Consider the following 222,925-nt stretch of genomic DNA (forward strand, 5'->3'; position numbering starts at 1 on the left):
TTGAAGAGGTTGGAGTGGTGGCCGGTGATCTTGTCCCACGGGCCGTGCAGGTCGTAGCCCTGGATGGTGGCGTAGTCGAGGTTGCGGAAGATCTTTGGCACCTCGAGGCCGGCGTCGATGACGCGGGTGGCGGCGGGCAGGAACGCCGTCAGCAGGGCGGAGCGCCGGTACTCGTTGAGCTGGGACCTGAGCTCGGCGACGAAGGCGGTGAAGTTCTGCTTGTCCTCGGGGCGGACGACGTTACCGGGGGCGCCGGGGAAGCCGGGCCACTCCCAGTCGAGGTCGATGCCGTCGAAGATGCCGGCGCCCGCGCCCTCGGGCAGGCCGGGCAGGTTGCCGCGCAGCCACAGGTCGATGCAGGACTTGGCGAGCTTGCTGCGCGACTCGGGGGTGAGGACGGCGTCGGAGAAGTGCGCGGAGCCGGTCCAGCCGCCCAGTGAGATCAGGATCTTGAGCTTGGGGTACTTGGCCTTGAGCTTCTTGAACTGGTTGAGGTTGCCGTTCAGCGCCTGGCCCTCCGTGTCGGCGACGCCGTCGACGCTCTGCTCGGCGGGCACGGGCCGCTGCCAGTCGGCCCAGGGGTCGGAGGAGTAGCACTCGGCCTGCTGGTTCACGAGCCCGAAGGCGTAGTTGATGTGCGTGAGCTTGCGGGCCGCTCCGCTGGCTTCCATGTCCTTGACGTGGTAGTTGCGGCCGTAGACGCCCCACTGGATGAAGTAGGCGACTCTCTTGAAGCCGTCGCGGTGGGCTTCGGCGGGGGCTGACACCACCGTCATGCCGAGTAAGAGGGTGAGGGCGAGCAGGACCTTCTTCACGTGACGTCTCCCGAATTTATAGGAAACTTTCCTTTAAGTGGCACTGACGGTAGGACGTCGCGATCGGCCAGTCAACGGGCGGACGGCAGGCTGCTGCATGCCGGTACCGGCGGGCGCGTAAGAGGCGCCCCGGCCGCTGGAGCCGGCGTCCTCCGGTGGCGGGTCCGGGCGGGCCGGCAGCGCGGGCCCGGATGAATACCGTGCCACCCGTCTTGGGCGGAAGTTGGGCGGGATTTGAGCGCCCTCACTGTCATCCTGCGAATGCCGGTCAGGCAATAAAAGGGCGGGCCGTCACCGACGGGAACGCGGTCTTCACGCCTGCGAAAGGAAATGCCCACATGTCCAAGCTGATCACAGTCGACGAGTGTGAGCGTCTTACCGCAAAACAGGTTCACGACCTTTACCGCAAATATGTCAGCCGCAGCCAGGTGTCCCTGATGACCTCGTTCGGATTCGGCCGCGAACTGGTCGACCGGGCGGAAGGCGCGTGGATCTGGACGCGTGACGGCCGCCGCGTCCTCGACGTCACGGGCGGGGTCGGAGTTCTCAACCACGGGCACAATCATCCGCGCATCCTGGCCGCTCGCCGCCGCTTCGCCGACCGGCGGCGCATGGAGGTGCACAAGACCTATTTCTCGCCCTACGTCGCCGCGCTCAGCCACAACCTCGCCCAGTTGCTGCCCGGCGACCTGAACATGTCGTTCTTCCCGAATTCCGGCGCCGAGGCCGTCGAAGGCGCGGTCAAGATGGCGTACAAATACCATGAGAGCAGAAGAGGGCAGATCCTCCACGCCGACATCAGCTTTCACGGCAAGCTGCTCGGATCCGCCGGCCTCACCGGCGGGGCGCAGAAGAATTTCGCCTTTCCCACGATCCCCGGCATCGGCAGCTTTCGCTACGACGACCTCGATTCCGTACGGGACGCGGTCCGCCGGGCCCGCCGGCCAGACGGCGGCTGCGATGTGTACGCGATTCTCATCGAGCCGTTCAGCGCGTCGACCATGCGGTTGTGCTCGGAGGAGTTCCTGCGCGGGCTGCGGGATCTCTGCACCGAAGAAGGCATCATCCTGATTTTCGACGAGATCTACACCGGATGGGGGAAGTCCGGGAGCCTGTTCTATTTCATGCGTTACCCCGATCTCGTCCCGGACATCCTCACGACGTCGAAATCGTTCGGCGGCGGAAAATCCTCGGTCTCGGCTTACATCGCGAGGGAGCCGGTGTTCCGCAAGGCGTACGACAACCTCACCGACTCCCTCCTGCTCAGCACGAGCACGACGTATTACGGGTTCGGCGAGGAGAGCGTCACCGCCATCGAGGCCGTCAACATCGCCGTCGAGGACGACTATCCGAAACGGGCGAGGGACATCGAGCAGGTATTGGCGCCAGGTCTGGACCGGATCCGCAAGGAGCATGGTCATGCGGTGGCCGACGTGCGCGGCGCCGGTGCGCTGTACGGCGTCTTCCTGGACGGCGGGCCGCGCATCCTCGATCTCGTCGCCAAATTGGCGCCCAGCGGCCTGGCTCGCGACCCGAATTTCCGCGTCAAACTGATCACCTGCTCGGTCATCGACGCCTTATATCATGATCACGACGTCTACGCGTATTACACCTTGAACGGCCGGAATCCGCTCGTCGTGGCACCCCCTTTGGTGGCGGAGCCCGCGGATGTCGAATACTTCCTGGACGCCCTGGACCAGACCTTGGCCAAGGGCCTGTCGCGGCTCCTCGTCCGATTCGTACGGGAGAAGGTGGCGCCGCGATGGCCGAGCGGATCGTAGTCACCGGAAGCGCGGGAATGCTCGGCGGCGTACTGGCCCGGCATCTCGTCGGGCAGGGCCGTGACGTCGTCGGCGTGGACCTGCGCCTGTCGCCCGACCCCGGCTACGGCTGGCGGCAGCGGATCGGTGACATCCGCGACACCGCGCTGCTGACCGACGCGATGGCGGGGGCCGACGCCGTCGTGCACTGCGCCGGTGCGCTGCCGAGCTACCCGGCTGCCCAGATCCACGACGTGATCGTCCACGGCACCCGCAGTGTGCTCGAGGCCGGACGCCGCGCCGGCGTCGAGCGGGTCGTCCACATCTCGTCCACCGCCGTCTACGGGCTGCCCAAGCTGGTGCCGACCCCGGAGGATCATCCGCGCGAGCCGGTCGACCCGTACACGCGGGCCAAGAGCGCGGCGGAGGAAGTGGCCGAAGAGTACCGGGCGGACGGCATGTGCGTTCCGATCCTGCGTCCCAAGACCTTCGTCGGCCCCGGCCGGATGGGCCTGTTCGCGATGCTCTTCGAGTGGGCCGAGGAAGGGCGCAACTTCCCCGTCCTGGGCGACGGCAATACCCGCAACCAGATGCTGGCCATCGAGGATCTGGTGGAGGCCGTCGTCGGCGTCCTTTCCGCTCCGGCGGACGTGGCGGGCGACACGTACAACATCGCGGCCGCGGAGTTCGGCACGGTCCGGGAGAACTTCCAGGCGGTGCTCGACGCCGCGGGCCACGGCAAGCGGGTGGTCTCGCTCCCGGCTCGGCCGGCTCTGGCCGGACTCCGGATCCTGGAGCGGATGCGGCTCTCCCCGGTGTACGGGCGGCTGGCCCACAAACTGCTCGACGACTCCTACGTCAGCATCGACAAGGCCCGTGACCGGCTCGGCTTCCGGCCCCGGCTGTCCAACCGGGAAGCGATCCTCCGCACGTACGAGTGGTGGCAGGAGCAACGTCAGGCCAGGTCGTCCGGGAGGGCGGGCCGGACCAGCCGCGATGCCTGGCGGCAGGGCGCACTGTCACTCGCGAAGGTCTTCTTCTGAGCCTGGCCGGAGGTTGCGACATGCACGTCATGGGATCCACCGGTGTGCCGAGGAACTCCGAGCGCCCGGACTCACCGGCAGAGCAGGCCGAGGGCGGCCGGCTGCGGTGGGTCCTGGACCTCGTCCGGCTGGCGCGGCCGCTGCACTCCGTCAAGGCGGTCTTCTTCGTCCCGCTCGCGCTCATCGACGCCTGGCCCTGGAACGTCGCGATGGCCGGCAGGATCGCGTGGGCTGTGGGCGCGTTCATGCTGGCCTCCGCCGCGGTCTACGTCGGCAACGACATCGCCGACCGGCACCGGGACGGCCGCCATGAGGTCAAATGCCACCGCCCCATCGCCTCCGGCCGGATTCCGGTGCCGGTGGGATACCTCTACTGCGCCGGACTGCTCGCCTCGCTCGGCGCGGTGCTGGCCTTCGCCCCCGTCCCGAGCTGGCCGGTGCTGGTGTACCTGGGGCTCAACGTGGCCTACAGCCTGGTTCTCAAGCACGTCCCGCTCGTGGACCTGAGCGCGGTGGGGCTGGGCTTCGTCCTCCGGGTCGTCCAGGGCTATCTGGCGGTGGGCGAACCCGTCGCGCACTGGCTCCTGGTCACGGTGCTGGCCGTGTCCGTGCTGTTCCTCCTCGGCAAGCGACGCCAGGAACTCCTGGGCGCGGGAGCCGCGCACCGGCCGGCGCTCCGCGGCTACACGGTGGAGCTGACCGGCTGGCTCATGCAGGTCACGTCGGTGTTCGCCCTCATCTCCGGCCTCATGTACCTGGGAACCGGGGCTTCGCTGAGCCGCGACCACGGCCAGACGGCGATGGCGCTGTCCGCCCCGTTCGCGCTCTTCATCGTCTTCCGCTACCTGCAGATCCAGCTGACGAGCCGGAACGACGGCGATCCGGTGCGGCACCTGCTGCGCGACCGCACCCTGCAGTGCGCCTGTGCTCTGTGGGCGGTCGCGTTCAGCGTCCTGTTCGTGCTCGGCCACCATCCCGCCGCGCCATGAACGCGCGCCATGAACTCACGCCCTGGCCGCGTCCGGGTGAGGAACCGATGCCTGCCATGAGTGCTCACGAATTCGACGTTGCGATCATCATCAACTATTACGCTCCGTACGTCAGCGGGCTGACGATCTATGCCCAGACGCTGGCGGAGGGGCTGGCCAAGCGGGGGAGCCGGGTGGCGGTCGTGGCCGTCCAGCACGACGAGTCGCTGCCCCTGCGGGAGCTCCGCTCCGGCGTCTCGATCTTTCGCAGCCCCGTCCGCACCAGAATCGGGCGGGGGCCGGTGAGTCCGCAGTTCGTGCCCCTTGTCCGGCGTGTCGCTCGCCGGTCGGCGATCGTCAACCTGCATGTGCCGATGCTCGAAGTGGCGCCGATCGCGCTGAGCGTGCGGGACCGGCCGTTGGTGATCACGCACCACACCGACCTGTGGCTGCCACCGGGAGTGGTCAACTCGGTCGCGACGAACGCGGTCAGCCGTTCCACGTGGATGGCGATGCGGTTCGCCGACGCCGTCGTACTGAACAGCTCCGATCAGGCGCGTGGCTCCAAGCTGTGGCCCATGATCAGGCGCAGGCACTGGCGCGGGATCGCGCCGCCGTGCCTGGATCGCCGGGGCGCCGAGCCGAACCATCGTGACGGGCCCGGGCTGCACATCGGATTCCTCGGCCGGATCGTGGAAGAGAAGGGGATCGAATACCTGATCCGGGCATTCCAGCTGCTCGACGACCCGGACGCCCGGCTGCTGATCGGCGGCGACTGGATCGAGGTGGCCGGCGGCGGAATCGAAGATCGGCTTCGCCCGCTCATCGGCGACGACAGCCGGGTGCGGATGCTCGGCATGCTGAGAGGAGGCCAGATCGACGACTTCTACGCGTCGATCGACGTCTTCGCCCTGCCGTCCATCTGGGAATCCTTCGGCATCGTGCAGGCCGAGGCGATGATGGCCGGCGTCCCTTCGGTCACCACGGACTTTCCTGGAGGGCGCTCGCCCGTCATGGAAACGGGGTTCGGCCGCCGGGTCCCGATGCGTGATCCGGCCGCGCTGGCCCGCGCGATCACCGAGCTCGCGGCGCTGACCCCGGCAGAGCGCGCGGAGGGCGGGCGCAGGGCCCGGGAGCTCTACGACAAGGAGAACTGCTTCAAGGCGTACGAGGAGCTGTTCGATCAGCTCGTTCCGCTCCGGGACTGCCCTTCCGTCATCGGCTCGCATCGCCGAACCACGATGGTGCGATAGCGGTGCGTTCGTCGAAGAGCGTTCTCAAGGTTCTGAGAGTGGCCGTCTACGCGGCCGTCGCCGTCTTCCTCGGCTGGCAGGTCTGGCGTGTACGACATGGCCTCGCGGACAGCCTGAGCTCCGTGGGCTGGGGCGCCGCCGCTGCCGCGGTGGGGGTCACCGTGATGGCGAATTTCCCCGGATTCTTCGGGTGGCGGCTCCTGGTGACGCGCACCTGCGGACGCCTCGCCGTTACCGACGCGGCCTGGCTGTATTTCCTCTCCGGGGTGACGATCTACCTGCCCGGGGCGATGTGGCCCACCGTCACCCAGGCCACGCTCGCCCGGCGGGTCGGAGTGCCGGCGACCAGGCTCCTCGGGGCGGGCCTGGTGATGATGATCATGACGGCGATCGGCGGGACCCTGGTCGGGCTGCTCGCCCTCCCGCAACTGGTGGCGGACAGTCCCCGATGGTGGCTGATGGTGCCGCTCGTGCTCTGCGCCTGTGTGGTCATGCTGGCGCCGCCCCTGCTGAGGCGACTGATCCGCCTGGGCCAGCGGCTACTGCGACGGGGCGAGCGTGAGATCACGCTTCCCACCGGCAGGGTCTCCCTGGCGGTGATCGCCCTGGGCGTCCTCGGATGGTGGTGCACGGGCCTGCACGCGGCGATCATCGGCATCGCCCTCGGGGTGCCCGCGGCGTCCGCCATGACGCTGGGCATCGGAGGGTTCGCGCTGAGCGCCGTCGCCGGAGGGCTGTCGTTCGCGCCCGCCGGCCTGGGAGTGCGCGAGGCCGTGCTCAGCCTCACCTTCGGCGTTCTGCTCGGCGGGCCGGACCTGGTCACCCTGCTGTTGCTGAGCCGGGCCATCACGACCCTGGGCCACGTGGTCGCGACCCTCGGCGTGCTGGGGCTGCTGGCCGGAATCCGCCGGGTGAAACCGTCAGACACCTATCGACAGGTCAGTTAGGACGCACGCTCCGATGGAACACGCACAGGCGCAAGAAGGCAATCCGTCCCTGTCCCCGCCCGAAGGAGACGACACCGGGGAGCCGCGGGACACCCAGGGCGCGCGACGCCGCTGGTGCAAGGGGACACGGCTCCTCGTGGCCGCCACGGCGGCGTGGATCACGTACCTCGTCCTGCTCATCCTGTTCGCCGGGCGGTGGTGGGTGTGGTCCGTCTTCGAGGCCACTCCTCCGGTGACGGCGGTGGTGGTGCCGCTGCTGCTGCTCGCGTTCGTGTGGTTCGCGCGCCCGGTCCGCCGTTGGCTCTCGGTCGTCCTGGTTCTCCTGCTGCTGGCCGGGGCCTATCTGGCCGGTTACGGCCGTGGATGGTCAGGCGCCACCAGTGCCTCCGGCGGGATCAAGGTGTTCGCCTGGAACACCGGATACTGGGAGATGTGGGACGACAGGGATGACTTCTACGCCTTCCTGCGCCGCCAGGATGCCGATGTCTATCTCTTGCAGGAATATCTCCACGCGAAAGAGGCCGCGCCGTACAACCACGTATTCCGCATCGACGAGTCGGCCCGGCTGCGGACGGAATTCCCCGGCTACCACCTGTCCGTCGACAGCACGTTCGTCACTCTTTCCCGGCTGCCCATCGTCGCGACGCACCATGAGCACGTGCCCGGCACCGGCTCCCAGTGGTTCTGGAAGGCGGCGAAGAACCAGCGCACCGACATCCGGATCGACGGGCGCACGGTCTCCTTCTACAACGTCCACTTGCCGACGCCCTTCCGGCTGGGGGACAACCCCTTCCGCGGCAGCCTCTCCGGCGTCTTCACCTCGCAGACCGCCCGGCTGATCGAGGAACAGGCCACCTGGCGGCTCAAGGAACTGGACAGGCTGCGCGCGGACCTCGCGGGCAACCCCAACCCGGCGGTGGTGGCGGGTGACTTCAACACGCCCTGGATGGACCTCTACCCCCTCGGATCCGGTACGGAGGCGCACTGGCCCCGGAGTTCCCTGGGGGCGCCTCACACGTGGCCCGTCCGCGACTACTCGCTGCCCGCGCTGTGGCGTCTCGACTGGCTGTACACCAAGGGCGACGTGGCCGTCTCCAACCACCGGCTGGCCGGCGGAGGGGCCTTCTCGGACCACCTGGCCCAGCAGTTCCACGTAGGCGTCCCCCGTCCCTCGTGACGAGACAGGAGCAGACATCGATGCAGGTCATAGCCACCGGGTTGGGCCGTACGGGAACGACGTCCCTCGAGGTCGCGCTGGTACGGCTCGGATTCGGCCCGTGTTTCAGCGCGGGAGCGATCTTCGACAGGACGGAGCTGATCCGGCCGCTGCTCCGGATCATCGAGGACGACTCGGCGCCCTGGGAAGGCATCCTCACCGGGTATGCATCACTGCTGGGCGAGCCGGCCTCCGTCTGCTGGCGCAGGCTGGTCCACTGCTATCCGGAGGCGAAGGTCGTCCACACGGTGCGCGACCCCGAACGCTGGCTGGACAGCATACGGAAGACGCTGTACGAGCGGCGCCGGCGCGTCGATTCGCTGCCCGGAAAGGCCGCTGTCCTCCTGTCGTCGATGTTCGGCACGGACCTCGCCCCCCTGGTCAGGCTCTTCCAGGTGACGTACGAGGCGCAGGCCCTGCGCTTCCTGGCCGAGCAGACACCGCAACGCGCTGTCGAGCTGTTCGAGGAGCACACCGCGCAGATCCGGGAGACCGTACCCGCGGACCGGTTACTGGTACTCGACGTCCGCGACGGCTGGAAACCGCTCTGCGCATTCCTCGACGTGCCGGTGCCCGATGAGCCGTTCCCCCGGGTGAACGACACAGCGGAATACAGCAGCAGCCGAGGCGGCTTCGGAGGGAGGGCGCTCCCGCTGCTCCTGGGCCGGACGCGGCCATGCACCTGAGGTACCGGCGCCGCCGGGATCCGCGGCCCTCTCCCGAGTCGCAGGCGGTGGCGGACAGGCGGGTGACCGCACATGGTCCGAGGGCTATGTCGGCAGCGGCTTGAGCTCCGCCAGGTCGTCGGCCGGCCGGCGGGGCGCGAGTGCGGGATCGTCGTGCAGGACCGCGGCATGGAGCTGCCGGAGCCGGGGCCCTGGCGCGATCCCCAGCTCGTCGGCCAGCCGATTCCGCACGCGCGTGTACGCGGCCAGCGCCTCGGCGCGGCGACCCGAGCGGTAGAGCGCGACGATGAGCAGGGCCCAGAGCTCCTCGTGCAACGGGTGATGCGCGACGAGCCGGTGCAGGTCGTTGGAGGCCGCCGCGTGCTCGCCGAGCCGGATCCTCGTGTGGTAGTAACGCTCCAACGCCCACAACCTCCGTTCGGTCAGCCGGGTGAGCTCCGAACAGAGCGCGGGCCCCGCCCGGCCGCCCTGCATGGGCGCGCCCCGCCACAGGTCCACCGCCTGCCGCAGCGCCGTCACCGCCCGGGACAGTTCATCCGCGGCGAGCGCGCGCTCGGCCTCGTCCAGCAGCCGCTCGAAGACGTCGGCGTCCAGCTCGCCCGGCTGAACCACGAGCAGATAGCCACCGCTACGGGTGAGCAGCCGGTCCCCGCCATGCGGCACCGCGTCCAGCCGGCGGCGCAGCCTGGACACATAACTCCGCAGGTTCGTCTCCGGGGACGCCAGCGGGCGATCCCACACGGATTCGACGAGATAACCGACGCTCACGGGCTCGTTCGCATGCAGGAGCAGCGCGCCGAGCAGCGTCTGTTCCCGTGCCCCGCCCAGGTTGACGCGAGCCCCGCTCTTGAGCACTTCCACCGCGCCCAACACCCGGAACTCCACCGGCCCGATCCTCCCGGCGATCTCGAGCCGATCGCCCTGCGTGTCTGGCATGCAGCCTCCCCCGTTTCGCGTATCAGTAGGTGCCGATCCTTTTGGTTGTCCAAGGTGCTGAATTGCGCGGACGCCCGGCTGATTGTCCGGGGCGTTCATGGAGGGCAGAATCGCCACCGGGACGTGGAACGCGATGGCCAGTTCTGCATCGTCCCCTCCCGTGTCGGTCCAGGATGTCCGGATGCTACGGGAAGCCGATTTCGATCCGCTGTACGCGGCTACGCGGGCTCGCGCACCGGCTGCCGGTCATCGAGATCAACCGGCGAGCTCCACTGCGAGGGTGCCGTCCGCCAGGTCATCACCTGAAGAACGCCAGCCGATCGTCAGCTCGTCGAACTTCCAGTGGCAGATCTCTACCCGGACCCCGTCGAAGTCCAAGACGATGGGGCAGTCGGCGAACCAGTCCCCGTCCTCGACGAAACGCACGATCGCGCGGCAAGGCCCGGTCCGTGCTGCACGCGGACAGCTTCGAGCCCGACGAGAAAGGTCGGCTCGAACCCGGAAATCCCCATCACGCCAGGCGATTGTCCAGGCTCTATACGGAACCGGCCAGCTGATAGCGAACAGCCCCGCTTGACAGAACAGACTCCACATAATGATGGGCCCGGAGCTGGCGTAGGACGCCGCCGGTGGCCTGCCGAACGATGGGCGGTCGCGCAGCCCCATCCGTTCGTGCGGGAAGACCCGAGCGGGCTGGGGTTTTCGTGGTTCAACGATATGACAGGGGTGACGGCGATTCGGATCGCCGTCACCCTGTCGGAGTTACGTGGAGGGCTGGCGGACGAGCATCACGTGGCTGGTCCTCGCTGACTCGACGGCCGAGTTCGCCACCGATCGGATGACGTACGTGTACTTGCCGGCCGTCTCGGGCGTGTCGGCGAAGCTGAACGACCCGTCGGCACCGGTGGTTATCTTGGCCAGACCCTTCGAGGTACTGCCCTCGGAATTGGAGACGGTACGGACGACAGTGACAACGCCGGGCGGGAAGGTGATGCCGTCGGCGGCGAACGTTCCGCTGAAGGCGAGTGGCTCGCCGACGGTGCCGGTCTGCGGACCGGTCACCGTGAGCACCGGCTGGTACCGGCTCACCGCGACGACAGCCGTGTCCCAGCTGCTCCGGAACCATGAGTTGCCCGGCCAGGACAACCTGTATTCGTACGACCCTCCTGCCGGTGCGGTGTCGGTGAACTGGTAGGTGCCGTCCGCCTCCGTGGTGACTTCCCGGAAGGGCCGCGAGGTGCCGTCGGGGAGCCAGCTGTACAGCTCAAGCGTCTGTACGCCGGGCAGCGCGCCGGAGCTCAGCGTGAGCCGCCCGTGGAAGGTCAGCTGCTTGAGCGCGGTCGCCTCGGAAGGAGCCGTCATGGTCAGGGCGGAGGCGTGGTACGGCGAATGCGGCAGCCGCCAGAGGTGTATCCGCCCGGTGCCGGGCTCCTTCAGCACCGCGTAGGTGAGTACGCCGTAGAAGGCGATGCTGCCCGGCACCAGCGTCTTCCCCTGGTGGCCGGCCGAGTAGATCACCTCCGCCGTGGCCGGGTCGTACACCACGAGCTCCGCCGCGTCGCCCGCGGCGGAGTTCCAGCCGCCCACGACGTAGTCGTCGTCCTGGCTGGCCGCGACGGCGGCGGGGAGGCCATGCTCGCTCAGCTCGCCGCTGTCGTACGCGCGTGTCGTGGTTCTGGTCGTCGTGTCCCAGGCGTCGAACCGGTGGGTGTCGGCCAGCGCCGACAGCGCCGTCGACCCGTGGTCGGCGAGCGCGAGGTCCCGCAGGGCCGTGCCGGCGCGCATCTCGCCGAGCGGGGTGGCCGGAGCGGTGCCGACGTCGTACAGCCTGATCGAGGCAGGGCCGGCGCCCGGCTCTCCCACGGCCAGCGTGCGCCCGGCGACGGCGACCAGCGGAGGCTGCGTCGTGCCCGACTCGACCGGCACGAGGGCGGGCGTGGGCCTCCACGTCTCGAGTGCGACGACGCCTCCAGCCCCCGCCTGGCCGCACCCGTAGCCGACCCACACCCGCTCGTACGCCTGCGCCAGCGTGGACGGGCACGGGTAGGCGCTGAGGTCGACCCGCCTGGTGATGGCGAGCGTCGCGATGTCGATTTCGATCACTTCATGCGAGTCGCGCAGCGCCGCGTAGACATGTCTGCCGTTGTCCGCCACGGACAGGGCCAGGGCGCCGGACAGGCCGCCGATCGTGTCGATGAGCGTGCCGTCGCTCTTGGTGACCACGATCCGGTCGTCGGCGGCGACGAAGATCTTGCCGGTGTGCCCTACCACGTCGCCGCCCCTGCCGGCGGCTACGCCGAGGTCGGTGACGGTGTCGGCGGCCGAGGCGGCGGGCGCCTGGGCGACCAGCAGGGCCGCCGCCAGGAACAGGGAGCCGGCCAGGGCGACTAATCGGTGGGAGAGAGGAGCACGGCCAGAGTTGGAGAAGCGCACATGCACTCCATTCAGGCGGGAAATTGTCGAACTCATGTTCGCATACGTGATCATCACCGTCCAGTGCGATCTCAGACCGTGCGGACCTCGTACGGGGGGTCGGTGGCGCGGTGTCGCCGCCAGGGCACATGCCTGCAAAGCCGGCCGACAGGCCCAGTGGGCTCACCAGCGCCACGAAGGGCTGGACATGTGCGAGCCGAGGAGCGCGGCCGGCCGGCCTGCCCCGCATCCGGTAGGGCACGCCGGACCGCCTCGCCGTAGGCGCCTGACCCGTCGCGGCGAACGATCGCGACCCCCGGGTGGGAGCGCAGCCACGTTTCCAGGACCTCGGCCCCGCGGCCGGGCAGGACATCGATCCGCTCGCCCGTCTCGGCGTCGATGAGGATGGTGGCATACCGGTGCCGGCGCTTGAGCGCGAAGTCATCGACCCCCAGCACGCGCGGGATCCGCAGCGGCGGCAGCGGCAGCCGCATCAGCAGGGTTCGATGGGCTCGTGACGCTTCTCGGTCGTGCGGGGTCGATGGCACGGCCGACTGGAGCGGCCCGGGACCGGGCGCCTAAACACGGCTCCCACGCCGGCTGCGGAGCTCGCGCAGATCCACCCGGACGCCGCGGAGGTCCCTGCCGCCGACCGCCTCCCATTCGACCCGGAAGTTCGCGCGATACTCACGGGGCGACATGTTCTTGAGTTCGCGGAAACGGCGGTTGAAATTGGAGAGGTTCCCGAATCCGGAGTCGGCGGCGATCACCGAAACCGAGCGATCCGTGTCGCGCAACAACTGGCAGGCCCGGTTGACGCGGACGAGGTTCACGTAGTGGGAGACGGTGAAACCGGTGCTGCGGGAGAACAGCCGGCTGGCGGCGCTGGCGTTCATGTGCGCCGCCGCTGCGATGTCGTCCAGCGACAACCGGGCCGTGTAACCGGAATGAATCACCTTCATCATGGCTTGGATCCGCAGCGCGGTGCCGTGGTGGAGAACGGACGGGCTCCGTCCCGTCGCGAGCAGGATGTAGGGCGCCCGGCTCAGCATGACGAGGATCCTGATCAGCTCGACCGTCCGCTCCGGGGCCGCGAGCCGGTCAAGGCCCGCGAGCGGGGGGACCACGTCAGGAAAGTGGATGCCGCGCAGCGAGTCGTCGAGCATGCGCCCGACGTTTCCGAACACCGGTGAGTCGAAGAACTCCGGGCCGAGAAAATCCCGGGTGAAATGGACGACGATCGCCTCGATCGGCTCGCTCTCGGGCGTCGACACGTACGTGTGCGGCAAATCGGGACCGAACAGGGAAAGGTCTCCGGGCCGGTATTCCTCCACCGAGCTCCCGGCCAGGCGGGTGCCGTTTCCGTTGAGGATGTAGGTCAGCTCGTAATCGTGATGAAAATGCCAGTAAGCATCCAGCCGGGGCTCCTGGAACCGAGTGTAGCGCCAGTTGACCGGGAATTCCGGCTCAAGATGCTCATAGACGATACGCATTGACCCTGGTCCTTCTTTCGCGCAGCCCGGTCCCCCGTGCTCTCCACTCAGCGTAGCCGCCGCGCCGGCTCACCCGTCGTGGCCCTGGGGCCCGGACTCTCGCCGTCCGGCTACGGCGTCAGCCGGACCTCGCGGCCACCGATGACGTACTCGGTGAGGTAGATGGAGCCGTCGGGCCCGGCAGCCACGCCGTGGGGACTGTTGAGCGTGCCCTCGACCAGGTCGGGTCGGCTCAGGGTGCCGCCGCGCCGGGCGTTCGGCCAGCCGTCTCTCTTGCCGGCGGCGGGAAACGGGATGATGTGCCGAAGCGCGCCCGTCTCCAGGTCCACCGCGGTCAGCGCGCCGTCGAGGTCGGTCACGATGAGTTCGCGCTCTCGTACGGCGAGGCAGGTCGGACTCCTCAGCCCGGGGTGGGTAAAGGTGCCGTGGTATGCGCCGTCCAGCCCGAAGGTGACCAGCCGCCGGTTGCCCCTGTCGGCCACGACCAACTCCCGGCCGCGATCCGTTTCGGTGATCACGAGGCCGTGCGGGCACGCGAAGGGCAGCCCCGATTCGGAGCCGTCGATGGTCCTTTCGTGCCCGCGGTCGCCGTAGAGGTGGACGAGGCTCGCGCCGTAGCCGTCGGCGACGAAGACGGCCGGCCCGTCGACCGCGATGGAGGTGGGCCGCCAGGGATCCTTCGCGTACGCCGGGTGCGACGGCCGGCTCAACGCGGTGAACTGTCGCGTCCTGAGGTCGAGGCGGCCACCGCGGCCTTCGCGTGCCTCGACGTCGTAGTCCGGCGGTCGCGGCTTGAAACCCGGATCCGCGAGCCAGAGCGCACCTCCATGGCGAGGGTCGTAGCTGATCCCGTGGATTTCGAGCAGGGGCACCTCGATCTGCTCGACACCGCCGTCGAGCGCTCGCCGGACCAGAACCGCCCCGCCGCCGGGGTGCGCCCAGAACAGGTTCCCCTCCCGATCCAGCGCTATGCCGGAATGAGACCATTCCGTGCTCGCCGGTACCCCGGACGGAAGTGTCTGCCAGCGCATCGTCCCGCCGGACGCGGTGCCGCCCGCCGCGTCCCGGCGCTCACTTCCACGCAACGAACACCGCTCCTGTCTGGTAGGTCGGCAGGTCGCCCGCGAAGGGCAGGTGGCCGTCCTGCTCTGCGGACACGAGCGTGAGAGAGGGCACACCCGCGACCAGCTGGGTGATCGCCTCGGCGATCACCACCCGCGCCAGTTGCTGCCCGACGCAGCCGTGCGTCCCGTATCCGAATCCGAGGTGCCCGAACGCGTCGCGGCCGACGTCGAACTCGTCGGGGTTCGCGAAGCGTCTCTCGTCGCGGTTGGCCGCCGCGGGCGATACCCACACCGACTCACCCTTACGGATGCGCATGCCTTCAAGGACGACGTCCTCGGTCGCCGTCCTGGGGAAGACGGACACGAACATCCCGCCGTACCTGACGAACTCCTCCACCGCGGTCGAGATCAGGGCCGGCTCGGATCTCAGCCTCTCAAGCTGCGCGGGACGGGAGAGCAGCAGGGCGGCGCCGGTCGCGATGATGTGCGCGACAGCGTCGCGGCCCGCGGCCATCAGCAGGGTCAGGATTCCCTCGATCTCGTGTCGTGAGAGTTCGGATCGCAGCAGATCGCTGACGACGTCCTCTCCGAGGTCGTCCTTCTTGACGTCGAGCAGTGTCCGGACGAAGCCGAACATCAGGTCCAGCGGCGCCTCCTCGACGTAGGCCGCCGTGAACCCCTCGATGTGGTCATCGGGGATCCCGAGCACGCGGCAGTGGGCGAACACGGACACGGGCTCCGCGTAGTGCTTGTACAGGTCCGCGGGTGAGCCGTGGGTGAGAAATCGCTCAAGCTGCTTCCCCGTGAACGCCGCGATGGCCGCTCTATGGCTCTGGGCGGACTTGACGGAGAAACGGCCGATCACCGCCCGCCGCAGTTTCACGTGCTGCGGCGAGTCGAGCGAGAGCAGGTTTCCGGACGCGATCGAGCGCAGCGCGTCCTCGTCCGCGTCGCCGAAGGAGCGGGTCGGCCCGAGGGGGAACCGCTGCGGTTGCTGGCTGAACCTCGCGTCCCCGAGCACGGCGCGGGCGAGGGCGTGCCGGGTCACGAACCAGCCGACGTTTCCGTCGGACGCCTTCATCCGCGTCGCCGGAGCCTGTGCCCGCCATTCGGCGAAGCGGGACGACGGCCGCTGCGGCGTCCCGTCGAACGGCATGGTGACGGCGGTGTGGAACGGGCAGCCCGCCGCCGTGGTGTCGGGTGTGGTGGAAAGCGAGTCCGTCACGATCGCTACCTTCCTGTCAGTGAACACGTTGTCTTGATCGGTCGAGACCTTCGGCCGGACGGCCGACCCGCTCCCGGGCGATACGGAAGTCGCGCGGCATGTTCCACCCGACGATTCCGGTGACGACTCCGTCTCGCTGGACGGCGGCGACGAAGCGCCCCGACGAGGTGTCGCCCGCGATCGTGTCCAGCGAGGCACCGTCGCAGCGCCCGAAGACCTGGATCTTGGTGCCGAACAGCTCCGACCAGAAGAACGGGACCGGTTGCGCGGTGGGTACGGCGCCGGTGGCGATGGTCCGGGCGACGATCTGCGCCTGCTCGGCGGCGTTGAGCTGGTGCCCGACCCGGGCGGGGATCCCCGTTGCGGGGTCGGTCCAGGCCGCCACGTCGCCCGCGGCGAAGACGCCGGGAGCGGCACGGCCCGCGGAGTCGCAGACGACCCCGTTGGACACGTCGAGCCCGCTCGATGACAGCCAGCCGGTGTTGGGGACGCATCCGATGGCCGCGACCACGAGATCCGTCTCGATGACGTCGCCGCCGGACAACCTCGCGGCCGACACCCGGTCTGCGCCGCGGAGCGCGACGACCTCCTCACCGAGTCGCAGATCGACGCCGTGCTCGCGGTGCAGTCGCGCGATGAGCGGCGACAACAAGGCGCCCGCCTGCGCGAGGCGCAGCTCCGGTGACCGTCCGACGAGGGTCACCGCGAGACCGAGCTTGCGCAGGCCGGCGGCGATCTCCGACCCCAGGACGCCCGCGCCTGCCACGACGGCGTGCCGGGCTGTGGCGAGGTCCGCTCGCAGGGCCGTGGCGTCGGCGCGGGTACGAAGACAGTGGACGCCCCCGAGGCCGTCGCCGTAGGGCGGCCGGCGGGCGGATGCCCCGGTGGCCACCACGAGGGTGCCGTAGCGCATGTCGTCACCCGAGGCCGTGGTCACGACCCGCTCGGAAGGGTCGAGTGACACCGCTGCCGTTCCCCGTACGAGCCTGATGCCGAGTCTGTCCAGCTCAGCCGGTGTGCACAACGCGGACTCGTCGATCGGCCACTCGCCGGACAGGATCTGCTTGGACAGCGGGGGCCTGCCGTACGGCAGCGCGTCCTCATCGCCGATCATGGTGATTCCGCCCGGGAAGCCCTCGTCACGCAGCGTTCCGGCCGTGGACAGCCCCGCCACCGACGCGCCGACGATGAGCACCTCTGATCGCGCACCAGATGGCATCCCCTGTTACTCCGCGATCCTGATGGCGCGAGCCGGGCACAACGTCGCCGCGCGTCTCACGGTCGCCTCGTCGGAGGGACCGATCGTCGGCTTCAGCATGATCACGATGCCGTCGTCGTCCTGGTCGAACAGCTCTCCGGCGACCAGGGCGCACTGGCCCGCGCCCACGCAGGCAGGCTTGTTGACGGTGACATCCATATCGAACCTCTCTGGAACGGGTGCCCGGGGGTTTCCGGGCCGCCGGCGACTCGGTGCCACCACGATCGCCGAGACACGCCGCAGCGGCCACGCCGCTATTGACCGATTCCGGTACTTTCATGGCATTTGCTGGCTTCTCTCGGCCGCAGCGCCAATGCTCACCTCCTGTGAGCGCGCCGTGCTCGATCGCCTGAAAGCGATCAACCGCAGGTGAGCGAACACACGTCTGATCGGCGGGCCTCAACGGCATCGCCCGTCTCAGAGCCGTGACGTGAGAACAGAGGACCCCCCATGACTGCCTATCCCGCAACAGGAAGCGGAACCGAAACCGCCGCCGCCCCGGCGCCCCTGAGACGCATCGCGCCGCTCCTCACCGCGATGTTCCTCGTGAACGTCTTCGGTTACGCCGCCAACAACGCCGCCCTCACCGTGCTCCTGCCCACGCAGGTGAGGTCCGCCGCCGGCGATGATGCCGTCGCCACCCTGGCCCTCGTCACCAGCGTGAGCGCGATCGCCTCGTTCGGCATACCGCCGCTGGTGGGACTGATGTCGGACCGTACGCGAACCCGCTGGGGCCGCCGATCGCCGTGGATCCTCGCCGGCGGCGTCACGACCGCGGCCGCGCTCGTACTCACCGGAGCGGTCTCCACCGTGACCGGCCTGGTGATCGGCTCCTTCCTGATCCAGGCCACGATCAACATCGGCCTCAACATCATCCTGGCCACGATCCCGGAGGGCGTTCCGCCGAGGCGGCACGGACTCGCCAGCACCGTGCAGGGCGTCGGCATCCCCGTGGGCGGCGTCATCGGCGTTCAACTGGGTGCGGCGCTGGCCGCCTCGCCCATGGTCGCTTACGCGCTCCTCGGCGGCCTCTTCCTGATCGCGTCCGTCATCTCCGCGATACTCGTCCGCGACCGCTCCAGCACGGCGCTGGACGATCCGCGGCTTGAGCGGACGCCTATCGGGCGGCAGTTCATGGCGATGTTCAGCAGTCTGCGTGATCGCGACTATCGCTGGGTGTTCGTCTCCCGCGCCGTCATCTACATGGGCTATTACATCGTCTTCGGCTTCGGCCTGTACATCCTTCAGGACTACGTCGAGCTGCCGGCGGGACTCACGCCCACCGCCGCGGTGGCGACGGCACAGACGACCAGCATCGTGTTCCTCACCATCGGCACCCTGATCGCCGGACCGCTCGTGGATCGGCTGGGCCGGCACCGGGGCTTCGTGCTGATCTCGTCCCTGCTCCTCACGTCCTCGATCGTCCTGCCCCTGTTCTCGCCGAGCTGGACCATGTTCCTCGTCCAGGCCGGGCTGAGCGGATTCGCCCTTGGCGCGTTCCTCGGCGTGGACCTCTCCCTCGCGACCCTCGTGCTGCCCAAGACCGGCGACGCCGGTCGTGACCTGGGTGTCTTCCACATCGCTCTCACCGCGCCCCAGGTCATCGCGCCTTTCGCCGCCGCGCTGGCGGTGGAGAGGCTCGGCGGCTATCCCGCGCTCTTCGTCGTGGGCGGCGTGTTCGCGTTCCTCGGATCACTCACGGTGCTCCGGGTCAGACCCCAGCGCGTGGACAAATGATCGCCCCGGCCCCTGACGTACCAGGAGGATGGAACTTCATGTCAACGGACAGCGTCTCGTTCACGGCCGCGGTCGCCGCGATCTCCCGCCTCAGCGGGTTGCCGGCCGACCGTATCGTGATCTCGCCGATGACGGTCCCTGGAGATCACTCGGCCTTCGCCGTCGACGCCTCCGGGGGCCGCCTGCGGATCCGCGCGAGCGACGTCGTGGCAGCGGTGTCGGCCTACGCCGCGTACGCCCGGCGGACGGGTCTCGGCAGCGTGTCGCGTTTCGGCGTCCGGCCCATCTCGGGTGAGCTCATCGAAGGAGTGCCGATCGAGATGCGGTGCGGATACCCCATCCGCCTCGCGCACAACATCACGGTCGGCGGGTACACGACGCCGTATTTCGACTGGGACCAGTGGCAGCGGGAACTGGACCTGCTCGCGGCGAGCGGAGTCAACACCGTGCAGCTCACCCTCGGGCAGGAGGCGGTGTGGCTCAGCACCTTCCAGCGATTCGGCTACCGGCAGGACGAACTGCTCGCCTGGATCGCCCCGCCGTCCCACCAGCCATGGCAGTGGCTCAACAACATCGAGCACTTCGGCGATGGAACGAGTCTCGACCTCATCGAACGCCGTGCCGAGCTCGCCCGCCAGGTGCTGGGCCGCATGCGCGAGCTGGGAATGCGGGCGGTCCTGCCCGGTTTCAGCGGGACGGTGCCGCGCGGGTTCGCCGAGCGGAATCCCGGTGCCCGTACGATCCCGCAGGGCAAGTGGTTCCTCGACATGGCCGGCCCAGAACGCCCGGACTGGCTGGCCTGCGACACGCCGCACTACGACGCCGTCGCGGACGCGTTCTACGCCGAGCAGCGCCGCCTCTTCGACGCGGGCGGCATGTGGGCCGTCGACCTGCTCCACGAGGGCGGCAAGTCCGGCGGCGTGCCGCTGGCCGAGGCCGCCCGCGGCGTCGAGGCGGGAATGCAGCGGGCCGACCCCGCCTACACCTGGGTCCTGCAGGCGTGGGTCGGGAACCCGCGCCGCGAACTGCTCGACGCCGTTGACCGCGAGCATCTCCTCGTGATCGACCTGACCGGCGAGTCCTGGGAGCGGCTCGACGCGTTCGACGACACCCCGTGGGTGTACGGGATCCTGCCCAACTACGGCGGCCGGACGTCGCTGTACGGCGACCTGGCGGCGATCGCGGAAACCCCCGCGAAGCTCGGCAGGGCGGGTACGCGGCGGTTGACGGGGCTCGCGAACATGGCGGAAGGCGTCGGGAACAATCCGGTCGTCTGGGACCTCTTCCACGATGTGGCGTGGCAGCGCGACCGGATCGAGCTGGACGGCTGGCTGGCGTCGTGGACGGCGGCCCGGTACGGCACCGCGCGCCCGGAGCTGCGCGAAGCCTGGCGGATCCTGCTGGCCACCGCGTACGCGTCGTGGCGGGGCGCCGGCCCGGCTCCCGCGCCCGCGGAGTGGAGCACGGCGTTGTCCGGCACGGCCGTCGATGCCGCCGCCCACGCGGCTCCCACCGGGTCGTGGTTTCCGATGAGCGACAACGAGGTCGCCGGAGCGATCGACGGCATCGAGTTCGAGTTCTACGCGGGCACCGACTCGGTGATCGCGGCCGTCCCGAGCCTGCGCGCCAACCAGGCGAGCACGGTGGGTCCGCGAGCACTCGGCTATCCGGCCGGAGCGCTGGTGCCCGCGTTGCGTCTGATGTTGTCCGGCGCTCCCGCCGAGCTGACGCCCGGATTCCGGTTCGATCTCGTCGACCTCGCTCGTCAGGTGGTCGATGACGAGGCGCGACGCGTCCTTCCGGCCCTCGCCGAGGCCGCCGACGCGAAGGACCTGGACCAGTACGACCGCCTGGTGGCGCTCTTCCTCGACGGCGTCGAGGTCCAGGACGCGGTCCTCTCAACCGACGAGAACTTTCTGCTCGGGCGCTGGGTCGCCGACGCGAGACGGTGGGGAGGCACGCCGGACGAATCCGTGCGGCTGGCGACCGAGGCCAAACGGCTCCTCACGAGCTGGGGTTACGAGGATTCGTTCGTGCTGACCGAATACGCCACCCGGAGCTGGGCGGGTCTGGTGGGCGGCTACTTCCGCTCGCGCTGGGAGCGGTGGTTCGCCGAGGTGCGCAAGGCGCTGACCGCGGAACCGACCACGCCGGTGGACTGGTACCGCTTCGCGGCGGACTGGGTGGAGCCGGACGTCGAGTTCGCGGCGGTTGCGTCCGGCGACCCCGTCTCCGCGGCGACCGCCGTGCTCGGCTTCGCCGAACGCGTCGAGGCCGCGTTGCGGCAGACTCGGTTCACGCGGCCGGAAACCGGGTGAAGTGACCGACACTCTTGTCGGACGATCGAGTCGAACACTGCCACGATGCACCCATGCCCAGGGTCGTGTCCGAGAGCGGGTCGTCGGTCGTCGAGCGCATCGCCGGCGAGCTTCGCGAGCGCATCAAGCGTGGTCAGCTCGTCGGCGGCCAGCGGCTGATCGAGGCCGACTGGACACAGGAGCTGGGCGTGAGCCGTGGCCCTGTGCGAGAGGCGCTGGGGCGGCTGGCCGGCGAGGGGCTGGTCGTCGTCGAGCCGAAGCGCGGCGCCGCTCGCGGCCCGCCGCATCGGCCAGGGCGAGCACGAGGCCGTGCTGCGGGAGGTGCTGCGGGAGAACGCCACGTTCCTCCAGGGCGGCGAGCCGGCCGGCTACATGGACGTGAACGAGCGCTTCCACCACCTGGTGCTCGACCTCGCCGACAACGAGGTCCTGAGCCGTCTGGGCGGCCAGTTGCACGTCATGGCCTACCACCTGCAGACGACCCGGGTCATCCGGGCCGCCGCTCCCGACCACGAGCTCTCGGTGGCCGGCTCCGCCCGGTTCCATCGCGACATCGGCAACGCGATCCTCCGCGGCGAGGAGGACCACGCGGACCGGCTCATGCGCGCCCACCTGCTCAGGACGCGCGATGGCATCCTCGTCATCGGCCACGCGAGGACCACCGGGCCGCTCGGCGCCTGACTTATTGTCCTACAAGATAGAGGGCAATAAGCTGCGCGAATGCCCACAAGGCGGGTGTGTAGCCTGCCGAAATCCCGTCCGGAGAGGCTGCTGGGTGCGGCATGATGATCGTTCACGCTTCTTCGTCCGGCCTGTCTGACCGTCACGAACGCATTCGCCGCGCTACGGCTACTGCCGATGAGTGATCGTGACAAGGACGTCGAGATTCTCGCGCTGCGTCATCAGATCATGGTCTTGGAACGGCGGCTCGGCGCGGATGTGCGGGTCAGGTTCACCCCCGAAGACCGCTTCTTCCTGGCGACTCTCCTGACCTCGCTTCCCCGCGCAGTCTTGCGCCGGCTCCGGCTTGTCGTCCGCCCGGACCCCATCCTGCGCTGGCACCGCGAGATCGTGAAACGGCAGCATGCCCGGACCTGCCTGATTCGCGACCGAGACGGCACGTTCCCCGCTCTCATGGATGGGATTCTGGCCGAAACCGGTATCCAGACTGTGCTCACCGGCACTCGGATGCCGCGGATGAACTCCATCTACGCCACGCTCCCGGCGAGTATGAACGTTTCTGCAACGAGCATCGCGCTCATCAAGCTCTCGACCAAGCCGCCCCACTCCGCGCCGCACCCGACCCGATCACCAAACCGGCGCGCATCCTCGATCTGAACATCCGCCGACACGATCGACTCGGCGGAATCCTCCACGAATACTCCCACGCCGCTTGACCTGCACGGACGCATCTTTCGGCAGGCGCACTGTCGATGCGGTTCGATCCGTGCTTGAGGCAGTGTCGGGCGTCGCCAGGAATGGCGAGCTCGGCGGCGCTTTGTTCTCGTGTTCCTTTGTGAAGCCTGTGTTGGGATTGGCCGCTTGAACGATCTACCGATGTGCCCGCGAGCACTAATCATGATCAACAAGGTGCCACGAGGCCCCAGGAAACCGAGAAAGCCCAGGTCGGACGCGGTATTGGAGTAGGGCGGGTGGGACTTGAACCCACGACCCACGGATTATGAGTCCGATGCTCTGACCGGCTGAGCTACCGCCCCTGGATTCATTTGTACGGCCTCAAGGCTAGAGCATGACGCCGTGGCTTCCGGCGGTGCGCGCGGCTGCCTCGGACATCATTCCACGACCGGCAGGCGGAATGGAGCCCAAGTCGGATCACAGTGGATAAAACCCTCGGGCGTGGGAGGGCCGGGGAGCGCGGGGCTCCCCGGCCCGGGGGAAGCAGGGTTACGGGCGGTTCAGGCCGAGGGTGTAGGAGCCGGAGCCGCTGTAGGCGTGGACGCGGTAGCGGTAGTAGCCGGCGCTGCCGTTGTAGCTGATGGACTCGTCGGCGTTCGGGCTGTCGCTCCTGGCCACGGTGCTCCAGGCGGAGCCGCTCCAGCGCTGGAGGTACAGGTCGAAGTCGGCGCTGTCAGGGGCGTCCAGGCAGGCCGCGTGGGTGCCCGAGGTGGTGGTGCGGTAGTAGGAGCCGTCGGGCTGGTAGGCGTTCTGGCCGGAGGTGAGGGAGCCGGTGTAGGTGTCCTCGTAGCCGTCGCAGCCGGTGGGCGGGTCGGGGTCGTTGCCGCCGCTCGTGACCAGCGTCAGGTTGCCGACCGAGATGATCTCCCCGATGGGCTGGAAGTACGTGGTGCCGCCGCTGGTGCAGTTGCCGGAGCCGCCGGAGGTCATGCCCTGGGCCTGGTCGCCGGAGATGAACGAGCCGCCGGAGTCGCCGCCTTCGGCGCAGACGGTGGTGCGGGTGAGGCCGGAGACGGTGCCCTCGGGGTAGTTCACGGTGGAGTTGAGCGCGGTGACGGTGCCGCAGTGCCACTGGGTGGTGGAGCCGGAGCGGCACACGGAGCCGCCGGGCTGGGTGACGGCCGCGCCGCGCACGGGCAGGATGCCGGCCGAGTAGCCGTTGACGACGCCGGGGCCGGTCCAGTCGGCGTTCGTCTGCACCCAGGCGTAGTCGTTGCCCGGGAACGAGGAGATCTGGAACGTGCCCTGCGCCACCCGGTTGTGGCCCTGGGTGGCGTCGCCGGTGGAGCCGCAGTGGCCGGCGGTGGTGTAGCCCATCTGGGTGCCGCGCCGGGCCGCGAAGCCGACCGAGCAGCGGTAGGGGCCGGTGTAGTAGGCGTCGCCGCCGCGGATGTCGTAGAAGAGCTTGGCCCGTTCGGCGGACTGCTCCAGCTTGACGGCCTTGGCGTCCACGCCGGCGGTGGCCATCCAGGCGCGGGCGGCATCGTGGTCGGCGGCCCAGACGACGACGGAATTGTCGGCGACGGAGACCGACCAGGCGTGCACGGTCGCGGGCGGCGCGGCCTTGTCCAGGCGCTCCTTGACGGCGGTGAGGTCGGCCAGGGTTCTGGGCACGACTCGGGCCCGCGCGCCGGCGCGGGTGATCGCCGCGGTGTCGGCCGCGTCGACGGTGGCCACGACGAGGGCGCTCTCGGCGCCTTCGTACCAGATCCCGGCGAAGCGGTCGCCGAGCTTCTTGCGCAGGCCGGGGGCGGCCCTGTTGCCGCGCGCCTCGTTGGCCAGGCGGTTGATCGCCTGTTCCTGGGTGATGCCGAGGTCGCGCTGGATGGCGTCGACGACGCCGGAGGGTGGCTTCTCGGCGACGGCCGGGGTCGCCGTCACGAGTAACGCGCCGATCGCGATCGCGATGGTGGCAGGAGTGCGGAGCATGATGTCTCCTTGCTGCTGGGGTGCCGTTAAAGTAACCAGCCGCCCACTGAGCGAGGAGTACTACTTCGCCCCTATCGCGATGTTATGGTGCGGTGCCGAAACCCGGATTTCGTACCAGCCAGTCGTGATAGACGATGCTGCGTCGTACGGCCTCCTGGTGGGCCTGTTTGGCCTGCACCATCACCCAGGGCGCGTCGGCGGCGCCGGGATGCCGGCCGAGGAGCTGCCGCCAGCGCAGCGGCGCGTTCTTCAGCGGCACCACGACCAGACCGGGCGCGGCCTGATGAGTGGCTTGACAGAGCACCACCGCCCGCCCTACCTGGGCCAGGTGCGCGCAGGTGGCGAGGTCCGTCTCGTACATCGTGCGCGGCGTGAACCCCGCCCGCGCGCACGCCGTCGCGAAGCAGTCGGTGAAGCAGCCGTCGCCGGGCGTCGCGGCCCACTGCTCCTCGGCCAGGTCGCCGAGCTCCACCTCCTTCTCCCTGGCCAGCGGGTGGGTGTCGGCCATGAGCACGAAGACGGGGTCGAGGCTGATCGTCTCCCACACCAGCGTGCCGGTGGGGGCGCCGCCCTCGCCGCACGCGCCGGTGAGCACGTAGTCGAGGCGGCCGAGCTCGACCATCGTGGTGAGCTCGTGGGTCGACCAGCTCGTGTACGTGGTCACGCTCCGTTCGGCGGCGAGCCGGTCGACCAGGCCGCCGAGCACGGGGCCGTTCGTCGCGCCGATCCGGTAGCCGGGGGAGGGGGCGTGCGCGAACCGTACGGCCTCCTCCTGGAGTTCCTTGGCGGCGGGCAGGAGCACCCGGGCGCGGGCGAGCACCAGCTCGCCGAGCCGGGTGGGGCGGGCGCCGTGACGGTCGCGCTCGAACAGCGCGCCGCCGAGCATGCGCTCGATACGTTTCAGCTGGGCGGTCAGGGCAGGCTGCGCTAACCCGAGCAGGGAGGCGGCCTTGCTGACACTTCCCGCGTCCGCTACCGCGCGGACGATTCTGAGGTGCCGGAGCTCGAGGTCCATACCCGGAAGGTAAGGCGGTCCAATCTCCGGGACAATGCCTATATGTCAGGAATTGTGACATATATTGTTGCGCGCTTCCGGGGTAGGGGGAGCGCATGACGACGATGGGAATCGACCCGGCAGCCCTCAGCGACGACGATCTGCTGCGCGAGCTGCGGCAACTGCACGCGACCCGGACCGAGACACTCATGCACGGCTCTGACGACGCCCTTGACCGGCACACCTCACGCACCAACGAGATGGAGGCCGAATACCTGCGCCGCTTCCCCGAGCGCGACGTCGACCCGAACCGGCTCCGCGAGGGGGCGAGGTTGCGGTGATGGCTGACGATCATGACGTCCAGGTCCTGTCGGACGTGGACATCCACGTGTACGAGGCGATCGCCGCCGAAGCCGTAGAGCACGGCTGGGCCGGCTTCGGCTCACTCGTCCGGGCGACCGGGCTGGAGGAGGACGAGGTGCGCGACAGCCTGCGCACGCTGATCGACCAGGGGCACGTGCTGCCCAAGGGCGACGACGGCTACGGGCTGGGGCCGCACACGTTCGAGGTCGAGTACTAGAGCGCTCGCGCCCGCCTGCGACGCGGCGGGGCGCGCACGGCCGCCGCCTCGGGTCATCCGGCGGCGGGCGGGGCGCTGACCCGTGCCCAGAGCCGCGCCCTCCTCCGGCGCGAGCCCGGCCGCGGGCGCGCCAGGGCCCCCACCTCCTTCACCGGGCGGGCGCCATCCCCTGCCCAAGCCCTCCGAGCGGATTGCGGCCCCCAGTGTGGCGTCGGGGAGGACTTGGGTGCGGTCGGGCGCACCCCCCGGGGGTGGCCGCCCGTGGTGGCGTCGGGGTCCTCGCCCAGGTTGGCCGAGACGAACGCCAGCCCGGTGATCCACGCGGGCAGACCGCGTCCGGCCAGGAAGATGTCCAGGCTGGAGCTGATCCGGCGGCGGGCCGCGAAGCCGATCCCGAGCACGGTGGCGAAGTACAGGGCGATGAGGACGTGGTCGAGGAGGTTAACGTCGAGACGCACGACCGGCCCGCTATCCCGAAAAATCATGACTTCACGCGTACTGTCGAAGGGTGGATGTCGCAGACCTGACTCCCGGGCGGGCACGCGAGCGGTTCCGCGCGGGCGAGCGGGCCCCGACGGCGGGCTGGTGCCGGGGCTGGACGCAGGCGAACCTGATCGCGGTGCCGAAGGAGCTGGCCTACGAGCTGCTGCTGTTCGCGCACCGCAACGCGCGGGCGTGCCCGGTGCTGGACGTGGGCGAGCCGGGCTCGGTGCGGACCCGGCTGTTCGGCGGCGACCTGCGCACCGACCTGCCCGCCTACCGGGTCTACCGCAACGGGCGGCCGGTCGCCGACGTGGACCAGGTGGTCGAGGACTGGCGGCCGGACCTGGTGCCGTTCCTCATCGGCTGCAGCTTCACCTTCGAACGCGCCCTGCTGGCCGAGGGCGTCCCGGTGCGGCACCTGGAGCAGGGGACGAACGTGCCGATGTACCGCACGAACCGGCCGTGCGAGCCGTCGGGGTCGCTGTCGGGGCCGCTGGTGGTGTCGATGCGGCCGGTGCCGGAGGCGCTGGTGGCGACGGCCGTGGAGGTGAGCGGACGCTACCCGATGGTGCACGGGGCGCCCGTGCACGTGGGCGACCCGGCCGAGCTCGGCATCGCCGACCTGGGCTGGCCGGACTTCGGCGACCCGGCCGAGGTGCGGCCGGGCGAGGTGCCGCTGTTCTGGGCGTGCGGGGTGACGCCGCAGGCGGCGATCATGGCGAGCGGCGTCGAGTTCGCCATCGGCCACCTGCCCGGTCACATGGCGATCATGGACGTGCGTGACGACGACTACCGGGTGGGCCCGTAAGGGTCCAGGAGCCCCGCCGCCGTGAGCTGGGCGTCCAGCGCGGGCGCGCCCGGCCGGTTGTCGATCTCGACGTGCGGCACGACCGGCGGCTCGCCGGCCCTGATGCGCGCCAGGTAGGCGTCGAACGCGGCGAGCTTGCCCGCGTCGCGCGCCAGCCCGCGCTCCGCCAGTCGGGCGCGCAGCGTCGGGCCGTCGGAGCGCACCCACAGCAACCGCACCGGCTCGCCGCCCAGCTCGGCCACCCAGCGCGCCCACCGTCCGGCGTCGTGCACCTGCCCGGTGAACGGCCCGTCGAGCAGCACCGGGCAGCCGTGCGCCCGGATGTGCGCGGCGGTCCTGGTCAGGCCGTCGTACTCGTGGTGCTTGACGTGCTCGTCGTACCAGGGGCCCTCACGCTCGCCGTGCGGCCTGCCGTGGGCGCGCAGGAGCTCCGCGACGATCCCGCCGTACACCGTGTCCTTGTCCAGGACGGCCGGGACGGGGGACAGGCGCGCGAGCAGCGCCGCCGCCACCGTGGACTTGCCCGCTCCCGGCGGCCCGCTGACCACCCACACCGTCGCCCGCACGCGATCAGCGTACGCGGATCCGCGTACGCCGGAGCCGCGGCTGGGCGGACGACCGGGACGGGGGCGCGCGGCCAGACTTCGGAACCATGCTGACGGTCTTGACCAGGGCGTTCCGGATGCCGGAACTGCGCGGGAAGCTGCTGTTCACGCTGGGGCTGCTGGCCCTGTTCCGGCTGGGGCAGGTGCTGCCGACGCCGGGCGTGGACGTGCTGGCGGTGCGGGAGTGCGCGGGCGCGGCGCGCGGCGGGCTGTTCGACATGGTGCAGCTCCTCAGCGGGGGCGCGATGCTGCGGCTGTCGGTGTTCGCGCTCGGCGTGATGCCGTACATCACCGCGAGCATCGTCATGCAGCTGCTCACCGTCGTGGTGCCCCGGCTGGAGGCGCTGCGCAAGGAGGGACAGTCCGGGCAGGCGCGGATCACCCAGTACACCCGCTACCTGACCGTCGCGCTGGCCGTGCTCAACGCCACCACCGTCGTCGCCCTCGCGCGCTCCGGGCAGCTCCTGCCGGGCTGCGCCAGGCCGCTGCTGCGCGACGACGGGCTGCTCGCCGTGGCCGTGCTCGTCGTCACGATGGTCGCCGGGACGTGCGTGGTCATGTGGATCGGCGAGCTGATCACCGCCCGGGGGATCGGCAACGGCATGTCGCTGCTGATGTTCACGCAGGTCGTGGCCGTGTTCCCCGGCTACATGTCCACGATGCTCCTGGTGAGCCCCGTCGCGTTCACGGTGATCATGGTGTCGGGGGCGTTCGTGGTGGCGGCCGTGGTGTTCGTCGAGCAGGCGCAGCGGCGGGTGCCGGTGCAGTACGCCAGGCGGCTGGTGGGCCGGCGGCTGTACGGCGGGACCAGCACCTACATCCCGCTCAAGGTCAACCAGGCCGGGATCGTGCCGGTGATCTTCGCCTCGGCGCTGCTCTACCTGCCCGCCCTCGCCGCGCCGATGCTCGGCCCGGAGGCCGGCGCGTGGGTCTCCCGCCACCTCGCCACGGGCGACAGCCCGCTCTACATGAGCGTGTACGTGCTGCTCGTCGTGGGATTCGCCTACTTCTACGTGTCCATCACGTTCAATCCCGTCGAGGTGGCCGACAACATCAGGAAGTACGGGGGATTCGTCCCGGGGGTGCGGCCGGGCCGGGCCACCGCCGAATACCTGGCCCACGTGCTGACCCGGCTGACCGCGCCCGGGGCCGCCTACCTGGCGGTGCTGGCCCTGGTGCCGCTGGTGGCGTTCGCGATCCTGCGCGACCCCTCCACCCAGCAGAACTTCCCGTTCGGCGGCACCAGCGTGCTCATCATGGTCAGCGTCGGCCTCGAAACCGTCAAACAGGTCGAGGCCCAGGTGCAGCAGCGCGCCTACGAGGGGTTCCTCAGGTAGGCGGCGTCAGCCCGGCCCGCATCGCGAACACCACGAGCTGCGCCCGGTCGCGGGCGCGCAGCTTGACCATGGCCCGGCTGACGTGCGTGCGGACCGTGTCGGGGCTGATCACCAGCTCGCCGGCGATCTCCTCGTTGGACATGCCGGTCGCCACCCAGGCCACCAGCTCCCGCTCCCTCGGCGTCAGCGTCGCCAGGCCCTCCACCGGGGCCGCGCCGGGCCGGCCGAACAGGCCGATGACCTTCCTGGTGATCGCCGGGGACAGCAGCGCCTCGCCCGCCGCCACCACGCGCACCGCGTTGACCAGCTCCTCCGGTGCGCCGTCCTTCAGCACGAACCCGCTCGCGCCCGCCTGAAGCGCCTGGAACACGTACGCGTCCTCGGCGAACGTCGTCACCACCACGACCCTGGTCGCGGCCAGCCCGGCGTCGGCGGCGATCGCGCGCAGCGTGTCGAGGCCGTCCATGCCGGGCATCCGGATGTCGAGCAGCAGCACGTCGGGGCGCTCGCGCCGCAGCAGCGCCAGCGCCGCCGCGCCGTCGGGCGCCTCGCCGGCGAACTCCAGGTCGGGCTCGCGCTGCACCAGCGCGCGCAGCCCCATCCGCACCACGGCCTGGTCGTCGGCCACCGCGACCCGGATCACGCCGCCGGCGCCTGTTCGCGGGGGAAGCGGGCCACGACGCGGAAGCCGCCGCCCTCGCGCGGGCCCGCGGTGAACCGGCCGCCCGCGTCGGCCACCCGGGCGCGCATCCCGGCGAGCCCCCGGCCCTCGGCCGCGCCCGTCCAGCCCACGCCCCGGTCGGCCACCTCCAGCACGTACGCGCACGGGTCGGCGGCCACCCGCACCAGCGCCCTGGTCGGGCCCGCGTGCCGCAGCACGTTGGTCAGCGACTCGCGCACCACCCCGTAGACGGCGCCCCGCAGATGGGCCGGGACGCCCGGATCGGCGAGCTCCACGTCGACCGGCAGCCCGGCGGCGCGCACCCCGGCGATCAGCCCCGTCAGGTCGTCGGCCAGCGCGCCGGGAGCCGGGCCGCCGTCGATGCGGTCGAGGGCGGCCCTGAGCCCGGCGAGCGTGCGCGTGCTGGTCTCGCGGATCGCCTCCAGCGACCGGCGGGCCTGCTCGGGGTCGTCGTCGAGCGACACCAGCGCGACCCCGGCCTGCATGGCGATCGCCGCCAGCCCGTGGCCGGCCGCGTCGTGCACCTCCCCGGCCAGCTCCGCGCGCAGCCGTGCCGCCGGCGCGACCTCCAGCGGGGGCGCGGCGTCGCGTACGCGCTGATCGGCGGGCGGCGGGGAGGCCGCGTGCCGCACGTCATGGAAGGCGGGCGGCGGGGGAGGGGTGGCGGCGGCAGCGGCGGCGGCGCGCGCCTGGGCGAGGCCGGTGAACGACCACGGGACCGCCAGCCAGCCGGCCCACGCCAGCATGACGACGACCGGGACATCGCCGAGCCGGCCCAGCCGGGACAGCCGGGACAGCCGGGACAGCGCCGCGCGCGCCCGGCGCGCACGGCCGTGCTCGTGTCTCCGCGTCACCATCCCCCACCCGGCCAGGCTCGTGTCGCCACGATCCTAGCCAGTCGCGGCGGCCCGGGCGCGGCGCGTCCGGCGCCGGGAGGCGGCCTGCACGGGGGCGGGCCGCGCCGGCCCGCGGCCGGTCAGCTCAGGCCGTCGGTCAGCCAGCGCAGCGGGTTGTCGTGCGTGATGCCGCGCAGCGTGCCGTCGTCCACCCCGGCCTCGCGCAGCGCGGGCAGCAGCGTGCCGAACAGCGTGCGGTAGCCGGGGCCGTCGTAGCGGCGCAGCTGCGCCACCCGGTTCACGCCGGTGCTGAGGAGCAGGCGGCCGGCGTGGCCCTCCTCGATGAGGCCGAGCGCGATCCTGGCCGCCTGCTCGGCGCCCAGGCCGAGCGCGCCGAGGCTCACGTACGCGCCGGTCTCGGCGATCTTGCGGGCCACGGCCGGGTCGGCGCCCGCGTAGCCGACGGCCACGCGCGAGCCCGGCAGGCCGCGGGTGAGCAGGATCTCCAGCATGCCCAGGCCGTCCTGGCCGTAGGTGGCCACCGACAGGCGGGAGGCCAGCGACGCGCGGGCGGCGGCGGCCAGGCTGCGCTCCTCGGCGGCCGTCGGGCGGGCGCCCCAGCAGCCGACCTCGCCGATCACGCCGGGGAAGACGCCGGTGCCGTCGAGGCCGTCGGAGATGTCGGTCATGAGCAGGGCGGTGAGCTCGTCCACGTCCCGCTCGCCCGGCTGTGCGAACGGCTCGGCGTACAGGCCGGTGGCGGCGATCACGGGCACCCGGCTGCCCGCCGCGACGCGGGCGAGCCCGGCGGCGTCGCGGCCCATGCCCAGGCAGGTCAGGTCCACGACCAGGCCGAGGTCGTCGGACTGGCGCAGCTCGCGGAGCTCGGCGGTGACGGACTGCTCCTCGTCGAGCCAGCGCTGCGGGTCGGAGTCGATGCCCACCGCCCAGCGCATGTCGGTGCGCAGGTGCTCGTGGGGGAGAATGGCACCCGTGACGGCGGCCGCGCGGATGGGGCCGGTGACGGTGCGTAGCATGACCTCGGGCATACCAGACGATATCCGACGATTGTCGGGAGTTGCCTGATCAAGCGGGAAATTTTACTGTGTATCGCGTTTAGGTGGCGTCTGCTGCGTTCTCCGGGTTCGGGCACACCCGGCCGGACGCCGGGCCCTATCCTGGGAACGACACCGACCAGTCCGGGGGGACCGTGCCGACGCAGAATTCCGAAACGGGTGACGCCGACATCGTCAAGGGCGAGGCGGCGCGCCGGTCGAGCATGCCCGCGCACCGGTCCGGCATCCGGGGCTGGCGTGACCGGGTCCGCTCGACCCCCGCGGGAGCGCTCACCCTCAAGATCGTGGTCGGCGTCATCGGCGTGCTCATGGTCGGCGGGGGCCTGGTCATGGTGCCCTTCCCCGGGCCGGGCTGGCTCGTGGTGTTCGCCGGGCTCGCCGTGCTGGCCACCGAGTTCCACTGGGCGCACAAGGTGCTGGAGTTCGGCAAGCGCACGCTGCACGCCTGGACCGAGTGGTACAAGCGGCAGGGCTGGACCGTCAAGATCCTCGTCGCGCTCGTCACCGTGATCGCCGCCACCGCGATCGTCTACCTGGGCCTGCGCACCATCGGCGTCGACGTCGTCCAGCTCGCCCGGCAATACGTCCTGCGCTAGACCGCTTCGCTATCGGTCCGCCGGATCGCGCCGCCCGGTGTCTATTCTTCGGGCGTGATCGCCCACATCGCTCTCGCGCTGTCGCTGGTCGTGACCGCCCCGGCCGTCCAGGCGGACCTCTCCCTGCCGGGCACGGGCATGACCTATCAGGAGCGCTCCGGCGATCCGGTGCGCCTCACCGCCTACGGGCTCGGCACCAAGGGCGCCTACCTGCGCACCGGCGACCGGTTCGCCCGGCAGCGGGCCCTGTCGGAGGCGGCGTTCTCGCCCGACGGCCGCACCGTCGCCGGCGTGCCGCGCGCCTACCGGGCCGGGCACGACAGCCTGCTCCTCACCGACCGGGCCACGGGCAAGACGAGGCGGGTCCGCACTGTCAAGAAGCCCCTCACCGCGTCGTACGTCTCCTGGAGCCGTGACAGCCGGCGCGTGGCGCTCACCGTCGAGAAGAAGAGCGGCGGGCGGTGGCGCCCGGCCGGGTTCACCGTCGTGGACGTGGCGGCGGGCAGCGCCCGCACCGTCACGGTCGCCGGGCTGGGCGCCGAGGCCGGGTTCTGGTGGACGCCCGGCGGCAACCTGGTCACCCGGCACGGCACGGGCCTGCGCGTGCACCGCGCGTCCGACGGGAAGGTGGTGCGGACCCTGCCCGGCGCCGGGCTGCCCACCGGGCCGGAGGACTCGTTCTCGCCGTCGGGCGACCGGATGGCGCTGTGGTGCCCGTCGCGGTTCGCCGGACAGGTGTGCCTGGCCGACACCGCGACCGGGCGCGTCGCCCGCCGCGTGCCCGTCGAGCCGGAGGCGGTGTTCGGCTGGTGGGACGAGAGCCACCTGATCGCCGTCATGGCGCACCGCGGCGCCTACAGGCTGGCCGTGGTCGGACTCGACGGGAGGGTGAGCCGGGTGCTCGCCGCCGTCCCCACCAGGACGTGGGGCGCCGACCTGTGGCTGTCCTTCACCCGGGCGGCGCCCGGGCCTCAGAGATAGAGGCCGGTGCCGTGGTCGGTCTCCTGGGTGGCCACCGCGTGCAGGTCGCGCTCGCGCATGACCAGGTAGACCTGGGCGTGCAGCTCCACCTCGAACTGGTCCTCCGGGTTGAGCAGCACCTTGTCGCCGACCTTGACCGAGCGCACGTTCGAGCCGACGCCGCAGACCTCGCCCCACGCCAGCCGGTTGGCCAGCTTGACCGTCGCGGGGATGACGATGCCGGAGCCGCTGCGGCGCTCCTGGGACTCCTGCTCCAGCCGGACCATGACCCGGTCGTGCAGCATCTGAATCTCGAACTTGGGCTCTACCACGGGGCCAAGTTTACGTTCCGCGCCGGGCCGGGGACTCACGCGGCATCTCATCCTGAGGAACGCTCCTTACACGGCATGACCGATCATGGCAGGATGAAAGCCATGATCATGGCCTTCGGCGCGACCGGCTGGCAATGGACGAACCCGCCCCGCCAGTGGACGGCGGACGACGGCCTCAGCCTGTTCTGCGATGCGGGCACCGACCTGTGGCGGCGCACCCACTACGGCTACACCTTCGACACCGCGCACCAGTTCGGCCGCCAGGTCCGGGGCGACCTGCGGCTCACGGTGACCTTCAGCGGCGACTACGCCGACCAGTACGACCAGGCCGGCGCGCTGCTCCGCATCGACGAGAGCACCTGGATCAAGGCCGGCGTCGAGTACGTCGACGGCCACCACCACCTGAGCACCGTCGTCACCCGCGAGCGCTCCGACTGGTCCGTGCTGCCGCTCGACGCCCCGGCGGACCAGGTCACGATCGACCTGGAGCGCCAGGGCGACGCCGTGACCGTCCGCTACGGGCTCGGCGACGAGGCGCCGCAGCACCTGCTCCGCCTGGCCTACTTCCCGCCCGACGCTCCCGCGCTCGCCGGGGCCATGGCCGCCGCGCCCGCGGGCCAGGGCTTCGCCGTCCGCTTCAGCGACGTCCGCCTGGCCGGCTGCTGACCCTCACGGCAGCGTGACCACCGCGAACACCGGCCGGTGGTCGGTGCCCTTCAGCCCGTGCACGCCGAACTCGCGCACCCCCATGCGGGCGTCGGCCAGCACGTGGTCGATGGCCACGCCGGGCAGCCGGCTCTGCGGCCAGGTGGCCGCCAGCCCGTGCCCCGTCACGTCCGCCGCGTCCCGGTAGCCGGAGGCGAGCAGGTCACGCATCGGCAGATGGTCGAGCGTGGCGTTGAAGTCGCCCGCCAGCACCCGCAGCGGCCCGCCCGCGCGGGGCAGCGCCTCCAGCCCCGCCCGCCAGCACGGCTGCCGCCCGTAGCGGCGTGGCGCGCACGGGTGCACCGACACGATCTCCACCCGCGTCCCGCCCGGCGCCGTCAGCACCGCGCCCGCCTGCCGGAACCCGCCGAACTCCAGCAGCGGCCCCGCCGTCAGCGGATGCCGCGCGTACACGGCCGAACCGCCCGCCCCACGCTTGGGGCTCGTCACCGCGTACGGCAGCGCCCGCCGCAGGCGCGGATCGATGCGCTCCAGCGCGTCCGGCGTCAGCTCCTGCAACGTCAGCACGTCCGGGCGCACCCGCGTCACCAGCGCCTCCAGGTCCGCCGCGTCCGCCAGGCCGAACATCAGGTTGGCCGCCAGCACCCGCAGCGCCGGCCCGCCCGAGGCCGCCTCGCTGTCGGCGAACGCGCGCGGCGCCACCGCGCCGCCCAGCGCCACCGTGGCCGCCAGCGCCACCACCGCGGCGGCCCGCCGCCTCGCCAGCGCCGCCAGCACCAGCCCCGCCGCCGCCACCACCGCCGCGTACGGGGTGAACGCCACCAGCGGCACCCACGGCCAGTCCGGCTCGAACCCCGACACCCGCACCGCGGCCCACACCGCGAACGGCGCCACCATCACCCACACCAGAATGCGCACGCCCTGTATCGCCACCCGGGCCCCTGGGGGTTCACGTCCTGACATGAGATGGTGTGCACCATGCGCGACGCCGAGACCCGAGTCCTCAACGCCATCGACGAGGCGGAGACCGTCAACCTGCTGGCCGACCTCGTCCGGGTGCCCAGCGTGACCGGCACCGACGCCGAGTCCGAGCTGCAACATCACGTCGCGGGGCTGCTCACCGAGGCGGGCATGGACGTCGACGTCTGGAAGCTCGACCTCGACGACCTGCGCGCCCGCGACGGCTTCCCGGGCACCGAGGCGCCCCGCGTGGAGGCGTACGGCGTGGTGGGCGTCACCGGGGGCGGTGGCGTGCCCGCGCTCGCGCTGCAGGGGCACGTGGACGTGGTGCCCACCGGCGACCTGGCCAAGTGGGAGGGCAGCGACCCGTTCGCCGCCCGCATCTCCGGCGACGTCCTGCACGGGCGCGGCGCGTGCGACATGAAGGCCGGGCTGGCCGCCAACCTGGCCGCCGTCCGGGCCGTCCACCGGGCCGGGATCGCCCTGGAACGACCCCTCGCCGTGCACTGCGTGGTCAGCGAGGAGGACGGCGGGCTCGGCGCGTTCGGCACCCTGGCCCGGGGGCACACCGCCGAGGCGGCCCTCATCACCGAGCCAACCAGCGGAGCCGTCATCAGCGCCTGCGCCGGGGCGCTGACGTTCCGGATCGAGGTCGCCGGGAGGGCCGCCCACGGCGCCACCCGCCTCGAAGGGGTCAACGCCGTCGAGGTGTTCTGGCCGGTGTTCCAGGCGATCCGGCGGCTGGAGGCCGACCGCAACCGCGACGTCCCGGCCCAGTTCGCCGGGAACGCGCTGCCGTACCCGATCGAGGTCGGCACCGTCCGCGCCGGCGACTGGGCGAGCAGCGTCCCCGACCTGCTCGTCGCCGAAGGGCGGCTCGGGGTGCGGCTGGACGAGGACCCGGCCGAGGCGCGGGCCGCGTTCGAGGAGGCGGTGCTGTCGGCGGCCCACCCGTTCCTGCGCGCCCACCCGCCCGCCGTCACCTGGCCCGGCGGCCAGTTCGCCAGCGGCAGGCTGCCGGCCGGCCACCCGCTGCTCGCCGAGGTCCGGCAGGCGGCGGCCGACGTCAGCGGGGTCACGCTGCCGGAGTCCGCCGCCCCCTACGGCAGCGACCTGCGGCTGTACGCGGCGGCGGGCATCCCCACGCTTCACTACGGGCCCGGCGACGCCCGCTACGCGCACGCGCCGCGGGAGCAGGTCCCCCTCTCCGAACTGCTCGCCGTCACCCGCGCCGTCGCCCTCCTCGCGGTACGCCGCTGCCTGCCCGGCTGAACCCCCAGCGGTCAGGCGGGGGAGGAGACGCGGCGGCGGTGCTCCGGGACGATGAGCGGGGTGCCCGACTGCGGGTCGGTGATGATCTCGCAGCGCAGGTCGAACACCCGCTCCACCAGCTCCGGCGTGACCACCTCCCGGGGGTCGCCCTCCGCGACGACCTGGCCGTCCCGCATGACGATCAGGTGCGTCGCGTAGCGGCACGCCTGGTTGAGGTCGTGCAGCACGGCGACCAGGGTGCGCCCGGCCTCGTGCAGGTCGGCGCACAGGTCGAGCACCTCGATCTGGTGGGCGATGTCGAGGAACGTCGTCGGCTCGTCCAGCAGCAGGATCGGCGTCTCCTGGGCCAGCGCCATGGCGAGCCAGACGCGCTGCCGCTGCCCGCCGGACAGCTCGTCGACGATGCGGTCCGACAGCTCCGTCACGTCGGTGGCGCGCATCGCCTCGGTCACCGCCGCCTCGTCGGCCCTGGACCACTGCCGCATGAGCCGCTGGTGCGGGTAGCGCCCCCGGGAGACCAGGTCGGCGACGGTGATCCCGTCGGGCACGATCGAGCTCTGCGGCAGCAGGCCGAGCCGCCGGGCGACCTCCTTGGACGGCAGCGCGGTGATCACGCTGCCGTCGAGGTGCACCGCCCCGGTCCTCGGCTTGAGCATCCTGGCCAGGGCGCGCAGCAGGGTGGACTTGCCGCACGCGTTCGGGCCGATGATCACGGTGAAGGACCGGTCCGGGATCGCCACGTTCAGCTCGGTGGCGACCACCCGCTGGTCGTAGGCGAGGGTGAGGTCGCTGCCGTACAGGCGGGCGTCGGCCATCAGTAACGGTCCTTTCGCAGCAGGAAGGCGAGGTACGTGCCGCCGATGGCGGCGGTCACCACGCCGACGGGCAGCTGGGTGGGGGCGAGCAGGCGCTGGGCGGCCAGGTCGGAGACGGTCAGCAGGACGGCCCCCATGAGCGCGGAGGAGGCCAGGGTGACGCCGGCGGAGCGGGTGAGCCGGCGGGCGAGCTGCGGCGCGGCGAGCGCGACGAAGACGACGGGCCCGGCGGCGGCGACGGCGACGCCGCACAGCAGCACGCCGGTGACGACGGCGGCGGCGCGGACGCGCTCGACGCCGATGCCCACGGCGCGGGCGGCGTCGTCGCCCATCTCGATCATGCGCAGCGGCCTGGCGAGCGCCGCGCCGACGGGCAGCAGCACGGCGAGCGCGAGCGCCACGGGGACGGCGTGCTCCCAGCCGCGCCCGCTCAGGCTGCCGGTGAGCCAGGCTCCGGCGGTGGCGGCGTCGTTGATGTTCGCCCTGGTCAGCAGGTACGAGTTCACGGCCAGGAGAAGGGCGTTGGCGCCGATGCCGACGAGGACGAGCCGGTAGCCCTGGACGCCGCGCCGGAACGCCATGCCGTACACGAGCAGCGCGGTGATCACGCAGCCGGCCAGCGCGCCGCCGGAGACGGCGAGGGCGGAGCCGCCGGCGACGACGGCCAGGATGCCGCCGGTCGAGGCGCCGGCGGTGAAGCCGATGAAGTCGGGGCTGCCGAGAGGGTTCCTGGTGAGGCTCTGGAAGATCGCGCCGCACACCCCGAACGCGGCCCCGACCAGCAGCCCGGTGACGACGCGCGGGGCGCGCAGCTCGGCGACGATCAGCTCGGCGACGGGAGTGCCCTCGCCGACCAGGGCGGCGAGCACGTCCGGCACGGGCACGGTGAACTCGCCGGTCGAGATCGCCACCACGCTCACCGCGACCGCGGCCAGGAGCAGCAGCGCGCCGGTGAGCAGCGCCCTCGGCGCGAGCCGGACGGACCAGGGGCCGACACGTACGGTCATAGCGCGGCCAGCCTCCTGCGCCGGGCCAGCAGGATGAAGACCGGCGCCCCGATGACCGCGCACATGATGCCGACCTGCACCTCGCCGGGCCTGGCGATCAGCCGCCCGGCCACGTCGGCGCCGACCAGCAGCACGGGCGCGACGAGTGCCGAGTAGGGCAGCACCCAGCGCTGATCGGGGCCGACCACGGCGCGGACGGCGTGGGGCACGGCCAGGCCGACGAACCACAGCGGCCCGGCGGCGGCGGTGGCCGAGCCGCACAGGAGCGTCACGGCGACCGCCGTGAGCGCGCGGGTCCGGGTGACGGCGACGCCCAGCGACCTGCCGGCGTCGTCGCCCAGCGACAGCATGTTGAGCGGGCGGCCCAGCAGCAGCCCGAGCACCAGCCCGGCGACCAGGAACGGGGCGAGCCGCGCCGCGGTCTCGGCGCCCTGCCCGGCCAGCGATCCGGCCAGCCAGAAGCGCATCCGGTCGAACGTCTGCGTGTCCAGGCGCAGGATGGCCGAGCACGCGGCGGTGAACACCATGCCGGCGGCGATCCCGGCCAGCGCCAGCCGGACCGGGCCGCCTCCGGAGCGGCCGGCCGAGCCGAGCGCGTACACCACGACGGAGGCCGCCGCCGCGCCCGCGAACGCGAACCACACGTACACGGCGGGGTCGGAGAGCCCGAACACGCCGAGCGCGAGCGTGACGCCGAGCGCCGCGCCCTGGTTGACGCCGAGCAGCCCGGGGTCGGCCAGCGGGTTGCGCGTCAGGCTCTGCATGAGCGCCCCGGCCAGCCCGAGCGCGGCGCCGACGCCGATCCCGAGCAGCGTGCGCGGCACCCGTACGTCGCGGATGACGGTGTGGTCGGCGGAGCCGTCGAAGGCCAGGAACGCGTCGAACACGGCCGTCCACGGCATGGACCGCGCGCCGAGCGCGACGCCGGCCAGCGCCACCAGCACGAGCGCGGCGGCCGCGACGAGGAGCCCGGTGGCGAGCGCGGCCCGGCGGCCTCCCGTGCGCGGCGGGGCGGGCGCTGCGGCGGCGCCGGGCGGCGTGGTCTGCTCAGCGGGCCGCACCCGCCCCCCTTTCGTCAACGGCAAGCTTAGGTAAGGCTAATCTAAAGCTCTGCTTGAAAGGCAAGCCTAACCTAAGGAGTTGCACATGCCGGGACCGGTCCTGGCCCGCAGGGGCTTCCTCGCCGCCACGGGCGCGCTGTTGCTGTCGGCCTGCGGCACGGGCGGCGGTGGCAGCGGTGGCGGCGGACAGGCCACGGCGGGGTCCTCGGCCCCGGCCACCGCCGGGGGAGCGTGGACGTTCACCGACGACCGCGGCAAGAAGATCGAGCTGGCCGCCACGCCCACGCGGGTCGTCGCCCAGGTCGGCGCCGCCGCCGCGCTGTGGGACTTCGGCGTCCGCCCCATCGCCGTCTTCGGCCCGCACAAGCTCGAGGACGGCGCCAAGGACCCGCAGGCGGGCAGCGTCGACATCAGCCAGGTCACCGGCCTGGGCAACGCCTGGGACGAGTTCAACGTCGAGCAGTACATCGGCCTGCGCCCCGAACTGCTCGTGACCGGCATGTACGACAAGGACACCCTCTGGTACGTGCCCGAACGCTCCAAGGACGCGATCGAGCAGGTCGCCCCCACCGCCGGCATCATGCTCACCGGCCGCGGCGCCACCGCGATCATCGGCCGCTACGAGGAGCTGGCCGCCTCGCTCAAGGCCGGAATGGCGGGCGTCGCCGAGGCCAAGGCCAGGATGGCGGCCGCCGGCAAGGAACTGGCCCGGTTCAAGGACCTCAAGGTCCTGGTGATCTCCGCCGGGCCCGACGGCATGTGGGTCGCCAACCCGCCCCACCACCCCGACCTCACCTACGCCGCCGAGCTCGGCCTGAACGTCGTCACCCCCGACAAGGTGGACGAGGCGGGCTTCTTCCAGAGCCTCAGCTGGGAGAACGCCGACGCCTACGCGGCCGACGTGATCCTGCACGACACCCGCACCCAGGCGCTCAAGCCCGAGGAGATGCTCAAGAAGCCCGCCTTCGCCGGGCTGCCCGCGGTCAAGGCCGGGCAGCTCTACGCGTGGCGCGCCGAAGCGCCCTTCAGCTACCAGTCGTACGCGGCGGTCCTGGAGGAGATGGTGGCCAACCTGGCGAAGGCTAGTAAGCTCCCCTGACCTCGACGATCTCGGCGAGCGGGAACTCCAGGTAGTCGCCCGCCTCCTCGCACCACGCGTCCAGCGCCCCGCCGCGCAGCTCGCCGTGGCTCACGGTGGCGGTCAGGCCGCCGGTCAGCGTGATCCCGGCCCGCACGCCCCGGTCGACGACGAAACCGAGCAGCGACTGCTGGGCCGTCGGCAGCCGGGTGGCCATCCTGCCGATCACCGCCCAGGTGCGCCCGCCCTGCTCGGCCGCCGACCGGCTGTCGGCGATCAGGCGGCGGGCGTGCTCCTGCGGGTCGGGCGAGGGCTCGGCGATCACGTGCGGCGCCCGGTCCAGCTCGGCCACCTGGCCGCCCGGCAGCAGGATGAGCTTGCCGCCGTGCGGCTCCTCGGCACGGGTGCGGCGGATGGCGATCTCGCCGGTGTCGGCGACCGGGACCGGCGCGTAACCGTGCTCGCGCAGCGCGGCCAGGGTCCGCTCGGCGTCGGCCGAGGCGACCAGCACCGTCGGGGCCAGCAGCCGCAGCCCCAGCCGCGACAGCCTGCGGTGGGCGGCGATCTCCGCCAGCAGCGACGGGTCGGACGCCTGCACGACGCAGCCGACCGTGGTCACCGTCACCTCGCCGTGCCGCCGCGCCACGTCACGCACCAGGTAGTCGAGCGGCTGCGGGATCGTGCCGACCTCGGCCAGCTCCTCCAGCAGCTCGTCGGCGTCGTAGCCGCGGTCGAGCGCGCGCCGTACGCTCTCGGTGGTGAAACGCCAGACCGAGGCGGCGCCGCGCGACTCGCGCTCGGCCACCCGGTCGAGCAGCGCGGCCAGCTCCGCCGACGGCGGCCCGGTCACCACCGCGGTCAGGTCGGGCCCGAACAGGGCGCTCCTGCGCACGCTCGCCAGCGCCCGGGTGGACGCCTCCACCAGCGCCGGGTCGTGCTCGACGAGCGGCACCGAGTCGTCGCTCTCCTCGCCCGCCCGGTCCGACAGCCCGGCCAGCGCCCGCCCCAGGTCGGTGAGCGCGTCGTTGGCCAGCAGGCCGAGCAGCCGCGCCTCGTCGATCACCGCGGACGCGCACGCGCCCAGCAGCTCGCGGTCGAGCAGCGGGGCGTGCCAGTGCACGCTGGCCACCAGGCCGTCACGGCCGGCGAACGCCGTGCCCGACGGCAGGTGCGCCAGCACCGACAGCACGGCGCGGCGCACCCGCGCCACGGCCGGGCCCGACTGGTCGTCGCCCAGCAGCGTGCCGTAGCGGCCGTCGACCTTGCGCAGCGACGAACGCTCCATCCGCCACCAGGCCGACAGCAGCACCCGCAGCCGGGCCGCGCCCTCGTCGAGCCGCCACCGGTCGAACCGCTCGGTCGGCACCAGCCCGCCCGACGGCTCGTCCCAGGCCAGCAGCCGCGCCACCGCGCAGACCTCCAGCAGCAGCCGGGTCTCGTCCTCGTCGCAGCCCGTCTCCTTGGCCACCCGGCGCACCTCGCGCACGCCGACGCCGCCGGTCTTGAGCAGCGGCAGCGGCGTCTTGGCCGTGTTGTCGAGCAGGGCCGCGCACCGCTCGACGACGTGCGGCGCGGCGAGCGTCATCAGATGGTCGACCTCCTCCGGGTCGACCGGCAGCGTGGGCAGCTCGGGCGCCCGCGCCGCGAACGGCGGACGGTAGCCGGGCCCGCGCAGGCACAGCGCCACCTCGCGCGGCATCTCGGCGACGTGCCAGCTCGGCCGGTAGAGCAGGCCGTGGTCGGCCGACCACTTCTCCGGCGTGCCCGGCGTGACGAACCGGCCGCCGTCGACGTCGCGTACGGGGCCGTCCCAGGCGAAGGCGTCGAGCAGGTCGCGGGTGCCGCCGGGGGCGTGACGCAGCAGCGCCTCCACGCGGGACGGGTCGGCGAGCGCCTCGCTCACCCGGGTGATCGTGCGGCGCTTGTTGGAGTGGGGCGGCAGGCCCAGGTTGCGGGCCAGGGCGCGCAGCGTGTCGGTGCTGATCGTCCAGGAGTTGAGGTAGTGGTCGAGCGGCTCGCCCAGGCCGAGCGGCGTGCTCCACGAGCGCGCCACGGCCTCCGACAGGTGGATCTCGCCGTCGTCGCCCGGCCAGGCCAGCGCGTGGTCGTAGAGGCGGTCGAGCCACGGGCTCAGCTCCGCCGGCTGCCTGCCGAGCAGCCCGGCCAGCCGCTCGGCGGTCGGCCTGGCCGGCACCAGGCAGGCCTCGGCGAGCTGGAGGCAGGGCAGCGGCAGGCGGCGCAGCGCCTCCATGGCGGCGAAGCCGTTGCTCAGGCGCTGGGCCAGCGTGTCGAGCCGGCGCGGCCACGGTGCGGCGATGGCGTCAGGGCGGTTGGACAGGATGCGGCAGAGCCTGTCCTCGTCGAGGGTCCGGAGCCAGCCGAGCAGGTGATCGTCCATCGGTCAGCACTCTCATGGGTCGCGCGTAGGACTCACCGTGAGCCATGACCATCCACGGTAATGCAGATCACACCCGGTCAGGAGAGAACTGCCCAGACGATCTTCCCATGCGGGGCGAGGGCGGACCAGCCCCAGCGGAGGCTGAGCGACTCGACGATGTGGAGCCCGAGCCCGCCGGGGTCGAGCGGGCCCGGATAGCGGAGCACCGGCACCGAGGTGCCCGGATCGGTGAACGCGCTGGTCACCAGGGGTCCGCGGCGCACCAGCGACATGTGGACGGGCCGTTCGCAGCGGGGCTCCTCCAGGCGCAGGCCGTGACGCAGCGCGTTGGTGGCCAGCTCGGAGACCACCAGCTCCATGTTGTCGGCCACTTCCGGAAGGTCCCAGGCCGACAGCACCCCGGCGGTGAAACTGCGGGCGGCGTGGACGGACGAGGCGGTGGCGGGGAGCACGAACGTGGCGCTCGAGACAGGGCCGGGCACCAGCAGATCGCGCGCGGCCTCGGGCCACCAGCCGACCGGTGGCCACCAGTCGAACGTGGTCCACAGGCCCGGCGCCAGGGTGGGATGCACGTGATCATTCTGCGACAGACTCTCGTGCAGGTGCAAGAGCGAATGCACGTGCAGACAACTCGTGCAGCCGCTACGGTTGGTCGTCAAAAGGTCAATCAGTGGGAAAGGGGATCTTGTCCGCAGCCCATGATCTATGGGTTGTGAAGTGACAGACTGTGTGGCAAGGAAACGACCAAGGAGCACCACGTGTCCATCGATCCGCCCGGTTCCGGTTCGACCGTTCGGCGCATCATGCTCGGTGCGAGCCTGCGGCGGCTGCGCGAGGAGAGCGGGCTGACCCGCGACCAGGCCGGATTCCACATCCGGGCCTCCGAGTCCAAGATCAGCCGGATGGAGCTCGGGCGCGTCGGATTCAAGACACGTGACGTCGAGGACCTGCTCACGCTCTACGGCGTCGTCGACAACGCCGAACGGCGTGCTCTGCTGGAGATGGTGCGCGAGGCCAACACCCCGGGATGGTGGCACAAATACTCGGCCGAGCTTCCGCACTGGTTCACCACGTACGTCGGCCTGGAGGAAGCGGCCAGCGTGATCCGCACCTACGAGGTGCAGTTCGTGCCCGGCCTGCTGCAGACCTCCGCCTACGCGCGGGCGGTGTTCCAGCTCGGCAACCCCGACCTGTCCGCCGACAAGATCGAACGCCGCGTGCATATGCGCATGCAACGGCAGGAGCGCTTCACCCAGAAGGACGGGCCGCGCCTGTGGGCCGTCATCGACGAGGCGACGCTCAAGCGGACCATCGGCGGCCGAGAGGTCATGGCCGAGCAGCTCCGGCATCTGCTGGAAGTCGCCGCCCTGCCCAACATCACCATTCAGGTGATGCCCTTCAAATACGGCATGCACGCTGCCGAGGGGGGCGCGTTCAGCATCTTGCGGTTTCCCGAGTCCGACCTGTCGGACGTCGTCTACGTCGAACAGCTCTGGGGTGCCCTCTACCTGGACAAACGTGAGGACATCGACCCGTACCTCACCGCCATGGAGCAACTGTGCGTGGAGAGCACCACGCCAGGGGGCACCGTCGAGCTCATCGGCGGCCTTCTCAGAAAGATGTAGATGAACCAGACCTACAACGGCATGCCCGCCACCGACCTCACCCAGGTCGCCTGGCGCAAGAGCCGCTACAGCAACTCGCAGGGCAACTGCGTCGAGCTCGCCGAACTGCCCGACGGGGGCATCGCGGTGCGCAACTCGCGCTTCCCCGACGGCCCGGCGCTGATCTACACCCGCGACGAGATCCGGGCCCTCGTGCTCGGGGTGAAGGACGGGGAGTTCGACGGGCTGCTCGTGTAACAGCCTGTTCACCTCCGGCGGGTTCACGTAACCGAGGCGCGCCGGAGGCGTAACCGGCCGTGCCGCCCGAACCCGGAGGATCGGGTCATGCTTCAGCAGATGACCCTGTACCCGATCGCCGACGACGTGCTGTTCGCGCCTGGGGGCCAGGTCGTGATCCGCACCTACGGCGTCGCGCCGGCGGACACCGGCGGCTCCGTCTCCTACCGCACCTGGGTGACGGGCGTCCGCGACCAGCCGCGCTACTGGCGCTGGGGGCACTTCGAGGACGCCGCCTCCGGCCACCGCCGCGTCCTGGAATGGCTGACCGGCCGGGGGCCGCAGCCCGCCGACGCCCCGGCGGCCTGACGGGGGAGCCGCCCGTCCGGCGCCGGGGACCGCCCTGGCCGGCGTCAGCCGACGGGCGCGTTCCAGGTCGTGATGACCGGTTCGCCGTGCTCGAGGCCCAGCCGCGAGTACGTGCCGGTGTCGAGCTTGAACAGCCGCCCGTCGGCGGGCTCCAGACCGAGCCAGCGGGCCGTCAGCACGCGCAGGATGTGGCCGTGCGCCACCACCGCCACCCGGCCGCCCGCCTGCCTCGCCCGCGCGATCACCCGGTCGGCCCGCGCGCCCGCCTCGGCGGCGCTCTCCCCGGGATGCCCGGGGGCGCCCGGGATCACACCGTCACGCCACAGGTACCAGCCGGGCCGCGTCTTCCTGATCTCCGGCGTGGTGATGCCCTCGTAGCCGCCGTAGTCCCACTCCCACAGATCCGGCTCCACCTCGAACCCCGTCAGCCCCGCCAGCTCCGCCGTACGGCTCGCCCGCTGCGCGGGGGAGACCATGACCAGGTCGAACGGGCGCTCCTTGACCAGCGGCCCGAGCGCCCTCGCCTGCTCCTCGCCGCGCGCGGTCAGCGGCACGTCGGTGCGGCCGGTGTGCCTGCCCGTCCGGCTCCACTCGGTCTCACCATGCCTGAGCAACACCATCTCGTCCATGGCACCATCATCCCGGCCCGCCGCGGCCGCGGACCTCCCGGGGCCGCAGGGGGCGCCCCCGGCTCCGCTCCCGCCTGCGGGGCCGCCGTAAGATCGGGGCATGGAGCCAGTGGCGGTGGGGCTGATCGGGGCGGGGCCGTGGGCCGAGATGGCGCACGCGCCGATGCTGGCCGAGGGCCCGCACACCAGGCTCGCCGGGGTGTGGGCGCGGCGGCCGGAGTCGGCCGCGCGGCTCGGCGCGCCGGTGTTCGAGCGGGTCGAGGAGCTGTTCGACGCGTGCGAGGCCGTCGCGTTCTGCGTGCCGCCGGACGTGCAGGCCGAGCTGGGCGTGCGCGCCGCCCGCGCGGGCAAGGCGCTGCTGCTGGAGAAGCCGCTCGCCGGCTCGCTGGACGGCGCCAGGCGGCTGGCCGCCGCCGTGGCCGAGGCGGGCGTGCCCAGCCAGATGGTGCTCACCCTCCGCTACGCCGCCGAGACCCGCGCGTTCCTGGCCCGGTGCGCCGAGATCGACCCGTTCGGCGGGCACGCGGCCAACATCTCCGGCTCCCTCATGGGCGACCACCCGTTCGCCACCCCGTGGCGGCTGGAGCGCGGCGCGCTGCTCGACGTCGGCCCGCACGTGATCGACCTGCTCGACGCCGCGCTCGGCCCGATCACCGGCGTGCGCGCCCACGGCGACCCGCTCACCTGGGTGGGGCTGCTGCTGGAGCACGAGGGCGGCGCCGTCAGCGAGGCGTCGCTGTGCCAGGCCGGCGTGGGCGAGCTGCCCCCGTCGAGCTTCGCCGTCTACGGCCGCAAGGGCAGCGCCGTGCTCGCCCACGGCGACGGCGACCCGCTGGCGGCGGTCGCCGAGGAGTTCGCCCGCACGGTCAGGCAGGGCGGCGGGCACCCGCTCGACGCCGCGCACGGGCTGCGGCTCCAGGAGATCATCGCCGAGGCGGAGTCCCAAGTCCGCGCCTTGTGACGCCCCACCCTTGACGTCGCTGTCGTTCTGGGGGGTTGATAGCGTTTGTCCGACGCGCAGTGCTGCAGCGAAGTCCGGTGCGAATCCGGCGCTGTCCCGCAACTGTCATAGCCAGGTCGCCTGCCTCTGCGTGACGTCATCAACCCTCGTGGAAAAGGGTGATCCGTCGCTCTTCGCGGGTCTCTCGGTTCCGTCAGTGTGAAAGGACTACTCGTGAGGCCCGTACGCACGGCCTTCGCGGGCGCGCTGCTGGGAACGCTGCTGCTGGCCGGCTGCGGCCAGACCGGCACGACAGCCACCCCCGCGACCCCCGCCCCCTCCTCCTCCGCCTCGTCCTCCGGCGACGCCTTCCCCGTCACGGTCAAGGCGGGCAACGGCGACGTCACCCTCGCCGCCAAGCCGCAGCGGATCATCTCGCTGTCGGCCACCCACACCGAGACGCTGTTCGCCATCGGCGCCGGCCCCCAGGTGATCGCCGTCGACGACCGCTCCAACCACCCGGCCGAGGCCCCGAAGACGGATCTGTCCGGCTTCAAGCCGAACGTCGAGGCCATCGTCGCCCAGAAGCCCGACCTCGTCGTCGTCTCCGACGACATCGACCACGTCGTCGCCGAGCTGGGCAAGCTGAACGTGCCCGTCCTGCTGGAGCCCGCCGCCACCAACCTGGACGAGGCGTACGACGAGATCACCGACCTGGGCGCCGCCACCGGCAACCGGGCCAAGGCGGACGAGGTCGTCGCCGGGATGAAGACGGCGATGGCCGAGCTGGCCGCCAAGGCGCCCAAGGCCGACCTCACCTACTATCACGAGCTCGACCAGACGCCGTACGCGGTCACGTCCACGACGTTCATCGGCCAGATCTACGGCATGTTCGGGCTCACCAACATCGCCGACAAGGCGCCCGACGCGGCAGGCGGCTACCCGAAGCTGTCGGCCGAGTTCGTCGCCCAGGCCGACCCCGACCTGATCTTCCTGGCCGACGTGAAGTGCTGCCAGCAGAGCAAGGAGACGCTGGCCAAGCGCCCCGGCTGGAAGAACCTGTCCGCCATCACCGGCGACCAGGTGATCGAGCTGGACGACGACGTCGCCTCCCGCTGGGGCCCGCGCGTCGTCGACCTGGCGCGGGCGATCGGTGACGCCGTCACCAAGGCGGCCGGCCGCTAGTGCGGTCCGCCGAAACGGCGGCCGGGCCGTCCCGCGCCCGGCCGCTCTGGGTGACCGGCGCGCTGGGCGCGCTGGCCCTGTCCATGGTCGCGGGCCTGCTCGGCGGCGCGGCCGACATCTCGCCCTGGCAGGTGGTGGTCCAGGCCGCCGACTGGCTGCCGTTCGTGACCGCCGACTCGGGGCTGTCGCCCGTCGAGCAGGGACTGCTGTACGAGCTGCGCCTGCCCAGGGTGCTGGTCGCGGCCGTGGTCGGCGGGCTGCTGGCCATCGCCGGGGCCGGCTACCAGGGCGTGTTCAGGAACCCGCTGGCCGACCCGTACCTGCTCGGCGCCGCCGCGGGCGCCGGGCTCATGACGACCGTGGCCATCGTGCTGCTGCCGCAGCTCGCGGCGAGCATCCCGGTGGCGGCGTTCGCGGGCGCGGTCGGCGGCGTCTTCCTCGCCTACGCGCTCGGCAACACCGCCGGACGCTCCGGCGGCACGTCCACGCTGGTGCTGGCCGGGGTGGCCGTCACCTCGTTCCTCACCGCGATCCAGACGTTCGTGCAGCAGTTCAAGGTCGAGGAGCTGCAGCGGATCTACGCCTGGATCCTCGGCGACGTCGGCGGCGGCTGGGAGCAGTTCTGGCTCGTGCTGCCGTACGCCGCCGTCTCCGCCGTGCTGCTCCTCCTGCACGGCCGCATGCTCGACGTGCTGTCGGTGGGCGACGAGGAGGCCGTGAGCCTCGGCGTGCGGGCCGCCCGGGTCCGGTTCACGGTGCTGCTGGCCGCCTCGCTGGCCACCGCCGCCGCCGTCGCCGTCAGCGGGCTCATCGGGTTCGTCGGCATCGTCGTCCCGCACCTGGTGCGCCGCCTGGCCGGCGGCTCCTACCGCAGCGTGCTGCCGCTGTCGCTGATCGTCGGCGCGGCCTTCCTGGTGCTCGCCGACCTCGCCGCGCGCACCGTCATCGCCCCCGCCGAGCTGCCGATCGGCGTCGTCACCATGTTCGTCGGCGCGCCGTTCTTCGTGGCCGTCCTGCGCATGACGCGGAGGACCGCGACATGACGGGCACCCCGGCCATGATCGGCGTCCGCGACCTCTCCGTACGGCTCGGCGACCGCGAGGTGCTGACCGGCGTCGACGCCACCGTACGGCGCGGCGAATGGCTGGCGATCATCGGGCCCAACGGCGCCGGCAAGTCCACGCTGCTCAAGGCCGTCATGGGCGTGCTGGCCCACCGGGGTCAGGTGGACCTCGACGGCCGCTCCGCCGCCACGCTCAAACCGCGCCAGCGCGCCCGGCTCATCGCCTACGCGCCGCAGACCCCGGCCGTGCCGCCCGACATGACGGTCTTCGACTACGCCCTGCTCGGGCGCACCCCGTACATCCCCTATCTCGGCAGGGAGAGCCGCCACGACCGGGAGGTCACCGCGTCCGTCCTGGACCGGCTCGACCTGACGGCGTTCGCCACCCGCCGGGCGGGCGAGCTGTCCGGCGGCGAACGCCAGCGCGTCGTGCTCGCCCGCGCCCTGGCCCAGCAGGCGCCCGTGCTCCTGCTCGACGAGCCCACCACCGCGCTCGACCTCGGCCACCAGCAGCAGGTGCTGGAGCTCGTCGACCGGCTCAGGCGCGCCGACGGGCTGACCGTCGTCACCACGCTGCACGACCTGACCCTCGCCGGCCAGTACGCCGACACCCTCCTGCTGCTCGCCCGGGGCCGCGCCGTCGCCTGCGGCGAACCGGACAAGGTGCTCACCGAGCCGCTCGTCGGCGAGCACTTCGACGCCCATGTCATGATCGAGCCGGGCCCCGGCGGGCGGCCCGTCGTGCACCTCGTCAGGGGAGGACCGTGAAGCTCAGCTACCGGGTCGAGGAAGGCGTCCGCCTCGGGTCGCTGCTCTGGGAGTTCGGGCCCGGCTGGCGGATGATCTCCTCGGCCATGCTCGGCGGCGGCATCGGGCCGCGCTCGTGGGTGCTCAACGCCCAGGTCGTCGCCGGCTACTCGCGCACCGACCCGGTCGAGCACCTGACCTCGCTCGGCCCCACCGGCGACGGCGTCGGCATGATGACCGCCGCCTCCGTCGACCGCTACAGCGAGGCCCGCGACGGCGGCGTCCACGCCGTGGCCACCGTCGGCCTGCGCGTCCCCACCTGGGCCGCCGCCCCCGAGGGCGCCGCCGACCCCGAGCTCGCGCCCATGCGCGTCGGCACGATCAACATCCTGGCCGTCGTGCCCGTCGCGATGACCGACGCCGCCCTGGTCAACGCCGTCATGACGATCACCGAGGCCAAGACGCAGGCGCTCGCCGAGACCGGCTACGCGGGCACCGGCACCGCCTCCGACGCCGTCTGCCTCGCCGTCCCCGCCACCGGGCCCGAGGAGCTGTTCGGCGGCCCCCGCTCCGAGTGGGGCGCCCGCCTCGCCCGCGCCGTCCACGCCGCCGTCCGCCACGGCGCCGAAGCGTGGCGGCCCTGGGACGGAAAGTGACCGGATCCGGGTAAGTACCATGTCGGTGAAGGGGAGAGCCGCGATACTGAGTGGGTGACCGCGATGGCGACCGAACCGACGACCGCGCGCACGGTTCTTCCGGGCGCGCCGCCGTTCAGCGTCGACGACCTGCTCAAGTTCCCCGACGACGGGAATCGCTACGAGCTCTTCAACGGGAGCCTTCTGGTGAGCCCTGCCCCCAACTCGCTGCATCAGCTCGCCGCCACCCTCATCACGGACATCCTGTTGAGAGCGGCGCCGCCGGACCTGATCCCCCTGGCGACGATCAACCTGCGTGTCAGCGACACCGACTACTACATCCCCGACCTCGCGGTCGTGCCCCGGGAGCTCGCCAGGGCCGGTCAGCTGGAGTTCTCGCCCCAGCACGTCCGGCTCGCCGTGGAGCTGGTCAGCCCGAGCACCAAGACGAGGGACCGGGCGACCAAGCTGGAGGCCTACGGGGCCGCCGGAATCCCCGTCTACTGGCGGGTGGAGCTGGACGAGGGGCCGGCCCTCTACGCGTACGAGTTCGAAGGCGACTCCTACGGCCGGGCCGCCGTGCACAAGGCCGGGCGCTCCGCGTCTCTGTGGGCGCCCTACCCGGTGACCTTCGACCCCGCCGACCTGATCGCGTAACGAAGGGGGGCGTCGGCGCGATGGGGTCGTGGTGGGATTCCCGGCGTCCGGCCGATGCCCGCACGCCGTTCTCTTGACTTACGGCAGGCGCTTGGGACCCTGGTCATATCCCTTCGTACGGGGGCGGCGATGGCGCGTCTCTCAGCTCTGGCCGGCGGTCTCACGGCGACGATCGCGCTGCTCACCCTGCCCGCGGTGGCGCACGAGCACCCCAGCGGCATCACCGACCTCGTCACCCCCGCCGTCGTGCGGGTCGAGGCCGTCTCCCACGTGGAGATCACCCTCCTCGACCACATCGGCGAATTACGGCACGTGGAGCGTTCCTACGACTTCCCGCTCGGCCAGGGCACCGGCACCGTGGTCAACCCCGAGGGCGCGATCGTCACGCTGACCCGCGTCGTGCGGACCGGCGAGGACGTGGCCGTGCGGGCCGCGAACAAGATCTTCGCCGAGCACCACGACGTGAAGATCCCGCAGGACGCCGAGCGCCACTCGCTCGACGACCCGCTGCTCGACCGCCACCTCAAGCAGTGCTACCCGCCGAAGAAGTCCACCGCGACCTGCATCATCGACGTCTCCACCGAGATCACGATCTTCCCGAACGTGGCGCCCGCCGACACCGACGGGTTCAAGGCCGACCTGGTCAAGGCCGGGTCCGGGCCCGACAGCCCCGCCGTGCTCATGCCGATCGGCCGGGCCGTCGGCAGCGTCGGCATGCCCACCGCCCCGCTCGCCGACAAGGTGCCCGACCAGGTCGGCTCGCCCACCAGCGTGGCGGGCTTCCTCGGCAGGCCCGGCCCCGACGTGCAGAACACCGTCGAGATCGCCCACCTGGGCAAGGGCGGCGGCAAGGGCGACACCGGCAGGCCGTTCGCCGACCCGGAGAAGAAGGCCGACGAACCCGTCAAACTGGGCGGCCTGGCCGACCGCGGGCTGATCGGCGCGCCGGTGATCGGCGACAAGGACGGCCACGTCATCGGCATGCTGATCGGCGGCGGCAAGGAAGCCAAGATGATCGGCGTCCGCGAGATCACCGCCGCGCTGACCAAGGCCGGCATCGCGCCCCGCCGGGGGGCGATCGACTCGGCGTTCGAGGGCGCGCTGACCCGCTACCACACCGCGTACTACACCGAGGCGGCCCCCGGCTTCCAGCGCGTGCTTGAGCTGTACCCCGGCAACGTCGTCGCCGCCGAGCTGCTGAAGATCTCCCTGGCCAAGCGGGGCGGCCCGGAGGACGCGGGCACCCGGCGGGCCGGCGTCACGCCCGCCTCCGGCGGCACGCCGCTGTGGCCGTTCATCGTGGCGGCGGCCGTGCTGTTCGTCGCCGCGGGCACCGGGGCGTTCCTGCTGTGGCGGCGCAGGCGTACACCCGACATGCCGCCGTCGCCGTCGCCGTCGCCACCGGCCCCGCCCCCGGTCCCGGCGGGCGCGATGCCGCAGCCGCTCGACGAGGGCGCCGACCAGACCGTCGTGGTGCGCCGGTCGGCGCCGTTGCAGGCGATCCCGCAGCACCAGCCGGTGATCACCGCGGGCGAGCCGCCGGTCGTGTTCTGCACCGCCTGCGGGATGCGGCTCGGCCCCGCCCACCGCTTCTGCGGCTACTGCGGCCACCCCGCCGAGACGTGATGCCCGTGAACGACAGAGCACTCATCGGCCAGGAGGTGGCCGGCTACTACATCGAGGACATCGTCGGCAAAGGCGGCATGGCCGTCGTCTACCTCGCCCTGGACCCCCGGCTCAGCCGCCGGGTCGCGCTCAAGATCCTCAACCCGGTGCTGAGCGTGGACGACCGGTTCCGGCAGCGGTTCATCCTGGAGTCCAGGACCGTCGCCAGCATCGAACACCCCAACATCATCCCCATCTACGAGGCCAACGCCGACGCCGACGGCGTCCTCTACATCGCCATGCGCTACGTCGACGGGCTCGACCTGCGGCGGCTCATCCACGACCGCGGGCCGCTGCCGCTCGGCCGGGCCAACCGGATCTTCGCCCAGGTGGCCGCCGCCCTCGACGCCGCCCACGCGCACGACCTCATCCACCGCGACGTCAAACCGGCCAACATCCTGCTCGCGGGGGAGCACGTCTACCTGACCGACTTCGGCATCACCAAGCACCGCACGTCCATCTCCGGGCTGACGCAGACCGACCAGTTCATCGGCACGCCGCGCTACATGTCGCCGGAGCAGATCAACAAGGAGCACATCGACGGCAGCGCCGACCAGTACGCGCTGGCGTGCGTCGTGTACGAGGGGCTGTCGGGGCGGCTGCCGTTCCAGCGGGACAACGACATCGCGCTGCTGTGGGCGCACCTGGCCGAGCAGCCCGCCCCGCTGACGACGCTCCGGCCCGGGCTGCCGCCCGCCGTGGACGCGGTGATGAGCCGGGCGCTGGCCAAGTCGCCCGAGCAGCGCTACCCGTCCTGCACCGCCTTCGTCGACGCCCTCCGCGCCGCCATCGACAGCCTCGCCCCCGACGCCGAAGGCCGCCCGCTCCCCGGCAGCGGCCCTCCCCGGGCTCCGGGCGCCGTCCCGGGCGGACTCCCTTGGGGAGAGGACGCGGCGCAGGGTGGCGGGCCCTCGTGGGGCGATGGCGTGGCGCCGGGTGGCGGGCCCCGGGGCGTGGGCACGCCCCAGGGTGGCGGGCCTCCTCGGGGCGACGGTGCCGTCCGCGGTGGCCCGCCCTGGAGGGAGGCCGGAGCGCCCGGCGGCGGCCCTTCCTGGGGTGAGGGAGCAGCCCGCGATGCGGGACGCGCCCACAGCGAGGACGCGCCTCCCGGCCACGTCCCCGGCGGGCCTGGCCCGGACGGTCTGGAGGGAAGGCCGGGGTACGGTCCCAGTTCGTCCCGCTCCTCCGGTGCGGACGCGCGCTCGGGCCACGTTCCTGGCGGGCCTGGCCCGGATGGGGCGGAGGGAGGGCCGGGGTACGGCTCCGGCTCGTCGCGCCCGTCCGGTGCGGACGCGCGCCCGGGCCACACCCCGGAGGGAGGGGCGGGGCATGCCGCTGGCGTGGCCCGTTCTGAGTCGCCCCCCGGCCAGGCCCTCGGGGGGTCTCACCGCGACGGGGCCGAGGGAGGGGCCGGGTACGGGCTCGGTGGGTCCCGGGGGCGGGGTGGGAGGTTGCCGATCGTGGTGGCCGGGCTGGTGGCGGTGGTAGCGGCGCTGGCCCTGGTGGTGATGCTGGTGGTGAGCCAGCGGGGCGAGTCGTGGGTGCGGTTCCAGGACACCCGCGCGGCGCCGCTGACGTTCGAGCACCCGGAGGGGTGGACCGCGCGCACGCACGCCGACCTGTTCGCGCTGGCGTCGCCGAGGGCGGCGGAGTTCGAGGCGATGTTCGTCTCGGGCGCGAACGCCGACTGGGCGGCCGTCAACGGCGTCATCACGGGCGACCCGGAGAATGCCGTGGGCGTGTACGTGCAGGTGTCGGACACGCTGGCGGCCGGGGCGGGCCGGGACGAGATGAAGGCGATGCTGGAGGGCCTGCTGCCGGGCGAGATCGAGGTGAGCGCCCCGGTGCCGGACCGGGCGGGCAACCGCGACGCCACCCGCTACGACGGCTCGCTGCGCGACCGCAACACCGGCAACGCGCTGGGCTTCGTCGGCTACGTCATCGACCACCGCCCCAAGCCGATCCTCATGCTGTACTTCTGCGCCCGCAACAGCTGTGACGACGCCACGCAGGTCCGGGTGCGGCAGAGCGTGGTCGTCTCCTGACCAGTGGCTTGGAACTGACTTGCGTACGGCTTGACCTGGGTGTTCAACGGCCCTTCCGGCGTCTACCTTCGACAGCTGTGGGCATTCGAATCGTCATCGTGGACGACCAGGCGATGGTCAGGGCCGGGCTGCGCATGGTCGTGGAGAGCGATCCCGGCATGGAGGTCGTGGGGGAGGCGGCCGACGGGCGTGACGCGATCGCCGTGGCCAGGCGGACGCGGCCGGACATCGTGCTGATGGACATCTCCATGCCGCGCCTGGACGGCCTGAGCGCCGCCCGGCAGCTGCTGGACACGCCGTCGCCGCCGAAGGTGATCACACTGACGACGTTCGACACGGACGAGAACCTGTGGGCGGCGCTGCGCGCGGGCACGAGCGGGTTCCTGCTGAAGGTGTCGCCGCCGGAGCAGCTCATCGAGGCGATCCGCATCGTGCACGCGGGTGACGCGCTGCTGGATCCGGCGGTGACGAGCCGGGTGATCGCCTCGTTCGCGGGCCGCGCCGAGCCGGTGCCGTCGCCGCGGCTGGCGGATCTGACGCCGCGCGAGCTGGAGGTGCTGCGGCTGCTGGCGCGCGGGCTGACGAACGCGGAGATCGCCCGGGAGCTGTACGTGGGGGAGGCCACGGTGAAGACGCACGTGGCGCGGGTGCTGATGAAGCTGGGCCTGCGGGACCGGGCGCAGGCGGTGGTGTTCGCCTACGAGTCGGGCGTGGTGCGCCCGGGGGACGCGAACTGATCTCAACATGCGGAAGGCTTTTGCGAGGCACTGGGGACGTATGTGTATATTTTTCGTCATAAGGCGGTAGCAACAGGAGATTTTCATGCGAGCATTCCCCCGAGTGCTGTTCGACGAGGCCCACAGCGAGTCGTGGACCATCCGGCGTGATGTCGCCGAGGCCATCAACCCCGCCCACCCCGACGACAACAGTTACGCGCGCGCCGCCGGGCTGCTGCGCCACCTGGGCCACACGGTGACGGCCCACACCGCCGGCGCCCTCGACGCGGGAACGCTCCAGGACCAGGACGTCCTGGTCATCGCGCACCCGTCCGGCGAGCGCTGGGAGCGCACCACCGGCCAGGGCAGCCCGGTGTTCACGCCGGACGAGCTGGACGCCGTCGAGGCGTTCGTCTCCGGCGGCGGCGGCCTGGTCGTGCTGGCCGAGGAGGAGCAGGACAAGTACGGCAACAACCTGGCCGAGCTGCTGGCCCGGTTCGGCGTGAGCGTGGGCCACACCACCGTGCGCGACCCCAGGAACGCCCACCGCGAGGTGGCCACCTGGGTGCTCGGCGAGCGCGCCACCGGTGACGGCCTGCTGGCCGGCGTGAAGCGGGCCTGCTTCTACCGCTCCGGCGTGCTCGCGGCCGGGGACGAGGCCACCGTCCTGTTCGCCACCTCGGCCGACGCCGACCCGGCGGGCGCGCCGCTCGCCGTCGCGCTCACGTACGGGCGCGGCCGGGTCGTGGTGTTCGCCGACTCCGACCTGTTCGGCGACGACTCGATCGACGACTACGACCACCGCAGGCTGTGGGGGAACGTGGTCACCTGGGCCGCCCGGGTGCCCGACGCCGGGGCCGGGGCGGGGGAGCGCGACGAGGTCAAGGCGGCGCTGTTCGCCCGGATCAAGGCCGCCGTCGAGGAGCTGCGCCCGCTCCAGGTCAAGGACGGCTCGGTGCCGGAGGAGAAGGGCCGGGCCAAGGAGCTGGTCGCGGAGATCTCCGCCGCGATCGGCGACATCGCCCCGAGCTTCCCGCATGACGCCGCCTACCTCCAGGCCGTCCGCGACGACCTCGCCCAGTGGTCCGAGCAGGACCTCGGCGTCCCGGACTTCCTGCGCTCGCTGGAGCTGTTCCACCCCGACACGCAGCGCGTGGACGGCCTGGAGCACCTCGTCGTCTTCCCCATGTACACGCAGAACGGCAACCCGGACCGCAACCTGGAAGCCGTCTGGATCCGCACCATCTGGCCGGACTGGCTGGCCGAGCTGGAGGCGGGCGGCTACGACAACCCGATGTTCGTGCCGATCGCGTTCGAGGACTTCACCTCCGGCTACGACACGCACTCGGCCGTGCTGTTCCCCGAGACCGTCGCCGTCCGGCAGGCGCCCGCCCGCTTCACCTGGGGCGGCATCTTCGCCGACCGCGAGGCCGCCCGGTTCCGCCGCGTGTCCAAGGCCGCGACCGAGACGCTCAAGCTCGACCTGCCGCCGGACGCCGCCCGCCTGCTGGAGTCGCAGCAGCTCGCCCAGGACACGTTCGTGCTGTGGGACCTGGTGCACGACCGCACGCACAGCCACGGCGACCTGCCGTTCGACCCGTTCATGATCAAGCAGCGGATGCCGTACTGGCTGTACTCGCTGGAGGAGCTGCGCTGCGACCTGACCGCGTTCGGCGAGGCCGTGGAGCTGGAGCGGCGCGGGGTGCCGCACGCCCGGTACGTCCAGCACGCGATCCTGTTCGACCGGCTGTTCCGCTTCCCGATCACCGGGGCGCGGGTGCGCAACTACGACGGGCTCGGCGGCCAGCTCCTGTTCGCCTACCTGCACCGCAACGACATCGTGCGCTGGACCGACAACCGGCTGTCCATCGACTGGGAGCGCGTCGCCGACGGCGTCGCCGACCTGCGCGGCGAGGTGGAGAAGCTCTACCGCGACAGCATCGACCGCTCCAAGCTGGCCCACTGGCTGGCCGCGCACGAGCTGGTCAGCGCCTACGTGGCTCCCGACCCCGCCTCCGTGTGGGCCAAGGGCGTCGCCGCGCTGCCCGAGGAGCAGAAGGCCAAGGTGGACGCGGTGCTGCCGGACGAGTTCCCCCTCAGCATGTTCTACGAGGCGCTGCGCCGTAAGCTGGCCGACGTGGTCGAGTCGACGAAGGGGATCCGGGCATGATCATTCTTGTGACGGGCGCGGCCGGTCCCACCGGCGCCGCGGTGACCGAGCACTTCACCAAGCACGGCCACACCGTGATCGGCGTCGACAAGGACGACGTCGACCTCCTCGACCGCGCCGCCGTCCAGGAGCTGGCCGCGCGGATCGACGCCGAGCACGGCCGCGTCGACGGCGTCGTCCACCTCGTCGGCGGGTGGCGCGGCTCGCCCTCGTTCGACCGCACCGACCTCGCCGACTGGGACACCCTGCATGACCTGCTCATCCGCACCCTGCAGCACGTGTCGCTGGCCTTCGAGCCGCTGCTGCGCAAGAGCGGCAACGGCCGGTTCGTGATCGTCTCGGCCAAGGCCGCCGGCAAGCCCGAGGCCGGCGGCGCCGCCTACGCCGCCGCCAAGGCCGCCGCCGAGGCGTGGACGCTCTCCCTGGCCGACGCGCTGCGGGGCACCGGCTCCGCGGCCACTATCCTGGTCGTGAAAGCCCTGGTCAACGACGCCATGCGGGCCGCCAAGCCGGAGGCGAGGTTCCCCGGCTTCACCGACGTGCGCGACCTGGCCGAAGCCATCGGCGGCCTCTACGACCAGCCGGCCGACCAGATCAACGCCACCCGATTGGACCTCACTACGTGACTCCCCGGCACGACCCCCGGCTCAAGGCGTTCGCCAGCGACAACTACGCCGGGGTCCATCCCGAGATCCTCCAGGCCATCGCCGAGGCCAACGGCGGCCACCAGATCGCCTACGGCGAGGACGTCTACACCGAGGCGCTCCAGGACGTCTTCCGCCGCCACTTCGGCGATGGGGCGCGGGCATGGCCGGTGTTCAACGGCACCGCCGCCAACGTCGTCTCCCTGCGCGCGATGACCGCGCACTGGGAGGCGGTCGTCTGCGCCGAGACCGCCCACATCAACACCGACGAGGGCGGCGCCCCCGAGGTGACCGGCGGCATCAAGCTGCTCACCGTGCCCACGCCCGACGGCAAGCTCACCCCCGAGCTGATCGACCGCCAGGCGTGGGGCTTCGGCGACGTGCACCGCGCCCAGCCGAAGGTCGTCTCCATCTCCAACACCACCGAGCTGGGCACCGTCTACACGCCCGCCGAGATCGCCGCGGTCTGCGACCACGCGCACGAGCTCGGCATGCTCGTCCACCTCGACGGCTCCCGCCTCACCAGCGCCGCCGCCGCGCTCGACGTGCCCCTGCGGGCGCTCACCACCGACGCGGGCGTCGACGTGCTCTCCTTCGGAGGCACGAAGATCGGGCTGCTGTACGGCGAGGCCGTCGTGGTGCTCAACCCCGAGGCGGCCACGGGCATCGACTACCTGCGCAAGACGTTCATGCAGCTGTCGTCGAAGATGCGGTTCGTGTCGGCGCAGTTCGAGGCGCTGCTTTCGGGCGACCTGTGGCTGCGCAACGCCCGGCAGGCCAACGCCATGGGCAGGCGGCTGGCCGAGGCCGTGCGCGAGCTGCCCGGCGTCGAGGTGCCCCGGCCCGTCGAGGCCAACGCCGTCTTCGCGGTGCTGCCGGCGGACGTCACGGCCCGGCTGCAGAAGCGCTTCCGCTTCTACACCTGGAACGAGGCGACCGGCGAGGTGCGCTGGATGTGCGCGTTCGACACCACCGAGGAGGACGTCGACGCGTTCGCCGCGGCGATCGCCGAGGAGCTGGCGGCCGGCTAGCGTCCGAGGGCCAGGCGGGCGGCCTGCCAGCCGCCCATGCCGTGCACGCCCGGCCCCGGCGGCGTCGAGGCCGAGCACAGGAACACGCCCGGCAGCGGGGTGCGCCACGGCGCCGGCGACCACACCGGCCGCCGCACGAACTGGCCGAGGCTCGCCAGCCCGCCGCCGATGTCGCCGCCGACCAGGTTGCGGTCGGCCGCCTCCAGCGCGGCCGGCCCCATGACGTGGCGGGCCAGCACCCGGTCACGGAAGCCGGGCGCGTACCGCTCGATCTGCGCCTCGATCGCCCGGCTCAGGTCGGCGCGGGAGCCGTTCGGGACGTGGCAGTAGGCCCACAGCGTGTGCCCGCCCCGGCCGGGGTCGGCCGCGTAGGGCTGCACCAGCAGCACGTACGGGCGCGGCGAGAGGCGGCCGGCGGCCGTCTCCGCCTCGCCGAGCGCGATCTCCTCCAGCGTGCCGCCCAGGTGGACGGTGCCCGCGCCCGCCACCGCCGGGTCTCGCCACGGCACCGGCCCGTCGAGCGCCCAGTCGACCTTGAACGCGCCGGGCCCGTGGCGGAAGCGCAGCAGCCGCTCCCGGTAGCGGGCGGGCAGCGGGCCGTGGCGGCCCGGCTCCTCCGCCAGCGCCGCGAACTCGCGCGGCGACACGTCCAGCACCACCGTCGGCGCGTCGAGCTCACGCAGCGAGCGCACCCGGTGGCCGGCCACCGCCTCGCCGCCGAGCTCCCGCAGCCGGGCGACCAGCGCGTCGGCCAGCCGCTGCGAACCGCCCGCCACCAGCGGCCAGCCCACCAGATGGGCGAGCACGGCCAGCGTCAGCCCGTAGCCGGCGGTGAGGGGCGCGCGCAGGTCCAGCATCGAGTGCGCCGCCATGCCCGCGAGCAGCGCCCGCCCGCGCGCCGTGCGGAACGCCCGCCGCGCCAGCGTCGTCGCCGGCAGCGCGGCCGCCACCCCGAACCGGGCCGCCGCCGCGAACGCGGCGGGCCGCGGCTCCCACGGGCCCAGCGGCTTCAGCAGCAGGTCGGTGAGCGGGAACCCGGCCCGCACCGCCGCCCCCACGACCGCCCGCCACACGCCCGCGTCACGCCCCAGGCCCTCGGCGGTGCGGTCCACGTCACGGTGGACGAGCACCGCCGGGCCGTCGTCCAGCGGATGGGCCGCCACCACCGGCGGATGGGCGAACTCCACCCCGTCCAGCGTGAGGCCGCGCATCGCGGGGGAGGCCAGCGCCATCGCCATCACGGTGGCGCCGAGGTCGTGCACCCGGCCCGGCGTCGTCAGCTCCGCCGACCGCAGCGCGCCCCCGAACTCCCGGGCGGCCTCCAGCAGCAGCACCCGCCGCCCGGCCGAGGCGAGCGTCACGGCCGCCACGAGCCCGTTGGGGCCCGATCCGACCACGACCGCGTCGGCGCCCATCAGCTCATTTCAGGATCGTCGGGAACGGCTGCGCGCCCCGGAGCGCGAGGAGCTTCGTCATCAGGTCGATCTCGCCCGACTGCCCCTCGACGATCTTGCGGGCCATGCCGGTCACCTCGGCCCGGTCGGACAGCTTGAGCAGGCCCTCCGCCATCTGCACCCCGCCCTCGTGGTGGCGGATCATCAGCTGGAGGAACAGCACCTCCGCCTCCGTGCCCTGAAGCGCGCCGAGCTTGTCGAGCTCCGCCCGCGACGCCATGCCCGGCATCGCGCCGCCCTGCGGCTGCTGCGCGCCGTGACCGTGACCGCTCATCCACGCCATCGGCCGCAGGTCCGTCGCCTGCGTCAGCTCCCACTGCTGCAACCAGCCCAGGAACATGCCGCGCTGGTTGGCCTGCGTGTTGATGATGTCGAAGGCCAGGTTACGGATCTCGCGCGACTCGCTCTTGTCGCGGATCGTGAACGACATGTCGACCGCCTGCGCGTGATGCGTGGCCATGTCGCGGGCGAAGCCGGCCTCCGCCGACGTCTCACCCGGCGTGCCCCGGCCCCCGAACACGAGAAAGGCCGCCGCGACCACGACGACGAGGACGGCGAGGACGGCGAACAGCGGCTTTCCGGCGGGCTTCTCCATGGCATGACCAGGTTACCCACCTGCGCGAGCGGTTGTGATCGCATGCTTATACGCCGCTTATTCTCCGCATACGCCCGGAGGGCATAGGGTGACCCAAGTTGGTACGCCGATGGAGGAACGATGACGAAGGAGAAGGCGCAGGCCCGGCGCGAGCATCTGCAGCAGATGCGGGCCGCGCAGAAGCGCAAGGAGCGCCGTGCAGCCTTTCTGATGTGGGGCGCGGGCGGCCTCGTCATCGTGCTGCTCATCGGCGTGGTCGGCTTCTACCTGGTCAAACGCGCACAGGAGACCTCGCTCGACGGGGTCGCCAGCGTCAAGTACGAGGCCGGTCAGCACGTGTGGAACACGGTCTCGTACAAGGAGACCCCGCCGGTCGGCGGCGAGCACAACAACTACTGGCAGCTGTGCCGGGTCTACGACAAGCCGATCCACTCCGAGCACGCCGTCCACTCGCTGGAGCACGGCGCCATCTGGATCACCTACCGGCCCGACCTGCCCAAGGCGCAGATCGACCAGCTGAAGGACGTCGCCGGTTCGACGGGGCAGCAGGACTACATGCTGGTCAGCCCGTTCCCCAACCTGCCGTCGCCGATCGTGGTCTCCTCCTGGGGGCACCAGCTCAAGCTGACCGACCCGGGCGACCCGAAGCTGGGCGCGTTCATCAAGAAGTACCAGAACGGCCCCGACACCCCTGAGCCCGGCGCGACCTGCGGCGGCCCCCAGGCGGTCGAGACGACCGCCGACGAGGCGCCGCTCCCGCCGGAGCCGCAGCAGCAGACGCAGGCGCCGCACGACAGCGCCAGCCCCTCGGCCAGCCCTTCGGCCTCCCAGTAGGCCCTCGGGCAGCACGCCATCGACACCGGCGGCCCGCGTTCCCTCCGGGGGGCGCGGGCCGTTCGCGTGCCGCCCGGCAGGCTCCGCTTCGAGGTGAGCACGCGCGTCCTCGCCCCGCCCCGGCGCGTCTTCGACGTGTCGCTCTCCGTGGAGCTGCACACCGCCTCGATGGCCCGCTCGGGGGAGCGGGCCGTCGGCGGCGTCACCTCCGGGCAGCTCGCGGCCGGCGACCGCGTCACCTGGCAGGCGCGCCACTGGGGCCGCTGGGGCGGGTGGCCGAGCGGATGTGAGCCATGTCACCGGCCGGCGAGAACCGGGCGGGCAGGGTGTGGCGTCTGTGAAGTGTGAGGTCGAGGAAGGCACCGGACGAGGAACAGCTCGTCCGGCGCGTCGCCAAGGGTGACCAGGCGGCGTTCGAGGAGCTCTACCGGCGTACCGCGCCGTGGATCGCGACGCGGCTGCGCCGCCGCTGCGCCGACGAGCAGATCGTCGCCGAGGTGATGCAGGAGACGTACCTGGCGGTGTGGCGGGCGGCGGGCGCGTTCGCGGGCGTGGCGGCCGACGGCACGGCCGTGGGCTGGCTGTGGACGATCGCCGCCCGCCGGCTGGTGGACGCGTTCCGGCGGCGGGCGCACCACGCCGAGCCGCCCCCGGCGGCGGCCCTGACCGGGACGGCTCCGGCGGCGGAGGAGGAGGCGCTGGCCTCGGCCGTCGGCGGCGACGTCGGCGACGCGCTGCGCCTGCTCGCCCCGGAGCTGCGGCAGGTGCTGCAGGCGATGGTCCTGGACGGCCTGTCGGTCCGCGAGACCGCCGTGCTGCTCGGCGTGCCCGAGGGCACCATCAAGACCCGCGCCAGGCGCGCGCGGATCGCCATGCGGCAGAACCTGCGGGAGATCGTACGGGAGGCGCTGTCATGAGCGGATCCTGGGACGGCGCGCACGCGTCCGACCGGCAGATCACCGGCTACGCCTGCGGCGGCACGCTCGCGGGTGACGAGCTGTGGGCGCTGGAGGCGCACCTGGAGGCGTGCGCGCCGTGCCGCGATCGGCTGGCGCGGGCGGCGGGGCCGGAGGTGGCCGCGCTGGTCGGCGGCGTGTGGGACGAGCTGCGGCCCCGGCTGGGACGCGTCGCCCCGGCGCCCCGGCGGCGCGGACCGGTGTGGGCCCGCTGGGCCTCTCCGGTGACCGCGCCGTGGGTGCTGATGACGGTGCTGGTGACGGCGCTGGGCGTGGCGCTCGAACGGACAGCCCCCGGCGGCGTGTCCCTGGTGCTGCTGGTCGCGCCGGTCCTGCCCGTGGCGGGCGTGGCCGTCGCGTGGGGACGCGCCATCGATCCGGCGTACGAGGTGGTGGCGGCGACGCCGAGGGCCGGGCTGGGGCTGCTGGCGCGGCGCACCGCGGCGGTGCTCGCCGTGGTGCTGCCCGTGCTGGCCGCCGCCGGCTGGGCGAGCGGCGTCAGGGTGGCGCTGTGGCTGCTGCCGTGCTTGGCGTTCACCGCCGGGACGCTCCTGCTCGGCGGGCTCGTCGGGATGGTCCGCGCCGCCGCCGTCCTGGCGGGCGTGTGGGCCGTGGTGATCGTCGCGCCGACGACGCTGCTCAGCCGCCTCTCCTTCGCCCTGGAGCCCGGCAGCGTGCCCGTGTGGGGCGCGCTCGCCGCGCTGGGGATCGCCGGGGTGCTGGCGCGCGGGAGCGCCTACTCCCTGCTGGACGCACATCGATGAACGAGCGGAAGGACACTTTCATGACACGCGCGGTGGGCGCGGCGGAGATCGCGCCGGCCACGTACGCCTGGGAGATCCAGGCGGACGGGCTGAGGGTGCGGGCGGGCCGGCGCACGATGGCCGTCGACGGCCTCGACCTGGCGCTGGGCACGGGCGTGCACGGCCTGCTCGGCCCGAACGGCGCCGGCAAGACGACTCTCATCCGGGCCCTGGCCACGGTGCTGCGCCCGGCAGGCGGGAAGCTGACGCTGCTGGGCGCGGACGCCTCCGCCCAGGCGGGCAGGCGGGAGCTGCGCCGCGCCATCGGCTACCTGCCGCAGGAGTTCGGCTACTACAAGCGGTTCACCGTACGGGAGTTCGTCGAGTACATGGCCTGGCTGAAGGAGATGCCGAAGCGGGAGGTGCCCGGCGCGGTGCAGCGGGCGATCGAGCGGGTGGGCCTGGCCGACCGCGCCGACGACCGGATGCGGACGCTGTCGGGCGGCATGGTGCGGCGGGCCGGGATCGCCCAGGCGATCGTCAACGACCCGCGCGTCCTGCTGCTGGACGAGCCGACCGTCGGCCTCGACCCGGCGCAGCGGCTGCGCCTGCGCGAGCTGCTGCAGGTGCTCGGCGCCGACAGCTGCGTGGTGGTCTCCACGCATCTGGTCGAGGACGTCGCCGCCGCGTGCTCGGACGTCGTGCTGATGGCGCGGGGGCGGCTGGTGTTCCAGGGGACGCCGGACCGGCTCGCCGCCGCCGGCGGGCCCGGCGACGTCGGCGACAGCCCGATCGAGCGCGGCTACTCGGCGCTGCTGGCGGCCCCCGGCGACGATCGGGGCGCGTGGTGAACGGCCGGATCCTCCGCATCGAGCTGCGGCGCTCCATCGCGGTGTGGGCGGGAACGGTGTTCCTGCTGGCGGCCCTCGCCTTCCTGTTCGGGCTCACCGGCCCGTGGACGGCGTACGGGGAGAGGTGGACGGCGCAGTGGAGCGCGGCCGCGCTGTGGGAGCGTCACCTGCTGCTCTTCCTGCTGCCGCTGGTCGTCGGGGCGGGGGCGCTGCAGGGGTTGCGCGACCGCCGGGCGGGCACCGGTGAGCTGCTGGCGGCCACGCCCAGGCCCGCCTGGCAGCGCGCCGCCGCGACCGCCGGGGCGCTGGCGATCGCGCTGGTGGCGGCGTACCTGCTGGTGTACGGCGTCGGGGCCGTGCAGGTGGCGGCCGGGGGCGGGGTCTTCCACCTGGGCTGGGCGCCCGTCGTGGCGGTGGGGGCGCTGTCGCTCGTGGCGGCGGGCTGGCTCGGCCTGGGCGTCGCACGGGCGCTGCCGTCCGTGCTGACGCCGCCGGCGCTGGCGATCGCGACGCTCCTGGCCATGTTCCCCGTGGTGGGCCTGTGGCAGGAGGAGGTCGTGCCCAAGGTCGCGTATCTGGCGCCGGCGCTGGACAACGCGCGCAGCCTCGTCCACGACCTGTCCGGGCAGGTCAGCCTGGCGCAGGCGGTGTGGCTGCTCGGGGTCGCCGCCACCGGATTCTGGCTGCTGGCGGCCACGCGGCCGTGGGCACGGCCGGCCGCCCTGCTCCCGGCTGTGCTCGGCGCGGCCGTCGCGCTGCCGCTGCTGCCGTCCGGCTCCGAGCCCGTCTACGTCGTCAACGCGGCCGCCGAGCCCGTGTGCTCCGGCCGGGTCTGCGTCACCAGGGCGCACGAGGACCTCCTGCCCGTGGTCGCCGGGCCGGGGGAGGAGGCGCTGCGGCTGCTCGCCCGGCTGCCCGGCCCGCCCCGCCAGGTGCGCGAGTCCGCCGAGCGCGACGCGGTCCACCACCCGCCCGCCAGGGACGCCGGGATCGTGTACGTGGACTTCGACGTTCGCGACGCGCGGAGCACCGGGGAGAAGCTGACGCGCCACCTGCTCGCGGGGGCCGGGACCCCGTCCTGCCACAGCCTGAGGGGCGACGACTTCGACGGCCGGCTGCGCGAGGAGGCCGCGCGGAGGATGGCGGCGGGCTGGCTCATGGGCGACGTCGCCGCCCCCACGGCCGATCCGGTCTTCCAGGAGCTCAACGCGCTCGTCGAGCAGGCGTGGCCGGAACTGCGCGCCGTGCCGGAACGGGAGCAGGGCGCCCGCGTCGCGGCCCTGCGCGAGGCCGCGCTCTCCTGCGACGGCGACCTGCTCGCCATCCTGACGGACGGCCGCCGGTGATGGCCCCGCCCGTAGCGGCCGGGCGGCCGTTTGCCCGGTGTGGACGGACATGCGAGAAATATTCGGCTGATTACCCGGCATCCGGTCGTCCTCGATAAGCTCACCGGCAGCACGGACGTCAGGATGGGGTCGTCAACGTTGGACAAGCCGGAAGAGCCACCACCCGCCGATCCGGGGCCGCCGCGGGCCAGCAGGCTCACCACCGTCGTGCTGACGGTCTCGCTCGTGCTGGTCGTGCTGATCGCGGGCGTGCTGGGCACCATCGCCGTCCTGATGACCCGCAGCCCCGACAGCCCGTTCCTCGGCGGCGCCCCGCCGCAGCGGCTGCCGACGCCCATCCACTTCGCCCCGGTGCGCGAGACCAAGGCCGCCCCCTGCCCGGGTGAGGAGGCCGCGCTCGACGACACGCAGACCACGTGCTACCTGCTGGAGGACGGCGTCACGGTCAACGCCGTGCAGGAGATCGAGGCCATCCGCGAGCCCGACGGCACCTACTCGGTCCGCATCGCCGTCGCGCCGGCGTTCAAGCAGAAGCTCGTCGACCTCATCGACGAGCAGGTCACCGACCAGCGGCAGGTGGCGGTCGTGCTGGTGCCGCGGACGGTGGTCGCCGCGCCGATCGTCACGCAGGCGATGGACGGCGACAGCCTGAGCATCGTCGGCTTCGCCAAGGCGGAGGCCGAGACCCTGGCGGCCCGCCTGGCGGGCTCCACGGCCCCCCCGGCCACCGCGCCTCCGGCCACCACGCCGCCGGACACCGGCCAGCCCACCACCGGCCAGCCGGACACGGGCCAGCCCAACACGGGCCAGCCGGACACGGGTCAGCCGGACACGGGCCAGCCCGACACCGGCCAGCCGAACACCGGCAACCCGGCCGCCGACGGCGCCCTCGACCCCAAGTTCGACAGCTGCAAGGAGGCCGTCGCGCGCGGCTACGGCCCCTACAGCAAGGGCTTCCGCGCCGAGTACGAGTGGTACACCGACGTCGACGGCAACGGCATCGCCTGCAACTCCGGCGACATCCGCTAACCGAACAGCTCCTCCAGCCCGTTGATCCCGAAGTAGGCCAGGAACACCAGCGACACGATCCACAGCAGCCACGGGATCTCGGCGAACTTGCCCCGAGCCGCCTTGATCAGCGTGTACGAGATCACCCCGGCCCCCACCCCGTTGGTGATCGAGTACGTGAACGGCATCAGCGCGATCGTCAGGAACGCCGGCACCGCCAGCTCCAGGTCCTGCCACGGCACGTTCCGGCTCTGCGTCATCATCAGCGCCCCGACCAGCACCAGCGCCGGGGCGGCAGCGGCGGCGGGCACCACGGCGGCCAGCGGCGTGAACAGCAGCGTCAGCGCCAGCAGCGCCCCGGTGAAGACGCTGGCCAGGCCGGTCCTGGCGCCCTCGCCGACACCGGCGGCCGACTCGACGAACACCGTGTTCGCCGACGAGCTCGACACGCCGCCGACCACGCCGGCGACGCCGTCGACCGTGAGGATGCGGCCCAGCCGGGGCACCCGCCCGACCTGGTCCACCATCCCGGCCTCGTCGCTGACGCCGATGATCGTGCCCATCGCGTCGAAGAACCCGGACAGCACCAGCGTGAACAGCACCACGGTCGCCGTCACCACGCCCGCCCTGGCGAACCCGCCGAACAGGTCGAACTGCCCCACCAGCCCGAAGTCGGGCGCCGCGACCAGCCGCTCGGGCAGGTGCGGCGTCACCACGCCCCACGCGCCCGGCTCGATCTCGGCCACCGAGTTGACCAGCACGGCCAGGGCCGCCGTCACCGCGATGCTGATCAGGATGGCCGCCGGCGTGCGGCGCACGTACAGCACGATCATCAGCAGCAGGCCGAAGCAGAACACCGCGACCGGCCAGCCCGTCAGGTGGCCGGTGGCGCCGAGCTGCACCGGCGTGCCGCTGCCCGCCGCGACGAACCCGGCGTCGACCAGCCCGATCAGCGCGATGAACAGCCCGATGCCGACGCTGATGGCGTGCTTGAGCGCGAGCGGGATCGCGTTCATGATCAGGGTGCGCAGCCCGGTGACGGCCAGCAGGATGATGACGAAGCCTTCGAGCACGACCAGGCCCATCGCCTGCGCCCACGTCATGAAGGGCGCCGCCTGGTAGGCGACCACCGCGTTCAGCCCCAGCCCGGCCGCCAGGCCGAACGGCGCGTTGCCGACCACCGCCATGAGCAGCGTCGAGATGGCCGCCGCGAGCGCCGTCGAGGTGGTGAGCTGCGCGATCGTCAGCTTCGCGCCGGTGACGTCCTGCGCGCCCGCCAGGATGATCGGGTTGAGCAGGATGATGTACGCCATCGCCATGAAGGTCGTGACGCCGCCACGCACCTCACGGCCGACGGTGGTCCCCCGCCCGGACAGCTCGAAGAACCTGTCGAGCACCGCCAACCCCCTTCGCGATCAAGGGGGAGTGCCGGGTGGCCTACCCGGCGGGGGACGTGATCACGCCTGCTCGTGCCGCCCGCCGCCGACCAGGCCGGCGAACTCCTCCAGCCCGATCCGGCCGTCGCCGTCGCGGTCGGCCGAGGCGATGAACGCCTCGATCTCCGCCTCGGAGGCGCCGAGCCCGCCCAGGGCGTCGTTGGCCTTCCGGATCTCCTCGGCCGTCAGCAGGCCGTCGCCGTCGGCGTCGAACCGTGTGAACTCCGCCTTGGCCGCTTCACGCGCGTCCGTCATCAGGATCCCTCCCCGTCTTGAACCAAGGCGATATCTTCGGGTCTGATCGGAACGCGCGTCAACCGGAGCCCGGTCGCCGCGCGCACCGCCGACGCGATCGCCGGGGTGGAGGAAAGCGTCGGAGGCTCGCCTGCGCCGCGCAATCCGTACGGCGCGGCCGGGTCCGGATTTTCCAGGATTTTCATCGTCATGGGCGGCATGTCGAGAATGGTGGGGATCAGGTAGTCGGTGAACGACGGGTTCAGCACCACGCCGTCACGCACCCGGATCTCCTCCATCAGCGCCAGCCCCAGCCCCTGCGCCGAACCGCCGTGGATCTGGCCCTCCAGCGCCTGCGGGTTCAGGATCCGGCCCACGTCCTGCACCGCCGCCAGCTCCACCACCTTGACCAGGCCCAGCTCCACGTCCACGTCCACCACCGCCCGGTGCACGCACAGCGCGAGCTGCGTGTGGGAGTCGCCCTGCCCCGTCGCCGGGTCCAGCGGGTACGTCGGCCGGTGCCGGTACTCGCGCGTCTCCTCGATCGGCCCGAACATCGCCAGCGCCTCCCGCGCCGGCAGCCCGCCGAACCGCTCCCGCACCGCCCGGCACGCCTCCCGCACCGCCCCGCCCGTCACGTACGACTGCCGCGACGCCGACGACGAGCCCGCCGAGCCCACCGACGTGTCGGCCGTCGCCACCGTCACGTCGTCCACGCCCAGCTCCGTCCGGGCGATCTGCGCCTGGATCGTCACCAGCCCCTGCCCCACCTCGGCGGCGGCCGTGTGCACGGTGACGTGCGGCTCCCCGCCGACCAGCTCCGCCCGCACCCGCGCCGTGGAGAAGTCGTCGAAGCCCTCCGAGAAGCAGATGTTCTTGATGCCCACCCCGTAGCCGACGCCGCGCCGCACCGACTCCCCGTGCGTGGTCTGCGACACCCCGCCCGGCAGCCCGCGCAGGTCGCTCCCGGCGGGCGGCGGGAGCGGGAAGCGTTCGAGCTCGCGCAGCATCTCCGCCAGCGGCGCCGGTGAGTCGATCACCTGGCCGGTGATCAGCGCCGATCCCTGCGAGACGGCGTTGCGCACCCGGATCTCCACCGGCGACAGCCCGCACGCCTCCGCCAGCCGGTCCATCTGCGACTCGTACGCGTAACACGCCTGCACCGCGCCGAACCCGCGCATCGCCCCGCACGGCGGGTTGTTCGTGTAGACGCCGGTCGCCCGCACCCGCACGTTCGGCACCTCGTACGGGCCCGCCCCCAGCGACGCCGCGTTGCCCACGACCGCGGGGGAGGAGGAGCAGTAGGCGCCGCCGTCGAGCAGGATGTCGGCCTTGACGTAGACGAGCCGGCCGTCGCGCGTGGCGCCGTGCTCGTAGCGCATCCGCGCCGGATGCCGGTGCACGTGCCCGAAGAACGACTCCTCCCGCCCGTACACGATCTTGACGGGCCGGTCCAGCCGCAGCGCCAGCATGCACGCGTGGACCTGCATCGACAGGTCCTCCCTGGCCCCGAACGCGCCGCCCACCCCCGACAGCGTCAGCCGCACCTTCTCCGGCGGCAGCCCCAGGCAGGGCGCGAGCTGGTCGCGGTCCACGTGCAGCCACTGCGTGGCGATGAACAGGTCCACGCCGCCGTCGTCCGCGGGCACCGCCAGCCCCGACTCCGGGCCCAGGAACGCCTGGTCCTGCATGCCCACCTCGTACTCGCCGGTGACCACGACCTCCGCCTCGAACGTGTCGCCCTTCACCACCGGCTGGCTCCTGACGAACTCCCGCGACTCACGCGGATCCGTCACCGCCGGGCGCGGCTCGTAGTCCACCCGGATCGCCGCCACCGCCCGCCGCGCCGTCTCCGGATGGTCGGCGGCCACCAGCGCCACCGGCTCGCCCTGATAACGCACCTGGTCGATGGCGAGCACCGGCTGGTCCCTGCGCTCCAGGCCGTAGAACTTCTCGCCCGGCACGTCCTCGTGCGTCAGCACCGCCCGCACGCCCGGGATCGCCAGCGCCGGGCCCACGTCGATCGACCGGATCCACGCCGACGGATGCGGGCTGCGCAGCGTCGCGCCCCACACCATGCCCTCCAGCCACAGGTCCGACGCGTACGCGAACTCGCCCCGCACCTTCAGCGCCGCGTCGGGCCGCCGCGCGCTCTCGCCCACGCCGTGCCGCGACGCCCGTGCCGTCTCCGTCATCGTCCGAGCTCCGTCATCCTTCGAGTAGAGCACCGGCCGACCGGCCCCGGAATGCGCGCGGAGTGAAATCACGGTAAGCGGTTCACCGGCCGCCTTGTATATTCCTCCAAGTGCGGATATGCGATCTGCTGGCCATGGAGGAGCTGCGGCTGACGCTGCTCACCGGCGACGCCGGGCGCGAGTTCGGCACCGTCCACATCACCGACCTGCCCGAGCCCGGCCGCTACCTGTCCGGCGGCGAACTCGTGCTCACCGGCCTCATGTGGTGGCACACCGCCGCCGACTCCCGCCCCTTCGTCACCGCCCTCGCCGACGCCGGGGTCGCCGCGCTCGGCGCCGGCCAGGCCCGGCTCGGGCACGTCCCCGCCGACCTCGTCGACGCCTGCCGCGAAGCCGGGCTGCCGCTGCTCGACGTGCCCACCGAGACCTCCTTCCGCACCCTCGCCGAGCTCGTCGCCCCCCGCCTCTCAGGCGACGCCCGCGACGCCCTCGGCCGCCACCGGCGGCTCGTCGCCGCCGTCGCCGAAGGCGCCGGGCTGCCCGAACTGTTCGCCCTCACCGCCGCCGAACTCGGCGTCACCGGCGCCGTCGTCTCCGCCACCGGCCAGGTCGTCGCCGGCGCCCCCGACGACCCCGTACGGCTCGCGCGCGCCTTCCTCACCGCGCCCCGGCTGCCCTGCCTGGCCGGCGGGCACACGCTCTTCGCCGCCGGACGCGGGCCCCGGGCCGCCGCCTGGGCCCTCGCCTGCGACGGCGACCTGCTCGACCGGGCCGACCTCGGCTACGAACTGGCCGCCTTCGTGGCGCTGGAACGGGCCCGCATGGAAGAAGGGCGGCGCGTCGAGCGCCGGCTCGCCGCCCAGCTCGTCACCGCCGCCCTCACGGGCGCCGACCCCGCCGACCTCACCGCCCGCCTCCGCACCTGCGCCCTCGACCCCGCCGAGCCCTACACGATCGTCTCCACCACCACCCACCCCGCCCCGCCCACCGACGGCGCGCCCCCCAGAACCGGCACCACCCTCAGACCGACAACCACCCCTACCGATGCCGCCCCCTCCACCGGTGGCGGCGCGCTCCCCGCCGGTGGCGCGCCTTCCGGGGAGGGGGCCGGCGCCCGTGGCGGTGCCGCCCCCTCCAGTGGCAGCGTCCCTCCCAGGACGGCGGCCGTCCCTACCGAGGCCGCACCCTCCACCGGTAGGGCACCCGCCGCCGGTGGCGCTCCTCCCGAGGGCAGGGCCAGCCCCCGGGGTGGTGGGGCGCCCTCCACCGGTGGAACACCCGCCGCCGGTGGCGTGCCTTCCGGGGAGGGGGCCGGCGCCCGTGGCGGTGCCGCTCCCGGAGGGGTGGGCGCTCCCGCCGGGGCCGCACCGCCCGCCGGGGGCGCGCTGCCCGTCGGGGGCGCCCCCGCCGCTGGTGGGGCGCCTCCGGGGGCGGTGGCTGGCCGGGTTGGTGCGCCCTCCGGAGGGGTGGGCGCTTCCGTTGCGAGTGCCGGTTCGGCTGCTCGTGCTCCTTATGGGGAGGGCGGGTTCGGGGTTGAGGTGGCGGTGTTGGAGGGGTTGCTGGGGTGGGAGGTGGTGGCGGTCGCGGGGGAGGAGGGGGCCGTGGCCGTGGTGCCGTTGCGGGGGCGGAGCGCCGGGGAGGTGGCGGCGCGGGTGCGGGCCGGGGCGGAGGTGCTGGGGGCGCTGCCCGGCGTGCGGGTGTGCGCCGGGGTGAGCGGGGAGCTGACGGGGGCGGCGGCGCTCAGGGGCGGTGTCGAGGAGGCCGGGCACGCCAGGCGGCTGGCGGCGGCGCGCGGCGGCGGCGTGGTCACCAGCGACGAGATCTACACGCACGCGCTGCTCCTGGCGACGGTGCCGGGCGAGGTGCGGAGCTCGTTCGCCGCCCGCCTGCTGGGCCCGGTGCTGGAGTACGACGCCCGGCACCAGTCGGAGCTGGTGGCGACGCTGCGCGCGTTCCTGGACTGCGCCGGCTCGTGGAACGCCTGCGCCGCGCGGATGCACGTGCACGTCAACACGGTCCGCTACCGGGTGAAGCGGGTGGAGGACCTGACGGGCAGGGACCTGTCGACGATGGCCGACCGGGTCGACTTCTTCCTGGCGCTCAGGGCGGGGTGACCGCGCCGAGGAGCGCGTGCACGGCGGCGTGCTCCTCCTCGGTGATGACCAGCCACTCGGGGTTGCCCAGCTCCACGGCCAGGGGCAGCGCCTCGGTGACGTACGGCAGCGCCGCCCGGGGCGCGCCGAGCGCCCGGTGCGCCTGCGACAGGCGGACGAGGCAGCGGAGCTGGCCGATCCGGAACCAGCTCGCCCGGCGCAGCTCGAGCGCCTGCCGCAGCGGCTCCAGCGCAGCCGCCGGTTCGCCCTCGTCGAGGAAGATCTCGCCGAGCACCGTCTGGACGAGCCCTTCGTGGCTGATGTCGCCGACCCGCCGCGCACTGGCCAGCGCCTCGGTCAGGGCCTGGCGCGCCTCGGCGGAGCGGCCGAGGCCGTGGCGGGCGGTGCCGAGCATGATGAGCGCGTACCGCTCGCCCACCTGGGAGCCGATCTCCCTGGCCAGGGCGAGCTGGGCGCGGGCGTGGCTCAGGCATTCGCGGTACGCGCGCCGTACCAGGAAGGTGTTGGCGAGGTTGCCGAGCGTCCGCTGCTCGCTGAAGCGGTCGCCCAGCTCGCGGGCGAGGACGAGCTGGGCGCGCAGGTGTTCGACGGCCTCGGCGGTGCGGCGCTGGAAGCTGAGCCCGCCGGCGAGGTGGCCGAGCGCGTGGTAGGTGCTCAGCCGGTCGCCGAGCCGCCGGCTGACCCGCAGCGCCTCGCGGTTGAGCGCGATGAGGTTGGCCGAGTCGTGCGCGCCGTGCAGGTACCACTGGAGGGAGAAGACGAGGGCCACGCCGAGCCTGGCGAGCCGCTCGTTGGGGCACGCCATCGCCTGGGTCGCGGCGGCGACGAGGTTGGGCTCCTCGCGGGCGAGCCAGTCGCGGGCCTCGTCGGCGTCGCCCACGTGGTGCGGGGTCGCGTCGACGGGGTCGAGCTCGGGCCCGTCGGGCTGGACGCGGTGCGGGTCCATGGTGGTGCTGGCCAGGCGGGCCGAGGCGATCCAGTGGCCCAGCACGCGGGCCAGCGCGGCGGCCGCCTCGCCGGGTGACAGCCGCCCAGGCGCGGCGTGGGTGTCGGCGGGCCCGGCGGGGCCGCAGGTCAGCTCGGCGGCGAAGATGCGGACGAGGTCGTGGAGCTGGTAGCGGGGCGGCGCGGCCGGGTCGGAGCCGGACTGGTCGAGGAGGTGGGCGTCGACCAGCCGCTCCAGCGCGCGTTCGGCCTCCAGGACGCCGGTGCCGAGCAGGGCGGCGGCGGCCTCGGCGGTGATGTCGTGCACGTGCGGCAGGCCGATCAGGGCGAGCGTGCGGGCGGCCAGCCGGTCGAGCGGCCTGGCGCTGCGGGCCAGCGCGTTCCAGCTCGCGGCCAGGCTGGAGCGGACGGCGAGCTCGCCGGCCTCCAGCTCGTGCAGCCGCCTGCGCTCGTCGCCGAGCCGGGCGTTGAGCGCGGCCACGCTCCAGTCGGGCCGGTCGGCCAGGCGGGCGCCGGCGATCCGCAGGGCCAGCGGCAGCCCGTCGCAGAAGCGTACGAGCCGGGCCGTCTGCTCGGGGTCGGCGGTGATCCGCTGCGCGCCGGCCAGCGTGGACAGCACGGCGGCGGCCTCGGGGCCGGCCATCCGGGGCAGGTGGATCCGCACGGAGTCGTCGCCCGCGGCCAGGCTCTCGCGGCTCGTCACGAGGATCGCGGTGCCGCGCGGCGCCGACAGCAGCGGCTGGATCTGCGGCAGCCCGGCGGCGTCGTCCAGCAGGACCAGCATGCGCCGGCCCGCCATGCGGCTGCGCCAGGCCGCGGCGGCCTCGTCCACGTCGGCGGGCACGGCGTCGCCGGCGGCGCCGAGCGCCCGCAGGAACCGGCCGAGCACCTCCAGCGGCTCCAGCCCCGGCATCCCGGTCGTGGCGCCGCGCAGGTTCACGTACAGCTGCCCGTCGGGGAAGCGGTCCTTCACCATCGCGGCGACCCGGGCGGCCAGCGCGGACTTGCCCACGCCGGGCGGGCCGGAGATGACGACCAGGGGGCTGGGCGCGGAGCCGTCCCAGGGGGCCAGGTGCGTCTGGATGCGGATGATCTCCAGCCGTCGGCCCACGAACCCGCCCAGATCGCGCGGCAGCTCCCGGGGCACCACCGGCATGCGTCCCGCCGCAGGGGCGGCCTCGGGGGAGCGGGACCGGCCGGGCGGGGGCGCTGCGGGGGCCGGGCCGGGCTCGCGCAGGGCCAGCTCGTAGGCGGCGCGCAGGGCGGCGCCCGGGTCGACGCCCAGCTCCTCGCGCAGGATGCGGCCGCCCTCGTTGTAGACCTCCAGCGCCTCGGCCCGGTTGCCGCTGCGCAGCAGGGCCAGGACGAGCAGCTCGCGCAGCCGTTCGCGGATCGGGTGGCGGCGGGTCAGGTCGCGCAGCGGCGGGAGCGCGTCGTGCGGGCGGCCGAGCCCGAGCAGGGCCTCGGCGTGCCGCTCCGCGGCGGTCAGGCGCAGCTCGGCCAGCCGGGCGCGCTCGGCGTCGGCGAAGGGGCCGGGCACGCCCGTCAGCGGGTCGCCGTGCCACAGCGACAGCGCCTCCTCCAGGCTGGTCAGCGCCTCGGCGGCGCCGTCGCGGCGCATCGCCAGCCGGGCCGACTCGACGTGGCCGGCGAAGGCGACGGCGTCGACGTGGCGCGCCTCGACCTCCAGCCGGTAGCCGCCACCGCCGCCGACCAGCAGCTCGGAGTGGCGGTGCTGCTTCCTGGACGGCTCCAGGGCGCGCCTGAGCCCGGCCACGTACGTGTAGACGCTCTGTTCGGCGCTGCGCGGAGGGTGCTCGCCCCACAGGCTCTCGACGAGGCGGGGGATCGGCACCACCTGCCCGGGGTGGGAGGCGAGGACGGCGAGGACGGCGCGCTGGCGCGGTGAGCCGGGGTCGACGGCGGCGGCGCCGCGTAACGCCGCGACCGGACCGAGGAGCCGGATGCGGACGTGCTCGGCCATGAGCGATCTCCCCGCGTGCGACGCTGCGTGATCCGGATCGTCCTGGAAGGGGCGACTAGAAGCTCTGTAGAAGAAATATAGAACTATCGTCTAGCTTGAGGGGGCTGTGCGTGATGCGGGGGCGTCCGAGGTGTCCGGACGGCCTCCCGGTGCTGTTCGCGGGCCCGGAAGACGCCTCCTTGTGCGGAAGGCGGCATCTCCCGGGCCGTTGCGTAGACTCGTGAGAGCGGGAGCCCTCGGGGGTCAGCAGCAGGGCGAGACCTCGAAATGCGCGATGGCAGGAGACGTTTCGGCCACCACGGTCGTACCATTGCTGCCAACGGCCACAACGGCCGTGAAGATGGCGGTAAGTGCGGTCAGGGCAAGACGTGTGCGCATGGGGGGTTCTCCCTCGGGCGGTGTGCGTTGCTTGGACATCATCATCTCAGGGAGCAGCGGCTGTGACCACATCAGACCTGGTCGGACTCCGTATCAAGACGGTCCGGCGACAGCGCGGCATGTCGCAGGCACAGCTCGCGCACCCTGAATTGTCGGACAGCTACGTTTCCTTGATCGAGAGCGGCAAACGTACTCCCACCCCTTCGGTGCTGGAGCTGCTCGCTCAGAAGCTGGACTGTTCGCTCTCCTATCTGCTCAATGGCGTGACTGCCGAGCAGATGGAAGATATCGAACTCGCACTCGGTTACGCGAGGCTCGCCCTCGAGAACGGAGAGGTTCGCGAGGCTCGCACGCGCTTCGCCGAGCTGCTGGAGAACAATAACCTGACAGGTCTGACGGCGCTGCGTCAAGACACCGAATACGGCCTGGCGCTCGCCGTCGAGGCGTGCGGTGACCTTGACGAGGCGATCTCCATCCTCCGCCGCCTCCAGGCCGAGGAGCTCAGCCCGGAGCGCCGTATCGAGGTCGCCATCGCCCTGTGCCGCGCCTACCGCGTCAGCGACCGGCTCAGCGAGGCGGTCAAGGTCGGCGAGGACATCCTCGGCGGCCCGGCCCGGCCGGCCTGGTCAGACGCGCTCGTCGAGTTCGGCGCGACGCTGCTGGCCGCCTACCTCGACAGCGGCGACCTGCTGCGCGCCCGCCAGTTCGCCGGCGAGCTGCTCAACGCCGCCGACATGCTCAACACCCCCAGGGCCACCGTCGCCGCCTACTGGAACGCCGCCCTGGTCGCCGAGAGCACCGGCCACGGCGAGGAGTCGCTGAGCCTGGCCGAGCGCGCGCTCGCCGTCCAGACGGAGAACGGCCAGCCGCGCAACAGCGCCCGCATCCGCATGGCGTACGCGAGCATGCTGCTGCGGCTGCGCCCCACCGCCGTCGAGGAGGCGCGCCAGGCGCTGCTGCGCGCCCGCCAGGAGCTCGCCCAGACCTCCGCCAGCACCACCGACCGCGCCAACAGCGAGGTCGAGCTGGCCCGCGCCGCCCTCATCGCCGGCGACCACGAGCAGGCGATCGTCCACGGCGAGGCCGGCCAGGCGCTGATGGCGGGCAACTCCAGGGCCCTGGAGGCCGAGGCGCACCTGCTGCTCAGCCGCGCCAAGGGCGCGCTCGGCAGGCAGGCCGAGGCCGAGGCCGAGCTGCGCGGGGTGCGCGACTGGCTGGAGCCGCTGCCCGACTCCCGCCGCGCCGCCCGCACCTGGTACGCGGCCGCCGAGACGATGGAGGTCCTCGGCGACGCCGAGGGCAGCGCCGACCTCTACCGCCGTGCGCTCGCCTGCGCGGGATTGTAACGGCGGAGTCCGGACCGGGCGGCGGCGTCGGTAGCCTTGGGGGTGCCATGAAGAAATCCCCGCTCGCGGCCCTCACCGCGATTCTCGCCGCCCTGTTCGTGCTCGCCACCGCCGCCCCCGCGCAGGCGCACGACACGCTCAAGAGCAGTGATCCCGCCAAGGGTGCCACGGTCAAGTCCGTGGACGAGGTCACGCTCGAGTTCTCCAACAAGGTGCGGATGCCGTTCGTGATCGTGCGCGGGCCCGGCGACGCCCAGCACCAGGCCGGCGACCCCGAGTCCGACGGGCCGGTGGTGAAGCAGCGGCTCAAGGGCGAGCTGCCCGACGGCAAGTACACGATCGCCTACCGCGTCGTCTCCTCCGACGGGCACCCGATCGAGGGGGAGATCCCGTTCACGGTCAAGGGCGCGTCCCCGTCCCCGGAGGCGAGCGCCGAGAGCAGCGCTGAGGCCACCGCCGAGGCGAGCACGGCGGCCTCCGCCGCGCCCTCCGCCGCGCCGTCCAGCGCGGCGCCCGCCGCCGACCAGGCGGCGGCCGAGGAGAGCTCCGGCACGTTCCCCGTCTGGCTGATCGTCGTCGTCGGCGCGCTCGTCGGCATCGGCATCGGCTTCCTGCTCAGCGCACGGAAGAAGAAGCCGTGACCAGGGCCGCGCGTCTCGCGCTTGCGGCGGCCGGGGCGGCGCTCGCCGCCCTCGTGGTCGCCATGGTCGCCGGAGGCGCGGCCTTCCCCCGCATCATCCTCGGCGTCCCCTCCTCGGGGGTGCTCACCCGGTGGGGCCTGCCGGTGTCCAAGCTCTTCATGGACGTCGCCGGCGTGACCACCGTCGGGCTCCTGCTGGCGGCGGCGGTCCTGCTGCCCAACGGCAAGTCCGGCAAGGGCCTGCTCGGCACGAGCGCGCTCGACTACCTGCGCGCGGCCTCCTGGACCGCCCTGACCTGGGCCGGGGCCGCGTTCCTCACGATGGTCTTCAGCGTCTCCGACGTGTGGGCCAAGCCCGTGCCGGAGATCCTCAACCGCGACTTCCTCGTCGGCTACGCCACCCAGGAGAGCCCCGGCATCTCGCTCACGCTGGTGATCCTGTTCGGGGTGTCGATCGCGCTGTTCTCGCGGGGCGCCATCACCGCCGGGGCGGCGGGCGCGCTGCTGGTGTTCTCGCTGGTCACGATGCTGCCCCCGGCGCTCACCGGCCACTCCTCGTCCTCGCCCAACCACGGCCTGGCCACCATCGGCCTGTCGCTGCACCTGCTGACGCTGGCGCTGTGGGTGGGCGGGCTGGGCGTGCTCGCCCTGCACGCGGTGCGCAAGCAGCCGCAGCTCGGCGTCGCCGCCGAGCGCTTCTCCCGGCTCGCCGTGTGGCTCTTCGTCGGCGTCGGCCTGTCCGGCGTCTTCAGCGTGCTCGCCCGGCTCACCGCCGTCTCCGACCTGTGGACGTCCAGCTACGGCATCCTCCTCGTCGCCAAGACCGTCGCGTTCGTCCTGCTCGGCTACGTCGGCTGGTGGCACCGGCAGCGCACGCTCGTCGCCCTGGAGGCCGGCGCGCCGCGCGCCTTCACCCGCCTGGCCGTCGGCGAGCTGATGCTCATGCTCGCCACCATCGGCCTGGCCGTCGCGCTCGCGCGCACCCCGCCGCCGCCCGTCAGCCTGCCCGCCGACCGCGCCTTCGACCTGCTCGGCTACCCGGTCCCGCCGCCGATCTCGCTGGCCAACATCGCCTCGCTGTGGTGGTTCGACCTGTTCTTCGCCACCGTCGCCGCCCTGCTGGCCGGACTGTACGGGGCGGGCGTGGTCAGGCTGCGGCGGCGCGGCGACACCTGGTCGTGGGGCCGCACCGCGTCCTGGTTCATCGGCGTCGTGGTGCTCGTCATCGCCACGCAGACCGGCCTGGCCCGCTACTCCAAGGTCATGTTCGACGTGCACATGATCGAGCACATGACGCTGGCCATGATCGTGCCGATCTTCCTGGTCCTCGGCGGGCCCGTCACGCTCGCGCTGCGCGCCCTCAAGCCGGCCGCCGTCCGGGGCGACCGGGGCCCCCGCGAATGGCTGCTGGCGATCCTGCACAGCAGGTTCGTCCGCGTCGCCGCCCACCCCGCCATCGCGACCGCGATCTTCATCGCGTCGACCTACGCGCTCTACTTCACGCCGCTGTTCGAGGCGGCCATGCAGGAGCACCTCGGGCACATCGCGATGACGCTGCACTTCCTCATCAGCGGCAGCCTGTTCTTCTGGGTCGTCATCGGCGTCGACCCCGGCCCCCACCAGCTCCCGCACGTCGGACGGCTGCTGCTCCTGTTCGTCACCATGCCCTTCCACGCGTTCTTCGGCATCGCGCTGATGATGACCGGCTCGGTCATCGCCTCCGGCTGGTACGAGCAGCTCGACCGCTCCTGGGGCGGCCCCCTGCTGCAGGAACAGCAGAACGGCGGCGCCATCGCCTGGGGCTTCGGCGAGATCCCCACACTGATCGTGCTGCTGGCCATCGCCGTGCAGTGGTATCAGAGCGAGGACCGCAAGGCCCGCCGCGACGACCGCAAGGCCGACCGCGCCGAGGGCGGCGACCCCGAGCTCAACTCCTACAACGACTACCTGGCCAAGCTCAACCGCCTCGACAAGACCGAATAGCCGCCGCGCGCCCTCCTGCCCCCCACCCTCCGGCCCCGGCGGGTAGCCTTTTCGGCAAGGGGGAAGGTGTGCGCGATCCGCCAGGCCGCAGGCGGGCCGCGCCCGTTCGGGGCGCTGAGGAAGGCGGAAGTCGGTTGACGGAAGAGACGCGCATGCGCGGGGGAGAGAGCCTGGCGGAGGCGCTCGAAAGCTACCTCGCGGACTGGTCGCGGCGCACCGGTGTCACCGTCGAGACGTGGGCGCTGCCCGCCGAGGACGTGCCCGCGCCCATCGCCGAAGGCGTGCTCACGGCGATGCGTGAGGCCCTGGCCAACGCCGAGCGCCACAGCGGCGCCTCCGTCGTGTCGGTCGCCGTGACCGTCAGCAGCGGGGGGCTGCGCATGACGGTCAGCGACCACGGCCGCGGCTTCGCGCCCGGCCGGTCCGGGCGCGGCATCGCCCGCATGCGGGCCGCGTTCGCCGAGATCGGCGGCACCCTCACCGTCCGCAGCGTGGAGGGCGAGGGCACCACCGTGTCAGGGGTCGTGCCTAGGCGAGAGTGAGGATCTCGCTGCCGGTGTCGGTCACCACGATCGTGTGCTCGAACTGGGCGGTGCGCTTGCCGTCCTTGGTCACGGCCGTCCACTTGTCGGGCCAGATGTCGTACTCGATCGTGCCCAGCGTCAGCATCGGCTCGATCGTGAACGTCATGCCCGGCACCAGCTCCACCCGCAGCGACGGGTCGTCGTAGTGCGGCACCATCAGGCCCGAGTGGAACGTGGTGCCGATGCCGTGACCGGTGAAGTCACGCACCACGCCGTAGCCGAACCGCTTGGCGTACGCCTCGATGACCCGGCCCACGACGTTGAGCTGGCGGCCCGGCGCCACCGCCTTGATCGCCCGCATCATCGCCTCGCGGGTGCGCTCGACCAGCAGGCGCGACTCCTCGTCGACCTCGCCCACCAGGAACGTCGCGTCGGTGTCGCCGTGCACGCCGCCGATGTAGGCGGTGATGTCGACGTTGACGATGTCGCCGTCACGCAGCACGGTGTCGTCGGGGATGCCGTGGCAGATCACCTCGTTGATCGAGGTGCACAGCGACTTGGGGTAGCCCTTGTAGCCGAGCGTGCTCGGGTAGGCGCCGTGGGAGACGAGGAAGTCGTGGCCGATGCGGTCGAGCTCGTCGGTGGTGACGCCCGGCCGGACGTGCCGGCCGACCTCTTCGAGGGCCTGACCGGCGATCCGGCCCGCCACGCGCATCCGCTCGATCATCTCGGGGGTCTTCACGTCGGGCTCGCCGGTCTTGGGGCGCTTCTTGCCGACGTACTCCGGCCGCTCGATGTGGGCGGGGACCTTTCGCATGGGCGAAATTCGGCCGGGCTGGAGCAGAGTCGTCATGAAAACCGAGTCTACGGGGCAGAATTGGTCACGTGAGCGATGGCCAGTGGTGGTTCTGCCTCAAGCACATGCGCGTCGAGCCTGACCAGGGCTGCCCCAACAAGGACCGGCTCGGCCCCTACGAGAGCGAGCAGGAGGCGGCCGGCGCCCTGCAGCGCGCCGCCGAGCGCAACAAGACCTGGGACGAGGCCGACGAGGCCGACGACTAGACCACCGCGTAGGCCCGTACGGGGAAGGTGCCCAGGCCCGCGATCATCGGCGGGGCGGCGTGAAACCTGAAGCCCTCGGCGGGCAGCCCGCCCAGGCCCGTCAGGTGCTCCACCACGGGGATGCCCGCCGCCAGCAGGATCGTGTGCGCGGGCCGTTCGCCGTGCGGCGGGGTGTCGTCGATGTTGAGCGAGTCGATGCCGACCAGCGCCGCGCCGCGCTCGGCCAGGCTGCGTGCCGACTCCGGCGCCAGGTAGGGGTGGCCGTGGGTGTAGGCGGCGGTGCCGAAGTGGCGGTCCCAGCCGGTGTGGATCAGCACCGCGCGGCCCCGTACGTCCAGGTCCTCGCCGACCGTCACCTCGCGTTCCTGGCCCGCGCGCACCACCAGGCCCGGCAGGTCGGCCAGCTTGTCGAGCGGGACCGCGGCCAGGTCGGGGCCGTCGGCGTAGCGGTGGAAGGGCGTGTCGACGTACGTGCCCGTGTTGCCGACGAGCGTGACCGTGCCCATGTGGAACTCGGTGCCCGGCGCGTACACCTTCCTGGAGTCCTCCCGCGACAGGTGCACGCCCAGCTCGGGACCGGGGATGCCGGGGTAGGTCACCAGGCCGGGGGTGATGCGGTGGCTCAGTTCGACGATCATCCTTGCTCCTGGGCTTCCGACGGGGTTCTGGCGGCGGCGAGGCGGGCCAGCTTGACGAGGGCGACGATGCCGATGGCCGCCCACACGAGGTTGAGCCCCGCCGACGGCCAGGCGGCGTAGTAGGCGCTGTTGACCATCAGGCCGATGGATCCGGCCAGGTTGATGAGCTGGTACGGGACCGCGTCCCCGTTCAGGCGGGACGAGGAGACCAGGTAGTAGCCGGTCAGCAGCAGCGCCGCGCCGATCCAGCCCACGACGTCGAGGAGCAGATCCATGCGCGCCATTGTCCGGATTTATAGGGTTAAAGCGCAAATAAAAGATCCTAAATGATGTCGTAAGCTGTCCTTTATGGAGATCGACCCTCGACGGCTGCGGATTCTCCACGAGGTCGCCCGCCGGGGCGGCGTCATGCGGGCCGCCGAGGCGCTGTACCTCACCCCCTCGGCGATCTCCCAGCAACTCGCCCAGCTCGAACGCGAAGTCGGCCTCCCCCTCATCGACCGCTCCCAGCGCCGCGTCTCCCTCACCCCCGCCGGGCGCGTCCTCGCCGGATACGCCGAACGCGTCGAGGACGAGCTCGCCGAGGCCCGGCGCGAGCTCACCCGCTTCACCGACCGCCTCGCCGGACCCGTCCGCATCGCCGCCTTCCCCACCGTGATCACGCACGTGCTCGTCCCCGCCCTGCGCGACCTCGCCGACCGCCACCCCCGCATCGTCCCCTCCATCCACGAGGTGTACGGCCAGCCCGCCCTCCAGGAACTCAGGCACGGCGTCGTCGACGTCCTCATCACCGAGCAGGACATGAGCCTGCCCGTGCTCGCCCAGCCGTCCCTGTCCACCCGCGCCCTCTACGTCGACGAATACCGCATCGTCGTCCCCGCCTCCTGGACCGACCCGCCCCGCGACGTCGCCGACCTCGCCGACGTCCCCTGGATCACCGGCGAACCCGGCCAGGCCAGCGGCCAGGCCCTCGACCGCCTCGCCGGCCTGCACGGCTTCGAACCGCGCAAGCTCCACGTCATCACCGAGTTCGGCCCCGCCCTCGCCCTCGTCGCCGCCGGGCACGGCGTCGCCATCGTCCCCACCCTCGCCCTCCTCGACGTCCCCGAAGGCCAGGTACGGGTGACCGACATCCGCGACGTCGGCTCCCGCCGCATCGACGCCGTCACCCGCGTCAGCCGCACCCGCTCCGGCGAACCCGACCCCGTCCAGGCGGTCGTCATCTCCGCCATCGCCACCGCCACCGCCGCCCTCGACCCCACCCTCCGCACCCACCTCCCCCAACCGCAGAACCCCTGACCCGCCTGCGCTGTTGCCCGTCGGCCCCGGCCCCCTGAGGCGCTCAGGCGACCCGGAAGGCGCCCGCCGGCCCTCGCCTGCCGGCCGCTGAGGGTCCAGGCCCCTTGAAGGCCCAGATCCCCCACGGCCCGCCCCCACGGCCCGCCCACGTCGGCTGGCCCCGGCGGCTCGCCCCCGACGGACCGGCCGCGTCCTGGGGCTGGTCCGCCCCGTACGGGCTGGTCGCCGTACGCGGGCGCCCGTGCGGGCCGCCGTACGCGGGCGCCGGACTCCGCCGTCCACCCCCTCGCCGACCCGGCGCCGGGAAGGGGGGCGGCCCTCAGCACGTACGCGCGCCTCAGCCGGGCCGCCTGGCTGCCTCCGGGGCGGCCATCCTGGAGGGCCCGGCCGTCCACGGGAAGGTCAGCCACCCCCGAAGGGCCCGGCACCCCGAAGGGCCCGGCACCCCGAAGGGCCCGGCACCCCGAAGGGACGGCCGCCACCGAAGGGGCGGGCGGTCGGACGGGCCTGAACACCCCTAGTCGGGGATGTGGGGGCCGCTTACTCGGGTGAGGAGGCGGGCGAGGCGATCGCGGAGGCCGGGGCGTTGGGGGATCTCGCCGGCGGCGGTGCTGACGAGGTGCTGGGCGCCGTCGAAGGTGACGGGCCCGCGGGCGGGGACGGCGAGCGAGTCGTGGGCGAGGCTCGACAGTTCGGGGTCGCCGGACTCCAGGGCGAGGATGGTGGCCCCGGTGCGGCGGGCGTCGTCGACGCGTTCGAGGAGCGGGACGGGCGCCTGCTGCCCGGCGACGACGAACAGCGTCTCGCCCCGGGCCGCCTGCTGGATGCGGTCGAGGGTGACGCTGAGGTGGGGCGGGGCGCCGGGGGGCGGGGACCAGCGCACCAGCGTGGGGGTGAGCTGGGGCAGGTCGGACAGGCGGGCTTCGTCGGCGAGGTGGGCGGTCAGGTGCCAGGGTTCGTCGTCGGGGGTGCCGACGAGCAGCAGGCCGCCGGGGGTGCGGGTGGTCCGGAGGGCGCGGCCCAGCTCGCGGGTGCGTTCCACCCAGCCGGTATCGGCGAGGAGCTCGCGCAGGAGGCTGACCGATCCTGAGTCCATCCACCCATGGTGCATGACTGGTGCCGTTTCGGTGACCGTTCTCCCGGATGTGCCGTTCGGGCGTCGCAAATCTTCTGACAGATGGTGTCATTTCGGGCCTTGACAGGTGGTTACTCCCGGGTAACGATCGGCTCGCGGCGCCGCCGTCCCGTGAGCGATCCCACCCTGAGGAGGGGCGGCACATGAGATTACGTGTCCGCGTCAGCATGTCCATCGCCCTGTTACTGATCATGTCCCTCGTCGCCGCCCCGGCTCGGGCGGAGTCGGCGGGGGACGTCGTCTCCGCCGAGCCGACGACCGTCTACCTGCTGCCCGGCGAACTGCTGAAGGTGCCGGTGAACGCCTGGCACGTCGTCTACCGCTCCACCTCCGCGACCGGCCAGCCCAACGCCGTCTCCGGCACGCTCCTGGTGCCCAAGGCCGGCTACCCGCTGGGCAGGCGGCCCATCGTCGGCTACGCGCCCGGCACCCACGGGCTGGGCGACCAGTGCGCGCCGTCGGCCGCCATGCGGCAGGGCACCGAGGCCGAGCTGGCGTTCGTCAGCCTGCTCCTCCTCAAGGGCTTCGCGGTCGCGGTGACCGACTACGAGGGGCTCGGCACGCCGGGCCAGCACACGTACATGGCGGGCGTCTCCCAGGGCCACGCCGTGCTCGACGCGATCAGGGCCGCGACGCGCGTGCCCGGCGCGGGGCTGTCCGACCGCGCGCCGGTGGCGGTCATGGGCTACTCGCAGGGCGGCGCCACGGCCGGCTGGGCCGCCGAGCTGCACGCCTCGTACGCGCCGGAGCTGCGGCTCAAGGGCGTCGCCGCGGGCGGCGTGCCCGCCGACCTGCACGCTGTGGCCGACCACCTCGACGGCACCGCCGACTTCGGCCTGGCCGCGGCGGCCGGCGTCGGGCTCGACGCCGCCTACCCGGAGCTCGACCTGGAGGCCGACCTCAACGAGCGGGGCCGCGCGCTGCTGGCCGACGCCGCCGACGACTGCGTGGGCGACCTGGACGAGCTCGCCGGGCTGAGCTTCGCCGACCTGAGCCCCGTCGACCTGCTGAACCAGCCCAAGTGGCTGGCCCGCCTCGCCGAGAACCGGCTCGGCTCGGCCACGCCGAGGGTGCCGCTGTTCCTCTATCACGCGCGCGGCGACGAGACGATCCCGCACGCGGTCGGCGCGACCCTGCGCGACGAGTACTGCGCCGCCGGCGCGAACGTCCGCTGGGCGTCGCTGTCGGCCTCCAGCCACGTGCTCGGCGCCGTCCAGGGCGGGCCGCTCGCGATCGAGTGGCTGGCCCTGCGCCTGTACGGGCTGCCCGCGTCGGGCAACTGCTGACCGCCACCCCTCCGGGCCCGCCATCCCCGGGCCCGGTGGGCAGCGGCGGCCCCGGAGGGACGCGCTGACCTGCCGGGCTGGCATGATCGAGCCTATGACTGACGTGAGCGGGCTTTCCATCGGCATCCTCGGCGGCACCGGTGACCAGGGGAAGGGGCTGGCGCGCCGGTTCGCGCTGGCGGGGCTCCAGGTGGCGATCGGGTCGCGCAGCGCCGAACGGGCGCGGGAGGCGGCCGAGTCCATCGGCTCCGGCGCGACCGGCGGCGCCAACGCCGACGTGGCCGCCGGCGCCGACATCGTGATCGTGGCCGTCCCGTACGACGGGCACAAGGCGCTGCTCGAATCGCTGACCGCCGAGCTGGCCGGGAAGATCGTCGTGGACTGCGTGAACCCGCTCGGGTTCGACAAGCAGGGCGCCTACGCACTGCCCGTGGCCGAGGGCAGCGCGGCGCAGCAGGCGGCGGCGGTGCTGCCCGGCAGCCGGGTGGTGGCCGCGTTCCACCACGTGTCGGCCGTCGTGCTCCTGGACCCGGCGGTGGACGAGGTGGACCTCGACGTGCTGGTGCTCGGCGACGACCGGGAGGCCACCGACACCGTGCAGGCCCTGGCCGGGGTCATCCCGGGGGTGCGCGGCGTCTACGGCGGGCGGCTGCGCAACGCCCACCAGGTCGAGGCGCTGACCGCCAACCTCATCTCGGTGAACCGCCGCTACAAGGCGCACGCCGGCGTGCGGATCACCGACATCTGACGGCGGTCACAGCCAGCCGGCGTCCTCGGCGATGCGGATGGCGTCGATCTTGTTGCGGGCGCCGGTCTTCGTGATCGCGCCCGTCAGGTAGTTGCGCACGGTGCCCGGCGACAGGTGCAGGCGGGCGGCGATCTCCTCGGCGGGGGCGCCCCTGGCCGCCTCCTTCAGCACCGTCGCCTCGCGCGGTGTGAGCGGGCTCTCGCCGTACTCCATCGCCGACGACACCAGCTCCGCGTCCAGCACGCGCAGCCCGGCGGCGGTGCGCCTGACGGCGTCGGCCAGCCGGTCGCCGGGCGCGTCCTTGACCAGGAACGCCTCGATGCCGGCGGCCAGCGCGCGCCGCACCTGGCCCGGCTGGCCCAGCGCGGTCAGCACCAGGATCCGGCACGACGGGAGGCGTTCGCGCAGCTCGGCGGCGGCGGTGATGCCGTCGACGCCCGGCAGGTCGATGTCGACGATCGCCACGTCGGGGCGCGTCCGCAGGGCGGCGGGCACGATCTCGTCGCCGCGCGTGACCTCGGCGGCCACCTCGAGGTCCGGCTCCAGCCGCAGCAGCGCCGTGAGGGCGGCGCGGATCATGTGCATGTCCTCGGCCAGCAGCACCCGGATCACGCCGGCACCTCCAGCGCCAGCAGGAACCCGTCGGGGCCCGACCGCGCCGCGTGCAACGTGCCGCCCGCCTGCTCCACCCGCTCCGCCAGCCCGACGAGCCCGCCCCCGGCGGGCGGCTCCGTGACGGCCGCGTCTCCGGGGACCGGATGCGCGTACCCGCCGGACATGGCGGCGGGCAGGGTGGCGGACATGGTGGCGGGCGGGGTGGCGGACATGGTGGCGGGCGGGGTGGCGGGCGGGGTGACGCCGTCGTTGGCCACTTCCAGGCGGAGCCGGCCGGCGTGGGCGGAGGTGGTGATCGTGCAGGTGGTGGCGCGGGTGTGGCGCAGGACGTTCGTGGCGGCCTCGCGGACGGCCCAGGCGAGCGCCTCGTCGGCGTGCCGGGGCAGCGGCGCGTCGGCCAGGTGCGCCTGGCAGCTCACGCCGGACGACTCCAGCAGCGCCACGGCGCGGTCGACCTCGCCGGTGAGCGACAGCCTGCGGTAGCCGCGCGCCACCTGGCGGACGTCCTGGGCCGCCTCCCTGGCCACCTTGACGAGCGCGGTGACCTCGCCGTGGGCGGCGGAGGGGTCGCGGGGGATCAGGCGCGCGGCCAGGTCGCCCTTGAGCGCGATCGCGGTGAGGCTGTGGCCCAGCCCGTCGTGCAGGTCGCGGGAGATGCGCAGCCGTTCCTTGAGCACGGCCGCCTCGGCCAGCTCGGCCCTGGCCTCCTCCAGGTCGGCCGACACCCGGACGAACCGGACGAGGGCGTAGCTGAGCGCGCCGGTGATGGGGACGGTCATCAGGTAGAAGAGCATGACGACGGGCGGAAGAACCTGGAAGAGCCCGGCCCACATGTAGGCCATCATGAGGCCGACCGTCGCGGCGCCCCAGCCCAGGGGCAGGAACACCAGCGCGGCGCCGGCGAGCATCGGCGCGGCCACCGCAGAGTAGCCCGCGGGCAGCAGGTAGTCGGGCACGTAGGTGACCACCGCCTGCAGCAGCACGGTGAGCGGGAACAGCGGCGGCCGCGCGCCGCGCAGGGCGGCCCGCATGTTGACGTGGTTCAGCCCGACGACGCCCGCCATCGCGGCGCTGGCCACGAGCCCGTTCGCCAGCGTGCCGGTGAGGAAGTAGAGCAGCCCGATGATCGAGTAGGCCACGGACACGGCGATCAGCAGGCCGCTCGCCAGCCGTCGTGCGGAGGACGCGGAGGACGCGGAGGAGACGGCGGAGGAGGCCGGGGAGGACGTCACGGCCACGATTATCGCCGAGGCTCCCACCTGAACCACCGCAGCGCGACCAGCCCGGCGGCCCCCCAGGCGGCCAGGTTGAGCGCGGGCGCCAGCACGTCCCCCCGGGCGACGGCGTCGACCACGGCGCTCGTCGGCAGCAGCCCGAGCAGCGTGCCGGCCCAGCCCGGCAGCGGGATCGGCATCGCGCCCGCGCCCACCGCGGCGAGCAGGAACACCGGCATGGTGTACGCGGCGGCCAGCTCGGCACGGGGGATCGCGGCGGTGTAGGCGGCGCCGAGCACGGCCATCACGGCCGACCCGAGCACCACGGCGGCCGCGTACAGCACCGGGTCGGGCGGGAACGGAACGTCGGCCAGCACCCGCACCGCGACCGTGGACAGCGCGACGAGCGCCACGGTCTGCGTGACCGTGCTGGCGATCTGCCCGGCCAGGATCTGCGCGTCGGTCAGCCTGCTGGTGCGCAGCCGCTTGAGCACGAGCTGGTCGCGCCGGCCGGTAAGGGCGACGGCGATGTTCATGAACGTGGTGATCGACAGCAGGATCGCCAGCGTGCCCTGGAAGATCTCGGTGGCGGCGGTCACGCCCTCGGAGGTCACGTTGCGCATGAGCACCGGCATGCCGACGGCCAGCCCGACGGGCGTGACGACGGAGGCGAAGAGCATGGCCTTGTCCCGCCAGAACAGCCGGGTGCCGAGGTTGTAGGCGGCGGCGAGGGTCATCGAACGCTCCCGGGCAGGTCGAGGAAGAGGTCTTCGAGGGTGGCGGCGCGGACCTCCAGGCCGGCCAGCCGCAGGCCGCGCCCGGCGGCCCAGGTCAGCAGCGTCTGCGCCGCCAGGTCAGGGTCGTCGGCGCGGCACACGGCCAGGTCGCCTTCGCGGGTGACGGGCAGCGGCAGGCTCTCCGGGTCCACCCCGTCGGGCAGCCGGAACGCGACCCGGCCGCCCCGCGCGGCCAGCGTCTCGGCCATGCCGCCCGAGGCGACGATCCGGCCCGCGTCCATGACGGCCAGGGACGAGGCGAGCCGCTGCGCCTCCTCCAGGTAGTGGGTGGTCAGCAGGACGGTGGTGCCGCGCCCGGCGAGCTCGCGGATCACCTGCCAGGTGTCGCGGCGGCCCTCGGGGTCCATGCCGGTGGTCGGCTCGTCGAGGAAGAGCACGTCGGGGCGGCCGAGCAGGGCGAGCGCCAGGTCGAGCCGCCGCTTCTCGCCGCCGGACAGCTGCCGCACCCGGGTGCCCGCCTTGGCCGACAGCCCCGCCAGCTCCAGCGCCTCCCCGCCGGGCCGGGGCGCGGCGGTGAAGCCGCGCCACGTGTCGACGGTCTGCGCCACCGTCAGGTCGGGGAAGAACCCCGCCTCCTGGAGCATGACGCCCGTGCGCTGCCGCACGGCCGCCCGGTCGGCCACCGGGTCGAGGCCGTGCACCCGCACCGTCCCGGCGTCGGGCCGGCGCAGCCCGGTCAGCAGCTCGACGGTCGTGGTCTTGCCGGAGCCGTTCCTGCCGAGCAGCGCGAAGATCTCTCCCTGGGACACCTCGAACGAGACGTCACGCACGGCCGGGAAGCCGCCGTAGCTCTTGCCGAGCCCCCGCACCTGAATCGCTGTCATGCGGACGACTCTTCCGGAGCCGGCGCCGCGGCGGCAGTGAGGAATTCACGACCTGCGCGAGAGCTTCAGCAGGGCGGCGGTCACCCCCTCGGGGTCGACGAGCTGGTGCAGGTGCAGGCCGGGCGCGTGCAGCACCGGCCAGCCGCGCCGGCGCGCGTCGTCGGCCACGGTGTCGTACGGCGGCCCGTACCAGAGGCAGGAGCAGCGGACGGCGTCCCACCCGGCGGGCACCGGGACGGGGTCGGTGTAGAAGGCGAGCGGGAGGCGCGGCTGCTCGGCCTCCACCCGGGCCCGCGCCGCCGCGTCGGGCGGGAACATGGGGGCGACGTCCTGCTCGCCCCACCAGTCGGTCCAGCGCGGCAGCAGCCCGTCGTCCCCGGCCAGCTCGCGCAGGAACGGCAGGAAGTCGTCCTGCCCGGGGCGCACCAGGCCGCGCGGCGGCGGCAGGTGGGCGTCGGCGAACACGCACGCCACCACCCGCTCGCCCAGCCCCTCCTTGATCACCGGCACGAACAGGCCGGCGTTGCTGTGCGCGGCCAGCACGAGCGGCCCGCCGCCGGGCGCGGCCTCCTGGACCGCGTCGCGCACGGCGGCGACGACGCGCGGCCAGTAGGGCGCGGGGCCGGCCGTCACCCCGGTCAGGTCGGGCACGACGGCGGTGTGGCCCCGGCGCTCCAGCGCCGCCGCCACGGGGGCCCAGGTGGACGGTCCCACGCTGGGGCTGTGTACGAGCACGAACGTCATGTGCTCACCTTGCCGCACCCGGCCCGCCCGGCGGCGGCGTGTCAGCTACCGGCGATCAGACGACGAGCGGCTGCCGGGCGGCGGGCCTGGCCGTGCCGTCGTAGGCGTCCCAGGCGGCGGCCAGCGCGCGCACCGCCCGGGACAGCTCCTCCTCCGGGAAGAGGAAGTGCAGCCGCAGGTGACGGGGGTGGCCGCCGAGCGGGTCGAAGGAGCGGCCCGGCGGCACCGCGACCCCGTGCCTGAGCGCGACCTGGGCGAAGGAGTCGGCGTCGCCGCGCGGCAGCCGTACCCAGATCGTCTGGCCGCCCGCGGCGGGCTCGAACGACCACGACGGCAACAGGGCGCGCAGCTCGGCGCGGAGGTGGTCGTGGCGGGCGCGCAGCTCCGCCACGCGCGCCCGCCGGATGCCGTCGAGGCGGCGCAGCAGCGCGGCGGCGGCGAGCTGGCCCATCACCTCGCCGCCGAGGTCGTGCACGGCGCGCAGCCGCGACAGCCGCGACGCCAGCGCGGCGGGGGCGCGGATCCAGCCGATCCGCAGCCCGCCCCACACCACCTTCGACAGCGACGCGATCGTGATCACCTGCTCGCCGCGCGAGCCGGGGAAGCCGCGCGAGCCGGGGGAGCCCGGGGAGTACGCGGCGAGGGGCGGCGGGGTCTCGCCGGTGAAGCAGAGCTCCGCGCACACCTCGTCGTCGATCAGCGGCACGTCATGCCGGGCGGCCAGCTCGGCGAGCCGCCGCCGCGCCCCGGCGGGCATCACCGAACCGGTCGGGTTGCTCGCCGTCGGCACCGCGTACACCAGGGCGGGCCGGTCCCTCATCGCGGCGGCCACGTCCGGCACGGAGGCCGCGCCAGGATCCGGGCGGGCGGGATCGAGGGCCGGATCGAGGGCCGGATCGAGGGCGGGGTCGAGGCGGGCCGGGCGGACGACGGCGGCGGCGTGGCGGAAGACCTCCAGCGCGCCCGGGTACGTCGGCGAGCCCGTCAGGACCGTGTCGCCCGGCGTCAGCAGCAGCCCCGCGAGCAGGGTGAGCGCCTGCTGCGCGCCGTTCGTCACGACGATCTCGTGCGGGGTGGTGGGCAGTCCCCGGCCGGTGTAGTAGTCGGCCACGGCCTGGCGCAGCGTCGCGTTCCCGGCGGGCTGGTAGCCCAGGTCGCGCACGCCGGACAGGGCGGCGGCGGCCTCCGCGTACGCCTCGGCCAGCTCGGGCGGCGGCTCGTCGGGGGCGGCGCAGGTCAGCAGCGCCACGCCGTCCGGCGGATGCAGGATGTGCATGAGCAGCGGGTTGGCGGGCACGCCGTCCAGCGAGCGGGCGGCGGACAGGTCGAGCGGGGCGACCCGGGTGCCGCTGCCCTGCCGGCGCACCACCCGGCCCTCCTGCTGGAGCAGGTCGTAGGCGGCCACCACGGTGCCCCGGCCGACCGCGAGCCGCGCGGCCAGCGCCCGGTCGGGCGGCAGCGTCTCGCCCGGGGCCAGCACGCCGTCGTCGACGAGGGCCCGCAGCCGGGCGGCCAGCAGAAGGTAGAGCGGCCCGCGCCCGGACGCCCACCGGCCCAGCAGGTCGACGAGATCATCGAGATTGGCCCCATTCATGAACCAATTTTGTCAGATTGGCCCTGACTTACCACGGCATTTCCGGAGACGCTTACCGTCATGAGCGCATACCGCCCCGAAACCCGAGCGGTCCACCTGCCCCAGCCCCCGGTCGAGGGCAGCCGCCCGATCGCCGTCCCCCTGTACCAGACGTCCGGATTCGTCTTCGACGACCCCGCGGTCATGGCCGACGCGATGAGCCGCCCCGACGGCTCGTTCGTCTACGGCCGCTACGGCAACCCGACCGTCCGCTCCCTGGAGGAGGCGGTCGCCGACCTGGAGGGCGGCGCCGCCGCGATCGCCACCGGCTCCGGCATGGGCGCGATCAGCACCGTCCTGCTCGGCCTGCTCAAGCCCGGCGACCACCTGATCGCCCAGCAGGCCCTGTACGGCGGCACCGCGGCGATGATCAACGAGCTGGCGGCCAGGTTCGGGATCGAGGTCGGCTTCGTCCCCGAGAACGACCCCGACGCCCTGCGCGCGGCGGTGCGGCCCGAGACCAGGCTCGTCTACCTGGAGACGATCGCCAACCCGATGGGCCGCGTCGCCGACCTGCCCGGCATGTGCGCGGCGGCCCGCGAGCTCGGCGTCCCGGTCGCCGTGGACAACACCTTCGCCACGCCCATGCTGTGCCGCCCGATCGAGCACGGCGCCGACATCGTCCTGCACTCCACGACCAAGTACCTGTCCGGGCACACCGACGTCGTCGGCGGCCTCGCGGTGTTCGCCGACGACGCCCTGCACCGGAAGACGTGGCACTTCGCCATCGAGCTCGGCGCGTCGGCCGACCCGTTCGCGGCCTGGCTGACGCTGCGCGGCCTGCAGACGCTCGCCCTGCGCATGGAACGGCACTGCGCCAACACCCGGCTGCTGGCGACCCGGCTCGCCGAGCACCCCGCCGTGGCCGCCGTGCACTGGCCCGGCCTGCCCTCGCACCCGTCGTACGAGCTGGCGGGCAAGCTGCTGCCCGACTTCGGCGGCGTGCTGGCCTTCGACCTGACCGGCGGGCGGGCCGCGGGGGAGCGGTTCATGCGCTCGGTACGGCTCGCGCTGCTGGCCCCGTCGCTGGGCGGCGTCGAGACGCTCGTCCTGCACCCGGCCACCACCTCCCACCGTGCGCTGCCCGCCGAGGAGCTGGCACGCCACGGGATCGGCGAGGGCACGGTACGGATCGCCGTCGGCATCGAGCACCCGGAGGACCTCTGGGCCGACATCGAGCAGGCTTTGACATAGCGCTTAGGCATTTAGGAAAATGCCTAAGTGCTGTCCGATCTGCGCGCGCTCGCCAGCGAACCGAGGCTGCTCATCCTGAGCTGGCTCAAGGACCCGGTCGCACACTTCCCGCCCCAGGTCCACGGCGACCTCGTGGACGACGGGGTGTGCGCGCAGTTCATCGCGAACAAGCTGGACATGACCCAGCCGAGCGCCACCGGGCACCTGAAGATCCTGGAGCGTGCCGGGCTCATCCGCGGCAGGCGCATCGGGCAGTGGGTGTTCTACCGGCGCGACGAGGAGCGGATGGCACAGCTCAAACGGACGATCGTGGAGGAACTGTGATGCCGGTGTCGTACGAGGACGTGGTGGCCGCCGCCGGGCGCATCGGCGGGCACGTGCTGCGCACCCCGGTCCTCGAGGTGTCGCCCGGCCTGATCCTCAAGCTGGAGCTGCTCCAGCACTCCGGGTCGTTCAAGGTGCGGGGCGCGTTCAACCGGCTGCTGTCGGCCGGGGAGGTGCCGGACAGCGGGGTGATCGCGGCCAGCGGCGGCAACCACGGGCTCGCCGTCGCCTATGCCGCCCGCGCGCTCGGCGTCCGGGCGGAGATCTTCGTGCCGGAGGTGACGAGCGCGGTCAAGGTCGCCGGGCTGCGCGCGCTCGGCGCGGAGATCACGCAGACCGGCGCCATCTACGCGGAGGCGGCCGAGGCCGCCGCCAAGCGCGCCGCCGAGACGGGCGCGCTGCCCGTGCACGCCTACGACCAGCCCGAGGTAGTCGCCGGGCAGGGCACCGCCGGGCTGGAGCTCATGGCCCAGACCGGCGGCGTCGACACCGTCCTGGTGGCGGTGGGCGGCGGCGGCTTCGCCGCCGGCATAACCGTCGGCGCCGGCGCGGCGGGTGGTGAGGGGCCGCGGATCGTGGCCGTGGAGCCCGAGCGCATCCCCACCTTCCATGCCGCGCTGGCGGCCGGGCGGCCGGTCCCGGTCGAGGTGAGCGGGGTGGCGGCCGACGCGCTGGGCGCCAGCCGCCTGGGCGAGCTCGCCTACGGCATCCTGGCCGGGGCGGGCGCGCGGAGCGTGCTCGTCAGCGACGAGGCCATCGTGGCAGCCCGCCACACGCTGTGGGCCGAGCACCGCGTGGTCGCCGAGCACGCGGGTGCCACCGCGTACGCCGCCCTGCTGTCGGGCGCGTACGAGCCCGCGCCGGGCGAGCGGGTCGCGGTGCTGGTGTGCGGCTCCAACACCGACCCGGCCACCCTCTGAGCGGGCCGGGACGGGCGTGACCCCGTCCCGCCGGCGGCGCCGTGCGAACGCGCGCGTCCCTCCCGGGACGACGGCCGGGCAGGGACGCTAGCGGTAGGTGTGCTCGGCGGCGGGGAAGGCGCCGGAGGCGACGTCGCCGGCGAACTCCCGCACCGCCCGTTCCAGGTCGGCGTCCAGGTCGGCGTAGCGCTTGACGAACCGCGCCGGCTCGGGCGTCAGCCCCATGAGGTCCTGCCAGACGAGCACCTGGGCGTCCGTGGCGGGGCCCGCGCCGATGCCGATCACGGGGATTGCCAGCGACGTGGTCACCCGTTCGGCCAGGTCGGCGGGCACGCACTCCAGCACGAGCGCGAACGCCCCGGCCCTGGCCAGGTCCTTGGCGTCGGCCATCAGCTCGTCGCCGGCCTGGCCGCGCCCCTGGATTCGGTAGCCGCCGAGCGTGCCGACCGACTGCGGCGTCAGCCCGAGGTGCGCCATGACCGGCACGCCGGCCCCGGTCAGCGCCTCGACCTGGGGCAGCACGCGGCGGCCGCCCTCCAGCTTGACGGCGTGCGCGCCCGCCTCCTTCATGAAGCGGGCCGCCGTCTCCAGCGCCTGCGCGGGCGAGGACTGGTAGGAGCCGAACGGCAGGTCGGCCACGACGAGCGCGCGGGACGAGCCGCGCACCACGGCCGCGGTCAGCGGCAGCAGCTCGTCGACGGTGACCGGCAGGGTCGAGTCGTGCCCGTACACGACCATCGCGGCCGAGTCGCCCACGAGCAGGACGGGGATGCCCGCGCGGTCGAACACGCGGGCGGTCATCGCGTCGTAGGCGGTGACCATGGGCCACCGCTCTCCGCGCTGCTTGGCGGCGGCGAGGTCGCGGACGGTGACACGGCGGCCGGTGACGCCGCCGTAGAGGGACGGTGAAGACATGGGTCAGCCTCCAGAAACGTCTCGAGGCGCCCCGGTGGCGTCCCCGGACTCCTCCCGATGATGTCACGCGGAACAAACCGGTGGCGAAAGTGTCGGTGCTCCTTGACACAATGGCTCGGGAGGTAAGCAATCACCATGGCTATCGAACCTTACCGGCGCCTGTTCCGGCTGCCCGGTGTGGGCGTTCTGCTCCTGGTCGGCCTGCTGGCCAGGGTGCCCTCGACGGCGACGGGCATGGCCCTGACGCTGCATGTCGTCAAGGGCCTCGGGCTCGGCTACACCCAGGCCGGCGTGGTCACGATGGCGAGCACCGTGGGCATGGCCCTCGGCTCGCCGCTGTCGGGAAGGTTCGTCGACAAGTACGGGCTCCGTCCCGTGCTGATCGTCACCACGGCCGCGCAGGCCGCGTTCTGGGCGGCGGCGCCCTCGCTGCCCTATCCGGCGCTGATCCCCGCGGCGGCCCTGGCCGGGCTGCTGGGGCTGCCGGTGTTCAGCGTGATCCGGCAGTGCATGGCCGCCATGGTGCCGCTGGACCAGCGCCGGGTGGCCTTCTCGCTCGACTCGATGTTCGTCGAGCTGTCCTACATGGCCGGGCCCGCGCTGGCGGTGTTCGGCATGACCGCCTTCGGCAGCGGGCCGACGCTGGCCGTCATCGCCGTGGGCCTGACGGGCTCGGGGCTGGCGCTGATCGTGCTCAACCCGCCGGTCAGGTCGGAGGCGGAGCTGGCGGAGGCGGTCGTCAAGGTGCCGCGCCGCCAGTGGCTCACGCCCCGGCTGGCCGCGCTGCTCGGCACCACGGCCGCCGCCACGTTCGTGCTCACCGCCAGCGAGCTGGCCCTGGTCGGCAGCATCGAGGGCGCGGGCCAGACCGAGTGGATCGGGCTGGCGGTCGGCATCTGGTGCCTCTACTCGCTGATCGGCGGGTTCGTCTACGGCGGGCTGTCGCGCGGGTTCTCGCCGCTGGTGCTCATCGGCGGCATGGGGCTGCTGACCGTCCCGGTGGGGCTGGTCTCGGGCGGCTGGTGGTGGCTGGTGCTGGCGCTGCTGCCCGCCGGTCTGCTGTGCGCGCCATCGCTGTCGTCCACGGTCGAGACCATGACCCGCTGGGTGCCGGCGGCGGCCAGGGGTGAGGCGATGGGGCTGCACGGCACCGCCCTGCTCATCGGCGGCGCGGCGTCTGCGCCCATCGCGGGCGCGGTCATCGACGCGCACGGCTCGGCCTGGGCGTTCGCGGTGGCGGGGCTGGCCGCGGTGCTGATGGTGCTGGTGGCGCTGCCGTTCTGGCGAGGCGGCGCGAGCCGGGGCGACGAGGGCGGCGGCAAGGGCGGCACCGCGGCGGAGCGCCCGGACGAGGCCTCGGAGACGGTGCCGGACGAGCTGCCCGCCTGAGCTAACGAAACGATACCGTTGCGTATCGGAATGCCTTGCGATACGGTGGCGTAGCGAAACATTGCCGTATCGAAATTAAGGCTTCCCTTTGATGGACGAGAACACAGGACACCCACGCCGCTGGGCCATCCTCGGCGTGCTGGTGTTCAGCCTGCTGGCGGTCGTGATCGACAACACGATCCTCAACGTGGCGATGAAGACCATCGCCGACCCGGTGGCGGGGCTGGGGGCGACGCAGAGCGAGCTGGAATGGGCGATCAACTCCTACACGCTGGTGTTCGCCGGGCTCCTGTTCACCTTCGGCGTGATCGGTGACCGCACCGGGCGCAAGCGCATGCTGTTCGTCGGCATGGTGCTGTTCGGCCTGTCGTCACTGGCCAGCGCCTACGCCCAGGACCCCACGCAGCTCATCATGGCCAGGGCGGCGATGGGCATCGGCGGCGCGGCCATCATGCCCGCCACGCTGGCCATCATCTCCAACGTCTTCCCGCCCGGCGAGCGCGGCAAGGCCATCGGCTTCTGGGCCGGCGGCGTCGGCCTCGCCGTGGCGGTCGGCCCCATCACCGGCGGGCTGCTCATCGAGCACTTCTGGTGGGGCTCGGTCTTCCTGATCAACGTGCCGATCGTGCTCATCAGCCTCGTGCTCATCGCCACCGTCGTGCCCGAGTCGCGTGACCCCAAGCCGTCCAGGCTCGACCCGGTCGGCGTGCTGCTGTCGATCGTCGGCCTGGTGGCCGTCGTCTACGGCATCATCCGGGGCGGCGAGCTGGCCACGATCGCCTCGGCCGAGGTTCTCGTGCCCACCCTGGCCGGCCTGGCGGTGCTCGCCGTGTTCGTCTGGTGGGAGCGGCGCATCGACAACCCGGTCTTCGACGTGCGCAGCTTCGGCAACGTCCGGTTCAGCTCGGCCATCGGCATGATGGGCATCGTCTTCTTCGCGATGATGGGCGGGATGTTCTTCCTGACCTTCTACCTGCAGATCGTGCTGGACTACAGCCCGGTGCAGGCGGGGGCGCTGATGATCCCGTTCGCCGCGGCGCAGCTCATCTTCGCGCCGCTCAGCCAGCGGATCACCCAGCGGTTCGGGGCCAAGCTCTCGGCGACGGTCAGCCTGACCGTGGTCACGCTGGCGCTGGCCTCCTACGCCTTCTTCGATCAGAACACGCCGATCGTGCTCATCGAGGCGGTGTTCTTCGTGCAGGGCGCGGCGATGGCCAACGTCATGCCGCCCGCCACCACCGCGATCATGGAGTCGCTGCCCCGGGAGAAGGCCGGCGTCGGCTCGGCCATGAGCAACACCGTCCGGCAGGTCGCGGGCGCGCTCGGCGTGGCCGTGCTCGGCTCCGTCCTGTCCTCCAGCTACCGGGGCGAGATCGCGCCCGCGCTGGCCGGGCTGCCCGCCGACGTCCAGCACGCCGGTGGCGAGTCGGTCATGGCGACCGTCGAGGTCGCCCGGTCGCTCGGCGAGCGCGGCCAGGCCCTGCTGCAGCCCGCTTTCGACGCCTTCGTCCACGGCATGCACACCACGGCGTGGGTGTCGGCGGCCATCGGCCTGGTGGGCATCGCCGTCGTGGCACGCTGGATGCCGGGAAAGCCCCGGCCGGCGCAGCAGGCGGAGCAGAAGGAACCAGCGGTAGTGTGAGGCCTCGATGACCATCCGGGAACCGGTGACGACCCGCCCAGCGGGCCGCCCACGCAGCGAGAAGGCCGAGAAGGCGATCGTCGAGGCGACCCTCGACCTGATAGCCGACGGCATGGGGATCTCCGAGCTGTCCATCGAGGCGATCGCCGCGCGGGCAGGCGTCGGCAAGACGACGATCTACCGGCGGTGGTCCAACAAGGAGGACCTGGTCGTCGACGCCCTCGCCACGCTGAAGGCGCCGCTGCCGCCGCTGGCCGGTCTGTCGGTGCGCGACGACCTGATCGCGCTGGTCGACGTGATCCGGCTGGAGGGCGGCCGCTCGACGCGCTCCCGCTGCATCATGAACGTCGTGATGGGCGAGGCCGACCGGCACCCGCGCCTGACCGAGCGCTTCTTCAAGCGGGCGGTCGAGCCGCGCCGGCGGGCCATGGAGGACGTGCTGGCGCGCGGCGTCGCCACCGGCGAGCTGGACCCGGACCTCGACGTGGAGGTCGGCATGGCGCTGCTGTCGGGCGCCATGGTCTGGTACACCAAGTGGGGCCCCGCCGGCGACCTCCCGGCCGACCTGGCCGAGCGGGTCGTCGACCGGGTCCTCGCCGGCCTGCTGCCCCGGCCCTGAACCCTCGCGGCGGCCGGGGCCGGTCCGTCAGGGCGCGGCCTCGCGCCACCGGTTGGTGATGGGCAGCCTGCGGTCGCGGCCGAAGTTCTTCGGCGTGATCTTGGGGCCGGGCGGATACTGCCGCCGCTTGTACTCGGCCAGGTCCACCAGCCGGATCACCCGCTCCACCAGCGCCGGGTCGTGCCCGGCGGCGATGAGCTCGCGCGAGCCCAGGTCCTTCTCCACGTAGTCGTCCAGCAGCCGGTCCAGCACCTCGTAGGGCGGCAGCGAGTCGGTGTCGCGCTGGTCGGGCCGCAGCTCGGCGCTGGGCTCCTTGGTGATGGAGTTCTCCGGCACGGGCCGCTCCGCCTCCAGCAGGAAGCCCGGGTCGGTGTGCTCGTTGCGCCAGCGGGCCAGCTCCCACACCATCAGTTTCGGCACGTCCTTGATCGGCGCGAACCCGCCGGCCGAATCGCCGTAGAGGGTCGAGTAGCCGGTCGCCAGCTCGCTCTTGTTGCCGGTGGTCAGCACCAGGTGGCCGTGCTCGTTCGACAGGCCCATGAGGATCATGCCGCGCACCCTGGCCTGGAGGTTCTCGGCGGCCAGGCCGGACAGGTCGATCTCCTTCTCGAAGGAGTTGACGATCTCGGCGATGGGCACCACCTGCGAGCGCAGCCCCTGCCGCCGCACCAGCTCCTCGGCGTCGGCCAGCGAGTGCTCGGAGGAGTAGCGCGAGGGCATGAGCACCACGTTGACCCGGTCGGGGCCGATCGCGTCGGCGGCGATCGTCGCGGTCAGCGCCGAGTCGATGCCGCCGGACAGGCCCAGGATGACCGAACGGAAGCCGTTCTTGGCCACGTAGTCGCGCACCGCGAGCACCAGCGCCGAATAGACCTCGGCGTGCGTGCCGAGCGGCTCGGCGATCGACGGGGGCTCGGGCTCGTACGGCTCGACCGGGTCCTGGGAGAGCACCAGCCGCTCCACGGTGATCGCCGTGCCGTCGCCCGCGTCGTACGGGAACGTGCCGGGCTCGGCCGAGGAGACCGGCAGGTCGAGGTCGGCGATCAGCAGCTCCTCGCGGAACTGGGCAGCCCGCGCCACCAGCTCGCCCGCGTCGCCGACCACCAGCGAGTCGCCGTCGAAGACCAGCTCGTCCTGGCCGCCGACCTGGTTGACGTAGACGAGCGCGCACCCGGCCTCGCGCGCCCTGCGGGCGCACAGCTCCAGGCGTACGTCGTCCTTCTCCTTCTCGTACGGCGAGGCGTTGGGCACGACGAGCAGGCCCGCGCCCGCTTCGCCCACGACGGCGACCGGGCCGCCCTCCTGCCACAGGTCCTCGCACACCGCGATCGCCACGTCGACCCCGTGCAGCCGGAAGATCGGCAGCCGGTCGCCGCGCACGAAGTAGCGGTATTCGTCGAACACGCCGTAGTTGGGCAGGTGGTGCTTGGCCGTGCGGGTGACGACGCGGCCCCGGTGGAGCAGGGCGGCCGCGTCGAGCGGGGCGCCCTTCGGGCGGCCGAGCCGGGGCTCCAGGCCGGCGCGGTCGACGTAGCCGACGACCACCGGCAGCTCGCCCAGCCCCTCCTCGGCCAGCCTGACCGCCACCGCTTCGAGGGCGGCGATGCTCGCGTCCACGAAGGACGTCCGCAGCACCAGGTCCTCGGCGGGATAGCCGGTGAGGAACATCTCGGTGAACACGGCCAGGTGAGCACCGCGGTCGGCGGCGTCGCGGGTCCACGCGACGAGCTTGTCGGCGTTGCCCGCCAGATCGCCGACGGTCGGGTTGGTCTGTGCCAAGGCAATGCGCAGTTGTGCCACGGGCACCAGCCTAGTACGGCCCCGTTTTTATCGTCCAAGCGACGAAAAGTCGGTCATCGCGGGACGGTCGTGCCGGGAGTCACCAGGCCCGACTCGTAGGCGGCCACCACGAGCTGCGCCCGCTGCGACAGCCCCAGATGCGCCAGCAGCGCCCGCACCGACGCCGCGGCCTCCTCCTCGGGCAGCGCGAGCGTCTGGGCGATCTGCGCGTTCGTCAGGCCGCGCGCCACCAGTCGCAGCACGTCGAGCCGGGAGTCGGACAGCCCAGCCAGCGCGGGCGGCGAGCCCGGGTCGGCGCGGCCGGCGAAGCCCGCGATGAGCCGCGTCGTGACCGCCGGGTCGATGAGCGCGTCGCCCGCCGACGCGGCGCGGATCGCCGCCACGAGCTGCTCGGGCGGCGAGGTCTTCAGGACGAAGCCGCTCACCCCGGCGCGCAGCGCGGCGTAGAGGTTCTCGTCGCTGCCGAACGTGGTCATCATGATGACCTTGGGCGGGTCCGGGTCGGCGAGGATGCGGCGGGCCGCGGCCAGGCCGTCGAGGTGCGGCATCTGGATGTCGAGCAGCACCACGTCCGGGGCGGCCTCGCGGACCGCGGCGATCGCCCGCTCGCCGTCGGTGGCCTCGCCGGCGAACTCCAGCCCGGGCTCGGCGGACAGCATCACCCGCAGGCCCGTCCGTACGAGGGCCTGGTCGTCGGCCACCAGCACCCGCAACGGCCGGCCGGCGCTCCCGGAGGGTAAGGCGGCGGCGGGGGGCGTGAAGGCGGCGGGCTGCGGGGCGGGGGCGTCGAGGCGCTGGGCGAGGATGTCGCCCTCCAGGCGCTTGAGCCCGGCCGTGAGGTCGAGGCCCAGCTCGTCGCGCCACAGCGCGCGGGCGCGGCGCAGCGCTGCCAGCGCGTCGCCCTGGCGGCCGGTGCGGTAGAGGGCCAGCGCGAGCAGCCGCCACGGCTCCTCGCGCAGCGGGCAGGCGGCGGCGTGCGCCTCCAGGTCGGGCACCAGCGCGGTGGCGCGGCCGAGCGCCAGCCCGGCGGCGGCGCGCCGCTCCACGGCGGTCAGCCGCAGCTCCTCCAGGCGGGCCGCCTCCGTCACCGCCCACAGCAGCTCGCCGAACTCGGCCAGCGCCGGTCCGCGCCACAGCGCCAGCGCCGTGTCGAGGGCCGCCCACACCTCGGCGGCGGTGCCCTCGGTCCTGGCCAGCGCCTCGAACCGCCACGCGTCGACCTGGTCCTGCCCGGCGCGCAGGGCGTAGCCGGGCGGCGCCGACACCAGCACGGCGGCCTCCTCCCGGGGAGCCCGGCCGGGTTCGAGCGCGCGGCGCAGGCGGGAGACGTAGCCCTGGATGGTCGACAGCGCCTGCGCGGGCGGCCCGGCGGGCCACAGCTCGTCGATGAGCGTGCTCACGGGCACGGCGCGGCCGCCGGCGACGAGCAGGCGCGCGAGCACCGCCCGCTGCCGCTGCCCGCCCAGGTCGAGGGGGTCGGGACCGATCCAGGCCCGGAACGGCCCCAAGGCGGTGAAGGTCAGCATGGTAGGCGCAAGCGTAGGGCCACCGGCGGCCCCGGTACAGCGGTCAGCGGCGGCGGATCGCGGGCCCGAGCGCCAGCATCGCGACGGCCGAGACCAGGCCGATGCCGCCGACCGTGAACCACAGCGCCGCCTGCCCGCCGGCCTCCAGCAGCCAGCTCCCCAGCAGCGGCGCCAGCACGGCCGCAGCCGACCAGGCGAACCCGAACAGTCCCGAGTAGCGCCCGCGCAGATGGGCGGGGGCCAGCCGGGCCACGATCGCGCCCGCGATGCCCGCCGTCACGATCTCGCCCGCCGTCCACACCACGATCGTCACCGCCAGCCAGAAGGTGGTCGTGACGAACGCCGTCAGCGCGAACCCGACGCCCATCACCGCCAGCCCCAGCGCCAGCGTCCTGGCCGGGTCGAGCCGGCCCAGCCAGCCCGACACCAGTGGCTGCACGATCACGATGAGCACCCCGTTGAGCGCCATGGCCAGCCCGAACTGCCCGGTGGTGAGCCCGGTCAGCTCGGTCATGGCCATCGGCAGCGTGGTGTACGTCTGCGCGTAGACCAGCGCGTTGCCGAGCGTCACCAGCGTGAACGCGACCATCAGCCGGTCGCGCAGCACCATCCCGAACCCGCCCGACGACTCCCGCTCGGCCGGCCGGGTCTCCGGGATCGCCCGCCAGACCAGCACCGCGAACGCCACGCAGCCCACCGCGTCCACCCAGAACAGCCAGTGGAACCCGAGCTGCGCCAGCCACCCGCCCGCCGTCATCCCGACCGAGTAGCCCAGGTTGATCGCCCAGAACAGCAGCCCGTACGCGCGCGGCCGCTCGACCGGCGAGACCAGGTCGGCGACCAGCGCGTTGGAGGCCGGCCGGTAGGCGTCGACGACCAGGCCGAGCACGAACATCGAGGCCAGGATCGCGGGCAGCGTCGTGCTGTAGCCGAGCGACAGCATCATCACGGCGGTGGCCAGCATGCCGCCCGCCAGCGTCGCCCGGCGGCCGATCCGGTCGGCGAGCACCCCCGCCAGGAGCTGCGACACCAGCGACCCGGCGCCGAACACCGCCATCACCATCCCGGCGGCGGCCAGCGACAGGCCGCGCGCCTGGGTCAGGTAGACGCCGGTGAACGGCATCACCATGGTGCCGAGGCGGTTCACCAGAGTGCCGCCCCACAGGGCCCAGAACGGGCGGGGCAGCCCGCCGAGCTGCGAACGCAGGAAGGACGGCTTCTCGACAGTCGTGCTATTCACCCGCTAAGAGTGATATTGGGGGATTTGGTGGGGCGAACGATTTAGCGCACACTAAAAGGCATGTCGGTGACCTGGACTCTCAAGCCCGAGGACATGGCGCGCATCCGGTTCGCGTTCTCCCCGATGTGGGAGCTCGTGGCCAGCCTGCGCACGCTCCAGGACCCCGCCCGCCAGTCCATCCACCTGCCGTGGATCAAGTGCGTGCGGCCCCGCCTGGCGGGCCTCGACCTGGCCGAGCTCTTCGCGCTCGTGCCCGCCTCCGGCTACCTCGCCGACTTCCTCACCCCGCCGCCCGACACGCCGCTGCCCGACTTCGCCGCCGAGCTCGCCCGCGTACGCGCCACCCGCCCCGAACGCGCGGCCGCCGAGGCCGCCCGCGTCCAGGGCACCGACCGGGCGGTGCTCGACCGGTTCCTGGCCGACCCGGCGGCCGGGGTCGAACGCGTCGCCGCCGCGCTGGAGGCGTACTGGGAGACGTGCTTCGCCGAGTTCTGGCCGCGCGTCTACGGCCTGCTGGAACGCGACGTGCTGCGCCGCTCGCGGCAGCTCGCCCAGGGCGGCGCCCGAGAGCTGTTCGCCGGCCTCGGCCCGGCCGTGACCTGGACGGGGGAGCGGCTGCTCGTCGACCGGCCCTGGTGCGCCACGGGCGGGCTGCACGGCGACGGCCTGGTGCTGGTGCCGACCGCCTTCTACTGGCCGTCGGTGGCCGTCATGTCCGCGCCCTACCAGTCGATGCTCGTCTACCCGGTCCTCGGCGTCGGCACGCTGTGGGAGAGCGGGCCGCCGCCCGCGCCCGGCGCGCTCGCCGCGCTCATCGGCCGCAGCCGGGCCGCGATCCTGCTCGCGCTGGACGAGCCCAGCACCACTTCCGCGCTCGCCGGGCGGATGGCGCTCACCCCCGGCGCCGTCAGCCAGCACCTCGGCGTGCTCAGCGGCAGCGGCCTGGCCGTCGGCATGCGCGTCGGCAAGCAGGTCGTCTACCGCCGCACCCCCACCGGCGACGCGCTGGCCGCCACCGGCGCTCAGCTGTAGCGGGTGGACTCCATCAGCCAGTCCAGGTGCGCGCGCGGCGCCGCCAGATAGGCGCACGCCACCTTGCTCACGTCCCTGGCCGTACGCGGTCCGAGGTCGTCCAGCGGCAGCCGCCTGGCCGCCTCCTGCATGTCGCGGCAGCGCTCGGCGATCCGGTCCACCACCCAGGCCACCGCCTCACGCTCGCCCAGGCCCAGCTCCCGCCCCGCGATCACCACCAGGTTGTGCGCGTCGCCGCGCTCCTTGGGCCGCGACGCCACGTCGTTGCACCAGGCGGTGACGTCGCTGCAGGCGTTCACCAGCTCCTGCCACGGCTCCGACCGGTGCACCCACGCCGGCACCTCCACCCGCAGGCACGGCTCCACCAGGTCGTACAGGTAGGGGCCGACCGTGCCCCGGCGCAGCGCCGGGTAGTCGGCCAGCGACGGCGCCGCGCCCGACGCCCGGTTGGCCGCCTCCGTCCGGCAGGCGTAGTGCTGGCGCTGCAGGTTGACCGCGAACCGCCGCCGCCACTGGTCGCTCATCCGCGAGCTCGTCACCCGCCACAGATCGGCGAACGCGGCCTCCAGCGGATGCCCGGTCGAGCCCTCCAGCATGCCCTGGAACACCTCCAGCCGGCACTGCCCCTCGTCCAGCTCGTCGTCCAGGTGGAACAGCCACGTCAGCCACTGCGCGAACAGCGCCGCCGCCGCCGCGTCGAACTCGGCGAACGCCCGCCCCGCCATCCGGTGGAAGCCCACCCCCGGATCGGCGTGCAGCCCGGTGCGCCGCGCCCAGTCGATGACGGCCGCCTCGATCGCGTAGACCGCCGGATGCATGCGGCACGGCGCCGCCATCGCCGGCACACGCTCGGTCAGCGCCAGCAGCGCCACCGCCGCCGAGCCGCCCCTGCGGGGCAACGGCAGCAGCGGCTTCCAGTGCAGCACCGACCGCAGCGCGGACCGCACCGACGCCAGCACGGTCGTGTTCGCCGCCGTGTTCGCCGCCGTGTTGGCCGTCGTGTTGGCCGTCGTGTTCGCCGTCGTGTCCCTGGTGGCGTTCACAGCGGTCCGTAGAGCCAGTTGCCCGCGGCGTTCGGATCTTCGCTCACGTAGTACTCGCGAGCCGCCAGGACCAGCTCCTCCACGGTGAGCGCCCCTCTGCCTGAGCGGTCCAGCCGCTCGAACGCCTCGTCCACGTCGTCGTAGGCGGTGCCGAACGCGGCCAGCATCGTGCGGAACTCCTTCGGGCTCACGTGCCCGTCGCCGTCGATGTCGCACAGCTCCGCGACCGCCACCGCCGCCGGCCGGAACACCTCGTCGTAGCCGCCGCCGGTGACGAACGCGGCAGTCATGCCCACGCGGAAGTCCTCCCGCGTCAGGCCCAGATCGCGGTCGCGGCCGAGCGCCTCCGACAGCGCCGTCCAGATCCCGTCGAAGCTGTCGACGAGGCTGCTGCCGGTGACCGAGGTGGGGGACTCCCCGAAACCCACCAGCAGGCGGGCGCCCAGCCCCAGCAGGTCCTCACGCGCCACGACGCCCGCGCCCCCGGCGTCGATGTGGTCGAAGGCCCGATCGAGCTTGTGATTGAGCAGGTCGATAGCCACCAATGCCTCCCCCGAGACTGACTGCGTGATCACAGTAAGTCCGGCCGGGCCCTTTGTCAGCGAGGCTCGCACCGGCGGCCCGCGTAACCTGTGCGAAACACGGACACGGCATGCTGATATGAGACCTGTACTGCCACTGACGAGGGGACGCCGTGGACCGCCAGCAGGAGTTCGTGCTCCGCACCCTTGAGGAACGCGACATCCGGTTCATCCGGCTCTGGTTCACCGACGTGCTCGGCTTCCTCAAGTCCGTCGCGATCGCCCCCGCCGAGCTGGAAGGCGCCTTCGCCGAGGGCATCGGCTTCGACGGCTCGGCCATCGAGGGCTTCGCCCGCGTCTACGAGGCCGACATGCTGGCCAAGCCCGACCCGTCGACGTTCCAGATCCTGCCCTGGCGCAGCGAGACGCCCGGCGCCGGCCGCATCTTCTGCGACATCCTCATGCCCGACGGCTCGCCCTCCCACGCCGACCCCCGCTGGGTGCTCAAGCGCACGCTCGCCAAGTGCGCCGACATGGGCTTCACCTTCTACACCCACCCGGAGATCGAGTTCTTCCTGCTGAAGAACCGGCCCGAGCCCGGCGTGCGGCCCGAGCCCATCGACTCCGGCGGCTACTTCGACCACACCCCCCACAGCTCCGGCCACGACTTCCGCCGCCAGGCGATCATGATGCTGGAGTCGATGGGCATCTCGGTCGAGTTCAGCCACCACGAGGGCGCGCCCGGCCAGCAGGAGATCGACCTGCGCTACGCCGACGCCCTCACCACCGCCGACAACATCATGACCTTCCGCCTGGTCATGAAGGAGGTCGCGCTGGAGCAGGGCATCTGGGCCTCGTTCATGCCCAAGCCGTTCACCGAGCACCCGGGCTCCGGCATGCACACCCACATGTCGCTGTTCGAGGGCGACCGCAACGCCTTCTACGAGGCCGGCGCCGACTACCAGCTGTCCAAGATCGGCCGCTCGTTCATCGCCGGGCTGCTCAAGCACGCCGCCGAGATCACCGCCATCACCAACCAGTGGGTCAACTCCTACAAGCGGCTGTGGGGCGGCGCCGAGGCCATCGCCGGGCAGGGCGGCGAGGCGCCCTCCTACGTGTGCTGGGGCCACAACAACCGCTCCGCGCTCGTCCGGGTGCCCATGTACAAGCCGCACAAGGGCGGCTCGTCGCGCATCGAGTTCCGCTCGCTCGACTCCGCCTGCAACCCCTACCTGGCCTTCGCGCTCATCCTGGCCGCCGGGCTCAAGGGCATCGAGCACGGCTACGAGCTGCCGCCGGCCGCCGAGGACAACGTCTGGACCCTGACCAGCGCCGAGCGGCGCGCGCTCGGCATCCGGCCGCTGCCGCAGTCGCTCGACGACGCCATCGCCGTCATGGAGCAGAGCGAGCTGGTCGCCGAGACGCTCGGCGAGCACGTCTTCGACTTCTTCCTGCGCAACAAGCGCTCGGAATGGCGCGAATACCGGCGCCACGTCACCGAGTTCGAGCTGGGCCGCTACCTGCCGGTCCTGTAGACGCGGGCGGGCCGGTCAGCGGCCCCCCAGGCGCTCGGTGAGGGCCGCCAGCTCCTCGCGCAGCCGGCCCAGCTCGCCGACCGCCTGCCGCAGCTCGCCGAGCTCACGCCGCATCCCGGCCAGCTCCTCCAGCGCCTGCTTCAGCTCGGCCTCGCTGCGCCGCTCCGCCGCCGCGCTCGCCTGGAAGCGCTCCACGAACCAGGAGGCGATGGCCGCGGTCACGACGCCCAGCAGCGCGATGCCCGCCGTCATCAGGCCCGCCGCCACCAGCCTGCCCTCCGGGGTGACGGGGAAGCGGTCGCCGTAGCCGACGGTGGTCATCGTCGTCAGCGCCCACCACAGCGCGTCGCCGATCGTCTTGATGTTGCCGTCGGCGTGCGAGCGCTCGATGTCGAGCACGGCGACGCTGCCCACCAGCGCCAGGAACAGCGCCGTGCCGCTCACGTACACGACCGCGCGCACGCGCAGCGGCAGCCTGACCCGGGCCGCGACCACCTGGAGCAGCAGCAGCGCCCGCAGCAGCCAGAGCGGGCGCAGCATCGGCAGCAGCACCACCACCAGGGCGGGCACGTTGCGCACCACGAACCGCAGCCGGCGCGGCGCGAGCGTCAGCCGCACCGCGTAGTCCAGCGCGAACAGCGCCCACGCGGCGACCTGGACGTACCACAGGACGCGGTCGGCCCCCGGAGGCAGGGCCGGCACGACGACCGGCAGCGCCCAGCTCGCCAGGAAGCAGACGCCGATGGCCAGGAGCGCCGGTCCGGTGCGTCGTTCCCAGAGGGTCAGCCGGTCCATGCGGGCCAGTCTGCCGGGTGCCGGGCGCGGTACAGAACGTGACCATTGTCACTTCGGCCCGGAAGTCACGTGGGAACGCCGGGCCCGCCGTATCTTTTAGCGATCACCTGAACCGTTCCACGCGGGGGAGTGGGGAAGTTCGTGTGGGTTTGTTGCGTTATGTCGTAGCGCAGGCCCCGGGTGCTGGTAGATCAATGCTTCCAGTAAAATCGGCCTGTTCTAAATGATATTTCTGGACTTAACGCCCTTAGTGGCGATATTGGAGGGTGTGGCATGACGACGGCTGCCCTGCAGACCGTGCTGACCGTTCCCGAGCGCTTCCGGGGCCCCGCGGGTGTCGCCAACGGCGGCTGGCTGGCCGGAACCCTCGCCGACGCGCTCAACGGCAAACGATCGGCGGTCGAGGTCACGCTGCACGCCCCCACGCCCCTCGACAGCGAGCTGCGCCTGGAGCACGTCGCCAACACCGTCTCCCTCTACGACGGGGACAAGCTGCTCGTCGAGGCCATCCCCGTGGCCGAGGACGTGCCCGCGCCGCCGTTCGTCGCCTTCACCGAGGCGGCCCGCGCCGAGGCCGGCTTCGCCGGGCACCGCGGCCACGCCTTCCCCGAGTGCTTCGCCTGCGGCCTGCGCGAGCCCGGCGACGGCCTGCGCATCTTCCCCGGCCCGGTGGACGGCGACGGCCTCGTCGCGGCCGGCTGGCGGGTGCCGTTCACGGTCGCGGACGAGGACGGCGTCCCCGCCTCGATCGTCGCCGCCGCCCTCGACTGCGTCACCGGCTGGGCCCACTTCCAGCCCGGCGAGTCCGCCCTGCTCGGCCGCCTGGCCGTCCAGTTCCACCGCGACGTCATCCCCGGCGGCGCCTACTCGGTCGTCGGCCGCGCCACCGGCCGCGAGGGCCGCAAGCTGTTCGGCGAGAGCGCCGTGTACGAGGTGGACGGCACGCTCGTCGCCGCCGCCCAGGCCACCTGGATCACGCCCCGCTAGCACGCCCGTCCGGTCCGCCCCTGTCGGCCGGGGGCGGACCGGAACGAGACCGCCGGATGCCGGCCGGGTCAGCCGAGGTCGCGCGCTGGTGTCGAGCGCAAGATTGTCCGGCACAATCCTGAAATATGCGCATCACCGTGATCGAGCACGAGGCCGACGCCGGGCTCGGCTACCTGGGCCGCTGGCTGGAGCTCCCCTGTGACGTCGTCCGGCCGTACCGGGGAGAGCCCGTGCCCGAAGCCGCAGCGGACGGGTTCGTCGTGCTCGGCGGCGAGGCCGCCGCCTGGGAGGACGAGCGCTGGCCCTGGCTGCCCGCCACCCGCGAGCTGCTGCGCCGCTCGGTCGCCGACGCGACCCCCACGCTGGCCGTCTGCCTGGGCGCCCAGCTCCTCACCCTGGCCTGCGGCGGCACGGTCGAGCGCGGCGGCAACGGGCTGGAGGCCGGCGTGTCCGAGCTGACCGCCCTGCCGCAGGCCGCCTCCGACCCCCTCTTCGCCGGGATCGCCGCGCGGCCCGGCCCGGTGCCGGCCGTCCAGTACCACGGCGACGCGATGACGCGCCTGCCCGACGGCGCGGTGCCGCTGATGACCGGCGCCCAGTACCCCAACCAGGCGTACCGGCTCGGCCCGGCGGCCTGGGCGGTGCAGTTCCACCCCGAGGCGACGCCGGACATCTTCGCCTCCTGGACGGCCGCCACCGGCCTGGAATCGGCCGGCCGCCTCGACGAGCAGGTGCGCGCCGCCGCCCCCGCCCTGGAGTCGGCCTGGCGCCCGCTGGCCGAGGCGTTCACCGCGACGATCCGCGCCGCCGCCCGGCAGCGCGCGGGCGACCTCAGAACCAGCGATCGCGGCTGAACCGCCGCCGCACCCGCGCCCCGGGAGCGGGGCCGTCGCCGGGGCCCTCGCCGGGACCGTTGCCGGGGCCATCAGCGGGGCGGCGGGCGGCGACGGCGTGGGCGACCGCGTGGACGCCCCCCAGCAGCAGCGGGAACGCCGCCAGCCCCGCCCAGCTCTTCGCCCCGCCCGCGACGGGCACGCCGGACGCCTTGAGCCGGCGCCACGCCCACACCGAGAACGGGATCACCACCAGCGGCGACGTCACCACGCCCGGCGTGTAGCCGCGCGTGGCGGCGGCCTGGGCGAGGTGCACCACCCCGTGCGCGCCGAAGCCCAGCAGCACCGTCTGGAAGGTGGCGCTGCGCCCGCCGGTGCGCGCCCCCAGCGCCGACGCGCCGGCCATCACGCCGCCCATGAGCCCGATGGCCACGTTGACGTGCCGCTGCGACACCTCCAGGCGCTCCCACGGCACGCCCGGGAACCGCTTCTCCAGCCGGGGCCTGGCCGCCCGCGCCCAGCCGGCCATGGTGGCCAGCTCCTCCGCGTCGTGCACCATCCAGGCCGCGAGCAGCCCCCATGTCACCGTCGCCGGCACCCTCTCCACGTCCGCCCCCTTTCTACGAAACACAACGCAACGTTGCGTTGCAGTCTAGGCCGCGCCGGTCCGGGCCTGTCAAGATGGAGGGGTGCCCAGGATCGAGTCCACCGCCGCGCGCCTCGCCAAGCTCGGATTCGCCGACGGAGCCACGGCGGCGCGGCTCGTCCAGCAGGCCCCCGCCGACCTCACCGAACTGCTCGACGCGCTCGTCGGGGTCGCCGACCCCGACCTGGCGCTGGCCTCGCTCGCCCGGCTCGCCGAGAGCGACCCGGGCGCCCTCGACCGGCTCCGCGCCGACGCCCGGCTCCGCGAGCGCGTCCTCGCCGTCCTCGGCGTCAGCGCCGCCCTGGGCGATCACCTCGTACGCCACCCCGCCCACCTCGACCTGCTGGCCACACCCCGCCCGGACGATCCCCGCACGGCGCTCCTCGACGCCGTGGGCGCCCGCGCCGACCTCCAGCGGCCCGTGGCCGGACGGGACGACGCCCTGGTCGCGTTGCGCGTCGCCTACCGGGGACGGCTGGCGCACCTGGCCGCCCGCGACCTGACCAGGGAGGCGTCCCAGGCCGAGGTGACCGCGGAGCTGTCCGACCTGGCCGGGGCCGCGCTGGAGGCGGCGCTGGCCGTGGCACGCGCCGAGGTCGGCGAGGGCGGTGAGGTCGCTGAGATCGGCGAGGGCGGCGAGGGTGACGTGCGCCTGGCCGTGATCGGGATGGGCAAGTGCGGCGCCCGGGAGCTCAACTACATCAGCGACGTCGACGTGATCTTCGTGGCGGAGCCGCGCGAGGGCGCCGACGAGACCAAGGCGCTGCGCACCGCCACCCGGCTCGCGCAGGCCATGATGCGCGCCTGCTCGACCGCCACCCCCGAGGGCGCGCTGTGGGAGGTGGACGCCGGGCTGCGGCCCGAGGGCAGGTCAGGCCCGCTGGTGCGGACCCTGGCCAGCCACCTGGCCTACTACCGGCGCTGGGCCAAGACATGGGAGTTCCAGGCCCTGCTGAAGGCCCGGCCGGTGGCGGGCGACCTGGAGCTGGGCGCCGCGTACGTGGAGGCGGTCAACGAGCTCGTCTGGTCGGCCGCCACCCGGGAGAACTTCGTCGAGGACGTCCAGGCGATGCGCCGCCGCGTGGAGGCGCACGTCAAGACGGAGGGCGAGCGCCAGATCAAGCTCGGGCCGGGCGGGCTGCGCGACATCGAGTTCGCGGTGCAGCTCCTCCAGCTCGTGCACGGCCGGCTCGACCCGCTGCTGCGCCGCCGGGCGACGCTGCCGGCGCTGGCCGCGCTCTCGCGGGGCGGCTACGTGGGCCGCGACGACTCGCGGGGGCTGGCCGAGGCGTACACGTTCCTGCGCCAGGTCGAGCACCTGCTGCAGCTTCACCGGCTGCGGCGCACCCACGTGCTGCCGGAGGACCCGGCCGACCTGCGCCGGCTCGGCCGGGCGCTCGGCATGCAGGCCGACCCGGTGGGGGAGTTCACCCAGCGCTGGCGGCGCCACGCCCGGGAGGCGCGGCGGCTGCACGAGAAGCTGTTCTACCGGCCGCTGCTCCAGGCGGTGGCCCGGCTGCCGGAGTCGGAGGCCAGGCTGTCGCCGTCGGCGGCGGCGGCCCGCCTGTCGGCGCTCGGGTTCGTCGACCCGGAGGGCGCGCTGCGCCACATCGCCGCGCTGACCGCCGGGGTGTCCCGGCGGGCGGCGATCCAGCGGACGCTGCTGCCGGTCATGCTCGGCTGGTTCGCCGACACGCCCGACCCCGACGCCGGGCTGCTCGGCTTCCGGCAGGTGAGCGACAAGCTCGGCACCACGCCGTGGTACCTGCGGCTGCTGCGCGACGAGACGGCCGTGGCCGCCCGGATGGCGCGGGTGCTGGGCACCAGCCGCTACGCCGCCGGGCTGCTCATGCACGCCCCCGACGCGGTCGCGCTGCTCGGCAGCGACGACGACCTGGCCCCCAGGCCGCCGGAGTCGCTGCTCGGCGAGGCGTCGGCGGCCGTCTCCCGCTACGGCGACGACGCCGAGACGGCCGTGGCGGCGGTGCGGGCGCTGCGCCGCCGCGAGCTGTTCCGCACCGCCGTCGCCGACGTGTCGGGGCTGGCCGACATCGAGCAGGTCGGGGCCGCGCTGTCGGCGCTCAACGACGTGACGATCCGGGCCGCGCTCGGCGCCGCGCTCGGCAAGGTCGAGGCCGAGCGCCGCAGCCCGCTCCCCACCCGGTTCGCGGTCATCGCGATGGGCCGGCTCGGCGGCATGGAGTCGTCCTACGCCAGCGACGCCGACGTGATGTTCGTGCACCTGCCGCTGCCCGGCGCCGGCGAGCGCGAGGCCACCGACGCCGCCCACGCCGTCGCCAACGAGCTGCGCCGGCTGCTGTCGCTGCCCGCCCCCGACCCGCCCCTGCACATCGACCCCGACCTGCGCCCCGAGGGCAGGCAGGGCCCGCTCGTGCGCACACTCGCCTCCTACGGCGCCTACTACGCGCGCTGGTCGGCGCCGTGGGAGGCGCAGGCGCTGCTGCGCGCCCGCTTCTCGGCCGGCGACGCCGAGGTCGGCGCCGCCTTCACCGCGATGGTGGACGAGCTGCGCTACCCCGCCGGCGGGCTCACCGGCGAGGCCGTACGCCACATCAGGCGGCTCAAGGCGCGCATGGAGGCCGAACGGCTGCCGCGCGGCGCCGACCCCGCGCTGCACACCAAGCTCGGCCCCGGCGGGCTGTCGGACGTCGAGTGGGTGGCGCAGCTCCTGCAGCTCCGGCACGCCGGTGACACGCCGTCGTTGCGCACCACCCGTACCCTGGAGGCGCTGCGCGCGGCCGTCGCCGCGGGGCTGCTCGACGCCGCCGACGAGGCCGTGCTCGGCGAGGCGTGGCGGTGCGCCTCCCGCGTCCGCGACGCGATCATGCTGGTCAAGGGGCGGCCCGGCGACAGCGTGCCCGCCGACGCGCGCGAACGCCGCCTGCTCGCCCAGGCGCTCGGCTACCCGCCCGACGGCTCGGAGGACTTCCTCGACGACTACCGCCGCGTCACCCGCCGCGCCCGCCAGGTCGTCGAGCGCGTCTTCTACGAAGGTTGACACCCCCCGAGGCCCAGGGTGTAAGTATCAGAGGTGTTATCCGCCTACGTTGATCTCGCCCTCGGCCTCGTGCTGTCGTTCCTGCTGCTGTCGCTGCTGGTCAGCGGGCTGAACGAGGCGGTCGTCCGGGTCCTGTCGATCCGCAGCAAGTTCCTGTGGGCCTACCTGCGCGACACTCTCGACGGCGCCGACGCGCGCGGCAGGTCGTGGCTGCCGGGCCGGGTGCGCGACGTGTTCGCGGCGCTGCCGTTCGCCCGCGACCCCAGGCCCGCGCACGACCCGAAGCCGGCGCCCGCCGAGTCGGCCGAGGTGCCGGCGAGCGACGGCGGCGGCGCCCTGACGAGCCTGCTGTACGAGCGCGTCCGCGAGATCGACCATCCCAAACGGGGCCGCACCAGCATCTCCAACCTGCCGCCCGGCCGCTTCTCCGTGGCGGTCATGGAGATGGCCGCCCGCGAGCCCGGCGGCGTCGAAGGGCTGCTGGAGAAGCTCAAGGCCATGGGCAGCCCGCTGTACGGCCACCTCAACGGCGTGTGGGAGAGCGCCCAGCGTGACCTCGACCGGTTCCGGCAGGGCGTGGAGAGCTGGTTCGACAGCGAGATGCAGCGGCTGTCGATGCTCTACAAGCGCTACGTCAAGTGGGTGGTGACCGCGCTGGGGCTGCTGGTGACGCTGCTGTTCACCATGGACGGCCTGGAGTACGGCAAGACGCTGCTGCGCGACAACGCCTTCCGCGCCTCGGTGACCGCCGTGTCCGGGCCCGAGGCGTACGAGGAGCTCAAGGCCCGCTGCGAGCAGGCCGACCCGGTGGGCTGCATCACCGACACGCTCAGCGAGCCGGCGCTGGTCAAGCTGTTCGACCACGCGATCGTCAGCGTGTCGATCCCGGCCGAGGGTGATCCGTCGGTGCACTGGAACGGCGGCCTGTGGTGGGACCGGCTCACCACGCCGAGCCACTGGCCCGGCTTCCTGCTGACGTACGTGGCGCTGCTGTTCGGGGCGCCGTTCTGGTGGGACGTCCTGCGGCGGATCACCGGCATCCGGTCGCGGCGTTAGCATGCCGGACGTGGAGACCGAACGTCTGATCATGCGCAGGTGGCGCGAGGCCGACCGTGAGCCGTTCGCGGCGCTCAACGCCGACCCCGAGGTCATGGAGCACTTCCCGGCCACGCTGAGCCGGGCCGAGAGCGACGCCTTCGTCGACAAGATCGAGCAGCGCTTCGACGAGCACGGCTACGGGCTGTGGGCGCTGGAGGTGCGGGAGAGCGGCGAGTTCATCGGGTTCACCGGGCTGGCGCTGCAGACGTTCGACGCGCCGTTCCTGCCCGCGGTGGAGATCGGCTGGCGGCTGGCCAGGAAGGCGTGGGGCCACGGCTATGCCATCGAGGCCGCCCGCCGGGCCGCCGCCCACGCCTTCGGCGAGGCCGGGCTGACGGAGATCATCTCCATGACGGCCCTGACCAACACCCGTTCCCAGGCGGTGATGCGGCGGCTCGGCATGACCCGCGACCACTCCTGCGACTTCGAGCACCCGAGCGTCCCCGAGGGCAGCCCGTTGCGCCCGCACGTCCTCTACCGGCTCGGGCGCGGCTCGCTCATCGCGTAGAGCACGTCGCGCAGCGCCTCCTCCCGGCCGCGCGGCCAGACCAGCCGCAGTGCCAGCCGGTGCGCAGGCCGGTGCGCCCCTGGCGCGAGCGCCACCAGCGCGCCCGACGCCAGGTCGTCCTCGACGGCGAAGTCCGGCAGCAGCGCCCTGCCGAAGCCCCGCCTGGCCCACTCGCGGGCCGTGGCGACGCTGGTCAGCTCCCGGCGCGGGCCCGTCACCCCCGGCAGCCGGTCGGCGGCCAGCCGGATCGAGCAGCCGGGCGCGGAGACGAGCAGCGGGTCGCGGTCGCCGTCCGGGGCCGCGACCAGCAGCAGCTCGACCTCGCCCACGTCGGCGAAGTCCAGGTCCGGCGGCGCGTCGAAGCCCAGCGTGCCCACGGCCGGGCCCGCGTCGAGCAGCAGCGCCGCGTCCACGCCGCCGCCCGCCAGCTCGGCCAGCAGCGCCTGCCGGGGCAGCGACCGCACCTCCACGTCCAGGTCGGGCCGGCGCTCCGACAGGCGGCGCACCACGGCGGGCAGCCGGGTGGCCGCCAGCATCTCCAGCGCCCCCACCGTGACCCGCCGCCGCGCGCCCGTGACCGCGCGCCGCACCTCCTCGGCATGGTCGAGCAGCGCCTGCGCCCGGCCGAGCAGCTCCGTGCCGTGGCCGGTCAGGCGCATCCCGCGCGGCGTCCGCTCGAACAACGACACCCCGAGCCCCGCCTCCAGCCTGCGCACCTGCTCCGACACCGACGCCGGAGCCAGCCCGAGCCCGTGCGCGGCCCCGGTGACCGTGCCCGCCCCGGCCACCGCTACGAAGCATCGCAAATGACGCAGATCCACGATGCCGAGCATACGGTCCGCCCGAACGCGTCCCACGGTCCCGGCTGTTGAGCGCGCCCCCGGCCCGCCCGCAGGCTGGCCCGCATGAAGCTCCTCGGGGTCTGCCTCGCCTACTTCCTCGTCCTGCTGGACACCACCGTGCTCACCATCGCCCTGCCCGACCTGCGCGCCTCCCTCGGCGGATCGGTCGCCGGGCAGCAGTGGGCCGTCAACGCCTACACCGTCGCCTTCGCGGCCACCCTCCTCACCGGCGGGGCCGTCGCCGACCGCTACGGGGCCGCCCGGGTGTTCAGGGCGGGCGTGGCCGCGTTCGGGCTGCTCTCCCTGGCGTGCGCCGCCGCGCCCGCGCTCGGCGTGCTCGTCGGCGCGCGGGCGGCGCTCGGCGTGGCGGGCGCGCTCTGCGTGGGCGGCTCGCTCGGCCTGCTCGCCGAGCTGTACCCGGCGCCGGCCGCGCGGGCGCGGGCCACCGGCGTGTGGGCCGCCGCCACCGGCACCGCCCTCGCCGCCGGGCCGCTCCTCGGCGGCCTGCTCGTGGAGCTGGCCGGGTGGCGGGCGGTGTTCCTGGTGAACGCCCCGCTCGCCGCCCTCGGCCTGCTCGCCCTCCGCGGCGTCCGGTCCCCGGCGGGACGGCGGCCGGTCGCCTGGGCGGCCCAGGCGCTGGCCTGCCTGACGCTCGCCCTCCTCGCCCACGCCGCCACCACCCGCTCCGCAGCCGCCCTCGCCGCCGCCGCGGCCCTCCCGGCGGCGACCCTGCTGGTACGGCGGGGCGTCGTATCGGCGCGGACCGGGCGGCGGGATGCCGGGTCGGCGGCCGATGCGACGCCTCCGGGGCTGGTCAGGGCGGTGTGGCCGGAGCTCGTGGCCGGGGCGGCGGCGAACTTCGCGTTCGCGGGCGCCCTGTTCGTCCTCACCCTGTTCCTTCAGGACGTGCGCCACCTGACGCCGATGGCCGCCGGGCTGGCGTTCCTGCCGCTGACGCTGCCCATGACCGTCAACCCGCTGCTCACCGGCCGGATCGTCGCCCGCTACGGGGCCCGCCCGCCGATCCTGGCCGGGCTGGCGCTCCTCACGGCGGGCCTGGCGGGCCTGGCGCTGACGGACGCGCTCGTACCGTGGCTCCTGGTGACCGGCACGGGGTTGTCGCTGTGCCTGCCCGCCCTGGTCGCGGGCGTGATCGCGGGCGCCCCGCCCGGCACGGCGGGCACCGCCGGCGGCGTCCTCAACGCCGCCCGCCAGGCCGGCGCCACCCTCGGCGTCGCGGTCCTGGCCGGCCTGGCCCGCCCCCTGCTCGCCGCCGCCCTCCTGACGGCCGCCACCGCCGCCTGCTACGCCCTGGCAGGCCACGTACGGGCCCGCCGGCAGGCATGGCAGAACTGACCATCCGGTGACTGTCACTCTACGCATTCGTATAACTACGTTAAGTGACACAACGACTACCGGGAGGCACCCATGCCCAGCATCACCCGCAAGATCGGCGTCATGTCCGCCGCCGCCGCGCTCGCCGTCCTCACCGCGGCGGCTCCGGCCACCGCGCTCCAGGCCACGCCGGCGTATTTCACGATGACCGACATCACCCGTGAACAGTTCGTCGTCCAGCTCACCGACCCCGCCGACATCCAGCACGCCCGCGACCTGCTGAGCGGCGCGACCGACGAGCGGCCGCACCTCTACGGCCGGATCGACAAGCGCACCGCCTCCTACAACCCCCGCTGGAGCTACCACTTCCGCCCCGACACCGTCGACTTCTTCGACGTGGCCATCGAGGTGTGCGACGCCAGCATCCCGTACGTCGAGAACCACCTGGACGAGGCGGGCGGCGCGTTCCTGCCCGGCCTCGTCTGGTGCCCGTGGAGCTCCCGCCTGGTGAACGAGATCTCCGCGCCGTAACGGCGGCGTCAGGGGGTTCCGCCGCGTCGACGGCGGAACCCCTTTGTGCTTATTTGCGGTGTTACGCTCAAAGAAGATCGCCTATGGGTGGAGGAGGTCATCGTATGGGTGTGCGATCGTTTCCGCTTACCCTGCGCGTCACGGTGAACGGCGCGACCCCGGACGAGATAAGGGAGGGCGCCGTGGCGCAGGCGCTCGAGTTCTTCGGGTCAGGGGCGGAACTGGACGTCATCAGCGCCGAAGCCGAGCCCGACGGAGAGCACCACAACCGCTACCGCGCCGTCGTCGTCTTCCGGAAAGTCGCCTGATCGGGGCCCGGTGAGCGAGAACGCCAGAGTCGTGTAACTCTCTGTTGTCAGATAGCTACGCTCCGCTGTTAAGTGGGGTGTCTGCCTCCGCAGGCATGCCGACACAGCAAAGGAGTCCCCCCATGACGACCCGCCTCCGCAAAGCCGCCGGGCTGCTGCTGGCCACGGCGACCGCCGCCGCCGGTCTGGCCCTGCCCGCCGCCGCGGCCCAGGCCGCTGCGCCGATTCCCTGCCCGAAGATCATCGGGGTGGTCTGCGCCCAGACCGCGGCGGGCGAGCTGAGATTCTTCACGGCGGACCAGCCCTCCATCGTCCCGCCCGTCGTCCGGGCGGTGAGCCAGGACCACGAGCCGTGGTGCTTCTACGCGGAGCCGGACTACAACGGCGAGCGCCGCGAAGTCTCCCCGTGGGAGCTCGTCGAGGACTTCGGCTTCGACGTCCACTCGGCCAGGCGCGGTCAGTGCACCTGGTCGTGAACCCAGCGACCCTGACCTGAGGCGCCATCCGGGCCCCGGGGGTGAACCCGCCGTCCGCGCGTCAGTCCCGGGCCTGGTCGCCGCCGCGCCGGCCCGCGCGCCGCGTCTTCGGCAGGGTCCAAAGGGACGGCCCCCGCAGGGGGTGCGGGGGCCGTTCTCGGGGGGTCCGGGTGTCAGGGGTTGTCGTAGCCGATCCAGGTGATGTACCAGCCGTACTGCTGGGCGGTGGCCGGCGTGATCGCGCTGCCGTCCTTCCATTGGACGTAGACGCGGAACGAGGTGGCGGTGGGGGAGTAGACGGCGCTGGGACCGACCAGGTTCCACTGGCTGCCGCCGGGGCCGGAGATGGAGGTGACGTAGTGGGGGCGGCCGGAGAAGCGGGCGGAGGTGGTGTCGACGTCGATGAAGATGCCGTTGGCGCCGTACGCTTTCCAGCCCTGGCCGGAGCTGGTCTGCCCGGCGGCGATGCGTGCAGTCGGCATGGAGGGTCCTTTCCCGATGGGGAGTGCTGTCACCAAGAGTGTTCAATTGATTACTCTGGGTGTCTATGCACAGTTCCATGCCTCATGCGCCACCTATAACCCACTCCTGAGGAGCGGCGCCTCGTGCTATGCGGGGCGCGGACACGCGAACGACCCGGCGCCGCGATGCGATGCCGGGTCGTCCTGTTGCGCGTTCTAGCAGTCGTAGTAGAGCTCGAACTCGTGCGGGTGCGGGCGCAGGCGGATCGGGTCGACCTCGTTCTCGCGCTTGTAGGCCACCCACGTCTCGATCAGGTCGGGCGTGAAGACGCCGCCTTCGAGCAGGTAGTCGTGGTCGGCCTCGAGGGCGTTGAGCACGTCGGTCAGCGAGCCGGGCACCTGGGGCACCTGGCGGGCCTCCTCCGGCGGCAGCTCGTACAGGTCCTTGTCGACCGGCTCCGGCGGCTCGATCTTGTTGCGGATGCCGTCGATGCCCGCCATCAGCATGGCGGCGAACGCGAAGTACGGGTTGCACGACGGGTCGGGCACCCGGAACTCGATGCGCTTGGCCTTCGGGTTGGAGCCGGTGATCGGGATGCGGACGCAGGCCGACCGGTTGCGCTGCGAGTAGACCAGGTTGACCGGCGCCTCGTAGCCGGGGACCAGGCGGTGGTAGGAGTTGACCGTCGGGTTGGTGAACGCCAGCAGCGACGGCGCGTGCTTGAGCAGGCCGCCGATGTAGTAGCGGGCGGTGTCGGAGAGCCCGGCGTAGCCGACCTCGTCGTAGAACAGCGGCGAGCCGTCCTTCCACAGCGACTGGTGGCAGTGCATGCCGGACCCGTTGTCGCCGAAGATCGGCTTGGGCATGAACGTGACGGTGTGGCCGTACTCCTGGGCGGTGCTCTTGATGATGTACTTGTAGAGCATCAGGTTGTCGGCGGTCCGCAGCAGCGTGCCGAACTTGAAGTCGATCTCCGCCTGGCCCGCCGTGCCGACCTCGTGGTGCTGCATCTCGACGTCGATGCCGCATTCGATGAGGTTGCGGACCATCTCCGAGCGCAGGTCGGTGAAGTGGTCCATCGGGGGCACGGGGAAGTAGCCGCCCTTGTAGCGCGGCTTGTAGCCGAGGTTGCCGCCCTCGGTGGCCTTGCCGGTGTTCCAGGCGCCTTCGATGGAGTCGATGTAGTAGTAGCCGGCGTTGGCCTTCGTCTCGAAGCGGACGTCGTCGAAGATGTAGAACTCCGCCTCCGGCCCGAAGTAGACGGTGTCGGCGATGCCGGTGCCCTTGAGGTATTCCTCCGCCTTGCGGGCGACGTTGCGCGGGTCGCGGCTGTAGGCCTCGCCGGTCAGCGGGTCGTGCACGAAGAAGTTGATGTTGAGCGTCTTGTGCTGGCGGAACGGGTCGACCACGGCGCTGGACGGGTCCGGCAGGAGCAGCATGTCGGACTCGTGGATGGCCTGGAAGCCCCGGATCGACGAGCCGTCGAACATCAGGCCGTCGGTGAACACGCTGGCGCCGAAGTTCTCGACCGGGAAGGTGAAGTGGTGCGTCGTCCCCGGCAGGTCGGTGAACCTGACATCGACGAACTGCACCCCTTCGTCCCTGATGAACTTCAGGACGTCGTCGGCGGAGTTGAACACTCTCGAACCTCCCTGGGGACGGGCTATGAGCCCGACCGTAGGACGAGGCCGTTTCCGTACGGTGTCTCGATTGTTTCGCATGTGTTACGCGGGGTCGGAGGCCCCGTTCACGGACGGCGGGACGGTGAACGCGGGGGCGCTGCCGCGCGGCGGGGGCGGGGGAGCGGAGGTGAGCAGGTCGGGCCGGAAGGCCACGACCAGGCCGGCGGCGGCGATCACCGCGAGCACGGCCGCGGCGGCCAGCCACAGGCGGCGGCCCGGGTGCGGCTCCCCGGCCGCCTTGCTCGCCGCCGCCCTCATCCGGCGCCGCTCGTCCGCGCCGATCTGCGCGACCAGCTCGTTGAAACGCGCGTCTAGGTCGTCCCCGTACGGCATGGCGTACATGATGGCCGTGAACGGCGGCGCGGTGAAGCGCGGGCAGGTCACGATCCAGGGCGCCCGCCCCGCCGGATACCTTTGAGTCATGAGCAGGAACGAGCCGCGCTGGACGCAGACCTGGCTGGGCGGCGTGCGCGCCGCCGGAGTCGACCTCGGCTACCCGGGGGAGCGGCTGGGGCTGCCGGAGGAGGGCAGCGGCGCGATCGCCGGGTGGGGCCGCAGGATCGCCGCCCTGGTGATCGATTGGATGATCTGCACCTGGGTGATCACGCAGTTGCTGCTGCGCACCGACCCGGCCCAGGCGCCGTGGCTGCCCGCCGTGGTGTTCGCCGCGCAATATCTGGTGCTGGTGGGCGCCATGGGCCAGACGTTCGGCCACCGGCTGGCGGGCATCCGCGTGGCGGCGATGGACGGCGGCGACCCGCGCTGGGTGCCGGTGCTGGCGCGCACGGCGCTGCTCGCGCTGGCGATCCCGGCGTTGATCTTCGACCGCGACCATCGCGGCCTGCACGACCGGGCGTCCAACACGATGGTCGTCCGCATGTGACGACGAAAACTGTACCGGGTTTGAATTTGTACCCGGTACGGTTTACGCTGCCCTCGTGATGATGGCAGGGCTCAGGGAGCTCAAGAAGGAACGCACCCGGCGGCACCTCGCCGAGGTGGCGCTGCGGCTGTTCGACGAGCGCGGCTACGACGCGGTGACGGTCAACGAGATCGCCGAGGCGGCCGGCGTCGCCAAGGTGACGCTGTTCAACTACTTCCCGTCCAAGGACTGCCTGGTCCTCGACGGCGTGGCCGACGACACGGCGGCCGTCGTCGCCGGGCGGCCGGAGGGGCAGCCGCCGCTGGCCGCGCTGCGCGAGCACTACCGGCGGGCGGCGGCCGGCGCGGTGGACGAGATCGACGTCGGCCACCTGCTCACCCAGGTGCGGGTGATCGCCGCGACCCCCGCGCTCATGGCCGGCGTCTACCAGGCTCACCTGGGCCGCCGTTACGAGCTGGCCGCCGCGCTGGCCGCCGACGTGGGGGAGGCGCTCGCGCCGCTGCTGGCCGGGCAGATCACCGCCGCGCTCACCACCCTCCAGGAGTCGTTCTTCCAGCGCCTGGCCGCCGGGACGCCGCTGGAGGAGGCGCGGCGGCTGCTGGCCGCCGACGTCGAGCTCGCCTTCGACCTCCTCGAGAACGGGATCAAGCAGTGAAGAAGGGCATCAACTACGACACCGGGTTCCTGCCCGAGCCCGGCCGCAGCCGCCTCCGCTTCGACCGCGACACCGCCCGCCGCGAGATGCGCGTGATCGCCGAGGAACTGCACTGCACAGTGGTCCGCGTCTCCGGCGCCGACCCCGCCCGGCTCACCGTCGCCGCCGAGGAGGCCGCCGCGGCCGGGCTGGCGGTCTACTACGCGCCCTTCCCCGTCGACCTGCACCCGGGCGAGACGCTGGAGCTGTACGCCGAGTCGGCCCGCCGGGCCGAGGCGCTGCGCCGCACCGGCGCCGAGGTGGTCCTGGTGACGGGCTGCGAGACCAGCGCCTTCGGCCACGGCTACCTGCCCGGCGCCACCTACGGCGCCCGCATGGCCGCCATGGGCGAGGCCGACGCCGCATGGTGGGCGACCACGGTCCCGCCCGTCGTCGCGCGGCTCGACGCGTTCCTCGCCGAGGCCGCCGAGACGGTCAGGCCGCTGTTCGGCGGACGGCTCACCTACGCCGCCGGGCCGTGGGAGTTCGTCGACTGGACGCCGTTCGACCTGGTCGGCGTCGACGCCTACCGTGCCGCCTACAACGCGGACGCCTTCCGCGACGAGATGCGCGCCCACTTCGGGCACGGCAAACCGGTCGTCGTCACCGAGTTCGGCACCTGCCCCTACCGGGGCGCCGCCGAGCGGGGCGGCTCGGCCTGGGCGGTCCCCGGCGACGCCGTGCCCGACGAGGGCGAGCAGGTCCGCTACCTGGAGGAGCTGCTCGACGTGTTCGAGCAGGAGGGCGTCGAGGCCGCGATGTGGTTCACGTTCGCCGGCTACACGCGGATCGGCGGCGCCGCCGACCTCGGCTCCTACGGCGTCGTCAGCATGCTCGACGAGACCCGCTGGCGGCCCCGCCAGGTCTTCCACGCCATGGCCGCTAGGTACGCGCGCAGCTGAAGATCGCGGTGCCCGGCAGGTGGCGGCCCCGCAGCGGGCTCCAGCCGCCCCACACCCGCTCGTGGCCCTCCGGCCACTCCGGCTCCAGCAGGCCCGTGAGGGCCAGCCCCGAGGCGACGACGAGACCCACCCAGTCGCCCAAGGTCCGGTGGTGCTCGACGTAGCTGAGATTGCCGTTCTCGTCGTGCTCGGTGTAGGGCGAACGGTCGAAGTAGGAGCGGTCGGACGTCAGCCCGCGCGGGCCCGGATCGTCCGGGAACGCCCACCGGATCGGATGGCTGACCGAGAACACGAACCGCCCGTCCGGCACCAGCACCCGGCGCACCTCGCGCAGCACCCCCAGCGGGTCGGCGACGAACGGCAGCGCCCCGAACGCCGAGCACGCCAGGTCGAAGCTCTCCGCGGCGAACGGCAGCGCCTCGGCGTCGGCCTGCACCAGCGGCACCGCCCGGCCGCCGGGAGCGCCGTCGAGGTCGATGCGCTGGGCGTGGCGCAACTGGCGATGCGACAGGTCGAACGCCGCCACCCGCGCCCCCTGGCCCAGCAGCCAGCGGGCGCACTGCGCCGCCCCGCAGCCGATCTCCAGCACCCGCCGCCCGCGCACGTCGCCGAGCAGCCGCGCGTCGGCCTCGTCGACGCCCTCGGGGCACCAGACGAAGCCGTCGTCGCGCAGGAAGTCGCCGTGCTCCAGCTGGTAGTCGTCGGCGTTGCCGTCCCACCAGCCCCGGTTGGCCCGCGACGAGGGTGAGATCACTAGCGCATCTTGGGGCCGCGCGGCATGCGGGCGCCCTTGGGCATCGGGCCCTTGGGCATCGGCATGTTCTTCGGCAGCGACCGCAGCCGGTCCTTGACCTCGTTGACGGCCGGCTTCTTCAGGTTGCGCGGCAGCTTCATCAGGTGGCGCTGCAGCTTGCCGAGCGGCACCTGGCCCTCGCCGTCACCGCACTGCACGTCGTAGATCTCGACGCCCAGCACCACCCGGGCGACCCGCTTCTTCTCCGCCGCCAGCATCTTGGCCACCCGGTTGCCGGGACCCTCCGACACCAGCACGACGCCCGGAAAGCCGACCACCATGTGGATCAGGTCCTGGTCACGGTTGACCGCGATGGCGGGGGTGACCTGCCAGTTGCCGCGCATGCCCTGCAGCACCGCGGCGGCCGCGCCGGTCTGGCCGTGCAGGATCGAATACTGGGCCCGCTGCGCGAGCTGCCCGAACACCACCAGGCCGACCGTGAAGGCGGCCAGGATGCCCAGGAACACGGAATACCACAGGTAGTCCGTGACCAGGCCGATCACGACGACCACAGCCAGCGTGCCCACCGCCGAGAGGAAGACGATCGGCATCCCCTTGGGATTGGCCTGCTTGATGATCTGCGCGATCATGCGGAGCTGCTTGATGCGCCCCGGCTTATCTGGGTCCTCGGACTTCGCCATGCAAGGAAGGATACAAACGAACCGGACAAGTACGGGAACCCGGCAGGGGTCACGCCGCCACGAAGAACTCCAGCAGCTCGGGCAGCAGCGCCCCGGCCGCCACGTTGTGCGTCTGGCCCTCCAGGACCCGGTGCGCCGCGCCGGGCACGCACGCGGCCACGGCACGGCCCGCCGCACCCATCCAGGAGGGGCTGAGCTCGCCGTTGAGCACGAGCGCGGGCCGGTCGAGCCCGGCGAGGCGGGCCGCAGGAAGCGCGTTGCCCGGCCCCATCACGGCCGCCTCGTAGGCCAGCGTGTGGGCCAGCGCCTCCAGCTCCGCCCAGTGCGGGCCGGCCCGCATCGCGGCGACCGTCTCCGCGGGCGTCTCGGCGGCGGCCGTCATGAACAGCTCCACCGCCTCACCCCGGCTGCCCCGCCCCACCAGATCGGCGAGCCGGGCGGCGAAGTCCGCGGGCAGCCCGGGCGCGTCCGCGCCGACGTGGTAGGGCGGCTCCCACAGGGCCAGCTTGGAGATCTGCGGCATCCGTACGGCGGCCTCCAGGGCGAGGGCGGCGCCGGAGGAGCCGCCGAACACCATGGCCCGCCCGCCGGCCGCCGCCACGACGGCGGCCAGGTCGTCGATCTCACGCTCGGCCGAGTAAGGAGGCGTGTCGCCGCTGGCCCCGCGCCCCCGGCGGTCGTAGTCGAACACCGTGAACCACGGCGCCAGCCCCGAGGCCACCGCGGCCATGAGCGGATGACCGCGGCCGGTGAACGCCCCGTGCACCAGCACGAGCGCCGGACCGGAGCCGTGCCGGTCGACGGCGATCGCGGTGCCGTCGGCCGAGGTGACGATGAAGGTCCCGGTCACGAAGGCTGGACGAGGCACAGGACCTCCCAGTGGTGGCCGTCGAGGTCGGCGAAGGCGCGCTGGTAGCGGAAGGCGTCACGCCGGGCCCCGCCCAGCGCGGTGCCGCCGGCCTCGACGGCCTTGGCGGCCAGCTCGTCCACCCGCGCCTCGTTCTCCACGCCGAGCACCAGGATCGCCTCGGTGGCCTTGGTGGCGTCGCCGACCTCGCGGTGCGCGTAGGACGCGAACGTGGGCTCGGCCAGCAGCATCACCTGCGTCTCGTCGTTGACGACGACGGAGGCCATGTCGTCGGCGGCGCCGAACAGCGTGAAGCCGAGCTCGGTGAAGAACGCCTTCGACCGGGCGAGGTCCTTGACGGGGAGGTTCACGAACAGCTGCATTTTCTTCCAGTCCTTCCGGTGAGTTCGTGCCTCAAGCATGCTCGCCGGGACCGGCCCCGGTCTTGCACGTGCGCGCCGGGGACTTGACGATCAGCGCACTACCCGCAGGCGCGCCGGTAGGCGGCCGGCGGCACTCCGTAGGCGCTGCGGAACAGGCGGCTGAAGTGCGCCGGGTCGGGCAGCCCCCAGCGCGCCGCGAGCACGCTCACCGGGGTGTCGCGCAGCGCCGGGTCGGCCAGGTCGGCGCGGCAGCGTTCGAGCCGCCGGTGCCGGATCCACGCCGCCACCGTGGTCTCCCGCGCCTCGAACAGCCGGTGCAGGTAGCGCGGCGAGATGTGGTGCGCCGCCGCCACGCCCGCCGGATCGAGCCCGGCGTCACCCAGGTGCTTCTCGATGAAGGCGTGCACCCGGGCCAGCAGCGCCTCCTGCCGTGTCTCGTGCGGCACCGCGCCCAGCTCCTCGACCCGCTCGGCCACGGCCGTGGTGACCAGGTCCATCACCACGCCGGCCAGCCGGGCCGCGCTGGCGGGCCGGTAGGAGTCGAGGTCGAGCGCCACCCGGCGCAGCAGCGGCGCGGCCAGCGCCCCGGCGCCCTCGCCCGAGGCGATCGGCACCGCCGTGACCGACGCCGCGCCGGGCGGTAACCGCAGCAGCTCACGCGGGAAGCTGAACACCGCCAGCCGCACCGCAGAGTCGTAGACCAGCTCGTAGGGCCGGGTGAAGTCGTAGAGGGCGAACTCGCCCGGGCGCAGCCGCGCCTGCCTGCCGTCCTGGCCCAGCAGCGGGGTGCCCGACACGGGCAGCACCAGCCGGTAGAGCTCGGGGCTGTCGCGGCGGATCAGGCCGGGCGTGCGGTGCACGCTGTGCGGCGTCGAGGTCTGCACCTTGCCGACGCCCACCGGCCCGAGCTGCCCCGCCTCGATCTGCCCGCGCAGCGGCGCGTCGGCGTCGACACGCACGTCGAGCGGCCCGAGCGCGTCGCACACGACGCTCAGCCACGCCTCGCGGCGCTCGGCCGCCGGCACGTCGGCGGCGCGGATCAACACGGCCATGGGGGGAGCCTCCCTCAGGATGCTCACCCCATGGTAGCGATTCGATCAGGCCGTCTGGCGGGCCGCGATCGCCTGCTGGTAGAGCTTGCCGGCGCGGTAGGAGGAGCGGACCAGCGGCCCGGACAGCACGCCCGCGAAGCCGATCGCCTCGGCCTCGGCCTGCAGCTCGACGAACTCCTCCGGCTTGACCCAGCGGTCCACCGGGTGGTGGCGCGGGGTCGGGCGCAGGTACTGGGTGATCGTGATCAGGTCGGTGCCGGCCTCGTGCAGGCCGCGCATCGCCTCGACGATCTCCTCACGGGTCTCGCCCATGCCGAGGATCAGGTTGGACTTGGTGACCAGCCCGGCCTCGCGGGCCATCGTGAGCACCTCCAGCGAACGCTCGTAACGGAACCCGGGACGGATCCGCTTGAAGATGCGCGGCACGGTCTCGACGTTGTGCGCGAACACCTCGGGCTTGCTGGAAAAGACCTCCTCCAGCTGCTCGCGGTTGCCGTTGAAGTCGGGCACCAGCAGCTCGACGCCGCAGCCCGGCAGCAGCGCGTGGATCTGGCGGGCCGTCTCGGCGTAGAGCCAGGCGCCGCCGTCGGGCAGGTCGTCGCGGGCCACGCCCGTCACGGTCGCGTAGCGCAGGCCCATCTGCTGGACCGACTCGGCCACCCGGCGCGGCTCGTCACGGTCGTACTCCGTGGGCTTGCCGGTGTCGATGAGGCAGAAGTCGCAGCGGCGCGTGCACTGGTCGCCGCCGATGAGGAAGGTCGCCTCGCGGTCCTCCCAGCACTCGTAGATGTTGGGACAGCCCGCCTCTTCACAGACCGTGTGCAGGCCCTCCCGGCGCACGAGCGATTTGAGCTCGGTGTATTCGGGGCCCGTCTTCAGCTTGGTCTTGATCCACGGGGGCTTGCGCTCGATAGGGGTTTCGGCGTTGCGCACCTCCAGGCGGAGGAGCTTTCGGCCTTCAGGAGCAACGGTCACCCTCACAGCTTACGTCTCCGGCCGCCCGAGCCGGATCGAGGGTCGCTCTCAGGTGATGAGGCCGAAGCTGCGGATCGCCCGCGTGTAGTGGCGCAGCAGCTCGGCGTCGATCCGGTCGGACTCCGCCTCGCCCAGCAGGACGGCGTTGGACGAGCCGGGCACCTCGCTCGCCCGCACGCCGAAGCGGGCCAGCGCGCCCTGCCGGATCGCCGTCACGTTCTCGCCGCGCAGCACCGCGGCCTGCATCGGCGCCAGGTAGCGGTGCCCGGCGACCAGGTCCTCCAGCTCGGCCAGCTCCTCGGCCGTCGCCACCCGCAGCGCCAGCGCCCGCCTGCGCTCGGCCGCCTGCCCGTCGCCCGACCGCGCCAGCCGCGTCAGGCCGTACTCCAGCAGCAGCACCGGCGCGCCGAACACCCGGCCGATCAGCCGGCCCAGCAGCCCCGCCGCCTGGTAGCCGGTGGTGGGCGCGTCGAGCGCGCCCAGCGTGACGGTGATCTTGACCTCGGCGTCCTCGCGCGCCTGCAGCGGCGCGGCGCCCAGCAGCGCCCCGCGCCACTCGGCCAGCGTCGACAGCGCGCCGCCGATCACCACGCCGTCGCCGTCCGCCGACCCGGCGTACGCCGTCGCCAGCAGCGTCACCCGCTGCCTGGCCGGCAGCGCCATCCACAACGGCAGCCCGACGACCAGCACGGGCGTCCGGAAAAGCCCCAGCTTCTCGTACGAGGCGGCCGGGGCGATGTCCCTGACCGCGATCCTCGCCGGACGCCTGACGCCCATCCGGTCCGCCACGCGCTCGGCCGTGCCGTACAGCTCACCGGCCGACTCGCGGTCGAGCACCTCGGCGTCGCCGGGCAGCCGCCCCAGGCGCGGGCGCAGCATCCAGCCGATGCCGATCAGCAGGCCGCCCAGCACCCAGGCGACGGCGAACTCCGCGTTGACCGCGATGGTCCAGCCGCCGAGCACCACGAAGGCGACGGTGAGCGCATGCACGAGCAGGGCGAGGAGGAACGCTGTGACCCGTTTCACATCGCGATAGTAGAGCGGCATGTCGCCCATCGGCCACTATCTGCGGAGAAGATCCTCTTCGTGCAGGTCGAACGGCTCCCGCCCGAGCGCCTCGGCCAGGCGCTTCTCGGCGATCGGCATGACCTCCTCCACCACGATCCGCCGTCCCGTCTCCGCGGAGAGCGTGGAGACGCCCACGTCGGGCAGCCCGCACGGGACGATCCGGTTGAACCACCGCGGATCATTGGCGCAGTTGAGCGCGAAACCATGCATCGCGACACCGCGCGACACCCGGATGCCCACCGCGCCGAGCTGCCGGTCGGGCAGCCCCAGACCGGCGTCGCCCACCGCCCACACCCCGGCCCGCCCGCGCACCCGCCGGGCGGTCACCCCGAAGTCGGCGCAGATCTGGATCATCGTCTCCTCGAGCCGGCAGACGTAGTCGGTCACGTCGGAGACGGCCACGATCGGATAGCCGACCAGCTGCCCCGGCCCGTGCCAGGTGACCCGCCCGCCGCGGTCGACGTCGACCACCGGAGTGCCGTCGGACGGCCGCTCGTCCGGCCTGGCCCGCTTGCCCGCCGTGTAGACGGGCGCGTGCTCCAGCATCAGCAGCGTGTCGGTGAGCTCACCGGCGGCCCGCTTGCCGTGCACCCAGCGCTGGAGCGACCAGGCCTGCTCGTACGGGACGTCGACGCCCAGGCGGACGACGGCGAGTGCGTGGGGATCGACCCCATGGGTGGGGCGCATGTGTCCATTGTGCCGTTCCCTCACCCTTGTAGGGTAATTCAGGAAGTCAGCAGGCGGGGTTCGATCCTGAACTCCTTCACGCCGCCCGCGCCGTCATGCTCCAGCTTGTACGCATAGCCGTCAGGATCGGTCGTCACCGCCTGGATGAACTCGGTGCCGACGTAGTGCAGCGCCACGCCCTCGTCGGCCGCGTAGCCGCCCGGCAGCTCGCCCGAGGCCACCGACTGCTGCAGCAGCGGGCGGCGCTGCGGCTCGGCGTTGTAGTGCACGCCGCACGAGTAGGGCAGGAAGCCCAGGCCGTCGGCCCACACCCGCAGCTCGGGGCCGAAGGAGTCGGTGTTGCCGCCCACGTGCCAGCACAGGGCGCCCGCGCTCTGCCCCGACAGCACCACCCCGGCCCGCCACGCCTCCTCGAACGCCTCGTCCAGGCCGTGCAGCCGCCACAACGCCATCAGATTGGCCACGCTGCCGCCGCTGACGTAGATCATGTCCTGTTCCAGCATCCACGCCCGCGGATCGGCCACGTTGGGCATCGGGAACACCGTCAGATGGCTCAGCTCGACGTCCCAGCCCGCGAACGCGCCGTACATCTTCAGCACCCAATCGGCGCTGTCACCCACCGCGGTCGCGAGCAGGCCCAGCTTGGGCCGGTCCTGCCCGGTCAGATCGAGCCCGTAGCGCAGCAGCGGGCTCGCCTCCAGGAAGCCGTGGCGCTCGGTGGCGCGGAACGATCCGCCGCCGATGGCGAGAATGTGGGACTGCCCTGACCTGGTCATGTCGGAATCTCCCCGATGCGTAGGACGAACAGCACACTAGAGTACGGCGCGCAGCGCATCGCCGAGGCGCGTATGCGCGAAGCCATAACCGCTGTTCACCAGCTTGTCAGGGACGATCCGGTGCCCCGGGAGCAGCCCTTCCTGCGCGAACTCGCCCAGCCCGAGCCGCAGCGCGAACCCCGGCACCGGGATCGGCATCGTGGCGCGTCGCACCGCCCGGCCGAGCGTGCGGGTGAACTCGGCGTTCGTGACCGGCGTCGGTGAGGTGAGGTTCACCGGCCCCACCAGATCCCGATTTTTCACCACATGGATGGTCGCCTGGACCCAGTCGTCCTCCGAGATCCACGACCAGTACTGCTTCCCCGACCCCAGCGGCGCCCCCAGCCCCGCCCGGAAGATCGGCAGCATCCGGCCCAGCGCCCCGCCGCGACGGCTCAGCACCAGCCCCGTCCGCAACTGCGCCGCCCGCACCCCGAACTCCCCGGCGGCCCGGCCCTCACGCTCCCACCGCTCGCACAGCTCCGCCAGGAACCCCTCGCCCTTGCCCCGGCTCTCGTCGACCACCTCGTCGCCGGTGTCGCCGTAGAAGTCCACGCCCGACGCCGTCACCAGCGTCGCCGGCGGACGCTCCAGCCCCCGCATCGCCTCCACCAGCAGCCGCGTGCTGTCCACCCGGCTGCGCACCAGCTCCCGCTTGTAGTCGGCGCTCCACCGCCGGTCCGCGATGGGCGCCCCGGCCAGATGCACCACCGCCCGCGCCCCGTCGAGCACCGCCGGATCCAGCACCCCCGCACGCGGCTCCCACCGCGCCTCGTCGGGCCCGCGCGGCTCCCGCCGCACCAGCGTCACGACCCGCTCCCCGCCTGCCCGCAACGCCTCGACCAGCGGCCCGCCGAGCAACCCCGACGCCCCGGTCACAACGATCGCCATCCCCCAACCCTACGCCGCCCCACCCCACCTTCCGGGGACGCGGCCTTCCGGGGGCCTTCCGGGGTCCCCGCCTCTGGGGTCCCCGCCTTTCGGGCTCCCCGTCCTCCGAGGGCCGCGCCCTCCCGAGGACCTCCCCCAAGACCCCCGCCCCTCGGGGACTTCGGGAGGCGGTCCCCTCCTACCCATCCCGCCCCACGGGGCCCCGCCGTCCAGGGACCACCGCCCTCCGAGAACCCCGTCCTCCGAGAACCCCGTCCTCCGAGAACCCCGTCCTCCGAGAACCCCGCCCTCCGAGAACCCCGCCCTCCGAGGCTTCGGCAGGCGTCCCCTCCCGCCTGCCCCGCCCTCACGGGTGGCCGCATGCGGAGGTTGCGGCCAGGCGGCCCCTCGGGGCAGTGGGGCCCTCCTGGGGCTGGCCTGGGCGGCTCGCCGTTCGGTGCCCGCGGGGCCCGGGTCTGGGGACCGGGGAGGCCGGGGACCGTAGGGCCGGGGGACCGCTGGCCGCTTGGGGCGGCTCCCCGCGCGGGCCCGGTCAGGTGGGGAACCTAGCGGAGGGCACGGTCCTGTTGGGGAACTAGCGGCGGCCCGGTCCTGTGGGGGACCTAGCGCCGGTCCGGTCCTGTGGGGCCCTTGGGGCGCGTACGGGACCGCTCCGGACCGGGCGGAGGCCCCCGGAAACGCGCGGGGCCGGACGCGCGGGTGCGCGTCCGGCCCCAGGGGCGTGCGGTGGTCAGGCGAGGCCGAGCTGGGCCTCGAAGCGCCCTTCCTCCAGGCGCCGCTTGATCGTGGTGAGGAAGCGGGCCGCGTCGGCGCCGTCGACCAGGCGGTGGTCGTACGTGAGCGCCAGGTAGACCATCGACCGGACCGCGATGACCTCGCCCTCCGGCGTGTCGACCACGACGGGACGCTTGACGACGGCGCCGGTGCCGAGCATGCCGACCTGTGGCTGGTTGAGGATCGGCGTGTCGAACAGGGCGCCGCGGCTGCCGGTGTTGGTCAGCGTGAACGTGCCGCCGGTGATCTCGTCCGGGGTCACCTTGTTGGCGCGGGTGCGCTCGGCCAGGTCGGTGACCTTGCGGGCGAGCCCGGCGAGGTTGAGGTCGCCGGCGTCCTTGACCACGGCGGCGAGCAGGCCACGGTCGGTGTCGACCGCGATGCCGAGGTTCTCGACGTCGAAGTAGGTCACCTCGTTGGTCTCGTTGTTGATGGTCGCGTTGAGCTTGGGGTGCTGCTTGAGCGCCTCGACGGTGGCCATCGCGAAGAACGGGGTGAACGTCAGCTTGACGCCCTCGCGGCGGAAGAACTCGTCCTTCGCCTGCGCCCGCAGCCGCGCGATCTTGGTGACGTCGACCTCGACGACCGAGGTGAGCTGGGCGGCCGTCTGAAGCGACTCGACCATGCGCTTGGCGATCGTCTGGCGCAGGCGGGTCATCTTCTCGGTGCGGCCGCGCAGCGTGGTGTCGACCTCGACCGGCTCAGGCGCGGCGGCCGGGGCGGCGGCCTGCGCCGGGGCGGCGGCCGGAGCGGCGGGAGCAGCCGCGGCCGGGGCGGCCTGGGCGGCGGGAGCCTGCTCGCGGCGGCTCTTGGCGGCCTCGAGCACGTCCTGCTTGCGGATGCGGCCGCCGACGCCGGTGCCGGTGATGGCGTCGAGGTCCACGCCGTGCTCGTTGGCCAGCTTGCGCACCAGCGGCGTCACGTACGGGCTGTCGCCCGAGGTGGGCAGCGGCGCGGGAGCGGCGGCCTGGGCGGGCGCGGGCGCGGGCGCGGGAGCCGGGGCGGGGGCCGGCGCCGGAGCGGGCTCCGGCTGCGGGGCCGGGGCGGGCTGCGGGGCCGCCTGCGGGGCGGGCTGCGGGATGGAGGAGGCGGGGGCCGGAGCGGGCTCAGGCTCAGGCTCGGGCTCCGGCTCGGGCTGGGCGGCGGGGGCGGCCTCCTCGGCGGGGGCGGCCGCGCCGGCCTGGCCGCTCTCGTCGATGATGGCCAGCTCCGCGCCGACCTCGACGGTCTCGTCCTCAGCCACGACGATCTTGGTGATGACACCCGCGGAAGGCGACGGGATCTCGGTGTCGACCTTGTCGGTCGACACTTCAAGGAGCGGCTCGTCGGCCTCGACGCGCTCGCCCTCCTTCTTCAGCCAACGGGTGACGGTGCCCTCGGTGACGCTCTCGCCGAGCTGGGGCATCTGTACGGAGACCGGCATCGTTATTCTTCTCTCGCGTTCTGATCTCGAGGGCGGATTAGTTGTGTACGTGCAGCGGCTTGCCGGCCAGGGCCAGCATCGCCTCACCGACCGCCTCGGACTGGGTCGGGTGTGCGTGGATGAGCTGGGCGACCTCTGCGGGCAGCGCCTCCCAGTTGTAGATGAGCTGGCCTTCGGTGACGAGCTCGCCGATGCGGCGGCCCACCATGTGGACGCCGACGACCGGCCCGTCCTTGCGGGCGAGGACCTTGACGGCGCCGCCCGTGCCGAGGATCTGGCTCTTGGGGTTGCCCGCGAGGTCGTAGACCTGCTCGACGATCTCGATGCCGCGCTCGGCGGCCTGCGCGGACGTGATGCCCACCGAGGCGACCTCGGGGTCGGAGTAGGTGATCCGGGGCACGCCCGCGTAGTCGATGGGCGGCGGGTTGAGGCCCGCGATGTGCTCGGCCACCATGATGCCCTCGGCGAACCCGGCGTGGGCCAGCTGCAGCGTGGGGATCAGGTCGCCGACGGCGTAGACGCCGGGCGCGGTGGTGCGGCAGTGCTCGTCGACCGTGACGGCGCCGCGCTCGATCGTGACGCCGGCCTCCTCGAAGCCCATGCCGGCCGAGACGGCGCCGCGGCCGACCGCGACGAGCAGGATCTCGGCGTCGAGGGTCTTGCCGTTGGCCAGGGTGACGAGCACGCCGGTGTCGGTGGTCTTGACGCTCTCGAAGAAGACGCCGAGCTCGTACTTGATGCCGCGCCGGCGGAAGGCCCGCTCCAGCAGCTTGGAGCTGGACTCCTCCTCGGTGGGCAGCAGGTGCGGCAGCCCTTCGACGATGGTGACCTCGGCGCCGAAGGAGCGGTAGACGCTGGCCAGCTCGACGCCGATGACGCCGCCGCCGAGGACGACCACGGAGGCGGGCACCCGGTCCATCTTCAGCGTGTGCTCGCTGGTGATGATCCGCTCGCCGTCGATGTCGAGGCCGGGCAGGCTGCGGGGCGCCGAACCGGTGGCGAGCACCACGTTGCGGCCCTCGTACACCTCGTCGCCGACCTGGACGCGGCGCTCGGCGAGCAGGCGGCCCTCGCCCTCGACCACCGTCACGCCCGCGGCCTTGAGCAGGCCCTGCACGCCCTTCCAGGCGCGGCTGACGATCTTGTCCTTGAAGGCGTGCACGCCGGCCACGTCGATGCCCTCGAAGTGCGCCTTGACGCCGAACGAGGCGCTCTCGCGGGTCTCGTCGGCGACCTCCGCGGAGTGCAGCAGGGCCTTGGTGGGGATGCATCCCCGGTGCAGGCAGGTGCCGCCGATCTTGTCCTTCTCGATCAGGGCGACCGTCATGCCCAGCTCGGCTGCCCGCAGCGCGCAGGCGTAACCGCCGCTGCCGCCACCTAGGACGACGATGTCGTAGGCCACAGGAAGGCTCCTTGTCGGGGTGTTCGTGATGCCGTCATCTTTTCATCTGTTCCGGGCGCTCGGGTGCCGGTCCCCTCAGATGCTCGCGTGCCGTTCGGCGAGCGCGATGAGGGTGCGGGCGAAGGCGCCGGTGCCGCCCTTGGGGGTGTAGCCGTGCGCCTCGCCCTTGTTGAAGGCCGGGCCGGCCATGTCGATGTGCGCCCAGCGGACGCCGTCGGGCACGAACTCCTTGAGGAAGATGCCCGCGGCCAGCATGCTGCCCCAGCGCTCGGGCTGCAGGTTGGCGATGTCGGCGACGGGGGAGTCGAGGCCCTTGCGCAGCTCCTCGGGCAGCGGCATGCCCCAGGCGCCCTCGCCGGCGGCGGTCGCGGCCTCGACGACGAGCTCGCGCACGGCGTCGTCGTTGGCCATGACGCCGGCGGTGCGCCAGCCGAGGGCGACGATCTGCGCGCCGGTCAGCGTGGCGACGTCGACGATCAGGTCGGGGTTGTCCTCGGCGGCGCGGGCGATGCCGTCCATGAGGACGAGGCGGCCCTCGGCGTCGGTGTCGAGCACCTCGACGGTCTTGCCGCTGTAGCTGTGGATGACGTCGGAGGGGCGCTGGGCGGTGCCGCTCGGCAGGTTCTCCGCCAGGCAGAGGTAGCCGATGGCGTTGACCGGCAGGCCCAGGCGGGCGATGCCGACGAGCGCCCCGAAAACGGCGCCCGCGCCTCCCATGTCGGACTTCATCCAGTCCATGGACGCCGACGGCTTCAGCGACAGGCCGCCGGAGTCGAACGTGATGCCCTTGCCCACGTACGCCAGCGTCTTGGTGGCCTCGGGGTGGGTGTAGGAGAGCCGGACGAGCCGCGGCGGGTTGACCGAGCCCTGGCCGACGCCGACGAGGCCGCCGTAGCCGCCGTCGCGCAGCTGCTTGTCGTCGAGCACCTCGACGCTCAGCCCGTGCTCGGCGCCGGTGCGCTCGGCGATCTCGGCGAACTTGGCCGGCCACAGGTCGGACGGCGGCGTGTTGACCAGGTCGCGCACCAGCGTGACGGCGTCGGCCAGGATCGCGGCGCGCTCGCCGGCGGCGGCGTCCTCGCCCGACAGGACGGTCAGCTCGTTCACCGGCTCCTTCTGGCCCTCGCCGGTGCGGTAGCGCGAGAAGCCGTAGGCGCCCAGCAGACCGCCCAGCGCGACGGCCTCGGCCTCGGCGGCGGAGCCGGCGGGGAGGGCGAGCGCGGCGCGGGCGGTGCCGGCCAGAGAGCGCACGGCGGCGCCGGCGGCGCGGCGCAGCCCTTCGGCGTCAGGGGACTCGCCGAGCCCGACGGCCACCAGCACCGGAGCGGTGACGGAGCCGAACGTGGGCAGTTTGGCCAGCTCGCCCGGCTTGCCGGAGAAGCCCACGGAGGTCAGCGAGGAGGCGAGCTTGCCACCGAAGGCCGCGTCGAGGGATTCGGCGCCTGTGGCGGGGCTGGGACCGCCGGGGCCGGACAGGAACCCGACGATGAGCGCGTCGGTGTCGAACGAGACGGGATCTGCTGAGTTCAGCCGCACAGTGGTCACGTAAACCGATGCTATCCAGGGTTTCCAGGCCCCACAAACAGGGGTTCATCCCATGAATCATGACCAGCGACATGGTGCTATTGTCATTAGCACCATGTTGCTGACGCTCGACCTCAACGACGCCCGTCCCCTGCACGAGCAGGTCGCGGGCGCGATCCGCCGCGCCATCGGCGAGGGCTCCTACGCGCCGGGCGACCGGCTGCCGCCGGCCCGCGACCTCGCCGACGCGCTCGGCATCAACCCCAACACCGTGCTGCGCGCCCTGCGTGAGCTGCGGGAGGAGGGGCTGCTGGAGTTCCGGCGGGGGCGCGGCGTCAGCGTCGCGCGCCACGCCGACGGACGCGCCCTGCTCCGCGAGCGGGCGCGCGACCTGCTGGACGAGGCCAAGAGGTACGGATACCGCCGGGAGGACGTCATCACGCTGCTGGAGGAGCTCGCATGAACATCCGGATCGCCGCCCTCACGGGGGCGGCCGTCACCGCCGTCCTGATCCTGCTGCCGCTGGCGGTGCGTGACCGGCTGCCCGAGCCGCTGGCCGTGCACTGGGGACCGGGCTCGGTGCCCGACGGCTCGGCGCCGCTCGCCGTGTTCGTCACCACGCTGCTCGGCACCTGGGCGCTGATGTGGCTGTTCGCCCTGGCGGCGGTGGCCCGCGGCGCCGCCCGGCCGGGCGCGGGCCCGGGGCGGGCGGCTGCCGGGCCGGGGCGGGTGCGGGCGCTGGGGGGGTGGGCGTTGCTCGCCGGTGGCGGGCTGCTCGCGCTGGGCGTGGCCGTCTCCACGGTGCTGGCCAACCTCGACGCGGCGAGCTGGACCGACGCGCGCCTGCCCGCCTGGGCACCCCTGGCCGTCGCCGTGGTGCCGCTCGCCGCGATGGCGGCCGCCGCCTGGCTCGGCCGGGGCGGCGCGGAGCGGGCGCCCGAGGGGGAGCCGCCGTCGCTGGAGCTGCGCCCCGGCCAGCGCGCGGTGTGGGTGAGCCGGGTGGGCAACCCGTGGCTGCTCGCCGCCACCTGCGCCGCCGCCGCGGCGCTCGCCGTGGCGGGGGTGCTGCATCTGACCGGCATCGCCTCCGGCGCACCGCTCGACGCGCTGGTGCCCGTGCTGACCGTGGTGCTGATCGCCGGCCTGTTCACCTCGTCGGCGCGCGTGCGGGTGACGGCGGACGGGGTGGCGATCGGGTTCGGCCCGCTGGGTTGGCCGGTGCGCCGCATCTCCCTCGCCAAGATCGACAGCGCCTGGCCGGAGCAGCGCTACCCGAGCCAGGTCGGCGGCTGGGGCGTGCGCGGGCTGCCCGGCGGCGCGACCATCATGCTGCGCGGCGGCGACTGCCTCGTCATCCGCTACCGGACCGGCGGCGAGCTGGCCGTCAGCGTCGACGACGCCGGCCGCGGCGCCGCTCTGATCAACGCGCTCGTCGCCGAAAGGAGCGTCGCGTGAAGCCGCTGCCCGTCTTCCTCGCCGTCGCGTTCGTCCTGTCCTGGGTGGTCGCGCTGCCCCTGTGGCTGGCCGGCGGGCTGGCCTCGCCGCTGGCCCGGCCGCTGGCGCTGCTGATGATGTTCACGCCCGCGATCGGCGTGCTGGCGGCCTGGCTGGTCAGCCGGACGCCGCCGCGCCAGTGGGCCCGCGAGACCGGGCTCACCCTGGGCGAGCGCAAGGGACGCACGGGCCTGCTCGTGCTGGCCGCCTGGCTGGGCGTGCCGCTGCTGGTGCTCGCCGCGGTCGCGATCAGCGCCGGTCTCGGGCTGATCACGCTGGACCTCGACGGGATGAGCCTGTTCCGCGAGCAGTTGCGGGCCACCGGCGTGCCGGTCCCCGAGAACCTGGCGCCCGTCGCCGTCACCCAGGTCGTGGTCGCCGCGCTGGCCGGGCCGCTGCTCAACGTGCTGCCCTCGCTGGGCGAGGAGTGGGGATGGCGCGGCTACCTGGCGCCGCTGCTGGCGGAGCGGCGCGGCGTGCTGCCCGGGCTGGCGCTGTCGGGCGTCGTCTGGGGGCTGTGGCACGCGCCGCTGACGCTGCTCGGCTACAACTACCCGATGCTCGGCTCGTGGGCCGCCGTCTACTTCGTCGGCTTCTGCGTGCTGGCCGGGGTGCTGCTCGGGTGGCTGCGGCTGCGCTCGGGCAGCGTGTGGCCCGCCGTCGTGGCGCACGGCTCGCTCAACGCGGTCGGCCCCGCGGTCTTCCTGCTCGGCGACGTCGCGTCGCCGCCCGACCTGGTGCTCGCCGGGCCGTCCGGTCTCGTCGGCTGGGTCCTGCTCGCGGCCTGCGCGGCCGTGCTGCTGAAGAAGCTCCCGGTACGGGGCACGCCGGCGGTGTGATCAGCCGAGCGCGGCGCACACCACGAGCGTGACCGCCGTGGCCGTCTCGACCAGGGCGCCGAGCACGTCCCCGGTGACCCCGCCGAGCCGCCTCCGGGCGTGCCGCAGCAGCGCCAGCGCCGCTCCCAGCCCGGCCAGCGCCCCCGCCACGAGCACGACCGGCCCGGGGACACCCGTCTCACCGGCCCGCCCGGTCCCGAGGGCCGCGCAGCCTGCCAGGGCGGCCCCGGTGACGAGCCAGGCGGTGCGCGCGCGTACCGTGCCCGCGACCAGGACGCCGAGGCCGTCGGGGCGGGCGGCGGGGACGCCCGCCCGGCAGGCCCAGGTGAGCGCCAGCCGGCCGGTCACGCAGGCGGTCACCAGCGCGGGCGCGCCCGCCAGGAACAGCGCCGGACCGCCGCCCGCCGTCCCGGCCCCGGCGGCGGAGAGCGCGGCCGCCTGGATCAGCAGCGTGAACACCAGCGTCACCACGCCGAACGGCCCGATGTCCGACTTTTTCATGATGTCGAGTGCCTGAGACGCCGGCCTGCCGCTGCCGAGCCCGTCGGCCAGGTCCGCCAGCCCGTCCAGGTGCAGGCCGCGCGTCAGGACCGCCAGCAGGCAGAGAGCCAGGGCCGCGCCCATCAGCGGCGGGCCCGGCAGCAGCAGCGCGAGCGACGCCACGACGCCCAGCGCCAGCCCCACCAGCGGGGCCAGCGCCATCGCCCGCCCCGCCACCTCCCGGTCGACCCGCTCCACCCGCACGGGGAACACGCTCAGCGTCCCGACGGCGAACCGCAGCCCGTCCATCAGAGAAGCCCGCGCATCAGAACAGCTCGTCCAGCAGCCGGTAGTAGCGCAGCCTGTCGTCGTCCACCTCGGCCGCCCCGTACGCGCGCAGGAACTCCCCGGCGGCGGGCCCGTCGAGCTCGCGCAGCGCGAGCGCCAGGTCCACGTGCCGGTCGGCCACCCCGAGCGCGCCCACGTCGATCAGGACCGCTTCGCCCGACGGCGAGGCCAGCACGTTGGCCGGGGTGTAGTCGCCGTGCGTGACCACCAGGTCCTCGCGCGCGGGCCGTTCGGCCACCAGCCGGTCGTAGACCTGCGCGGGGGTGAGCCCGGCGGTGTCGTCGTCGAAGTCGCCGTCGTTGACCAGCCCGTCGCGCACCCGCCCGGCCGCCCGCGCCAGCTTGACGTCGAGCCGCTCGTCGAACGGGCACTCCGCGACCGGCACGTCGTGCAGCGCGCGCAGCGCCGCGCCCATGACGGCCCCGGCGCCCGCGGACGGCCTGCGCTCCAGGCTGAGCCATCCGGCGTCGGCCAGCACGAGCGCGTCGCCCTCGAAGGCCACCACGTCCGGCACGCTCATCCACCGCTTGAGCCACAGCAGCCGCTCGTGCTCGGCCCGCGCCCCCGGGCCCTGCTTGACGTAGACGGCGCCGGTGGGGCCGGTGACGCGCAGCGTCTCGCCGCTGAGGCCCTCGTGGTCGTCGGACCAGATCGCGTCCTCGCCGAAGAGATCGAACATCCGCCCAGGGAGCTGCATAACCGACGATCCTATGGGGCCGACTAGGGTGGCCGGATGCACGTGCTTGAACTCGAAGGCGTAGGCGTCCGGGTCGTCGGCAAGACGTTGCTGGACGGGATCGACTGGCAGGTGGCCTACGGCGACCACTGGGTGATCCTGGGTCCCAACGGCGCCGGGAAGACGACGCTGCTCTCGCTGGCCGCGGCCGTGCGGCATCCGACGACGGGCGCGGTGAACGTCCTGGGCCACCGGCTCGGCCGCGTCGACCTGCGGGAGCTGCGCCGCCACATCGGCCTGGTCGCGGCCAGCCAGCGGCTGATCGACGAGGACCTGATGGAGGAGGAGGGGGCGACCGCCCACACCGTGGTACTCACCGGCCACACCGGCACGAGCGCCCCGATCTGGGACAAGTACGGCGACGCGGAGCGGGAGCGGGCGCTGCGCCTGCTGGCCGACCTCGGCTGCAAGGACCTGGCCGAGCGGCCCTTCCGGGTGTGCTCCCAGGGCGAGCGGGCCCGGGTCAGGGTGGCCAGGGCGCTCATGGGGGACCCGGCGGTGCTGCTGCTGGACGAGCCGTTCGCCGGTCTCGACCTGCCGGCCCGCGAGGACCTGATCAGCGCCGTGGAGAACCTGGCCGGGACCCGGCCGGTGCTCACCACCGTCACCGTGACCCACCACCTGGAGGAGGTCCCGGCGACGACCACGCACGCGCTGCTCATGCGCGACGCCCGCGTGCTGGCTGCCGGGCCGGTCGACGACGTCCTCACCCCGGCCAACCTGTCCGACTGCTTCGGCCTGCCGCTGCACGTCGACCGCCTCGACGGCCGCTGGTACGCCCGTTCGGTCCGGCCCTGAGGCTCACAGCGGCAGCGGGCGCCCCGCCACGACCAGGGCGACGTCCTCCGACTCGGCGGCCAGGCGCTCGTTCAGCCGGCCCAGCGCGTCCCTGAAGGCGCGCACGCCGGCCGTCGCGGGCACCACGCCCATGCCCGTCTCGTCCGACACGGCCACGACCCGGCGCGGCGCGTGCCGCCAGGCGCGCACCAGCTCGTCGCAGCGCCGCTCCACCGGCGCGCGGTCGCCCTCCCAGGCCGCGTGCTCGTCGAACACCGCCGCCAGCCAGGTGCCGAGCCCGTCGATCAGCAGTGGCCCCGTGGCGGCCCCGATCGCGCCCGTCAGGTCCGTCGTCTCGGCCGTCGCCCAGTGCGCGGGCCTGCGCACCCGGTGGGCGCGCACCCGCGCCGCCCACTCGCCGTCGCCCTCCCCGCGGGGCCCGGTGGCGACATAGGTCACGTACGGCTCGGCGGCCAGGCGCAGCTCGGCCTCCGCCGACTTGCCCGAACGCGACCCGCCCAGCAGCAGCGTCCGCCGGGGCGCGGGGGCGGGCGGCGACGGCGGCACGCGCGTGTCCAGGACGGCGCCGTCGGGCACCGCGCGGGCGCCCCACAGGCGCAGCCGCCTGGCCAGCTCGTCCTCGGACCGGACGCGGTGGTCCAGGCCGACGGCGACGACATGGGTGCCCTCGTCCACCAGCCCGGCCCGGCGCATCTCCCCCAGCCGCTCAGGGCGCTCCAGGAGGTCGATCAGCACCGCGTCGTAGCGTCCGGGGCCGTCGGGGGGCGGCGGCGCCCCCGCGGGCGCGTACAGGAGGGCTGAGCCGTCCGGAGCGGTGAGCCCGAGGCCGCCCGCGTGCGCGCGGTAGCCGGGCGGCGCGTCCGTCCACGGGTACGCCGCCCTCCCGTCGACCACGAGCCCGAACGGCGCCCGGCCCGACGGGCGGGTCAGGCACGACGCGCAGGGGCAGCCCGGTTCGGGCCAGCCCGCGTCGCCGGCGGTCCCGGTGAGAAGCAGCTCCACCGGGCCGAGCGTACAAACCCCCGTGAGCCGGCCGTCACACGCCCCGCACGAGTGGCGCCGGTGGGACGGGGGAGGACAGGAGGACGGCCGTGCCGGGCGCGGCGGCGAGCCGGAGTAGGGTTCCAGTGCCGTCGAGAGGCTGCGCCGGCGAACCCGCGGAAAAAGGAGCGTATGGCATGACATGGCGGTGGCGTTATGAGAACGCGCAGGGCGGTGAGGTGACGGATCGCCCTTTGCCGCGAGAGGTTTTCCCGAGCCAGGCCGACGCGGAGTCCTGGCTCGGGGAGAACTGGCGTGAACTCCTCGAATCCGGCGTCGAGCAGGTAGCCCTGCTCGACGAGGACCGGGTCGAGTACACGGGTCTGTCATTGCGCCAGCAATAACCGCCGGAATGGAGAAACCCCTTGAGCGCGTACGCCGCTCAAGGGGTTTTCGTTACGCGCGTGACTAGGGGCGCTTGGGCGGGCTGGCGGTCTTGGCCGGGTCGCGCTCCATGATGGGCGCCACCACGTCGTCGATCCGCTTCATCACCTCGGCGTCGAGCTTGACGCCCGCGGCCTTGACGTTGTCGCGCACCTGCTCGGGGCGGGAGGCGCCGACGATGGCGCTGGCCACGTTCGGGTTCTGCAGGACCCAGGCGACCGCGAGCTGCGCCATCGTCAGGCCCAGGTCGGCGGCGATCGGCTTGAGCTCCTGCACGCGGGCCAGCACGTCGTCGTTCATGAACCGGGCGATCATGCCACTGCCGCCGGCCGTGTCCGTGGCGCGCGAGCCCTCGGGCGGGGCCTGGCCCGGCAGGTACTTGCCGGTGAGCACGCCCTGCGCGATCGGCGACCAGACGATCTGGCTGACGCCCTCACGCTCGCTCAGCGGCACGATCTCCGACTCGATGACCCGCCACAGCATCGAGTACTGCGGCTGGTTGGACACGATCCGGTCGAAGCCCATCTCGTCGGCGATCCTGAGCGCGTCGGCGATCTGGCCGGCGGTCCACTCGCTGACGCCCACGTACAGGACCTTGCCCTGGCGCACCAGGTCGTCGAAGGTCTTGAGCGTCTCCTCCAGCGGCGTCTCGTAGTCGTAGCGGTGCGCCTGGTAGAGGTCGACGTAGTCGGTCTGCAGGCGGCGCAGCGAGCCGTTGATCGACTCGGTGATGTGCTTGCGCGACAGGCCGCGGTCGTTCGGGCCCTCGCCCGTCGGCCAGTAGACCTTGGTGAAGATCTCCAGGGACTCCCTGCGGACGCCCTTGAGCGCCCTGCCGAGCACCTCCTCCGCCTTCGTCCCCGCGTAGACGTCGGCGGTGTCGAACGTGGTGATCCCCTCGTCGAGAGCCGCCTGCACGCACTGCTTGGCGGCGTCCTCCTCGACCTGGGAGCCGTGGGTGAGCCAGTTGCCGTAGCTGATCTCGCTGACCAGGAGACCGCTGCGGCCGAGGTGACGGAATTCCATACATCCGACCTTAGGGGTTGTCCCGGCATCACGGTCACCAGGGGCGCGGAGGGGAGATCATCCGTCGGTGCGGGGCGATAGGGTCGGCCGGTGCCCAATCTCCTCCGGGCGGCGCTCACCGCCGCCGTCCTGGCGGCGATCGCCGTGCGGCTGCGCCGTCGCGCCCGCCTGCCACGCACCGAGCCGCCCGCCCCCGACGCCCTCCCCGCGCCGCGCCCGCGACGGCGGCGGCCGGGCCTGGGGCGGACGGGCGCGCTCGTGGCGGGCGCCGTGGCGGCCACGGTGGCCGTCGTGGCCGCGCTGGCGCTCCTCGGGACGGGCCTGTGGCCGGGGCAGCCCGCGCGCGAGGCGTCCTCGCCCGGCGGCTCTCCCGTACGCGACGCCGCGCCGGAGCGGGCCGAGCCGCCGGCGGAGTTCCCCACGGAGCCGCATGCCCTGCCCTCGCGGCAGGGGAGCGCGGCGCCCCAGCCGTGCGATCCCGGTCACCCGGCGGTGACGGTGCGCCCGCTGGACCCGCAGGTGAAGCGGGCCGTCAACCGGCAGTGGCGGCGCATCGAGCGCTGGCTGAGGACACACGCGCCGAAGACCTACGCGGGGCTCGGCCGTCCCGGCAGGGCGCGCACGATCGCGGTCGCCGAGGCGCAGACGGGGCTGGAGTTCCCCGACGATTTGAGGGCCTCGCTGCTGCGCCACGACGGCGCGCGGGGCTTCGGGTTCGGCGGCGGGGTCAACCTGCGCGTCCGGGAGATCAGGGACGCCTGGCGGGCCAGGTGCGCGCGCGACGCCGAGGGCCGCCACCGCGGGCTGGTCCCGTTCGGGCTCAGACCGGGGCGCGGCGGCCACACGCTCGTCACCGCCGCCAGGCGGGACGGCGCGGCGGGGCGGGAGGCCGTGACAGGGCGCGAGGGCGCGACAGGGCGAGCGGGCGCGGCCGGTGACCGGCCGTCCTACTACGCGCTGATGCGCGAGGTCGCCGCCGCCCTGGAGACGGGTGCCCCGGTCGACGGCCGCCGCCCGGTCGTCAAGGGCGGCGTCCTGCGGTGGACCCGCGCCCGTTGAGCTACTTCTTGGGCGGCACCGGCTTGCCGCCCGGCAGCAGCTGGGGCGGCGGGAAGCGCAGCTTGCGGATCTGCAGCGCCCGCATCGCCGCGTAGAAGCCCACGCCCTTGAGGCTCTCGTTGGGCAGCTTGGCCGCGACCTCCTTCTTCACCTTCCACGCCACGTAGACGGAGGTGAAGACGACGCCGATCATCATGATCGGCCAGCCGAACACGATCACCGCGTTGAGCACCTGGACGCGGACGGCCGGCGGCCACGGCACCCAGGTCGCCAGCAGGATCAGTAGCGAGAAGGGCAGGAAGTACTGGCTCGGGAGGCGGCGGGAGTCGACCCAGTCGCGGGCGAACTTGCGCGCCGGCCCCTTGTCACGGGCCGGGAAGTAGCGCTCGTCACCGGCCAGCATGCCGCGCCGGGCCCGGTCGCGCTCGGCGGCCTGCTTGGCGCGCATCTGCCGATAGGCCTCCTTGCGGTCCTTCGGCGCGCTGACCAGCTGGCGCCGCCTGCCTTCGGCATCTCGGCGCTTGGGTGTGGGACGACCCTTACCTTGGGGCTTAGGATCGTCAACGGGGACGGGGGTGTCGTCCACGGAGGTTTGGGAACGGCGTCGCAACACGACGTCAACCCTACCTGGAGTGCAACTTAGTGACGCCCTCGTGCGTTATGCGTAGGGTAATCCCAAGGCGGCTGCGCTGCAGTGGGTGAACGACAGCACGACCTAAGAAGGGGACGGCCGACGCGCATGAGCGTGATGAAGAGACTTTCGATGATCTTCAAGTCCAAGGCCAACAAGGCCCTGGACAAGATGGAGGATCCACGCGAGACCCTCGACTACTCCTACCAGCGGCAGCTGGAGCTGCTGCAGAAGGTGCGTCGTGGCGTGGCGGACGTCGCCACCTCTCGCAAGCGTGTGGAGCTCCAGATCAACGGTCTGGAGCAGCAGGGCAAGAGGCTTGAGGAGCAGGGCCGCAAGGCGCTGTCGGTGGGGCGCGAGGACCTCGCCCGTGAGGCGCTGTCGCGCCGCTCCGGCCTGCAGTCGCAGATCGCGGATCTGCGCGTGCAGCATGACAACCTGCAGGCCGAGGAGGAGAAGCTCACCACGGCCTCCCAGCGGCTGCAGGCCAAGGTCGACTCCTTCCGCACCAAGAAGGAGACCATCAAGGCGACCTACACCGCGGCCGAGGCGCAGACCCGCATCAACGAGGCGTTCTCCGGCATCTCCGAGGAGATGGGCGACGTCGGCCTGGCGATCCAGCGTGCCGAGGACAAGACGGCCCAGATGCAGGCCCGCGCCGGCGCCATCGACGAGCTGCTCGCCTCGGGCGCGCTCGACGACTTCAGCGGCACCCGCGGTGACGACATCCAGGCCGAGCTCGACCGCATGGGCGGCGGCATGGACGTCGAGCTGGAGCTGGCCCGGATGAAGGCCGAGCTCGGCCAGGGCCCGGCCCCGCAGGGCGCCATCGAGCAGGGGCAGCAGCAGCAGCCTCAGCAGCAGCAGCCCAACCAGCAGACGCAGCAGCTGCGCCAGCCAGGGGAGGGCGCATGATCGTCAGGATCATGGGCGAGGGCCAGGTGGAGATCTCGGCCGACGACATCGCCGTGCTCAACGAGCTCGACACCGAGCTCGAGGCGGCCATCGACGCCGACGACCAGAAGGCCTTCCGGGTCAAGCTGCACGCCCTGCTCGACAAGGTGCGCCACGTGGGCAAGGCGCTTCCCGACGACAGCCTTGAGCCGTCAGAGCTGATCCTTCCCCCCGCGGACGCCTCGATCGAGGAAGTCCGGGAGATGCTGGGCGACCAGGGCCTCATCCCGGGCTGAGCCCGTGCGCACCCGGTTCGCGGCCGACCGCGGCCTGACCCGCCGCATGGTCGTGACGATGTTCCTGCTCGGCCTGCTCTACGTGGTGTTCGTCGGCGTCCTCGTCGCCTTGGGCGTGCGGGCGCTGACCGTGCTGGTGATCGCGGGGGTCCTGCTGCTCGCGCAGTACTTCCTGTCCGACCGCATCGCCCTTTACGCGATGCACGGGCGGGAGGTCTCGCCCCAGGAGGCCCCCGAGCTCCACGGCCTGATCGACCGGCTGTGCGCGCTGGCCGACATGCCCAAGCCGCGCGTCGCCGTCGCCCAGTCGGACGTGCCCAACGCCTTCGCCACCGGCCGCAACCAGAAGAAGGCGGTCGTGTGCGTGACGACCGGCATCCTGCGCCGCCTGGAGCCGCGCGAGCTGGAGGGCGTGCTGGCCCACGAGCTGTCCCACGTCGCGCACCGCGATGTGGCGGTGATGACGATCGCCTCGTTCCTCGGCATCGTCGCCGGGCTCATGACGCGCGTCGCCCTCTACACGGGCCTCGGCGGCCGCCGCCAGAACGGCCAGGGCGGCCTTCCCATCGGCCTGATCGTCATGCTGGTCTCGGTTCTCGTGTACGCGATCAGCTTCGTCCTCACCCGTGCCCTGTCGCGCTACCGTGAGCTGTCGGCCGACCGGGCCGGCGCCCTGCTCACGCAGCAGCCGTCGGCGCTGGCCAGCGCGCTGACCAAGGTGTCCGGCGAGATGGCCAGGATCCCGACCCGCGACCTGCGCGAGGCCGAGCCGTTCAACGCCTTCTACTTCGCCCCGGCGCTCGCCAAGGGGGAGACGCTGGCCAACCTGTTCTCCACGCATCCGCCGCTGGAGCGGCGGCTGGAGCAGCTCGCGCGGATCTCCGCGCAGCTCGGGAGGGGCTGACGACGATGGGCTGGCTCGATGCGATCCTGGGCCGTTCCAAGCCGGCCAAGCCCGACCTGGACGCGCTGTTCGCGCTGCCGTCGGCGGCCGTGACGCTGCAGGCGGCCACGGGGCTGGCGCCCACCGGGCGCGGCTCGGTGGCCTTCCGCGCGGCTGAGGGCGGCGCGTTCGCCCGGCTCGAACAGGACGTCAAGGCGCTGCTCGGCGGCCGGGTCGAGGAGTCCGACGACGGCTACGGCTACACCTGGCTGCTGGTGCGGCGCGCGCCCGACCTGCTCGGCGACCTGGTCACCGAGCTGCACGCGGTCAACTCGTCGCTGGAGTCGGCCGGGTTCGGCCCGTCGCTGCTGTGCTCGCTGGTGTCGTTCGCCGGCCCCGACGGCAGGAGGCTGGCCGTCGTCTACCTCTACAAGCGCGGCACCTTCTACCCGTTCGCCCCGCTGGACGGCGACCGCCGCGACAACGCGCTCGAGCTGCAGGTCAGAGGCGCGCTGGCGGGGGAGCTGCCGCTGGAGGAGGACCTCGGCCGCTGGTTCCCGGTCTGGGGCGCTCCGGGCCTTTGAGTGCGCTCGGTGATGTAATCATCACGTGGAGCGAAGATTGTACGTGCTCGCGGCTTCCGCGTTCATCGTGACCGCCGTGCTGTACTCCGCGTGGATCACCGGCCAGTTCACCACGCCGGCGGTCGACCGCGCGCACGGCTACGTGAGCGAGCTGGCGGCCCGCGACCAGCCGTGGACGCGCCTGTTCCGCACCAGCGACGCGCTGGCGGGGCTGGCCTGCCTGGCCGGGGTGGCGCTGATGCCGAGGGCCGGCCGTGAGTGGCCCGGCTGGCTGGCGCTGGCCGCGTTCGGCGCGCTGACGACCGCCGGGGGGCTGTTCCCGCTCGACTGCGCCGCGCTGAGCTCCCCGGCGTGCGGGCGCGGCCCGCTGACGCCGGCCCACCACGCGCACGTCGTGACCGGCCTGCTCGCGGCCGTCGCCGCGCCGGCCGCGATGGCGCTCCTGGCCGCCCGCTGGCGCACCTGGCCCGCCTGGGTCCTCACCGGCCTGACCGTCGCCTCCACGCTCGTCACCGCCGCCGCCCTGGCCGCCGGGCACCTGGCCGGGCTGGCGCAGCGCTTTCAGCTCCTCGTCGTGGCCGCCTGGCTGGTGTACGCGGCGCTGCGGCTGCTCGTCGCGGACGTGCCCGTCCCGGCGCCCGCCCTGCCGCACGTGGTCCGCCAGGGCCGGGGACCGGCCGTGCTGATCGCCGGGGGCCCCTCGGCGGCCTGGTGCCACTGGGACGGCGTCGCCAGGGAGCTGGCCCGCACCCGTACGGTGATCAGGTTCGACCGGCCGGGGCTGGGGCTCAGCCCCGCCTCCCCGGTGCCGCCCACGCTGCACGGCGAGGCGGCACGGCTGGCGGCGCTGGCCCCCGAGCACCCCGAACGGGTCACGGTCGTCGCGCACCGGGCCGCCGCCTGGCACGCCGAGGCGTTCGCCCGGCTGCACCCGCTGCGCGTGTCGGCGCTCGTCCTCGTCGACCCTGCGGCGGCGCCCCGGGGCCGGCGGGGCACGTCCTCGCCCGGCAGGGCGCTCGGCCGCTGGCTGCCCGCGCTGGGCGGCACCTGGGGCGCGGCGGCGCTGGCCCGCCTCACCGGCCCGGCGCTCCACCGGCTGCTCTGCGGGACCGCCGACGCCCACGGCCTCTACAGCCAGGGCCGGGTGCTCGCCGCCGCCGCGGGGGAGTGGCTGGCGCGCCGCGACATGGCCGCCGACCTGCGCCTCATCCGCGCCGAGCACGCCTTCCCCGACGTGCCGGTGACCGTGCTCGTCAGCGGGCGCGCCCGCGGCGCCAGGCTGGTGGAGGAGCTGAACGGCAGGCTCGTCCGGCTGCCCGTCACACGGCTGCGCGTGCACCTGAACGTGCTGCCCGCGATCGCCGACGCCGTCTGAAGGCTAGTGTGGTCGGCATGGCCCTCGGGAAAGGGGCAAGGGTGGACATCACCGTCGTCGGAGAGGGCACGGTCGCGGCCGTGCCGGACGTCATGCGGCTGCAGGCCGGGGTCGAGGTGCGCCGGCAGACGGCCGCCGAGTCCTTCGCCGGGGCCAGGGCCGCCGCGAGCAGGCTCGCCGAGGCGCTGCGGCAGGCCGGGATCGCCGAGCGCGACCTGCGCACCACCGAGCTGTCGCTCGGCCCGGAGTACGAGGCGTACCCGAAGGTGTCGGCCTACCGGGCGGCCCAGGGCGTCGAGGCCGTGATCCGCGACCTGTCCCGGGCCGACGAGGTCATCGACACCGTCGCCCGGGTGGGCGAGGAGGCCAGGCTGCACGGCGTGGTCTTCGAGGTCTCCGACCCGGCCGCCGTGCTCAGGGAGGCCAGGGCGGCGGCGTTCGCCGACGCCCGGGCCAAGGCCGCCCAGTACGCCGAGCTCGCCGGACGACCCCTGGGCGGGGTCGTCGCGGTGAGCGAGGAGGTGGAGCGGGGGCCGCAGCCGATGCGGCTGGCCGCGGCCGCCGAGCAGGGCTCGGTCAGCCCCGGGCAGCAGGGCCTGACCGTCACCGTGCGGGTGGTGCACGCCTTCGGCGACCAGGCGTCCTAGCCGGGGCTAGGCCAGGGCGAGCATCCGGTCCAGGGCGACGCGCGCCCAGTGGGCGGTGTCGGCGTCGACCGTGATCTGGTTGACGACCTCGCCCAGCGCCAGCGACTCCAGCGCCCACACCAGGTGGGGCAGGTCGATGCGGTTCATCGTCGAGCAGTAGCAGACGGTCCGGTCCAGGAACGAGACGTTCTTGTCCGGGAACATCTGGGCCAGCCGCTTGACCAGGTTGAGCTCGGTGCCCACGGCCCAGCTCGACCCGGCGGGGGCGGCGGCCAGCGTCTTGATGATGTGCTCGGTCGAGCCCACGTGGTCGGCCTTGAGCACCACCTCGTGCCGGCACTCGGGGTGCACCAGCACGTTCACGCCCGGGACGCGCTCGCGTACGTCGTCGACCGACTCGGCCGTGAAGCGGCCGTGCACCGAGCAGTGGCCCTTCCACAGGAGCATGCGCGCCCGCTCGAGCTGCTCGGGGGTGAGGCCGCCGTTGGGGCGGTGCGGGTTCCACACGGCGCAGTCGTCGAGCGACATGCCCATCTCCAGCACCGCCGTGTTGCGGCCCAGGTGCTGGTCGGGCAGGAACAGCACCTTGGAGCCCTGCTCGAAGGCCCAGTCCAGGGCCCGCCTGGCGTTGGACGAGGTGCACACCACGCCGCCGTTGCGACCGCAGAAGGCCTTGATGTCGGCGCTGGAGTTCATGTACGTGACGGGCACGACCTGGTCGGCCAGGCCCGCGTCCTCCAGCGCCTCCCAGCACTCCTCGACCTGGTCGAAGGTGGCCATGTCGGCCATCGAGCAGCCCGCCGCGAGGTCCGGCAGCACCACCCGCTGGGAGCCGGTGGTCAGGATGTCGGCCGACTCGGCCATGAAGTGCACGCCGCAGAACACGATGTACTCGGCCTCGGGCCGGGCGGCGGCCTGCTGCGCCAGCTTGAAGGAGTCGCCGGTCACGTCGGCGAACTGGATGACCTCGTCGCGCTGGTAGTGGTGGCCGAGCACGAAGAGCCGGTCGCCGAGCGCCTGCTTGGCCTTGCGCGCCCGTTCCACCAGGTGCGGGTCGGAGGCGGGCGGCAGCTCGCCCGGACAGTCCACCCCCGTCTCGCTGTGCGGATCGGCGCCCCGGCCGAGGACGAAGAGTGGCAGCCCAGTCTGGGTGGCCATGGCCGTACCCCCTTATCGTCTAACTGACGACTAACTATGACACACGGTATGGGGGCATATATTCCGGGGTCCGGTGGGGGAGGGAATGTGTAGCACCCGGCAGGTGTTGGTAGCGTCATCAGTAGACGTCGGAACAGACAGCCGGGTTAGGGAGTCAGCAGATGACGGTTGAGAGCAGCGAGACCACGACGCAGGGCCTGATCCTGACCGACGCGGCCGCCGCCAAGGTCAAGAGCCTGCTCGAGCAGCAGGGCGAGGAGGGCCTGCAGCTGCGCGTGGCCGTGCAGCCGGGCGGCTGTTCCGGCCTGCGCTACCAGCTCTTCTTCGACGACCGTTCGATGGACGGCGACGTCGTGACGGACTTCGGTGGCGTCAGCGTCGTCACCGACCGGATGAGCGCCCCCTACCTGATGGGCGCCTCCATCGACTTCGTCGACACGATCGAGAAGCAGGGCTTCACCATCGACAACCCGAACGCCACGGGCTCCTGCGCCTGCGGCGACTCCTTCAACTAGTCGGGTGCGCCCGCAGGCCCCGTCCGCCCTGGTGCGTACGGGGCCTTCGCGTGCCCTTGGCCGGGCCCCAGGGGGCCGCACGGTTCGGTAGGGTGTCCGGGCGGTGGCCGCAACCGAGCCACCGGACGAACATCGGCACCACCTCGCCGCCGGGCCGGCGGAGAGCTGAAACGCCTGCGGATCCGGCGCACGACCCTGACGAGAGTCCTCTCAGGAGGGCGACCGGCGGTGAAGCAGGAACCTTCACGGGCGACCGTGAGGACCCCCCTCGCTCACGGAGGGGGAGGATGTCCATGGCCTGCTGACAACGAGGAAGAAGAATCCCGTGCGCATCGCCGTCACCGGCTCCATCGCCACAGACCACCTGATGACGTTCCCCGGCAGCTTCGGCGATCAGCTCATCGCCGAGCAACTCGACCGGGTGTCACTGTCGTTCCTGGTCGACGATCTGCAGATCCGGCGCGGAGGATGCGCCGCCAACATCGCCTTCGGCATGGCCTGTCTCGGCCTGAAGCCCTATCTCGTGGGCGCCGTCGGCAACGACTTCGCCGACTACCGGTCCTGGCTGGAGCGCCACGGCGTCGACTGCGACTCGGTGCACGTCTCCGAGACCCAGCACACCGCGCGATTCCTGTGCACCACCGACAAGCACCACAACCAGATCGCCTCCTTCTACACCGGGGCGATGGCCGAGGCGCGGCTCATCGAGCTGCAGCCGGTCGCCGACCGGGTGGGCGGGCTCGACCTGGTGCTCGTCGGCCCCAACGACCCCGACGGCATGCTGCGCCACACCGACGAGTGCCGCCACCGCGGTATCCCGTTCGCCGCCGACATCTCCCAGCAGCTCGCCCGCATGGAGGACGAGCAGATCCGCCAGCTCGTCGACGGGGCCGCCTACCTCTTCTCCAACGACTACGAGAAGGGCCTCATCGAGCAGAAGACCGGCTGGAGCGACGAGGAGATCCTCGACCGCGTCGGCGTCCGCGTCACCACGCTCGGGCCCAAGGGCGCCGTCATCGACCGCAAGGGCGAGCCGTCCATCGCCGTCGCCCCCGCCCCCGAGCGCGGAAAGGCCGACCCGACCGGCGTCGGCGACGCCTTCCGGGCCGGCTTCCTCGCGGGCCTGGCCTGGGACCTGTCCCTGGAGCGGTGCGGCCAGATCGGCAACCTGACCGCCACGCACGTGCTGGAGCGCGTCGGCGGCCAGGAGTACGAGCTGGGGCAGCGGGCGTTCATGGAGCGCTTCAGCTCCGCCTACGGCGCCGAGGCGGCCGCCGAGATCGCCCCGCACATCCGCTGCTACCACCCCTGATCCCGGGCCCGGGCAGGCCCCGCCCGGCGGCGGGGCCGCTCAGGACCGCGCGTAGACGCGGTGCACGAACTCGGCGAGCTGGTCGTCGGGCAGGTGCCTGGCCAGGTCGGCCTCGGTGATCATGCCGACGATGCGGTTGTCGTGCATCACCGGCAGCCGCTTGATCTGGTGCTCCTCCATGCGCGCCAGCGCCTCTTCCACGGTGGCGTCGGCGGCCACCCACACCAGCCCGGTCGCCAGGTCACCGGCCCGCACCTTGGCGGGGTCGTGGCCCGCCGCCACGCACTTGATGACGATGTCGCGGTCGGTGATGATGCCGCTCACGCGGTCGTCGGTGCACACCGGCAGCGCCCCGACCCCCATGTCACGCATCATCTGCGAGGCGCGGTCGAGCGTCTCGTGAGCCTGGATGCACTCCGCGCCCGGATTCATGAGGTCGCGAGCAGTCTGATCGGTCATGTCTCTTTCCCCCGGATATCGGTGCTTTCCGGGGGCCCTACCCAGTTCGGGCGTCAGTAGTTACGCCGTACGTGAATCGCCCAGCCCCCCTGCGGAAGCTCGTACGAGCCCACGTGGCGGTGCGACTTGAGCCGGCACCACGCGGGCACGTCGGTGAACGCGGCGGGGTCGTCGGCCAGCACGGCCACCACCGCGTTGAGCGGGATGTGGTTGATCTGCTCGGCGAGCATGATGATCGGGATCGGGCACTTCTTCCCGAGCGCGTCGATCGTCAATGCCGGCTGAGTGGCCTCGGTCATGAGACTCCTGCGTCGTGGCGGATCCGGCTCACCAGCTCGGGCAGCACGGCGAGGAACCTGTCGACCTCGGCCGCCGAAGCGCCCCTGGGCAGTGACACCCGGACATTCCCGTGCGTCAGCACGCCCATCGCTTCCAGGACGTGCGATGGACGAAGCGTACTAGCGGTGCACGAACTGCCGGACGACACGGCGAACCCGGCCTTGTCCAGCTCCGCCAGCAGCGCCTCGCCGTCGACGTACAGGCAGGAGAACGTGACGATGTGCGGCGCCCGCTCGACCGGGTCGCCGATCACCTCCACGTCCGGCACGACCTTGGGCACGGTCTCGCGGATCTTGTCGACCAGGGCCGACAGCCTGGAGCGCTCCCGCGACGCCTCGGCCGCCATCGCGCGCAGCGCCGCGGCGGCGGCCACGATGCCCGGCACGTTCTCGAACCCGGGCACCCGGCGGCGCTCGCGCTCGTCCTCCGGCACGAACGAGCGGAACCGGGTGCCCTTGCGCACGGCCAGCACGCCCACCCCGGGCGGCCCGCCCCACTTGTGGGCGCTGGCCGTCAGCACCGACCAGCCCGGCGGCACCGGCATCCGGCCCGCCGTCTGGGCCGCGTCGACCAGCAGCGGCACCCCGTTGCGCCGGCACGCCGCGGCGGCCTCGGCCACCGGCTGGAGCGTGCCGACCTCGTGGTTGGCCGTCTGCAGGCAGGCCAGCGCGGTGTCCGGCCTGGCCACGGCCTCGGTGAAGGCCGCCAGGTCGACCCGGCCCATCAGATCCACGCCCACCGTCTCGACCGTGCCGCCGTCGCGCTCGTGCAGCGCGGCGGCGTGCAGGACGCTGGAGTGTTCGACGGCACTGGTCACCAGATGTCGGCCGACTCGGCGTCTGCCCTGTATTGTGCCGAGCACGCCGAGATGCACGGCCTGCGTGCCGGACGAGGTGAACGACACCTCGTCGGGGCGCGCGCCCAGCGCCTCGGCCACCTCCGTGCGAGCCTGCTCCAGCAGCAGGTGGGCACGGCGGGCCTGGCCATAGAGTCTCGCGGGGTCGGCCCAGCCGACGTCGATCGCCGCCAGGAGCGCTTCGCGCGCCTGAGGGTGAAGCGGTTCGGTCGAGGCCGCGTCAAAGTACGCCACGAGACCTATCGTCCCATCCGCGGCGCGCCACCGAGGGGGCGCGCGGAAGGGCGAGGCCCTTGCACGCTAATGTGTCTGCAATCAGCTGTGCATCTGGAAATACGAGCGCTCAGGAGAAGACTCCTGGGCTTCATCTGTGGGGTAGGCGATCCGTGAGTCCGACCCGCCGTACGACGCGGCGTTCGTTGGCCCGGCGTAGAGTGCCGCGCGCCGCCGCTTTGGCGTTGCTTCTGGCCTCCGCTACGGCGTGTGCAAATGACGTTCCCGAGGCCGATTGGTCCCGTGGCCTTCTGCCGGAGTCAGTCACCACGCAGGGTGACGTCGTCACGAATCTGTGGAACGGGGCGTGGATCGCCGCGCTGGCCACGGGCGCCGTGGTCATCGCCCTGATCGTGTGGGCGTGCATCTTCCACACCAAGCGCAAGGCCAAGGCCGAGCTTCCGCCGCAGGTGCGTTACAACCTGCCGATCGAGATGCTCTACACCCTGGTCCCGCTCGTCATGGTGTCGGTGTTCTTCTTCTTCACCGCGCGCGACAGCGACACGCTGACCAAGGTGTCCGGCAACCCTGACGTCAAGGTCAAGGTCGAGGCGTTCCAGTGGAGCTGGCGCTTCACCACGACCGTCGAGGGGAAGACCGGCAAGCCGGTGGTCGGCATGCCGGTCAGCGACTACCAGCAGGGGCCGCAGCTCGTGCTGCCGGTGAACTCGACGGTCGAGTTCGACCTGTTCACCGATGACGTCATCCACTCGTTCTGGGTGCCGAACATGATTTTCAAGCGTGACATCATCCCCGGCATCCCGGACGACAACCCGGGACGCAAGTTCGAGATCAAGACGCTGGACAAGCCCGGCGTCTATGCCGGACGGTGCGCCGAGCTGTGCGGCGCCGACCACAGCCGCATGCTCTTCTCGGTGAAGCTCGTCAGCCAGGATGAGTTCAAGTCGTACACCGCGTCCAACCAGGCTGGGAGTGCCCAGTGACCGCCATCCATGAACCACTCGTGACGAGTGCCCCCCGGCCCGTGACGAAGGGTCAGGTGATCGCCAAGTGGCTGTCCTCCACCGATCACAAGATCATCGGACATCTCTACCTGATCACCTCGTTCGTGTTCTTCCTGATCGGCGGCATCATGGCGCTGGTCATGCGGGCCGAGCTGGCGCAGCCGGGGCTGCAGTTCACCAGTAACGAGCAGTTCAACCAGCTGTTCACCATGCACGGCACGATCATGCTGCTGATGTTCGCGACGCCGCTGTTCGCCGGCTTCGCCAACGAGCTGATGCCGCTGCAGATCGGCGCGCCCGACGTGGCGTTCCCGCGCCTCAACATGGTCAGCTACTGGCTCTACCTGTTCGGCAGCATCATCGCCGTCTCCGGGTTCTTCACCCCGGAGGGCGCGGCCGCGTTCGGCTGGTTCGCCTACACGCCGCTGTCCAACGCGATCAGCTCGCCGGGCATCGGCGGTGACCTGTGGATCATGGGTCTGGCGCTGAGCGGCCTGGGCACCATCCTCGGCTCGGTCAACTTCATCACCACGATCATCTGCATGCGGGCGCCCGGCCTGACCATGTTCCGCATGCCGATCTTCACCTGGAACGTGCTGCTGACCAGCATGCTCGTGCTGATGGCCTTCCCGGTGCTGGCCGCCGCGCTGCTCGCCCTGGAGGCCGACCGCAAGTTCGGCACCCACATCTTCTCGCCGGACAACGGCGGGCCGATGCTCTGGCAGCACCTGTTCTGGTTCTTCGGCCATCCAGAGGTCTACATCATCGCCTTGCCGTTCTTCGGCATCGTGACCGAGATCCTGCCGGTCTTCAGCCGTAAGCCGATCTTCGGCTACATCAGCCTGGTGGCCGCCACGATCTCCATCGCCGGCCTCTCCATCACGGTCTGGGCGCACCACATGTTCCCGACCGGGCAGGTGCTCCTCCCGTTCTTCTCGTTCATGACGTTCCTCATCGCGGTGCCGACGGGCGTGAAGTTCTTCAACTGGGTCGGCACGATGTGGCGAGGGCATCTCAGCTTCGAGTCACCCATGCTGTTCTCCATCGGCTTCCTGGTGACGTTCCTGCTGGGCGGTCTGACGGGCGTCATCCTGGCCTCGCCGCCGCTCGACTTCCACATCAGCGACACGTACTTCGTGGTGGCGCACTTCCACTACGTGGTGTTCGGCACCGTGGTGTTCGCGATGTTCGCCGGGTTCTTCTTCTGGTGGCCCAAGTTCACCGGCAAGATGCTCGACGACAAGCTCGGCAAGCTCCAGTTCTGGCTGCTGTTCATCGGCTTCCACGCCACGTTCCTCATCCAGCACTGGCTCGGCGTGCTCGGCTTCCCGCGCCGCTACGCCGACTACAGCCCGGCTGACGGCTTCACCGACCTGAACATGATCTCGTCGGTCGGCGCGTTCGTGCTGGGCGCCTCGACGCTGCCGTTCTTCTACAACGTCTGGAAGACCTGGCGCACCGCGCCCAAGGTCACCGTGGACGACCCGTGGGGCTACGGCGGCTCGCTCGAATGGGCGACCTCCTGCCCGCCGCCGCGGCACAACTTCACCTCGCTGCCGCCCATCCGGTCCGAGCGCCCCGCGTTCGACCTGAAGTACCCGCACACGTCCGCGAAGCCCGCCAAGGAGGTTGAGGACTGATGAAGGTCCAGGGTTGGCTGTTCCTCCTGTGCGGCCTGTTCTTCGCCGGCGTCGACGTCGCCTACTGGTTCTGGACCAAGGCGGCCACGGGGCAGGGTGAGCCGGTCGGCACCACCGCGATGGCGATCTCGGTCGGCTTCGCGTTCATGATCGGCTACTACCTGATGTTCACGGCCAAGCGCATCGGCGCCCAGCCGGAGGACAACAAGCAGGCCGACATCAGCGACGGGGCCGGCGAGATCGGCTTCTTCAGCCCCAGCAGCTGGTGGCCGCTGTTCGTCTGCCTGGCGGCGGCCTTCGCCTTCGCCGGGTTCGTCATCGGCCTGTGGATGTTCATCATCGGCGTGTTCCTGGTCATCATGGCGATGATCGGATTCGTCTTCCAGTACTACCGGGGCCACTTCTCGCACTGAGCGACCCCGCCGGGCGGGCGCCCCTCCTTTTCGGGAGGGACGCCCGCTTTTTGGCGTTCTTTACCGGGGGGCGGATGTGGCGATTCGATCACTCAGGGTAATAAGGGAGGTGAATCTGCTCTACTCGGACGGGGGAGTACTCGTGGGGCGCGTTGCGTATCGAACAGCCGGCCTGCTGGCACTGGCGCTGCTGACGGCCTGCTCGACGAGCAGCGCCGCCGACGAGGAGAAGGCCGCCAAGGCGCCCGACGCCACCGTGACGATGTACCCGCACGACAGGGCCGCCAACGTGCCGACCGACCAGACCGTCGTCGTGGCGGCCCAGGCGGGCACGCTCAAGAGCGTCACCGTGCGCGGCAAGGACGGCGCCCTGCCCGGCACGCTCAGCGCCGACCGCACCCGCTGGCGCAGCACCGCCACCGCCCGTCCCGGCACCACGTACACGATCACCTCCGTCGTCGCCAACGCCGACGGCAAGGAGTCCGAGCAGAAGAGCACGTTCTCCACGGTCAAGGCGGTCAAGACGTTCGACATCGAGCGCATCACCCCGAACCGGGACGACACCGGCCTCACCGTCGGCGTCGGCATGCCCATCATGATCGCCTTCGACCAGCCGATCACCGACCGCGTCTCCGTCGAGCGCAACCTGCTCGTCCGCAGTTCCAAGCCCGTCGAGGGGGCCTGGCACTGGTTCGACGACCGCCACGTCGACTTCCGGCCGCGCGAGTACTGGCCCGCCCGCACCGACGTCCGCGTCGAGGCCAACCTCGCGGGCGTACGGGGCGGCAACGGCCTGTACGGCAAGCGCGACCTGGCGCTCGACTTCAGGATCGGCCGCTCCCAGATCACCAAGGGCAGCACCGACGAGCACGTCCTGCACGTCAGGCGCGACGGCAAGAAGATCCGCGAGATGCCGATGAGCGCCGGGCAGGGTGGCCAGTGGAAGTACTACACGACCTCCGGCATCCACCTGGCCATGTCCCGCGAACCGGTCACCATCATGATCTCGCCCGGCATCGGGCCCGGCTCTCCCGGCTACTACCGGATGACCGTCTACAACACCGTCCGCATCTCCAACAGCGGCGAGTACGTGCACAGCGCGCCCTGGTCGGTGGGCTCCCAGGGCAACTCCAACGTCAGCCACGGCTGCGTGAACATCAGCCCGGACAACGCGGCCTGGTTCATCAAGAACACGCTGATCGGCGACCCCATCGTCATCACCGGGTCGCCGCGCAAGCTGGAGCCGACCAACGGGTGGGGGCACTGGCAGGAGAGCTGGAAGCAGTGGCTCAGGTGGAGCTCTCTGAAGGCGGGCCCCACCCTGGCCTTCTCCTGACGCCTCCGGCCGGGCCCCGGGCCCTTGCGCGCCCGTACGAGCGCGCCGCAGGCCCTGCAGGGCGGCAGAGCCCCCTGAGGGCCTGGACGAGGGTCAGCGGGCGGGGAAGGCGCTGCTGACGGCGATCCAGTTGTCGAGGGTCCGGGCGGCCTGCCCGGAGTCGACGGCCTGCACGGCGCGCGAGTAGGCGTCGATCATGGCGGAGTCGAGGTCGTCGCCGGGCCCGTCGAGGGCCACGAGGGCGGCGGCGGTGTTGAGGAGGACGGCGTCGCGCACCGGCCCGGTCTTGCCGCCGACGAGGTCGTGCACCGCCTGGGCGTTGAAGGCGACGTCGCCGCCGCGCAGGGCGCCGACCTCGGCGCGCGGGATGCCGAGGACCGCCGGGTCGAACGTCGTCCGGGTGGCGGCGCCGTCGTGGACCGTCCAGACCGTCGAGGTGGTGGCGATGGTGAGCTCGTCGAGGCCGTCGTCGCCGCGGAAGACCAGGGCGGACACGCCGCGCTCGGCGAAGACGCCGGCCAGGACCGGCAGCATGTTGGCGTCGTAGACGCCGATGGCCTGCGCGGAGGGGCGGGCCGGGTTGGTGAGCGGGCCGAGGAAGTTGAAGACCGTGGGGACGCCGATCTCCTTGCGCGTCGGCCCGGCGAAGCGGAGCGCGGGGTGGTAGACGGGCGCGAAGCAGAAGGCGATGCCGGCCTCGGCGGCCACCCGGGCGGTCTGCTCGGGGGTGAGGTCGAGGCGGATGCCGAGGTGCTCCAGGACGTCGGCGGCGCCGCAGGAGGAGGAGGCGGCGCGGTTGCCGTGCTTGACGACGCGGGCGCCGGCGGCGGCGGCGACGATGGCGGCCATGGTGGACACGTTGACGGTGTGGGCGCGGTCGCCGCCGGTGCCGACGACGTCGACGACGGGGCCTTCGACGTGGAGCGGGGTGGCGAGGTCGAGCATGGTGCGGGCCAGCCCGACCACCTCGGCCACGGTCTCGCCCTTGGCGCGCAGCGCGATCACGAACCCGGCGATCTGCGAGGGCGTCGCCGAGCCGGACATGATCTCCCGCATGGCCCAGGCGGCCTCGTCGGCCGTGAGGTGCTCGCCGGACAGGAGAGCGGAGAGCAGCGCCGGCCAGGTCGTCCGCGAGTCCACGGTAGGCACCTACTTAGCGTTGAGTCGGCTGGAGGAGCGGCGGCGCATCAGGCCGGCCACGGCGTCGGCGAGCGCGATGGGCTCGAGGGGCTGCGGGACGACGGCGTCGGCCTTGGACCATTCGGCCAGCCAGCGGTCGTCGCGCCTGGCGATGATCAGGCAGATGGGAGGGCAGTCGTAGACCTCGTCCTTGGCCTGACGGGCGACGCCCATGCCGCCGGCGGGCTGGGTCTCGCCGTCGAGCACGGCCACGTCGATCTCGCCGGAGGCGAGCCACTGGTGGACCTTGGGCTCGGTGGCGCACTCCACGATCTCCACGAAGGGGACGTCAGCAGCCGGCCGCCGCCCGATGGCCTGCCGGACCTCTTCACGGGTGGCGGCGTCGTCGCTGTAGACGAGGACCCTCATCGTGTCGTCGGTGCTCACGGTCGCGCTCACTATCGGTCGTAGCGGTATGGTCACCTGGGATCGTACCGGTGGTGTGGTGTGGAAGCCCAGGCTGGCACCTCTTGTGGGTGTTTTGTGGCAATTATCCCAGCTTGGCTCCCGGTTTGTACCCGCTAACGGGGGGTCGTGCGCCGGACCGACCACCGGAGCCGCAATAATGCTGCCCGTGGCGACAGCATCCGCAATAACTTCGACGACGACAGCCCAGCCGTACCGACGACCGAACCTGGTCAGCGTCGGGACGATCGTCTGGCTGTCCTCTGAGCTCATGTTCTTCGCGGCGCTGTTCGCGATGTACTTCACCATCCGGTCGGTGAGCCTCGGCCAAGGTCTCGAGTGGGGTCCCGCGCTCCTGCAGCAGGGCGCCTCGAGCGAGCACGCGGCTCACCTGAACATCCCGTTCGCGACGGCCAACACGATCATCCTGGTTCTGTCGAGTGTGACGTGCCAGCTCGGCGTGTGGGCCGCGGAGAAGGGGCAGGTCGGCAAGCTCCGGTTCTGGTACTTCGTCAGCTTCCTCATGGGCTCCGTCTTCATCGCGGGCCAGCTGTACGAGTACATGGAGCTCGCGAGCGAGGGCGCGACCCTGTCCGCCAACGCCTACACCTCGGTGTTCTACCTCACGACAGGCTTCCACGGCCTGCACGTGACCGGTGGACTGATCGCGTTCCTGTTCATGCTGGGACGTACGTACGCCGCGAAGCGCTTCACGCATGAGCAGGCCACCAGTGCGATCGTCGTGTCCTATTACTGGCACTTCGTGGACGTCGTCTGGATCGGCCTTTTCGCGACCATCTACATCATTCAGTAAGGAACGGGATCTCTGTGACTAGGATCACCGCATGGCGGCGGCATCCGCTCGCGAGATACGCCGTCCTGATCCTGGCGTTGGCGCTGGTCGGGACGGTATATGCCACGTTTGTGCAGGTGAGCAGGCCCGCTGACGCGGCACTCGCGGCGGGCAAGGTCGACGACGTGGCGGAGGGCAAGAGCCTCTTCGAGGCCCACTGCTCCAGCTGCCACGGGCTCAACGCGCAGGGCACGGCGACAGGGCCGACGCTCATCGGCGTGGGCGCCGCGGCGGTCGACTTCCAGATGAGCACCGGCCGCATGCCGGCCTCCGACCCGGGCGCCCAGGTGCCGCGCAAGCCGCTGCCCGACTGGGTGAAGAAGAACCCGGACGCGATCCGGCAGATCTCCGCCTACGTGCAGTCGCTCGGCGGCGGCCCGCAGGTGCCGGGCAAGGAGCAGGTCGACCCCAAGCTCGGCGACGCGGCCAAGGGCGGTGAGCTGTTCCGCGCCAACTGCATCCAGTGCCACAACTGGGCGGGCGCCGGCGGCGCGCTGACGCGCGGCAAGTACGCGCCCAACCTCAACGAGGCCACCCCCGAGCAGATCTACGAGGCCATGGTGACCGGTCCCCAGGCGATGCCGGTCTTCAACGACTCGACGATCACGCCCGAAGAGAAGCGCAACATGATCGCCTACATCACCCAGGTCCGCGAGCAGAAGGATCCCGGAGGTTTCGGCCTCGGGCGCATCGGCCCGGTCACCGAAGGCCTCGTCGTGTGGATCGTGGGCATCCTGGCCCTGGTCCTCGCCTCGATCTGGATCACCGCGAAGAAGCGACAGAAGTCATGACAGACAACGAGCACGAGATCGAGCAGCCGGACGAGCGCGTCCCCAAGCGCGTCATCGGCACCCCCGCGCCGGGCACCTCGCTGCTCGGCGACCAGCCCGAGGCCGGCGCCGCCGCGACGGCCGGCGGCGAGACTCCCGGCGTCACCCTGCAGGACGAGCAGAAGGCGCGCAAGGCGGAGAGGATCGTGTCGCTCTGCTTCCTGATCACCTTCGCCGCCGGCATCGCCTTCCTCATCTTCTACGTGATCCTCCCGGTGGGCAGCCCGGAGGCGACGGGCCTGTCCAACCTGGCGCTCGGCGGCACGCTCACGCTGGCCGTGCTGGGCCTGGCGGTCGGCATCGTGGTCTGGGTCCGCCAGATCATGCCGAAGTACTCCCTGGTCCAGGACCGCCACGACATGGTCTCCGCCAAGGAGGACCGGGCCGTCGTGGCCGAGACGTTCCTCCAGGGCGCCAACGAGAGCGGCTTCGTCAAGCGCAAGATGCTGCGCCGCACGCTGCTGCTCGGCGCCGCGCCGCTCGGCCTGATCCCGCTGATCCTGCTGCGCGACCTGGACAACAACGACATGCCGGCGTCGCAGTTCCACAACGAGCTGCGCCACACGGTGTGGGGCGAGAAGACCAAGGAGGGCAAGAACCTCCGCCTGGTCGTCGAGGGCACCGGCCAGCCGATCCGCGCGGCCGACTTCAACTCGCCCGGCGGCATCCTGTCGGTGGTGCCCGAGGGCTACGAGCACGACCTGACCGTGCTCGCCAAGGCCACGCTGATCCTGATCAAGTTCCGGCCCGAGGAGATCAAGTCGGGCACCAACAAGAACTGGACGCACGACGGGATCGTGGCCTACTCGAAGATCTGCACGCACGTGGGCTGCCCGGCGGCCCTGTACGAGCAGACGACCCACCACATCCTGTGCCCGTGTCACCAGTCGACCTTCGACGCCGCCGACGGCGCCAAGGTGATCTTCGGTCCGGCCGCGCGGCCGCTGCCGCAGCTGCCGATCTCGGTCGACGACCAGGGCTACCTCATCGCGCAGGGTGACTTCGCGGTGCCGGTCGGTCCCAGCTTCTGGGAGCGTGGCGACGCCGAGGCCGCTGTCCGGGCCAAGGGAGGCCAGGCATGAGTGACGACCTGAACAAGGTGCCCAAGGCCATCGCCGGCACATCCAGCGTCCTGGACGAGCGGCTGGGCGGGGCCAACTTCCTCAAGCGCAACATGCGCAAGATCTTCCCTGACCACTGGTCGTTCCTGCTGGGGGAGATCGCCCTCTACGCGTTCATCATCCTGCTGCTCACCGGTACGTTCCTGACGTTCTGGTTCCAGCCGGGCATGGGACACGTGATCTACGAGGGTTCGTACGCCCCGCTCAAGGGCGTCATGATGTCGGAGGCCTACGCGTCGGCGCTGAACATCAGCTTCGACGTCCGGGGTGGACTGCTCATGAGGCAGATGCACCACTGGGCGGCCCTGCTCTTCGTCGCGGGCATGATGGTGCACATGCTCCGGGTGTTCTTCACCGGCGCCTACCGCAAGCCGCGCGAGATCAACTGGATCATCGGCATCCTGCTGCTGACGCTGGCCCTCGCCGAGGGCCTGACGGGCTACTCCCTGCCCGACGACCTGCTCTCCGGCGCCGGTCTGCGGATCACCCAGGGTGTGGCGATCTCGCTGCCGCTGGTCGGCACGTACATCTCGTTCTTCCTGTTCGGCGGCGAGTACCCGGGCGAGGACGTCATCGCGCGCTTCTACTCGCTGCACATCCTGCTCATCCCCGGCATCCTGCTGGCGCTCGTCACCGCCCACATGGTGCTCATGTGGGTGCAGAAGCACACGCAGATGCCCGGCAAGGGCCGCACCAACAAGAACGTGGTGGGCGCGCCGTTCTACCCGGCCTTCATGGCCAAGGCGGGCGCGTACTTCCTGTTCACGCTGGCCGTGGTCGCGGGGCTGGGCACGTTCGCGCAGATCAACCCGATCTGGATCTTCGGCCCGTACACGCCGGCCGACATCTCGGCGGGTTCGCAGCCTGACTGGTACATGGGCTTCCTCGAAGGCTCGCTGCGCCTGATGCCGGCGTGGGAGATCAACCTGTTCGGCACGGCCCAGGCGGGCACGCTGCCGCTCAGCGTGATCATCCCGGCCCTGGTGCCGCTCGGACTGGTCATGACGGGCCTGGCGCTCTATCCGTTCCTCGAACGGTGGATCACCGGCGACCACCGCGAGCACCACGTGGCCGACCGTCCGCGCAACAACCCGCACCGCACCTCGATCGGCATGTCCGCCATCGTGTTCTACGGCGTGCTGTGGCTGCTGGGCGCCAACGACGAACTGTCGGCGTTCTTCCACATCAACCTGAACATGACCACGTACGTGGGCCGGGCGCTCATCTTCGTGGGGCCGGCGCTGGCGTACATCATCACCTACCGCATCTGCCTGGGCCTGCAGCGTTCCGACGCCGCGGTGATCAGCCACGGTGTGGAGTCGGGTGTGATCAAGCGTCTGCCGCACGGCGAGTTCATCGAGGTCCACACCCCTCCGGCGGAGGACATCGCGGCGCACATGCGCGGCAAGGAAGCCGTCCCGATGCTCCCGGTGGACGAGGACACCTCGGGCATCCCGCCCAAGGGCATGCGCGGGCCGCTCGGCAAGCTGCGCGGCCGCATGTCCAAGGCGTACGGCGGGGAGAAGATCCCGCTGGACGAGGGGCACGGCCACGAGGACGAGCACGCGGCGGTGGGCCCGGGCGAGGACAAGTCGCTCACCCACTGACACACCGCTGGACACACCGCTGACGGACAGGCCCGGACTTCGCGAGAGGTCCGGGCCTGTCCCGTTCCCGGGGGCTCGCGGAGGCTCCGGGAACGCGAAAGCCCCCGCCGCGGGCGGGGGCTCCGGTGAGGTGAGGGGCGGGACGGGTCAGTCGGCCTCGTGCAGGCCGATGGAGAACGCCGCGTCGAGGTCGTGCTTGGAGTAGGCGCGGAAGGCGATGTGGGTCTCCGTCTGGAGCACGCCGGGGACCTTGTTGAGCCGGCCCGGGACGACCTCGGCGATCTGCTCGTAGGCCGCCACGCGGACCATCGCCAGCAGGTCGTAGTCGCCGGTGATGGAGTAGACCTCGCTGACGCCGTCGATCTCGGCGATCTGCGCCGCAACCTCCGGAATCCGGTCGACCTCGGCGTTGATGTGAACGATAGCCGTGACCATGTGCCAACTGTATCGAATCACAGGCCGCGATAGGCCAGGTCGATGCGGGCCTTGTGGCGGGCGGCGCCGTGGGCGGGCAGGCTCCACTGCCCGTCGACCTCCACCAGCCGCACGCCCGGCGACTCCAGCCAGCGCAGGATGCACTCGGTCTCCTCGGCGCTGGCCGCGTGGACGGGCCCGGGGCCGGGGATGACCGCCTCGGCGGTGGCGGTGAGCGAGGCCACGAACGGCTTGGGGTGGGCGCCGCGCGGCATGACGGCGGCGGCGGCGAGCCGCCCGTAGCGCACGACGTGCATCTCCCAGCCGCCGTCGAACGCCGGGCTGGCGGCCACGAGGTGGGGGATGCTGGTGATCGAGGTGAGCCGCTGCATGCGGGCGGCGGCGCGGACGAACGCGGCCAGCCGGTCGCGGTCGACGGAGGCCTCCTCGTAGCGCTGCTCGACCGACAGGCGCTCCATCCGGGCCGAGACGGCGGAGAAGACCGGCGAGGCGTCGAGCGTCATGGCCCGGCGCGCGGTCTCGACGTGGACGGCGTAGTCGGCCTGCGACTGCTTGCCCTCGCACGGCGCGCCGCAACGGCCCATCTCGTGCAGCACGCAGGCCGAGCGCCGGGTGCGCAGGCTGATCGGCTGGGTGCACTGGCGCAGCGGCACCGCCTCGTGCAGCGCGATGCGGGCCTCGTCGGCGAGCCGGGTGCTGGAGAACGGGCCGAGGTAGGAGGCGCCGTCGTCCTTCAGGTCGCGCACGATCGACAGGCGCGGGAACGGCTCGCCGGTGAGCTTGAGCCAGACGACCTTCTCCGGGAAGCGGGAGCGGCGGTTGTAGCGCGGTTTGGCGCCGCCGATCAGGCGCAGCTCCCTGACCTCGGCCTCCAGCGCGGTGGCGCAGACGATGTGGCGGACCCGCTCGGCGATGCCGATCATCTCGCGGATGCGCGGCCTGGTCTCGCTCGCGGTGAAGTAGGAGCGCACGCGGTTGCGCAGGTTGGTGGACTTGCCGATGTAGAGGACCTCGCCGCGCTCGTCCTCGAACATGTAGACGCCGGGGGCGTGCGGCACCGACTCGGCCAGGTGGCGCTTGCGCTGCTGCTCGGGCGTGGGGGCGCGGACGAACGACTTGAGCTCTTCGAGGGTGTGGACCTGGAAGGAGCCGGCCCGCTCGATGAGGCCGTGGAGCACGTCGACGGTGGCCCTGGCGTCCTGGAGGGCGCGGTGGCACGGCTCGGTGGCGCTGCGGAAGAACCGGGCCAGCGTGGACAGCTTGGCGTTGGGCGTCTCGTCGCGGGTCAGCACCCGGCGGGCCAGGTCGACGGTGTCGACCACCGGGTTGACCGGCGGGGGATAGCCGTGGGCGGCGCAGGCGGCCTTGACGAAGCGGGTGTCGAAGCTCGCGTTGTGGGCGACCAGCGTGGCGCCCTTGATGAACTCCAGGAAGCTCGGCAGCACCGACTCGATGCGCGGCGCGGCCACCACCATGGCGTCGGTGATGCCGGTCAGCACGGAGATGAACGGCGGGATCGGCCCGCCGGGATCGACCAGGGTGGAGAACTCGCCGAGCACCTCGCCCGCCCGGACCTTGACCGCCCCGATCTCGGTGATCATGTGCTCGGCCGGCGAGCCGCCGGTGGTCTCGAGGTCGAACACCACGAACGTGACGTCGCTCAGCGGGGTGCCGAGCTCGTCGAGAGTGCCTTGTACCGGGTCCACGAACCAAGACCATAGAGACGGGCACCGACAGATACGGATCCGAACGAATAACTATTGCGCTTGATCCTTAGTTAGTCTTCCCTCTATGTCCGGGGCAAGACTCGCCAACCGCTACTCCCTGCTGCGGCCGCTCGGCAGCGGCGGCATGGGCCGGGTGTGGCTGGCCAGGGACGAGATGCTCGACCGCGAGGTGGCGGTCAAGGAGCTGACGCTGCCCGAGGGGCTGTCCCCCGGCGAGCGCGCCGAGCTGGTCACCCGGGCGGTGCGCGAGGCGCAGGCCACCGCGCAGCTGCGCCATCCGGGCATCGTGGCGCTGCACGACGTCGTCGTCGAGCACGAGCGGCCGTGGCTGGTGATGGAGCTGCTGCGCGGCCGCACGCTGGGCGAGGCGGTGCAGGCGCACGGCCCCATGCCGACGGAGTACGTGGCCAGGATCGGCGCCGACATGCTCGACGCGCTGTCGGCCGCGCACGCCCGCGGGCTGCAGCACCGCGACGTCAAGCCGGGCAACGTGTTCCTCACCGACAGCGGCCGGGTGGTGCTCACCGACTTCGGCATCGCGCGGCAGGAGGGCCAGGCGACGCTCACCGAGCAGGGCCTGATGATCGGCTCGCCCGGGTTCATCGCGCCCGAGCGGCTGGAGGGCGAGCCCGGCGGCCCGGCCAGCGACGTGTGGTCGCTCGGCGCGACGCTGTTCCTCGCGGCCACCGGCAGGGCCGCCTACGACGGCACCACCGCCGACCGGATCAGGGCGACGCTGACCCAGCCGGTCCCGGTCGCGCCGCAGCCGCTCGGCCCGCTGCTGGCCGCGATGATGGCGCGCCACCCGGCGGCCCGGCCGGTGGCGCCGCTGATGGCCCAGGCGCTGCGCCGGGTCGCCGCGGGCGAGCCGGCCGCGCTGCCGCCGCAGCACGACGCCACCGTGCCCGGCCACGTCAGGAAGCGGAGCAGGGCCGTGCTGTGGATCGCGTCGGCGGCGGCGCTGGCGATCGCGGCGGCCACCACCATCGTCTTCCTGGTCCTGAAAAATCAGGACAACGGGGTGCCGGCCGCCTTCACCGTGCCGATGGACCTGTGCACGCTGCTCCCCCCGCAGGACGTCGGCCTGCTGATGCGCACCCAGCAGATCCCCAAGGGCGTGCCGGCCTCCGACGAGTACGGCCCCGAGTGCAACTGGACCAAGCCCGGCATCGGCGTCTCGGTGCAGCTCCAGAAGGACTCCGACACCCGCGACCCGTGGAGCATGACCCCCGTCACGGCCCGCAGCCTCTTCGCCAACCAGCAGCGCTACTGGGCCAAGCACGGGAGCTTCGGCTGGGTGTGGAAGGAGATCGGCGTCACCAAGCCGCAGGACGTCACCCGTACCTCTGTCAGGTCCTTCGGCGGCCTGGGCCAGGAGGCGTTCGCGTTCGAGCTGCTGGGGGAGACCGGCCGGATGCACTCGGCCATCGTCTACTTCCGCCTGGCCAACCTCGTGGTCGCCGCCGAGTTCACCAGGGTCGACGACCGCACCACCGACGACCAGATCAAGGAGTCCGCCCTGAGGGCGGCCAGGACGGCCGAGCGGGAGCTTCGCGGTGCGGGGTGACGGCTACGTGCTGGCGGGCCGCTACCGGCTCGTCGAGCGGCTCGGGGAGGGCGGCGCGGGGACGGTGTGGCGGGCCCGCGACGAGATGCTCAACCGGGAGGTCGCGGTCAAGCAGGTCCGCGTCCCGGCCGAGCTGTCACCGCGCGAGCGCGCCGAGTTCGCCGACCGGGCCATCCACGAGGCCAGGTCCGCCGGGCGGCTGCGCGACCCGGCCATCGTGCTGGTCCACGACGTGGTGCTCACCGGCGAGCAGCCGTGGATCATCCTCGACCTGGTCAGCGGCCGGTCGCTCGACCGGGTGATCAAGCAGGACGGGCCGCTCCCGCCCGAGGCCGTGGCCCGCATCGGCCTGCGCGTGCTGTCAGCGCTGACCGTCGCCCACTCCCACGGCATCGTGCACCAGGACGTCAAGCCGGCCAACATCCTGCTCGACGCCGACGGCTCCGCCATGCTCACCGACTTCGGCATCGCCGTCCCGCTCGGCGGGCGCGGCGACCGCTACGGCAGCGCCGGCTCGCCCGGCTACATGGCGCCCGAGCGGCTCAACGAGCAGCCCTCCGGCCCCGCCTCCGACCTGTGGTCGCTCGGCGCCAGCCTCTACACCGCCGTGGAGGGGCGGGCGCCGTTCGAGCGGGCGATGCCCGCCGCCGTCGCCGCCGCGGTGCTGCTGCACGACCCGCCGCCGCCGGTGCGGGCCGGGCGCGAGCTCGGCGGGCTGCTGCTGGCCATGCTCGCCAAGGACCCCGCCGTCCGGCCCGGCGCGGCGCAGGTCCGCGACGGGCTCCAGCGGCTGCTGGGCACGAGTACCGGCCCCGGCGCCGTCCCGTCGCGCGCCCTTCGCCGCCGCTGGTGGCCGGCCGTGGCCGCGCTCGCCGCCGTCGCCGTGCTGGGCGCCGGCGGCTGGTACGGCGTGCGCGCGCTCACCCAGGAGGACACCGGCCGGTTCGCCGCCGCGCCCGCCGCCTGCGGCCTGCTCACCGGCGCCCAGGTGACCGAGGTGATGAAGAGCGAGGTGCGGGGGCAGCAGACCAGACCCGGCGAGTGCGAGTGGCGCCTGAGCAAGGGGCCGCGCGAGATCTCCTCGCTCACCGTCAGGGTGTGGGCCGAGCGGCCCGCCGCCGGCCGGGGCGCGCCCGAGGTGGCCGTCCAGCGCTTCGCCATCGAGCGCGCCAGCCGCGCCGGAGCCGCGGGACAGGCGTTCCGCAATCTCGTCGGCGAGGTCCGCAACGTGCCGGGCGTGGGGGAGGCCGCGTTCGTGCAGAACTCCTTCCGCTTCTACAGCAACTCCCATCAGCTCGGCACCGGCACCAGCACCGTGCTGCTGCGCACCAGCAACGTGCTCGCCGAGGTGGTCTGGCAGCGCAGGGACCTGCCGAAGGACGATCCGGCCGACGAGGAGCCCGCCCGCGCCGCCGCCGCGATGGTCTCGGCCGCGTTGCGGTCCTGAACTGGTGCAAGCATCCTGCAACCGGGCTGACTAGCATGTTTCACCGCACGTCATGGCAAACCCCAGGAGTCCCTCGTGAATCCCGGTAGCGAGCACCAGCCGCCGACCCACCCGCACCCGGTGCCCGGAGGGCAGTTCGAGCCGCCGACCCAGCCGCCGATGCCGCCTCCCGTGCCGCTGCCCCCTCGGCCGCCGCGGCGCCGCCCGTGGATCCTGCCGGTCGTCGCCGCCACCCTCGTGGTGCTCGTCGGCGCGGGCGCGGGCGCCTACCTGCTGTACGGCCAGCTCACCCGGGGCCAGGGCATCGCCGGGCCGCCCGCCACGGGCCAGCCGTCCACGGCCGGGCTGACCAAGCCCGCCGCCGTGACCGGCCCCGACGTGTGCGCCATGCTGCCCAAGGAGGAGGCCGAGCGCCTCGTGCCCGGCGCGACCGTGTCCAAGGACTCCCGCGACAGCGAATACACGGTCAACTTCTCCTGCAACTGGAACAACCAGCGCATCTCCCACGGCGAGTGGTGGCGCAGCCGCGAGGTCGACGTCAAGGTCCAGCAGCACCGCGGCGACGGCGCCAAGACCGGCCGCGCCATGGCGCAGAACTCCTACGAGGTCGACTACGGCGGCGCCAAGTACGCCGAGACCGCCAAGCCCACGCCGAAGAAGGGCGAGAAGGACTACACCTCCCCGGTCACCGACATCCAGGGCGCCGGCGACGCCGCCTTCGCCCAGTACACCTGGCGCCGCTCCGGCAGCCTGATGTGGTACTCCTACGGCAAGGCGTACGCGCGCGTCCAGGACATCACGATCGAGGTCCGCTACCAGGCGAGCCAGCAGCGCAAGGACGCGCAGATCCTCAGCAACGAGACCACCCAGTCCGTCACCGAGTCGAACGCGATCCGCGAGGTCAGCGGCCTGGTCAAGCACTTCGCCAAGGGCGTGGCCGACTGGAAGGCGCGGCACCCGGACGTCCTGGCGCAGCCGTACAAGGCGGCGACCGCCTCGCCCAGCGCCGCCGCCACGCCCTCGCCGACGCCGCTGGTCGTCTTCCCGCCCGTCTGCGAGACGGTCACGCCGACGGCCGCCAAGCTCGTGCCCGGCCACACGCCCCGGGCGCGCGGCCTGGAGGTGGGCGACGACACGCAGACCGAGTGCCGCTGGCTCAACCTGGACGTGCCCGCCGGCGACAAGGTGACCAAGATCCGCAGCGTGCTCATCACCGTGCACTCCTTCACCAACCGGGCCGGCGTGGCCGACGAGACCGCCGCCCGGTCGTTCTACACGGGCCAGCTCGGCGGCGACAAGAACCTGGCGCAGTCGTCGCTCGGCGGCATCTCGTGGGGCAAGGTGCGCGACGTGCCCGGCCTGGGCGAGGAGGCGTACAGCGTCTATGTCGGGACCCGTAAGGGCGAGGTGTTCGCGGGCAGCGGCACCGTGACCGTGCGGCGGGGCGCCGTCGTGGTGGAGATCGACTACGCGGGCGCGCAGCGGCCCAAGGGCGAGCCCGCGGCCTCCGGCAACGTCGTGCTGATCCCCGAGAAGGAGGGGCTCGACGGCGCGCTGACCATGGCCAAGGCGTTCATGCAGGCGCTGTCGCAGCAGCCGGTCGGCAGCTGACCCTCACGCGGGGGTGTCGCGCAGGCGCTCCACGCGGATGCCGCGCAGCAGCGCCTCCGACACGGCGACCGCGCACAGCAGGGCGGCCAGCAGGCCGGCGCCCGTGAGCAGCGCCACGGGCGCCGCCGCCACGTCGTGCGAGAGCGGCGGCGTCACCAGCGGCTCGGCGAACTGCGGGATCCGGCCCAGCGCGGCCCCGGCCGCGAGCAGCCCGGCGACCAGCCCGGCCAGCGTGCCGGCCGCCGCGGTGATGAGCTGCTCCAGCAGCAGCGCCACGCGCAGCGCCGCCACCTTCGCGCCGGACGCCTCCAGGGCGGCCAGCTCGTAGCCGCGCCGCTTGGCCGCCGTGTGCAGCGCCAGCACGGTGCGGCCGAGCGCGAGCGAGGCGGCGGCCAGCGCGGAGATCAGCAGCAGGACCAGGGCCAGTCCCGGACCCTGCCGGACGAAGGCGGCGGCCACCTCGCTCTCGTAGCGGGTGGAGACCACGGTGAGCCCCTGCTCGCGCAGCGCCCGCTCCAGCGCCGGGACGCCCGCCGCGCGGGTCCACACCTGGTAGACGGCCTGCTCGTGCACTCCGTACGCGATCCGGTCGGCCTGTTCCAGATCCATCACGACGCCGGGCCCGGTCAGGCCGGGCGCGGCCGAGGCCGTCGCGACCGCCCGCACGCCCGTGGCGAAGGCGTGGTCCAGGCCCGGCACCAGCTTGGCGCCCACGCCGACGACCACGGCGGCCGGCCGCGGATCGTAGGTGGCGGGCCGGAGCGTCTGGTTGTTCTGGAGCGAGACGACGAAGCCGCCGTCGTCACGGCCCGGGTCGCCGTCCACCCGCCAGCGCGGGGTGGGGACGCGCTGCCAGCGGCCCTCGTCCCGGAGCTCCAGCCGCGTCACGACGACCTCCATCCGCGGGATCGTCGCCTGCTCGTCCAGCGGGGTGAACTCGGCGTGCACCCGGCGCAGCTCGCACGGCGCGTCACGGCAGGACAGCGGCAGGTTCCACGCGTACGAGCCGCCGCCGCCCGGGCGCAGGACGCCGAGCGGGATCGCGGCGGGCTTGAGCCGGTCCGGGATGCGGAACGTGGCGAACAGCCGCACCTGCCAGCCCTCGGGCGGCACGTCATGGCGGGCCGTGAGCCGGAACCGGTCGCCGCTCACCATGACCCTGGGCGTCCCGGGTCCGGGCAGCGCCGCCGCCGCCTCGGCCAGCCGCATCCCACCGGCCAGCTCCGGGTCCCAGGTCGCGACGCGGGCCAGCCGTTCCGGGTCCGTGGCGATCAGCTGGGGCGGGCCCGGAACCTTGATCACCGGGGCTGCAGTGCCGCCCGGGTCGGCGGCTTCCACCGCGTCGGCGAACGCGCGCGGCCCGACCGGCTGGACCGTGATCGCCGCCGGGGCGCCGTTGTGGAAGGCGGCGGCCCGCCGGTAGTCGGCGGACGTGGCCGTCCACGCCGACACCGCGAACGTCGCCAGCCCGAACGCCGTGCCGAGCACGATCACGCTCCCCGTGGTGACCGGCCCGCGCGCCACCTGCCGCAACGCCAGGAACGGGCCGAGGCCGCCCCGCCGCCGGGTGAGGCCGAACAGCCGCCGCGCCAGCACCGGCAGCCCGCGCGCGGCCAGCAGCGCCACGCCCAGCGCCATCAGGCCGGGCACGGCCAGCGCGCTGGAGGACTGCCCCGTCGTGTCGCTGATCACCCCGCCCGCCAGCAGCTCGACCAGGCCGAGCGCCGTCACCACCAGCACGACCGCGTCCGGCACCCAGCCGCGCGCGCTGCGGCGCGGTGTGCGCCGCCACTCCTCGGTGACCGGGCGCGTCGCCACCCGCCAGGCCGACACGACCGCCGCCATCAGGCCACCCGCCGTCGCGGCCAGCCCCGCGTACGCCGCCTGCGCCGGGAACACGGCGGGGATGCCCGGCGGGAGCAGCGCCTCCACCATCGCCCGCGCGGCCAGCAGCCCCGCCGCCAGCCCGAGCGGCACGGCCAGCGCGAGCAGCAGCAGCGGCTCGGCCAGCGCGAACCGCCACACCCGCGCCCGGCCGTGACCGCGCAGCCGGGCCAGGGCGATCTCCGCGCCGCGCGCCCGTACCAGATCGCCCACGGTCTGGAACAGCAGCAGCCAGGCCAGCCCCACGAGCTGCGCCGACACCAGCAGCGTCGGCACGCCGAGCGTCTCCGAGCTCGTCGTCATCGCCCGCAGCGTGACGGGCATCCGTGAGTAGACGATGTCGCCGGTCTCGCGGCCCGCCGTGTCGGCCGCCGCCTGCAGGGCCGTCAGCGCGCCCAGGTCGGAGCCGAGGACGCGCCCCGCGTCGACGGTGACGATGGCGTAGTCGGTCCACCCGCCACGCTGCGCCGGGTCCGCCGTCAGCGCGGCGCCCGCGACGGCCGTCTCCTCGCGCGTCTGCGGCACCGTGAACAGCGGGTCGATCCGCGACGAACCGCTCTCGCCCCCGGGCGTGGTCAGCGAGCGGCCGAACCAGAACGGGTCGCCCGCCGACTCGTGCCCGTAGACGCCGACGACCTTCAGCGGCGCGGGCCGCAGCTCCGTGGTGCCGGGCTCGCGCCTGACCAGAGCCGCCAGCCGCACCTCTGAGCCGACCGCCATCCCCGACGCCCGGCTCGCCATCACCTCGCCCGCCGCCCGGGGGCAGCGGCCCTCGACCGGGCGCAGGCGCTCGCACTGGCCGTCCTGCCACACCAGGGTGTACGAGAGCTCCCTCGACAGGTCGGCGTCGCCGCTGGAGACCTCCATCCCGTACACCGGGGCGGCCGTGAACGACGCCGTCAGCGCGGCGGCCTTCGCCTGGATGCCGCCGGTCCTCGTCGTGTAACGCCAGCCGCGCCCGTCCACCGGCGCCGCCAGCAGCGCGTCACGGACCACCGTGGTGGCGGCCGCCGCCGTGTAGATCGGGCCCACCGCCGCGCAGGCGATCGGCACGACGGCGATGAGCAGCACGACCAGCGAGAGCGTACGGCGTTCCCACAGGCCGCGCAGGATCACGAGCCGGCCCTCCTGAGCACGATGCCGTCGTCCAGCGGCTCGATGCGGGCCATCGAGCCGGGCGGGAGCAGATGGTGGAACTCCGGCGGCACCTGCACCGCGCCCTCCCGGCCGACCACCACCAGGTCCTCGCCGCGCCTGCCCTCCGAGCCGACCCGGCCGTCGCGGATCGTCACCGTACGGCTCAGCGCCTCGCTGACCGCCACGTCGTGCGTCACCACCACCGCCGTCGTGCCGTCCGCCTGCGCCGCATGCTTGATCAGCTCGATCACCCGCGCCCCCGAGGCGGCGTCGAGCTGGCTCGTGGGCTCGTCGGCCAGCAGGAGCGCGGGCGCGTTCGCCAGCGCCACCGCCAGGGCCAGCCGCTGCTGCTCGCCGCCCGACATCCGGTTCGCCGGCCGGTTGCCCGCGTCGTCCAGGCCGACCCGGCGCAGCAGCTCACGCACCCTGCCGCGATCCCGCCTGACCGCCCGCTGGGCGAACGCCACGTTCTGCGCGGCCGGCAGGTAGCCGATCAGGTTGCGGGCCGGGTTCTGCAGCACGGTGCCGATCCGCCGGGCGCGCAGCCGGTCCAGGCGGCGCTGGTCGAGCCGGCCCACCTCCACGCCGTCCAGCCACAGCCGCCCGGCGCTCGGCCGCAACAGCCCCGCCAGCAGCCACAGCAGCGTCGACTTGCCCGCCCCGGACGGGCCCAGCAGCGCCACCGTCTCGCCCGCGTCGATCACCAGGTCCACGTCGCGCAGCGCGACCACCTCGACGTCGCGGGCCCGGTAGATCTGCACGACCCCGTCGCAGCGCACCATGCTCGTGGGGCTCGTGGGGCTCGTGGGCCGCTCCCCGCCGCGCCAGGGTTCGTCGATCACGGGCCGCCCACCGCCTGCCGGGCCCGGGGCGCGCGGAGCTCGACCACCCGGTCGCACCGCTCGGCCACCTCGGGGTCGTGGGTCGCGATCAGCAGCGCGACGCCGTCACCGGCCGCCGCCAGCAGCTCCTCCAGCACGACCTCCCGGTGCCCGGCGTCCTGCTCGGCCGTCGGCTCGTCGGCCAGCAGCGCCACCGGCCGCAACGCCAGCGCCCTGGCCACCGCCACCCGCTGCTGCTGGCCGCCGGACAGCTCCTCCACCAGGTGATCGGCGAACCTCTCCACCCGCAGCCGCTCCAGCGCCTCCGCCGCCAGCCGCATCGCCTCACGCGGCGACCGGCCGGCCGCGCGCAACGCCACCTCGACGTTCTCGGCCGCCGTGAGCAGGCTCAGCAGGCCGTACGACTGGAAGACGAGCGCCAGCCCGGCCCGCAGCCCCGGCTGCTCGTCCAGCGGCACGCCGCCCACCAGCACCCGGCCCGCCACCGGCGGCGCCAGCCCGGCGAGCGTCGTGAGGAGGGTCGTCTTGCCCGACCCGGACGGGCCCATGAGCGCGACCCGCTCGCCCTCGCCCAGGTCGAGCGACAGATCCTCGACGACCGTGCGGCCGCCCGCACGGCAGGTGAGAGCGCGGCACGAGATCACCGGTCCGGGCGCCACGCGGAGATCCTCCGCCAGCCGGGGGCATACGTCAACAGTTAAAGATCCTGCAACTCCCCTGCAAGCGTGACAAATACGGTTATGTCAGCAAGCAGTACGTGAGCCGCGCGAGCACGCCTGCCCAGCACAGGGGCCTGGGCAGGACCGACGGGGATTCGCGCGGCTCACGACCGGGGCGGCTCGCTGCTTCGCCGCCTGGTGACGCGGCGGGGGCCGACCCAGGTCAGGGGGAAGCATCGACTTTGGTCGCTACCGCCCGCCCGTGCCCACCGCATAACCTCGGGAAACGTGAACGGACCCGAGCACGCCCCCGAATACCGGTGGGCCCTGCCGTCCGTGCTGCTCGGCGACGGCGGCGCGGGCCGGCCCGTGCGCCGCTCGACGCGCGACTGGATCGTCGACCTCACGCTCTTCCTCGGCGCCTGCGGCCTGACCCTGATGACCCTCGCCGAGATCCGCGACGCGCCCGAGCCCGTCCAGGCCGTCGAGCAGGCGCTGGGCGTGCTGTCCTGCCTCGCCGTCTGGCTGCGCCGCCGATGGCCGGTCGCGCTCGCGCTGGTCACCTTGACCCTGTCCTCCTCGCTGCTGCTCATCGGCGGGGCGGCCGTGGTCGCCCTGTTCACCGTCGCCGTCCACCGGCCGTTCAAAATCTCCGGGCCGGTCGCGCTGCTCGGCGTCCTCACCCTGGCGCCCAACGCGATGATCTGGCCCGACGCCGAGCTCGGCTGGCTCGGCACGTTCGTCTTCGGGCTGGCGATCCTGCTGACCGTGTTCGCCTGGGGCATCGTCATACGGGCCAGGCGGCAGCTCGTCTGGTCCCTCCGGCAGCGCGCTGACGGGGCCGCCGAGGAGGCCAGACGGCTGGAGCGCGAGCGGATCGCCCGCGAGATGCACGACGTGCTCGCGCACCGCCTGTCGATGCTCAGCCTGCACGCCGGCGCGCTCGAGTTCCGTCCCGGGGCGCCGGAGGCCGAGGTCGCCCGCGCCGCCGGCGCCATCCGCCAGGGCGCCCACCAGGCGCTCCAGGACCTGCGGGAGGTCATCGGGGTGCTGCGCCACTCCGGCGCGCCCGCCGACGACCCCGTCCCCGACCGGCCCCAGCCCACCCTCGACGACCTCCCCGCGCTGGTGGCCGAATGCCGCCGCGCGGGCCTCGACGTCCGCCTCGACCTGCACGTGGACCCGCCTGCCGAGGTGTCCGCAGAAGCGCCCTCCGACGTACGCGCCGCCGCGCCTGTCGTTGTGTCCACGGACGCGCCCGTTGCCGTGCCCGCCATCGTGCCTGCCGACGTGCCCGCCGCCCTTCCCACCGGCGCGCCCCCTGTCGGACCGGCCGCTGGAGGGTTTGCGCCGTCCGAGATGCCCGCGTCGCCCGAAGGGCCCGCGCCGTACGGAGGGCAGCGGTTGCCCGAGGCGTTGGGGCGCAACGTCTACCGGATCGTGCAGGAGGCGCTCACCAACGCGCGCAAGCATGCGGGCGGGGCACCGGCCACCGTGACGGTGACGGGTGCGCCGGGGCGTGGGCTGTCGGCCGAGGTACGCAACGCGCTGGGGTCCAGGCACAACGCACTCGGGTCGCGGCATGCCGCCCGCATCCCGGGCGCGGGGGCCGGGCTCATCGGGCTGGCCGAGCGGGCTGAGCTCGCGGGCGGCCGGTTGGAGCACGGGCCGACGCCGGACGGCGAGTTCGTGGTGCGTGCCTGGCTGCCGTGGCCTTGCCCGGAGGAGAGCGCATGACGGACCCGATCCCGGGCCGGGTTCCCGAACCGACCTGCCGCCCGACTCCCGGGCCGACGTCCCGCCCGGCCTCCGGGCCGACCTGCCGACCGGCCTCCGGACCGGTCCCTGGAGCAACCGCCAGGCCGATCCCGGGGCGGGCCGCCGGGTCGGCCTCCGGACCGGTCCCGGAGCGATGCCGGGGCGGCCGCCGAACCGATCTCCGGACCGACCCCACAGCGGGTTCCTGGACCGGTCGCTGGGCCCCTCCCGGGGCCATGAGCGGGGCGGAGAGCGGGGTGACGGCCGGGGCGGTGAGCGGGCTGACAAGGGCGACAGGCGGGGTGATGAGCGAGTCAAGGAGTGGGCCGTCGGCCGGGTCGGCGGCTGGGTCGATTCGGGTGCTGATCGTTGATGATGACGCGCTGGTGCGGGCCGGGCTGGCGATGATCCTGGGCGGCGTGGACGGGATCGAGATCGTGGGCGAGGCGGGTGACGGGGCGCAGGTGCCGCCGCTGGTCGCCGAGCACCGGCCCGACGTGGTGCTGATGGACATCAGGATGCCCGGCGTCGACGGACTGGCCGCGACCGAGGCGCTGCGGGCGACCAAGGCGCCGCCGGAGGTCGTGGTGCTGACCACGTTCCACGCTGACGCGCAGGTGCTGCGGGCGCTGCGCGCGGGTGCCGCCGGATTCCTGCTCAAGGACATCCCGCCCGTCGAGCTGGTGGCCGCGATCAGGAAGGTGGCCGCGGGGGAGCCGATCCTGTCGCCCGCCGTCACCCGGCAGCTCATCACCCACGTGTCGCACGGCGGCGCTGTCGGACGGGCCGAGCGGGCGCGCGGGCTGCTGGCCCGGCTCAGCGAGCGCGAGCGTGAGGTGGCGCTGGCGGTCGGGCGGGGCAGGTCCAACGCGGAGATCGGCCGCGAGCTGTACATGAGCGTGCCCACGGTCAAGGCGCATGTTTCGCGCATCCTTACCAAACTGGCGCTGAACAACCGGGTCCAGATCGCGCTGCTGGTCTACGACGCGAGCTGACGGGGCTGGGATTCCAGCTTTCCCGGGCTCTGTCGCAGCGGAGCCGTCCAGGCAGGCCACCGGTCCGTGAGGCGTACCGGCCGGAGGCGAGGCTGGGAGCGGGGATTTGGGGGCGGGGCTGGGGCGCCGTAGCTGGGGCGTGGGTGTCGGGTCCGCGAGGGCCGTGCCGGGTCCGGAGGGTGCCCTGCCAGGCCAGGAGGGTGCCGTGCCGGGTCCGGGGGATGCTGTGCAGGATCCCTGGGGGACTGTGCGGGGTCCCGGCAGCGCCGTGTGGGCATCGGCGGGGTCAGGCCCTGGGGTTGCCGTGTCGGCTACGCGGGGTGCCGGGCCTGGGGGTGCCGCGTCCGGTCCCGGGGAGGGGGAGGGGCCGGGTCCGACTCCGTGCGTGCTGTGGTCGGGCCTGTGCGGGCTGTGCCGGGTTCGGAGAGGGTGCTGCTGGGGCCTGTGGGGGCTGCGTGTGGGGGTGCGAGGGTTGGACGAGCGCTTGTCCCATCTTGGGTGGCCGTTACGGACAGGTAGCGGGCAGCCGTACCCTTGTCTGAAAGGGCATGTCATGAAGGGACAGTGGGATGAGTTCAGCGGGTGAAGGCCTGTCTCGCCCGCTTCCCGAGCAGGTGCGGCTCAATGTGGTCGACCTCGCGGCCCAGGTTCTCGGTTCGATGCCCGCTGTGGCGGTGCCGGCGCCGTTGCGTGGCATCGCCAAGTTCGACCCGCGTAAGCGTGCCCGGCTGGGCAGTGCGCCGATCGCCGCGCAGTTGGAGAACGACAAGAAGTTCCGCGAGGTGGTCGCCGAGTCGGTGGCCTCCGGCTGGCCGGAGCTGGTGGCCTCGCTGGCCGAGGGCAACGTGCCGCCCGCCGCCGATCCGGTGCTGGTCGCCGCCGCGGCTTATCTCACGCGGCCGCCCGGCTGGGCCGACATGGTGGAGTCGGCCCGCGCCGACCTGGAGCAGTCCGCCGCCGCGGCCGAGGGGTCGGAGCGCGAGGAGGTCGTCTCCCGGCTGCGTGAGCAGCTCGCCGCGCAGAAGAGCGCGGCCAAGGAGGAGGCCGAGCGGCTGCGTGAGCAGTTGAAGGCGGCCCGCGGCGAGAACTCCGAGCTGCGCCGCAAGCTGCACGAGGCCCGCGAGCGCGCGAAGGGCGCGGTGCGGCGGGCCGAGGAGATGGAGCAGGCCGCGGAGGAGGCCAGGCACGCCGCCACGGCCGCCGGCAGCGCGGGGGAGTCGGAGCTGCGGCGGTTGCGTGAGCGCCTGGCCGATGTGGAGAAGCAGCTCGAAGCCTCGCGCCGGGCCGCGCGTGAGGGCCGCAGCGTCGAGGACGCGCGCATCCGGGTGCTGCTCGACGCGCTGCAGGACGCCTCGGCGGGGCTGCGCAGGGAGCTGGCGCTGCCCACCATGATCAGCCGGCCGGCCGACTCGGTCGCGGCGCTCACCGGTGAGCGGCCGGGTGTGCGCGGCGTGCCCGCCCGCGCGCTGGCCGACGACGACCCGCAGCTGCTCGATCAGCTTCTGGCGCTGCCGCAGGTGCATCTGATCATCGACGGCTACAACGTGACCAAGTCCGGCTACGGCACGCTCACGCTCGCCGACCAGCGCGCCCGCCTGATGACCGGGCTCGGCGGGCTGGTCGCGCAGACGCGCGTCGAGGTGACCGTGGTGTTCGACGGCGCCGAGCTCAACTCTCCGGTGCAGGTGGTGGCGCCGCGCGGGGTGCGGGTGCTGTTCAGCGCGCCGGGTGAGATCGCCGACGACCTGATCCGCCAGCTCGTCCGGGCCGAGCCGCCCGGCCGGGCGATCGCCGTGGTGTCCTCCGACCGCGAGGTGGCCGAGTCCGTCAGGCGGATGGGCGCCAGGCCCGTTCCGTCCGCGCTGCTGCTGAGGCGGCTCGGTCGCGCATAGATGACGAATATGGCGTTTAGGTGAGGATTACTCGCCACTTCTGTACTATTTCGCCCCGAGGATGATCCCCTGGGAGGCGACGCTGTGAGGTTGGGCCGGGTGCCGCTGGCCGCGGGTCTGGTGTTCGGACTGGTGATGACCCCCGTCGGAGGGGTGCTGGCCGATCCCAAGCCGACTCTCGCGCAGGCGAGAGCGAAGCTCGACAAGCTCAACGACAAGGCCGACAAGGTCGTGGACCGCTACAACACGGCCACCGAGAAGTACAAAGAGGCCAAGGCGCGCTACAGCCGGCTGAACGACACGTACAAGCGCAAGCTGGCGACCGTCGCGGATCTGCGCGGCGAGGTCGTCAACATGGCCGTCGAGACGTACAAGCTGGGGGGCGACTTCTCGACCCTGCCCACCATGATGACCAGCGACGATCCGGCCGATCTGCTGTACGGGATGGCGTTACGCGGGCAGCTCGCGCAGGAGCGCACCCAGAAGCTCGCCGCCTTCGACCGGGCGAACCGGGGGCTGAAGACCGACCGTGACCGCGCCGAGGAGGCGCTGGCCGCGGCCGACAAGGAGCGGGACGCGGTCAAGAAGGACCGGGCGGAGATCCTGGACCTCATCAAGGACCAGAAGAAGCTCCTCGACCGGCTGGGCGCGTACAAGGCGGGCAATCCCAACAGCACCGGCCTCAAGTACACGGGTCCCGCCTCGGGCAACGCCGCGGCCGTGCTGCGCTTCGCGTACGCGCAGGTCGGCAAGCCGTACGTGTTCGGCGGCACCGGGCCGGGCGGCTACGACTGCTCGGGGCTCACGCAGGCCGCCTGGCGGGCCGGTGGCGTTTCGCTGCCGCGCACGACCTGGCAGCAGTGGTCGTGGGGCGCCAGCCGCAAGGTGTCGCTCAACGCGCTGGAGCCCGGCGACCTGATCTTCAGCGAGGGCCTCGGGCACGTGAGCATCTATGCGGGCGGCGGCAAGATCGTGCATGCGCCGCAGACGGGTGACGTGGTGAAGGTGGTCACACTCTCGTCGTACGGGCGCCGTCTCGTGGGCGCCGTACGCCCCTGACAAGACGGGGTCGGCCCAAGTGTGAGGAGGGTCACACTTGGGTAACGAAACCCGCTGCTCCGGCGGGGGATGAGGACCTGACTCCCGGCGTGTCTGATCTTTACTCGCTTACTCAGGCTTTGCCATTACGTGACTTTTCGGCGTAACTTCTGGCGTCGCGGCGTTCCAGCCAGGACGCCCGCCGGTCACCATCGGGTCCCCCGATGTTCGACAGAGAGAATCATCCGCCGGTCACCGCGGCCAGCGCCCCCGAGGCGCGAAGACGCGGCGGTGGCCTGCCGAGTCCGTGCAGCCAGGAGGCACGGAGCCGGGGACCCAACGATCCCGTACGCGGTGATCAGGGGTGAATCGGCGCGTTCAGCGCCGTAGGGCGACTTCCAGGCCCGAATCCGTCAGCTAACCCGGTAGGCGTTCGTGGAAGCCCCTAGGAGCAATCCTGTCTACCCTCTCGCACAACCCCCGTCTGTCCCGTCTCGCCCTGAGTGGCGTAGCGCTGATCACCGTGACGGCCGGAGGTCTGGTCGTCCACGCCCCGGCGGCGCAGGCGGCGACGACGAATGAGTTCGCCACCACTGCGGTGACCAAGACGGAGAAGTCCGTCAAGTCGTCGAAGGTGGCCAAGGTCGCTCGGCAGAAGGCCAAGGCCCGCAAGGCCGTGGCCGTGGCCAAGAAGCAGATCGGCGACCCGTACCGTTACGGCGCCACCGGCCCCGGGTCGTTCGACTGCTCGGGCCTCGTCCAGTACGCCTGGAAGAAGGCCGGGGTGAAGATCCCGCGCGTGACGAACAGCCAGTTCGCGCGCATCAGGAAGAAGGTCTCCTACAAGCACCTGCAGCCGGGTGACCTGATGTTCTTCCGCGGGCTCGGGCACGTGGGCATGTACGTCGGCGACGGCAAGATGGTCCACTCGCCGAGAACGGGCCAGCGCGTGCGTGTCGAGAAGCTTCGCGGCTGGCGCAAGGCGTCGTTCGCGGGCGCGGTGCGTCCCGGTCTGTGACCTGCGCCGAAGGCCCCGTCCCCGACCCGGGACGGGGCCTTCGGCCTTCCCGGGCGACGCTCAGGATCGGCGGCTACGATCGGGCAGCGTGTCCGACAGGGGGTCCGGCAGCGGGCCTGGAAATGGGCCCGGCAGCACGTCCGGCAAGGGGCTCGGCGGCGCGCCCGGCGGCGCGCCCGGCAGAGCGCCCGGCAGCACGTCCGGGAGGGTGTCCGAGTGGATGCGCCGGCGGGTCGTGCCGGTGGTGCTGCTGGTTGTCGCGGCGTTCCTGGCCGGTGGGTCCGGCCCGGTCCCGGGGCCGGGAGGCGCCGCCATCGAGGCGGGGGTGCTCGCCGGCGTGCGGGCGCGCTGGGGCGACGGGCTCGACGTCGTACGCGGTGAGCGGTCGCTCGTCGCCGGGCAGGACGCGCCCCCCGGGCTGCTGGCGGACCTGGCGCGCCGGGCCGACACCGCGGGACGGCGGGTCGGGGGAGTGCTGGGCGGCGACGTCCGGGCCGTGGTCCTGGTGCCCGCCTCGGCGCGGGAGGCCGCCGCGCTGGCCGGCGTCGCGTCGGTCGACGGGCTGGCGGCGGTGGCCGACCGGGGACGCGTGATCGTGGTGCCCGAGCACTTCGCCCGGCTCACCCCGGTCGGGCGTGACGTCGTGCTGGCGCACGAGCTGACCCACGTGGCCGCCGGGACCGACGGGCTGCCCGTCTGGCTGTACGAGGGCTTCGCCGACTACGTGGCCTACCGGGACGCCGGGCTGCCCGTCGAGGTGGCCGCCGCCGAGTTGGCCGCCGAGGTGCGGGCCGGGCGGACGCCGTCCGATCTGCCGGACGGGGCCGACTTCGTCCCCGGGGCCGACGCGGGCCGGCTCGCCCGCGCGTACCAGGAAGCCTGGCTGGTGTGTCGCTTCGTCGCCGCGCGCTGGGGTGAGAAGAGCCTGGTGAGGCTCTACCGTGATGCCCAGACGTACGGCGCCGGCCGGGCGCTGGCCTCGCTGGGGCTCTCGGCGGGCACGCTGACCCGGCTGTGGCGCGCGTACGTCCGGGACCGACTGGCGTGAGGGGACGCGACATGGACGACCGGCAGGAACGGCGCGAGACGACCGAACAGGACGTCGGCCCGCCCGCCACCCGCGCCCTCCAGAGGGCGGACGTCGCCGAGCCGTCGCCCGAGACGGGGGACGAGGACGTGGCCGGGGACGGGGACGGGCACGTGACAGGCGACGGGGGCGGGCGTGAGGCGAGGCTGCGGCGGGAGGCCGGGGCCGGGCTGGCCGTGCTGGGGGCGGTGATCGCCGGGGTGGTGGCGTTCACGACGCCGTGGACGGCGCTGCCCGCCGGGGCGCCCGAGGTGATGCCCGACCCGGCGCGTGACTTCGGCGCCGCCGAGATCGCCCGCTCGCAGGCGTTCGACGCGGCCACCAGCGTGCCGAGCTACCTGTCGCTGGGCGTCACGCTGGTGTTCGCCGGGCTGCTCGTGGCCACGCCGCTCGGCGCGAGGCTGCTGGGATGGCTGCGGGGCCCGTGGTGGGCGCGGGTGCTGCTGGGCGTCCTCGTGCTCACGGTGATCGAGGAGGCCGTACGGTGGCCGCTCGGCATGTGGTTCGAGGGCACGCTGCGCGACTTCGGGCTGTCCACGCAGGACTGGGCGGCCTGGACGGGCGACCGGCTCAAGAGCGTCGGCATCAACGCGGCCCTGCTGGCCGTCATGGTGCTGGCCGTGGTGGCGCTGGCGCGGCGGGTCCGGCGCTGGTGGATCCCGGCCGCCGCCGGGGCGTTCGCGCTGACCGTGGGGGCGTCGTTCGTCTACCCGGTGGTGTTCGAGCCGGTGTTCAACGACTTCCACGCCATGCCGGACTCGCCGCTGCGCGCCAACCTGATGGCGATGGCCGAGCGTGACGGGGTGCCGGTGGAGGACGTGCTGGTGGCCGACGCCTCGCGCCGGACGACCGCGCTGAACGCCTACGTCTCGGGGTTCGGCGCGACCCGCCGGATCGTCGTCTACGACACGCTGCTCAAGGCGCCGCCGCGTGAGGTGGAGCTGGTGGTGGCGCACGAGCTCGGCCACGCGAAGAACCGCGACGTCCTGCACGGCACGCTCGTCGGGGCGCTCGGCGCGGCGCTGGGGGCGGTCCTGCTGTTCCTGGTGTTCGGAGCGGCACGGCGGCGTACGGGCGGCGCGCCGATCACCGATCCCCGGGCGGTGGGCGTGGTGCTGGGGCTGATGACGCTGGCGACGTTCCTGTCCGGCCCGGCGCAGAACGTGATCAGCCGCCACATCGAGGCCAGGGCCGACGCGCACGCCCTGGACCTGACGGGCGACCCGGCCACGTTCGTCGCGATGCAGAAACGCCTGGCAACAGCCAATATTTCCGACTTGTCGCCAGATGCGGTGGAATATGTGCTCTATGCCTCCCATCCCACGGCTGCCCAGCGGATCGCCATGGCCCGCTCCTGGGCCGAGCTGAACGGCCGCCCCCAGCCGTGAGCGCACCTCGCCGGGTGGTCGTCGTCACCAACGACTTCCCGCCGCGCCCCGGCGGCATCCAGTCGTTCGTGCACGGCCTGGCCCTGCGCACCCCCGGCGTGGCCGTCTACGCCCCGGCCTGGCCCGGCTGCGCCGAGTTCGACCGGCGGCAGCCGTACCGGGTCGTCCGGCACCCGGGCCGGCTGATGCTGCCGACGCCCGCCGTCGCCCGGCGGGCTGCGCGGCTGGTGGCCGAGCACGGCGCCGACACCGTCGTGTTCGGCGCGGCGGCGCCGCTCGGCCTGCTCGCGCCGCGCCTGCGCGCGGCTGGCGCGCGGCGGATCGTCATGCTCACGCACGGCCACGAGGCGTCCTGGGCGGGCGCGCCGGGGTTCCGCTCGGTGCTGCGCCGCATCGCCGGCCACGCCGACGTGGTCACCTACCTCGGCCCCTACACCCGCGCCCGGCTGGCGCCGGTCGTCCCCGAGGACAAGCTGGTACGGCTGGCCCCCGGCGTGGACGTGACGCAGTTCCGGCCCGACGTGGAGCCCCGGCGGCCCGGCGGCGGGCCGGTGGTGGTGTGCGTGTCCCGGCTGGTGCCGCGCAAAGGGCAGGACCAGCTCATCAGAGCCTGGCCGAGGGTCCTGCGCGAGGTGCCGGGCGCGGTGCTGCTGCTGGTCGGCGGCGGCCCGCACCGGCGCAGGCTGGAGCGGCTGGCCGCGGGCAGCCCGTCGATCGTGTTCACCGGCAGCGTCCCGGCCGCCGACCTGCCCGGCTACTACGCGGCCGGCGACGTGTTCGCGATGCCGTGCCGTACCCGGTGGGGCGGGGTCGACGTGGAAGGGCTCGGGATCGTGTTCCTGGAGGCGTCGGCGACGGGGCTGCCGGTGGTGGCGGGCGCGTCCGGAGGCGCGCCCGAGGCGGTGCGGCACGGCGAGACCGGCCTGGTCGTCGACGGCCGCGACACCGGGGAGGTGGCCGCGGCCCTGATCGAGCTGCTGAGCGCGCCCGAGCGGGCGCGGAAGCTGGGCGAGGCCGGCCGCGACTGGATCGCCGCCGAATGGTCGTGGGACCGGGTCGCCGACCGCTTCCGCGCCCTGCTGTGATCCTCCCTGCCTGATCACCCCTTCGTGGACCCGAGCGTGAGCCCGGCGACGAACTGCTTGTGCAGGAGCTGGAAGACGATCAGCGTCGGCAGCGCGACCAGCACCGACCCGGCCGCCAGCAGGTTGTAGTCGGTGAAGAACTGGCCGCGCAGGTTGTTCAGCGCCGAGGTGACGGGCAGCTTGTCACCCGACGACATGAGCACCAGCGCCCACAGGAAGTCGTTGTACATCCAGGTGAACTGCAACGTCGCCAGCGCCGCCAGCACCGGGCGGCACAGCGGCAGCGTCAGCTTCCAGTAGCGCCGCCACACGCTCGCCCCGTCCACCAGCGCCGCCTCGGTGATCTCCTCCGGGATCGTGCGCATGAAGTTCGCCAGGACGAACACGCAGAACCCGAACTGGAACGCCACATGGATGAGGACGAGCCCCAGGTAGGAGTCGTACAGCGCCTGGGAGTCCGACAGCCACAGCGGCAGCGGGACCAGCGTGTAGAGCGTGTAGAGCGGGGTGATGAGCACCTGCGGCGGCAGCAGGTTGCCCGCGGTGAAGACGATGAGCAGGGTCCGGCGCCCGGGGATCCTGGCCCGGGCGATGGCGAAGGCGGCGAACGAGGCCAGGAAGAGCGTCAGCAGCAGGGCCGGGATTACGATGATCAGCGTGTTGAGGTAGTAGCGGGGCAGCTCGGCCTGGCTCCACGCCTGCCCGTAGTAGTCCAGCGTGAGGCTTTCGGGCAGCGAGAAGTAGCCGAGCCTGGCCGTCTCCTCGTACGGGCGCAGCGAGGCGTACACGGCCAGCGCCAGCGGCAGCAGCCAGCCCAGCGCCACCAGCGCGAGGAAGGCGTGCAGCAGGACGCGCAGCGGCCTGGCCCGCCGCCGGGCCGGGGCGAGGGCCGTCATCGTTCCTCCCTGAACAGCTGCGACAGGTACGTCACGATGAACCCCAGCGAGATCACCAGCAGCACCACCGCGATCGCCGAGCCGAACCCGATCCGGCTGGCCTCGCCCACGATGTTCTCCGTGACCAGCACCGACAGCAGTTCGAGCCCGTTGCGGCCCTTGTTGATCGCGTAGACGATGTCGAACGCGCGCAGCGCCTCGATCACCGTGATCACCAGCACGATCACGTTGACCGGCCGCAGCGTCGGGAACACCACCCGGAAGAACGTCTGCGCCTCGTTGGCCCCGTCGATGGCCGCGGCCTCCTTCAGCGCCGGGTCGACGGCCTTCAGCCCCGCCAGGTAGATGATCATCACGTAGCCGACGTGCCGCCAGGCCGCCGCGACCATGACCACCCAGATGTTGACCGACCGGTCGCCCAGCCAGTCGACCGACAGCCCGGTGACCGCGTTCAGCACGCCGTAGTCGGTGGAGTAGACGAGCTGCGCGATGAACCCGACCACGGCCAGCGACAGCACCACCGGCAGGTAGAGCGCGCTCTGGTAGAACCGCGACAGCCGCAGCCGCCGGTCCAGCAGCACCGCGCAGAACAGGCCGAACGGGGTCGCGACCAGCCCGAGGAAGCCCAGCCACAGGACGTTGTTGCGCACGGCCGACCAGAACGGCGGATACTCGCCGGCCAGGTCGCCGTAGTTGCGCCCGCCGACCCACTCGATCGGCCCGAAGCCGTTCCAGTCGGTCGCGGACAGCACCACGGAGGCGAGCGTGGGCCCCCAGACGAGGCCCACGCTGGCGATGACGGCCACCCCCAGCCCGATGACCAGCACGGTCACGTCGCGGGCGGAGTAGCGACGGGTCTTGACGGCCATCAACGGAAGATGTTGGCCTTCTGCTTCTCGATGGACACGAGTAAGGAGTCGATCTCGGCAGGTTTGTCGATGAACGACTGCAGCGACGGGATCATCACGGTGGAGGCGAAGTCGGGCCGGGTGTCACGGTCGAGGAACTGGGCGATGTGCGACGCCTGCGAGACCAGCTCGGCGCCGCGCTTCTGCAGCGCGCTGTAGCCGCTGGTGTCGGCCTTGGAGCTGGCCGCCAGCGTGCCGGGGTCGGCCTCGGTGGCCACGTTCTGCGCGGCCGCCTGGGCGAAGTGCTTGATCAGCGCCTTGGCGCCGTCCACGTTCCTGGCCTTGGCGGAGACCATGTAGCCGTCGATGGGCGCGTCGATCGAGTCGGTGCCGTAGGCCGGGTTGATCTCGGGGAACGTGAAGAAGTCCAGGTCGTCCCGGTCCGCCTCGGGGAACTGCTGGGCGACGAACATGCCGAGCAGGTACATGCCGGTCTTCTTCTCCGCCAGCGACTGCGCGGCCTCCTGCCAGGTGCGGCCCAGCGCGGCCGGCTGGTGGTGCTCCAGCAGCCCGCGCCACGTCTCGAACACCTGCTTCACCCGGGGATCCGTCCACGACTCCTTCCCCGCCATGAGCGCGATGTGGAAGTCGTAGCCGTTCGTGCGCATGTTGATGATGTCGAACGTGCCCATCGCCGGCCAGCCGTCCTTGTCGGCGAACGCGATCGGGACCAGCCCGTCGGCCTTCATCCGCCGCGACAGCGCCGTCAGCTCGTCCAGCGTCTTCGGAGGCTCGTACCCCTTCTCCTCCCACACGCTCTTGCGGTAGAAGACCGCCCACGGATAGTACGTGAACGGTACGAAATACTGCTTGCCGTCGGTGCCCGTCGACGCCGCCTTGAAAGCCGGGGTGTAGTCGGCCCCGATCTCCCGCCACACGTCCGAGATGTCCGTCGCCAGGCCCTGCTCGGCGAAGAACTGCATCCGGTATCCCGCGAACCAGGTGAACACGTCGTCCGGGGTGCCGCGCAGGTAGCGGTTGATGTTCTCCTGGAAGGTGTTGTGGTCCACCGTGTTGACCTTCACCTGGCCGGAGGTGAAGCCTTTCAGCACGGTCTCCAGTGACTTCTTCGGCACCTCGTCCGAGGCGTTGGACCCCAGCGTCACGGCGCCGGCGGCCGTGTTGCCGGTCGTGCTGCCGCCGGGCGCGGGCGCGCCGGAGCCGCACCCGGTCAGGACGGCGGGCACGCCGAACGCTGCGGCGGCCCCTATCAGGAGATTGCGGCGGGAGAGTGGCGGACGTTGGTCCATGATGGTTCCTCCTTGCCGGACCCTCAAGTTCCCCCGAGTTCACTCACCCTTCATCGAAAACGCACCATTTCAAACTGTCAACGTGTGCGTTTCCGCCCCACGAACGCCGAAGAGGCCGCCGGACCCGCTCCCGCGGGCCGACGGCCTCTCAGCTGACCGGCTAGTTACAGGCGCTCGGGTCGCTCAGCCTGCGCTGGATGTCGACCAGGATGCCCATCATGTCGTTCTGCGTCTTCTGCATGGTCTCGAACCGGCGGTCCATCGTCTCGAACCGGCGGTCGACCGCTTCGAACCGGCGCTCCACGGCCTCGAAGCCCGCGTCGACCTTCTCCTCCAGGCGGTCGACCTTGACCTCCAGACGCTCGACCCTGACTTCCAGGCGGTCGACCTTGACCTCCAGGCGCTCGACGCGCTTGTCGAGCAGGGTGACCTTTCCGTCGAGGGTCTTGACCCGGGCGGCGACGCCGTTGATCCTCTCCGTCAGATCCTGCGCGATTTCCATGACACTCACCATGGAGCTCTCCTACCTTCGGAGGCAGGGACCGGGGATGTTGGCGATCTCCGGTCCCGATGTCATCCAAAAGCTACTCCGCGTGTGCAGGCGACTCCATACGGTTTCTTGGCAATGCTGGAGCCCCAGCATTACCCGTACAGGGCCTCGATCTCGGGGTCGAAGTCGCGCATGACGAGGTTGCGCTTGACCTTGAGGGTGGGGGTCAGGTGGCCGCTCTCCTCGGTGAGGTCGGCGGCCAGGATCGTGAACTTCTTGATCTGCTCGGCCTTCGACACCATGGCGTTGGCCCGGTCGACCGCGCCCTGCACCTCGGCCAGGATGCGCGGGTCGGTGCGCGGGTCGGCGGGGCGGCCGTTGCCGGACGACCACTGCTCCAGCGCCTCGGGGTCGAGCGTGACGAGCGCGCCGACGAACGGCCGGCCGTCGCCGACGAGCATGGCCTGCGAGATGAGCGGGTGGGCGCGCAGGGAGTCCTCGAGCGGCCCGGGGGCGACGTTCTTGCCCGCGGCCGTCACCAGGATCTCCTTCTTGCGCCCGGTGATGCGCAGGTAGCCGTCGGCGTCGAGCTCGCCGACGTCGCCGGTGTGGTACCAGCCGGCCTCGTCGATCGCCTCGGCGGTGGCCTCGTCGTTGTTCCAGTAGCCGGCGAACACGTTGCGGCCCCGGGCCAGGATCTCGCCGTCGTCGCCGATGCGCAGCGTCACGCCGGGCAGCGGCTTGCCGACCGTGCCGATCTTGTTGGCGCCCGGCATGTTGACCGAGCAGGGGGCCGAGGTCTCGGTGAGCCCGTAGCCCTCGTACACCTCGATGCCGACGCCGCGGAAGAAGTGGCCGAGCCGGTCGCCGAGCGCCGATCCGCCCGAAACCGCCGCGGTGAGCCTGCCGCCGGTGGCCGCGCGGAGCTTGCCGTACACGAGCTTGTCGAACAGCGCCCGCCGCAGCCGCAGGCCGAGGGGGGCGCCGCCGGAGCTCTCGGCCTTGCTCCAGGCCACGGCCACGTCGACGGCGCGGGCGAAGATCTTGCCCTTGCCGCCCGCGATGGCCTTCTGCTCGGCGGCGTTGTAGACCTTCTCGAAGACGCGCGGCACGCCGAGCAGGAACGTGGGCTTGAAGTCCTGGAGGTCGGGGGCGACGTTCTTCATGTTCGGGGTGTGCGCCATGATCGCGCCCGCCTCGACGAGCACCACCTGGATCATCCGCGCGAAGATGTGCGCCAGCGGCAGGAACAGCAGCGCCGCCGGGTCCTTGGCGGCGAACAGCGGCTCCAGCGGCCCGCGCAGCACGTTGACGGCGGTGAACAGCAGGTTGTCGTGGGTGATCCGGCAGCCCTTGGGCCGGCCGGTGGTGCCCGAGGTGTAGACGATCGTGGCCAGGTCGGCGGCGCACACCAGGGAGCGCCGCTCGTGCACCGCGGCCTCCTCCACGTCGGCGCCCTCGGGGCCGGCGTCGACCCGCCACACGAGCTTGAGGTCGGGCGCGGCCTCGCGCACGGTCTCCTCGTGCGTGTCGAGCTCGACGAAGACGGCCTTGGCGCCGCTGTCGGCGAGGATCCAGCGGACCTGCTCGGCCGAGGAGGTCTCGTACACCGGCACGGTCACCGCGCCGATCGACCAGATCGCGTAGTCGATGAGCGTCCACTCGTAGCGGGTGCGCGACATCAGCGCCACCCGGTCGCCGTGCTCGATGCCGGCCGCGACGAGGCCACGGGCCAGCGCCACCACCTGGTCGCGGAACTCGCCCGCCGTGACGACCGGCCAGGCGTCGTCCTGCTTGCGGCGCATGACGACCCGGCCGGGCTCCTGCTCGCCCCGCCGGAACACGGTGTCGGGCAGGCAGGCGGCGGCAGGCACATCCACCAGCACCGGGACGCTGTACTCGCGCACGGATCCACTCCTAGTCGGGTGCACGCTTCTGGTATGCGCTGGACGTTACCGCGACAAGTTACGCGCCGGTAGGTTCGTCATCCAGACGTGATGAAGGGCATTCATCACGCTAGCAGCCGTTGTTCATAGGATCGGCCCATGAGGGTCCACGTGGTCAGTGACGTGCACGGCAGGGCGGACGCGCTGGCGCGGGCGGGCGACGGCGCCGACGCGCTCATCTGTCTCGGCGACCTGATCCTGTTCATCGACTACGACGACCACGCGCAGGGCATCTTCGCCGACCTGTTCGGCGCCGAGCAGGCCGCCCGGTTCATCGCGCTGCGCACGGCCAAGCGGTTCGACGAGGCCAGGGCCATGTCGACGGCGCTGTGGGCGAGCCTCGACGGCGACCCGCGCGAGCACATCGAGCGCAACGTGCGCGCCCAGTACCGCGACCTGTTCGCCGCCATGCCCGCGCCCGCCTACCTCACCTACGGCAACGTCGACATCCCGCGCCTGTGGGCCGACTACCTGCGCCCCGGCCACCGGGTGCTCGACGGGGAGACGGCGGAGATCGGCGGGCTGCGCTTCGGGTTCGTCGGCGGCGGGCTCAAGACCCCCTACCGCACCCCGTACGAGATCAGCGACGAGGCGTACGCCGCCAAGGTCGAGGCGCTCGGCGAGGTCGACGTGCTGTGCTGCCACATCCCGCCCGCCGTGCCCGAGCTGCTCTACGACGTGGTCGCCCGGCGCTTCGAGCGGGGGAGCGAGGCCACGCTGGAGCTGATCAGGCGGACCCAGCCGCGCTACGCCCTGTTCGGCCACGTCCACCAGCCGCTCTACCCGCGCCTGCGCATCGGCCGCACCGAATGCGTGAACGTGGGCCATTTCCGGGGAAAGGGCGTTCCGTACATCCTCGAATGGTGAACGGCCCAGTATCTTGGTCGCATGGCTGATCGCACCAGTTCGAGCATCGTCATCGACGCCGATCGCGCCGGCGTCATGGCGGTCATCGCCGACCTGCCCGCCTACCCCGAGTGGGCCGGCCAGGTGAAGAGCGCCGAGGTCCTGTCCACCGGCGCCGACGGCAGGCCCGAGTCCGTGCGGTTCGTCCTCGACGCCGGCATGATCAGCGACACCTACACCCTCGCCTACACCTGGAACGACGACCAGAGCGTGAGCTGGCGGGTGTCGGAGCCCGGCAAGATGGTCTCCCGCCTCGACGGCAGTTATCTGCTCGCCGACACGGGCAGGGGGATCGAGGTGACGTACGAGCTCGCGGTCGACCTCGCCGTCCCGATGATCGGCATGATCAAGCGCAAGGCGGAGAAGGTGATCGTGGACACCGCGCTCAAGGGTCTCAAGAAGCGCGTCGAAGGCCGCTGAGGTGAGCCCCCGCGTCCTGCTGTTCACCGGGAAGGGCGGCGTCGGCAAGACGACGGCCGCCGCGGCCACCGCCACGCTCGCCGCCCGGCGCGGGCTCAAGACGCTGATCGTCTCCACCGACACCGCCCACTCGCTGGCCGACGCGCTCGCCGTCGAGCCCGGCGAGGTCGCGCCCGGCCTGCACCTGCACCAGGTCGACACGCAGCGCTCGCTGGAGCGCCACTGGGGCGAGCTGCGCGACTACGCCCGCGGCCTGCTCGCCGAGCTGGGCCTGGACGAGATCACCTCCGAGGAGCTGACCGTGCTGCCCGGCGCGGAGGAGCTCATCGCCCTCATGGAGCTGCGCGAGCACGCCCGCGAGGGCCGCTGGGACGTCATCGTCGTCGACTGCGCGCCCACCGCCGAGACGCTGCGCCTGCTCGCGCTGCCCGAGGCGCTCGACTGGCACGTCAACCGGCTGATGCCGCTCGGCCGCCGGCTGCTGCGGGTCGCCGCGCCGTTCGTGCGCGGCGTCGCCCGCGTCAGCGCGCCCGGTGACGAGGTGGTCGGCGCCGCCGAACGCTTCCACCGCGGCCTGATGGAGGTGCGCGACCTGCTCACCGGCGGCCACGCCTCCGTCCGCCTCGTGCTCACGCCCGAGTCGGTGGTGCTCGCCGAGGCCCGGCGCACCCTCACGTCGCTCAACCTGTACGGCTACCGCGTCGACGCCGTCGTCGCCAACCGGGTCTTCCCCGCCGGTGACGCCGACCCGTGGCGCGCCCAGTGGGTGGAGGCCCAGAGCAGGCTGCTGGCCGAGGCCGAGGAGTCGTTCGCGCCGCTGCCCGTGCACGTCGTCCCCTACCTGCCCGCCGAGCCGGTCGGCAAGGAGGCGCTGGCCAGGCTCGGCGAGGCGCTCTACGGCGAGGCCGACCCGTTCGCCCCGCCCGCCGCGCCGCCGCCGCTGCGGCTGTCGGCCGACGAGCTCACGCTGGCGCTGCCGGGCGCCCGCCACGGCGACGTCGACCTGGCCCGCAAGGGCGACGAACTGATCATCACCGCCGGGCCCTACCGGCGCATCCTGGCGCTGCCCGCCGCCCTCGCCCGCAGGAAGATCAGCTCGGCGGTGCTCCGCGACGGCGCGCTCCGGGTACGGTTCACCTCGGAGGCGAAATCCGACGAAGCGCACGCGACGGGATGAGCGCCGCATCAGCCGGGAGGGCCACATGACCGACAACAACGACAGAGATCCCATCGGGACCGTCGCCGAAGAGGCGCGCAAGCTCTTCGACGCGATCCAGGGCCGGGCCACCCGCCAGGTCGGCAAGACCGTGTTCAACTCGTTCACGGGCGGTGGCGGCGGGCGGGAGCAGAAGGACGTCTGGGGCGAGGCCGTGTCCGAGCCCGAAGGCGAGTACGTCTGCAAGGCGTGCCCCTTCTGCCGCGCGATCGCGGCACAGCGCGAAGGCGCCACGAACCGGGCAGGCGAGGCGGCGGGCGACGTCGCCGGGCACATCATGGCCGCCGGCGGCGAGCTGTTCGCCGCCTTCCGCGAGGCGTTCGACGCGCTGAGCAGGCCCGCCCCCCGCCGGCCGCGCGACGAGCGCGACCGCGACCGCGACAATGTCGAGCACATAGACCTGGGATAAAAGGGGAAGGCGGGCAATGTTCACGATCGGTGTGGACATCGGCGGCACCAAGGTCGCCGCCGGTGTGGTCGACGACGACGGACAGATCGTCCAGCACGCGCTCAGGCCCACCGCCGCCGACCGGCCCGACCTGGTCGCCGAGACGGTCGCGGACGTGGTGCGCGAGCTCGCGGGCGACCGCGAGATCGAGGCCGTCGGCGTCGGCGCGGCAGGGTTCGTCGACGAGACCCGGTCGATCGTACGTTTCGCACCCAACCTCGCCTGGCGTGAGGAGCCCCTGCAGAAGAAGATCAGCGGGCTCGTCGGCCTGCCCGTGGTGATCGAGAACGACGCCAACGCCATGGCCTGGGGCGAGACCAGGTTCGGGGCCGGGCGCGGGCAGTCCCACGTGGTCTGCCTGACGATCGGCACCGGCATCGGCGGCGGCATCGTCTTCGACGGCCACCTCTACCGCGGCCACTGGGGCATGGGCGCCGAACTCGGCCACATGCAGGTGGTGCCCGACGGGCGGCTGTGCGGCTGCGGCCGCCACGGCTGCTGGGAGCAGTACGCCAGCGGCAACGCGCTCGTCGCCGAGGCCAGGGAGACCGCCGCCCTGCACCCCGAGCGCGCCCGGACGCTGCTCGGGCTGGCCGGCGGCCGGATCGAGGGCGAGGAGGTGACCGAGGCGGCCCGGATGGGCGACGAGGCCTCGCTCGCCGCCTTCGCCAGCGTCGCCGACTGGCTCGGCCAGGGCATGGCCGACCTCGCCGCCGTCCTCGACCCCGGGTGCTTCATCCTCGGCGGCGGCGTGTCCAGGGCCGCCGACCTGTTCCTCGACCGGGCCCGCGCGGCCTTCGAGGAGCGGCTCACCGGCCGGGGCCACCGGCCCGTCGCCGAGGTGCGGATGGCCGAGCTGGGCGCCTCGGCCGGCGTCGTGGGCGCCGCCGACCTCGCCCGCCGCCGCTGACCGCCGGCGGCGCCGCCGGGCCTGAGTCTGCCGCCGTGCCGGGCCCGCCCGGCCGTGACGTTCCCGCTGTCCCGGATGTCCGGGTGGTCACGTACAACCTGCATGGGCTCAGGGACGACGGGGCCGCGCTGGAGCGGGTGATCGCGGCGGCCCGCGCCGACGTGATCTGCGTCCAGGAGGTGCCGCGGCTGCCGCACCGGCGCCTGCGCTGGCGCCGCCTGATCGCGCGCCACGGGCTGCGCACGGCCGGCGGGCACACCAGGCGCGGCGTCGCGGTGCTGGCCGGGCCGCGCGCCCGGGTGCTGCACGCCGAGAGCCACGTGCTCAAGGTGTTCGCCGGGCTGGAGGCCCGCGCGCTGGCCGTGGCCGTCGTGGAGGTCGAGGGGGCGCGGCTGGCGGTCGGCTCGTTCCACCTCGACCTGCACGAGGCCGCCAGGACGTGCCACGCCGCCGAGGCGCTGGAGCTGACCGAGGCCGTCGCCGCCCGCCACGACGCCGAGGTGGTGCTGGGCGGCGACCTCAACGAGCACCCCTGCCGGCCGGCCTGGCGGCTGCTGGCCGCCCGCCTGGCCGACTGCCACGCCGCCGCGCCGCGCGGCGACGGGCTCACCTTCCCCGCCGCCAAGCCCCGCCATCGCATCGACGCCCTGTTCGCCGCGCGCGGGCTGCGTGTCGTGTCGTGCGGCGGCGTGGAAGCCGCGAGCCCCGACCTGACCGGGGCCAGCGACCACCTCCCGGTGCTCGCCGAACTGCGAGTCTTCCCCTAACGGGGCATCAGCGGCGTTCAGCCAATAGCATTTGATCCATGACCCGTCGCTATCAGCGGCGTGCGCTCTCCTTGACCTTGGCGACGTCCGTGGCCCTGTCCGGGGTCACGCCCGCCGCGCATGCCGAGCCCCGCCCCGCCGCCATCGACGCGTGGGAGCGGACGACGAGCGTGCGGCTGGTGGCCGACGGCTCGCTCTCCGACGTGCTTGCCCTGTCCTCCGGCGACGTGTGGGCCGTCGGCCAGCAGCAGATCTGGGACGTGTGGAAGAACCGCGGCACCATCCGCCACTGGAACGGCGAGCGCTGGAGCGAGGCCCCCATCCGCGACACCACCGGGGCGGGCAGCCTGCGTTCGATCTCGGCCGCCTCCTCCGGCGACGTGTGGGCGGCCGGCGACGGCCACGACGGCGTCCCGTTCATCGCCCGCGGCGACACGGGCGGCTTCGACCGCGTCCGGCCGGAGGGGCTGCGCAGCGGCGACTGGCTCGGCGGGATCGACGCGGCGGGCGAGCGGGTCACCGCCGTCGGCAGCCGCGATGACAAGGGCCTCATCGTCACCTGGCACGACAACGAGTGGACGTTCCAGCCGACCAAGGAGAAGGGCGCCCTGTACGCGGTGTCCGGTGGCTTCGCCGTGGGCGACACCGGGCGGGCGCCGCTGATCGTGCACCAGTCCGGCGGCGACTGGAAGAGCATGCCGGTGCCGTCGGTGCCCGGCGGCTACCTGCGTGACATCCACGTCGACAGCGGCAAGCGGGCGCTGGCCGTCGGCGGCGTCTACCACGGCCCCGGCAAGGTCGGCCCGCTCGCCCTGGCCTGGAACGGCAAGCGGTGGAAGCGGCTGTCGCTGCCGGTCAAGGGCGCCCGCCTCTACGGCGTCACCGGCGACGGCAAGGGCCGCTACTGGATCTCGGGCTACGACCCGGCGCGCGCCTCGCAGGCGTTCATGCTGCGCTGCGACAAGCGTTCGTGCGAGGTCCTGCGCGGCGCCGCCGCCGAGGGGCGCAGCAGCGTGCGGCTGCAGGCGGTCGCCTACCTGGCGGGCAGGCAGGCGGTGTGGGCCGTCGGGCACGCCGTCGACGACCAGGAGCGCTACACGGACGTGGTGGAGTCGTTCGGCCCGGGCCAGCCGGACGACCCCGACTCCTGACCCGGTCCTTCCGGGGCGCCGGTGCTCCAGAGCTGTCTAGAGCACCGCGCCGTCGTCCCAGCCGCCGTCGTTCGGCGGGCCGTCGCCCATACGCACCACCAGCGCCACGAAGCCGCCGATGAAGGCCGCCACCGCGGTGAACAGCGCCCAGCCCTCCATACGCCAGTCGGCCATCGCCGCCACCAGCAGGTAGGCGGGACCGCCGAACAGCGCCAGCCAGGCCAGCTTGGTCGGCAGGTCGAGCTTGGGCAGCGGGGGAGGAGGCGGCGGCTCGAAGTGACCCTCGTCCTCCTCGTCGCCCGGCGTGTCGCCCTCGTCACCCCGGTCCAGCGTGTCGCCGTCACGGGACTCGCGGGGCTCCCTGGGCTCCCCGTTCAGGTCGAGGTCGGCGAACTCCTCCGGTGGTTTCACCACCCGCCGCAGCGGTTCGGCGGGGACGTTCTCGCTGTCCGGCCATGGCTGATCAGCCGAGTCGCGCTCGGCCGTGTCGTTGAAGGACGCGACGATCTGCCGCCAGACCTCGTCCTCGTCACTCTGGGGCGTCACCTAGATGGGCCTCTCCACAGCGATCGCGACTTCCCCCTGGGTGCGATCAGTCCCTCTGCAAGGGTACCGAGGCATGTGTCCGGATGAAGTCGAGGCTCCCGGCAAAGATCCTGTCGGCATCGTTGTCAAGCGTCGCAACATGGTAGCTATCGGTAAGCTCCTCGATCGTGGCCTGGGGCACCTTCCGGCGGATGATCGCCACGCTGGCCGGTTTCACCACGTGGTCCTCGGTGCTGTGGAAGACCAGCAGCGGCTGCGTCACCCGTTCCAGGTCGGCCTGGACCAGGGACCAGAGGCGGGGCAGCGACGCGGCGGCCTTCACCGGGGTGCGCGTGTAGCCGAGCTCGGTCGCGCCCGGCTTCTTGATGTCGTTGGCCACGCCCGGCACCGAGGCGACGAACCACTTGAGCACCGGCGCCAGCCGCAGCAGCGGCACGTCGTTGGTGATCGACGGGTTGACCACCACGACGCCCCGGATGGCGTCGCCGTGCACCTCGGCCAGCCGCAGCGCCAGGCAGCCGCCCAGCGACAGCCCCGCCACGAACACCTCCGCACAGCGCCCCTGGAGGTCCTTGAACGCCTTCTCCACCTCGGCGTACCAGTCCTCCCAGCGGGTGTGGTTCATCTCCTGCCAGGTGGTGCCGTGCCCGGGCTGGCGGGGCAGCGAGACGCTGACGCCGTGCGCGGCCAGGTGCTCGCCCCAGGGGCGCAGCGACTGCGGGCTGCCGGTGAATCCGTGGCACAGCAGCACGCCGACCTGACCTGCGTGATGGTGATAGGGCTCAGCGCCTGGCATGAGCGGCATAACAGCTCCTCCATGCATTTTCATCCCCGAACTGCCCGATCGTCGCACGATCAGGGGCAATTGTGCGAGAGCTGGTGTAGGAGCATCGGGACCGGGATGGGAAGATGACTGTGCTCGCGCAGAGTGCTCGCAGACAGTCGCATGAGGAAGAGGTGGCCGGGTGTTCTACTGGGTGGTCAAGGCCATCTTGGCGCCGATCCTCCACCTCGTCTTCAGGCCGTGGGCGGAGGGCATCGACAACGTGCCCCGGCAGGGCCCCGCCATCCTGGCCGGAAACCACCTGTCCTTCGCCGACCACTTCTTCGGCCCGCTGCAGCTCAGGCGCAAGGTCATCTCCCTGGGCAAGTCCGACTACTTCACCGGGCGCGGCGTCAAGGGCTTCTTCACCCGGCTGTTCTTCAGCGGCGTCGGCACCGTGCCGATCGACCGGTCCGGCGGCAAGGCCAGCGAGGCGGCGCTCCGCACCGGCCTGCGCGTGCTGCGCGAGGGCAACCTGCTCGGCATCTACCCCGAGGGCACCCGCTCGCCCGACGGCCGCCTCTACAAGGGCAAGACCGGCGTGGCCCGGCTCGCGCTGGAGTCGCGGGCCCCGGTCATCCCGTGGGCCATGGTCAACACGTTCGAGATGATGCCGCCCGGCCGGCCGCTGCCCAAGCTCGGCATCCGGCCCGGCGTCCGGTTCGGCAAGCCGCTCGACTTCTCCCGCTACTACGGGATGGAGGACGACCGGCTGGTGCTGCGCGCGGTCACCGACGAGATCATGTACGCGCTGATGGAGCTGTCGGAGCAGGAGTACGTCGACAAGTACGCCGCCAGCGCCAAGGTCGAGATGGAGCGCGCCGCCCGCGCCGCGGCGGCGGGCTGACGGCCGCCCGCCCAGGTCAGTCGCGCAGGGCCTGCTCGGTCCTGCCCATCGCCTTGGTCATCGTCTCCAGCTCCTCGCGGGTGAGCCGGTCGATCAGATAGGCGCGCACCACTTCCACGTGCCCCGGGGCCACCTGCTCCAGGCAGCGCGTCCCCGCGTCGGTGAGCACGGCCAGCACGCCCCGGTCGTCGGACGGGCAGGTCGTCCGCTCGACCAGCCCCGCCTTCTCCAACTGGGTGATCTGGTACGTCAGCGCGCTCTTGGACACCACCACGCCCCGGGCGAGCTCGGTCATGCGCATGCGCCGGTCGGGCGCGTCGGCCAGCCTGACCAGGATCTCCCACTGCGGATGGGTCAGCCCCGCCGCCGCCTTGAGCTGCTCCTCGATGCGCCGTTCGAGCAGGTGGGCGGTGGAGAGGAACGCGCGCCAGGCCGCCGTTTCCGTCGGGTCGAGCCACCGGGTGTCACTCATCAGATCAGTCTACTTGTTGTTCACATTTGAACTTTCGCGGTAGAGTCTCGTTCAAATCTGTACGAACTTCAAGGAGTCAACATGCTTGACCGAGCGCGTAACATCGCACTGCTGCTCGCCCGGGTGGCCACAGGCGTGATCTTCCTCGTCCACGGCTACCAGAAGTTCGCCACCATGGGGATCGCCGGGACCACGCAGTTCTTCGAGTCGATCGGCATCCCGCTCCCCGGCCTCGCCGCCCCGCTCGTCGCCGTGCTGGAGGTCGTCGGCGGCATCGCGCTCATCCTCGGCGTCGGGCTGCCCGTCTTCGGCACGCTCCTCGCGCTCGACATGGTGGGCGCGATCTTCTTCGCCCACCTTCAGGCGGGCTTCGCCGTCGGCGACGGCGGCTACGAGTACGTGCTCGCGCTCGCCGCGGCCAGCCTGGCCATCGGCTTCACCGGCGGCGGCGCGCTGGCCCTGGACCGGATCCTCGGCCTGGACAAGAAGCTGGCCGGCAGCCGCGCCGCCTGACCGGGGCGACGCGGCACCCGGTCAGGACAGTTCGGTCAGGGCGGTCGGTCAGGACAGGTGGGCGCGGACCTCGCGGATGTGGTCGGGAGTGGTGCGGCAGCAGCCGCCGATCAGCGCGGCGCCCGCCGCCTGCCACTCCTTGGCCGCCTGGCCGTACTCCAGCGGGTCCGACAGCCCCAGCCAGCGGCGCCCGCCGGCGTCCCACGTCTCGCCCGAGTTGGGGTAGACGACGACCGGCAGCTTGCCGGTCAGCTCGGTGATCAGGCCGGGGATGTGGCGCGGCGCGGTGCAGTTGGCGCCGACGGCGACCACCTGCGGGTTGCCGGTGAACAGCGCCGCCGCCTCCGCGATCGGGGTGCCGTCGCTGATGCGGGCCGCGTCACGGCAGGAGAAGCTCACCCACGCCTTGACCGACGGCGTCTCGGCCAGCAGCCGGGCCAGCGCCCGCGCCTCGGCGTAGGAGGGAATGGTCTCGCAGGCCAGCAGGTCGGCCTGGGAGGCGGCCAGGATCTCCCAGCGCGGCCGGTGCCAGGCCAGCAGGCCGTCCTCGTCCAGGTCGTAGTCGCCGGTGTATTCGGCGCCGTTGGCCAGGAACGCCCCGTAAGGGCCGACCGAGGCGGCGACCAGCCCGCCGCCCGCCTCGTCACGGGCCTGCGCGGCCAGCTCGACCGACAGCCCGATCAGCCGCTCGGCCTCGGCCAGGTCCAGCCCCCGGCGCCGGAAGCCGGGGATGGACGCCTGGTAGCTCGCGGTGGTGGCCACGTCGGCGCCGGCGGCGAAGTAGTCGGCGTGCACCTGCCGGACGAGCCCGGGGTCCTCCAGCAGCAGCCTGGCCGACCAGAGCGCGTCGCCGAGGTCGGCGCCGAGCGCTTCGAGATGGGTGGACAGGCCGCCGTCCAGCACGAGTGTGGTCACCCGTCCAGAGTATGGTCCCCGGACGGGTGCGCGGGGCCGCCGCGCCCGCGTGCGCCGGCCCCGCCTTGCCCTTCCCTTGACGTGCCGCTGCCCCGGCTCAGGCGCGCTTCCAGAAGGGCCGCCGCGGCCCCTCATCCCCGGCCCGCCCCTCCGGCCCGGCCCCTCCACCAGGCCCGGAGCCGCCGCCGGTGGCAGGTCCGCCCAGCCCGGGGCCGCCCTCGGGGGCGGGGGCGTCGGGCCGGCCGGGGCCGCCCTCCGGGGTGGGGCCGCCGGGCCGGTCGGGGGCGGTCAGGGCGGTCAGGACCTCGATCGCCCGGCGGCGCAGCGCCTCCGGGTCGGCGCCCGGCCGCTCGGCCGCCTCCAGCTCGCGGGCCAGCGCCGCCAGCTCCGCGTGCCCGCCCAGGTAGGACGCCAGCGCCGCCAGCCGGGAGCCCAGGTCCGCCAGGTAGAGCACGTCCGGCACGGTCAGCGCCTTGAGCCGGTCCAGCTCGGCGGCGAGCTGCGCGCGGACCGTGTCGAGCCCGTGCGGCACCGGCCTGGCTCCCATCGGCGCGCTCCGCGCCGGTCCGGCCGCCATCGGCGCGGCGAACAGCGGCCCGCGCGCCGCCGCCATGACGACCGGGTCGCCCCCGCCGCCGGGGTTGAGCCCGGGAGCGGGCGCGGCCATGGCCCGCATCCCGCGCGGCGCCTCCGCCGCCATCCAGGCGAACCCGCCCGCCGGCGCCGGCATCTCCCAGCCGCTCGGCGGCTCGACCGGCTGGATCGCCCGGTGCTCCGGCGCGCCCTCGGCCACCTGCCTGCTGTCGACGGCCACGTACGCGGTGAAGCGGCACAGCACCCCGTGCTCCAGCGACACGCGGACGATCTCCGGCTCCAGCCCGTGCTCGCCCATCGCGTAGCGGTCCTCCAGCTCGCGCAGGTGCGCGCGCGCCCACACGGCGCGCAGCGCCGGGCTGCCGACGGCCGTCGCCTCGACCCGCTGCTCCCACGCCGCCCCGGCCGCCAGCCCGCGCACGGTCACCGCCGAGCCCTCCCGGCACCGCCCGAAGGCCCGCAGCGGAACGCCCGGGAAGATCGAGCCCAGGTGCGTGAGCGTGCCCGGCTCCACGTCCAGGCCCTTCAGCGACAGGTCCGTCACCAGCGGCGCGCCGATCCGGCGGTGGATCTGCTCCATCGCCGCGTCCAGCCGGTCCTCCGACTCCACCAGCTCGCACCGGCCCGCCCCCAGCCCGGCCAGCCTGCCCAGGAACGCCGCGTTCACCGCCCGGTCGATGCCCACCGCGTGCACCCGCATCGCCGACAGCGCGCCACCGGCCCGCTCCAGGATCTGGTCCTCGTTGCCCACCTGGCCGTCGGTCACCAGCACCACGACCCGCTCCCGGCCGCCGTCGCCGCCGCCCAGCAGGTCGATCGCGCGGCGCAGCGGCTCCAGCAGCTCGGTGCCGCCCCGCGCGTCGACCCGCGCCAGATGCTCCACCGCCCGGTAGCGGTTGCGGTCGCCGCCCTCCGCGAGCCCCTCGAACGCCTCCTCCACCACCGAGTCGAACGCCAGCACCGCGAACCGGTCCTGCGCCGTCAGCGTGTCGACGATCCGTGCCGCCGCCCGCCGCGCCGCCACCATCTTCCAGCCGGCCATGCTGCCCGACCGGTCCAGCAGCAGCACCAGGTCACGCGGCGCCCTCGGCGACTCCAGCGCCGGGGGCACCACCGTCAGCGCGAACGTGCCCGCGCCGTCCAGTTGCAGCGCCGTCGAGGCGTCGAACGCCATCCGCAGGATGAAGTCGCGGTCCAGCCGCTCGCCGGGACGCACCCGTACGACACCGCCGGCCTCCTCCACCACGTGCAGGCTGGACGCCAGCTCCCGCAGCTCAAGGCCGCCCGCGTCGACCTTGACCGCCAGCGACAGCCGCACCGGGTCCGGGAAGCCGGGCAGCAGCACCGGGGGACTGATCCTGGACGCGTCCGGCACCGCGTCCGTGTCGGGCGCCACCCCGTCGCCCGCCGCGGGCCCGTCCAGCGGCGTGCCCGGCACGTAACGCGGCGCCACCACCAGCGGGAACCGGAACGTGGCAGCCCCGTCCTCGTACGGCAGCGGCTGGCTCAGCTCCAGCCGCACCGTCACCCGCTCCCCGGGCAGGATGTTGCCCACCCGGATCGTGAACACGTCAGGCCGGTCCTCCTCGGCGATCGCCGCCCGCCGCCCCTCCCGCAGCGCCCGGTCGTAGTCGGCCCGCGCCTGACCGCGCTCCTTCAGCACGCCCTCCACGACCCGGTCGTCCGCCTCCATCCGGAACGCCGTCACCGCCGCCCGGTCCGGCAGCGGGAACACGTACGTGGCCTCCAGCGTGACGTCGAACGGGTTGCGGAACCCCTGCGCCACCTTCACCCCGGCGACCAGCCCGGACACCTCGGCGGACACGTCCACGCTCTCCAGCGGCAGGTTGCCGCGCCCGGTACGCAGCGCGCCGATCCCGGCGTCGGGCACCGGCGCGCACCGGGCGGGCTCGAGTGTCGTGATGTTCATGCCAGATTCCTCTCTTCGAGCACCGCGAGCAGCGGCTCCGCCGCCGCCAGCACGGCCTGGATGTCCTCGTCCGGCAGAGCCCGTCCCTCCACGAGCAGCGTCACCCGTTCGCCGAGCCTGACCCCCCACAGGGGCGAAGCCTCACCGGGACCGTGCCCACCGGCAGCTCCCTGGCCGCGCACCGCCGGACCCTCCGGCTCCTTCGTGGCGCCCGGCCCGCCCGCACCCCCGGACGGCGGCCCCGAGGGTGCCCGTGCGGGGGCTCGCGGTCCTGAGAGGCCCTGCGCCGCGGCCGGGGGCGCACCGGCCGGGGCGTCCTGGGCGTTCGGCAGGTCCCGGGGCCCGTCCGTCGAGGAGCCGGGGGCCGGGTGGCGGGTCCAGAAGCGGGGGCCGGGATCCGGGGTGAGGCGGGCCGCCTCCTCCAGCATGGCGTCCGTGGCTCCGGCGAGGGCCGTCTGGATGTCGGCGATGGACAGCCCGGCGGCCTGGAGGCGCTTGACGGCGACGAGCTGGAGCAGGTGCCTGCGCCCGTAGCGGGCGATCCGGCCCTGGCGGGTGAGGGGCGGGTCGACGAGGCCGATCGTGGTGTACCACCTGATCAGGCGCTCGCCCGGCACCTCGCGGACCCGGCCGTTGAGCGGCTGCGCCCGCGAGCGGAGCTGGGCGGCCGCGTGCTCCGCCAGCTCGCCGATCGTCCACGTCTCGCTCATGCCACCACACTGACACTGTCATTGTTGCACTGTCAAGAGCGGGGGGAATGAAGCCTGCTTCCCCGGGGAGAGGGAGGACATGTCTACGATTTCCGGCCCGATCAAGGGTGACGCGCAGAAGACCACCGCCCAGGCTCTCCAGGGCGCTCTCATCGACCTGATCGACCTGTCCCTGGTCGCCAAGCAGGCGCACTGGAACGTGATCGGCTCTCACTTCCGCCCCATCCACCTGCAGCTGGACGAGCTCACCGACCTGGCGCGCCAGCACACCGACGTCGTCGCCGAACGGCTCGTGGCGCTCGGCGTGAGCCCGGACGGCCGCGCCGCCACCGTCGCGAAGGCGACCAAGCTCCCGCAGCCGGAGCACGGCTGGATCGAGGACGGCAAGGTGGTCGCCACGATCACGGACGTCCTCGACGGCATCAGCAAGCGGATGCGCGAGCGCATCGACGCCACCGAGGAGCCCGACCAGGTGTCGCAGGACATCCTCATCGCCGTGACGCAGGACGTGGAGAAGCAGCGCTGGATGTTCCAGGCCCAGCGCTGACCCTGCCGAGGGACGAGATTCGAAACCGAAGCCCGGAGCCGGAGTCCCGCGCCCCGGGCTTTCGCGTGGCAGTTTGCGTACTGTTCGGACTTGGGGATCCTCCCCATTCACGTCGGTGCGGTGGACTAGCGTGGCATCAAGAGGGAGGCCTGACGATGTCCCGCAAGACTCTCCTCCGCACGGGCCCGATCCGGCAGAGCGGCGCGAGCCCGTACGGCCCGATCACCGAGCCGAGCCCCGGCGAGCCCGCGGCCCCAGGCGGCACAGGCGGCCTGGGCGGCCTGGGCGGTCAGGCGGGTTCGGGCGGTTCGGCGGGGCCGGGGCGGCCGGCCGTGCCCGGCGGGTTCCGGGGGCGGGTGGTGGCGCGCTCCGGCGGCAAGGTGGCCGGGCTGACATGGCACGCCGCGCCCGGCGCGGGCGCGTGCTTCCCCGACGGCCCCGGCTGGATCTACGTCTCCAACGCCGCGCTGCCGGTGGTCGGCGGCGCGTCGGCGCTGCGCTTCCGGCCCGACGGCAGCGTGGGCGGCGCCTACCGCATCCTGTCCGGCACCGAGGTCAACCGGGGCGGCGGCGCCACCCCGTGGCACACCTGGTTGTCCTGCGAGCTCGGCCACCGGGGCCGGGTGTTCGAGTGTGACCCGTACGGCATGCGCGCGGGCAGGCCGAGGCTGGCGATGGGACGGTTCGCGCACGGCGGGGCGGCCTGCGACCCCGGGCTCGGCGTCGTCTACCTGACGGAGGCCGAGCGTGACGGCTGCTTCTACCGGTTCCGGCCGGGCGACTGGGGCGACCTGACGGAGGGCACGCTGGAGGTGCTGTGCGGCTCCGGCACGTGGGAGCGGGTGCCGTCACCGGCCGCGCTGCTCAAGCCGGTCCGCCACCAGGTCGCGGGGGCACGCCGCTTCGACGGCGGCGACGCCTGCCACTACGCGGACGGCGTCTGCTTCCTCACCACCCGAGGCGACAGCATCCAAGGCGGTGGCGGGGCGTTGTGGGCGTACGACACGCGGACCGGCGCGGTGGAGCGGGTCTGCGACGGCGTCGGCGCCGTCACGGCCGCGCCCTCCGGTGACCTGTACGTGGCCCGCCGGGGGTCCCGGATCGACGTCGTGACGCCGGACCGGGAGATGGCGCCGTTTCTCACGCTCGACGGCGACGCCGAGCTGTCCGGCCTGGCGTTCGCGCCCGGCGGCGACCGGCTCTACTTCTCGGCCACGGCGGCGTCCGGCGAGGCGACCACGTACGAGGTGGCGGGCCCGTTCCGGAGCTGATCAGCTCAGGTAGCGCACCAGCATCACCTTGAGCTCCTCGACGAGCTCGGCGGCCCGCCGGGGGGTGGCGTCGCCGGCGAGCGGCATCACGGCCTTGACCATGGCCACCGCCATCGTGCCCATCATCAGCGCCCGCTCCTCGTCCAGCTCGGGGGAGCGGCGGCGCAGCATGGCGGCGACCTGGGCGGCGACGGCCTCGTGCAGCACGCGGGCGGCGGCGGCCAGCTTGTCGCCGGTCGCGCTGCCGTACAGCAGCGACCAGTAGGCGGGGCTGGCGGCCTTGAAGGCGACGCTCTCGTCCACGAGCGCGCCGACCAGCGCCTCCAGCGGCACGTCGGGTGTGACCGCCGCGAGCCGGGCCGCCCAGAACTCCTCCCGGTCGGTGGTGTAGCGGGTCACCAGGCCGTCGAGGATCTCCTCCTTGTTGCGGAAGAACTGGTAGAGCGAGCCCGGTGAGAGCCCGGCGCGGGCGGCGACCTGGTTGGTCGTCAGGTCCGGGTAGCCGACGTCGGCGATCACCAGCTCGGCGGCGTCGAGGATCTCCGCCATCCGTTTCAGCCCGCGCGCCTGCCGGCGCACCGCGCGTTCGGTCATGCGGTCTCCCCGTTGACAAATGCGAGCATTTACTTGTATTTCTGGTTCGGCCAATGAAACACGAGTAGTTTACCGAGTTTGGGGGCGGGGAGTGGTGACGACCCAAGGGCGGGACGCGCCGCTGCGCAGGCTGGGGTTCTTCCTGGTCAGGCGGCGGCGCGCGGTGCTCGGGCTGGCCCTGGCGCTGGCCGTGCTGGCCGGGGCGCTGGCGGCGGGCGCGGTGCCCCGGCTGTCGCTGGCGAGGTTCGAGGCGCCGGGATCGGAGTCGGACCGGGCGCGGGCCGAGCTGGCCGCCCGGTTCGGCACCGGCAGCCCGGACCTGATCTTCCTGGTGACCGCGAAACGCGGCACGGTCGACGACGCCGCCGTGGAGGCCGCCGGGCGCGAGCTCGCGGCCCGCGCCGCCGCGCACGACGGAGTGGCCGAGGTCGCCTCGTACTGGGGCCGGGGCAGGCCCGCCACCCTGCGCAGCGCGGACGGCAGGCACGCGCTGATCCTCGTGCGCGTCCCCGGCGACGCCGACCACGTGCGGGCGGGCGTGCTGCCCCGGCTGGTCCCGGCGATCACCGCCGAGCACGAGCTGCTGCGGGTGCGGGCCGGGGGAGGAGAGGAGGTCTTCCGCGTCACGGTGCCGCTGGCCAGGCAGGACTTCGTCCGCGCCGAGCTGGTGATCTTCCCGCTGGCGTTCGCGCTGCTCTGGCTCTACCTGCGCCGGGCGCTGGCCGCGCTGGTGCCGATCCTGGCCGGGGTGTTCGCGATGGCGATCGCGCTGGCGCTGCTGCGCGGGCCGCTGCTGTTCACCGGCATCTCGACGTTCGCGCTCAACCTGACGCTCGCCATGGGGCTCGGGCTGGGCATCGACTACTGCCTGTTCGTGATCGCGCGCTTCCGCGAGGAGGTGGCGCTGGGCCGCGACCGGGCCGAGGCGGTGGCCGGGGCGGTCGAGCACGCGGGGCGGACGGTGCTGTTCAGCGGCCTGACGGTGGCCGCGTCCCTGGCCGTGCTGTTCGCGCTGCCGTTCGACTTCCTCAGGTCGTTCGCGTACTCCGGCATCGCCGTGGTGATCGGCGGGCTGGTGGCGGCGGTGTTCGTGCTGCCGGCGGTGCTGGCCGTCGCGGGCGGCGCGATGCTGCCGCGCCGATCCCGGCCCGAGCGGCCGGGCACGTTCTGGCACGCGCTGGCGGTTCGGGTGATGCGGCGCCCGCTGCTGTACGGCGGGGTGGCCACGGTGGTGCTGCTCGTGCTGGCCGCGCCGTTCCTGGGGCTGCGCTTCGGCGTCGCCGACGACCGCATCCTGCCCCCGGACGCCGGGCCCCGCCAGGTGCAGGACGTGATCCGCCAGACCTTCCCCGCCGAGGAGACCGACGCGATCCAGGTCGTGTCCACCGGCGCGGGCGGCGACGTCACCGCCTACGCGGCCGAGCTGTCACGGCTGCCCGGCGTCGCCCAGGTCGACTCGGCCGCCGGCGTCTTCACCGAGGGGCGGCGGACCGGCGACGGCGATCCGTCCCGGTTCGAGGGGCGCGGGAGCTGGCTGTCGGTGGTGCCATCGGCCGAGGCGCTCGCCGACGACCCGGTCCGCCTCGCCGGGGCGGTGCGCGCGGTCGAGCCGCCGTTCGAGGTGCTGGTGGGCGGCTATCCCGCCGAGCTGGCCGACTATCGCGCCTCGGTGGTGGACCGGCTGCCGCTGCTGCTGGCGCTCATGCTCGGCGTGACGCTCGCGGTGCTGGCGCTCATGACGCGCAGCGTGATCCTGCCGGTCAAGGCCACGATCCTGAACGTGCTCAGCCTCGGCGTCATGTTCGGCGCCATCGTCTGGGTCTTCCAGGAGGGCAACCTGTCGGGGCTGCTCGGCTTCACCCCGACGGGCTCGCTCGACCCGAGCATCCCCATCCTCATGCTCTGCGTCGCCTACGGGCTGTCGATGGACTACGAGGTGTTCCTGCTGTCGCGGGTCAAGGAGGAGTACGACAGGACCGGCGACACCGAGCAGGCCGTGGCCGCCGGGCTGCAGCGCGGCGCGCCGCTGATCACGGCGGCGGGCGGCATCCTGGCGCTCAGCTTCGCCGCCTACGCCACCGCGTCGGTGTCGTTCGTGCAGATGCTCGGCGTCGGCATGGCGGTGGCGGTGCTGGTGGACGCGACGGTGATCAGGGCGGTGCTGGTGCCGAGCCTGATGCGGCTGGCCGGGCCGCTCAACTGGTGGCCGCGAGGTCGAGCGACCACATCTCGTCGACCACCTCGACCCCGTTCTCCAGAGCGGGCTCCTGCGAGTCGAGCGTGAACCCGGCGGCCCGGTAGATGCGCCGCGCGCTCTCCAGACAGGAGCGCGTCCACAGCACCATCCGCCGGCATCCCTCGGCCCGGGCGTGGCGCACGCACTCCTCGACCAGCCGCCGGCCCAGGCCGAGCCCGCGCGCGGACGGCTCGACGAGCAGCAGCCGCAGCTGCGCCGTCGTGGCGTCCTTGCGCACGCAGAACACGCAGCCCGCGGGCGCGCCGCCGGCCTCGGCGATCCACGCCGCGTCGCGCCCCGGGTCGAACTCGCCGACGACCTTCGCCACGGTCCGCTCGAAGGCCATGCCCCAGCCGTACTCCTGCGCGTAGAGCACGCCGTGCCGGTGGACGACCCAGCTCAGGTCGCCCGCGCGCGGCGCCCTGATGACCACCGGCTCGCGCTCGGGCGGCGGGCCGAGCACGTCGCGGATCGTCGCCATCGCCTCGACCAGCCGCCGCTGGCCCTCCTCGGGCAGCCGGGCCAGCAGGCGGCCGATCTCCTCCTGGGAGCGCCGGTCGAGCATGCCGTACGCCTCCGTGCCGGCCGCGCTGAGCCGGATGACCTGCTTGCGCCCGTCGGTGGCCGAGCGCTCGCGGACGATCAGCCCGTCGCTCTCGAAGCGCGTCAGGATGCGGCTGAGGTAGCCCGCGTCCAGGTCGAGCAGGGCCCGCACCTCGCCGGTCTCCAGCTTGCCCGCCTGGGCGATCTCGAACAGCACCCTGCTCTCCGTCAGCGAATAGGGCGAGTGGTGCATGCCGGCCTGGAGGACCCCGATGGCCTGCGTGTAGAAGCGGTTGAACGCCCGTACCTCGAAAGCTCTTGACTCCGTCAGCGAATCCATTGCCTCAGTCAAGCATGAGATGATGGCGGGTGTGAAGAGGCACCTCTACGTCGGCGGCTACGGTCCCGGCATCCTGAGCACCGGCGAAGGGCTGACCCGCCTCGCCTCGCCGTCGTTCCTGGCCCCGCACCCCTCACTCCCGGTGCTCTACGCGGCCGGCGAGCTCGCCCAGGGCTGGATCACCGCGTTCGGCACCGACGGCGGGCTCTCGCCCTGGGACGAGCGCTCCTCCGGGGGCGACAGCCCCTGCCACCTGGCGGTGCACCCGTCGGGCGAGCTGCTCGCGGTCGCCAACTACGGCGACGGCGTGGCCAGCCTGCACCGCCTCGACGGGCGCGGCGTGTTCACCGGCGATCCGATCGTGCTGCGGCACCAGGGCTCCGGCCCCGACCCCGAGCGCCAGCAGGGCCCGCATGCCCACCAGTGCGTCTTCCACGACGACGTGCTGCACGTCTCCGACCTGGGCACCGACGAGATCCGCCGCTACTCGCTCGACGGCGCGCCGCTGGAGCCCATCCGGCTGCCGCCCGGCACCGGCCCTCGCCACTTCGCCTTCGCCGGCTCGCGCCTCTACGTGGCGGGCGAGCTCGACGGCACCGTCACGCTGCTGGAGGGCGGGAGCCTCACCACCGTGCCCGCCTCTGCCTCCGGGGAGACCAACTACCCGTCCCACCTGGAGCTCGCCGGCGACTTCGTGTACGTGGCCAACCGCGGCCCCAACACGATCGCCGTGCTGCGCGCCGACGACCTGAGCCCGGTCGCGGAGGTGCCCTCGGGCGGCGACTGGCCGCGCCACTTCGCCCTCGACGGCGACCGCCTCTACGTGGCCAACCAGCAGTCGGGCGGCGTGACCGTCTTCGCCCTGACCGGCGGCGTGCCGGCGGCGACCGGCGAGGTGATCGAGGTCGAGAGCCCGTCCTGCGTGCTCCCCGCCTAGCCCGCGCCAGGTCCCGGCCGGTCCTGGCCCCGGGTCAGCGCACCGTGATGACGAGCTTGCCCGGCGCGTCGCCCGCGGCCAGGTCGCCCACCGCGGTGGCGGCCTCCGCCAGGGCGTACGTGCGCCCGACGGCCGGTCGCACGGCCCCGGCCTCGATGAGGTCCCGCAGCGTGTCCAGGTCGGCGGTGCGGGTCAGCGCGAGCAGCGGGTCCAGGCGCTGGCGCGTGAACGGATCGATCAGCCGGGCGGCCTGCAGCCGGCCGAGCCCGCCGAACCACCGGCCGCCGCCCTCACCGCCGACGAGGGCGAGCCGGCCCCGCTCGGCGAGCAGCCCGCGCAGTTCGCGCAGCGGCCGGTTGCCCGCGATGTCGATGATCAAATCGTACGTCCCGGTGAGCGGCTCGCGAGTGTAGTCGATGACGGCCCCGGCGCCCAGCGACCGGACGAGGCCGGCCTTGGCCGTGCTGCACACGCCGGTGACGTCGGCGCCGCCGGCGACCGCCAGTTGCGTCGCGAAGCTGCCCACTCCGCCACCCGCGCCGATGACCAGCACCTTCTCGCCGGCTGTGACCCGGCCGACGGCCCGTAACGCGGTCACCCCCGACACGGGCACGGCCGCCGCCTCGGTGAAGCTCAGGTTGGCGGGCTTGCGGGCGAGCTTGCCCGGGCGGGCGACGGCGAACTCCGCGTACGCGCCGGTCGCCGCGCCGTACACCTCGTCGCCGGGGCGTAAGCCGCTCACGCCGGCGCCGACGGACTCCACGACGCCGGCCACGTCCATGCCCGGCACGCGGTTGCGCGGCCGGCGCAGGCCGAAGGCGAGGCGGCCGACGAGCGGCAGCCCGGTCATGAGATGCCACACGCCGTAGTCGACGCCGGCCGCGTGCACCCGGATCAGCACCTCGCGGGCGCCCGGCTCCGGGGTCGGGACCTCGCCGAGGCTCAGCGTGCGCGGCGGGCCGTACTCGTCCTGGACGATCGCCTTCATGGGGGGTCTCCTTCGGTGTCGGGGTACTGGAAGACGTCGTCGAGCCCGACCCGGAACACCCGGGCGATGCGGAACGCCATTTCCAGGGAGGGGGAGTAGCGGCCCTGTTCGATCGCGATGATGGTCTGGCGGGTGACGCCGACCCGGTCGGCCAGCTCGGCCTGGGTCATCTCGCCGTGCGCGAACCGCAGGGCCCGGATCGTGTTGGTGACCCGCGTCGGCTTCACCACGTCTGGAAGCCGCCCTTGCGGTAGGCCATGATCTTGGCGATCGAGCTGAGCACCGAGGACAGCACGAACGCCAGGTAGACGGCGTTGGCGATCCAGAAGTGGCGCAGCTCGGCGACGGCCATGATCAGTGCGGCGAGCGCGCCGATGACGACGAAGGACTGTCCGATGCGCTCGCTGACCTGGTTGATCTCGCGGTCGCGCTCGTCGGTGCGGTCGGCGCCCTTGCCGCCCGCGACGGCCATCGCGATGTTGGCCGCGATCCCGGCGACGACGGCGCCGCCGATGGTCCACAGCAGGGCTCCGGCGTAGGCGACGTCGGCGAACGGGCCGTCGCCGGCCCGGCCCAGGACGATCGCCACGTAGATCGCGTACGCGCCGACGGAGAGCACGATCATCACCCAGGCGCGCTTTTCCTCGAAGGCCATGCCCGCTCCTCATGTAAAACAAAGCTGACATTGGTCAATGTAAAACGCCGCGGACACGATGTCAAAGTTTATTTACACGCCGGGCCGCGCCCCACCGGGCACGTGGGTGCGGGCGGGGCTACCGCCGGTCGTCACACGCCAGGGCTACGGCCGCGCGCCAGCGCTCGTAGGCGGCGTCGTCGCGCGCGCCCGGCTCGAAGCGCCGCTCCAGCCGCCACGTCTCGCGCAGCTCGTCCGCCGACCCCCACACCCCCGCGCCCAGCCCCGCCAGGAACGCCGCGCCCAGGGCCGTCGTCTCCCGCACCGCCGGGCGCTCCACCGGCGTGCCGAGCTGGTCGGCCTGGAACTGCATGAGCAGGTCGTTCGCGCTGGCCCCGCCGTCGGCCTTGAGCACCGGGATGCCGTCGCCGCCCATCACGGCCGCCACGTCGCGCACCTCGAACGCGATCGCCTCCAGCGTCGCCCGCACCAGGTGCGCCCGCGTGGTGCCGCGCGTGATGCCGGTGATCAGCCCCCGCGCGTCCGGGTCCCAGTACGGCGCCCCGAGCCCCGTCAGGGCGGGCACGAACACCACGCCGCCGCTGTCGGGCACCGTGCGCGCCACCGCCTCCGACTCCGGCGCGGTGCCGATCAGGCCGAGCCCGTCGCGCAGCCACTGCACCGCCGCGCCGGTCACGAAGATCGACCCCTCCAGCGCGTACGTGCGCTCGCCCGACGGCGCCTGCCAGGCCACCGTCGTCAGCAGCCCGTCCGGCGACCTGACGATCTCCGTGCCGGTGTTGGACAGGATGAACGAGCCCGTCCCGTACGTGCACTTGACCTCGCCGGGCGTGTAGCAGGTCTGCCCGAACAGCGCCGCCTGCTGGTCGCCGGCCACCCCGCTGATCGGCAGGTCCAGGCCGAGGAACGCGGCGGGCTCGGTGCGCCCCAGCTCGCCGAAGTTGGGCACGATCGCCGGCAGCGCGGACTCCGGCACGCCGAACAGCTCGCACAGCTCCGGCTCCCACCCGCCCGACTCCAGCCCGTACAGCAGCGTGCGTGAGGCGTTGGACGGGTCGGTGACGTGGCGCGCGCCCGCCGTGAGCCGGGCGATCAGGTAGGAGTCGACGGTGCCCGTCACCACCCGGCCGGACGTGACGCCCTCCCAGACGCGCGGGTCGTGCGCGGCCAGCCAGGCCAGCTTGGAGGCGGTGAAGTAGGGGTCGAGGCGCAGGCCGGTCAGCTCGGCGACGCGCGGCTCGTGCCCCCGCTCGCGCAGCCGGGCGCAGATCCCGGTGGTGCGCCGGTCCTGCCAGACGATCGCGCGGCGCGGCGCGGCCAGCGTCTCGCGGTCCCACAGCACCGCGGTCTCGCGCTGGTTGGTGATCCCGACGCAGACCGGCGTGGCGGCGGCCCCGCGCAGCGCCTCGGCGCAGGCGCTCAGCGTGGCCTGCCAGATGTCCTCGGGGTTGTGCTCGACCCGGCCGGGCTCCGGGAAGTGCTGGGCGAACTCCTCGTAGCCGCGGGACTCGACCCGGCCGTCCTCGGACACCACGAGAGCGGTGACGCCCGTGGTGCCGGCGTCGATGGCCAACACGCTCACGAAATCGCCTTTCACTCGGTCCACACGCGTTTGGTCTAGACCAATGCCCGCCTGTATGGGCACAATGCGATTCTGGTCGTGAACCCCGTCGGGAGGAACCCGTTATGCGTATCGGAGTGCTCACCGGAGGTGGCGATTGCCCCGGTCTCAACGCTGTGATCAGGGCTGTCGTCAGGAAGGGAGTGGGCGTCTACGGTCATGAGTTCGTCGGCTTCCGCGACGGCTGGCGCGGCCCGCTCGAAGGCGACACGATGCCGCTCGACATCCAGGCCGTGCGGGGCATCCTGCCCAGGGGCGGCACCATCCTCGGCTCGTCGCGGACCAACCCGATCAAGATAGAGGGCGGCGTCGACCGGATCAAGGACAACCTGGCCGCGACCGGCGTCGACGCGCTGATCGCCATCGGCGGCGAGGACACGCTGGGCGTCGCCAAGCAGCTCTACGACCGCGGCGTCAAGGTCGTCGGCGTGCCCAAGACGATCGACAACGACCTGTCCGGCACCGACTACACCTTCGGCTTCGACACCGCCGTCAACATCGCCACCGAGGCCATCGACCGGCTGCACACCACGGCGGAGTCGCATCACCGGGCGCTGATCTGCGAGGTCATGGGCCGCCACGCCGGCTGGATAGCGCTGCACGCCGGCATGGCGGGCGGCGCCAACGTCATCCTCATCCCGGAGAAGCCCTTCGACATCGACCGGGTCTGCGAGTACGTGGAGTCCCGCTTCCGCACCCGCTACTCGCCGATCATCGTCGTCGCCGAGGGCGCCCACCCGATCGAGGGGCAGATGGCGCTGCAGGCGGGCGAGCTCGACGCGTTCGGGCACGTCCGGCTCGGCGGCATCGGCGAGGTGCTGGCCAAGGAGATCGAGAAGCGCACCGGCAAGGAGGCCCGCACGACCGTGCTCGGCCACATCCAGCGCGGCGGCACGCCGACGGCCTACGACCGGGTGCTGGCCACCAGATTCGGCCTGCAGGCGATCGACGCGGCGCACGAGGGCGACTTCGGCATGATGGTGGCGCTGCGCGGCACCGACATCGTCCGGGTCGGGCTCGACGAGGCCACGGCCGAGCTGAAGACCGTCCCGGCCTCGCGCTACGCCGAGGCGGAGGTGTTCTTCGGCTGATTGAAAGCGGCTTGCAAGCGGGCGGCCGTACCTTCTGGAGCAGCGGGGTTACCGCTACAACCCCCTTCGAGGGTACGGCTTGCGCCGCGGAGAGTCGGCGGCCCACCACGCGTCGCAAGCCGTACCTACGCATAGTTCAACCGCGGGGCGTGCCGAAGAGATCCACCTCCGGCGCGCCCTCGTCGCCGCCCCGCAGCCGGTCGAGAAACTCCCGCTCGCTGCGCAGCTCCCGCTCCGAGGGCGACAGGGCGACGGCCGGCAGCACCGAGGCGGCGGTCAGCGGTGTGCCCCCATAAACCGACGCAGGGAGTACGGGGGCACACCGCCGCAGAGGCGACTATCTCCGGCGGCTGCGCGGCGCGGCCTGCTGGTGGGGCACCGGCGCGGGGTAGACCGGCTGCGGCCCGGGAGCGGCGGCGGGGTAGCTGAGCTGCTGCTGCTCCTGCGCGGCCTTGCGGCGCAGCTCCAGGCGGGCCAGGAGCTCGGCGTCCTCGTTCAGCTCCTGCTCCGACGGCGCCAGGATGACCATGAGCAGCATGGTCAGCGTGATGAGGCTGATCACGGTCATCAGCGGCACCAGGAAGTCGAGCGCGTCGGCCCCGGAGACGGCCGCGGGCTGCGGGTGGAGTTGGACGATCATCGCGAACATGCCGGTGTAGTGCATGCCCGCCACGGCCAGGCCCATGACGAGCGCCGCGGCGGTGATCCACACGGTCCGCTTGACCCGCAGCGTGAACCACAGGGCGGTCGTGGCCGCGACCACGGCGATGACCACCGAGGCGATCACGAGGGTGCGGTCGTAGGAGACGTGCGCGGACATGTTCATCGCGTACATGCCGAGGTAGTGCATGCTCGCCACGCCGAGCCCGGTGAGCAGGCCGCCGCCGAGCAGCGCGGGGACGCGGCCCCCGCCGTAGGAGACGAGGAAGAGGCCGGTGCCGACGACGATGATCGCGACCAGGGCCGAGGCGACGGTGAGCGGCACGTCGTAGCGGATCTGGGTGCCCTCCACCTCGAAGCCCATCATGGCGATGAAGTGCATGACCCAGATCCCGGTGCCGCCGATGGAGATGGCCGCGCCGATCAGCCAGCGCATCCGCGAGGCACCTCGCGACGCGTGGGCCTGGGCGGTGAGCCGCAGTCCGAGCATCGATCCCATGCACGACATCACGTAGGCGAGGACCGGCGTGAGCGGACCGTGGGTGAAATGGTCAACAGCGGACATGTAGTGAGATTCCTTGCATTAGGGGTCTCCGGATTGTGCCAGGAGCACTGTCCCTTTCGCATGGATATCTCGACTATCTGTCAACTTGACAAGTCGGAAATGTGAGATGTGCTCATGGATCCCTCGGTGGCCGGTCACGGACTAAACTCGGTGGGTCGCCGCGTTGGTACGAGCGCGCGCATTCCCTGTCTTCTCCGGAGGTTCCACCATGACGATGTCCGCCCTGGGCGAGCCATGCGTTCTGCTCAAGCTGGGCGAGATCGTCCTCAAGGGCAAGAACCGCGAGCTGTTCGAACGCCGCCTGATCAGCAACATCCGCGACGCGCTACAGGAGCTCGGGCTCAAGCTCGACGTGCGCCGCCGCCACGGCGTCATCGCGATCTTCCTGCCCGACGGCTCGTCGGCCGAGCAGGCCATGACCGTCGCCGAGCGGGTCGCCGACGTGCCCGGCCTGGTGTGGATCCACCCGGCCTGGCGCGTCGCCAAGGACCCCGACGCGGTGCTCAAGGCCGGTCTCGAGCTCGTCGGCGAGCGCGAGGAGATCGCCCGCAAGCCCACCTTCGCGGTCCGCTCCCGCCGCCGCGACAAGCGCTTCCCGCTGCGCTCCAACGAGCTCGACCGGCTCGTCGGCGGCGCCATCAACGACGCCTACGGCCTGCCCGTCGACCTGCGCAACCCCGAGCTGACCCTGTACATCGAGGTCGACCGCGACGAGGTGTTCGTCTTCACCGGCGGCCTGCCCGGCCAGGGCGGCCTGCCCGTCGGCAGCAGCGGCCGGGCGCTGGTGCTCATGTCGGGCGGCATCGACTCGCCGGTCGCCGCCTACCGCATGATGCGGCGCGGCCTGCACGTCGACTTCCTGCACTTCTCCGGCATCCCGTTCACCACCTCCGAGTCGATCTACAAGGCCTACGCGCTGGTCAGGAAGCTCGACCGGTTCCAGGGCAAGTCACGGCTGTGGGTGGTGCCGTTCGGCAAGGCCCAGCAGTCGATCCGCAACTCCGGCCAGGACCGGCTCGCGGTGATCGCCCAGCGGCGGCTCATGCTCAAGACCGCCGAGGAGGTCGCCCACCGCATCCGCGCCGCCGCCCTCGTCACCGGCGACGCGCTCGGCCAGGTCTCCTCCCAGACGCTGGCCAACATCACCGCCCAGGACCACGCCGTCGAGCTGCCGATCCTGCGCCCGCTCGTCGGCTGGGACAAGACCGAGATCATGGCCGAGGCCCGCCGCATCGGCACGCTGGAGATCTCCGAGCTGCCCGACGAGGACTGCTGCAGCCTGCTCGCCCCCAAGCGGGCCGAGACCCGGGCCAAGATCGAGGACCTCAAGCAGATCGAGAAGCGGCTGGACGCCGAGGAACTCGCCGTCCAGCTCGCCGACTCGATCCAGGAATACACCCTCTAACCGGGTCAGACCGTCGCCGGGGCCGCCGCCGTCTTGCCCAGCAGCGGCGGCAGGTCCCGCATGACCTGGGCCAGCTCGCCCAGGTCGGCGTCGACGAGCGCCTGCGGCCCGTCGCACAGCGCCTGCTCGGGGTGCGGGTGCACGTCGATGATCACGCCGTCGGCGCCCACCGCCAGCGCCGCCCTGGTCAGCGGCATCACCAGGTCACGCCGGCCGCCCGAGTGCGACGGGTCCACGATCACCGGCAGGTGCGACAGCCGCTGCGCCACCGGCACCGCCGAGACGTCGAGCGTATTGCGGGTGGCGGTCTCGAACGTCCTGATGCCCCGCTCGCACAGCACCACGTCCAGGTTGCCGCGCTGCGCGACGTACTCGGCCGCCATCAGCCACTCCTCGATCGTGGCGTTCATGCCGCGCTTGAGCATCACCGGCCGTCCCGCCGCGCCCACCGCCTGCAGCAGCGCGAAGTTCTGCGCGTTGCGGGTGCCGACCTGCAGCATGTCGGCGTAGGAGGCGACCAGCTCCACGTCCCGCGCGTCGACGACCTCGGTCACGATCGGCAGGCCGGTCTCCTCGCGCACGTCCGCCAGGATGCGCAGCCCCTTCTCGCCCAGCCCCTGGAACGCGTACGGGGACGTGCGCGGCTTGAACGCGCCGCCGCGCAGCAGCGTCGCGCCCGCCGCCTGAGCCATCCGCGCCGCCTGCAGCGTCTGCTCCGGCGTCTCCACCGCGCACGGCCCGGCGATCAGCGTCACCGTGCCCGGCCCGATCGGCACCCCGCCCACCCGCACCGTCGACCGCTCGGGGTGGTTCTCCCTGCTCACCAGCTTGTACGGGGTCGAGACGCGCATCACGTCGCGCACCCCCGCCATCCCGCGCAGGCTGCCCGCGTCGAGCTGCGTCACGTCGCCCACCAGGCCGACGATCGTCCGCGTCACGCCCTTGCTCACGAACGCCTCCACCCCGGCCGCCCGCACGACGGCGACGATCGAGGCGACGTCGTCGCCCGTGGCTTCCTGGCCCATCACGATCACCATGCTGTACTCCTCCGGAAAACGCGAAAGGCCCCGGGTCCTGGTGGACCCGGGGCCTTTCTGCTCGCCTGTCTGCTAGCGCAGCGTCAGGTGGCGAACGGTCCGACCTGTGGGTCCGTCGCCATAAAAAAACACGAACGCGGTGCGCATAGTGCGCCAATGGTAGCGCACTCGACCCGCTGACGAACCGGCGCGCGGCCGGTGGCAGGATGGTCGGGACCGCGAGTCCCGTGAGGAGAGTGATCGTGGAGGAGCCGCGCCTGCCACCGGGCCAGTACGTGCCCCGCGGCCTACCCGTGATCCACTACGGCAGGGTCCCCCCGTTCAAGCCCGCCACGTGGGACCTGCGCGTGTCCGGCGCCACCGCGTCGGGGGAGGAGCACCGCTTCGGCTGGGACGACTTCGACCGGCTGCCGCGCACCGACGTCGTGGCCGACTTCCACTGCGTCACCAAGTTCTCCGTGCCCGGCCAGCGCTGGCGCGGGGTCACCCCGGCCGACCTCATGGCCGCCGCGCCGCCCGACCCCGGCGTGCGCCACGTCATGATCTGGGCCGAGTACGGCTACAGCGCCAACCTCAGGTGGTCCGACTTCACCGCCCCCGGCACGCTGTTCGCCACCGACCTCGACGACGCCCCGCTCACCGCCGAGCACGGCGCCCCGGTGCGCATGGTCGTGCCCCACCTGTACGCGTGGAAGAGCGTCAAATGGGTGCGCGCCGTCGAATACCTCCTGGAGGACCGGCGCGGCTTCTGGGAGGAGCGCGGCTACCACAACGTCGCCGACCCGTGGCGTGAGCAGCGCTACTCCTACCAGGAAGAACCCGGCGAGGGCCCGCCGTAGGGTTTCCGCCCCCACGCGCGACGATGTTGGTTACGGTTTGCGCATGCTGACCACCGCGTGCGTGGTGCTGCCCCTCCTCGCCTTCGCCCTGGGCTACACGCTGGCCCGACGCCGTGCCAGAGAAGAGGGCCGCTCCGGGGCCGAGGCGACCTTCACCACGCTGCACACGGCCGCGCTGGCCGCCCCCGCGCTGCGGACCGGGCTGCACCGCGACTCCGCCCGCAAGGCCGTGCGTCATCTGCGCGCCCTGCTCGGCACCCACTCCGTCGCGATCACCTCGACCGACGCCGCGCTCGCCTGGGACGGCCCGTGCACCGACGAGGTGCTCAGCTACGCGCGCACCACGCTGGCCGCCGGCCGCGCGCAGGTCTTCCCCGGGGAGCCGTACGGGGCGGTCGTGGTGCCGCTGACCGCCGACGGCAAGATCATCGGGGCGCTGGCCGCGTACGACGAGGAGCTGAGCGCCGCCCTGGTCCGCACGGTCACCGAGGTGGGCCGGTGGGTGTCGGGCCAGCTGGAGCTGGCCGAGCTCGACTCCTCGCGGCGGCGCGCGCTGGAGGCCGAGATGCGGGCGCTGCGGGCGCAGATCTCCCCGCACTTCGTCTACAACGCGCTCACCACGATCGCGTCGTTCGTCCGCACCGATCCGGGGCGGGCCCGCGAGCTGCTGCTGGACTTCGCCGACTTCGCCCGCTA

223 protein-coding genes, 1 tRNA gene, 2 pseudogenes and 1 riboswitch (1 of these 227 cut by a window edge) are annotated in these 222,925 nt (G+C 72.8%); of the genes and pseudogenes, 122 read left to right on the forward strand and 104 right to left on the reverse strand.

All coding sequences use genetic code 11. The features are described 5' to 3' along the window. Positions 1–815, reverse strand: an 815-nt coding sequence (locus tag AB0G11_RS15135; protein WP_357586325.1) for a glycosyl hydrolase family 18 protein, incomplete at its 3' end; no start/stop codon positions are given. A 338-nt stretch (positions 816–1,153) separates the two neighbouring features. Here AB0G11_RS15135 and AB0G11_RS15140 point away from each other — a divergent pair. From AB0G11_RS15140 to AB0G11_RS15170, 7 genes are all read left to right on the forward strand, one after another. Continuing rightward, the gene (locus AB0G11_RS15140; RefSeq protein WP_357586327.1) at positions 1,154–2,596 is read left to right on the forward strand and encodes an aminotransferase class III-fold pyridoxal phosphate-dependent enzyme; all 1,443 of its coding nucleotides are present in this window, start codon (positions 1,154–1,156) and stop codon (positions 2,594–2,596) included. Continuing rightward, a complete protein-coding gene (locus tag AB0G11_RS15145; RefSeq protein WP_219501884.1) occupies positions 2,578–3,618 on the forward strand; it encodes an NAD-dependent epimerase/dehydratase family protein in 1,041 nt (346 codons plus the stop codon). Before AB0G11_RS15140 ends, AB0G11_RS15145 begins: the two co-directional genes overlap by 19 nt. Positions 3,619–3,638: 20 nt before the next feature. After that, positions 3,639–4,607 (forward strand): UbiA prenyltransferase family protein, encoded by a 969-nt coding sequence (locus AB0G11_RS15150; RefSeq protein ID WP_357586329.1) that lies wholly within the window; start codon positions 3,639–3,641, stop codon positions 4,605–4,607. After that, the gene (locus tag AB0G11_RS15155) at positions 4,604–5,839 is read left to right on the forward strand and encodes a glycosyltransferase family 4 protein (RefSeq protein ID WP_357586331.1); all 1,236 of its coding nucleotides are present in this window, start codon (positions 4,604–4,606) and stop codon (positions 5,837–5,839) included. Before AB0G11_RS15150 ends, AB0G11_RS15155 begins: the two co-directional genes overlap by 4 nt. Before the next feature lie 38 nt (positions 5,840–5,877). Next, on the forward strand, positions 5,878–6,786 hold the full coding sequence (locus AB0G11_RS15160) for a lysylphosphatidylglycerol synthase domain-containing protein (RefSeq protein WP_219501879.1): 909 nt from the start codon (positions 5,878–5,880) through the stop codon (positions 6,784–6,786). 136 nt (positions 6,787–6,922) lie between these two features. Beyond that, positions 6,923–7,963 (forward strand): endonuclease/exonuclease/phosphatase family protein, encoded by a 1,041-nt coding sequence (locus AB0G11_RS15165; RefSeq protein WP_357586333.1) that lies wholly within the window; start codon positions 6,923–6,925, stop codon positions 7,961–7,963. A gap of 20 nt (positions 7,964–7,983) precedes the next feature. Beyond that, positions 7,984–8,688 carry a sulfotransferase family protein gene (locus tag AB0G11_RS15170; protein ID WP_357586335.1) on the forward strand — a complete coding sequence of 235 codons (705 nt, stop codon included), beginning with the start codon at positions 7,984–7,986 and terminating at the stop codon, positions 8,686–8,688. A gap of 84 nt (positions 8,689–8,772) precedes the next feature. Here the strand turns inward: AB0G11_RS15170 and AB0G11_RS15175 are convergent, their stop codons facing one another. From AB0G11_RS15175 to AB0G11_RS15215, 9 genes and pseudogenes are all read right to left on the reverse strand, one after another. Further along, positions 8,773–9,624: an AfsR/SARP family transcriptional regulator gene (locus AB0G11_RS15175; protein ID WP_357586336.1), complete on the reverse strand. Its 852-nt coding sequence runs from the start codon at positions 9,622–9,624 to the stop codon at positions 8,773–8,775. A gap of 255 nt (positions 9,625–9,879) precedes the next feature. Next, positions 9,880–10,050 carry a hypothetical protein gene (locus AB0G11_RS15180; RefSeq protein ID WP_357586338.1) on the reverse strand — a complete coding sequence of 57 codons (171 nt, stop codon included), beginning with the start codon at positions 10,048–10,050 and terminating at the stop codon, positions 9,880–9,882. A gap of 336 nt (positions 10,051–10,386) precedes the next feature. Then, on the reverse strand, positions 10,387–12,057 hold the full coding sequence (locus AB0G11_RS15185; protein ID WP_357586340.1) for a hypothetical protein: 1,671 nt from the start codon (positions 12,055–12,057) through the stop codon (positions 10,387–10,389). A 218-nt stretch (positions 12,058–12,275) separates the two neighbouring features. After that, positions 12,276–12,536: pseudogene (locus AB0G11_RS15190) on the reverse strand (transposase); the annotation flags it as partial. 78 nt (positions 12,537–12,614) lie between these two features. Then, positions 12,615–13,529 carry an AraC family transcriptional regulator gene (locus AB0G11_RS15195; protein WP_357586342.1) on the reverse strand — a complete coding sequence of 305 codons (915 nt, stop codon included), beginning with the start codon at positions 13,527–13,529 and terminating at the stop codon, positions 12,615–12,617. Positions 13,530–13,639: 110 nt separating this feature from the next. After that, positions 13,640–14,560, reverse strand: a complete 921-nt coding sequence (locus AB0G11_RS15200; RefSeq protein WP_219501867.1) for a hypothetical protein — start codon at positions 14,558–14,560, stop codon at positions 13,640–13,642. A gap of 40 nt (positions 14,561–14,600) precedes the next feature. Then, positions 14,601–15,818 (reverse strand): cytochrome P450, encoded by a 1,218-nt coding sequence (locus AB0G11_RS15205; protein WP_219501865.1) that lies wholly within the window; start codon positions 15,816–15,818, stop codon positions 14,601–14,603. Positions 15,819–15,834: 16 nt separating this feature from the next. Beyond that, entirely contained in the window at positions 15,835–17,013 is a 1,179-nt protein-coding gene (locus tag AB0G11_RS15210; RefSeq protein ID WP_357586344.1) for an FAD-dependent oxidoreductase, read from the reverse strand. 30 nt (positions 17,014–17,043) lie between these two features. After that, complete coding sequence (locus AB0G11_RS15215; protein ID WP_219501861.1) at positions 17,044–17,235, reverse strand: ferredoxin; 192 nt, start codon at positions 17,233–17,235, stop codon at positions 17,044–17,046. 291 nt (positions 17,236–17,526) lie between these two features. Between AB0G11_RS15215 and AB0G11_RS15220 the strand changes: the two genes are divergently transcribed. The 5 genes and pseudogenes from AB0G11_RS15220 (at position 17,527) to AB0G11_RS15240 (ending at position 22,469) form a co-directional block, all read left to right on the forward strand. Next, on the forward strand, positions 17,527–18,813 hold the full coding sequence (locus AB0G11_RS15220; RefSeq protein WP_357586346.1) for an MFS transporter: 1,287 nt from the start codon (positions 17,527–17,529) through the stop codon (positions 18,811–18,813). Positions 18,814–18,851: 38 nt separating this feature from the next. Then, the gene (locus tag AB0G11_RS15225; RefSeq protein ID WP_357586348.1) at positions 18,852–21,131 is read left to right on the forward strand and encodes an alpha-N-acetylglucosaminidase; all 2,280 of its coding nucleotides are present in this window, start codon (positions 18,852–18,854) and stop codon (positions 21,129–21,131) included. Between the two features lie 53 nt (positions 21,132–21,184). Then, positions 21,185–21,340: pseudogene (locus AB0G11_RS15230) on the forward strand (GntR family transcriptional regulator); the annotation flags it as partial. Positions 21,341–21,440: 100 nt separating this feature from the next. Next, positions 21,441–21,812: an FCD domain-containing protein gene (locus AB0G11_RS15235; RefSeq protein WP_357586604.1), complete on the forward strand. Its 372-nt coding sequence runs from the start codon at positions 21,441–21,443 to the stop codon at positions 21,810–21,812. Between the two features lie 177 nt (positions 21,813–21,989). Then, the gene (locus AB0G11_RS15240) at positions 21,990–22,469 is read left to right on the forward strand and encodes a hypothetical protein (protein WP_357586350.1); all 480 of its coding nucleotides are present in this window, start codon (positions 21,990–21,992) and stop codon (positions 22,467–22,469) included. A gap of 306 nt (positions 22,470–22,775) precedes the next feature. Here the strand turns inward: AB0G11_RS15240 and AB0G11_RS15245 are convergent. From AB0G11_RS15245 to AB0G11_RS15255, 3 genes are all read right to left on the reverse strand, one after another. After that, positions 22,776–22,849 (reverse strand) — tRNA-Ile (locus tag AB0G11_RS15245). A 187-nt stretch (positions 22,850–23,036) separates the two neighbouring features. Then, the gene (locus AB0G11_RS15250) at positions 23,037–24,476 is read right to left on the reverse strand and encodes a S1 family peptidase (protein ID WP_357586352.1); all 1,440 of its coding nucleotides are present in this window, start codon (positions 24,474–24,476) and stop codon (positions 23,037–23,039) included. A gap of 82 nt (positions 24,477–24,558) precedes the next feature. Further along, positions 24,559–25,491 (reverse strand): LysR family transcriptional regulator, encoded by a 933-nt coding sequence (locus AB0G11_RS15255; RefSeq protein WP_219501723.1) that lies wholly within the window; start codon positions 25,489–25,491, stop codon positions 24,559–24,561. 95 nt (positions 25,492–25,586) lie between these two features. Between AB0G11_RS15255 and AB0G11_RS15260 the strand changes: the two genes are divergently transcribed. Then, complete coding sequence (locus tag AB0G11_RS15260) at positions 25,587–25,811, forward strand: DUF6158 family protein (RefSeq protein ID WP_049559686.1); 225 nt, start codon at positions 25,587–25,589, stop codon at positions 25,809–25,811. Next, the gene (locus tag AB0G11_RS15265) at positions 25,811–26,050 is read left to right on the forward strand and encodes a hypothetical protein (protein ID WP_219501721.1); all 240 of its coding nucleotides are present in this window, start codon (positions 25,811–25,813) and stop codon (positions 26,048–26,050) included. Before AB0G11_RS15260 ends, AB0G11_RS15265 begins: the two co-directional genes overlap by 1 nt. 53 nt (positions 26,051–26,103) lie before the next feature. Here AB0G11_RS15265 and AB0G11_RS15270 read toward each other — a convergent pair whose 3' ends face one another. After that, positions 26,104–26,508: a hypothetical protein gene (locus AB0G11_RS15270; protein ID WP_357586354.1), complete on the reverse strand. Its 405-nt coding sequence runs from the start codon at positions 26,506–26,508 to the stop codon at positions 26,104–26,106. A 50-nt stretch (positions 26,509–26,558) separates the two neighbouring features. Here AB0G11_RS15270 and AB0G11_RS15275 point away from each other — a divergent pair, with 50 nt between their 5' ends. Then, on the forward strand, positions 26,559–27,341 hold the full coding sequence (locus tag AB0G11_RS15275; RefSeq protein WP_357586356.1) for a putative hydro-lyase: 783 nt from the start codon (positions 26,559–26,561) through the stop codon (positions 27,339–27,341). Here the strand turns inward: AB0G11_RS15275 and AB0G11_RS15280 are convergent. Beyond that, on the reverse strand, positions 27,323–27,907 hold the full coding sequence (locus AB0G11_RS15280) for an ATP-binding protein (protein WP_219501713.1): 585 nt from the start codon (positions 27,905–27,907) through the stop codon (positions 27,323–27,325). The genes AB0G11_RS15275 and AB0G11_RS15280 overlap by 19 nt on opposite strands. Positions 27,908–27,993: 86 nt before the next feature. On the opposite strand from AB0G11_RS15280, the gene secY reads away from it, so the two are divergent. Then, positions 27,994–29,283, forward strand: a complete 1,290-nt coding sequence (secY, locus tag AB0G11_RS15285) for a preprotein translocase subunit SecY (RefSeq protein ID WP_219501710.1) — start codon at positions 27,994–27,996, stop codon at positions 29,281–29,283. On the opposite strand, the gene AB0G11_RS15290 is transcribed toward secY, so the two are convergent. The 3 genes from AB0G11_RS15290 to AB0G11_RS15300 all read right to left on the reverse strand — a co-directional run bounded on the left by AB0G11_RS15290 (position 29,276) and on the right by AB0G11_RS15300 (position 31,838). Then, entirely contained in the window at positions 29,276–29,926 is a 651-nt protein-coding gene (locus AB0G11_RS15290; protein WP_357586358.1) for a response regulator transcription factor, read from the reverse strand. The two genes, secY and AB0G11_RS15290, sit on opposite strands and share 8 nt — an antisense overlap. Next, complete coding sequence (locus AB0G11_RS15295; RefSeq protein ID WP_357586360.1) at positions 29,923–30,822, reverse strand: histidine kinase; 900 nt, start codon at positions 30,820–30,822, stop codon at positions 29,923–29,925. Before AB0G11_RS15295 ends, AB0G11_RS15290 begins: the two co-directional genes overlap by 4 nt. 119 nt (positions 30,823–30,941) lie before the next feature. Beyond that, positions 30,942–31,838, reverse strand: coding sequence for an aryldialkylphosphatase (locus AB0G11_RS15300; RefSeq protein ID WP_357586362.1), 897 nt, complete (start codon positions 31,836–31,838; stop codon positions 30,942–30,944). Positions 31,839–31,921: 83 nt separating this feature from the next. Here AB0G11_RS15300 and AB0G11_RS15305 point away from each other — a divergent pair, with 83 nt between their 5' ends. Together AB0G11_RS15305 and AB0G11_RS15310 are read left to right on the forward strand one after the other, a co-directional pair. Next, complete coding sequence (locus AB0G11_RS15305; protein ID WP_308125644.1) at positions 31,922–32,473, forward strand: TIGR02611 family protein; 552 nt, start codon at positions 31,922–31,924, stop codon at positions 32,471–32,473. A gap of 54 nt (positions 32,474–32,527) precedes the next feature. After that, positions 32,528–33,454: a hypothetical protein gene (locus AB0G11_RS15310; RefSeq protein ID WP_357586364.1), complete on the forward strand. Its 927-nt coding sequence runs from the start codon at positions 32,528–32,530 to the stop codon at positions 33,452–33,454. Here the strand turns inward: AB0G11_RS15310 and AB0G11_RS15315 are convergent. Continuing rightward, complete coding sequence (locus tag AB0G11_RS15315) at positions 33,445–33,765, reverse strand: co-chaperone GroES (protein WP_308125643.1); 321 nt, start codon at positions 33,763–33,765, stop codon at positions 33,445–33,447. The genes AB0G11_RS15310 and AB0G11_RS15315 overlap by 10 nt on opposite strands. Positions 33,766–33,858: 93 nt before the next feature. Here AB0G11_RS15315 and AB0G11_RS15320 point away from each other — a divergent pair, with 93 nt between their 5' ends. After that, positions 33,859–34,431: a DUF1349 domain-containing protein gene (locus tag AB0G11_RS15320; RefSeq protein ID WP_246644268.1), complete on the forward strand. Its 573-nt coding sequence runs from the start codon at positions 33,859–33,861 to the stop codon at positions 34,429–34,431. A 3-nt stretch (positions 34,432–34,434) separates the two neighbouring features. On the opposite strand, the gene AB0G11_RS15325 is transcribed toward AB0G11_RS15320, so the two are convergent. Continuing rightward, positions 34,435–35,349 (reverse strand): endonuclease/exonuclease/phosphatase family protein, encoded by a 915-nt coding sequence (locus tag AB0G11_RS15325; protein WP_357586366.1) that lies wholly within the window; start codon positions 35,347–35,349, stop codon positions 34,435–34,437. A 60-nt stretch (positions 35,350–35,409) separates the two neighbouring features. Between AB0G11_RS15325 and AB0G11_RS15330 the strand changes: the two genes are divergently transcribed. Beyond that, the gene (locus AB0G11_RS15330) at positions 35,410–36,663 is read left to right on the forward strand and encodes an ArgE/DapE family deacylase (RefSeq protein ID WP_219501704.1); all 1,254 of its coding nucleotides are present in this window, start codon (positions 35,410–35,412) and stop codon (positions 36,661–36,663) included. A gap of 11 nt (positions 36,664–36,674) precedes the next feature. Here the strand turns inward: AB0G11_RS15330 and AB0G11_RS15335 are convergent, their stop codons facing one another. Genes AB0G11_RS15335 through AB0G11_RS15345 form a run of 3 tightly spaced genes read right to left on the reverse strand, consistent with a single transcriptional unit; the run spans position 36,675 to position 39,546 of the window. Next, entirely contained in the window at positions 36,675–37,478 is an 804-nt protein-coding gene (locus AB0G11_RS15335) for an ABC transporter ATP-binding protein (protein WP_219501703.1), read from the reverse strand. Then, the gene (locus AB0G11_RS15340; RefSeq protein ID WP_219501702.1) at positions 37,478–38,485 is read right to left on the reverse strand and encodes an iron chelate uptake ABC transporter family permease subunit; all 1,008 of its coding nucleotides are present in this window, start codon (positions 38,483–38,485) and stop codon (positions 37,478–37,480) included. The genes AB0G11_RS15335 and AB0G11_RS15340 overlap by 1 nt, the downstream gene beginning before the upstream one ends. Then, positions 38,482–39,546: an iron chelate uptake ABC transporter family permease subunit gene (locus AB0G11_RS15345; protein ID WP_357586368.1), complete on the reverse strand. Its 1,065-nt coding sequence runs from the start codon at positions 39,544–39,546 to the stop codon at positions 38,482–38,484. The genes AB0G11_RS15340 and AB0G11_RS15345 overlap by 4 nt, the downstream gene beginning before the upstream one ends. 85 nt (positions 39,547–39,631) lie before the next feature. On the opposite strand from AB0G11_RS15345, the gene AB0G11_RS15350 reads away from it, so the two are divergent. Next, the gene (locus AB0G11_RS15350) at positions 39,632–40,645 is read left to right on the forward strand and encodes an ABC transporter substrate-binding protein (RefSeq protein ID WP_357586370.1); all 1,014 of its coding nucleotides are present in this window, start codon (positions 39,632–39,634) and stop codon (positions 40,643–40,645) included. On the opposite strand, the gene AB0G11_RS15355 is transcribed toward AB0G11_RS15350, so the two are convergent. Together AB0G11_RS15355 and AB0G11_RS15360 are read right to left on the reverse strand one after the other, a co-directional pair. Continuing rightward, positions 40,629–43,022 carry a helicase-associated domain-containing protein gene (locus AB0G11_RS15355; RefSeq protein WP_357586372.1) on the reverse strand — a complete coding sequence of 798 codons (2,394 nt, stop codon included), beginning with the start codon at positions 43,020–43,022 and terminating at the stop codon, positions 40,629–40,631. The genes AB0G11_RS15350 and AB0G11_RS15355 overlap by 17 nt on opposite strands. A gap of 77 nt (positions 43,023–43,099) precedes the next feature. Continuing rightward, the gene (locus tag AB0G11_RS15360) at positions 43,100–43,594 is read right to left on the reverse strand and encodes an ATP-binding protein (RefSeq protein WP_219501697.1); all 495 of its coding nucleotides are present in this window, start codon (positions 43,592–43,594) and stop codon (positions 43,100–43,102) included. A gap of 231 nt (positions 43,595–43,825) precedes the next feature. Here AB0G11_RS15360 and AB0G11_RS15365 point away from each other — a divergent pair, with 231 nt between their 5' ends. From AB0G11_RS15365 to AB0G11_RS15375, 3 genes are all read left to right on the forward strand, one after another. After that, entirely contained in the window at positions 43,826–44,647 is an 822-nt protein-coding gene (locus AB0G11_RS15365; protein WP_219501936.1) for a helix-turn-helix transcriptional regulator, read from the forward strand. Further along, positions 44,648–44,884: a DUF397 domain-containing protein gene (locus AB0G11_RS15370; RefSeq protein ID WP_049559738.1), complete on the forward strand. Its 237-nt coding sequence runs from the start codon at positions 44,648–44,650 to the stop codon at positions 44,882–44,884. 87 nt (positions 44,885–44,971) lie between these two features. Further along, positions 44,972–45,232 (forward strand): hypothetical protein, encoded by a 261-nt coding sequence (locus tag AB0G11_RS15375; protein ID WP_219501696.1) that lies wholly within the window; start codon positions 44,972–44,974, stop codon positions 45,230–45,232. A gap of 44 nt (positions 45,233–45,276) precedes the next feature. On the opposite strand, the gene AB0G11_RS15380 is transcribed toward AB0G11_RS15375, so the two are convergent. Then, the gene (locus AB0G11_RS15380) at positions 45,277–45,861 is read right to left on the reverse strand and encodes a histidine phosphatase family protein (protein WP_219501695.1); all 585 of its coding nucleotides are present in this window, start codon (positions 45,859–45,861) and stop codon (positions 45,277–45,279) included. Between the two features lie 100 nt (positions 45,862–45,961). Here AB0G11_RS15380 and AB0G11_RS15385 point away from each other — a divergent pair, with 100 nt between their 5' ends. The 12 genes from AB0G11_RS15385 (at position 45,962) to AB0G11_RS15440 (ending at position 59,359) form a co-directional block, all read left to right on the forward strand. Then, on the forward strand, positions 45,962–46,822 hold the full coding sequence (locus AB0G11_RS15385) for a Gfo/Idh/MocA family oxidoreductase (RefSeq protein WP_219501693.1): 861 nt from the start codon (positions 45,962–45,964) through the stop codon (positions 46,820–46,822). 213 nt (positions 46,823–47,035) lie between these two features. Further along, a complete protein-coding gene (locus tag AB0G11_RS15390) occupies positions 47,036–47,986 on the forward strand; it encodes an ABC transporter substrate-binding protein (protein ID WP_219501692.1) in 951 nt (316 codons plus the stop codon). 83 nt (positions 47,987–48,069) lie between these two features. Further along, positions 48,070–49,029 (forward strand): iron ABC transporter permease, encoded by a 960-nt coding sequence (locus AB0G11_RS15395; protein ID WP_219501935.1) that lies wholly within the window; start codon positions 48,070–48,072, stop codon positions 49,027–49,029. Further along, positions 49,026–49,817: an ABC transporter ATP-binding protein gene (locus AB0G11_RS15400; RefSeq protein ID WP_246644267.1), complete on the forward strand. Its 792-nt coding sequence runs from the start codon at positions 49,026–49,028 to the stop codon at positions 49,815–49,817. Before AB0G11_RS15395 ends, AB0G11_RS15400 begins: the two co-directional genes overlap by 4 nt. After that, on the forward strand, positions 49,814–50,452 hold the full coding sequence (locus AB0G11_RS15405) for an adenosylcobinamide amidohydrolase (protein WP_357586374.1): 639 nt from the start codon (positions 49,814–49,816) through the stop codon (positions 50,450–50,452). Before AB0G11_RS15400 ends, AB0G11_RS15405 begins: the two co-directional genes overlap by 4 nt. Before the next feature lie 63 nt (positions 50,453–50,515). Then, positions 50,516–51,088: a Uma2 family endonuclease gene (locus AB0G11_RS15410; protein WP_357586375.1), complete on the forward strand. Its 573-nt coding sequence runs from the start codon at positions 50,516–50,518 to the stop codon at positions 51,086–51,088. 129 nt (positions 51,089–51,217) lie between these two features. Further along, a complete protein-coding gene (locus AB0G11_RS15415; protein ID WP_357586377.1) occupies positions 51,218–52,714 on the forward strand; it encodes a zinc ribbon domain-containing protein in 1,497 nt (498 codons plus the stop codon). After that, the gene (locus AB0G11_RS15420) at positions 52,714–54,798 is read left to right on the forward strand and encodes a protein kinase (RefSeq protein WP_357586379.1); all 2,085 of its coding nucleotides are present in this window, start codon (positions 52,714–52,716) and stop codon (positions 54,796–54,798) included. The genes AB0G11_RS15415 and AB0G11_RS15420 overlap by 1 nt, the downstream gene beginning before the upstream one ends. A 77-nt stretch (positions 54,799–54,875) precedes the next feature. After that, positions 54,876–55,535, forward strand: a complete 660-nt coding sequence (locus AB0G11_RS15425) for a response regulator transcription factor (protein WP_219501683.1) — start codon at positions 54,876–54,878, stop codon at positions 55,533–55,535. Between the two features lie 85 nt (positions 55,536–55,620). After that, positions 55,621–57,684, forward strand: coding sequence for a DUF6421 family protein (locus AB0G11_RS15430; RefSeq protein ID WP_357586381.1), 2,064 nt, complete (start codon positions 55,621–55,623; stop codon positions 57,682–57,684). Continuing rightward, positions 57,681–58,310 carry an SDR family NAD(P)-dependent oxidoreductase gene (locus AB0G11_RS15435; protein ID WP_219501679.1) on the forward strand — a complete coding sequence of 210 codons (630 nt, stop codon included), beginning with the start codon at positions 57,681–57,683 and terminating at the stop codon, positions 58,308–58,310. Before AB0G11_RS15430 ends, AB0G11_RS15435 begins: the two co-directional genes overlap by 4 nt. Beyond that, a complete protein-coding gene (locus tag AB0G11_RS15440) occupies positions 58,307–59,359 on the forward strand; it encodes a low specificity L-threonine aldolase (protein ID WP_357586383.1) in 1,053 nt (350 codons plus the stop codon). The genes AB0G11_RS15435 and AB0G11_RS15440 overlap by 4 nt, the downstream gene beginning before the upstream one ends. Here the strand turns inward: AB0G11_RS15440 and AB0G11_RS15445 are convergent. Both AB0G11_RS15445 and AB0G11_RS15450 read right to left on the reverse strand, forming a co-directional pair. Beyond that, positions 59,356–60,774, reverse strand: a complete 1,419-nt coding sequence (locus AB0G11_RS15445; protein WP_357586385.1) for an NAD(P)/FAD-dependent oxidoreductase — start codon at positions 60,772–60,774, stop codon at positions 59,356–59,358. The genes AB0G11_RS15440 and AB0G11_RS15445 overlap by 4 nt on opposite strands. A 4-nt stretch (positions 60,775–60,778) precedes the next feature. Continuing rightward, positions 60,779–61,408, reverse strand: coding sequence for a DUF305 domain-containing protein (locus tag AB0G11_RS15450; protein ID WP_357586387.1), 630 nt, complete (start codon positions 61,406–61,408; stop codon positions 60,779–60,781). A gap of 120 nt (positions 61,409–61,528) precedes the next feature. Here AB0G11_RS15450 and AB0G11_RS15455 point away from each other — a divergent pair, with 120 nt between their 5' ends. The 7 genes from AB0G11_RS15455 (at position 61,529) to AB0G11_RS15485 (ending at position 67,167) form a co-directional block, all read left to right on the forward strand. After that, positions 61,529–62,242 (forward strand): DUF3105 domain-containing protein, encoded by a 714-nt coding sequence (locus AB0G11_RS15455; RefSeq protein ID WP_357586389.1) that lies wholly within the window; start codon positions 61,529–61,531, stop codon positions 62,240–62,242. Positions 62,243–62,335: 93 nt separating this feature from the next. Beyond that, the gene (locus tag AB0G11_RS15460; RefSeq protein ID WP_357586391.1) at positions 62,336–62,590 is read left to right on the forward strand and encodes a hypothetical protein; all 255 of its coding nucleotides are present in this window, start codon (positions 62,336–62,338) and stop codon (positions 62,588–62,590) included. Beyond that, positions 62,587–63,159, forward strand: a complete 573-nt coding sequence (locus tag AB0G11_RS15465; protein WP_219518934.1) for an RNA polymerase sigma factor — start codon at positions 62,587–62,589, stop codon at positions 63,157–63,159. The genes AB0G11_RS15460 and AB0G11_RS15465 overlap by 4 nt, the downstream gene beginning before the upstream one ends. Next, positions 63,156–63,962, forward strand: a complete 807-nt coding sequence (locus AB0G11_RS15470) for a zf-HC2 domain-containing protein (protein ID WP_357586393.1) — start codon at positions 63,156–63,158, stop codon at positions 63,960–63,962. Before AB0G11_RS15465 ends, AB0G11_RS15470 begins: the two co-directional genes overlap by 4 nt. 20 nt (positions 63,963–63,982) lie before the next feature. After that, positions 63,983–64,792, forward strand: a complete 810-nt coding sequence (locus AB0G11_RS15475) for an ABC transporter ATP-binding protein (RefSeq protein ID WP_219518929.1) — start codon at positions 63,983–63,985, stop codon at positions 64,790–64,792. Further along, entirely contained in the window at positions 64,786–66,138 is a 1,353-nt protein-coding gene (locus AB0G11_RS15480; RefSeq protein WP_357586395.1) for a hypothetical protein, read from the forward strand. Before AB0G11_RS15475 ends, AB0G11_RS15480 begins: the two co-directional genes overlap by 7 nt. A 138-nt stretch (positions 66,139–66,276) precedes the next feature. Then, positions 66,277–67,167 carry an excalibur calcium-binding domain-containing protein gene (locus AB0G11_RS15485; RefSeq protein WP_357586397.1) on the forward strand — a complete coding sequence of 297 codons (891 nt, stop codon included), beginning with the start codon at positions 66,277–66,279 and terminating at the stop codon, positions 67,165–67,167. Here the strand turns inward: AB0G11_RS15485 and AB0G11_RS15490 are convergent. From AB0G11_RS15490 to AB0G11_RS15500, 3 genes are read right to left on the reverse strand one after another with little or no spacing between them, the layout of a single operon-like run. Further along, positions 67,164–68,543, reverse strand: coding sequence for an NCS2 family permease (locus tag AB0G11_RS15490; RefSeq protein WP_357586399.1), 1,380 nt, complete (start codon positions 68,541–68,543; stop codon positions 67,164–67,166). The genes AB0G11_RS15485 and AB0G11_RS15490 overlap by 4 nt on opposite strands. Positions 68,544–68,603: 60 nt before the next feature. Further along, positions 68,604–68,837, reverse strand: a complete 234-nt coding sequence (locus AB0G11_RS15495) for an EF-hand domain-containing protein (protein WP_219518917.1) — start codon at positions 68,835–68,837, stop codon at positions 68,604–68,606. Further along, positions 68,837–71,011 carry a molybdopterin cofactor-binding domain-containing protein gene (locus AB0G11_RS15500; protein WP_357586401.1) on the reverse strand — a complete coding sequence of 725 codons (2,175 nt, stop codon included), beginning with the start codon at positions 71,009–71,011 and terminating at the stop codon, positions 68,837–68,839. Before AB0G11_RS15500 ends, AB0G11_RS15495 begins: the two co-directional genes overlap by 1 nt. Before the next feature lie 110 nt (positions 71,012–71,121). Between AB0G11_RS15500 and AB0G11_RS15505 the strand changes: the two genes are divergently transcribed. Continuing rightward, positions 71,122–73,125 carry a helix-turn-helix domain-containing protein gene (locus AB0G11_RS15505; protein WP_357586403.1) on the forward strand — a complete coding sequence of 668 codons (2,004 nt, stop codon included), beginning with the start codon at positions 71,122–71,124 and terminating at the stop codon, positions 73,123–73,125. On the opposite strand, the gene AB0G11_RS15510 is transcribed toward AB0G11_RS15505, so the two are convergent. Then, entirely contained in the window at positions 73,112–76,054 is a 2,943-nt protein-coding gene (locus AB0G11_RS15510; protein WP_357586405.1) for a BTAD domain-containing putative transcriptional regulator, read from the reverse strand. The genes AB0G11_RS15505 and AB0G11_RS15510 overlap by 14 nt on opposite strands. 243 nt (positions 76,055–76,297) lie before the next feature. Then, positions 76,298–76,432: a hypothetical protein gene (locus tag AB0G11_RS15515; protein WP_281427312.1), complete on the reverse strand. Its 135-nt coding sequence runs from the start codon at positions 76,430–76,432 to the stop codon at positions 76,298–76,300. A gap of 62 nt (positions 76,433–76,494) precedes the next feature. On the opposite strand from AB0G11_RS15515, the gene AB0G11_RS15520 reads away from it, so the two are divergent. The 4 genes from AB0G11_RS15520 to AB0G11_RS15535 all read left to right on the forward strand — a co-directional run bounded on the left by AB0G11_RS15520 (position 76,495) and on the right by AB0G11_RS15535 (position 80,943). Then, positions 76,495–77,778, forward strand: coding sequence for a helix-turn-helix domain-containing protein (locus AB0G11_RS15520; protein WP_357586407.1), 1,284 nt, complete (start codon positions 76,495–76,497; stop codon positions 77,776–77,778). Between the two features lie 47 nt (positions 77,779–77,825). Then, a complete protein-coding gene (locus tag AB0G11_RS15525) occupies positions 77,826–78,419 on the forward strand; it encodes a copper resistance CopC family protein (RefSeq protein ID WP_219510868.1) in 594 nt (197 codons plus the stop codon). After that, positions 78,416–80,401, forward strand: a complete 1,986-nt coding sequence (locus tag AB0G11_RS15530) for a cytochrome c oxidase assembly protein (protein WP_357586409.1) — start codon at positions 78,416–78,418, stop codon at positions 80,399–80,401. The genes AB0G11_RS15525 and AB0G11_RS15530 overlap by 4 nt, the downstream gene beginning before the upstream one ends. Positions 80,402–80,553: 152 nt before the next feature. Further along, positions 80,554–80,943 (forward strand): ATP-binding protein, encoded by a 390-nt coding sequence (locus AB0G11_RS15535; RefSeq protein ID WP_357586411.1) that lies wholly within the window; start codon positions 80,554–80,556, stop codon positions 80,941–80,943. On the opposite strand, the gene map is transcribed toward AB0G11_RS15535, so the two are convergent. Then, entirely contained in the window at positions 80,930–81,778 is an 849-nt protein-coding gene (gene map, locus AB0G11_RS15540) for a type I methionyl aminopeptidase (protein WP_219510862.1), read from the reverse strand. The two genes, AB0G11_RS15535 and map, sit on opposite strands and share 14 nt — an antisense overlap. Positions 81,779–81,810: 32 nt before the next feature. On the opposite strand from map, the gene AB0G11_RS15545 reads away from it, so the two are divergent. Further along, positions 81,811–81,987 carry a hypothetical protein gene (locus AB0G11_RS15545; RefSeq protein ID WP_219510860.1) on the forward strand — a complete coding sequence of 59 codons (177 nt, stop codon included), beginning with the start codon at positions 81,811–81,813 and terminating at the stop codon, positions 81,985–81,987. On the opposite strand, the gene AB0G11_RS15550 is transcribed toward AB0G11_RS15545, so the two are convergent. Further along, complete coding sequence (locus AB0G11_RS15550) at positions 81,984–82,625, reverse strand: cyclase family protein (RefSeq protein WP_219510858.1); 642 nt, start codon at positions 82,623–82,625, stop codon at positions 81,984–81,986. The two genes, AB0G11_RS15545 and AB0G11_RS15550, sit on opposite strands and share 4 nt — an antisense overlap. Then, entirely contained in the window at positions 82,622–82,900 is a 279-nt protein-coding gene (locus AB0G11_RS15555) for a hypothetical protein (protein WP_219510856.1), read from the reverse strand. The genes AB0G11_RS15550 and AB0G11_RS15555 overlap by 4 nt, the downstream gene beginning before the upstream one ends. Positions 82,901–82,973: 73 nt before the next feature. Here AB0G11_RS15555 and AB0G11_RS15560 point away from each other — a divergent pair, with 73 nt between their 5' ends. Beyond that, positions 82,974–83,924, forward strand: coding sequence for a LysR family transcriptional regulator (locus AB0G11_RS15560; protein WP_219510854.1), 951 nt, complete (start codon positions 82,974–82,976; stop codon positions 83,922–83,924). Between the two features lie 517 nt (positions 83,925–84,441). On the opposite strand, the gene AB0G11_RS15565 is transcribed toward AB0G11_RS15560, so the two are convergent. Further along, a complete protein-coding gene (locus AB0G11_RS15565; protein WP_219510853.1) occupies positions 84,442–85,020 on the reverse strand; it encodes a hypothetical protein in 579 nt (192 codons plus the stop codon). A 182-nt stretch (positions 85,021–85,202) separates the two neighbouring features. On the opposite strand from AB0G11_RS15565, the gene AB0G11_RS15570 reads away from it, so the two are divergent. Then, a complete protein-coding gene (locus AB0G11_RS15570) occupies positions 85,203–86,345 on the forward strand; it encodes a lipase family protein (protein ID WP_219510851.1) in 1,143 nt (380 codons plus the stop codon). Positions 86,346–86,439: 94 nt separating this feature from the next. Beyond that, complete coding sequence (gene npdG / locus AB0G11_RS15575; RefSeq protein ID WP_219510850.1) at positions 86,440–87,093, forward strand: NADPH-dependent F420 reductase; 654 nt, start codon at positions 86,440–86,442, stop codon at positions 87,091–87,093. A gap of 6 nt (positions 87,094–87,099) precedes the next feature. Here npdG and AB0G11_RS15580 read toward each other — a convergent pair whose 3' ends face one another. From AB0G11_RS15580 to AB0G11_RS15605, 6 genes are read right to left on the reverse strand one after another with little or no spacing between them, the layout of a single operon-like run. Continuing rightward, the gene (locus tag AB0G11_RS15580; RefSeq protein WP_219510847.1) at positions 87,100–87,705 is read right to left on the reverse strand and encodes a response regulator transcription factor; all 606 of its coding nucleotides are present in this window, start codon (positions 87,703–87,705) and stop codon (positions 87,100–87,102) included. Beyond that, a complete protein-coding gene (locus AB0G11_RS15585; protein WP_357586413.1) occupies positions 87,702–88,940 on the reverse strand; it encodes a histidine kinase in 1,239 nt (412 codons plus the stop codon). Before AB0G11_RS15585 ends, AB0G11_RS15580 begins: the two co-directional genes overlap by 4 nt. A gap of 8 nt (positions 88,941–88,948) precedes the next feature. Further along, positions 88,949–89,659: an ABC transporter permease gene (locus AB0G11_RS15590; protein ID WP_219510840.1), complete on the reverse strand. Its 711-nt coding sequence runs from the start codon at positions 89,657–89,659 to the stop codon at positions 88,949–88,951. Next, positions 89,656–90,543, reverse strand: a complete 888-nt coding sequence (locus tag AB0G11_RS15595) for an ABC transporter ATP-binding protein (RefSeq protein ID WP_357586415.1) — start codon at positions 90,541–90,543, stop codon at positions 89,656–89,658. The genes AB0G11_RS15590 and AB0G11_RS15595 overlap by 4 nt, the downstream gene beginning before the upstream one ends. Before the next feature lie 45 nt (positions 90,544–90,588). Beyond that, entirely contained in the window at positions 90,589–91,287 is a 699-nt protein-coding gene (locus tag AB0G11_RS15600) for an alpha/beta hydrolase (protein WP_219510837.1), read from the reverse strand. Positions 91,288–91,342: 55 nt separating this feature from the next. Continuing rightward, a complete protein-coding gene (locus AB0G11_RS15605; protein WP_357586417.1) occupies positions 91,343–92,881 on the reverse strand; it encodes a PLP-dependent aminotransferase family protein in 1,539 nt (512 codons plus the stop codon). Between the two features lie 60 nt (positions 92,882–92,941). Here AB0G11_RS15605 and AB0G11_RS15610 point away from each other — a divergent pair, with 60 nt between their 5' ends. The 3 genes from AB0G11_RS15610 to AB0G11_RS15620 are packed head-to-tail and all read left to right on the forward strand — an operon-like array spanning position 92,942 to position 95,358. Beyond that, positions 92,942–94,114 (forward strand): aminotransferase class I/II-fold pyridoxal phosphate-dependent enzyme, encoded by a 1,173-nt coding sequence (locus AB0G11_RS15610; RefSeq protein ID WP_219510832.1) that lies wholly within the window; start codon positions 92,942–92,944, stop codon positions 94,112–94,114. Positions 94,115–94,141: 27 nt separating this feature from the next. Beyond that, positions 94,142–94,438, forward strand: coding sequence for a metalloregulator ArsR/SmtB family transcription factor (locus tag AB0G11_RS15615; RefSeq protein WP_308126043.1), 297 nt, complete (start codon positions 94,142–94,144; stop codon positions 94,436–94,438). Continuing rightward, entirely contained in the window at positions 94,438–95,358 is a 921-nt protein-coding gene (locus AB0G11_RS15620) for a threonine/serine dehydratase (protein WP_357586419.1), read from the forward strand. Before AB0G11_RS15615 ends, AB0G11_RS15620 begins: the two co-directional genes overlap by 1 nt. 87 nt (positions 95,359–95,445) lie before the next feature. Here AB0G11_RS15620 and panB read toward each other — a convergent pair whose 3' ends face one another. After that, a complete protein-coding gene (panB, locus tag AB0G11_RS15625; protein WP_357586421.1) occupies positions 95,446–96,273 on the reverse strand; it encodes a 3-methyl-2-oxobutanoate hydroxymethyltransferase in 828 nt (275 codons plus the stop codon). A 135-nt stretch (positions 96,274–96,408) separates the two neighbouring features. On the opposite strand from panB, the gene AB0G11_RS15630 reads away from it, so the two are divergent. The 3 genes from AB0G11_RS15630 to AB0G11_RS15640 all read left to right on the forward strand — a co-directional run bounded on the left by AB0G11_RS15630 (position 96,409) and on the right by AB0G11_RS15640 (position 99,923). Next, positions 96,409–97,662, forward strand: coding sequence for an MFS transporter (locus tag AB0G11_RS15630; RefSeq protein WP_219510827.1), 1,254 nt, complete (start codon positions 96,409–96,411; stop codon positions 97,660–97,662). 91 nt (positions 97,663–97,753) lie between these two features. Next, positions 97,754–99,304, forward strand: coding sequence for an MFS transporter (locus AB0G11_RS15635; protein WP_219510825.1), 1,551 nt, complete (start codon positions 97,754–97,756; stop codon positions 99,302–99,304). Positions 99,305–99,311: 7 nt separating this feature from the next. Further along, positions 99,312–99,923, forward strand: a complete 612-nt coding sequence (locus tag AB0G11_RS15640; RefSeq protein WP_357586423.1) for a TetR/AcrR family transcriptional regulator — start codon at positions 99,312–99,314, stop codon at positions 99,921–99,923. Positions 99,924–99,950: 27 nt separating this feature from the next. On the opposite strand, the gene AB0G11_RS15645 is transcribed toward AB0G11_RS15640, so the two are convergent. The 3 genes from AB0G11_RS15645 to AB0G11_RS15655 are packed head-to-tail and all read right to left on the reverse strand — an operon-like array spanning position 99,951 to position 104,489. Beyond that, the gene (locus AB0G11_RS15645; protein WP_219510820.1) at positions 99,951–101,723 is read right to left on the reverse strand and encodes an NAD+ synthase; all 1,773 of its coding nucleotides are present in this window, start codon (positions 101,721–101,723) and stop codon (positions 99,951–99,953) included. Between the two features lie 53 nt (positions 101,724–101,776). Further along, positions 101,777–103,249 (reverse strand): BTAD domain-containing putative transcriptional regulator, encoded by a 1,473-nt coding sequence (locus AB0G11_RS15650; RefSeq protein WP_219510817.1) that lies wholly within the window; start codon positions 103,247–103,249, stop codon positions 101,777–101,779. 43 nt (positions 103,250–103,292) lie between these two features. Next, complete coding sequence (locus tag AB0G11_RS15655) at positions 103,293–104,489, reverse strand: MFS transporter (protein WP_219510814.1); 1,197 nt, start codon at positions 104,487–104,489, stop codon at positions 103,293–103,295. Positions 104,490–104,549: 60 nt separating this feature from the next. Here AB0G11_RS15655 and AB0G11_RS15660 point away from each other — a divergent pair, with 60 nt between their 5' ends. Further along, positions 104,550–105,521, forward strand: coding sequence for a DUF5937 family protein (locus AB0G11_RS15660; protein ID WP_219510812.1), 972 nt, complete (start codon positions 104,550–104,552; stop codon positions 105,519–105,521). Here the strand turns inward: AB0G11_RS15660 and AB0G11_RS15665 are convergent. Together AB0G11_RS15665 and AB0G11_RS15670 are read right to left on the reverse strand one after the other, a co-directional pair. After that, positions 105,512–106,564, reverse strand: a complete 1,053-nt coding sequence (locus tag AB0G11_RS15665) for a terpene synthase family protein (RefSeq protein ID WP_357586425.1) — start codon at positions 106,562–106,564, stop codon at positions 105,512–105,514. The two genes, AB0G11_RS15660 and AB0G11_RS15665, sit on opposite strands and share 10 nt — an antisense overlap. Further along, positions 106,561–107,106, reverse strand: coding sequence for a hypothetical protein (locus tag AB0G11_RS15670; RefSeq protein WP_357586427.1), 546 nt, complete (start codon positions 107,104–107,106; stop codon positions 106,561–106,563). The genes AB0G11_RS15665 and AB0G11_RS15670 overlap by 4 nt, the downstream gene beginning before the upstream one ends. Positions 107,107–107,258: 152 nt before the next feature. On the opposite strand from AB0G11_RS15670, the gene AB0G11_RS15675 reads away from it, so the two are divergent. Beyond that, entirely contained in the window at positions 107,259–108,620 is a 1,362-nt protein-coding gene (locus AB0G11_RS15675; RefSeq protein WP_219510805.1) for a glutamine synthetase family protein, read from the forward strand. 15 nt (positions 108,621–108,635) lie between these two features. On the opposite strand, the gene AB0G11_RS15680 is transcribed toward AB0G11_RS15675, so the two are convergent. Beyond that, the gene (locus AB0G11_RS15680) at positions 108,636–109,415 is read right to left on the reverse strand and encodes an ion channel (protein WP_357586429.1); all 780 of its coding nucleotides are present in this window, start codon (positions 109,413–109,415) and stop codon (positions 108,636–108,638) included. 273 nt (positions 109,416–109,688) lie between these two features. Here AB0G11_RS15680 and AB0G11_RS15685 point away from each other — a divergent pair, with 273 nt between their 5' ends. Both AB0G11_RS15685 and AB0G11_RS15690 read left to right on the forward strand, forming a co-directional pair. Then, positions 109,689–110,402, forward strand: coding sequence for a hypothetical protein (locus AB0G11_RS15685; RefSeq protein ID WP_357586431.1), 714 nt, complete (start codon positions 109,689–109,691; stop codon positions 110,400–110,402). A 125-nt stretch (positions 110,403–110,527) separates the two neighbouring features. Then, positions 110,528–111,256: a type 1 glutamine amidotransferase gene (locus AB0G11_RS15690; protein WP_357586433.1), complete on the forward strand. Its 729-nt coding sequence runs from the start codon at positions 110,528–110,530 to the stop codon at positions 111,254–111,256. On the opposite strand, the gene AB0G11_RS15695 is transcribed toward AB0G11_RS15690, so the two are convergent. Further along, positions 111,234–111,842, reverse strand: coding sequence for an HXXEE domain-containing protein (locus AB0G11_RS15695; RefSeq protein ID WP_357586435.1), 609 nt, complete (start codon positions 111,840–111,842; stop codon positions 111,234–111,236). The two genes, AB0G11_RS15690 and AB0G11_RS15695, sit on opposite strands and share 23 nt — an antisense overlap. A gap of 82 nt (positions 111,843–111,924) precedes the next feature. Between AB0G11_RS15695 and AB0G11_RS15700 the strand changes: the two genes are divergently transcribed. Genes AB0G11_RS15700 through AB0G11_RS15710 form a run of 3 tightly spaced genes read left to right on the forward strand, consistent with a single transcriptional unit; the run spans position 111,925 to position 116,506 of the window. After that, a complete protein-coding gene (locus AB0G11_RS15700) occupies positions 111,925–114,900 on the forward strand; it encodes a bifunctional [glutamine synthetase] adenylyltransferase/[glutamine synthetase]-adenylyl-L-tyrosine phosphorylase (protein ID WP_357586437.1) in 2,976 nt (991 codons plus the stop codon). A gap of 33 nt (positions 114,901–114,933) precedes the next feature. Then, entirely contained in the window at positions 114,934–115,956 is a 1,023-nt protein-coding gene (locus AB0G11_RS15705; RefSeq protein WP_219510794.1) for a hypothetical protein, read from the forward strand. Between the two features lies 1 nt (position 115,957). Continuing rightward, positions 115,958–116,506: a GNAT family N-acetyltransferase gene (locus tag AB0G11_RS15710; RefSeq protein ID WP_357586439.1), complete on the forward strand. Its 549-nt coding sequence runs from the start codon at positions 115,958–115,960 to the stop codon at positions 116,504–116,506. On the opposite strand, the gene AB0G11_RS15715 is transcribed toward AB0G11_RS15710, so the two are convergent. Further along, positions 116,473–117,327, reverse strand: a complete 855-nt coding sequence (locus AB0G11_RS15715; RefSeq protein ID WP_357586441.1) for a LysR family transcriptional regulator — start codon at positions 117,325–117,327, stop codon at positions 116,473–116,475. The two genes, AB0G11_RS15710 and AB0G11_RS15715, sit on opposite strands and share 34 nt — an antisense overlap. A gap of 84 nt (positions 117,328–117,411) precedes the next feature. Between AB0G11_RS15715 and AB0G11_RS15720 the strand changes: the two genes are divergently transcribed. The 4 genes from AB0G11_RS15720 (at position 117,412) to AB0G11_RS15735 (ending at position 119,998) form a co-directional block, all read left to right on the forward strand. After that, complete coding sequence (locus AB0G11_RS15720; protein ID WP_357586443.1) at positions 117,412–118,704, forward strand: MFS transporter; 1,293 nt, start codon at positions 117,412–117,414, stop codon at positions 118,702–118,704. A 72-nt stretch (positions 118,705–118,776) separates the two neighbouring features. Then, the gene (locus tag AB0G11_RS15725; protein ID WP_219516479.1) at positions 118,777–119,214 is read left to right on the forward strand and encodes a calmodulin-binding protein; all 438 of its coding nucleotides are present in this window, start codon (positions 118,777–118,779) and stop codon (positions 119,212–119,214) included. Between the two features lie 104 nt (positions 119,215–119,318). Further along, the gene (locus AB0G11_RS15730) at positions 119,319–119,522 is read left to right on the forward strand and encodes a hypothetical protein (RefSeq protein WP_219516477.1); all 204 of its coding nucleotides are present in this window, start codon (positions 119,319–119,321) and stop codon (positions 119,520–119,522) included. A gap of 122 nt (positions 119,523–119,644) precedes the next feature. Further along, positions 119,645–119,998 (forward strand): hypothetical protein, encoded by a 354-nt coding sequence (locus AB0G11_RS15735; protein ID WP_357586445.1) that lies wholly within the window; start codon positions 119,645–119,647, stop codon positions 119,996–119,998. A gap of 173 nt (positions 119,999–120,171) precedes the next feature. Here AB0G11_RS15735 and AB0G11_RS15740 read toward each other — a convergent pair whose 3' ends face one another. The 3 genes from AB0G11_RS15740 to AB0G11_RS15750 all read right to left on the reverse strand — a co-directional run bounded on the left by AB0G11_RS15740 (position 120,172) and on the right by AB0G11_RS15750 (position 122,565). Beyond that, complete coding sequence (locus tag AB0G11_RS15740) at positions 120,172–120,480, reverse strand: hypothetical protein (protein WP_219516473.1); 309 nt, start codon at positions 120,478–120,480, stop codon at positions 120,172–120,174. Between the two features lie 195 nt (positions 120,481–120,675). Further along, a complete protein-coding gene (gene glnA / locus AB0G11_RS15745) occupies positions 120,676–122,100 on the reverse strand; it encodes a type I glutamate--ammonia ligase (RefSeq protein ID WP_219516471.1) in 1,425 nt (474 codons plus the stop codon). Positions 122,101–122,184: 84 nt separating this feature from the next. Further along, on the reverse strand, positions 122,185–122,565 hold the full coding sequence (locus tag AB0G11_RS15750; protein WP_219516462.1) for a hypothetical protein: 381 nt from the start codon (positions 122,563–122,565) through the stop codon (positions 122,185–122,187). Here AB0G11_RS15750 and AB0G11_RS15755 point away from each other — a divergent pair. The 3 genes from AB0G11_RS15755 to AB0G11_RS15765 are packed head-to-tail and all read left to right on the forward strand — an operon-like array spanning position 122,564 to position 124,621. Beyond that, positions 122,564–123,025 carry an RDD family protein gene (locus AB0G11_RS15755; RefSeq protein WP_219516452.1) on the forward strand — a complete coding sequence of 154 codons (462 nt, stop codon included), beginning with the start codon at positions 122,564–122,566 and terminating at the stop codon, positions 123,023–123,025. The genes AB0G11_RS15750 and AB0G11_RS15755 overlap by 2 nt on opposite strands. A 58-nt stretch (positions 123,026–123,083) precedes the next feature. After that, the gene (locus tag AB0G11_RS15760; RefSeq protein ID WP_246646616.1) at positions 123,084–123,680 is read left to right on the forward strand and encodes a TetR/AcrR family transcriptional regulator; all 597 of its coding nucleotides are present in this window, start codon (positions 123,084–123,086) and stop codon (positions 123,678–123,680) included. Next, positions 123,677–124,621, forward strand: a complete 945-nt coding sequence (locus AB0G11_RS15765; protein WP_357586446.1) for a hypothetical protein — start codon at positions 123,677–123,679, stop codon at positions 124,619–124,621. Before AB0G11_RS15760 ends, AB0G11_RS15765 begins: the two co-directional genes overlap by 4 nt. On the opposite strand, the gene AB0G11_RS15770 is transcribed toward AB0G11_RS15765, so the two are convergent. The 13 genes from AB0G11_RS15770 to AB0G11_RS15830 form a co-directional block, all read right to left on the reverse strand. Further along, entirely contained in the window at positions 124,602–125,375 is a 774-nt protein-coding gene (locus tag AB0G11_RS15770) for a methyltransferase domain-containing protein (RefSeq protein WP_357586448.1), read from the reverse strand. The genes AB0G11_RS15765 and AB0G11_RS15770 overlap by 20 nt on opposite strands. Further along, positions 125,375–126,055: a DUF4191 domain-containing protein gene (locus tag AB0G11_RS15775; RefSeq protein WP_219516439.1), complete on the reverse strand. Its 681-nt coding sequence runs from the start codon at positions 126,053–126,055 to the stop codon at positions 125,375–125,377. The genes AB0G11_RS15770 and AB0G11_RS15775 overlap by 1 nt, the downstream gene beginning before the upstream one ends. 49 nt (positions 126,056–126,104) lie before the next feature. Next, a complete protein-coding gene (locus tag AB0G11_RS15780) occupies positions 126,105–126,923 on the reverse strand; it encodes an alpha/beta hydrolase (protein WP_219516437.1) in 819 nt (272 codons plus the stop codon). Beyond that, a complete protein-coding gene (locus AB0G11_RS15785) occupies positions 126,902–127,285 on the reverse strand; it encodes a VOC family protein (RefSeq protein WP_219516435.1) in 384 nt (127 codons plus the stop codon). The genes AB0G11_RS15780 and AB0G11_RS15785 overlap by 22 nt, the downstream gene beginning before the upstream one ends. Before the next feature lie 98 nt (positions 127,286–127,383). Then, positions 127,384–128,337 (reverse strand): helix-turn-helix domain-containing protein, encoded by a 954-nt coding sequence (locus AB0G11_RS15790; RefSeq protein WP_219516427.1) that lies wholly within the window; start codon positions 128,335–128,337, stop codon positions 127,384–127,386. 45 nt (positions 128,338–128,382) lie between these two features. Next, a complete protein-coding gene (lipA, locus tag AB0G11_RS15795; protein WP_219516418.1) occupies positions 128,383–129,312 on the reverse strand; it encodes a lipoyl synthase in 930 nt (309 codons plus the stop codon). Between the two features lie 48 nt (positions 129,313–129,360). After that, positions 129,361–130,338: a hypothetical protein gene (locus AB0G11_RS15800; RefSeq protein ID WP_357586450.1), complete on the reverse strand. Its 978-nt coding sequence runs from the start codon at positions 130,336–130,338 to the stop codon at positions 129,361–129,363. Positions 130,339–130,374: 36 nt separating this feature from the next. Continuing rightward, positions 130,375–131,067, reverse strand: coding sequence for a lipoyl(octanoyl) transferase LipB (gene lipB, locus AB0G11_RS15805; RefSeq protein ID WP_219516404.1), 693 nt, complete (start codon positions 131,065–131,067; stop codon positions 130,375–130,377). A 38-nt stretch (positions 131,068–131,105) separates the two neighbouring features. Beyond that, positions 131,106–131,843, reverse strand: coding sequence for a peptidase E (locus AB0G11_RS15810; protein ID WP_219516385.1), 738 nt, complete (start codon positions 131,841–131,843; stop codon positions 131,106–131,108). Between the two features lie 36 nt (positions 131,844–131,879). Then, on the reverse strand, positions 131,880–132,773 hold the full coding sequence (locus AB0G11_RS15815; protein WP_219516370.1) for a TIGR01777 family oxidoreductase: 894 nt from the start codon (positions 132,771–132,773) through the stop codon (positions 131,880–131,882). Positions 132,774–133,503: 730 nt separating this feature from the next. Continuing rightward, the gene (sucB, locus tag AB0G11_RS15820; protein WP_357586452.1) at positions 133,504–134,970 is read right to left on the reverse strand and encodes a 2-oxoglutarate dehydrogenase, E2 component, dihydrolipoamide succinyltransferase; all 1,467 of its coding nucleotides are present in this window, start codon (positions 134,968–134,970) and stop codon (positions 133,504–133,506) included. Positions 134,971–135,007: 37 nt separating this feature from the next. After that, positions 135,008–136,372: a dihydrolipoyl dehydrogenase gene (gene lpdA / locus AB0G11_RS15825; protein WP_357586454.1), complete on the reverse strand. Its 1,365-nt coding sequence runs from the start codon at positions 136,370–136,372 to the stop codon at positions 135,008–135,010. 75 nt (positions 136,373–136,447) lie between these two features. After that, positions 136,448–137,917, reverse strand: coding sequence for a leucyl aminopeptidase (locus AB0G11_RS15830; protein WP_357586456.1), 1,470 nt, complete (start codon positions 137,915–137,917; stop codon positions 136,448–136,450). A 94-nt stretch (positions 137,918–138,011) separates the two neighbouring features. On the opposite strand from AB0G11_RS15830, the gene AB0G11_RS15835 reads away from it, so the two are divergent. From AB0G11_RS15835 to AB0G11_RS15845, 3 genes are read left to right on the forward strand one after another with little or no spacing between them, the layout of a single operon-like run. Next, positions 138,012–138,359 (forward strand): GntR family transcriptional regulator, encoded by a 348-nt coding sequence (locus AB0G11_RS15835; protein ID WP_219516333.1) that lies wholly within the window; start codon positions 138,012–138,014, stop codon positions 138,357–138,359. Then, the gene (locus AB0G11_RS15840) at positions 138,356–139,351 is read left to right on the forward strand and encodes a hypothetical protein (RefSeq protein ID WP_357586458.1); all 996 of its coding nucleotides are present in this window, start codon (positions 138,356–138,358) and stop codon (positions 139,349–139,351) included. Before AB0G11_RS15835 ends, AB0G11_RS15840 begins: the two co-directional genes overlap by 4 nt. Then, on the forward strand, positions 139,348–140,229 hold the full coding sequence (locus tag AB0G11_RS15845; protein WP_357586460.1) for a type II CAAX endopeptidase family protein: 882 nt from the start codon (positions 139,348–139,350) through the stop codon (positions 140,227–140,229). The genes AB0G11_RS15840 and AB0G11_RS15845 overlap by 4 nt, the downstream gene beginning before the upstream one ends. Here AB0G11_RS15845 and AB0G11_RS15850 read toward each other — a convergent pair whose 3' ends face one another. After that, entirely contained in the window at positions 140,230–141,018 is a 789-nt protein-coding gene (locus AB0G11_RS15850) for an adenosylcobinamide-GDP ribazoletransferase (protein WP_357586462.1), read from the reverse strand. Between the two features lie 16 nt (positions 141,019–141,034). Continuing rightward, on the reverse strand, positions 141,035–141,736 hold the full coding sequence (locus AB0G11_RS15855) for an aminoglycoside 3'-phosphotransferase (RefSeq protein WP_357586464.1): 702 nt from the start codon (positions 141,734–141,736) through the stop codon (positions 141,035–141,037). Positions 141,737–141,790: 54 nt separating this feature from the next. Between AB0G11_RS15855 and AB0G11_RS15860 the strand changes: the two genes are divergently transcribed. Further along, positions 141,791–142,591: an ATP-binding cassette domain-containing protein gene (locus tag AB0G11_RS15860; protein ID WP_219516319.1), complete on the forward strand. Its 801-nt coding sequence runs from the start codon at positions 141,791–141,793 to the stop codon at positions 142,589–142,591. A gap of 3 nt (positions 142,592–142,594) precedes the next feature. On the opposite strand, the gene AB0G11_RS15865 is transcribed toward AB0G11_RS15860, so the two are convergent. Beyond that, positions 142,595–143,593: a bifunctional adenosylcobinamide kinase/adenosylcobinamide-phosphate guanylyltransferase gene (locus tag AB0G11_RS15865; RefSeq protein ID WP_357586466.1), complete on the reverse strand. Its 999-nt coding sequence runs from the start codon at positions 143,591–143,593 to the stop codon at positions 142,595–142,597. A 176-nt stretch (positions 143,594–143,769) separates the two neighbouring features. On the opposite strand from AB0G11_RS15865, the gene AB0G11_RS15870 reads away from it, so the two are divergent. Next, positions 143,770–143,976, forward strand: coding sequence for a hypothetical protein (locus AB0G11_RS15870; RefSeq protein ID WP_357586467.1), 207 nt, complete (start codon positions 143,770–143,772; stop codon positions 143,974–143,976). 64 nt (positions 143,977–144,040) lie between these two features. Here AB0G11_RS15870 and AB0G11_RS15875 read toward each other — a convergent pair whose 3' ends face one another. Beyond that, positions 144,041–145,042 carry an aldo/keto reductase family protein gene (locus AB0G11_RS15875; RefSeq protein ID WP_219519607.1) on the reverse strand — a complete coding sequence of 334 codons (1,002 nt, stop codon included), beginning with the start codon at positions 145,040–145,042 and terminating at the stop codon, positions 144,041–144,043. Between the two features lie 90 nt (positions 145,043–145,132). On the opposite strand from AB0G11_RS15875, the gene AB0G11_RS15880 reads away from it, so the two are divergent. Beyond that, complete coding sequence (locus AB0G11_RS15880) at positions 145,133–146,101, forward strand: hypothetical protein (RefSeq protein ID WP_357586469.1); 969 nt, start codon at positions 145,133–145,135, stop codon at positions 146,099–146,101. Between the two features lies 1 nt (position 146,102). On the opposite strand, the gene AB0G11_RS15885 is transcribed toward AB0G11_RS15880, so the two are convergent. Next, a complete protein-coding gene (locus AB0G11_RS15885; protein WP_308126266.1) occupies positions 146,103–146,714 on the reverse strand; it encodes a DUF3043 domain-containing protein in 612 nt (203 codons plus the stop codon). A 126-nt stretch (positions 146,715–146,840) separates the two neighbouring features. Here AB0G11_RS15885 and AB0G11_RS15890 point away from each other — a divergent pair, with 126 nt between their 5' ends. From AB0G11_RS15890 to AB0G11_RS15915, 6 genes are read left to right on the forward strand one after another with little or no spacing between them, the layout of a single operon-like run. Continuing rightward, positions 146,841–147,647: a PspA/IM30 family protein gene (locus tag AB0G11_RS15890; protein ID WP_219519612.1), complete on the forward strand. Its 807-nt coding sequence runs from the start codon at positions 146,841–146,843 to the stop codon at positions 147,645–147,647. After that, positions 147,644–147,922 (forward strand): hypothetical protein, encoded by a 279-nt coding sequence (locus tag AB0G11_RS15895; protein ID WP_219519616.1) that lies wholly within the window; start codon positions 147,644–147,646, stop codon positions 147,920–147,922. The genes AB0G11_RS15890 and AB0G11_RS15895 overlap by 4 nt, the downstream gene beginning before the upstream one ends. Positions 147,923–147,926: 4 nt before the next feature. Continuing rightward, on the forward strand, positions 147,927–148,826 hold the full coding sequence (gene htpX / locus AB0G11_RS15900) for a zinc metalloprotease HtpX (protein WP_219519617.1): 900 nt from the start codon (positions 147,927–147,929) through the stop codon (positions 148,824–148,826). Between the two features lie 5 nt (positions 148,827–148,831). Beyond that, positions 148,832–149,389: a hypothetical protein gene (locus tag AB0G11_RS15905; RefSeq protein WP_357586471.1), complete on the forward strand. Its 558-nt coding sequence runs from the start codon at positions 148,832–148,834 to the stop codon at positions 149,387–149,389. A 25-nt stretch (positions 149,390–149,414) separates the two neighbouring features. Continuing rightward, entirely contained in the window at positions 149,415–150,764 is a 1,350-nt protein-coding gene (locus tag AB0G11_RS15910) for an alpha/beta fold hydrolase (RefSeq protein WP_357586473.1), read from the forward strand. 41 nt (positions 150,765–150,805) lie between these two features. Beyond that, complete coding sequence (locus tag AB0G11_RS15915) at positions 150,806–151,411, forward strand: SIMPL domain-containing protein (protein ID WP_219519630.1); 606 nt, start codon at positions 150,806–150,808, stop codon at positions 151,409–151,411. A gap of 6 nt (positions 151,412–151,417) precedes the next feature. Here the strand turns inward: AB0G11_RS15915 and nadA are convergent, their stop codons facing one another. After that, positions 151,418–152,569 carry a quinolinate synthase NadA gene (gene nadA / locus AB0G11_RS15920; RefSeq protein WP_219520059.1) on the reverse strand — a complete coding sequence of 384 codons (1,152 nt, stop codon included), beginning with the start codon at positions 152,567–152,569 and terminating at the stop codon, positions 151,418–151,420. A gap of 161 nt (positions 152,570–152,730) precedes the next feature. Between nadA and erpA the strand changes: the two genes are divergently transcribed. Both erpA and AB0G11_RS15930 read left to right on the forward strand, forming a co-directional pair. After that, the gene (erpA, locus tag AB0G11_RS15925; protein WP_049566397.1) at positions 152,731–153,084 is read left to right on the forward strand and encodes an iron-sulfur cluster insertion protein ErpA; all 354 of its coding nucleotides are present in this window, start codon (positions 152,731–152,733) and stop codon (positions 153,082–153,084) included. A 325-nt stretch (positions 153,085–153,409) separates the two neighbouring features. Then, a complete protein-coding gene (locus AB0G11_RS15930) occupies positions 153,410–154,396 on the forward strand; it encodes a PfkB family carbohydrate kinase (RefSeq protein ID WP_219511133.1) in 987 nt (328 codons plus the stop codon). A 39-nt stretch (positions 154,397–154,435) separates the two neighbouring features. Here the strand turns inward: AB0G11_RS15930 and AB0G11_RS15935 are convergent, their stop codons facing one another. From AB0G11_RS15935 to AB0G11_RS15945, 3 genes are read right to left on the reverse strand one after another with little or no spacing between them, the layout of a single operon-like run. Beyond that, a complete protein-coding gene (locus AB0G11_RS15935; protein WP_219511134.1) occupies positions 154,436–154,855 on the reverse strand; it encodes a CBS domain-containing protein in 420 nt (139 codons plus the stop codon). Between the two features lie 53 nt (positions 154,856–154,908). Next, on the reverse strand, positions 154,909–155,154 hold the full coding sequence (locus AB0G11_RS15940) for a sulfurtransferase TusA family protein (protein ID WP_049566388.1): 246 nt from the start codon (positions 155,152–155,154) through the stop codon (positions 154,909–154,911). Further along, entirely contained in the window at positions 155,151–156,284 is a 1,134-nt protein-coding gene (locus AB0G11_RS15945) for a cysteine desulfurase family protein (RefSeq protein WP_219511136.1), read from the reverse strand. The genes AB0G11_RS15940 and AB0G11_RS15945 overlap by 4 nt, the downstream gene beginning before the upstream one ends. A gap of 374 nt (positions 156,285–156,658) precedes the next feature. Between AB0G11_RS15945 and AB0G11_RS15950 the strand changes: the two genes are divergently transcribed. The 4 genes from AB0G11_RS15950 (at position 156,659) to AB0G11_RS15965 (ending at position 160,677) form a co-directional block, all read left to right on the forward strand. After that, entirely contained in the window at positions 156,659–157,267 is a 609-nt protein-coding gene (locus AB0G11_RS15950; protein WP_357586475.1) for a cytochrome c oxidase subunit II, read from the forward strand. Then, positions 157,264–158,928 (forward strand): cytochrome c oxidase subunit I, encoded by a 1,665-nt coding sequence (gene ctaD, locus AB0G11_RS15955; RefSeq protein ID WP_357586477.1) that lies wholly within the window; start codon positions 157,264–157,266, stop codon positions 158,926–158,928. Before AB0G11_RS15950 ends, ctaD begins: the two co-directional genes overlap by 4 nt. After that, on the forward strand, positions 158,928–159,341 hold the full coding sequence (locus AB0G11_RS15960; RefSeq protein WP_219511142.1) for a cytochrome c oxidase subunit 4: 414 nt from the start codon (positions 158,928–158,930) through the stop codon (positions 159,339–159,341). The genes ctaD and AB0G11_RS15960 overlap by 1 nt, the downstream gene beginning before the upstream one ends. Positions 159,342–159,483: 142 nt before the next feature. Then, entirely contained in the window at positions 159,484–160,677 is a 1,194-nt protein-coding gene (locus AB0G11_RS15965; RefSeq protein ID WP_219511143.1) for an Ig-like domain-containing protein, read from the forward strand. A gap of 93 nt (positions 160,678–160,770) precedes the next feature. Here the strand turns inward: AB0G11_RS15965 and trpD are convergent, their stop codons facing one another. Both trpD and AB0G11_RS15975 read right to left on the reverse strand, forming a co-directional pair. Next, complete coding sequence (trpD, locus tag AB0G11_RS15970; protein WP_357586479.1) at positions 160,771–161,817, reverse strand: anthranilate phosphoribosyltransferase; 1,047 nt, start codon at positions 161,815–161,817, stop codon at positions 160,771–160,773. 9 nt (positions 161,818–161,826) lie between these two features. Further along, positions 161,827–162,225 (reverse strand): hypothetical protein, encoded by a 399-nt coding sequence (locus tag AB0G11_RS15975; RefSeq protein WP_219511207.1) that lies wholly within the window; start codon positions 162,223–162,225, stop codon positions 161,827–161,829. A gap of 196 nt (positions 162,226–162,421) precedes the next feature. Here AB0G11_RS15975 and AB0G11_RS15980 point away from each other — a divergent pair, with 196 nt between their 5' ends. Genes AB0G11_RS15980 through AB0G11_RS15995 form a run of 4 tightly spaced genes read left to right on the forward strand, consistent with a single transcriptional unit; the run spans position 162,422 to position 166,672 of the window. Then, positions 162,422–163,075 carry a heme-copper oxidase subunit III gene (locus tag AB0G11_RS15980; protein WP_219511148.1) on the forward strand — a complete coding sequence of 218 codons (654 nt, stop codon included), beginning with the start codon at positions 162,422–162,424 and terminating at the stop codon, positions 163,073–163,075. A gap of 14 nt (positions 163,076–163,089) precedes the next feature. Continuing rightward, positions 163,090–163,905, forward strand: coding sequence for a c-type cytochrome (locus AB0G11_RS15985; RefSeq protein WP_219511150.1), 816 nt, complete (start codon positions 163,090–163,092; stop codon positions 163,903–163,905). Beyond that, entirely contained in the window at positions 163,902–165,026 is a 1,125-nt protein-coding gene (locus AB0G11_RS15990; protein WP_357586481.1) for a Rieske 2Fe-2S domain-containing protein, read from the forward strand. Before AB0G11_RS15985 ends, AB0G11_RS15990 begins: the two co-directional genes overlap by 4 nt. Further along, positions 165,023–166,672, forward strand: coding sequence for a ubiquinol-cytochrome c reductase cytochrome b subunit (locus AB0G11_RS15995; RefSeq protein ID WP_357586483.1), 1,650 nt, complete (start codon positions 165,023–165,025; stop codon positions 166,670–166,672). Before AB0G11_RS15990 ends, AB0G11_RS15995 begins: the two co-directional genes overlap by 4 nt. 147 nt (positions 166,673–166,819) lie before the next feature. Here the strand turns inward: AB0G11_RS15995 and AB0G11_RS16000 are convergent, their stop codons facing one another. Then, complete coding sequence (locus AB0G11_RS16000) at positions 166,820–167,107, reverse strand: Lrp/AsnC ligand binding domain-containing protein (RefSeq protein ID WP_219511155.1); 288 nt, start codon at positions 167,105–167,107, stop codon at positions 166,820–166,822. Between the two features lie 17 nt (positions 167,108–167,124). Continuing rightward, the gene (locus AB0G11_RS16005) at positions 167,125–168,813 is read right to left on the reverse strand and encodes a DEDD exonuclease domain-containing protein (RefSeq protein WP_357586485.1); all 1,689 of its coding nucleotides are present in this window, start codon (positions 168,811–168,813) and stop codon (positions 167,125–167,127) included. Positions 168,814–168,898: 85 nt separating this feature from the next. Between AB0G11_RS16005 and AB0G11_RS16010 the strand changes: the two genes are divergently transcribed. The 3 genes from AB0G11_RS16010 to AB0G11_RS16020 all read left to right on the forward strand — a co-directional run bounded on the left by AB0G11_RS16010 (position 168,899) and on the right by AB0G11_RS16020 (position 173,459). Next, positions 168,899–170,401 (forward strand): serine/threonine-protein kinase, encoded by a 1,503-nt coding sequence (locus AB0G11_RS16010; protein ID WP_357586487.1) that lies wholly within the window; start codon positions 168,899–168,901, stop codon positions 170,399–170,401. Continuing rightward, positions 170,391–171,848 (forward strand): serine/threonine-protein kinase, encoded by a 1,458-nt coding sequence (locus tag AB0G11_RS16015; RefSeq protein WP_357586489.1) that lies wholly within the window; start codon positions 170,391–170,393, stop codon positions 171,846–171,848. Before AB0G11_RS16010 ends, AB0G11_RS16015 begins: the two co-directional genes overlap by 11 nt. A gap of 75 nt (positions 171,849–171,923) precedes the next feature. After that, positions 171,924–173,459: a hypothetical protein gene (locus tag AB0G11_RS16020; RefSeq protein ID WP_357586491.1), complete on the forward strand. Its 1,536-nt coding sequence runs from the start codon at positions 171,924–171,926 to the stop codon at positions 173,457–173,459. A 3-nt stretch (positions 173,460–173,462) separates the two neighbouring features. Here the strand turns inward: AB0G11_RS16020 and AB0G11_RS16025 are convergent, their stop codons facing one another. Genes AB0G11_RS16025 through AB0G11_RS16035 form a run of 3 tightly spaced genes read right to left on the reverse strand, consistent with a single transcriptional unit; the run spans position 173,463 to position 177,981 of the window. Next, on the reverse strand, positions 173,463–176,459 hold the full coding sequence (locus tag AB0G11_RS16025) for an FtsX-like permease family protein (protein ID WP_219511166.1): 2,997 nt from the start codon (positions 176,457–176,459) through the stop codon (positions 173,463–173,465). Next, positions 176,456–177,322, reverse strand: coding sequence for an ATP-binding cassette domain-containing protein (locus tag AB0G11_RS16030; RefSeq protein WP_308126052.1), 867 nt, complete (start codon positions 177,320–177,322; stop codon positions 176,456–176,458). Before AB0G11_RS16030 ends, AB0G11_RS16025 begins: the two co-directional genes overlap by 4 nt. Continuing rightward, positions 177,319–177,981, reverse strand: coding sequence for an ATP-binding cassette domain-containing protein (locus AB0G11_RS16035; RefSeq protein ID WP_219511169.1), 663 nt, complete (start codon positions 177,979–177,981; stop codon positions 177,319–177,321). The genes AB0G11_RS16030 and AB0G11_RS16035 overlap by 4 nt, the downstream gene beginning before the upstream one ends. Before the next feature lie 288 nt (positions 177,982–178,269). Between AB0G11_RS16035 and AB0G11_RS16040 the strand changes: the two genes are divergently transcribed. From AB0G11_RS16040 to AB0G11_RS16075, 8 genes are all read left to right on the forward strand, one after another. Next, entirely contained in the window at positions 178,270–179,718 is a 1,449-nt protein-coding gene (locus AB0G11_RS16040; protein ID WP_308126053.1) for a histidine kinase, read from the forward strand. Positions 179,719–180,044: 326 nt separating this feature from the next. After that, a complete protein-coding gene (locus AB0G11_RS16045) occupies positions 180,045–180,734 on the forward strand; it encodes a response regulator transcription factor (protein ID WP_357586493.1) in 690 nt (229 codons plus the stop codon). 626 nt (positions 180,735–181,360) lie between these two features. Beyond that, positions 181,361–182,626, forward strand: a complete 1,266-nt coding sequence (locus tag AB0G11_RS16050) for an NYN domain-containing protein (protein ID WP_357586495.1) — start codon at positions 181,361–181,363, stop codon at positions 182,624–182,626. An 84-nt stretch (positions 182,627–182,710) separates the two neighbouring features. After that, the gene (locus tag AB0G11_RS16055) at positions 182,711–183,685 is read left to right on the forward strand and encodes an NlpC/P60 family protein (RefSeq protein WP_357586497.1); all 975 of its coding nucleotides are present in this window, start codon (positions 182,711–182,713) and stop codon (positions 183,683–183,685) included. A gap of 266 nt (positions 183,686–183,951) precedes the next feature. Continuing rightward, a riboswitch (cyclic di-AMP (ydaO/yuaA leader) is annotated at positions 183,952–184,111 on the forward strand. A 76-nt stretch (positions 184,112–184,187) separates the two neighbouring features. Next, positions 184,188–184,682: a C40 family peptidase gene (locus AB0G11_RS16060; protein WP_357586499.1), complete on the forward strand. Its 495-nt coding sequence runs from the start codon at positions 184,188–184,190 to the stop codon at positions 184,680–184,682. An 88-nt stretch (positions 184,683–184,770) separates the two neighbouring features. After that, the gene (locus tag AB0G11_RS16065; RefSeq protein ID WP_357586501.1) at positions 184,771–185,730 is read left to right on the forward strand and encodes a hypothetical protein; all 960 of its coding nucleotides are present in this window, start codon (positions 184,771–184,773) and stop codon (positions 185,728–185,730) included. An 11-nt stretch (positions 185,731–185,741) separates the two neighbouring features. After that, on the forward strand, positions 185,742–187,157 hold the full coding sequence (locus AB0G11_RS16070) for a M48 family metallopeptidase (protein WP_357586503.1): 1,416 nt from the start codon (positions 185,742–185,744) through the stop codon (positions 187,155–187,157). Beyond that, positions 187,154–188,242, forward strand: coding sequence for a glycosyltransferase family 4 protein (locus AB0G11_RS16075; protein ID WP_357586505.1), 1,089 nt, complete (start codon positions 187,154–187,156; stop codon positions 188,240–188,242). The genes AB0G11_RS16070 and AB0G11_RS16075 overlap by 4 nt, the downstream gene beginning before the upstream one ends. A gap of 14 nt (positions 188,243–188,256) precedes the next feature. On the opposite strand, the gene AB0G11_RS16080 is transcribed toward AB0G11_RS16075, so the two are convergent. The 5 genes from AB0G11_RS16080 to AB0G11_RS16100 form a co-directional block, all read right to left on the reverse strand. Then, positions 188,257–189,138 (reverse strand): carbohydrate ABC transporter permease, encoded by an 882-nt coding sequence (locus AB0G11_RS16080; protein ID WP_357586506.1) that lies wholly within the window; start codon positions 189,136–189,138, stop codon positions 188,257–188,259. Further along, positions 189,135–190,007: a sugar ABC transporter permease gene (locus AB0G11_RS16085; RefSeq protein WP_219511184.1), complete on the reverse strand. Its 873-nt coding sequence runs from the start codon at positions 190,005–190,007 to the stop codon at positions 189,135–189,137. Before AB0G11_RS16085 ends, AB0G11_RS16080 begins: the two co-directional genes overlap by 4 nt. Next, positions 190,007–191,296, reverse strand: coding sequence for an ABC transporter substrate-binding protein (locus tag AB0G11_RS16090; protein ID WP_219511186.1), 1,290 nt, complete (start codon positions 191,294–191,296; stop codon positions 190,007–190,009). Before AB0G11_RS16090 ends, AB0G11_RS16085 begins: the two co-directional genes overlap by 1 nt. A gap of 160 nt (positions 191,297–191,456) precedes the next feature. Continuing rightward, complete coding sequence (locus AB0G11_RS16095) at positions 191,457–191,798, reverse strand: hypothetical protein (RefSeq protein ID WP_357586508.1); 342 nt, start codon at positions 191,796–191,798, stop codon at positions 191,457–191,459. 140 nt (positions 191,799–191,938) lie between these two features. Beyond that, positions 191,939–193,693 (reverse strand): AMP-dependent synthetase/ligase, encoded by a 1,755-nt coding sequence (locus AB0G11_RS16100; RefSeq protein WP_357586510.1) that lies wholly within the window; start codon positions 193,691–193,693, stop codon positions 191,939–191,941. Positions 193,694–193,831: 138 nt separating this feature from the next. On the opposite strand from AB0G11_RS16100, the gene AB0G11_RS16105 reads away from it, so the two are divergent. From AB0G11_RS16105 to AB0G11_RS16135, 7 genes are all read left to right on the forward strand, one after another. Next, the gene (locus tag AB0G11_RS16105; protein ID WP_357586512.1) at positions 193,832–194,599 is read left to right on the forward strand and encodes a metallophosphoesterase; all 768 of its coding nucleotides are present in this window, start codon (positions 193,832–193,834) and stop codon (positions 194,597–194,599) included. Between the two features lie 21 nt (positions 194,600–194,620). Further along, a complete protein-coding gene (locus AB0G11_RS16110; protein ID WP_219511194.1) occupies positions 194,621–195,058 on the forward strand; it encodes an SRPBCC family protein in 438 nt (145 codons plus the stop codon). A gap of 1 nt (position 195,059) precedes the next feature. After that, complete coding sequence (locus AB0G11_RS16115; protein WP_357586514.1) at positions 195,060–196,235, forward strand: ArsA family ATPase; 1,176 nt, start codon at positions 195,060–195,062, stop codon at positions 196,233–196,235. Between the two features lie 25 nt (positions 196,236–196,260). Next, positions 196,261–196,683 (forward strand): hypothetical protein, encoded by a 423-nt coding sequence (locus AB0G11_RS16120; RefSeq protein WP_357586516.1) that lies wholly within the window; start codon positions 196,261–196,263, stop codon positions 196,681–196,683. A 16-nt stretch (positions 196,684–196,699) separates the two neighbouring features. After that, entirely contained in the window at positions 196,700–197,632 is a 933-nt protein-coding gene (locus tag AB0G11_RS16125) for an ROK family glucokinase (protein WP_219511203.1), read from the forward strand. Between the two features lie 83 nt (positions 197,633–197,715). Beyond that, positions 197,716–198,399 carry an endonuclease/exonuclease/phosphatase family protein gene (locus tag AB0G11_RS16130; protein ID WP_357586518.1) on the forward strand — a complete coding sequence of 228 codons (684 nt, stop codon included), beginning with the start codon at positions 197,716–197,718 and terminating at the stop codon, positions 198,397–198,399. A 38-nt stretch (positions 198,400–198,437) separates the two neighbouring features. Further along, the gene (locus tag AB0G11_RS16135; RefSeq protein WP_246646484.1) at positions 198,438–199,550 is read left to right on the forward strand and encodes a hypothetical protein; all 1,113 of its coding nucleotides are present in this window, start codon (positions 198,438–198,440) and stop codon (positions 199,548–199,550) included. A 36-nt stretch (positions 199,551–199,586) separates the two neighbouring features. Here AB0G11_RS16135 and AB0G11_RS16140 read toward each other — a convergent pair whose 3' ends face one another. Beyond that, a complete protein-coding gene (locus AB0G11_RS16140; RefSeq protein ID WP_357586520.1) occupies positions 199,587–200,096 on the reverse strand; it encodes a hypothetical protein in 510 nt (169 codons plus the stop codon). Between the two features lie 46 nt (positions 200,097–200,142). Further along, a complete protein-coding gene (locus tag AB0G11_RS16145; RefSeq protein WP_219514129.1) occupies positions 200,143–200,901 on the reverse strand; it encodes an alpha/beta fold hydrolase in 759 nt (252 codons plus the stop codon). A gap of 160 nt (positions 200,902–201,061) precedes the next feature. Here AB0G11_RS16145 and AB0G11_RS16150 point away from each other — a divergent pair, with 160 nt between their 5' ends. Further along, on the forward strand, positions 201,062–201,766 hold the full coding sequence (locus AB0G11_RS16150) for a lysophospholipid acyltransferase family protein (protein WP_219514132.1): 705 nt from the start codon (positions 201,062–201,064) through the stop codon (positions 201,764–201,766). A gap of 16 nt (positions 201,767–201,782) precedes the next feature. Here AB0G11_RS16150 and AB0G11_RS16155 read toward each other — a convergent pair whose 3' ends face one another. Next, complete coding sequence (locus AB0G11_RS16155) at positions 201,783–202,238, reverse strand: MarR family transcriptional regulator (protein ID WP_357586522.1); 456 nt, start codon at positions 202,236–202,238, stop codon at positions 201,783–201,785. An 81-nt stretch (positions 202,239–202,319) separates the two neighbouring features. On the opposite strand from AB0G11_RS16155, the gene AB0G11_RS16160 reads away from it, so the two are divergent. Continuing rightward, positions 202,320–202,751, forward strand: coding sequence for a DoxX family protein (locus AB0G11_RS16160; protein ID WP_219514135.1), 432 nt, complete (start codon positions 202,320–202,322; stop codon positions 202,749–202,751). 48 nt (positions 202,752–202,799) lie between these two features. On the opposite strand, the gene mmuM is transcribed toward AB0G11_RS16160, so the two are convergent. From mmuM to AB0G11_RS16175, 3 genes are all read right to left on the reverse strand, one after another. After that, positions 202,800–203,666 carry a homocysteine S-methyltransferase gene (gene mmuM, locus AB0G11_RS16165; protein WP_308126110.1) on the reverse strand — a complete coding sequence of 289 codons (867 nt, stop codon included), beginning with the start codon at positions 203,664–203,666 and terminating at the stop codon, positions 202,800–202,802. Between the two features lie 97 nt (positions 203,667–203,763). Beyond that, positions 203,764–206,190, reverse strand: a complete 2,427-nt coding sequence (locus tag AB0G11_RS16170) for a VIT domain-containing protein (protein ID WP_357586524.1) — start codon at positions 206,188–206,190, stop codon at positions 203,764–203,766. Next, positions 206,187–206,900: a helix-turn-helix domain-containing protein gene (locus AB0G11_RS16175; protein ID WP_357586526.1), complete on the reverse strand. Its 714-nt coding sequence runs from the start codon at positions 206,898–206,900 to the stop codon at positions 206,187–206,189. The genes AB0G11_RS16170 and AB0G11_RS16175 overlap by 4 nt, the downstream gene beginning before the upstream one ends. 79 nt (positions 206,901–206,979) lie before the next feature. Here AB0G11_RS16175 and AB0G11_RS16180 point away from each other — a divergent pair, with 79 nt between their 5' ends. Further along, entirely contained in the window at positions 206,980–207,447 is a 468-nt protein-coding gene (locus AB0G11_RS16180; RefSeq protein ID WP_219514154.1) for a DNA starvation/stationary phase protection protein, read from the forward strand. 155 nt (positions 207,448–207,602) lie between these two features. Continuing rightward, complete coding sequence (locus tag AB0G11_RS16185) at positions 207,603–208,718, forward strand: alkaline phosphatase PhoX (RefSeq protein ID WP_357586528.1); 1,116 nt, start codon at positions 207,603–207,605, stop codon at positions 208,716–208,718. On the opposite strand, the gene AB0G11_RS16190 is transcribed toward AB0G11_RS16185, so the two are convergent. Further along, complete coding sequence (locus AB0G11_RS16190; RefSeq protein ID WP_219514164.1) at positions 208,719–209,312, reverse strand: TetR/AcrR family transcriptional regulator; 594 nt, start codon at positions 209,310–209,312, stop codon at positions 208,719–208,721. 94 nt (positions 209,313–209,406) lie between these two features. Here AB0G11_RS16190 and AB0G11_RS16195 point away from each other — a divergent pair, with 94 nt between their 5' ends. Further along, positions 209,407–211,596, forward strand: coding sequence for an MMPL family transporter (locus AB0G11_RS16195; RefSeq protein ID WP_308126111.1), 2,190 nt, complete (start codon positions 209,407–209,409; stop codon positions 211,594–211,596). On the opposite strand, the gene AB0G11_RS16200 is transcribed toward AB0G11_RS16195, so the two are convergent. After that, positions 211,508–212,431: a helix-turn-helix domain-containing GNAT family N-acetyltransferase gene (locus AB0G11_RS16200; RefSeq protein ID WP_357586530.1), complete on the reverse strand. Its 924-nt coding sequence runs from the start codon at positions 212,429–212,431 to the stop codon at positions 211,508–211,510. The two genes, AB0G11_RS16195 and AB0G11_RS16200, sit on opposite strands and share 89 nt — an antisense overlap. A 31-nt stretch (positions 212,432–212,462) precedes the next feature. Here AB0G11_RS16200 and AB0G11_RS16205 point away from each other — a divergent pair, with 31 nt between their 5' ends. Continuing rightward, positions 212,463–213,368, forward strand: a complete 906-nt coding sequence (locus AB0G11_RS16205; protein WP_357586532.1) for a beta-propeller fold lactonase family protein — start codon at positions 212,463–212,465, stop codon at positions 213,366–213,368. A gap of 34 nt (positions 213,369–213,402) precedes the next feature. Here AB0G11_RS16205 and AB0G11_RS16210 read toward each other — a convergent pair whose 3' ends face one another. The 4 genes from AB0G11_RS16210 to AB0G11_RS16225 all read right to left on the reverse strand — a co-directional run bounded on the left by AB0G11_RS16210 (position 213,403) and on the right by AB0G11_RS16225 (position 216,593). Beyond that, positions 213,403–214,356 carry an NAD(P)-dependent alcohol dehydrogenase gene (locus tag AB0G11_RS16210; RefSeq protein ID WP_219514176.1) on the reverse strand — a complete coding sequence of 318 codons (954 nt, stop codon included), beginning with the start codon at positions 214,354–214,356 and terminating at the stop codon, positions 213,403–213,405. Further along, complete coding sequence (locus tag AB0G11_RS16215) at positions 214,353–214,586, reverse strand: helix-turn-helix transcriptional regulator (protein ID WP_219514190.1); 234 nt, start codon at positions 214,584–214,586, stop codon at positions 214,353–214,355. Before AB0G11_RS16215 ends, AB0G11_RS16210 begins: the two co-directional genes overlap by 4 nt. Beyond that, positions 214,580–215,011 (reverse strand): hypothetical protein, encoded by a 432-nt coding sequence (locus AB0G11_RS16220; protein WP_219514198.1) that lies wholly within the window; start codon positions 215,009–215,011, stop codon positions 214,580–214,582. The genes AB0G11_RS16215 and AB0G11_RS16220 overlap by 7 nt, the downstream gene beginning before the upstream one ends. A gap of 118 nt (positions 215,012–215,129) precedes the next feature. After that, the gene (locus AB0G11_RS16225; protein ID WP_357586534.1) at positions 215,130–216,593 is read right to left on the reverse strand and encodes a glycerol kinase; all 1,464 of its coding nucleotides are present in this window, start codon (positions 216,591–216,593) and stop codon (positions 215,130–215,132) included. A gap of 104 nt (positions 216,594–216,697) precedes the next feature. On the opposite strand from AB0G11_RS16225, the gene AB0G11_RS16230 reads away from it, so the two are divergent. Continuing rightward, on the forward strand, positions 216,698–217,723 hold the full coding sequence (locus AB0G11_RS16230; protein ID WP_219514207.1) for a 6-phosphofructokinase: 1,026 nt from the start codon (positions 216,698–216,700) through the stop codon (positions 217,721–217,723). 136 nt (positions 217,724–217,859) lie between these two features. On the opposite strand, the gene AB0G11_RS16235 is transcribed toward AB0G11_RS16230, so the two are convergent. Together AB0G11_RS16235 and AB0G11_RS16240 are read right to left on the reverse strand one after the other, a co-directional pair. Beyond that, positions 217,860–217,988: a hypothetical protein gene (locus AB0G11_RS16235; protein WP_281427405.1), complete on the reverse strand. Its 129-nt coding sequence runs from the start codon at positions 217,986–217,988 to the stop codon at positions 217,860–217,862. Positions 217,989–218,060: 72 nt separating this feature from the next. Then, on the reverse strand, positions 218,061–218,948 hold the full coding sequence (locus AB0G11_RS16240) for an MHYT domain-containing protein (protein ID WP_219514209.1): 888 nt from the start codon (positions 218,946–218,948) through the stop codon (positions 218,061–218,063). A 208-nt stretch (positions 218,949–219,156) separates the two neighbouring features. Here AB0G11_RS16240 and thiI point away from each other — a divergent pair, with 208 nt between their 5' ends. Then, on the forward strand, positions 219,157–220,353 hold the full coding sequence (thiI, locus tag AB0G11_RS16245; RefSeq protein WP_357586536.1) for a tRNA uracil 4-sulfurtransferase ThiI: 1,197 nt from the start codon (positions 219,157–219,159) through the stop codon (positions 220,351–220,353). A gap of 5 nt (positions 220,354–220,358) precedes the next feature. Here the strand turns inward: thiI and aroF are convergent, their stop codons facing one another. Then, positions 220,359–221,390, reverse strand: coding sequence for a 3-deoxy-7-phosphoheptulonate synthase (gene aroF, locus AB0G11_RS16250; protein ID WP_219514213.1), 1,032 nt, complete (start codon positions 221,388–221,390; stop codon positions 220,359–220,361). Between the two features lie 242 nt (positions 221,391–221,632). Between aroF and AB0G11_RS16255 the strand changes: the two genes are divergently transcribed. Beyond that, positions 221,633–222,229: a molybdopterin-dependent oxidoreductase gene (locus AB0G11_RS16255; protein ID WP_308126112.1), complete on the forward strand. Its 597-nt coding sequence runs from the start codon at positions 221,633–221,635 to the stop codon at positions 222,227–222,229. A gap of 43 nt (positions 222,230–222,272) precedes the next feature. Beyond that, positions 222,273–222,925, forward strand: the 5' portion of a protein-coding gene (locus AB0G11_RS16260; protein WP_357586538.1) for a histidine kinase. 481 nt of this gene lie beyond the right edge of the window; only the first 653 of its 1,134 coding nucleotides appear in the window; the start codon lies at positions 222,273–222,275; the stop codon falls past the right edge of the window.

This window comes from Nonomuraea sp. NPDC023979 (genome assembly GCF_040639085.1).
GTDB classification, from domain to species: Bacteria; Actinomycetota; Actinomycetes; order Streptosporangiales; family Streptosporangiaceae; genus Nonomuraea; species Nonomuraea ceibae.

Coding starts and splice junctions, on each gene's coding strand:
- AB0G11_RS15140 (WP_357586327.1), top strand. CDS start 1,154: ATGTCCAAGCTGATCACAGTCGACGAGTGTGAGCGTCTTACCGCAAAA.
- AB0G11_RS15145 (WP_219501884.1), top strand. CDS start 2,578: ATGGCCGAGCGGATCGTAGTCACCGGAAGCGCGGGAATGCTCGGCGGC.
- AB0G11_RS15150 (WP_357586329.1), top strand. CDS start 3,639: ATGCACGTCATGGGATCCACCGGTGTGCCGAGGAACTCCGAGCGCCCG.
- AB0G11_RS15155 (WP_357586331.1), top strand. CDS start 4,604: ATGAACGCGCGCCATGAACTCACGCCCTGGCCGCGTCCGGGTGAGGAA.
- AB0G11_RS15170 (WP_357586335.1), top strand. CDS start 7,984: ATGCAGGTCATAGCCACCGGGTTGGGCCGTACGGGAACGACGTCCCTC.
- AB0G11_RS15175 (WP_357586336.1), bottom strand. CDS start 9,624: ATGCCAGACACGCAGGGCGATCGGCTCGAGATCGCCGGGAGGATCGGG.
- AB0G11_RS15195 (WP_357586342.1), bottom strand. CDS start 13,529: ATGCGTATCGTCTATGAGCATCTTGAGCCGGAATTCCCGGTCAACTGG.
- AB0G11_RS15200 (WP_219501867.1), bottom strand. CDS start 14,560: ATGCGCTGGCAGACACTTCCGTCCGGGGTACCGGCGAGCACGGAATGG.
- AB0G11_RS15215 (WP_219501861.1), bottom strand. CDS start 17,235: ATGGATGTCACCGTCAACAAGCCTGCCTGCGTGGGCGCGGGCCAGTGC.
- AB0G11_RS15220 (WP_357586346.1), top strand. CDS start 17,527: ATGACTGCCTATCCCGCAACAGGAAGCGGAACCGAAACCGCCGCCGCC.
- AB0G11_RS15225 (WP_357586348.1), top strand. CDS start 18,852: ATGTCAACGGACAGCGTCTCGTTCACGGCCGCGGTCGCCGCGATCTCC.
- AB0G11_RS15240 (WP_357586350.1), top strand. CDS start 21,990: ATGAGTGATCGTGACAAGGACGTCGAGATTCTCGCGCTGCGTCATCAG.
- AB0G11_RS15250 (WP_357586352.1), bottom strand. CDS start 24,476: ATGCTCCGCACTCCTGCCACCATCGCGATCGCGATCGGCGCGTTACTC.
- AB0G11_RS15255 (WP_219501723.1), bottom strand. CDS start 25,491: ATGGACCTCGAGCTCCGGCACCTCAGAATCGTCCGCGCGGTAGCGGAC.
- AB0G11_RS15260 (WP_049559686.1), top strand. CDS start 25,587: ATGACGACGATGGGAATCGACCCGGCAGCCCTCAGCGACGACGATCTG.
- AB0G11_RS15265 (WP_219501721.1), top strand. CDS start 25,811: ATGGCTGACGATCATGACGTCCAGGTCCTGTCGGACGTGGACATCCAC.
- secY (WP_219501710.1), top strand. CDS start 27,994: ATGCTGACGGTCTTGACCAGGGCGTTCCGGATGCCGGAACTGCGCGGG.
- AB0G11_RS15295 (WP_357586360.1), bottom strand. CDS start 30,822: ATGGTGACGCGGAGACACGAGCACGGCCGTGCGCGCCGGGCGCGCGCG.
- AB0G11_RS15300 (WP_357586362.1), bottom strand. CDS start 31,838: ATGCTACGCACCGTCACCGGCCCCATCCGCGCGGCCGCCGTCACGGGT.
- AB0G11_RS15320 (WP_246644268.1), top strand. CDS start 33,859: ATGAAAGCCATGATCATGGCCTTCGGCGCGACCGGCTGGCAATGGACG.
- AB0G11_RS15330 (WP_219501704.1), top strand. CDS start 35,410: ATGCGCGACGCCGAGACCCGAGTCCTCAACGCCATCGACGAGGCGGAG.
- AB0G11_RS15335 (WP_219501703.1), bottom strand. CDS start 37,478: ATGGCCGACGCCCGCCTGTACGGCAGCGACCTCACCCTCGCCTACGAC.
- AB0G11_RS15340 (WP_219501702.1), bottom strand. CDS start 38,485: ATGACCGTACGTGTCGGCCCCTGGTCCGTCCGGCTCGCGCCGAGGGCG.
- AB0G11_RS15350 (WP_357586370.1), top strand. CDS start 39,632: ATGCCGGGACCGGTCCTGGCCCGCAGGGGCTTCCTCGCCGCCACGGGC.
- AB0G11_RS15355 (WP_357586372.1), bottom strand. CDS start 43,022: ATGGACGATCACCTGCTCGGCTGGCTCCGGACCCTCGACGAGGACAGG.
- AB0G11_RS15365 (WP_219501936.1), top strand. CDS start 43,826: ATGCTCGGTGCGAGCCTGCGGCGGCTGCGCGAGGAGAGCGGGCTGACC.
- AB0G11_RS15370 (WP_049559738.1), top strand. CDS start 44,648: ATGAACCAGACCTACAACGGCATGCCCGCCACCGACCTCACCCAGGTC.
- AB0G11_RS15375 (WP_219501696.1), top strand. CDS start 44,972: ATGCTTCAGCAGATGACCCTGTACCCGATCGCCGACGACGTGCTGTTC.
- AB0G11_RS15380 (WP_219501695.1), bottom strand. CDS start 45,861: ATGGACGAGATGGTGTTGCTCAGGCATGGTGAGACCGAGTGGAGCCGG.
- AB0G11_RS15385 (WP_219501693.1), top strand. CDS start 45,962: ATGGAGCCAGTGGCGGTGGGGCTGATCGGGGCGGGGCCGTGGGCCGAG.
- AB0G11_RS15395 (WP_219501935.1), top strand. CDS start 48,070: ATGGTCGCGGGCCTGCTCGGCGGCGCGGCCGACATCTCGCCCTGGCAG.
- AB0G11_RS15400 (WP_246644267.1), top strand. CDS start 49,026: ATGACGGGCACCCCGGCCATGATCGGCGTCCGCGACCTCTCCGTACGG.
- AB0G11_RS15410 (WP_357586375.1), top strand. CDS start 50,516: ATGGCGACCGAACCGACGACCGCGCGCACGGTTCTTCCGGGCGCGCCG.
- AB0G11_RS15415 (WP_357586377.1), top strand. CDS start 51,218: ATGGCGCGTCTCTCAGCTCTGGCCGGCGGTCTCACGGCGACGATCGCG.
- AB0G11_RS15420 (WP_357586379.1), top strand. CDS start 52,714: ATGCCCGTGAACGACAGAGCACTCATCGGCCAGGAGGTGGCCGGCTAC.
- AB0G11_RS15430 (WP_357586381.1), top strand. CDS start 55,621: ATGCGAGCATTCCCCCGAGTGCTGTTCGACGAGGCCCACAGCGAGTCG.
- AB0G11_RS15435 (WP_219501679.1), top strand. CDS start 57,681: ATGATCATTCTTGTGACGGGCGCGGCCGGTCCCACCGGCGCCGCGGTG.
- AB0G11_RS15445 (WP_357586385.1), bottom strand. CDS start 60,774: ATGGGCGCCGACGCGGTCGTGGTCGGATCGGGCCCCAACGGGCTCGTG.
- AB0G11_RS15450 (WP_357586387.1), bottom strand. CDS start 61,408: ATGGAGAAGCCCGCCGGAAAGCCGCTGTTCGCCGTCCTCGCCGTCCTC.
- AB0G11_RS15455 (WP_357586389.1), top strand. CDS start 61,529: ATGACGAAGGAGAAGGCGCAGGCCCGGCGCGAGCATCTGCAGCAGATG.
- AB0G11_RS15470 (WP_357586393.1), top strand. CDS start 63,156: ATGAGCGGATCCTGGGACGGCGCGCACGCGTCCGACCGGCAGATCACC.
- AB0G11_RS15475 (WP_219518929.1), top strand. CDS start 63,983: ATGACACGCGCGGTGGGCGCGGCGGAGATCGCGCCGGCCACGTACGCC.
- AB0G11_RS15495 (WP_219518917.1), bottom strand. CDS start 68,837: ATGACGGACGCGCGTGAAGCGGCCAAGGCGGAGTTCACACGGTTCGAC.
- AB0G11_RS15500 (WP_357586401.1), bottom strand. CDS start 71,011: ATGACGGAGACGGCACGGGCGTCGCGGCACGGCGTGGGCGAGAGCGCG.
- AB0G11_RS15510 (WP_357586405.1), bottom strand. CDS start 76,054: ATGGCCGAGCACGTCCGCATCCGGCTCCTCGGTCCGGTCGCGGCGTTA.
- AB0G11_RS15515 (WP_281427312.1), bottom strand. CDS start 76,432: ATGCGCACACGTCTTGCCCTGACCGCACTTACCGCCATCTTCACGGCC.
- AB0G11_RS15525 (WP_219510868.1), top strand. CDS start 77,826: ATGAAGAAATCCCCGCTCGCGGCCCTCACCGCGATTCTCGCCGCCCTG.
- AB0G11_RS15535 (WP_357586411.1), top strand. CDS start 80,554: ATGCGCGGGGGAGAGAGCCTGGCGGAGGCGCTCGAAAGCTACCTCGCG.
- map (WP_219510862.1), bottom strand. CDS start 81,778: ATGACGACTCTGCTCCAGCCCGGCCGAATTTCGCCCATGCGAAAGGTC.
- AB0G11_RS15550 (WP_219510858.1), bottom strand. CDS start 82,625: ATGATCGTCGAACTGAGCCACCGCATCACCCCCGGCCTGGTGACCTAC.
- AB0G11_RS15555 (WP_219510856.1), bottom strand. CDS start 82,900: ATGGATCTGCTCCTCGACGTCGTGGGCTGGATCGGCGCGGCGCTGCTG.
- AB0G11_RS15560 (WP_219510854.1), top strand. CDS start 82,974: ATGGAGATCGACCCTCGACGGCTGCGGATTCTCCACGAGGTCGCCCGC.
- AB0G11_RS15565 (WP_219510853.1), bottom strand. CDS start 85,020: ATGGACTCAGGATCGGTCAGCCTCCTGCGCGAGCTCCTCGCCGATACC.
- AB0G11_RS15570 (WP_219510851.1), top strand. CDS start 85,203: ATGAGATTACGTGTCCGCGTCAGCATGTCCATCGCCCTGTTACTGATC.
- npdG (WP_219510850.1), top strand. CDS start 86,440: ATGACTGACGTGAGCGGGCTTTCCATCGGCATCCTCGGCGGCACCGGT.
- AB0G11_RS15590 (WP_219510840.1), bottom strand. CDS start 89,659: ATGACCCTCGCCGCCGCCTACAACCTCGGCACCCGGCTGTTCTGGCGG.
- AB0G11_RS15595 (WP_357586415.1), bottom strand. CDS start 90,543: ATGACAGCGATTCAGGTGCGGGGGCTCGGCAAGAGCTACGGCGGCTTC.
- AB0G11_RS15600 (WP_219510837.1), bottom strand. CDS start 91,287: ATGACGTTCGTGCTCGTACACAGCCCCAGCGTGGGACCGTCCACCTGG.
- AB0G11_RS15605 (WP_357586417.1), bottom strand. CDS start 92,881: ATGAATGGGGCCAATCTCGATGATCTCGTCGACCTGCTGGGCCGGTGG.
- AB0G11_RS15610 (WP_219510832.1), top strand. CDS start 92,942: ATGAGCGCATACCGCCCCGAAACCCGAGCGGTCCACCTGCCCCAGCCC.
- AB0G11_RS15620 (WP_357586419.1), top strand. CDS start 94,438: ATGCCGGTGTCGTACGAGGACGTGGTGGCCGCCGCCGGGCGCATCGGC.
- panB (WP_357586421.1), bottom strand. CDS start 96,273: ATGTCTTCACCGTCCCTCTACGGCGGCGTCACCGGCCGCCGTGTCACC.
- AB0G11_RS15630 (WP_219510827.1), top strand. CDS start 96,409: ATGGCTATCGAACCTTACCGGCGCCTGTTCCGGCTGCCCGGTGTGGGC.
- AB0G11_RS15635 (WP_219510825.1), top strand. CDS start 97,754: ATGGACGAGAACACAGGACACCCACGCCGCTGGGCCATCCTCGGCGTG.
- AB0G11_RS15640 (WP_357586423.1), top strand. CDS start 99,312: ATGACCATCCGGGAACCGGTGACGACCCGCCCAGCGGGCCGCCCACGC.
- AB0G11_RS15650 (WP_219510817.1), bottom strand. CDS start 103,249: ATGCTGACCTTCACCGCCTTGGGGCCGTTCCGGGCCTGGATCGGTCCC.
- AB0G11_RS15660 (WP_219510812.1), top strand. CDS start 104,550: ATGTCGGTGACCTGGACTCTCAAGCCCGAGGACATGGCGCGCATCCGG.
- AB0G11_RS15680 (WP_357586429.1), bottom strand. CDS start 109,415: ATGGACCGGCTGACCCTCTGGGAACGACGCACCGGACCGGCGCTCCTG.
- AB0G11_RS15685 (WP_357586431.1), top strand. CDS start 109,689: ATGACGACGGCTGCCCTGCAGACCGTGCTGACCGTTCCCGAGCGCTTC.
- AB0G11_RS15690 (WP_357586433.1), top strand. CDS start 110,528: ATGCGCATCACCGTGATCGAGCACGAGGCCGACGCCGGGCTCGGCTAC.
- AB0G11_RS15710 (WP_357586439.1), top strand. CDS start 115,958: ATGCCGGACGTGGAGACCGAACGTCTGATCATGCGCAGGTGGCGCGAG.
- AB0G11_RS15720 (WP_357586443.1), top strand. CDS start 117,412: ATGAAGCTCCTCGGGGTCTGCCTCGCCTACTTCCTCGTCCTGCTGGAC.
- AB0G11_RS15725 (WP_219516479.1), top strand. CDS start 118,777: ATGCCCAGCATCACCCGCAAGATCGGCGTCATGTCCGCCGCCGCCGCG.
- AB0G11_RS15730 (WP_219516477.1), top strand. CDS start 119,319: ATGGGTGTGCGATCGTTTCCGCTTACCCTGCGCGTCACGGTGAACGGC.
- AB0G11_RS15735 (WP_357586445.1), top strand. CDS start 119,645: ATGACGACCCGCCTCCGCAAAGCCGCCGGGCTGCTGCTGGCCACGGCG.
- AB0G11_RS15740 (WP_219516473.1), bottom strand. CDS start 120,480: ATGCCGACTGCACGCATCGCCGCCGGGCAGACCAGCTCCGGCCAGGGC.
- AB0G11_RS15755 (WP_219516452.1), top strand. CDS start 122,564: ATGAGCAGGAACGAGCCGCGCTGGACGCAGACCTGGCTGGGCGGCGTG.
- AB0G11_RS15750 (WP_219516462.1), bottom strand. CDS start 122,565: ATGACTCAAAGGTATCCGGCGGGGCGGGCGCCCTGGATCGTGACCTGC.
- AB0G11_RS15760 (WP_246646616.1), top strand. CDS start 123,084: ATGATGGCAGGGCTCAGGGAGCTCAAGAAGGAACGCACCCGGCGGCAC.
- AB0G11_RS15775 (WP_219516439.1), bottom strand. CDS start 126,055: ATGGCGAAGTCCGAGGACCCAGATAAGCCGGGGCGCATCAAGCAGCTC.
- AB0G11_RS15785 (WP_219516435.1), bottom strand. CDS start 127,285: ATGCAGCTGTTCGTGAACCTCCCCGTCAAGGACCTCGCCCGGTCGAAG.
- AB0G11_RS15790 (WP_219516427.1), bottom strand. CDS start 128,337: ATGGCCGTGTTGATCCGCGCCGCCGACGTGCCGGCGGCCGAGCGCCGC.
- lipB (WP_219516404.1), bottom strand. CDS start 131,067: ATGCGCCCCACCCATGGGGTCGATCCCCACGCACTCGCCGTCGTCCGC.
- AB0G11_RS15810 (WP_219516385.1), bottom strand. CDS start 131,843: ATGACCAGGTCAGGGCAGTCCCACATTCTCGCCATCGGCGGCGGATCG.
- AB0G11_RS15815 (WP_219516370.1), bottom strand. CDS start 132,773: ATGGCGATCGTTGTGACCGGGGCGTCGGGGTTGCTCGGCGGGCCGCTG.
- sucB (WP_357586452.1), bottom strand. CDS start 134,970: ATGCCGGTCTCCGTACAGATGCCCCAGCTCGGCGAGAGCGTCACCGAG.
- AB0G11_RS15835 (WP_219516333.1), top strand. CDS start 138,012: ATGTTGCTGACGCTCGACCTCAACGACGCCCGTCCCCTGCACGAGCAG.
- AB0G11_RS15840 (WP_357586458.1), top strand. CDS start 138,356: ATGAACATCCGGATCGCCGCCCTCACGGGGGCGGCCGTCACCGCCGTC.
- AB0G11_RS15850 (WP_357586462.1), bottom strand. CDS start 141,018: ATGGACGGGCTGCGGTTCGCCGTCGGGACGCTGAGCGTGTTCCCCGTG.
- AB0G11_RS15855 (WP_357586464.1), bottom strand. CDS start 141,736: ATGTTCGATCTCTTCGGCGAGGACGCGATCTGGTCCGACGACCACGAG.
- AB0G11_RS15860 (WP_219516319.1), top strand. CDS start 141,791: ATGCACGTGCTTGAACTCGAAGGCGTAGGCGTCCGGGTCGTCGGCAAG.
- AB0G11_RS15870 (WP_357586467.1), top strand. CDS start 143,770: ATGACATGGCGGTGGCGTTATGAGAACGCGCAGGGCGGTGAGGTGACG.
- AB0G11_RS15875 (WP_219519607.1), bottom strand. CDS start 145,042: ATGGAATTCCGTCACCTCGGCCGCAGCGGTCTCCTGGTCAGCGAGATC.
- AB0G11_RS15890 (WP_219519612.1), top strand. CDS start 146,841: ATGAGCGTGATGAAGAGACTTTCGATGATCTTCAAGTCCAAGGCCAAC.
- AB0G11_RS15895 (WP_219519616.1), top strand. CDS start 147,644: ATGATCGTCAGGATCATGGGCGAGGGCCAGGTGGAGATCTCGGCCGAC.
- AB0G11_RS15905 (WP_357586471.1), top strand. CDS start 148,832: ATGGGCTGGCTCGATGCGATCCTGGGCCGTTCCAAGCCGGCCAAGCCC.
- nadA (WP_219520059.1), bottom strand. CDS start 152,569: ATGGCCACCCAGACTGGGCTGCCACTCTTCGTCCTCGGCCGGGGCGCC.
- erpA (WP_049566397.1), top strand. CDS start 152,731: ATGACGGTTGAGAGCAGCGAGACCACGACGCAGGGCCTGATCCTGACC.
- AB0G11_RS15935 (WP_219511134.1), bottom strand. CDS start 154,855: ATGACCGATCAGACTGCTCGCGACCTCATGAATCCGGGCGCGGAGTGC.
- AB0G11_RS15940 (WP_049566388.1), bottom strand. CDS start 155,154: ATGACCGAGGCCACTCAGCCGGCATTGACGATCGACGCGCTCGGGAAG.
- AB0G11_RS15960 (WP_219511142.1), top strand. CDS start 158,928: ATGAAGGTCCAGGGTTGGCTGTTCCTCCTGTGCGGCCTGTTCTTCGCC.
- AB0G11_RS15975 (WP_219511207.1), bottom strand. CDS start 162,225: ATGAGGGTCCTCGTCTACAGCGACGACGCCGCCACCCGTGAAGAGGTC.
- AB0G11_RS15980 (WP_219511148.1), top strand. CDS start 162,422: ATGCTGCCCGTGGCGACAGCATCCGCAATAACTTCGACGACGACAGCC.
- AB0G11_RS15990 (WP_357586481.1), top strand. CDS start 163,902: ATGACAGACAACGAGCACGAGATCGAGCAGCCGGACGAGCGCGTCCCC.
- AB0G11_RS15995 (WP_357586483.1), top strand. CDS start 165,023: ATGAGTGACGACCTGAACAAGGTGCCCAAGGCCATCGCCGGCACATCC.
- AB0G11_RS16000 (WP_219511155.1), bottom strand. CDS start 167,107: ATGGTCACGGCTATCGTTCACATCAACGCCGAGGTCGACCGGATTCCG.
- AB0G11_RS16010 (WP_357586487.1), top strand. CDS start 168,899: ATGTCCGGGGCAAGACTCGCCAACCGCTACTCCCTGCTGCGGCCGCTC.
- AB0G11_RS16045 (WP_357586493.1), top strand. CDS start 180,045: ATGAGCGAGTCAAGGAGTGGGCCGTCGGCCGGGTCGGCGGCTGGGTCG.
- AB0G11_RS16070 (WP_357586503.1), top strand. CDS start 185,742: ATGGACGACCGGCAGGAACGGCGCGAGACGACCGAACAGGACGTCGGC.
- AB0G11_RS16080 (WP_357586506.1), bottom strand. CDS start 189,138: ATGACGGCCCTCGCCCCGGCCCGGCGGCGGGCCAGGCCGCTGCGCGTC.
- AB0G11_RS16085 (WP_219511184.1), bottom strand. CDS start 190,007: ATGGCCGTCAAGACCCGTCGCTACTCCGCCCGCGACGTGACCGTGCTG.
- AB0G11_RS16090 (WP_219511186.1), bottom strand. CDS start 191,296: ATGGACCAACGTCCGCCACTCTCCCGCCGCAATCTCCTGATAGGGGCC.
- AB0G11_RS16095 (WP_357586508.1), bottom strand. CDS start 191,798: ATGGAAATCGCGCAGGATCTGACGGAGAGGATCAACGGCGTCGCCGCC.
- AB0G11_RS16105 (WP_357586512.1), top strand. CDS start 193,832: ATGAGGGTCCACGTGGTCAGTGACGTGCACGGCAGGGCGGACGCGCTG.
- AB0G11_RS16110 (WP_219511194.1), top strand. CDS start 194,621: ATGGCTGATCGCACCAGTTCGAGCATCGTCATCGACGCCGATCGCGCC.
- AB0G11_RS16120 (WP_357586516.1), top strand. CDS start 196,261: ATGACCGACAACAACGACAGAGATCCCATCGGGACCGTCGCCGAAGAG.
- AB0G11_RS16125 (WP_219511203.1), top strand. CDS start 196,700: ATGTTCACGATCGGTGTGGACATCGGCGGCACCAAGGTCGCCGCCGGT.
- AB0G11_RS16135 (WP_246646484.1), top strand. CDS start 198,438: ATGACCCGTCGCTATCAGCGGCGTGCGCTCTCCTTGACCTTGGCGACG.
- AB0G11_RS16145 (WP_219514129.1), bottom strand. CDS start 200,901: ATGCCGCTCATGCCAGGCGCTGAGCCCTATCACCATCACGCAGGTCAG.
- AB0G11_RS16155 (WP_357586522.1), bottom strand. CDS start 202,238: ATGAGTGACACCCGGTGGCTCGACCCGACGGAAACGGCGGCCTGGCGC.
- AB0G11_RS16160 (WP_219514135.1), top strand. CDS start 202,320: ATGCTTGACCGAGCGCGTAACATCGCACTGCTGCTCGCCCGGGTGGCC.
- AB0G11_RS16170 (WP_357586524.1), bottom strand. CDS start 206,190: ATGAACATCACGACACTCGAGCCCGCCCGGTGCGCGCCGGTGCCCGAC.
- AB0G11_RS16175 (WP_357586526.1), bottom strand. CDS start 206,900: ATGAGCGAGACGTGGACGATCGGCGAGCTGGCGGAGCACGCGGCCGCC.
- AB0G11_RS16180 (WP_219514154.1), top strand. CDS start 206,980: ATGTCTACGATTTCCGGCCCGATCAAGGGTGACGCGCAGAAGACCACC.
- AB0G11_RS16185 (WP_357586528.1), top strand. CDS start 207,603: ATGTCCCGCAAGACTCTCCTCCGCACGGGCCCGATCCGGCAGAGCGGC.
- AB0G11_RS16190 (WP_219514164.1), bottom strand. CDS start 209,312: ATGACCGAACGCGCGGTGCGCCGGCAGGCGCGCGGGCTGAAACGGATG.
- AB0G11_RS16200 (WP_357586530.1), bottom strand. CDS start 212,431: ATGGATTCGCTGACGGAGTCAAGAGCTTTCGAGGTACGGGCGTTCAAC.
- AB0G11_RS16210 (WP_219514176.1), bottom strand. CDS start 214,356: ATGAAGGCGATCGTCCAGGACGAGTACGGCCCGCCGCGCACGCTGAGC.
- AB0G11_RS16220 (WP_219514198.1), bottom strand. CDS start 215,011: ATGGCCTTCGAGGAAAAGCGCGCCTGGGTGATGATCGTGCTCTCCGTC.
- AB0G11_RS16230 (WP_219514207.1), top strand. CDS start 216,698: ATGCGTATCGGAGTGCTCACCGGAGGTGGCGATTGCCCCGGTCTCAAC.
- AB0G11_RS16240 (WP_219514209.1), bottom strand. CDS start 218,948: ATGTCCGCTGTTGACCATTTCACCCACGGTCCGCTCACGCCGGTCCTC.
- thiI (WP_357586536.1), top strand. CDS start 219,157: ATGACGATGTCCGCCCTGGGCGAGCCATGCGTTCTGCTCAAGCTGGGC.
- aroF (WP_219514213.1), bottom strand. CDS start 221,390: ATGGTGATCGTGATGGGCCAGGAAGCCACGGGCGACGACGTCGCCTCG.